The organism is Desulfovibrio sp. Huiquan2017 (assembly GCF_017351175.1).
GTDB lineage: Bacteria > Desulfobacterota > Desulfovibrionia > Desulfovibrionales > Desulfovibrionaceae > Pseudodesulfovibrio.
On the sequence record NZ_JAFMPN010000003.1, the window covers coordinates 57,672 to 259,150 of the forward strand.

A 201,479-nucleotide genomic window follows, 5' to 3' on the forward strand; every position below is an offset into this window, starting at 1 on the left:
CCTTGCCGGTGCTTATGCTCCTGTCCGGTAATTTCGCCTACATCCCGATGGCCCTGGTCGTCATGCTCATCCTGTTCTGGCGGCACAAGGAAAACATCCGTCGACTTGCCCGAGGCGAGGAAAAACCCTGGCTCAAAAAGGAATAACCCGTGCAGAAGGCCTCCCCCAAGCGCTACGCCGTCTATTCCATCGGGGCTTCCATCCTGACCCTGGTGCTGAAATTCGGCGCGTGGGGGATGACCGGTTCGGTCGGCCTGCTCTCGGACGCCACTGAATCCTTGGTCAACCTGACGGCGGGCGTGCTCGCCCTGACGGCCATCACCATAGCCCTGCGTCCGGCCGACGAGGATCATGCCTACGGCCACGGCAAGGCCGAATATTTCTCCAGCGGCATCGAGGGGGTGCTGATCATTGTGGCCGCCTTCGGAATCGGCTACACGGCCATCGACCGCTTCTTCTCCCCCCAGAGCCTGACCCATCTCGGCCCCGGTCTGCTCCTGGCCCTGGTCTCTTCGATCATCAATTTCCTGGTCGCCCGGATCATGCTCCGCGCGGCCGAGCGCTTCGACTCCATTACCCTGGAGGCGGATGCCCGGCACCTGTTGACCGACGTCTGGACCTCAGTGGGGCTGGTGGCCGGGCTGGCCGTGATCATCGTCATGCCGGAGTGGAAGCTCCTCGACCCGATCATCGCCGCGGTCATGGCCGTGAACATCGTCTTCACCGGCCTGGGGCTGCTCAAGCGGTCCGTGGGGGGGCTCATGGACGACTCCCTGCCCGCAGAGGAACTCAGGCTCATCGCCGACGCCATCCACAGCTACGGCGGCAGGGAATCATCCTTCCACGGCCTGCGCACGCGCAAATCGGGCCCCAAGCGCTTCATCGACTTCCACCTGGTGGTGCCCGGCTCCATGACCGTGCATGACTCCCACGAACTCTGTGAACTCATTGAAGAACTAATCCACTCCAAGCTTCCCCACGCCGAGGTGACCATCCACGTCGAACCACGGGAAAACCAGGCCTCCTACGATGGCAAGATCGTGGGCGGGGCCTGCGCCGCATCCCTTGGCAGAGACTGTCCCATGACCTCGCCACTCCCGCCCAAGGACGAAGCGGACAAATAGGCCAGCACTCCCCGCTCCCCGCTTGACGGGACGTGGTCGCTTCTCCGAGCGCACCCTCGCCCTCACCTTACGTCGGATGCGGTCCAAGACGCATGGGCCGGGCCCGCACGCATACGGCGCGGGTCCGGCTTCCATTCAAAAAGCAAAGGACTGTCCGGAGAAAAGGGAGGTGTGCCGCAACAGCCGCCGAAGGCATCAGAACCCCTGTTTTTCCCAGGGGATGTTCCGCAAAATGGCCTCAACCACAGGTTCCAGGGTAGGCCGGTCCACGGCCACCGCCGGAATGCCGTCGGGGAAGACGTGACGCATGGCCTCACGCCCTTCCTCATCGAGCCTGTCCCACTTGTTCAGGACCAGAATGGACGGAATGTCCGACAGTTCCATCTCGTCGAGAATGGCGCGGACCGCTTCCACCTGCTCCTCCACTTCGGGATGGGAGGCGTCGCAGACCAGGACCAGCAGGTCGGCGGAGTCCAACTCCTCCAGGGTGGCCTGGAAGGCCTCCTTGAGGTCCGGCGGCAGGCGGCGGATGAAGCCCACGGTATCGGTCAGGACCACTTCGCGTTCCTCGGGGAAACGGATGCGGCGGCTGGTTGGGTCCAAGGTGGCGAAGAGCTTGTCCTCGGCCAAAACCTTGGATTGGGTCAGCGTGTTCAACAGCGTGGACTTGCCCGCATTGGTGTAGCCCACCAGGGAAACGATGGGCAGCCCCGCCTTGGCGCGGCGTTCCCGGGTCTGGGAACGGTGCTTGCGGACCTGTTGGAGTTCGTCCTTGAGCCGGGTCAGCCGGTCGTTGGCCCGACGGCGGTCGATCTCCAATTTGGTCTCGCCGGGCCCGCGTCCGCCGATGCCGCCCATGAGCCGGGACATGGCCCGGTTTTTCCCGACCAGACGCGGCAGAGTGTATTTGAGCTGGGCCATCTCCACCTGGAGCTTGCCGGACTTGGAGGTGGCGTGCTGAGCGAAGATGTCCAGAATGAGCTGAGTGCGATCCAGGATCTTGCGCTCTGTGATCTCGGCCAGATTGCGCATCTGGGTGGGCGAAAGTTCCTGATCGAAGATGATAATGGAGGCATTGGCCTGGAGGGCGCGGACTTCAAGATCGGCCAGCTTGCCCTTGCCCATGATGAACTTGGGATTGCGCTTGCGCACCCGCTGAATCATGGTCCCGGCAGCGGTCAGCCCGGCGGTGTCGGCCAGCTCGGCCAATTCCGCAAGGGAAAGCTCCTGCACCGGGCGTGGCGTCTCGTCCACGCTGACCAGGAGCGCCCGGTCCTCGTCCGAGCCGGTTCCCTGGCCGTCCGCCTGACGGCGGAACTCGTCCTCCAGGGCGGTGGTGACGGCCCCCAAATCGTGCTCGAACCGGTCCCAACGCACGGGCGGAAACAGCTCATAGCTCTTTTCGTCCGGATTGGGCGGCAGCAGATGGGCGGCCTCCACGGCCACGGGCGCCCCTTCGCGCACGGTCAGGGCGGCCACGGAGTCAAGGCGCAGGAAGACCATGTCCATGAGGTCCTCCTGACTGAGGGTTTCCTCGGCCAGATGGGTATGCAGCAGCCGCAGGCCGCGCAAACGGCCCGAGCTCATCCGCGCGCGGGGCAATTCGGGAATGTAGATGGACCGGTTGTCGCCCACCAGCACCATGACTACCTTGCCTTGGCGGTCAATGAGCAGGCCGAGTTGGCGGCCGGTGTCGGTGGACAGTTCGGCCAATTCGCGGCCCTGTTCGGTGGTATAGACCGAGTCGGTCGGGAACTGGCGCTGGTACAGGCGGGACAGGCGTTTGATCTGGTTGGGCTTCAACCCCTGGAGGTTGCCCTTGGGCTTCTGGGCTATGATTGTGCTCCCTGGTAAATTCGAATGCGGCCAAGAACGGCCGTTCCATCAATAACCGAACAGGGAGCGGAAATCACCCCGATTCTTTCGTTCTCGGCAGGATTTCCGCTCCCTGATCCATATCGTCAAAACCGCCTCCTGCCACGGACTCGGGCAGACGGCCCGGGCGCGCTGGCCCTAGACGTCGTTCTCGCTCAGGTACTTGGTAATCATGGCATCGTATTCACTGGTCAGCCGGAAGGTCAGGGTGGCCATCTCCTTGCGGAACTCAAGCGTCAGGCCGCCATGCTCCTTGATCTCCCTCTCGACCGTCTCGTAATACTGGGGATCGGGGACCACGCAGACGGAGTGGAAATTCTTGGCCGTGGCTCGAAGCATGGTCGGGCCGCCGATGTCGATCTGCTCGACAGCGGCCTTCAGGTCCAGTCCCTTGGCCACGGCGTCGGCGAAATTATAGAGATTGACGCAGACCAGATCGAAGGGCTCGATGCCGAAATCACGCAGGGTTTCCATGTGCGCCTCGTCGTCCTTGTCGGCCAGGATGCCGCCGTGGATGTGCGGGTGCAGGGTCTTGACCCGGCCGCCGAGGATCTCGGGGAAATCGGTGACGTCGGATACCGAGGTGACGGGCAGCCCGGCTTCTTTCAACATTTTTTTGGTTCCGCCGGTGGATACCAACTCACAGTCCTGGTCCACCAGGAATTTGGCGAACTCGGCCAGGCCGGTTTTGTCGGTAACGGACAGTATGGCTCGCTTAACAGGCAACAGATTCATCGCAACCTCACTTGATGTTTTGAGTGCCTGTGCCAGATTTGCCGCCCAAACGCAAGGCGCGGAAGGCCACGGTTTCCGGCGAAAAACAGCGCGAAAAACAGCGTCTTTTCCACAGGTGTTCATAAACGGAGAGAAACGCGGTCCGAAAACCGCGCCAAAACCGGGAACAGGCCCATCCCTCCGCACGGAACGTGGGTGGGACGTCCCCGGGCCGCCCTGCGTGACGCACTAAAAAACGGGAATCGGCGCTGAGGACCGCCTGCGGGAAGGTTCGGAAGGGGGAGAGTCCGGCCATGGACGCCAAACGTCGGAAAGCGACAAAACCGACGCACGGATTTCCCGCGCGAGGCATCGTCTCGTCCACGACAACGCGGCTAGCACGCCCGCGAGCCGATCTCAAGGCTGATTCCCCGCCCCGCTTCCACAAGGAATACGGGACGGGAAATCAACGGGAGGGGAGACCGTGATCAGGACCGGAACTGGTCAAGCATTTCCTTGGCCGCAGCGTTCTCGGGGTCCTTTTCGAGAAGGACCTCAAGCTGGCTGATGGCCGCGTCCTTCTGCCCGGCGCAGGCCAGGCACCCGGCCAGGGAGTAGCGCACTTCGTGCTTGGCCGGGTCGATTTCGAGGTAATTTTCGAGATGCGGAATGATCTCGTCGAGACGTTCCAGTTCATGGCCGAGCCGGATCAGGCTGAACAGGGCGACCATGTTTTCGGGATTCATACCGATGGCCTCGATGAACAGGGAGAAGGCTTCGTCCTTGTTGCCGTTCTCCATGCAGATGAGCGCTATCCCGGAAAGACTTTTGTCCGACGGCTCGACCTTGTGAGCCTTCCGGTACATGATCTCGGCGTTTTCCAGATCGCCGCGCTGGACGGCGACCGTGGCCAGGCCGAGATAGGGGTCGGGATGGACGCCGTTGGAACCGACGGCCTTCTTGTAGTACTCCTCGGCCTTGTCCAGCTCACCCATGAACAGGTAGCATTCGCCGAGTTCCTTATTGATTTCATAATCCAGATGACCACTCATAATTCCCCTCCATTTCTCCTTTGCCCGGAGGCCGGGCTGAAAAGATATCTTGGGCCGATTCGGCCAAAAGCGACATAGCAATCAATGTGCCAAAAGGTAAAAACCATGTTGCCGCAATCCGCCCATGTCACTCATAACATGCTGCACAGATTGAACTTCAATGAGACACCCACCACTCGGCACTCTCCCCGGCCCAGCTCCGGAACGGGCCGGAGCGGAAGAATCTACCGCGTTTTCCGCTCGCTTCGGCCAAGCCTGACCGCAGCCGATTATCCGAAAGTCTGACGTCACAGATGCTGTCTTTCACACTTTCCATTTAATTTCAATCAGTTATTTAATTGGAACGGGAGTTGCTTAAAGTCTGGCGGCCCTGGCGGAAAAACGTGCCCCCGCCGGACCGCAACCGATACGCGAATGCAGGAGGAGCAAGGCATGCGAGGACTTTTCGAGCAACATCTCAACGTCACGGCGAAGGTTATGGACCTGCGCCTGGAACGTCAAAATATCGTCACGGGCAACATCGCCAACGTGAACACGCCGGGCTACAAGGCCCGCCGTCTCGAATTCGAAAACCGCCTCCAGGACGCCCTGAATCAGAACGCCCTGGGCAAGCTCACCCGCACCCAGCAGGACCACCTGCCCACGACCTTCGACCCCGACGGGTTCAAAGGCGATGGACTCCAGGATTTTCGGGCGCGGGAAGTCTACGGCCAGGACGAAGTAAACCTGGACAAGGAAATGACCACCAGCGCCAAGAACACCATGATGTACAACGCCCTGGCATCGGTCATCAAGAAGAGCTTCGAGGGCATGAACAAAGTCATCATGGAAGGGAGCAAGTAAATGGACATCATGACAGCGATGGACATCGGCGCGTCCGGGCTCACGGCCCAACGGGCGCAACTCAACGTCATTTCCATGAACATGGCCAACATCCGCACCACCAAGACGGCGACGGGCGGACCGTACCAGCGCAAGTCGGTCTCCTTCGAGTCCACCCCGGTATACTCGCCCTTCGACCAGGCCATGCAGAACCAGCTCAACCGCGATTTGGAAGGGGTCAAGGTCCTCGGCGTGACCGCCGACAACCGCCCCTTCAAGCAGGCCTACGAACCCGACCACCCGGACGCCAACGATCAGGGCTATGTGTTCTACCCGGACATCAATGTGGTCGAGGAGATGGCCAACATGATGCAGGCCATGCGCGGCTACGAGGCCAACGTCCAGACCGTCCAGGCGGCCAAAAACATGTTTCAAAAAGCTCTGACCATCTCCCAGGGCTAAGAGTAAGGAGGTATAAGCAATGGTCGTCAAAAGCGTCGCTCTCAGCGCCTACCAGAACGCCATGGACATCCGCCGCCGCTCGGTGGACTCCATGGTTTCCCAGAGCCTGAAGAAACCCCAGGAACCCGTCCAGAGCTTCGGCGATACCCTCAAGTCCTCCCTGGTCAAGGTCAACGACCTTCAGGAAACCAAAGAGACGATGATCGAGGAGTTCGCCTCGGGCAAGACCCAGAACGTGCATGAATTGATGATCTCCATGCAGAAGGCCGGCATGGCCATGCAGATGACCGGCGCCGTCCGTTCCAAGATCATGACCGCGTACAAGGAAGTCATGCAGATGCCCTTCTAGGGCGCTGTGATTGACGCAATACCGCAACGTTAGCTGGAGAAAGAGAAGATGCCTCCGTTCGTCGCCGAATACTGGTCCAAGATGCAGGGGTTGTGGGCCGACCGCACCGTGTCCCAACGTATCCTCATAGGTGGGCTGGCCGCCGCCGTGATCATCTCCTTCGCGCTGATGATCTATTGGATGAACAAACCCGACTACCGGGTCCTGATGAGCAACCTCTATCCCGAGGACGCCTCCCGCGTGGTGGGCATGCTCCAGGCCCAAAAGGAAGACTACAAGCTCGAGAACAACGGCAAGACCATCATGGTCCCCGCGGACCGGGTCTACGAGCTGCGTCTCAAGGTCGCGGGCGAAGGCAACCTGCACGGCCAGGGCATCGGCTTTGAAATCTTCGACGAGGTCCAGATCGGCCAGACCGACTTCGTCCAGCACGTCAACTATCAACGCGCCCTCCAGGGCGAACTGGCCCGGACCATCACCGAATTTCCCATCGTGGACAAGGCCAGGGTCCACCTGGTCATTCCGCAAAAATCCCTGTTCATCGAGGACCAGGTCGCGCCGTCCGCATCCATTGTCCTGCAGCTCAAGGGCGACGGCAAACTCGAACCCGACGAGATCAAGGGCATCGTCAACCTGGTGTCCATGGCCGTTGAAGGGCTCGAACCCAAGAACATCACGGTCACGGACATGAAGGGGCACCCGCTCTACACCCCCGAGGACGAGACCACCGGTCTGGCCATGTCCAATGCCCAGCTTCAGCACAAGGCGGACGTGGAAGGCAAGCTGCAACGCCGGATCCTCGAACTCCTCGGCCCGGCCGTGGGCCCGGAGAAGGTCATCGCCCGGGTCAACGCCGACCTCGATTTCAGCCAGCGCACCGTGCGCAAGGAAATGTACGACCCGAGCAGCGCCGTGGTCCGCTCCGAAACCCGCAACGAGGAGACCACGCAGGGTGCGGCTTCGCTGGCGGGCGGCGAGCCCGACGTCAATTTCCGGGGCGACGGCTTCTCCGGCACCAAGACCACCCAGGATTCCACCCGCGAGTCCCGAACGACCAACTTCGAGATCGACAAGCAGGAAGAAAATATTATTGCCCCGGTCGGGGAATTGAAACGTCTGACCGTTGCGGTTATCGTGGACGGGACGTGGCAGGCGGACGCCAACGGCAATCAGGTCTACGTGCCCCGCTCCGCCGAGGAGATCAACCGCATCCGTACCCTGATCGAGAACGCGGTAGGCTTTGACGTAGCGCGCGGCGACACCATCGAGGTCAGCAACATCTCGTTCGGCGAACCGCAATTGACCGACGGCGATTCCCTCATGCGGACCATGCTGGAATACGCCCAGCGGCTGGGCAAGCCGTTCCTCAACGGCCTGTTGATCTTCCTCTTCCTCATCCTGGTCGTCCGGCCGGTGGTCATGGCCCTGATCCGGCCCAGAGTCGCCGAGCAGGAGATCGAGGAGATGGCCGGGCTGCCCGGTTCCGAGCGGCTGGCCCTGGAGGAGGAAGAGATGGACGAGGAGGCCCTGGACGCTTCCAGACGGTTGGAAAACGCCAAGAACCACGCCATCCAGTTGTCCGACGAAAACATCGACCAGGCAGTCCACCTGCTCAAAACCTGGCTTACCCAGGAGGCGTAAGACATGGCAGACTTCAGCGGCCCCCAGAAAACGGCCATCGTGCTCCTCGCCCTGGGCGACAAGTTCACGGCGGAGGTGTTCAAACGCATGGAGCGCAACGAGATCGCCGCCGTGTCCAAGGCCATGCTCGAAACCGATTCCATCCCCAAGGAAGAGGTCCTGGAAGTGCTCAAGGAGTACAACGAGGCCCTGGCTTACGGCGCGGAACTGCTGGTGGGCGGCCCGGAACAGGTCAAGCGTCTGCTGACCCAGTCCCTGGACGCGGAGACCGCCAAGTACATCATGGATTCCCTGGACCTGGACACCGGCCCCACGCCGTTCCAGGAGCTGGAAAACGTCAGCCCGCGCATCCTGGCCCAGATACTGCGCAACGAACACCCGCAGACCCTGGCACTCATCCTGGGGCACCTGCACCCGGACCAGGCCGCCGAGCTCATCCAGAACCTGCCCGCGGGCGTACGCGCCGAGGTGCTCATGCGTCTGGCCAAGCTCGAAGCCGTGGCCGAGGAAATGCTCATGGAAGTGGACAAGGTGCTCCAGAGCCAGCTCATCGCCATGGGCGGCAAGGAAGGCAAAAAGGTCGGCGGCGTCAATTCCGTGGCCGAAATTCTCAACGCAGTGGACCGCAACACCGAGGAAGAGGTTCTGTCCGAAATCGAGGAGGAGTCCACCCAGATGGCCGAGGACATCCGCAACCTCATGTTCGTGTTCGAAGACGTCAAGGGCATCGACGACATCGCCATTCGCGAGCTGCTCAAGGAGGTCTCCAACGAGGACCTCACCGTGGCGCTGAAGGGCGCCAGCGAGGAGCTGCGCGAAAAGTTCTTCAAGAACCTGTCCGAGCGCGCCTCGGCCATGATCAAGGAGGACCTGGAGATCATGCCGCCCAAGAAGCTCTCCGAGGTGGAGGCCGCCCAGCAGTCCATCGTCAAGACCGTCCGCCGCCTGGAGGACGAGGGCAAGATCGTCATCAGCCGAGGTGGCAGCGATGTCTTTATCTAAAGCCAACACCCGCCCGCCGCGCATGACGGGCAAGGTCGTGGTCGGCATGGACACGCCCGGCCCCGACGAGATGACCATCCAGGAGCTGGAGGGCAAGCGCCAGCTCATCTGGGACGAGTCCACCAACGAGGAGTATCTGACCCGCGTGCGCGAAAAGGCCCGGGACGCGGCCAAGGAAATCAAGATGCTGGCCGAACTCGAAGCCGAGGCCCTGCGCGCCACGGCCCGTCACGAGGGATACACCCAGGGGCTGGCCGACGCCCAGGCGTTCGTGGACCAGCACATCCAAGACATTTCGGCCAAGGCCGAAACCCTGCTCGCCAATCTCGGGGCCCAGGGCGGCACCATTTTCGAAACCAGGCGGCAGGAGGTGGTCCGGCTCATCCGCCTGGCGCTGAGCAAGACCCTCAAGGTGGAGATGAGCGAGAAGCGGGCCGAATCGTTGCAAGCCCTGATGGTCGAGGCCCTGGACCGCATAGAATCCCAGCGGCGCATCGAAATCCGCTGCAACCCCGAAGAAACCGCGGAACTCGAGGAATTCGTGCGCACCATCCAGGACCGCAACCCATCCCTCAAATACTGGACCGTCAAGGGCGACCCCGCCATTGAGATGGGCGGCGTGGTCATCGAGGCCGAGGGCGGCAAGGTGGACAACACCATCGAGACCCGCTGGAAAGCCGTGGAGCCCATATTCGACCAGTTGGCCGAGCAGATCACCGTCGGCGACAAGGACTAACATGGACGCGGACACGAAGCTCGGCCTGCTTGAAGGGCTCGACCCCTGCCAGACCTTCGGCAAGGTCACCAAGGTGGTCGGCCTCATTGCCGAAGGACACGGCATCAAGGCGCCGCTCGGCTCGGTCTGCTATCTCCTGCCCATGGGGCACGACCCCATACCGGCCGAAGTGGTCGGTTTCCGGGATGGCGCCTGCCTGTTCATGCCCTATTCGGACATGCGCGGCATCGGCCCCGGGTCGTTGATCCAGAATGCGGCCACCCCGCCGCACATGCCGGTGGGCTCCGCCCTTCTCGGCCGGGCCGTGGACGCCTTCGGCGATCCGCTGGACGGCAAGGGCCCCATCCACGCCGAGACCTTCGCCCCCCTGCACCGCGAACCGCCCAACCCACTGGAACGCCCGCGCATCAATGAGCCGCTCGACGTCGGCATCCGCTCGGTCAACGCTCTTTTGACGCTCGGCAAAGGCCAGCGCGTCGGCATCATGGCCGGTTCCGGCGTGGGCAAGTCCACCACCCTGGGCATGATGGCCCGTTACACCAAAGCGGACATCAACGTCATCGCCCTGGTCGGCGAACGCGGCAGGGAAGTGGTGGAGTTCATGGAACGCGACCTCGGCCCCGAGGGCATGGCCCGGTCCGTCCTGGTGGTGGCCACCTCGGACAAGAGCCCGCTCATCCGAATGCGCGCGGCCTACGCGGCCACGGCCGTGGCCGAATATTTCCGGGACCTGGGCAACGACGTATTGCTGATGATGGACTCGGTCACGCGTTTCGCCATGGCGGGCCGCGAGGTCGGTCTGGCCGCGGGCGAACCGCCCACACGCGGCGGCTACACCCCGTCGGTCTTCGCCCACCTGCCCCAGCTCCTGGAACGCGCGGGCAAAAACCGCAAAGGGTCCATTACCGGCATTTATACGGTCCTGGTGGACGGCGACGACTTCACCGAACCCATCGCGGACTCCACCCGTTCCATCCTAGACGGGCACATCGTCCTGACCCGCGAACTGGCCGACCTGGGCCACTACCCGGCCATAGACGTGCTCAAGTCCATCAGCCGTCTCCGAAGCGACATCACCACCAAGGAAGCCCAGACGGACGGACGCGCCCTGCTCCGGCACATGGCCACCTTCAAGCGCGTGGAGGACATGGTCAACATCGGGGCCTATCAACGGGGAGCCAACCCCGAGGTGGACATGGCCATCAACATGGTCGGCCCCATCAACGGCTTCCTGCGCCAACTGGTGGAGGAAAGGGAGAGCCTGGACGGGGCGTTCAAGGCCATGCACGAACTGGTGGAGGAAACCCCCGAGGCCTCGACCCGACAGGCCGCCCCGCAAGCCCAGGCCAAATCCCGCCAGCAGCTCAAGAAGGCACCGAGCAACATCAAACTGCGCGCCCGCTAGAATATCCCGAGAAATTTCTTTCGTCCGGGCTCTTCCGACGTAGTCCCGCCCCCAATCGCCGACCCCACGCCCCTGACCACGCTGCCGACCCCGCCGAGGACCGTGCCCACAGTGTCGATCACCGCCCCGCCCAGGGCCTTGGCGTACTCCTGGACAGAAACCCAGTAATGCGGTTCATCAATGGTCCCGGTGACGTGGATGGGAACCATAATCCCGAACAACTCGCCGGATGACTTGCCGCCCTGTCCTTCGCCCGTGGGCACCAACTTGGCCTTGACCATGTAATCTATCTTCCGGGTGACCAGGGAGAATGCGCCATGCCCGTCCGCGCGCAGCCCCGGGGCCTTGACCTCCAGGTCCTTGTTGGAGACGATGCCGTCCTTGACGGTCGCGGTCCCGGCGATGGAGCCGAACCGGGTGGCGTCGGTCCGCGTGGATTCCACCGTGTCCCGCCCCTTGGCCGAATGGGTGGTCCGGGCCATGCGTACCAGGTCCACGCCCGGGAACACGCCGTCGGACAACTTGAAGGAGAGCTCGCCGCCCAAGGTGCCGAGCAGTTCGGGCGCGCGCTCGCCCCGGCCGTTCAGGTCGGCGGCGCAATCCAGGATTCCGGCGTATTCGGCCCCGCCGGTCACGTCCCGGGCCAGCCCGCCGACGTCCAGGTGGGCCGCCGTCGAACGAATCCTGACCACAGGCTCGCCCTGCTGGACATCAACATTGCCCGCAACCCGCACGACGCCGCCGTAGCCCTCGGCGGAAAGAGGATCAACGGTCAGCAGGCCGGCCCTGCAGACGGCCGACGCGGCCACATTGGTGAACCGCGCCCCGCCAAGGGAGAGCCCGGCCGCCTTGACGTCCAGGTCGAAATCCAGCCGCCGGAGGATCTCGGCGGGCAGGACCGCGCCGTCCGGCAATTCGCCCCTGGTCCATGCCCGGGACGCACCGCCCACGGCGCGCCCGAGCGGCAGGTAACGGTCCACGTCCACTTCACCCGCCTCCAATTGCACCGTGAACCGGGGCCATGCGCCGCCGCGCTCCACCACCCCCCTGCCCGTGACGCGACAGCCGTCCACGGACAATTCTCCGTTCTCCACGGTCAACCGTCCGGGCTTGAACTCCACCTTGGCCGTGCCGCCCACCTCGGTCAGGGCCTGGGGATCGGCGGTGTCCGGGAGCGGAACGCCCAGGCCGGCGAAGACCTTGCGCAGGTCGGTCGGCCGCAGGGTCAAATCGGCCGAGGCCATCCCGAGCCCATGGCCCTCCCCCCGGACCGCGCCATCCGCAAGGAGGGTGGCCCCGTAGGCCGTCCCTTCCAATCCCGCAAACCGGGCCTCGGCCCTGTTGAAATCCACGGTCAGGGACCGCAGAGTCAAATTTCCGTGCACCGCCCCGCCGGGGAGAAAAGCCCCCGAGGCCTTGACCGACGCGCGCATGCCCGCGAGTCTGCACCGGAGATTCGCCGGATCGAAAGAGGCCCGCCCCTCCAGGGTCAGGGTCCCATTGACGTCCGGAGTGCCGCAGTCGATGTCCACGGACAGTTTAACCGGAAACAGCCCGTCCCGGCCGGTCCGCCCCGTGGCCGCCTCAATCCCTCGCAACACGCCCCGGACGCCCGTCTCGCGATCATCCCAGATCAACCTGCCATCGGTTACGGCCAAACCGGCCACGTCCAGGCCGAAGGCGCTCCGCCCGGCTTCCGCGCCCGCACCGGCCGCGTCCGGCTTCCGGCCAACCAGATCGTCCCAGTTGGTCCCGCCCAATACATTCCGTCCCAGATTCAGGACCGGCCCGTCCAATTCGAGCCGCCGAAACCGAATCTTGCCCGCAAACAACGGCAGCAGGCGCACGGTCACGTGGGCCGACCGCACCGAAAGCATGGGCTCGGAGCCGAATCCGTCGGCGTTGCCCAGGGAAAGCCCCCCCAGGCTCACACCGGGAACAGGAAAAAAGGTCAGGGAAATGTCGCCGTCAAAGGACAGGGTTCGACCCGTCTTCAGAAACACGGCTCGGCTGATGCGGTCCTTGTAGTCGTTGGGATCGAACACGGCCGCGAAAATGAGCACCGAGAGCGCGCACAGGAAGAGACACGCGCCCAGGCCGATCAGCCCGAATTTCAAGAAGTTGCCCATGGTACTCCCCATGCGGCTGGTCCCGTTAGCGCCGCAGGAGATCCCGGATGGACAGCAACTCGTCGCGCACTTCGCACAAGATGTCGCCGTGTTCTCGGGCGCGCAGTTTTTTCTTGGCCCCGTCGATGGTCAGCCCTTCGTCGTAGAGGAGCCGCTTTATTTCACGGATGATCTCCAGGTGTTCCTCGGTATACAGGCGCTGCCCGCTCTCGGTGCGGATGGGGTCGATTTCGTCGAACTCGCCCTCCCAAAACCGGAGCACGTAGGTCTTGACCCCGATTGCCTTGGCGGCTTGCCCGATCTTGTACCGCTTGAAATCCTGTAAATCTTCCATCCCAAACCCTTACCAAATCCCCCGGCCGCCTTCAACAACGATCAGGGGGAAGATACCCCGGCGGACGGCATCTCCATCCCCCCCTTGACATTGGTTAGCCTCCTAACTAAAATGAGGCATGTTTTTCCTGAAGGACTTTCCCGACGAAGAGATGGTCGCCCGCCTGCGGCAGGTGCTCCCCACGGCCGATGCGGACCGGGTGCAGATCTTCCTCCGCCTGCTTGTTTTGGGCAGCGAATGCCTGTCCCATCTGGACCGGCTGCTCGAAAGGCACGGCCTGAGCCACAGCCGCTGGCTCGTGCTCATGCTGCTGCGGCGCAGGGAGGTCTGGCGGGCCCTGCCTTCGGAACTGGCTCGGGAACAGGGCATCACCCGGGCGACCATGTCGGGGCTGACCCAACGCCTGGAGAAGCAGGGGTTGATCACCAGGCAGCCCGACGACCACGACAAACGGCAAACCGTGATCGTCTTGACGCCGGACGGTGCATCCCTGATAGAGCGTGTCCTGCCGCAATGCGTCGCGCTCATGGAGCAGGTCCTCTCTCCGCTGGAGGGAAATGAAAAAAACGAATTCAAACGGTTGATCGCAAAATTGTTTCCCCTGCGCGCCTGACGCGCGCAAGGGCCGGGCCGCCGAAGTTTTCGCCCACAACAACAGGAAGTCATCTGGCTATGCGCAAAGTTGTCATTATCATCATCGTGTCGGTGGTACTCCTCGGCGGCGGGGGGTACTGGGGCTACAGGGCGTTTCTTTGCAGCGACTGCCCGACCTCCAGCGAACTGGTCCTCTACGGCAATGTGGACATCCGTCAGGTCAACCTCGCCTTCAAGGACAACGAACGAATCCGGGACGTCCTCGTCGAGGAAGGCGACGTGGTAAAGGCGGGACAGACCCTGGCCCGGTTGCAGACCCGGCGGCTGGAAGCCGAAATAACGGCTCTCAAGGCGGGAGTGGACGCCCAGAAATATATGGTCATCCAATTGGAAAACGGATTCAGACCCGAAGAAATCCAGCAAGCGCGGGCCGAGGAACGGCAGGCCCAGGCCGAGCGGGAGCTCACCCGGCGGACCTACGAACGGCAGGTGCGGTTGCTCAAGAGCGGGGCCAACGCGCAGCAGGATCTTGACGACGCCCTGGCCCGATATGATGTGGCCAAGGCCAAATACCAGGTGGCGGTGCAGAATCGAATTTTGAAGGAAAAGGGACCCCGGTGGGAGGAGATAGCCTCGGCCAAGGCGTCCCTGCACAAGCTTGAGGCCGACCTGGAGACCCTTCAGGTAAAGCTGGCCGAAAGCGTACTCCACGCTCCCAAGGCCGCGGTGGTCCGCAGCCGCAACCTGGAGCCGGGCGACATGGCCTCCGCCCAGAGCCCGGTCTTCACCCTGAGCGTCATGGACCCCAAATGGGTCCGGACCTACATCCCCGAGGACAAGCTCGGACGGATCAAGCCAGGCATGCCAGGCTACGCAGTGTCCGACTCATGGCCGAACAAGCGGTTCGAGGGCCGGATCGGATTCATCTCCTCCACCGCGGAATTCACGCCCCGGTCCGTGGAAACGCCGGAGTTGCGGACCTCCCTTGTCTACGAAGTCCGCCTGAACGTCCACGATCCCGAAAACGAATTACGCCTGGGCATGCCGGTCACGGTCCACCTTGAGCCCGCGGCGGACCCCAACGCGCAGCCCGCCGACGGGAATTAGGTACGCGCCATGCCGGAAGCTCGCGCCGCTTCACCCCTGACGGTCAAGGGCCTGCGCAAGACCTTCGCCCGGGGCAAAGGCCGTGTGGAGGCCTTGTGCGGCATCTCCTTCGACCTTGAGCCCGGCAGCGTCAACGCCCTGCTCGGCCCCGACGGCGCAGGCAAGACCACGCTCATCCGCCTGGCCACGGGCGTCATGGCCCCGGACTCCGGCGTCGTGACCGTGCTCGGCATGGACTCCGTCAGGCAGGCCCGGGACATCCAGGCGGCCATCGGCTACATGCCCCAGCGCTTCGGCCTGTACGAGGACCTGACCGTACAGGAGAACCTGAATCTTTACGCGGACCTCCAAGGCGTGGGCCGCGAGGTACGCGGCAAGCGCTACGAATCCCTGATGGAAATGACCAACTTGGCCCCGTTTACCGGACGACTGGCCGGGCGCTTGTCCGGGGGGATGAAGCAAAAGCTCGGGCTGGCCTGCTCCCTGCTCAAGACCCCGCAATTCCTGCTCCTGGATGAGCCCACGGTGGGCGTGGACCCTCTGTCCCGCCGCGAGCTGTGGTCCATCGTGGACACCCTGGTCCGGCAGGACAACATCACCGTGCTGGTCAGCACCGCCTATCTGGACGAGGCCGCGCGCTGCGACCGGGTCTTCATCCTCCAGGACGGCAAAATGATCGGCCAGGGCACGCCGGACTCGTTTATCGGCCAGGCCGAAGGCCGGACCTGGCGGGTCAAACCCGAAACCACGCCACGCGTGGTGCAGAGCCGCCTCTTCGGAAAACCGGAGATCGTCGACGCCACTCTGGAGTCGGGCCGGGTCCGCGTGGTCACCCGGGAGGCCGAAGTGCCCGAGGTCCTGTTCCGCGAAGCCGGAGCCGGAACCCCCAAGCCCGTCGATCCGCTCTTCGAAGATGGATTCATGCTACTGCTCAACCGGGACGCCCAGGCGGAGCCCCAAGCCCTGAATGTGTCCAAAGTGCATGGGACCGGCGACGACACGGCCATCCGGGTCACCGGGCTGGAAAGGCGCTTCGGTGATTTTTATGCGGTCAAGGGACTGGAATTTTCCGTCCGACGAGGAGAGATATTCGGCCTGCTCGGCCCCAACGGAGCGGGCAAATCCACTACCTTCCGCATGCTTTGCGGCCTGCTCCCCGCCACGGGGGGAACCCTGGAAGTGGGCGGGCTGAATCTGCGCCGGGCCGCGGCCAAGGCCCGAAAGAACCTGGGCTACATGGCCCAGAAATTCTCCCTCTACGGGCAGCTTTCCGTGCTGGAAAACCTCAACTTCTTCAGCAAGGTCTACGGGCTGTCCGGCTCTCACCGCGAGGAGCGCGTGCAATGGGCCATGAAGGAGCTGGATCTGACCGAACAGGCCGACGCCACCTCCGGCGAACTGCCTTTCGGCTTCCGGCAACGCCTCTCCCTGGCCTGCGCCCTGATGCACGAGCCAGACATCCTCTTTCTGGATGAGCCCACATCCGGCGTGGACCCCCTGGCCCGGCGGCAATTCTGGGCCAGAATAAACTCCCTGGCCGAACAGGGCGTGACCGTGGTGGTCACCACGCATTTCATGGAAGAGGCCGAATACTGCGACCGCATGCTGATCATGATGGCCGGGGAGCTGCTGGCCCAGGGCACGCCGGACGAAATCCGCCAATACGCCGGAAGCGGCGACGACGCGACCATCGAAGAGGCCTTCATCACCCTCGTCGAAGAACGCCGGGCGCGGCAAAAGGAGGGATGACCGTGCAAAGGCAACTCAACCGCACGCGCCTGCGCGCCCTGCTCGTCAAGGAATGGCTCCAGATCATCAGGGATCCGTCAAGCATCGCCCTGGCCTTCTTCATCCCCATCATCATGCTCCTGCTGTTCGGCTACGGCATCAGCCTGGACCCCAAGGAATTGCCCGTGGCCTTCGTCATGGACAAACCCGACCCCACGAGCTCGACCCTGCTGGCCCGCTTTCGCCATTCGGACTATTTCAACCCCATGCCCATGACCTCCTTTGCCGAGGCACAACAACTGCTGCTGGCCCGAAAGGTGGACGCGGTCATCCGGTTGCAGGCGGACTTCACCCGCCGTCTCATGACCGGCGGACAAGCCCCGGTGCAACTCATCGTCAACGGGGTGGACTCCAACCGGGCCCTCCAGATTCTCGGTTACGTGACCATGACCTGGCAAAAATGGCTGGCCTCGACCTCAAAGACCCTGCCGGGGACGCAGAGCCTGGGGCCGGTCGGCCTGGTGGACCTGCAACAGCGCATCTGGTTCAACGAAGCCATCCGCAGCGAGAACTTCCTGGTTCCCGGCCTGATGGCCATCATCATGACCCTGATCGGCACCCTGCTGACGGCCATGGTCATGGCCCGCGAGTGGGAGCGCGGGACCATGGAGGCCCTGCTGGTCACCCCGGTCAGCCGGTTGGAAATCGTCCTGGGCAAACTGATCCCCTACTTCCTGCTCGGCATGGGGGGGCTGGTGTTATGCATCGTCATGGCCGTGTTCCTGTTCAACGTCCCGTTCCGGGGCTCCCTGGTTCTGCTCCTGTTCCTCGGGGGCGTGTTCATGACCGGCACTCTGGGGCTCGGGCTGTTCATCTCCTCCACGGCCAAGAACCAGTTCGTAGCCGGCCAGATCGCCCTGCTGGCCGCCTTCCTGCCATCCTTCTTCCTGTCCGGATTCATCTTCGAGCTGGCGAGCACCCCCCAGTTCATCCAGGTACTTTCCTACATCGTCCCGGCCAAATATTTCGTCAACATAGTCCAGACCTTGTTCCTGGCGGGCAACGTAACCTCGGTACTGCTGCCCAACCTCGCGGGCATGGCCATCCTGGCTCTGGTCTTCATGACCCTGGCCTTCCGCAAGACACGCAAGAGCCTGGAGTGATCCCATGGAAACCGTCCGCCGCATCATCGCCCTGGTCATCAAGGAATTCCTGACCCTGTTCAAGGACCCCAAGAGCCGCACCGTGGTCATTGGCCCCCCGCTTATCCAACTGGTCCTGTTCGGCTATGCGGCCACCTTCGACCTGACTAACATACCCTATGCGTTCGAGGACCTGAGCCGATCCGCCGAGTCCAGGGAACTGCTGTCCGGGGTGTCCGGGTCCCCATATTTCCACCTGGTGGGCGAAGTTCGCGGCGAAACCATGATCCGGCGGATGATAGACAGCCGAAAGGTGAGCTTCGTCCTGCGCATCGGGCAGACCTTCGCCCGGGACCTGCAAGCGAGCCGGGACGCTCCGGTGCAGGCCCTGCTGGACGGCCGCAATTCCAATACCGCCGGGATCATCGGCAACTACCTGGGCAACGTGATAGGCGAGTACAACGCCACGCGGCTGGCCAAGGCGGGCCGGGCAAGCCCGTCCATCGTGGTCTCCCGCATCTACTACAACGAGAACGCCCTCAGCCGCGACTTCTTCGTGCCCGGCATCGTCGGGCTCATCGCCATGGTGGTGACCCTGCTGGTGACCGCCCTGTCCGTGGCCCGCGAACGGGAGCACGGGACCTTCGACCAATTGCTGGTCACGCCGCTCTCCCCGGTCGGCATCCTCATCGGCAAGGCCGCACCGGGCCTGATCATCGGCCTGCTGGAGGCCACGCTGATCATGTTGGCCGCGGTCTACTGGTTCGAAGTGCCCCTGCGCGGCAACCTGGGTTTGCTCTACCTGGGGCTGTTCTTTTTCATCTTCGCGGCCGTAGGCGTGGGGTTGATGATCTCTTCCCTGTGCGTAACCATGCAGCAGGCCCTGCTCGGCTCCTTCCTGTTCCTGATGCCGTCCGTGCTCCTCTCCGGCTTCGCCACGCCCATCGCCAACATGGCCACCGTGGTGCAGTGGATCACCCTGATCAATCCCCTGCGCTACGTCCTGGTCCTGATTCGCGGGGTGTTCATCGAGAACTCGCCGACCTATGTGCTGCTCATGCAGGTCTGGCCCCTGGCCCTGATCGGCCTGGCTTGCATGGCCCTGGCCGTGGTCATGTTCCGCAACCGAATCTATTGAGCCCCCGGCGATCCTTCGACTTGCCCTTTCCACGCAAAAAGGCCCTGTTCCGTGCGGAACAGGGCCCTTGTTTGCAGGATGGCGCCGTCTAGAACCGGATGGGCAGGTTCTTTTCCAAGGCGTCCAGAATCTTTTTGTGCTCCTTGTCCACCTGCTTGTCCTTGAGGGTCTTGTCAGGCGACCGGTAGGTCAGGCGGAAGGAGAGATTGCGTTCCGCATCCTGGCCCTGAGGCACGAACTCGGCCACCAGTTCCACGGATTCGAGGATGTCCACCCCGGCGGACAGGATGGTCTCGCGAATGGCGTCGGCATGCAGGGTCACCGGGCCGATGACGGTCACGTCGCGACGGCTCGGCGGGAAAACCGGCAGCGGCCGGAAGTCGATGCGATGAGCGGCGACCATCTCGCGCAGGCCGTCCAGGTTGAAATCGGCCAGCCAGACGTCCTTGCGGGCGTGGTAGTAGTCGGCCATCTCCTCGCGCACCCGGCCCATGAAACCAATGGCTTCACCGGACACGGCCACCCGCACGCACGGTTCGAGGTAGGGGTGTTCCTCCTCGGCCACGGTAAAGACCGGGGCTTCGAGCTTGAGTGCATCGCACAGCAGGTGTTCCACATGTCCCTTGAGGTCCAGGTAATCGACATCGCCGTGGGGCCAGGGCCATTCCGCGGCATGGCGCGGACCGTAAAGCAACAGGCCCAGCCGATTCTGCTCACGGGTCTCGGTCTCGGAGGTCTCGTCGCGGACGAACCGCTTGGCCACTTCGAACAGACGGATATGGTTGTTGCCTTGGGCCAGGTTGTTCTTGAGCGTATTGAGCAGGCCGGGGGCGAGCTCGGTGCGCATGACGTTCTGTTCCTCAGACAGCGGATTGGCGATGAACACCCGGCCTTCCTCGGGCAGGTGCAGCCGGTCGAGGTCGTCGGAGCCGGTGAAGCTGTAGTTGATGGCCTCGTTCAGCCCCACGCCTCGTCCCCATTCCTTGACCCGGCGAATGAAATGATAGACCGGAATTCCCGCCTCGGCCTCCAGGGATTTGGAGACCTTGGGCAGGACCGCCGGAATGCGGTCCAGGCCGTAGACGCGGCCCACTTCCTCGTACAGGTCCACTTCACGCTCCAGGTCCAACCTATGGGACGGGGAGTTTACGGACCAGTTATCCGGATCGGCGTCGTTCACGGCGCAGCCTTCGAGCTCGAAGACCTTCTTGGCGAAGGCGGGCTCCAGGTCCAGGCCGAGCAGGGCCATGCAGCGCTTGTGGCGATACCCATGGGTGCGGTCCCGCCACGGCCGGGGTTCGGCGGAGGCCACGCCGGAAAGGACCGTGCCGCCGGAGGTTTCGGCTATGAGCTGGGCCGCGCGATCCTGGGCAAAACGGGTCATGATCTGGTCCACCCCGCGCTCGAAGCGATAGGAGGCCTCGGACGGCAGGGACAGCCTGCGGGCGGTCTTGCGGATGGTCCCGGGCCGGAACACGGCGGCTTCGAGCAAGACGTTGGTGGACGCCTTGCCCATCTCGGAATTCAGGCCGCCCATGACGCCGGCCAGGGCCACGGGCTTGACGCCGTCCCAGATGAGCAGATCGTTGGCGGTGAGCGCACGCTCCACGTTGTCCAGAGTGGTGAACTTCATGCCGTCCGTGGCCGGGGCCACGCGGATGGTCGCCTTCTCGATCAGGTCGAGGTCGAAGGAGTGCAGGGGCTGGCCCAACTCGAACATGATAAAGTTGGTCACATCCACGATGTTGGAAATGGGACGCTGGCCCAGGGCAAGGAGCTTGAAACGCATCCAGTCCGGGGCCTTGCGGGTCGTGACGCCCTTGATGATCCGGGCGTGGTAGGCCGGACACAGCTCGGGGTCGTCAATGACGATCCGGACTTCCTCCGCCGCGTTGCCGCCGCCCTCGTTCAGGTTGAGCTTCGGAAGGGTCAAGGGCAGGTCGAAGGCCAGCGCGGTTTCGCGGGCGAAGCCGAGGATGGAAAGGCAATCCGCGCGGTTGGGAGTGATATCGAAATCGAAGACCACCCGCTCCAGGTTCAGGGCGTCCACCAGTTTGTCGCCGACTTTAAGCGCGTCGTCGAGCACCCAGATGCCTTCATGATCTTCGGAAAAGCCCAACTCACGCTCGGAGCAAATCATGCCCATGGACTTGACGCCCCGCAGCTTGGCCTTCTTGATCTTCATGCCGTCGGGCATGGTCGTGCCGACCAGCGCCACGGGCACTTTCTGGCCCTTGGCCACGTTGGGGGCCCCGCAAACGATGGTCAGGGCCTCGGGGCCGCCCACGTCCACGGTGCACACGGACAGATGGTCCGACTCCGGGTGCGGTTCACGTTCGGCGACGAAGCCGACCACGATGTCCTTGACCGGTTCGAAGGGATCGGTGATGCCGTCCAGCTCAAGCCCGAGCATGGTCAGCTTGTCACCAAGGACCTGGATGTCCCCCTCATAGGGGACGAATTCACGCAACCAATTCAAGCTAACTAACATGAGTGCCTCCGGCGGCCGGGGGAAGGGGAGAGAGGAAGCCCATGCAACGCGCTTCCTCTCTCCCCTGTCCCCGGCCCCCATCCCCTCTCCCCCATCCCGAGTCTTCCGGGCGCGCTTCGCGCAGGTTCGCGAGGAGTGGAAAAGTTGTCTTCGTAAGGTGAAGAACTCCGGGGAGTTCGATATGTCAAAGGAGCACGCGGGAAGGCGCGGGCCTTCCCGGTGCCGCCATAAAATCTAGGCGAACTGTTCCAGGAAACGGACGTCGTTCTCGAAGAACATGCGCAGGTCGTCGATACCGTACTTGAGCATGGCCATGCGCTCGACGCCGAGCCCGAAGGCAAAGCCCGTGTAGACCTCGGGATCATACCCCACGGACTTGAACACGTTGGGATCGACCATGCCGCACCCCAGGATCTCGACCCAGCCGGTCCCCTTGCACACGCGGCAGGTCTTGCCGTCCATCTCGCCCTTGCCCCCGCACACGGCGCAGGAGATGTCCACCTCGGCGGACGGCTCGGTGAACGGGAAGAAGCTCGGCCGGAAACGGACTTCGGTCCGGGGACCGAAAACCTTGCGCACGAACACGGTCAGCGTGCCGCGCAGGTCGCCCATGGACACGTTGCGATCGACCAGCAGCCCTTCGATCTGGTGGAACATGGGGGTGTGGGTCAGATCCGAGTCGCGGCGGTAGACCTTGCCCGGGGCGATGACCGCCACAGGGGGCTTGCGCTGAAGCATGCTGCGAATCTGCATGCCGGAGGTGTGCGTGCGCAGGACGATCTTGTCCGACACGTACAGGGTATCCTGCATGTCGCGGGCCGGATGGTCCGGGGGCATGTTCAGGGCCTCGAAGTTATGCCAATCGTTCTCCACCTCGGGTCCGGCCACATGCTCGAAGCCGAGTTCCACCAGGGCGGAGGCGATTTCCTCCATGACCAGGGTCACGGGGTGCAGGGAACCGGCCCACGGCTTGCGGCCCGGCATGGAAGGATCAAAACGCGACAGCGCCTGGCCAGCCTCGGCCGACTGCAAGGTGGCCTCCCACGAGTCCAGGAGAGCCGTGACGGCCTGCTTGACCTCGTTGGCCTTCTTGCCCGCGACGGGCTTGTCGGCGTTGTCGAGCTTGCCCAGCTTGCCCATGATCTGAGCGAGCTTACCCTTCCGGCCCAGGAACTCGATGCGGAGTTCCTCCAGTTCCTTTAACGAACAAGCCTGGCCCTTGCGCGATGCGCAATCCTGGGCCAGGCTGTCGAGTCCTTCCAGGAAGGACTTCAATTCACTACTCACTGTTTAGCTCACTTTGGCCTTGGCTGCCTCTGCGATCTTGGCGAACACCTGCGGATCGCGCACGGCCATATCCGCCAGAACCTTGCGGTTCAGCTCGATGCCGGCCTTCTTCAGGCCATTCATCAAGCGGCTGTAGGACATGCCGTTGATGCGGGCGGCGGCGTTGATACGCACAATCCACAGCTTGCGGAACTCGCGTTTCTTGCGCTTGCGGTCCTTGTAGGCATGGCACAGGGCCTTTTCAACGCGCTCACGGGCGGTGCGGTACAGGCGGGAACCCGCGCCACGATAGCCCTTGGCCATCTTCAAATATTTGTTGTGACGCCGCTTGGCGGCAACTCCACGCTTGACTCTCATGGTAAAACCTCCATCGCTTTAACGAACCTCCCGGGCCGGACGGACTCCCCCGACGAGGTGGATTGCTTTATGGGTTAACGGAATAAACGGGCATCTCGACCGGGCACTGCCGACGCACGTGCGAACCGGGGAATGTCCCCGCCTCTCTTGTGACGCCGCCGGAAGGCCTTATCAGGCGGATGCTAGCCGTTGGGCAACTGACGGCGGACAGCCTTCAAGTTCGCGCCATCCACAGTGGTGGACTGGCCGAGGCGACGCTTTCTCTTGGCATTCTTCTTGGTCAGAATGTGCCGGAGATTCTTGCGGCGGCGCTTGAACTTGCCGGTAGCGGTCTTGGAAAACCGCTTGGCGGCTGCACGGCGGGTTTTGATCTTGGGCATGGTATCCTCCTAGAACGGGACCGGGGTCCCGACTCAAGTCTCTATTTTTTCACCGGAGCGAGCATCATCGTCATGGTCCGTCCTTCCGACATGGGCTTGCTCTCGACTTTGGCTAAATCCTGCAAATCCACCACGACCCGTTCGAGCATGGCAAGCCCGCGGTCCTTGTGGACGATTTCACGTCCCCGGAAAAAGATGGTCACCTTGCAACGGTCGCCGCCTTCCAGGAACTTAACAATGTTCTTGAGCTTGGTTTGGTAATCGTGCTCATCGGTCTTGGGCCGGAACTTGACTTCCTTGATCTTGATAACGGTCTGTTTCTTCTTAGCTTCCTGCAGCTTCTTCTGCTGCTGGTACTTGAACTTTCCGTAATCCATGATCTTGCAGACCGGCGGATCGGCATTGGGCGCGACCTCGACGAGGTCCAGGCCCTTTTCCTTGGCGCGATCAAGCGCGTCACGGGTAGCCATCACACCAAGCTGCTCACCGTCATCATCCACGACCCGCACCTTGGGGATGCGAATCCTCTCGTTCCGCCGGACCAGGTCTTCCCTCTTCTGGTCCCGGCGCGTGTTACCCCGAAAAGCTATAGCTCATTCCTCCTGCTTTGAAGGGCGCCTTTGCAGCATCCAAAATCAACTGCGCGGCTTCCTCCAGTGTCACCATCCCGGGGTCTTCTCCGTCTCGTGAACGAATATTGACGCACCCGGCCTCAACCTCTTTGTCACCGACTACCAACATGTACGGGACCTTCTCGACTTGAGCTTCCCGTATCTTGTAACCGAGCTTCTCGTTGCGGGTGTCCGCTTCGACGCGGATGCCCTTTGAAACCAGGAAGGCTTCGGCTTTCTTCATGAAATCAAGTTGCGCATCGGTCACGTTCAGCAACCGTGCCTGCACAGGCGCCAGCCAGACAGGATACGCACCTGCGCAGTGCTCCGTCAAGACGCCGATGAAGCGTTCGATGGAGCCGAGCATGGCGCGATGAATCATCACGGGCCGGTGCCTCTCACCATCCTCGCCGACATATACTATGTCGAAGCGCTCTGGCAAGGTGAAATCCACTTGGATCGTACCACATTGCCAGGACCTTCCAAGGGAATCACGCAGGTGGAAATCGATTTTCGGGCCGTAGAACGCGCCGTCGCCTTCGTTGATGGCGTAAGCCATGCCCGATTTGTCCAGGGCCTGACGCAGCCCCTCGGTGGCCAATTCCCAGTCCTCGTCCGTCCCGATGGACTTCTCGGGCCGGGTGGACAACTCCACATCGAACTCGTAGTCGAACAAGGCGTAGATGTCCTGGTAGAATTTGATCAGATTGAGGATTTCCTCTTCCACCTGATCAGGGCGGCAAATGAGATGCGCGTCGTCCTGGGTGAACGTGCGCACGCGCATGAGACCGTGGAGCACACCGGACTTCTCGTGCCGGTGAACCACGCCCAGTTCGAAATAACGTTGAGGCAGGTCGCGGTAGCTCATGATCTTCCGCTTGTAGATGATCATGTGCGCCAGACAGTTCATGGGCTTGATGCCGTAGGCCTGATCGTCGATCTCCGTGAAATACATGTTCTCACGGTAATTTTCGTAGTGACCGGACTTCTCCCACAGCTCGCGCTTGAGAATGATCGGGCCCTGGACCAGGTCATAGCCGCGCTTGAGGTGTTCTTTGCGCTCGAAATCTTCGAGGATGGCCCGCAGGAGCATGCCGCGCGGATGCCACAGGGACATGCCCGGGCCGATCTCGTCGCTGAAGGAGAATAGATCGAGCTGCTTGCCGAGCTTGCGGTGATCCCGCTTCTTGGCTTCCTCCAGCCGGGCCAGATGCTTCTTCAGGGCCTTGGGGTCCTGCCAGGCGGTGCCGTAGATGCGCTGGAGCTGCTTGTTCTTCTCATCGCCGCGCCAGTAGGCTCCGGCCACGGAGAGCAGCTTGAAGGCCTTGATCTGGCCGGTGCGGGCCACGTGCGGGCCACGGCACAGGTCCGCGAAATCTCCGTGGGTGTAGATGGAAAATTCATCGCCGCCCAGGTCGTCCATGATCTCGGACTTGTAGGTCTCGCCCTTGGCCTCGAACAGCTCCTTGGCCTCGGCCTTGGTCGCGACCGTGCGCACGAAGGGTTTGTCCGCGCCCACGGAGGAGAGCATCTCCTTTTCGATGGCCTCCAGGTCCTCGGGCGTAAACGGACGCTCGTAGTCGAAATCGTAGTAGAACCCGTCGGTGATGGCCGGTCCGATGGTCACCTTGGCGGTGGGGAACAGCTTCTTGACGGCCTCGGCCATGACGTGGGCCGCGGAGTGGCGGATGATGCGGAGCCCTTCCTCGCTGTCCGCGAAGACGGGCTCGATGGTAGTGCAGGTCTCGGTAACGGGGGTGGACAGGTCCAGGATCGCGTCGCCGCATTGGGCGGCCACGACATTCTTGAACTGTTTTTTGGACAGCCCTTCCTTGAGGGCGTCGGCACAGGAAGCGCCGTCGGCCACTTCAACCTGTTTACCGGAGATTTCCACTTGCACTTCATCTCTCCCTTGTCCGGCCTGGGCCGGAACCTTGTGGCGCGCCTGCGGCAACGCCGTGAAAACACCTGAGCCGAATCCGCCCGGTGCGCGATCCGCGTTCTCTATCCGGATCAAATAGTAACGGAACCAGGGGCCGTCAATGGGGACTGCGGCCCGGACCGGCGGTTTGGCCGCTCCACAAAAAATGAAAGGGAGGCACAAGGCCTCCCTTCCGGGGATGTTCTGGTAGGCGCGGAGGGATTTGAACCCACGACCCTTTGCACGTCAAGCAAATGCTCTCCCCCTGAGCTACGCGCCTTCTCGTCGAAGCGGAGTGAATAACTATCCGGGGGCCGGTCCGATGTCAAGCACGATGTGCGATTTTTTTCATTTTTCCATCCCCATCCCCCCACTTGGCCCTACAGGCCCCCGGCACGGCGCGGATTCCACGCTTTGAGGGTGGCTTCTCCCTCCGGCTTTCCGTACAAGATGAAACCATGCAAACCAACCAAGGAGCAAACATGCTGCCCATCGGCATATCCCCCACCATCGTGGTCGAAGACCTGGCCCCGGCCCGCACCTTCTACACCACCCACCTGGACGGCCGCCTGATCTTCGACTGCGGCTGGTACATCGGCCTCATGTTCGGAGAAAACGGCCCCACCCTGCACTTCATGCAGCCGCACTCCCCGGACCACAAGCTCTACCAGGGCGGCCTGACCTACAACCTCAAACTGGCGGACGCGGCCAAGGTCGAAGCCGCCCACGAGCGCATCCTCAAGGCGGGCCTGCCCATGGTCATGCCCCTGGAGGACCACCCCTGGGGCGACCGGGGCTTCTGCACCCTCGATCCCTACGGCGTGGCCCTCTACGTCTATGTGGAGATCGAACCGAGTGAGGATTTCAAGAAGTTTTACCTGTAGGCCGGGCCAACGACAAAAAAGCCGCCCTTGCGGCGGCTTCGCTCTTTTCGGGCAGCGGCGGCTACCCCAGGTCGTCCAGGGCGACGCGGGCCAGTTCTCCCACCGTGGTGTCGACGAGCTCGCGATGGTGGAAGGTGCGGATCGGGGCGGGATCGTCCTTGAGGACCTCAAGCTTCGCCCTGGCCCCTTCGGCGTGTATCAGCCCGAGCACGCGGGCCGCGTAGGCACGGTTGTAGACGTCAGGATCCTCCAGGGCGACCATGAGGAATTTCTCGCCGTGGGCGACCAGTTCGGGCCGGGACTCGGCCAGGCGGGCCAGTCCCCACAGGACGTCGCGCCGCAACTCCGGATGGTCCAGGAAGTTGCCGTCGCACTCCTCATCGCAAAAGATGTAGGAAACAAGAATCTTATGAAATTCCTTGGCAATGCGCTCACTGTTGACCATGGCTTCGGCCATGAATAGGGGAATGCCCCACCCCAGGTTTCCAGACTCCTCATTCATGTACCACATGAGGGTACGCATGATGATCCGGGCCTTTTCCATGGACGCTTCGGCCATGCGGGCGGCGGTCAGGCCAAAGGCCGTGACCGAGCGCCAGCGCACGGTCTCCAGCCGGTCCAGACGCAGGCTGAGGAGCGGCGGGACCAGGTCCACGGGGCGGAACTCGTCCAGCTCGACGAGACGAATCTGCCAATCATCGTCGGCCAGGATATCATGAACAGTCTTCTTGACGCTGCGGAATCTGGACATGGTCACTCCTCCAAGAAAAAGGGAGCCGTCAAAGACAGCCCCCTCAATATAATCATCTTTACGGGATGGGCAACGAAAACAATGATCAGTTTCCGGCCTGCTCCTCCACTTCCTTCTTGAAATCGGCGGGCACTTCAAAGCCGGATTCCTCGGCCTTCTTGATGCACACGGCGGCCTCGCCCCAGTTGCCGCGCTCGGCCTCGATGATCGCCTTGTTGTTCCAGGCAGGACCGAAATGGACCTGCTTTTCGAGCAGGGACTTGAGGATCTTGTCCGCCTCCTCGAAGTCACCCATGGCGATGAGCACGCTGGACATGGTCGCCTGGGCCTGAGCGAACTCGGGATCAAGCTTCAGGGCCTTTTTCAGGGACTTGTGCGCCTTGTCGTTGTCGCCCAACTGCATGTAGACGAAGCCGATGTTGCCCCAGGGCACGGCGAAGAACGGACGCTGCTGGGTGGCCTGGACGTTGTAGCTCAGGCAGGAGTCCATGTCGCCGCGTTGCAGGGCGATACCGCCCAGCTGCACGTAGGCCTCGGCCATGCGCGGGGAATGCGCCACGGCGTCCAGGAACTCGCGCTCGGCCTCCACGAAATCGCGGCGGGAGAGGTAAGCCACACCCAAATTGTAATGAGTGTTGCCGCAGGTCGGATTGTCGCGCAGTTTGGACTTGAGATCGGCAATGTATTCGTCGATATTGTCGAATTTTTCCATGTGGGTATCCTTGCTTTATGGCTCGACGCCGTGTTTCTTACAGTGCTCCGCGTACCAGAGGCAGAAGTCGTAGACCGGCCGGACCTTCTCAAAGTTCATGACCAGCATGACGTTGAATTCGTTGACTTGGTCGAGGTATTCCTGATTCAGATTCTGGCCCGACTCCCGGATGAACAATTGGGTCAGCTGAGCCTGGGTCAGCCCCGTCTTCTCCACGCGGATGTCGATGGGATCGAACGGAGCGGCGAACGGGTCCCAGTTCTCGTAGCCCACGCGGTCCACGAACTTGCGCCGCCGGGGCGACATCTTGTCGTACATGTACTGCTTGCGGGCCTCGACCTCGTGGCTCGGCATGTCCTCGTAGTTGAGCGTCTTGGTCATAGGCTATTCCTTGCCGCCGATGACGATGGACTCGCCACAGGATTCGCAGGCGGAGCCGGATTCGGAACAGGAGGCGCAGGCCTCGGACTTGCCGGGCTTTTGGGCCGCGCCCGGGGCGATGATTTCCGCAGGCCGGGCCTCTTCCTCCGGGTTCTTCTCCCTGAGGGCCGTCTTCTCGCCCACACCGAGGTATCCCTCATCGTAGTCCGTGACGATGGCCATGGACACGGGCAGAAGCATTTCTCCCAATTCGCTGAACCGGGAGCCGATGCCTGACTGCAACTCTTTGCCTATGGCCAAGAGCCGGTCCAGGATGATGTCCATGTTCACCGTGGGATATTTTTCGCCGCCCTTGAAGCCCGCCTGGTTGCAGGTATGGGCCTTGCCGCCGATGGAGGTGGGCACGCCGTACAGGCGGCAGGTGATGGGCCGATGCTCATAAATGGAGCACAGGTTGTCGTCGCCGAGCATGGGACAGCGCACCCGGGCCTTGGCCACCTCAAGGAGGATTTCATTGACCGGGCGGCCTTCCTGGCTCGCCTTGTAGACCTTGCGCTTGAGCTTGTGGATATCACGGTCGGCCCGGTCGGCGCGATCCAGGATGGCCGAACGCTCCAGGCCGGAAAACTTTTCGTTGAACTTGGCGTTGATGTACATGGCCTCGACCAGGGTCACGTCGAACAGGGCGTAACAGCAGTCGCTGCACCCCTTGCCGCACTTGACCAGGTCCGGCATCTCGGTCTCGATTTTCTTGAAAACCGCATCGACCTCGGCCACGATGGCTTCGTATTTTTTGAAATACTCGGTAAAATCAAGGGCCATTCTCTGCTCCTGGACCGGCCAGGCGGCAACGCCGGCCATGGGTGGTGTTTCGCTTGCGACCAATTAAGTCGTGATTCGGCGCCGTCAACCGCGCAGCCGCAAAAAGGAAGGAGGCGCGCTCACCTGAAAAGGGGTTCCCCGGCGGCGGCTTGGGCGATGAAAGGCCCGTCCCGAAACATTTCCCCGTGACCGCGACCCGCTGCGCGTCCACCGTTTCGGCGGCCCAAATGGAACGGGAGCGGCGGATACCCGCCGCTCCCGTAACCATATCAGATCGTGAAGGCTAGTTTTCTTCGACCGTGATGGCGTCGTTTTCACAAACTTCGACGCAGGATTCACAACCGAGACATTCCTCTTCGTTGACCGCAACGGCTTTGCCGTTCTGAAGCTCGTAGACTTCAACCGGGCAAACGTCCACGCATTCGCCGTCGCCGGTGCACTTGTCGGTGTCGATAGTGATAGTGTAGGCCATTTTTCCCTCCAAAAGATAATTTGGGATGCCCGCCTTATGGGGGCTGTTTGCGTGCTGCCCTTTCGGCCTGTGACCTGGGCAAACACGGCATTTCAAAGTACGGCTCCGGTCACGCGGGATCGGGCACGAACTTGCTGATATATTCATGCCCGCCATGTGTCAAGCCATGAAAGCGCTTTTCAAAAGTCCTACAAAAAGGTGACTTGCGAAGACCGCTTGTAGTGCGGCCCGGAGTCGTTTACCCTTTCTTACCGATAAATATTGCCCCAAACAGACGAGGTAGCCATATGTTCACCAAAGACGAATTGAAAAAGTATGCCGAGACCCTGTGGTGGGGGCTGACCACTGCCCGCACCAAACCCTACCGCCCCGGCGATTTCGTGCTTCTGCGCTTCGACCCCGACGCCCTGCCCCTGGCCGAGGCCATGTTCGACCTGCTCATGGACAAGGGCATCAATCCGATCCCGCGCCAAAACCTGACCGCGGGCATGGAGGTCTCCTTCTACGGCAAAGGCAGTGACGACCAATTGACCGCCGTCCCCGCGGGCGACCGAGAGTTCGTCGGCGGGCTCAACGGGCTCATCTCGCTCATCGCCCCGGCCTCCCTGACCCATTTGCAGGACATCGACTCCAAACGCATCGGCCAGGCCGCCGTGGCCCGCAAGTTCATGCGCGACATCATGGAGAAACGCGAGCAGTCCGGAGATTTCGGCTGGACCCTGTGCATCTACCCCACCCCGGCCCTGGCCGAGGCGGCCAAGCTGTCCATGGCCGACTTCAAGGCCCAGGTGGTCAAGGCATGCTACCTCGACGACGCCAACCCGCCCGCCCGGTGGAACGAGATTTTCGCCGAGGCCGAAAAGGTCAAGACCTGGCTCAACAAGCTCGACATAGAGCACCTGCGTATACGCTCCAAGGATACGGATCTCATTGTGGTTCCCGGCGAACAGCGCCGCTGGCTCGGCGTCTCCGGCCACAACATCCCGTCGTTCGAGATCTTCCTTTCCCCGGACTGGCGGGGCACCGAAGGCGTGTACTACGCGGACCAGCCCTCCTTCCGTTCCGGCAACTTCGTCGAGGGCGTGCGCCTGACCTTTGAAAAAGGCGTGGCTGTCAAGACCGAGGCCAAGACCGGCGGCGACTTCGTGGCCAAGCAATTGACCCTGGACGAGGGAGCCAGCCGACTGGGCGAGTTCTCCCTGACCGACCGCCGCTTCTCCAAGATCAACGCCTTCATGGCCAACACCCTGTTCGACGAGAACTTCGGCGGGCCCCAGGGCAACTGCCACGTGGCCGTGGGCGCTTCCTACGCCGACACCTTCTCCGGCGACCAGTCCATCCTGGACGAGGCCATGAAGAAGGAACTCGGCTTCAACGACTCCGCCCTGCACTGGGACCTGGTCAACACCCAGCAGAAGACCGTCACCGCCACCCTCAAGGGCGGCGAGGAACTCATCATCTATACGGACGGCGAATTCCAGTACGAATAAAAAACACCTGCGGTGGGCGGGGCGGGAAGGGCCTGAGCAAAAGCCTTCCCGCCCCGCCCGCACCGCCGGAACGACATCTCGAAAATTGTTCATTCGCGCCGTGAAGCGAAAAATTCCACGGGGATCCCGGAGGCACGCACATGCAGACCAAACGCAACATTTATTTGAAGACGATCCCCCCCGAAGAGGCGGTGGCCCTGGCCAAGGCCCATCTCGACCGCGACGCCCTGCTCGGCACCGAGCACGTGCCCACGCACGAAGCGGCCGGGCGGGTCACGGCCGAGCCCGTCTACGCCAGGTACTCCTCGCCCACTTTCCACGCGGCGGCCATGGACGGCGTGGCCGTATCGGCCGAATCCACCTTTGCAGCCCGCGAGGACGCGCCCGTAAGCCTGCCCCGGGGCGAGGGCTTCGTGTTCGTCAACACCGGTAATCCCTTGCCCGAGGGAAAAAACGCGGTGGTCATGATCGAAAATGTGGTCCAACAGGACGCGAACACCGTGCTCATCGACGCCCCCGCCTTCCCCTGGCAGCACGTGCGCCGGATCGGCGAGGACATCGTGGCCACGGAACTGCTCATCCCCCAGAACCGAGAACTAACCCCGTCGGACATCGGCGCGCTGCTCTCGGCGGGCATCTACGACCTGAAAGTGCGCGAAACGGTCAAGACCATTTTTCTGCCCACGGGCGACGAAGTGCTGAATTTCCTGGACCGCCCCGAACCGCGCGCCGGGCAGGTCATCGAGTCCAACTCCCAGGTCTTCCGGGCCTACGCCAGAAGCTGGGGTATGGATGCAGCATGGTCCGCCCCGGTTCCGGACGACGAGGACGCCCTGCGCAACGCGGTCCTGGACGGCCTGAAGAGCGGCTGCCACATGGTCGTGGTCGGCGCAGGCTCCAGCGCGGGGAGCAAGGACTACTCCAGGCGGGTCTTCGAATCCATCGGCACGGTGCTGGTCCACGGCATCTCGGTCATGCCGGGCAAGCCAAGCCTGCTGGCCGTGACCGACGAACGCAGCGGATATCCGGGCAGGCTCCTGGTGGGCGCGCCGGGCTACCCGGTGTCGGCCATCGTCTGCCACGAAAAAATTCTCGCACCCGTGGTCCATTGGCTCATGGGCAAATCCGCGCCCGAACGGCATGAGGCGAACATCGTCCTGGCGCGCAAAACGCCGTCCAGGCCGGGCATGCGCGAGGCCCTCCGGCTGGCCGCCGGGCGCATCGGCGAAAACATCGTAGGCGCGCCCCTGGCCCGGGGCGCGGGCATGATCACGACCATGACCAGGGCCCAGGCCGTGACCTACATTCCCGAGGACGCGGAAGGCGTGGAACAGGGCGAGACGGTCAAAGCCGAACTGCTGGTCCACAAAAGCGACCTGGACCGGGTGCTGGTCCACGTGGGCAGCCACGACAACACCCTGGACCTGCTGGCCAACGAACTCATGGGACTGTCCGATTCCCTGCGTCTGGTCTCCAGCCATGCCGGGTCCATGGGCGGCCTGACGGCGCTCAAGGCGGGATCGGCGCTGTTCGCCGGAGCGCATCTCTTCGACCCCGAAACCGGGGACTTCAACTTTCCGTTCATCGAACGCTATCTCAAGGACATCCCGGTGACCGTGGTCAACCTGGCCATCCGCCACCAAGGACTCATCGTGCCCAAGGGCAACCCCCTGTCCATCCGGGGAGTGGACGACCTGACCCGCGACGACGTCGTCTTCATCAACAGGCAGCGGGGGGCCGGAACGCGCATCCTCCTGGACCATCACCTGAAGAAGGCCGGGATCAGCCCGCGCGACGTGACCGGGTACGAAAACGAGGAATTCACCCACATGGCCGTAGCCGTGAACGTGCTCACCGGCGCGGCCTCGTGCGGACTGGGCATCTATGCGGCGGCCAAGGCGCTGGGGCTGGACTTCGTGCCCCTGGCGCACGAGCGATACGACCTGATCATCCCCGAGGCATACGTGGACGATCCGCGCATCCGAACACTGATCGAAATCATCAAGAGACCCGCGGTCCAGGCCAAGATCAAGGCCCAGGGCGGTTATGAGACGGATATGACCGGCCGAATCATGCAGCCGGGCATGGGATTGGGGCAGGATTAAAGCAGGGAGGCGGTCCGAACTTCCTCAACCGGCCGGACTTCCACGGCCTTGGGGCCGGTTTCCTCGTCGGTCAGGATAAAGGTGACCTTTTCGCCGGGCTCCAGGGTCTGGAACCCGTCGCGGACGATCTCGGTATAGTGGACAAAGACATCCCGGCCGTCCTCGCCGGTGATGAAACCGAACCCTTTCTGTTCATTGAACCAGGTCACTTCGCCCGTATGTCGCATAAATTCCTCCGCATGCCGTGGCATGGAATTTATGTGATCGTACCCGTTGGCCGGGGTCTTGGCAATACGCCACCCGCCCCGGCCCGACAAAGAAATCAGGACTCCACGCCGTCGTTGCCGGTCGCTTCCGCGTCCTGGTCCGGCTCGAAGTCATCCTGACCCTTCATCTGCTTGCGTTTCAACTTTTCTTCTTTCTTCTTTTTCTTTGCCAACTCTTTCTGCCGTTTAGCGAACTTATAATTGGGCTTGGCCAAAACAACTCCTTGTTATGGTGACCGGCCGAACGCCGGAAAATAAAAAGCCCGTCCCTCCCTCAAGAGAGACGGGCAGCGATTGCCTTTGATGGCGCGCGCCGGACTACCAGCGGGGACGCGGCTCGCGGGGCTTGGCTTCGTTGACCTTCAGATTGCGGCCGCCGAAATCCTTGCCGTCCAAGGCCTCGATGGCATCCAGAGCGGCGGAGTCATCGGCCATTTCCACGAAACCGAAACCGCGCGGACGGCCGGTCTCACGATCTTCGATCAGTTTAACGGAAGAAACCTGGCCGTGAGCTTCGAAAGCCGCGCGGACTTCGTCTTCGGTTGCGGACCAGGGCAGATTGCCGACATAGATATTCTTGGACATGTTATTCACTCCTGGTGAATGCGGTATGATGCTTGCGCATCGATCTAAATTTAAAAGAAGCAGTGTACACGATGCGCACTCTGCTCCTCGATATACCTGTTTCCTTTCCCCAGCCAACGCCGACCGGAAGGGGCCGTTCCCGAAGGAATGCGCTGACATACTTGTCGGCACAGTTGGCTAAAAACAAAAACAAGTCAAGGGGTTTTTACAAAATAAACCGGAATAATCCCCACTGGTTCCAATTTCACCCCTCAAAACGGGCTGTAACAAAGGCCTCCAAAGCCCCGCAAAAACGCCTGCTCCCGCCCGCCAATTCAAGAATTCTATTAACCGCGCGCACGCGATCCTCGGCGTAATGGGAGACCATGATCAGCGGGGTTCCGGCCTCGGCCAACCGCTCGATAAGCCGGAGCATCAACGCCCTGGAGGACGGGTCCAGGCCGGACAGCGGTTCGTCCAAAAGAAGCAGTTTCGGCCCGGGAGCCATGGCCCGGGCCAGAAAAACGCGACGCTGCTGGCCGTAGGACATATGCCGCAACCGCCTGGGGCCGAGCCCGTCGAGGCCGACGGCGTTCAGCCACAGCCCGGCTTCGAGACGCTCCCGGCTGGTGGGTTCCTCAAGCATGCCCACCGACCCCCGGAACCCGGACATGACCGTCTCTTCGGCGGTTACCTCCCAGCCCAGCTCGCGGGCATACCCAGCCTGAAGATCCGGCGAGACCACGCCGATAAGCGGTCGGGCCTCGTCCATGGTCATGCCGCCGAGCCGCTCCACCGTGCCCGTACCCCGCTCGTCGTCGGCGTAGGGCGCAACTTGGCTGAGGATAAGCTTGAGCAGCGTGGATTTGCCCGCTCCGTTTTCGCCGAGCACCAGCCAATTCTCCCCGGGAAGGACCTCCCAATTAATATCGTCCAGGATGCGTTTGCCGTCGGCCACCACGGACACGTTCCGCATGCGCAGGAGAAAGTCGTACCGCTCCGGTGCGGGGGCGGGGGGCAGATCGCAGGCGACCACGTCCGGAGCGGCTTCGCTCAGGGCGCGCACGGCCTGGTCGCGAGGCCCCTCGGCCAGGAGTTCCCCGTGATCCAGGGCCAGGGCGTGGCGCACGCAGTCGGGCAGATCGCCGGTCCGATGGGCGGCGCAGACCAGGGTGGTCCGCTCCCCTGCCCGATCGAGCATCTCGACCACCTCGGCCCGCGAGCCCGCGTCCAGGCCGTCCAGGGCCTCGTCCAGAAGCAGGATGTCCGGCCCGGGAGCCAGGGCCCTGGCCACCAACAGCTTGCGCACCTGGCCCGTGGAAAGCGTGCGCATCTCACTCCCGGCCAGATCCCGAATGGACAGAAGGTCGATGACGGCGTCGGCCGCCGCCTCCTCTTCGGGCTCGGCCCGGTCGTAAAGAATGGGGGTGTCGTAAAAACCGGCCAGGACCACGTCGCGGCCCAGAACCCGGGGGGTGTGCAGGAAATAGAAGTCCTGCATGTCCGCCGAGACCAGGCCGATGCGCTGCCGCAGACCCAGCACGGATCGCTGGGGCCCGTCGCCGAAATCAAAGACCCGCTCCCCGCCCACGTCCGGGGCGATTTCGCCGCGCAAGATCTTGAGCAGGGTGGACTTGCCCGCGCCGTTGCGCCCGGTCACGGCCGTATGGCGGCCGCGCACCAGTTGCCAGCTCAGGGGGCCGAGCAGACGCCGACCGTTGCGGGTCACGGTCACATCCTTCAGGGAAATGAGTGGATTCATTTGGGTATTGTCTCCTTTCCCGGCCCGGCTGGCAAGCCCCGGCTTGTCATCGCCCGAGCCCGGGCCTATGCTCTGTCCCATGCCTGAAACCGTCGCCATCCTCCGGGTCCCGGAATACAGGGACGAACCGCTCGGCCGGGCCACGGCCAAGCTCTTCGAAACCATCGGCTTCACGCCCACTCCCGGCGAACGGGTGCTGGTCAAGCCCAATCTGGTCAACGGGAGCAACGCCGCCCACTGCACCACCCATCCATTGGCGGTCCGGGCGGCCTGCGCCTGGCTCCTGGACCAGGGCGCCAAGGTGACCGTGGCCGACTCCCCCGCTTTTGGCCCGGCGGCTTACGTGGCCCGAGCCTCGGGGCTGGCGGAGGCCCTCGCGGACATCGGCCTGGAAGTGCGGAGCCTGGCCCGGCCCGCGCCCCTGCCGCTGACCCTGGGCGGGACCATCGGCCTGTCCCGGGACGCCCTGGAGGCGGACCGCATCCTGAACCTGCCCAAACTCAAGGTCCACTGTCAGATGACCATGTCCGGCGCGGTCAAGAACCTGTTCGGCTGCGTGGTCGGCTTCCGCAAGGCGTTGGCCCACCACAGGCTCGGGCACAGCCACGCGGTCTTCAGGTCCATGATCATGGACGTGTACCGCGCCCTGCCCCGGACCACGCACCTCATGGACGCGATCCGGCCCATGCACAAGGACGGCCCCATCAAGGGCGAACCGTTCCCGCTGGGCATGCTGGCCGCGTCGAAAAACGGCGTGGCCCTGGACGCCATGGCCTGCGCCCTGCTCGGCCTTTCCCCGGGCCAGGTTCCCCTGTGGGCGGAGGCCGAAGCCCGAGGCATGGGCGGGATCGATCCGGCCCTGCTCGACTACCCCCTGGACACGCCCGATACCTTCGACACGGACGGCTTCGTCCTGTCCGAGGCGCGCGAGCTGTCGTTCGCACCCATGCGGCTGGTCCGAGGCCGGGTGCGCAGCCTGCTGAAACACTTCGTAAAAAGCTGATCCCCCTTGCGTTTTAACGGGTTGGGCGGTATGAGCAACCATGCGAGTACGCCAACGATTCACCATAACCGGCCAGGTGCAGGGAGTGGGGTTCCGCCCCTTTGTCTACCGCATAGCCCTGGACCACGGCGTAACCGGCTCGGTGAACAACTCGTCCGACGGGGTGCTCATCGAAGTCCAGGGCGAGGCCGAGCAGGTCGGCGGATTCGCCGAAGACTTGACCGGCAAGCTGCCGCCCCTGGCGCGCATCGTCACCCTGGATTCCGAGCAACAGGCGACAGTGAACGGCGAAGAAGGATTCATCATTCTCGAATCCACGCGCAAATCCGGCAATTCGGTGCTCATTTCGCCGGACGTGGCCACCTGCAAGGACTGTCTGGACGATATGCGCGACCCGGACAACCGGCGTTACCGCTACCCGTTCACCAACTGCACCAACTGCGGGCCGCGCTATACCATCACGCGGTCCATCCCCTACGACCGGCCCCAGACCTCCATGGCCGAATTCGTCCTCTGTCCCGAGTGCGAGACCGAATACCGCGACCCCCTGGACCGGCGCTTCCACGCCCAGCCCAACGCCTGCCCGCGCTGCGGTCCGCGCACCTGGCTGACCGACCGCGACGGACGGGTCATCGCCCAGGGCGACGACTCCCTGCGTCGACTGGCCCGGGAGCTGGCCAACGGCCGCATCGCCGCGGTCAAAGGGTTGGGCGGCTTTCATCTGGTTTGCGACGCGGGCTCCGAAAAGGCGGTGGCCGAGCTCAGGCTGCGCAAACACCGCCCGGACAAACCGCTGGCCGTGATGATCCCGGATATGGACGCGGCCCGAAGGCTGGCCCGAATCTCCCCGGCCGAGGAGCAATGGCTGAGCGGCCTCCAGCGACCCATCGTCCTGGCGGCCAAGCAGCGCCCCTTCCCCCTGGCCGAAGACGTGGCCCCGGACACGGACTTTGTCGGGCTGATGCTGCCCTACACCCCGCTGCACCACATCCTGCTCCACGACTACGCCGAACTCAAAGGTCCGGACGCGGCCCTGGTCATGACCTCGGGCAACATGAGCGCCGAGCCCATCTGCCTGGACAATGGCGAGGCCCAGGAACGGCTGGCGGGGATCGCCGACATCTTTCTTTTTCACAACCGGGACATCCTCATTCGCACGGACGACTCCGTGGTCCGAGTCAACCCGGCCTCGGACGAGCCCGTCTTCATGCGCAGGGCGCGCGGCTTCGTGCCCGCCCCGGTCTTCCTGCCGGTCAAGGGCGACACGGTCCTCGGCGTGGGCCCGGAACTGAAGTGCACCCTGACCCTGACCAAGGGAGACCAGGCCTTCACCAGCCAGCACATCGGCAACATGTCCAACTTGGAGACCCTGGAATTCCACAACGAGATCCGCGCCCATCTCGAAGACATCCTGCAAGTCGAGCCGAAGCTTATCGTCCGCGACCTGCACCCGGACTACATGACCACTTCACTGGCCGAGGAACTGGGCCGCGAGCGGGGAGTGCCCGTGGCCGCCCTGCAACACCACTACGCCCACATCCACGCGGTCCTGGCCGAAAACAAATTCGACGGGCCGGTCATCGGCCTGGCCCTGGACGGCACGGGATACGGCGAAGACGGGACCATCTGGGGCGGCGAATGTCTGCTGGTGGACCCGGCAACCCTGGACCACCAGCGGCTGGGCCACTTCGCGCGCATCCGGCTGCCCGGCGGCGAAGCCGCCGTAAAGGAGCCATGGCGCATCGCTCAGGCCGCCCTGTGGGAACTGGGAATCCGGGAACCCGGCGCTTACGCATGGCCGTGGCTGGACCGCTTCGGGGCCGAGAGCCGGTTCCTGCCGCAGATCCTGGGAAAGGGAATCAATGCGCCGCAAACCTCCAGTTGCGGACGGCTGTTCGACGGCGTGGCCGCCCTGTGCGGGTTGACCTCGGCCATCACCTACGAAGGCCAGGCGGCCATCCTTCTGGAACGCGCCCAGGACATGGACGAGACCGGCGCCTACCCCTGCCCCATCAAATCCGACGACCCGGTGGCCCTGAACACCCTCTCCCTGGTGGCGGCCGCGCTCGACGATCTGGAGCATGGCGTGTCCGTGGGAAAAATCGCCCGCCGTTTTCACCTGGGCCTGATCAACGGGCTGACCGAAATGGCCTATTCCTTCGCCATGCTCATGGATATCCCTCATGTGGCCCTGTCCGGCGGGGTCATGCAGAACCTGACCCTGGCGAGCGAATTGCCCCTGGCGCTCCGGGGCGCGGGTCTGCTACCGTTGGTGCATACCCAGTTGCCGCCCAACGACGGCTGCATCTCCCTGGGCCAGGCGGCGTGGGGAGTACGCAAATTGCGCAACGAACCCTAGGGAGGAATCATGTATCGGATATCGACGCTGCTGACCGTTCTCTTCCTGCTGCTCGGCGCATCGACGCTCCGGGCCGCTCCCCCCTGCGCTTCGCCGGTCCTCGGCGCCATCGACATCCGGGAGCGGACGGCCGGTTTCAAGGTGGACGCCGAATACCCCGTGCTCTGCCAGGCCGAGCCCAGCCGGACCATCCGCGATTTCGTGTCCAACACCCTATTTGGATTCAAGAAAGTGGATCCGGACCATGACCTGAGCGTATTTCCCCATCCCTACGAACTGATCACCCGCTATGCGGTCTGGGCCACGCCGGGCGGCCGCTTCGTCTCGGTCAAGCTTCACGTCATGGTCTACACCGGCGGCGCCCACCCCAACAACTGGCCCATGACCTGGGTCTTCGACATGACCGACGGCGGCGAAATATCCCTGAACCGCCTGTTCCCGGACAGTGAGGCCGCCCTGGCCCGGATCTCGGCCATCTGTCGCGAAGTTCTGTCGCGCTCCCTCGGCGACATGCTCGTACCGGACATGCTCGACCAGGGCACCCAGCCCGTCGAGGACAACTTCAAGCGGTTCATCCTGACCGACGAGGGCGTGGCCTTCTTTTTCGCACCGTACCAGACAGCCCCCTACGCAGCGGGTGAACAGGTGGTGACCATCCCCTTCGACCGACTGGGCGGACTCGTCGCCCCGGACATTGCGGCCGCGGCGGACGTAAAGTAACCGCCACGCAATGGGAAAAGGCCGGCTCCCAAGCCCTTTCGCGACGGGCCCGCGCCAGGGAGCCACTTTGCATGGATAAAAAAACGGGCCGGGGAAATTCCCCGGCCCGTTGATTTTGTCCGCGCCCGCGCCTCCACGGGCATGCCGGTGCCGTCGAACGGCTACAGCTTCATCAATTCCTTTTCGAGTGCGTCCAGGTACGCCGCCAGCATATCGGGCATGATGTCGCCCATATGGCCCACGCGGAAAATCGGCCTGCGTCCCGCCTCTTCCAGGAGGTGGTTCAGCTTCATGTAGCCGGGGTCCATGAGATACCCCTCGTCGCGCATTCCTTCCTTGACGGTCTCTTTAAGCTGGACCGAAGTCACGCCCTGAGGGCAGACCACGGTGGACACAGTGGGCGAACGGAACCCTTCCGCGACGAACATCTCGAACCCGTCCAGCCCGGCGGCCCACTTCTCGACCATGCCGCGCATCTCGATATGCCGTGCGAAACGGTTTTCGATGCCCTCTTCGTTGACGATGCGGTCGAGCTGGTACCACATCATGTTGGCCAAGGTAGTGTTGGGCGTGGTCAGTGTCTGGTTCTTGCGCGCCCGCTCCAGATGCTTGGTGATGTCGTGATGATGCCCCTTGTTGGTCACCCGCCCGGCTTTTTCCTCGGCCTCCCCGGAGACGAAGCCTATGCCGAACCCGGCGGGCAGGGCCAGGGACTTCTGGGTGGCCGTGGAATACATGGCCGCACCGGAATCGGACAGGGCGATGGTCGCCCCGCCGAAGATGGACACCCCGTCCACCAGGGGCATGGCCCCGTATTGGCGGATGAGCGAACAGACCGCCTTCATGTCGTTGATCACGCCGGTGGACGTCTCGTTATGAGTGAATGAGACAACCTGGGGCCTGAGCGCCTTCAGCTTGTCCTCCAATACGTTCAGATCAATGGGCATGCCGTAGTCGAACTTGAGGTTCTCGGCCTTTTTCCCGTTGCTGACCGCAATGTTGTAGTACATGTCGCCGAAGGACCCCACGGACACGTTCAGGAGCGTCTCGTCCTCGGCCACCAGGGAACGGATCGAAGTCTCCATGGCCGAGGAACCCGACCCGAGGCACAGGATGGGCTCGTAGTCGTCGCCGCATCCGGCGATTTTCCGCAGGTTCTCGCGGATGGGACCGAACCGCAGATCGTTCTCCGCGTCGCGGTGCCCAAACTCGGGCAACAAAGCCGCTTCCTTGACGTCCCGGCGGATGTAGGTCGGTCCGGTGATGAACAGTTTGAGAGGCGCAAAATTCGGCTTGCTCATGATCTCTACCCTTCAGTGCTTGTAACGAAAAAGAAAAACCAGTCCCGTACCACGAAAATGTTCGCGATCAGTATAACGGGCGGGGGGGAAAGGCAAGACTGACGGCCCCCAGGAAAGGGCTAAGCGGGGCAGGCCGCCGCCCCACGGCCGCGTCCAGCTTTAGCCAGGAGTTGAAGATTATAATGTCGGCATTTTATTTTTTACTGAAACATTGTGCCCAATTTAGCTTAATCGGATGGGATGGAAACAACTGTCAAGTCACTGAGGGGTGAACTATGTTGAAGAATCTTCGTCTGGGCTTAAAGCTCGGCATCGGTTTTGGCATTATGCTAATTTTGGCGGCCGTCATAGCCGCCATAGGCTTCCTAAGTATGTCGAGCATCCGGGATCGCGTGGACAAGGCGGACGACGCGAATCGGCTCGTTCGCTTCATCCTCGAAGACCGCATCAAGGAAAAAAACTTCATGCTCCGGGGGAACGACAAACTTGTCGAAGAGCATGCCGCCATTCTCAAGGACCTCTTCGATCAGGCCGCCAAGACCCGCGACAAATTCGACAACCAGGCCAACAAGGACCAGATGACCGCGACGATCGCGGCGGCCCGGGAGTATGAAAAGGCCTTTGCCGACTACGTGAAGTTGGAAAAGCAAAAAGGCGACAACATGGGCCGGATGCGCGAAAGCGCCAATGCGGCCTTGGGCTTGGCCGAAAAGTTGCGCAGCGAGCAGAAGGAGCAGTTTTCCACCCTGCTCTACGCGGGTACGGCCCCGAGGACCGAACTGGAGGGCAAGCTGGCCAAGGCGGACGACGCCAACCGGATCATCAAGTGGCTTCTGGATGCGCGCAAGAACGAAAAGGAATACATTGTTTCCCGGGACGGCACCTACCGCGACGCCAACTTGAAGGATACGGAGCGCATCCTGGCCCTGACCGCCGATCTGGGACAGCGCTTTCAGGATCGGAGCAACATCGAGTTGCTGAAAAAAGTCGCCACGGCCGTGACGCAGTACAGGGAGGAATTCGAGAACTTCCACCAGTGCATACAAAGCCAGATCGTGGCCGAGGGGGAAATGCTCAAGTCCGCCCGGGCGGCCGACGCCGTCTGCCGCAAGGCGCGCTCGGAGCAGAAACAGGCCATGCTCGACGACATGGCGCGGGCCAACATCCTGAGCCTGGGCACGGCGGGCGCGGCCGTGCTCTTCGGCCTGGCCGCCGCCGTAATCCTGACCCTGTCCATCACCCGGCCCGTGGCCAAGGGCGTGAGCTTTGCCGAAGGCATGGCCGATGGTGATTTCACCCGGACGCTGGACGTGAACCAGAAGGACGAGATCGGCGTGCTGGCGACCGCCCTGAACAACATGGTCGTCAAGTTGCGCGAAGTGGTCGGAACAGTGGGCGCAGCCTCGGAGAACATCGCCTCGGGCAGTGAGGAACTTTCCGCGTCGGCCCAGGCCCTGGCCCAAGGGGCCACGGAACAGGCAGCCGCCGTGGAGGAAGTCTCGTCCTCCATGGAACAAATGGCGGCCAATATCGGCCAGAATGCTGAAAACGCCAAGCAGACCGAAGATTTGGCCAACAAGGCCGCCGCCGATGCCCGCGAAAGCGGCGAATCCGTGAGCCAGACCGTGGGAGCCATGAACAGCATCGCCGAAAAGATTTCCATCATCGAGGAAATCGCCCGACAGACCAACCTGCTGGCCTTGAACGCGGCCATCGAGGCGGCCCGCGCAGGCGAGCACGGCAAGGGCTTCGCCGTGGTCGCAGCCGAGGTGCGCAAGCTGGCCGAACGCAGCGGCGTGGCCGCAGCCGAAATCAGCAGCCTGTCCACCAGCTCCGTGGCCGTGGCCGAAAAGGCCGGAGAAATGCTCCAGCAGTTAGTGCCGGACATCGAGAAAACCGCGGCCCTGGTCCAGGAAATAACCGCGTCGAGCAACGAGCAGAGCGCAGGCGCGACCCAAATCACCCAGGCCATCGAACAACTCGACACCGTCATCCAGCAAAACGCCTCGGCCTCTGAGGAAATGGCCTCCACCAGCGAGGAACTCTCATCCCAGGGCCAGGAGTTGCAGTCCACCATGGGCTTTTTCAACGTGGGCGACGGCCAGACCGCCACAGTCCGCGTGGCCGCAACCCGCCCCCGCGCCCTGCCGATGGAGAAACGCCCCAAGCGGTCGACGCTCCCGATCCCGGCCGGCGACGGAGGGGACTTCGAACGATTCTAGCCGAGAGAACTCCGCACACCACGGGGCGCGGTGTCCACATGGACGCCGCGCCCCTTTTGGGTGGGTTCTGCAAACTTGCCATTCATCCCAAAAGGTCTTACTCCTCTTCCCTTCAACGACCATCATGGAGTAATAAGACATGGCCTTGCTCGGACCCCATATATCGATTTCCGACGAACAGCTCATCACCCGCGCCTTCGGGGTGGTGGACATGGAACAGTTTCAACACTGGCCGGAAAAGGTCAAGAAACTCGCTTCGAACCTGGCCGCCGAACTGTTCCTGGTGCGCTACAATCCGTTCATAGACCCGGAACTGGTGCGCACGGCCGTGGATCGGCGCTTGAACATGTCCCGCCCCATGCTCGACCGCGAATTCGCCACCATCCTGACCAAGGGCATCGAGCTGTTCTGGGAGCGCCACGGGCGGGAAACGGCCTTCCGCGACACGATCATCTCCCGGCTCCGGAAATTCATGCCCGAGGACGCCATCGGGCACGAGCCGCATTCACGCGTCGAGTCGGCCACGGACGCCACGGACCTGCGCATGGAGCTGCCCATGCTCGTCCTTTTCCCCGAAGACGAGGCGCAAATCCAGGGCATCGTCAGACTGGCCAATGAAATGCACTTCGGCGTCATCCCGCGCGGCGGGGGCACGGGCGCGACCGGCGGGGCCATCCCGGCCGAGGCGCGCTGCGTGATTCTGTCCCTGTCCCGCTTCAAGAAGATTCTCGACATCGACCCCGTCGAGCGGACCATGAGCGCCCAGTCCGGGGTGATCACCCTGAACGCCATCCAGGCCGCGGCCCAGAAGGGACTGCTTTTCACCGTGGACCCGGCTTCCAAGGCGGGGTCGTCGCTGGGCGGCAACATCTCGGAAAACGCAGGCGGGCCGTTTGCCTTCGAATACGGCACGACCATCGACAACATTCTGAGCTACCGCATGGTCCGGCCCGACGGCTCGCTCATTGAGGTCCGTCGCAAAAACCATCCGCGCCACAAGATCTATCCCTTCGATACGGCCGAATTCGAGATTCTCGACGCAACGGGGCGGCTTCTGGACACGGTCTCGCTCAAAGGCGACGAGATCCGCGGCCCGGGGCTGGGCAAGGATGTGTCCAACAAGTATCTGGGCGGGCTGCCCGGGGTGCAAAAGGAGGGCACGGACGGGATCATCACCACGGCCACCTTCGTCTGCTACCCCAGCCTGGCCCACTCGCAGGTCCTTTGCCTGGAATTTTTCGGCCGCTCCATGAGCAACGCCATGCTGGTCATCAAGGATGTGGTCAAGATGCGCGACACCATCCGCGAGGAGGGAGACCTGGTCAAGATATCGGCCCTGGAGGAATTCGGACCCAAATACGTCCAGGCCATCGAGTACCAGACCAAGTCCACGCAGTACGAGGGCGACCCCATCTCGGTCATCATCATGCAACTCGACTCGGACGACAAGGAGGCCCTGGACGCGGCCCGACAGACCGTGCTCGCCCTGGCCCAGCCCTACGACGGCGTGGATATCTTCGCCGCCCGGAACGAGCGCGAGGCCGAGCTGTTCTGGGAGGACCGCCACAAGCTGTCCGCCATCGCCCGGCGCACCTCGGGATTCAAGATCAACGAGGACGTGGTCATCCCCATGGAGGTTATCCCGCAGTTCTCCGAGTTCCTTGAAGACCTGAATCTCATCTACCTGGCCAAGATATACGCATCCACTCTGGACAGGATCGTGGACCTGGAAACGGTCAACCCGGAAGACGAGGATGTGAAGGAAGCGCGCAGGCGCATCCAGGCCATCCTGGAGGGAAAGATCACCTCCCGCGACTTCTCGGATGTGGAGCAGGAGGCCCAGTGCCGATTCCTGTTCCTCAAGCTGCGCGACACCTACCCGAAGCTCGACCGCGAAATCAAGGCGCTGTGGCAGGAACTGCAACTCAAGCGCATCGTCATCGCCAACCACATGCACGCGGGCGACGGCAATTGCCACGTGAACCTGCCGGTCAACTCCAACGACCCCGAAATGCTGGCCGCCGCCCATGAGGCCGCGGATACGGTCATGACCAAAGTGCTGGAGATGGGCGGCCAGGTGTCAGGCGAACACGGCATCGGCATCACCAAGATCGGCTTTCTGAGCGACGAAAAAATCCAGGCCCTGGCCGCATATCGCAAGGTTGTGGACCCCAACGGCATATTCAATCCCGGCAAGCTGACGGCCCGGACCCTGCCGAGCATGCCCTTCACCTTTTCCTTCAACCGGCTCATCCGCGACCTGGACGGCACGGCGCTGAAGGACAAGGAAGCGCTCATGGGCCTGCTCAAAAATATCCAGACCTGCACCCGCTGCGGCAAGTGCAAGCAGGTCTGCCCCATGTATCAGCCCGCACGCGGGCTCATGTATCATCCGCGCAACAAGAATATCGCGCTCGGCGCGCTCATCGAGGGCATCTACTACTCACAGATCCGGACCGGCGAGCCCGCCCATAAACTGATGAAGGAACTGCGGGATCTCATGGACCACTGTACGGCCTGCGGCAAATGCCAAGCAGCCTGCCCGGTCAAGATCGACTCGGCCGGGGCCGCCCTGTCCATGCGTTCCTTCCTCGACTCCAAGGGCAAGTCCGGGCACCCGCTCAAGCAGGTCATCCTGCGCAACCTGGCCAAAAACCCGGCCCAGACCCTGCCCGTGGCCGCCAAATTCCTGTCCGTGGGCCAGTCCATCCAGGACAAGACGCTGGGCATGATCCCGGCCCGCTGGCTGTCCAAGATCCAATCGCCCGTGGTCAAGCATCGCAGTCCGAACATCGACTACCGCAACCTCTCGGAAAAGTTGCATCTCGAAGAGGGCTCGGTCCTCAGAAACCCCGGCGCCGAACGTGACCAGACCGTGCTCTACTTCCCGGGCTGCGGCGCGTCGCTCTTCTCCCGGTCCATCGGCATGGCCTCGGTATACCTGCTGCTCAAGAGCGGGGTGAACGTGGTCCTGCCCGACCACCACATGTGCTGCGGTTATCCCCTGCTCGCCTCGGGCTGCGAAGAGGCATACAAGACCAACCGCCACCGCAATGTGCAGGAATTCCTGGACCTGCTGGTCAAGACCGGCAAGGCGGGCCTGAAGGCCACCACGCTGCTGACGGCCTGCGGCACCTGCCGCGAGTCCCTGGAGACCTACGATTTCTCCTCGGAGCTGGCCGATCCGCTCAAGCACTACGACGTGGTCCAGTTCCTCGTGGAGCGGCTGCCCGTCACGCCTCGAACCGAGCCGATCCTGTACCACGCGGCCTGCCACATGGAATGGACCGGCGTGCCCAAACTCAAGGCCCCGGAGATGTACCGCACGGCCCTGGTCGGGCTGACCGGCACGGAGGTTTCCCTGTCTCCCGGCTGCTGCGGCGAATCCGGCCTGGGGGCCATGACCAGCCCGGGCATCTACAACCGGCTGCGCGACCGCAAGCAGGAACAGTTGCGCGAGGACCTCGGCTTCGACCGCCAACGGCCCATCGTGGTCGGCTGCCCGTCGTGCAAGATCGGCATCAAGCGGTCCATGCTCCAGATGAAGCGGCCCAACCGGGTATTGCATGCCGTGGAGTACCTGGCCGAATGTGTGGGCGGTCCCCGATGGGAAAAGGAGCTCAAACAGCTCCTGGACCGGGTGGAACGCAAAGGGGCGTAGGCCCGGACCTGAAGTTTCAGTGACGCCGCCCGGCCCGCCAGGGACCGGGCCGCCACACGGAGGAAATCATGGACGACCACCGCAAAGGGAACCCGTTTGGCCAAAAACGCCGCTTGGCCCGACGCGATCGGACCGAGATGCCCCCGGAGGCCGTCTAGGTGCGGGCGCTGGGCATCGACTTCGGCCTCAAACGCGTGGGGCTGTCGGTCTGCGACCGCACCGGCACCCTGGTCTCGCCCCATGGGACCATCGTGCGGACAACCCGTCAGGCGCTCTTTGACGAACTGGCCGAAATCATTCATAATGAGACCATTGAGGCTGTGGTGGTCGGCCTGCCGCTGTCGCTCGACGGCAGCGATACCCTGACCACCCGGCAGGCCCGCAATTTCGCCGAAAGCCTGGAACGCCGGATCGACGTGCCCGTTCATCTCATGGACGAACGCCTGACCTCGGCCCAGGCCGAAGAGGAACTCAACGCCGCCGGATTGCGCGGCGCAAAACGCAAGGCCGCCCTGGACAGCCAGGCCGCCGTGGTCATCCTACGCTCATGGCTCGATTCCGTTACGTCCTGATCGCTTCGGCCCTGCTGGCGGTACTCGCCGGACTCGGCGCGGGCAGCTACAAATGGTACAAGGCGTGGCAGGAGGAACAGTTCCTGTCCACTCCGCCCGAGACCCCCGGCCGCGAAGTCCTGTTCCGCGTGGAGCCGGGCCAGATATTCACCACCATCGCAGCCAATCTCAAGAACGAGGGGGTGATCACCGATACCCGCCGCTTCTACGGGCTGGCCGTGCGCTCGGGCAAAGGCTCCGCCGTCCGCGCGGGCGTGTTCAAGCTGTCCACGGGATGGCTGCCGGAGCGCGTCCTGACCGAACTGACCTCATCCCCCGGAGTCCTGCGCCGGGTATCCGTGCGCGAAGGACTGACCTGGTGGCAGACCGGCGGCATTATCGAAGAAGCGGGACTAGGCGACGCCGACGGATTCGCCGCAGCCGTAGCCGACCGCTCGCTGCTGACCGCCCACGGCATCCAGGCCCCGAACGCCGAAGGCTACCTCTTCCCCGAGACCTACCTGCTCACCCCTCCCAAGGCTCACCCCGCACGCCACATGGCCGAGGTCATGATCCGGGAATTCTTCAAAAACGCGCGCAAGGTCTGGCCCGAAGGGCTGCCGTCCCCCGAGGAGGTGCACCGGACCGTGATCCTGGCCTCCCTGGTGGAAAAAGAGACCGGCGACGAGACCGAACGGTCGCGCATCGCCGGAGTATTCCACAACCGGCTGAAAAAACGCATGCTCATCCAATGCGATCCCACAGTCATCTACGGCCTGGGGCCGAGCTTCGACGGCAACCTGAAAAAAAGCGACCTGCAAAACCGGGACAATCCGTACAATACCTACGTGCATCCCGGCCTCCCGCCCGGCCCCATCTGTTCGCCCGGTTTGGACTCCCTCATGGCCGCGGCCCATCCCGAAAAACACGCCTTTCTCTATTTCGTGGCCAAGGGCGACGGATCACACCATTTCAGCCAAACCTTGGAAGAACACAACCGGGCCGTGCGCCAATATCAACTCCGGCGCAACCGGTCCACCTACCGCTCCTCCAAACAGTGACGGACGCGGGCTTGTCGTTGCGAGTCCTGTATTTTTTCTATAGGTTACCGAAACAGCCACGTTTGGAGAGAGGGGGGAGGATACGATGCGTCCGAGACTGAATGCCGCACTGGTGGCGGGCCTGTGCCTATGCCTGATTTCGACGGCCCTCGCTCAGGACGCCACCGTGGTCCGGCGGGCGGCTTTCGACATCGGCGCGGCGGCCATCAAATGCATCATCGCCGACGTGGACATCTCCACCGGGCTCATCGTCAAAACCGTGGACACCCTCTCCGCCAAGGTCGATTTCGCCGAGGATCTGGCCCGTTCCTATGACGGCAACCTGAGCAAGGACGTCATGGCCGAGGGCATCAAGACCCTGGAAAAGCTCAAGGCCGTGGCCGTGGAGAAAAACGCCCTGGAATACTCCGCCGTGGGCGGACGCCTCTTCCAGGAAGCCCAGAACGGACGGGCCTATTTCGTGCGCATCCGCGAGGAGACGGGTATCCCCTCACGGGTCGTCTCGGAACAGCAGGCGGCCATGCTCGGCTACCATGCCGTGCGCCAGGAACTGGGCGACCAGACCCGGAACCTGCTGGTCTGGGACATCGGCGGCAATTCCATGCGGATGACCGTCCGCAAGCCGGACGGCGGTCTGCTCTTCTACATTGATCCCATGGCCTCGGTGGCATTCAAAAACGTGGTCATCGAGACCATACAAGAAAAAAACATCAACACCACGGTCAGCCCCAACCCGGTCAACGCCGACGAAGTGGCGCACGCCCTGGCCTACATCAAGGCCCACGCGGACATGACCGTGCCCAAGTACATCGCCCACCGTCTCTCCCGCCCGGACTTGACCGTGGTCGGCATAGGCGGGGTGCATTACTATTCCGTGCCCGAGGTTCTGGGCGGCCACAAGGCGGGCTACACCCGCGACGAGGTGGCCGAGGCACTCAAGAAATGGACCAACAGGCCCGACAAGGACTTTGATAGCGAATACGCCGAAAGCCGCCTGACCAACCTCATCCTGGTCCTGGGTTACATGGACGCCCTGGGCATCAAGGAAGTTCGCCCGCTGAACATCAACCAGGCCGACGGGCTGTTCGCAACCCGCGAGTTCTGGTGAGATTAAGGGAGGGGCCCCTCCCTTTGGTCAAGCAGGTTTCCGCAGGCTATTTCGCCTTACACTCATTGCACTGTTCCTTACCCGCCGGAGGTGTGTTGGTTTTCTCCCAACCAGCCTCCGGGTAATGGTTTTTGGAACAGTTCCTTTCCCAATGGTACGTGTCTTTCCCCTTTTTATGGTAGTACGGGGCACTGGGATTACTCATGGTAATCTCCTTTTGGTTACAGGTTATTTACAAACAAATACCAAATAGCCTAGGCTCGCCAAAAAAACAGCACACCAGCGCATGTCGCCTTTGCTAGCCATAGTACGATCTCTGGTATTGCGGGGAAGGGAAAAGATGAAGCAAGATATCCCCAGTCAGGACATACCCTATCGAGAAACCTGGATTTTATTGCGAGAAATAAAAGCAGCAATTTCCCGGCAGGTATTCCGGGATTGCCTCGTGGTGGGGGCTTCTCAAGAAAACAGGTATTGCTTGAATCCGGGCCACAATGATTACAGACGGAACCCGGTAGACAGAATCAGAAATCTGGTAGACGCATTGGTTCAAAAGGGGGCGGCCCACCTCGCAATTGAGGTTGTAAATCTCATCGCGGCACCGCTCGACAGCCGCTTGGTCAGGAACAACAAAGCAATTCCGGACAAAAAAACCATATTCGAAGAATGCATTGACGACTATTGCGCTAAAACCGCCCTAGATGACCTGATACGCTCCAATGCCAGTCTTGAAGCTGTGTTGCAACAGGCGGAAAAGTGCAAGCAAGAAATAGAAGAGACTGTCGCAATATATCGAAATACAAAAGCAAACATCGGACAATGGTAATTCAGCGCAGGGGTGTCCCCAGCCTGTCCGCCCAGTCGGGCGCATCCAGGTCTCCGGGGAAATAGATGTATCCCGCCCTGCCCGTTATCCGCTTCCGTTTCACCGGCCCGAGCCAACGCGAATCGTAGCTGTCCTCGCGGTTGTCCCCCATGAGAAAATACTCGTCCGCGCCCAGGATTATCGGCCCGAAGGTGTCGCGCCGGGGAAGAAAACCCGCCCTGGCGTGATGAGCGTAGGGCTCCTCCAGGGGCGCGCCGTCGACCAGAACCTTCCGCTGCCGGATTTCCACGGTCTCGCCGGGCAACCCCACGACCCGTTTGACGAAGTCGCGGCCGTCGGTCTCGGGCAGGGAAAAGATGACGATATCGCCGCGTGCCAGCTTGTCGTCGGGCTCCAGGACCTCGACCATAAAGTGGTCGCCCACCCGGATGGTCGGAAGCATGGAGACGGATGGCACTTGATAGGCCATGAAGAACCAGCCCTTGATGATCCTTTCGAAGACCACGCCCGAGCCCAGGCTGACGGCCAGGCAAAGGAGATAAATCCACCAGCGGTTAGACGGCTTGAGGGTATAGGCAGTGAGCTTGCGGGCCGAAGCGAAGGCCTCTCCGCCCGCAAATAGATTGTAGCCGAACAGGATGGATACGCACAAAAGCATGGCCGCGAAATCCGCCCAGAACAGGATCATGAACAAAGCCAGGACGATCTCGGCCAGGAAGAAGCCAACGCCCTTTCTCCACTGACCGTTGTAGACCTGCCCCACGCCCACGGCCACCAGAGACAGAGTCATGGCCAACCACGGATTGCGGGGCTTTTCAACGGGCGTCGTCGGAATCTCGGTCTCAGTCATGGGGGCACGCCTCCCGGTCGGTCGCCGACCAGCTTGTGCGGTTTGTCGCCCACCGCCGGCCCGTGGCCGATGTAGTGGGCCGCGACCTTGCCCAAGGGCGGGCAATTCGGGGTGGATACGAACTTCGGGAAGACCTTTCCCGGACTCAACCCTGCCAGATTCCCGGACGTTTGGCTAGACGGAGTCGAGAATCAGGCGGCCGGAATATAGTCGCGGCCGAGACGGCAACCGCGCCCTTCGAGAAAAACGGCGATCTCCTCGCGCGCGCCCCGGCTGGCCACGTAGGGGATGCAGAATCCCTCGCCCGGCGCGGGAATCTCGGCCCGGTCGCGGACCGGCAGGCCGTGTACCCGATGACCGATTTTTTTCGGGTCCACGTCGTAGTAAGCCGCGAATTCGATGCCGTGGGCGAGGAGCAGATCGGCGCGCTTGCGGGTGGTCCGGCCCGAGCCGAGGATGTGAACAACCGGGTGGTGCGGATTGTTGCGGGCCAGCCAGCGGGCCAGATATTCGGTCTTGATGCGGTAGAAGGCGTCCACGTCGTAGCGGGGATGGGTGCGCGACAACCGGTCCGGCGGATCATTCCAGACCAGCAGTTCGGCGTCCGCCTTCATCATCCGCACGCCGCCCTCCAACCAACGCAGAAGCAGGTCATAGTCCTCGGGGAAATCGCCCTCGCGGTAAGGGCCGTGCGCCTCCAGGCAGTCGCGCCGGAACATGATGGACGGGTTGGGAACCGGGAATTCCACGAACCGATGCAGACTGATGGCCTCGTGGGAGAGCAGGGAATTGGTCCAGTCCACATAATGGGCGTATCCCCGGCATGTCCGGCGGCTGCCGCCGAAGCGCACCCGGCAACCGACCAGGCCCACATCCGGGTGGTCATCCAAAAGCGCGGCCTGGAGAGCCAGCCTGCCGGGCAACGCTTCGTCATCGGCGTCCATGCGGGCGATGTAGATCCCCCGGGCCGCCCCGATGGCCGCGTTGGCCGCCCGGATGACCCCGCCGTGCGGGATGGAGAAAACGCGGACGCGGGAATCCCGGCGCGCGTATTCGGCCAGGATTCCCGCAGTGTCGTCGGTCGAGCCGTCGTCCACAGCCACCACCTCGAAATCCGCGCCCTCCTGGGCCAGAAGCGAATCGAGCGCTCCGGCCACAGTGCGCCCGCAATCGTAGCAGGGCATGGTCACGGAAATGCGGGGGGAGGCGGCCACGAGGCTACTCCGCCTGCGCCTTGCTCTCGCGCACCGCCGCCTTGATGCGGCAGACCGCGCAGACTTCGGCGCTGGTGGGCGAACCGCACTCGGTGCACGGCGCGAGTTTGACCCCGGTCTCCTTCTCCAGGCGGGCAAAGGCCGGCTTGCCCTGCTTGAGGAAGGACTGGTAGAATTGGAGCTTCTGACCGGGGCTGCGGTGTTCCAGTTCGCCCCACAGCTCCTTGTGGGCCGTGAAGCTGGCCCCGCCGGAATAGGGGCAAGGGTCGGAATGGATCTCGATGCCCTTGAGAAAGGCGTAGTTGGCGGTCTCGAACTCGCTCAGCCGGAACAGGGGCTTGACCTTGCGCACGAACCCGTCGGACGCGGGCAGGACAGGACCCTGGTCGGACAGATAGGCCGTATCCCAGCGCAAGGTGTTGGCGAACAGCCGGGCCACCTCGTCGTCCAGATTGTGGCCCGTGGCCAGAACGTCGAAGCCCTCTTCCACGGCGATGCGGTTGAAGTGATGACGCTTGAGCCTGCCGCACACGGCGCAGACCGGGCGCTTGACGTACTGCTTGACGTCCGGGATGGGCAATCCCCAGGCGGCCATCTCGAAAACACGCAAGGGCAGGGCATGCAGGGCGCAGAAATCCTCGACCTTCTTGCGTGCCTTGTCCGACGAATTCGGGATGCCGAGGTCGATATGCAGGCCGGTCACGTTGTAGCCCTGCAGCTTGAGTTCGAGCATGAGGGCCAGGGAGTCCTTGCCCCCGGACAGGGCCACGAGGATGCGGTCCTCGCGGGTGAACATCTTCTCCCGGCGTATGGCCGTCTCCACCTGCTTGGTGAAAAAGAGCGGATAACAGTCCGCGCAGAAGCCGGAATGGTGGCTCGGCAGGGATACATGGGCCGTTTTACGGCAGCGGGTACATTTCATATGGATATGCCCCCTACCCGGCCGAAGTGACTTTGCGGACCAGCAACTCGTCGCCGTGGACGAGCTTGCGGTCCGAGGTGAGCAGTTCGCCCCTTCGGGCGACCAGGGCCATGGTGGGACGGAGCCGCAATTTGTTCAGCACGGCCAGCACCGAGCGCGTGTCGTTGAGCTCGATGCGCTTCCCGTCCGGTTCCAGATTGACAATGATCATAGGGTCTCCTTTGCCGCAGGCCATTTTGACGGCCAACGGCGGGCGGACAGTACCCGGGATGACCGCCGAGTTCAAGCCCGCCCGGACCGGACCGCCGTCCGGACAACGGAAACGGGACAATCCGCCATAAAATTCAAAACCGCTGTTGACCCTAAAGTGATATATCGCCTATGCTCGTAGCAAGGGCTAATTCCAAGGAGGAAGCCATGAGTCAACCAAAAATTCTCGTCGTGGACGATGAAAAACACATCCGCATGCTCTATCGGGAAGAACTGGAGGCGGACGGCTATGCTGTGGCCACGTCCGACGGCGAAGAGGACATCCTCGACGTCATCGCCAGGGAAAATCCGACCATTGTCATTCTAGACATCAAGCTGGGCGTCAACCGTTCCGGCCTCGACCTGTTGCAGGAAATCCGCACCAAGGACCAGCAGATCCCGGTCATCCTTTCGACGGCCTATGACTCCTTCCAGCATGATCTCAAATCCATTGCCGCAGACTACTATGTGGTCAAGTCCGTGGATCTGACCGAATTGAAGGACAAGGTCCGAATGGCCCTGAACAAGGCGGGCGCCTAGCCGCCTTTCCCGCCCGCCGCTTTTGGGACGGACGCCTTTCCGCCAGGAAGGCGTCCCGCTTTTTGCGGCCCGCCGAGCCCTCCCGGCTATCATTGACAGCGACTGTTTTTCATGGATACCTGACCGTATTCCGGGAGGGGACGGCAGGCTCCGCCCGCGTGTCCCGACAAAGGCGGACGAATTCTATGTCTCAACAGATCACGGCGGAATATTTTCCCATCTCCCCGCTTATCCTGCGGCCCGACTTCAAGGTGCCCTTCGACATCTTCCTGCGCCACGACGACAGCTACGTCCTGTTCAACGCCAGCGGCCGGATCATGACCAAGGCCAAACGCAAGGAACTGGCCCTGGCGGGCATCATGACCATCTACGTGGACAAGCGTTCCCGTAAACTCTACCACGGCTACATCCAGGCCAACCTCCTCGACCTGCTCGAAGACGAATCCATCTCCCTGCCCGAGCGCGCCCAGGCCTGGACCAACGCGGCCGCGGCCCTGTCCAAGGAACTCTTCGAGACCAACCTGCCGGGTCCGGCCTTCAAGAAACGCTACGTCCGCTTCCAGGAGCTCATCCGAAGCAGCACCTCCTTTCTCAGCTCCCCCAAACCGCTCAAGAACCTGACCCAATTCATCGGCAAGGGGTACGAAGCGTACCACCACGGCGTCTCGACCATGATCTACGCCGTGAACCTGATGCAGGAGTACAAGTTCGACGACGACGAGGTCCTGGCCTGCGGCATGGGCGCCCTGCTACACGACATCGGCCTGGTGGGCATGGACAAGGACCTGCTCGACACCGACCCCGAAACCATGTCTCCGGCCCAGCACCAGCTCTACGCCATGCATCCGCTCATCGGCGTGCGCATCTGCGCCAACTTCGACCTGCCGATCATCGCCACCAATTGCATCCTGTTTCATCACGAGCGCATGGACGGCAAGGGGTACCCCACCCAGGCATTCGGGGAGGAAATCCCCCTGCCCACCCGTGTGGTCTCCCTGTGCAACCGCTACGACGACCTGACCCGCAACCGGCCGTACAGCCGGGCCGTCAAGCCCTTTGACGCCCTCAAGGCCCTGACCGACGACAAGGGCCTGGTGGAACCGGGCATGCTCAAGCGATTCATCAAGCTCCTCTCCAGGGCGGAGATCGTGTAACAACAGCCGGTCAGGGCGGGTTGCCGGGCTAAAATCCCTTGCCGCCCCACCCCGTTGCATGATAGCCGCACCTGATGTTCGATATAACCGCACAGGATATCCAGGTCTATCTGACCTTGGCCCCCGGTCTGCTCATCGCCCTGGTCTTCCACGAGGTGGCCCACGGCTACGTGGCCTATCTTCTGGGCGACACCACGGCCAAGTCCCAGGGACGGTTGACCCTCAACCCCCTTAAGCACCTCGATCCCATCGGTACTCTGGCCTTTTTCTTCGTCCACTTCGGCTGGGCCAAACCCGTGCCGATCAACCCCCGTTATTTCAAGAACCCGCGCAAGGGCATGATGTACACCGCACTGGCCGGGCCGGGCATCAACTTCATCCTGGCCGCCGTGTTCGCCGGGGTGTTCCACCTCATGGGCCTGCTCGGCATTAGTCCGCGCAATGCCCTGTATGCGGTGGCCTACTACGGGGTCTTCGTCAATCTCATCCTGGCGGCCTTCAACCTCCTGCCCATTCCGCCCCTGGACGGCAGCAACGTCCTGGCGTATTTCCTATCCCCCCGTGCAGCCTATAAATACATGTCCATGAGCCGCTACGGGTTCATCATCCTCATCGCCATCATCCTGCTCGGGCGATACACCGGACTGGACATCGTCGGCCGGGTAATCGTCCCCCTGGTCCAGGGCTTTGGCTCCCTGCTGGGCGTGCCTCTCTAACCATCTAACAGCAGACCACTTCATCATGAGCGCAAAACAACGAATTCTCTCCGGCATGCGTCCCACCGGGCCCCTTCATCTCGGCCATTACTTCGGCGTCATCGCCAACTGGCTGAAGATGCAGGAAGAATATGATTGCTACTTCTTCGTGGCCGACTGGCACGCCCTGACCAGCGAATACGCCGACCCCACCCGGATCAAAGGGTTCATTCCCGGGCTGGTCAAAGACTGGGTGGCCGCCGGGCTGGATCCGGAAAAATGCTCCATATTCCAGCAGTCCCAGATCAAGGAACACGCGGAGCTCAACCTGATCCTGTCCATGTATACCCCGCTGGGCTGGCTCGAACGGTGTCCGACCTACAAGGACCAGAAGGAACAACTGGCCCAGAAGGACCTGAACACCCATGGCTTCCTCGGCTACCCGGTGCTCATGTCCGTGGACATCCTCATGTACAAGCCCCTGGCCGTGCCCGTGGGCAAGGACCAGTTGCCGCACCTGGAACTGACCCGCGAGATTGCCCGCAGGTTCAACCATCTCAACAACACCGACCTGTTCCCGGAACCGGCGGATATGCTCACCGAAGCGCCTGTCCTGCCCGGCCTGGACGGACGCAAGATGTCCAAGAGCTACGGCAACTCCATCATGCTCTCCGAGCCGCTGGACGAGATCATGCCCAAGGTACGCGGCATGAAGACCGACGAAAACCGGCTGCGCAAGTCCGACCCGGGCGATCCCGAGATCTGCAATCTCTTCCCCTACCACAAGCTCATAACCGACCCGGCCAGGCTCCCCGAGATCGTCGAGGGGTGCAAGAACGCTTCCTGGGGCTGCGTGGATTGCAAAAAGCTGCTCATGAAATCGCTGGAGGAATTCCTCACGCCTCTACATGAACGCCGTGCCGCTTGCTCCGACGAAAAGGTCCGGGAGATCTTGGAGACGGGCAACGCCAGGGCCCGCGCCTACGCCGTCAAGACCATGGAAGAAGTCCGCAAGGTCATCAACTTCGACTTCTAGGCGAAAATAGTCTAGAATGATCCACCCCACCCGGTCGCGACCGGGCCAAACCACCATCCAGGAGTTTCTATGACTGCGCAGAACGGCAGCACCGTCAAAGTCCACTACACCGGCACCCTCAAGGAAGACGGCAGCCAGTTCGATTCCAGCCAGGGCCGCGACCCGCTTGAGTTCACGTTGGGCGACGGCATGGTCATCGCCGGTTTCGAAAAGGCCGTGATCGGCAAATCCGCAGGCGACACCGTAACCGTGGAAATTCCGCCTGAAGAGGGATATGGTTCCCCCAGCGCGGAATTGGTCTTCCAGGTTCGCCGTGAGCAACTGCCCCCCACCGTTGAGCTGGAAGAGGGCATCATGCTGGAAATCCGCACCGAGGACGGCCAGCCCGCCTATGTCCGCGTGACCGAATTCGACGAGGAACTGGTCACCCTGGACGGCAACCATCCCCTGGCCGGTGAGACCCTCGTCTTTGATATTGAGATCATTGAAGTAGCATAAATAACTGCACTTCGATTAACTTTCCCCGCCCCTTGCTGCATCGGCGAGAGGCGGGGTTTTCTTTTTGAGAGAAGAACCATGAGCATATCCGACCGTTGCTGCAACATCACTCCGTTCCTGGTCATGGAAATCAACGAGAAGGCCGAGGCCATGGAGCGTGCCGGGGAATCCGTCATCCGCATGTGTGTAGGCGAACCCGACTTCGACACGCCCGAATGCGCCAAGCGGGCCGCCTGCAAGGCGCTCGACGACAACCTGACCCACTACACCCATTCACTCGGCCTCCGCGAACTGCGCGAGGCCATCTGCGCGGACTACGCCAAGCGCTACGGCGTAACCCTCGCCCCGGACAACATGGTCGTCACCCAGGGCACCAGCCCGGCAATGCTCGTGCTCTTCTCCACCATTCTCGAACAGGGCGACAAGGTCATCACCTCGGATCCGTGCTACGCCTGCTACGACAATTTCATCACCTTCGCCGGGGCCTCGCCGGTCAAGGTCCCGGTCTTCGAGGACGACGGATTTCAGTACCGCGTGTCCGCCATCCGCAAGGCTCTCGAAGAAAACGACGGGATCAAGGCCATCCTGATCAACTCCCCGGCCAATCCCACCGGCACCCTGCTCTCCGAGGAACGGCTCAAGGCCATCGCCGAGATCGCCGAGGAAAACGACCTGTGGGTCATCTCCGACGAAATCTACCACGGGCTCGTCTATGAGGACGAGGCCCATTCCATCCTCGAATACACGGACCGCGCCTTTGTCTTCAACGGCTTTTCCAAACTCTACGCCATGACCGGCTGGCGGCTCGGCTACCTCATCGCCCCGCCCCACTTCATGCGCACGCTCCGCAACCTCTGCCAAAACTTCTTCATCTCGGCCAACAGCATGGCCCAGTGGGGCGCACTGGCCGCACTCAAGGAAGCCGAAGCGGACGTGGAACGCATGAAGGCCACCTACAACAAGCGACGCCTCTACATCCTCGAACGCCTCAAGAACATGGGTCTGCCCATCAAGCACGAACCCACCGGGGCCTTCTACGTGCTCGTCAACATGCGCCACCAGGCCGCCCGGTTCGACGGTTCTTCTCTGGCCCTGGCCTACGACATCCTCGACAAAGCCCACATCGCCGTCACCCCCGGCATCGACTTCGGACCGGGCGCGGAAGGCTACATCCGCTTCTCCTACGCCACCTCCATGGCCAACATCGAGGAAGGCATGAACCGGCTGGAAGATTACCTGAAAGCACAGGCCTGATCTCCACACCACTCAAAATAACGGGGGCATGATCGACATGCCCCCGTTGTTTTTACAGCCGCTTGATGCCGTCGGCATCCGCGACATGGTAGGCGGCCACGTCCTCGCGGCCGCTGACGGAGGTGACCGGGATGGCAGCAAGAGAGTATCGCCGCAGTCGGAGCCGGACATATCGTTGCCGAGCCTTGCGCAGAGGGGAAACAGCTCCTAGGCCAGGATGAAGGCCTGCCCACAGATTTTGACGCCCTTGTTGCCATTGCCGCCCTTGTCGAACAGGACCTCGGCGGGAGCATCTATCTTTTCCTGCTAGCCGTGGGCAGCCACTTTCTTACTGAGATAGGGTAGCTGTTTCTCTTTTTTGACTGGTAATCCCTTCTTCCCGGCACCAGTGCATCACAGTCAGAGAAAGTGACAGTTGTCGCCACCGCTCAGACAAGAATATCCAAGCCCTTGTAGGGCGCGGCGGAAGCGCCGACCACTACCCCGCCGGGAGCGAAGAGCGTTTGGGTGTTCATGTTGGTGGAGTACCACCAGGCCATGGCGGCGGCGGACAGGGGGCGGGTCATGTCCCGCTCGGACAGGCTGTTTTTGGCGGCGGCGACGAGTTTGCCGAAGCGGAGAGTCTGGCCGAGCTGCTCGACCTTGCCGGGATTGGCAGCGAAATAGGCGTTGATCATCTCCTTGTCCGGGTGCTCCCCGACGACCGAGGCCGACCCCGCCGGGTCGTGAAGCAGGCGAAAGACCGTGGAGGTGTCCGCACCGAGAGTTTCGAGGTCGGCCTTGACCTCGTCGTTCCAAGTCTCAAGCAATTCGGTGTGGTGGGCCTCGATGTCGGCGAAGGTCAGTTGCCCGGTGCCGCCGGGCGAAACGGTGGCCAGCAGATGGCGGAGATAGCCGCGCATGACCGAGCCCGAAGCCGACGGCTCGTCCCGCCGATTTCTTGACTGTTCCGGCCCCAAAGGGAATTCGCCGTCCGAGGCGGATTTCCTCGGACGCCGGTACGTGTACCCTTGTACAGCCTGTTCAATAGGTTGCGTTGCCATAAGGCCTTCCCGCGCAGGCGGTTGTACCGAACCGTCACAGACGTCCACCCGATATTTCTAGCACGAAATATACCATTCGATTGCCAAAAGACGATAATCAAGGTTAGTATACTGGTACGCTTGACAAAACCGACAATCGCGACAGGAGGGTCGAATATGCTCAAGAAGCCCCTGAAGATAAACGACGCGGACGTCTCCAAGATAGCGAACCGCAACGAGTGGCGCGTGGCCGATCTGCTCCCGCAGATCATCGACGAATACTATGAAGACTATATTTTCGAAGACCTGGACATCCAGGACATTTACGCCCTGACCCTGAATCTGCTCCCGGCGGCCTATACCCAGCCCGGATCCATCGTGCTTTCCGACCGCATCTCGGACTACGAAATCCGCACCCAGATCCGCAACGCGGTGGAACGCATCCTGGACAATCCCACCCGGGCAGGCGGAAAGGCGCCCCGATGACCGACGAAAAGCGGCCCGCCATGTTCGACATGGCGGGCCGCTTCATTGTCCGGTCGGCAGACCGGCTAGGCCTCTTCCCGTTTGCCGCCCTTCTTTTCCATGGGAATGACAAACATGAGCAATGCCGGGATGACGAACACGGTGAAGACCGTGGACAGGGCCAGGCCACCCAGGACCACCGCGCCCAGACCGCGATAGAGTTCCGAACCGGGGCCCGGGGCCACGGCCAGGGGAAGCATGCCGAAGACCGAGGTGGTCGCGGACATGTAGATGGGACGGAGCCGGGTGCGGGTGGCGTCGAGCACCGCCTCCTTGTAGTCCATGGCCCGCTCGCGCACGTTGCCCAGCGATTGGTGGACGATGAGGATGGCGTTGTTCACGACCACGCCGATGAGGATGACGAAGCCGAGCATGGTCAGAATGTCCAGGGCCTGCGGGGCGATGAGCAAATTTTCGAGCCTGAGCCCAAGAAAACCGCCCGCGCCCGCGAGCGGCACGGTGAACATGATGATCAGCGGATAGATGAAGTTCTCAAAAAGCGCGGACATGAGCAGATACGTGATGATCAGCGCCAGGATGAAATTCCACTTGAGCGCGTCGCGGGTCACGGTCAACTTGTCGGCCGCGCCGGACAGGCGCACGGACACGCCGTGCATGAGCCCGGCCTGTTCCACCTTGGGCAGGAGCTGCTGCTCAATGATCTCCATGGCGGATTGGAGGGGCATGTTCACGGGCGGAGTGACCTGGAGGGTGATGGTCCGCTGCCGTTCCAGGTGGCGAATCTGGGTCACGCCGTAGGTGTTCTCCATGGTCGCCAGGGAGGACAGGGGCACGGCCCATCCTTTGGGAGTGGCCACCAACTGGGAATAAAGCTCCTCGGGCGTGGCCACATCCTTGGCCGAGGCCTTGAGCACCAGGTCGATCTTCTTTTTGCCTTCCTCCTTGAAATCGCCCACGTTGCGGCCGTCCATGATCACATCCAGCGCGGTGCCCAAATCCTGGGAGGACAGCCCCACGGCCTTGAGACGGTCGCGGTACGGATGGAAGCGGACCTCCGGGTAGAGCAATTCCAGGGAAGGGATGGGCCGGATCTGAGCGCCATGAATAGACTGCATGGTCATGCCGAACATGGTCCCGGCCGCGGCCACGAGTTGATTCAGGTCACTGCCCGAAAAATCCACGTTGATGACGCGGCCCTCGCCCAGCCCCTGCTCGAAGATGGAGGCCTGGAGCGACACGCCGAACATGCCGGGGATGGAATTGATGATCCGCATGAACATGGGGATGAGCGCGCCCGCGTTCTGTTCCTGAGTGGAGATGACCCCGAACAGGTTGATGGTCGGCGCGGACACGTAGAAAAGCTCCTCCACGCCGGGCGCGCCGTCCACTTCCTTACGGAAGTGGGGCTTGGCCTCGTCGAAGATGTACTTGCCGATGTCGTCACGCTCCTCGAAGGACAGGCCCGGCGGCGGAATGAGAATATTCAGGATCAGGTTGCGGTTGCCCTGAGGCAGATATTCCATCTTGGGAAACATGGTCACGACCATGAGCACGGATGTGGCGGTCAGGGCCAGGACCGTGACCAGGCGGCTCTTCCAGTTGTCGATGGCCATGGAAAGGAGTCGAATGATCCCGTCGGACAGTACCCCGCCCACGGCGTTCAGGGGCTTGAGCACCCGCTTGGCCAGCGAGAGTCCGACCGGAGCGCGCGGCCCGTCCGCTTCGGCCCGGCGCCGCGTCTTGTTGTCCGCGATGCGGTAAAACTGGTTGGCCAGCATGGGAATGACCAGGATCGACACGAACATGGACAGCGCAATGGCGCAGGTCACGGCGATGGCGATATCCTTGAACAATTGCCCCGCCTCCTGCTCCATGAAGACCACGGGCAGGAACACGGCCACGGTGGTCAGGGTGGAGGCCAGCACCGCACCCCAGACCTCGCTGGCCCCGTCGTAGGCGGCGTGGAACGGGCTCTTGCCCATACGCCGATGGCGGTCCACGTTTTCCAGGACCACGATGGCATTGTCCACGAGCATGCCCACGGCAAAGGAAATACCCGCCATGGAGACGATGTTCAGGGACCGTCCGGCGGCCGCGAACATGATGAACGCGCCCACAATGGACACCGGAATGGAGACGGCCACGATGATGGTGGAGCTGAAGGACTGAAGGAAGACGAACAGGACCACGATGGCCAGGACGGAGCCGATGATGATGTTGCGCTTGACCAGGTCGATGGCGCCGTTGATATACGGCCGCTGATCGTAAACCCAGTTGAAGCGCACGCCCTGCTCGGCCAGGGGACCGTCGTTGAGGTCTTGGATTACCTTGTAGACCTGGTCGGTCATGGTCAGGACGTTGGTGCCCGGCTCGGGGCGGATGCCGACGACCAGGCCGGTCTTTCCGTTGTGACGCATGGCCACCGTGGGCTTCTCATTGCCGCGCTCGACCATGGCCACGTCGCCCAGGGTGACGCGATATTGCCCGGACGAGGAAATGACCACGGACTCTATGTCCTCCGGGGTCTTGAACTCGGCGGGGGTGCGGATGCGGTAGTCGCGGCGCCCTACGCCGAGCGTGCCCGCGGACACGGACACGTTTTCGCTCTTGAGCACGTTGATCAGCTCGGTGGCGGTCAGATTATAGGAGGCGAGCTTCACGGGATCGATGATGATGTCCATCTCGTCCTCGCGGCCGCCGCCCACGAACAGATCCGCCACGCCCTCCACGCGCTCGATGTACTGGCGGATGTCGTTCTCGAAGAATGTCTGGTAGGTGGTTACGTCCTTGTCGTTGCCAGGCAGGGTCTCCAGGGTCAGCCAGATGACCGGGGAGGTGGACGCACCCGTGGCCGAAATGATCGGCCGGTCAACGTCGTCGGGATATTCCGGCACTTCGTCGAGCTTGTTGGACACGCGCAAAAGCGCCTTGTCGATCTCGGTGCCGATCTCAAATTTGAGGGTCAACTCGGAGCGGGCGTTATAGTTGGAACTCTCCATCTGGACCAAGCCGGGAATGCCTTTGAGGACCTTTTCCTGCTCTTCGATGACGTCGCGCTCCATCTCGTAGGGCGTGGCCCCGGTCCAGGTGGTGGTCACGGTGATGACCGGCTCGGTCACGTCGGGCGAAAGCTGGTACGGCAACCCCGTGAGGGCGACCACGCCGAACATGGCCACCAGGATGACGCCCACCAGGACGGCCACCGGTTTGCGTATGGCGGTTCCGACTATATCCACAGTCCCCTCCCTACGGCTGCTTCATGGGTTGTGCGGCCACGGGCTGCTGCGGCTGAAGCCGCTCGTTGCCCTTGACCACCACGTCCATGCCTTCCTGCAGGGTCTTGGACTTGACGCCCGCTTCCAGCCCCCGGTAGCCGACCACGTAGATGGGCATGGGCACGGCCTTGCCGTCCACCACGGCCCAGACGACCATCTGGCCCTGGGACGAAATAATCGCATCGCGGGGCACAATCATGGTTTTGCCGCCCAACCCCTTGGGCAGGACCACGCGAGCCTCCATGCCTTCGGCCAGAGCGCCGTCGTTGTGGACGCGTATCTTGACCGGGAAGGTGCGCGTGGCGACATCGCCCTTGGGGATGACCGCGAAGACCTTGCCGGGCATGTCCTTGCCCGCCACCTTGACGGTCACCTCCAGACCTGGTTTGACCACACCAAAGGCCTCGCGCGGGGCGTTGACCACCACGTCGAAGTCCTCGTCCCGGGCCATGACCGTAACCACCGAGCCCACGGAGACCCAGTCGCCGCGAAAGACTTTGCGGTCCAGGATCACGCCGCCATAGGGGGCGCGGATGGTCTTCTTGTCGCGCTCGGTGAGCAGCCGGTTGAGAATGGCTCGGGCCGCGATCATTTTTTTCTCGGCGGACAGGGCGGCCAGCCGTTTCGAATCGTATTCGCCCTCGGCCACGGTGCGGCTTCTGTACAACTTGGTGGTCCGCTCGTTCTCGCGCTTGGCCAGCTCGAAATCGGCCTGTGCCTGGTCCATGAGAGCCCGGGCGTTGGCGATGCTGCTATCCAGGATGTCCGAAGACAGGATGACCAGAGGCGCGCCCTTTTTGACGCGTTGGCCGTCCTCCACGCCCAGGGACACGACCTTGCCCTCCACCTCGGCGGCCACGTTGGAAATCTCCGAAAAGAAGGCTGTGCCGATGAACTCGGTCTGGGGGGCCATGTCGCCGCAAGTCACCTTGGCGACGACCACTGGGGACGGCGGCCGTTCACCGCCCTGGGCAAAAGCCGGGACGGCCACCAGGACCAACAGACAAAGGATTACCGCACCGTCAAGTATTCTCCGCATCACTCTCTCGTTTTTCGCAAATTTCTCCATGGCTTGAACACGGACACAAAGACCATGCCCACCAGGACCGCAACCTGGGTCAGCCCCCATATGAAATTCATTTTTTCATTGTGCAGATAAGCGGCGTCATGCAGCGCGTCGATGCCGAGGACGCCCGAAATATGCATCATGGCCTTCTCCCACGGCCCCAGGCAAACCGTGCCGAAGACGATGGCCGTAAGCGTGACCGCCCACTTGAGGATCACCCAGCCGTGCCGGAAGAATCCAAAGCCGGTGAACAGCGAGTAGGCCAGTCCGGTGATCAGGCAGCCAAAGGCGCCGGGGATGACGACGAGAAAGGTGTCCACATGGTGGATGGCCCGATTGATGCCGTAAAGCTCGGCCCCATCGGTTACGCCCGACTTGAGGAAATAGAGCAGGATCAGGGCCGCGCCACCGCCGACCCAACAGGCCGACGCGCACAGGTGCAGTCCCTTCAGCCACTTCTGCCCCTTGCTACTAAGCTTCACCATGAGTCCCCCTTGAGGCAACTGGCCGCCGCGCACAGGTGCAGCCCCTTCAGCTACTTCTGCCCTCCGATCCCGAGCTTCACCATGAGCCGTTCTTAAGACAACAGGTCGCGTCCAGGTGGGGTTCTATGATCTGCCAAAGAACCCGCTTGCACACTGCGAATTCTTCGGGGTCCAGATGCTTGGTGATCTCCGCCCGGCTCTGGATGACGATGTCCAGGGTGAAATCCACCAGTTCGCGGCCCTTGTCCGTAATATAGATATATTTCACCCGCCGATCGTCGTCGCCGGATTCGCGGCGCAGCAACCCCTGCTTTTCCAGGGCCGCCACCAACCGGCTGACCCCGGTCTTTTCCTGGGAAAGCATTTCGCACAACCTTCCCTGGGTCAATCCGTCGATCTTGTACGCGGGCAACAGGGCCCGCCACTGCTCGACCGTGATCTTGACTCCGGCATCGGTGAAGCGGGCGGCAAGATCGTTGGCGAACACGCGGGCCACCTTCCAAGAGAGGAAGCCGATGGACTCCCTCGGATTCAATCGAGTAAGTAACATGCAAAAAGTTGTATCTGCAACAAACCACCTCGTCAACCCATTTTGGGGCCGGTCACGGGTTGCAATAATAGGAGTATGCCTATACTGTTCACCCCATGGAAAGATTCACCGCCGACCTGCATGTCCACTCCCGTTTTTCGCGCGCCACCAGCAAGAACCTGACCATACGCAACATGGCCGCATGGGGCCGCATGAAGGGCATTTCCGTGCTCGGCACGGGCGACTTCACCCACCCTGAATGGCTGGCCGAGATCGAAGACCAGTTGGAGGACAACGGCAAGGGCCTCTTCGTTCTCAAGGAACCCGACGGGCTGGAAAAGGAGATCCCCGACTTCGAGGGCGATATTCCCGGCCGCACCCGGTTCATGCTCGAAACGGAGATCAGCTCCATCTACAAGCGCGGCGGCAAGGTCCGCAAGGTCCACAATCTGGTCTACATGCCAACCCTGGACGCGGTGAAACGGTTCAATGAGAAACTCGGCCAAGTGGGCAACCTGGCCTCGGACGGCCGCCCCATCCTCGGCCTGGACTCTCGCGATCTCCTGGACATGGTCCTGGAGACCCACCCCCAGGCGTTCCTGGTCCCGGCGCACATCTGGACCCCGTGGTTCTCCCTGTTCGGCTCCAAATCCGGCTTCGACTCCATCCGCGACTGCTTCGGCGAATATGCGGACGAGATCTTCGCCATGGAAACCGGGCTGTCCTCCGACCCCGAAATGAACTGGACGTGGTCCGAACTGGACCGCATCCGGCTGATCTCCAACTCCGACGCCCACTCCGGCGAAAAGCTCGGCCGCGAGGCCAACCTGTTCCGGGGCGAAATCTCCTACGAGGGCATCTACCGGGCCCTGCGCGGCGAGGGATTGGGCCACAAATTTCTCGGCACCGTGGAATTCTTCCCCGAGGAAGGGAAATACCACATGGATGGCCACCGCAAATGCGGCGTGGTCATGGACCCGCACGAGACCATCGCCCGGGACGGCCTTTGCCCGGTCTGCGGCAAGCCCGTGACCGTGGGCGTATACAACCGCATCCTGGAGTTGGCCGACCGCGAGGAACCGATCCAGCCCTCGGGTGCGCCCGGCTTCGTCTCCCTCATCCCGCTCAAGGAAGTCCTGTCCGAAGTGCTCGGCGTGGGCCCGGGCTCCAAGAAGGTCAACCACCTGTACATGAAACTCATCCTCGAATTCGGCAACGAGTTGGACATCCTCCAGCGAGTGCCCGCCGAGGATTTGAGCCGCTACTCCTGCCATCTGGCCGAAGGCATCTCCCGCATGCGCGACGGGCAGGTCATCCGCAAGGCTGGATTCGACGGCGAGTACGGCGTCATCTCCGTCTTTTCCGAGAAGGAACGCGCCCAGATCAAAAACGGGGCCACGCTGATCCATATCCCCCGGCCCGAGACGCGGCCCGATCCGGGCCTGACCGCCCCCTGCCACGCCGCGCCCCGGCCCAAAGACGAGGCCATCCCCCTGTCGTACAACGACGCCCAACAGGCGGCCATTGACGCCGGGCCCGGTCCGGTGCTCGTCCTGGCGGGTCCAGGCACGGGCAAAACCCAGACGCTCATGGGGCGGGTGGAACGGCTCATGGACGAGGAGGTCAACCCCAAGCGCATCCTGGCCCTGACCTTCACCCGGCGGGCCGCCCAGGAAATGCGCGACCGGTTGCACGCCTTACGCGGCGAAAATGCGGACATGCCCCAGGCCGGGACCATCCATTCCCTGTGCTTCGACTACTGGAAGCACGCCTACTCCGAGACGCCCATCGTCGTCCCGGAGGCCGCCGCCAAAAAACTCTTCGCCGAGGTCAACCCGGAGTTCGCGGGCAAAAACCTGGACCACTACTGGTCCAAGTATACCCTGGCCCGCGAACAGCTGACCGAGCTGCCCGCCGACCTGGCCGAGGCGCACATCAACTACGGCAACCAAAAGAACCACTGGGACCTGGTGGACTACACCGACCTGCTGGAATTCATGCTCGAACAGTCCGGTGCGCCGACCTTCCACATGCCCTACACCCATGTGCTGGTGGACGAGGTCCAAGACCTCACCCCCCTGCAACTGGCCGTGGTCCGAGGCATTGCCGGTGCTTCCGGCGAAGGGCTGTTCTGCATCGGCGACCCCAAACAATCCATTTACGGATTCCGGGGGGCCGTGGACGACGTCGAGGCACACCTCAAGGGGCTGTGGCCGAACATGGAGCCGATCACACTGACCGACAACTACCGCTCGGGCCAGGTCATCCTGGACGGAGCGGGCAATCTCTTCCCCGACGCCCCGCGCCTCATCGCGCGCAAGGAGTTGGAGGCCACCATGCACCTGTTCGAGGCCCCGGACGCCGTGCGTGAAGCCACCTGGATCAGCGACAAGATCAAAGGGCTCATCGGGGCCACCAGCCACTCCATCGTGGACAGCGAGGGAGCGGGGGACCTCGCCCCGGGCGACATCGCCGTGCTGGTCCGTTTCAAGGCGCTCATACCGATCCTGGAAAAGGCCCTGAAGCGGGCGGGCTTGCCGGTCTCCACCCCGGAACTGGAAGGGTTCTGGCAGGAACCCCGCGTGGCCGCCATCCTCAAAGCCGCCGAACAATTCCTGGGCATGACCCTGTCCGGCGTGGAAGACACCATAGAGATCCCGGACCACATCCTGGCCAAGGGTCCGGTGGGTTTGGCCGCCTACTTGAGCGAAACGCCGCCGTTCGATCAGTTCTTTTGGGAAAGCCGCCAGTTCAAGGAACTCAAGAAGGAGTTCGATCAGCGCGGCGGCTGGCAGGGGCTGGTCAACTGGGTATCCCTCCAGACCGAACTGGAACTGGTCCGCAAGACTGCCGAAAAGGTCCAGATCATGACCCTGCACGCCTCCAAGGGGCTGGAATTCGAAGCCGTGTTCATGCCCGCCTGCGAGGAAGGCATCCTGCCGTTCGCAGGCATGGATCTGCTCACCGCCAAAATCACCCTGACCCCGGGCCGGGGCCAGCGGTTCTCCGAAGAACGCCGGCTGATGTACGTGGGCATGACCCGGGCCCGGCGCAACCTCTATCTCAGCTACGCGGGACAGCGGCAGCTCTTCGGCAAGACCCTGGCCCTGCCGAGATCCCGCTACCTGCGGGAAATTCCCGAGAAACTCCTGACCAAATCCACCCTGGCCGCCAAAAAGGTGACCAAGGAAAAGCAGCTCGGACTGCTCGACTAGAGCAGGAAGCGATACAGCCCGCGCTCGTAGACCCAGCAGACATTGCGGGCCGCTTTGCGCGGCAGTCCAAATCGGCGCAACCGGCAGAAGACATGCAGGGGGTTGAACCTATGTTGGCAATATTCGCGAAATGTGGTCATATGCGATACCTCGGCAAATCGTTCTTCGTCCAAAAAGATTGAGCAATAACCATGCCCCGGGAACCGAAACCAACGAAACCGGCGTGTTGCCCGTCCGCACCCGGCCGACACCGGGAAAATGACGCGCTTTCCGCGCCTCTGTCCGTGCGCCGGGTGGAGGAAAAATGGAAGGTGCGCTTTCCCTTCCCCCTGGCCGCGCCCTCGGCGGTCCTGCGCGCGGGCCTGGCCGAGAACAGCGCTTTCCTGGCCTGCCGCTTCCCGGAAATCGCCATCCTTTTTTTCGAAACCGAGGCCTGCCTGGCCTACACCGACGAGGATCTGCCCCCGCACCTCGCGGACCTGCCCTGCTCCTGGCACGCGCACATGCCGCTGGACCTGCCCTGGCGGGCGGGATTCGAAACGGCCTGGCGGAAGATCGACGGGCTGCTGGACAAACTCGCCCCGGTCTCGCCCAAAGCCTACGTTCTCCATCCTCCGGACGCGCCGGACATGCTCCCGCCCCTGGCGGCCCGCCTGCGCGACAAGGGCGTGGACCCGGCCCGCGTCCTGATCGAAAACGTGAACGGATGCAGCCTGACGCCGATCTGGGACGAGATGGTCGAGGGCGGCTACTCGGCCTGCCTGGACATCGGCCACATCAGGGCCTATGACCAGCACGACATCTTGCAATTGCCCGGCCTGTGGGAGCGGGTGCGCATGCTCCACGTATACGGAGCCGAACGGGACAGGCGCCACCGGCCCCTGAGCGAGCTGGACCTTGAGGGCCAGACCCTGCTGCGGACCATGCTTGAACAGGCCTCGGACTTCACCGTGACCCTGGAACTCTTCGGCGAGGCGGAGCTGTTCGACTCCCTGGATCTCTTCGGCCGGTGGTTCGCCCGGTGGAGCGAAAAAAAATGATCACATTGGTACTCGGCGGCAACAAGTCCGGAAAATCCGACTTCGCCCTCGATTTGCTGACCCAATCCCCGGGTCCGGCCTTGTTTGTGGCCACGGGCAAGGCCCGGGACCTGGAATTTCGCGAGCAGATCCGTCAACACCGGGTCAGCCGGGGTCCTGACATCGAAGTGTCGGAAACGGCCGAGGACTTGCCTCAAACGCTTCAAAAGGCTAAATTGTCGTTTCCGGCCGTGCTGGTGGACAGCCTGGACTACTGGTTGTTCGCCTGCCGAGAGGCCGGATGTGAGCCGGAAAAAATTGAGGAATTACTGGAAGTTCTCAATAACTGGGACTCCACGGATTTGATACTCGTCTCTTGTGAGACAGGGCTTGGGCCGCTGCCTGCGGGCAGTGCGGTCCGAGCTTTCGTGCGGAGCCTCGGCGCGCTCAATCAAGCTGTCGCCGTACGGGCCGACCAGGCGTTCCTGGTGGCGGCCGGGCTGCCGTTAACCCTGAAACAGGGATAGGACGTGGCACTATTTCGACAACTTGACGAACAGGTCGATCAATTACTCGGCTTGTTCAACAAGGAAGACAACTGGCTGATCCTGATCAATGCCGACCCGGACGCTCTGGGTTCGGCCCTGGCCTTGAAACGGATGATGACCCGGCGGGTAAACGCCGCGGCCATCGCGCAGATCAACGAGATCAAGCGCCCGGACAACCTGTCCATGATCCGCTACTGCCGCATTCCCACGCAGAAGCTCATTCCGAACCTCGCGGCCCAGTACGACAAGTTCGCCCTGGTGGATTCCCAACCCCACCACAACCCGGAATTCAAGCAGTTCGACTTTTCGGTGGTCATCGACCACCACCCCATCCAGCAGGACAACCTGGTGACCGCCGATTTCGTGGACATCCGGCCCAAGTACGGCGCGGTCTGCACCATGATGACCGAGTACCTGTACAACATGAAAATTCGCCCGGCAAAATTGCTGGCCACGGCGCTCATGTACGGCATCCGCTGCGACACCAAGACCTTCGAGCGCGAGTTCATCGACGCGGACATGGCCGCCTTCAAGTACTTGAACAAGTTCGCGGACTCCAAACTGATGAACCGCATCAGCCGAAGCGAGTTCCACCTGGACTGGATGCGCTATTTCTCGCGCGCCTTCTACAACCTGCGGCGCATCGGCCACGGGCTGTTCGCCCACTGCGGCAACGTGGACAACCCGGACATCCTGGTCATCGTGGCCGACTTCTTCACCCGGGTGCACAATGTGGCCTGGGTTGTGGTCTCGGGCACGGCCGACGACAAGCTGGTGTGCATCTTCCGGGGCGACGGCCTGCGGCGGGACATGGGCACCATGGCCCAGAAAATCATGAACGGGCTCGGCTCGGCGGGCGGACACAAACAAGCCGCGCGCGCCGAGGTGGAGCTGACCGCCCTGGAGGGCGTGGACCCGGAAATCTTCATGCTCAAGCGCCTCGGGCACGGTCGCAAGTCCGCCATCAGACGCATCTAAACCCCTACCCCCCATAGCTATGTCGTTAAAAGAACGCCTCCATTTCGATAAGGACCCGGTGTACCTCATCGACGGTACCGCCCTGCTCTATCGCGCCTTCTACGCCCGCGCCGACCTATCCCGCTCGGATGGGTTCCCGACTAATGCCATCAACACGGTCATGCGCGTGCTCATGAACCTGCTCAAGGAAGAGAATCCGCGCCACGTGGGCTTTCTCATGGATGGCAAGGGCCCGACCTTCCGCAACGAATTGTACGATAAGTACAAGGCCAACCGACCGTCCATGCCCGAGCCTCTGGTGGAGCAGGTGGAGCCGGTGCGCCGGGGCGTGGAGCTGCTGGGCATCAAGCTGCTGGTTTCCGAGGGCGTGGAGGCGGACGACTGCATCTGCTCCCTGGCGGCCCGCTACAAGGCGGACCGGCCCGTGATCATCCTGGCCTCGGACAAGGACATCAAGCAGTGCCTGGACGATCAGGTGGTCATGGTCAGCCAGATGGGCCGCAAGGAGACCATCCACACCCTCGCTTCCTTTCGCGAGGCCGAGGGCATGGAGCCCGCCACCTGGCCGGACTTCCAGGCGGTCATCGGCGACTCGGCGGACAACATCCCGGGCATCCCCGGCATCGGCCCGGTGACCGCGCGCAAGATATTCGCCGCCACCGGCCCCACTCTGGAGGCCTTGCGCGACAATCTGGACGCCCTGCCCGACAAGCTGCGCGCCAAGGTCGAGCCCGAGCTGGATCAGGTCTTCACCTACCGCGAACTGACCCGCATGCAGACCGACTGCTGCGAACAGGATGTGGACTTTTTCCGGCTGCAATCGCCGGACCTGTCCGCCCTGAACGGCTATTTCGAAGAATACGAGCTGCACGGATTGCAACGGCTCCTGCCTAGGGATACGGGCGGCGCGGCCAAGGCCCCGCTGGCCGAAACCGTCAAGAAGGCGGCCAAATCCGCCCCCAAGGACGGCATGCTTTCCCTGTTCGGCGACGCCCCGGCCGCCCCGGTTGCGGACACCCCCGAGGAACCGCTGGAGGTGAACGTGGCCGCGACCGTGGACGAATTGCCGGACCTGGGCGGCGAGGATGTGGGGCTGACCTTCGAGGACGACGCCTTTTTCCTGGGCGTGAACGGTCGGGAGTACCGTTACGCGGGCCCAGCCGAAGAACTGGTGCGCAAGATCGGGCACGCCTCGGTCATCGCCACGCCGAGCGTGCAGGATCTGCTGCGTGCGGCCCCGGCGTGGGGCTACGTGCTGTCGAGCCAGTGGTTCGACCTCAGCCTGGCCGCCTACCTGCTCGACCCCGAAGCGCGCAACTACACCTGGGCGCGGCTCAGGCAATCCCTGTTCCAGGACGGCCGCCCGGAGTTCGCGGACGCCGCGCGCGGGCTGCATCCTCATTCCCAGGGACTGGCCGCCCTGGCCTACATGACGGGCATCCGGGGACAGGTGGAAGGCGCACATCTGAATACGCTCATGCGCGAACTGGAAATTCCGCTCATCCCGGTGCTGGTGTCCATGGAACGAGCGGGCATCTCCATCGACAACGCGGCCTTCCAGGCATTCTTGGACGACGTCAGCAAGCAGTTGGACGGACTGACCCGGTCGATCCTCGGCTTTGCGGACGAGGAATTCAACATCCGGTCGAGCCAACAACTCGCCGTGGTCCTGTTCGACAAGCTCGGGATCAAGGCGGGCTCCAAGACCTCCACGGGGCTGCGTTCCACGGCCAACCAGGTGCTCGAAAAAATCCGCGACCAACATCCCATCGTGGACGCGGTGCTGGAATTCCGCATGCTCGAAAAGCTGCGCTCCACCTATCTGGAGCCGCTGCCCAAGATGGTCGGCCCGGACGGCCGCCTGCACACCCATTTCAACCAATTGTCCACGGCCACAGGCAGACTGTCCAGCTCGCAACCCAACTTGCAGAACATCCCCATCCGGGGCGTACACGGCCCGAGGATGCGCGCCTGCTTCAACGCGGCGGACGGCAACCTGCTGGCCGCGGCGGACTACTCGCAGGTCGAATTACGCGTCCTGGCCCATTTCTCCAAGGACCCGGCGTTGATCGACGCCTTCAAGCACGGCGAGGACATCCACGCGCGCACGGCGGCGCTGATCCACGACAAGGACATCGCGGCGGTCACGCCCGACGAGCGGCGCGGGGCCAAGACCATCAACTTCGGCCTGATCTACGGCATGGGCGTGCAGAAACTGGCCCGCGAGCTTCAGATCAAGCAGACCGAGGCCCAGGATTTCACGGAGAAATACTTCGAAAAGATGGCCACCCTGAAGGCGTACTACGACACCATCGTCAAGGACGCCGAGACCCACGGCTTCGTGACCACCCTGGCCGGACGCCGCCGCCTGCTGCCCGAACTCCACTCGCGCAACAACCAGCTCGCGGCCCAGGCCCGCCGCCAGGCCATCAACACGGTCATCCAGGGCTCGGCCGCCGACATCATCAAAATGGCCATGGTCCAGGCCCACAAGGACAAACAGCTCAAGGAACTCGAAGCCCAGCTCATCCTCCAGGTCCACGATGAACTCATCATCGAAGCCCCGTCCGCCAACATAGAAAAGGCGGGCGCCCGCCTACTGGAAATCATGCAGACCGTCGCCAAACTGGACGTCCCGCTGAAAGTGGATATGGGCGTTGGGAAAAATTGGGCGGAGGCGCATTAGGCTTGTAGCCTTCATTTATTTGTACCTGATCAAAATAGCAACTTTTTAAACAAATCGCTCATATATGCATCAACTTGGTCTTTGCCATTTGTATTCCATTTCATATGCAGCATATTGCAAATATCATTATCGTCCAGCACAATTACGAACCCCCTTCTGTCATTTATAATATCTTTGCATCGTTGCTCACAGAGATTTTTATCTCCCTTATTTCTACAAATGAGGATTCCAAACTGACCTCTTTTATCACTAAATCTGCCTGTTAGTTGATCAAACTCTGGGTTACGCATATCAGAATTATAGTTTTTGCATTCAAATAAAATATACGGGCAGAATATGTTATGCATCGATATCAATTTTTTAAAAAAGCCATGATCACAACTATTATCATACGAAATATCTATTCTTTTTCTTCCATCGTGGATTGGGGCCTCTTTTTTCGGATTCATTAAGTCTGGAGAAAAAATAGCATTTAGAGCGCCAACAATTGTATTGTGAAACACATCCGCCTGCTCCCTGCCTGGAGCTATTCCACGAATTTGTGTAATGATATCTTCATAAAATATCGGCCTAGGGCTTTTCTGCTTTGACTCAATCCCCTCTGCAGACAGAAAACAATCATCCGCCTTAGCCTGTTGCTTATACTGCTCCATTGTTTCAGGCTTTCTTTGAGCAAATTCAGCGATGAAGTCCTTCGTCTGCGGATAATGCTCCCTCAGTGTCTTTTTATACACCTTCCGCTTCTCACCTTTCTTAGTTTTCAAAACTGTGACCAACGAGGTATTGGCTGACAAGTTTTCTGCCTGCAGAAAGTTTAGAACAAAGTGGTTATAATATTTTTGATGGTTTATAATTGATCGATATCGAACGATGTTGCGAGGAACTAGTATTATTTTAGAATCTCCATAAACCGGTAAGTATGAAAAAGAATTAAACCATCTAGCGTTCTCAGGGTCCCAACACATGCCAGCTTGAACTTTATGTGTTGTCACCCCCCATAATTCACATTGATTATGTGTATATTCAATTAATTTATGCCTAATAATATTAATTGTCATATCCGATATCCTGTCAGAACTAACGCCCTCTATCATCAGTTCGCAGTCTGAGATATCTTGTAATTGCCCAGTCTTAGCAGCTTTACTATTTAGTATACTATTCATCAAGCTGCTAGCATACCCAGTTCCGATACCACTCCCACGTGGGGAACCTTTCGATAGTCCCAATCGTGTACTATTAGGCTCACGAAAATGAATCAATATAGACTTTGCTTCTTCAAAACTACCAGAACTGATTAATTTTACTAACGTTGAAAAAAAATCAACTATAATCTCATTACAATCAGAGTACCATTCTCCTGGATATATACTAATCGCATAAGGGTCCACGAAAAGCGGCATATCACGATCTAGTTCTATGTCTACAAAATCTAATTCAGCTTGCGATTTATCAATTTTGAAATATTCAGAAAAACGGGGGCTCATGAGGACTCCTTTATTTTCTTTTTTACATACAACATCGCATAGCCAATTACAATATTGATAAACAATATCCGTCCCAGCCATCTCCTCGTCGGCCCTAGAAGCTGACGGAGCGGCGGAGCGGCTCTTCGATCCTCGGAGGGAGCGGAGCGAGCGACTGGATCGGGAGCGGAGCCGGTCCGATCAGATTCTTGGGCTGGCGAGGAAGGCGGCCGCATACCGCCCGGCCCTTTTCTTTGGTTCTTTCTTTTGGGCCAGCAAAAGAAAGAACCCCGCCGGGAGGGCATGGAAGCTGAGGCGGCGCAGCCGCCTCACTGGCTTTCGCGCCGAAGGCGCCGCCTTTCGTTAGACGAGGGCTAAACTAGCGGGTATGGCACTGCGGACAACAGTGCTTACAGCCATCTACCTCGTTATAATAGTTTGATGCGGCTCTGACTGCGCCATGGCAGGACGGATGCTCTCCGAGGTCTTGCCTGTTCTCGGAATCGGGCAACCATGCACAAGTCATCTCATGCACTTCATGCTCACCTGTGTTTTGAGCTCTTCTGTTCACACAATATCTCGGCATAAGAACCTCCTAAACAATTTTTGGAACCTCATACCATTTTTTAAATAAAAAATCTATGCTACTATAAACGAGATGACTTCTCTTGAAATTCCAATAAAAAAAGCCCCGCTTTGCGGGGCCTTCCTTTATTCTTCTCTCTTCTCTCCCGCCTTTCAAAAAAGGCAGCCCCAAACAACCGCTATTGCCTGGCCCCATACTTCGCCAAAATAGCCTTAATACGCCCCTCGGCACGCATCTGCTTGATGACCGAATTGAATTCAGGCAGCCGACCCGCATAAGCGCTGTCCCGATTGACAAGCAGATGGAAAGGCATGGCGTCCAGGGAAACATCCGTCTCCACGATGCGGTTCGCCACCCCGCCCTCGCGGATGAGCGGCCACGCGGCCATGGGCCATTCGATGGCGATGTCGCCCCGGTGGTTGGCCAGCATGAGCCAGACGTTCTTGAGCAGCGGGGACTCGTAGATCTTGATCCCCCGCGAACGGATGTATTTATCGTTCCAGCCGTTGCCATGGTAGGTGATCACCACTAGGCCCATGCGGTAGATGTCGTCGATGGATCGAATGTTGCGGATCGCCGCCAGACGGGGATGATCCGAAGTGGTGAATACCTTGAGTTGCTTGAGATAAAAGGGATCGGCGTGGGTGGCCGCGTAGACCAGCCGCTCGGCCGTGGGCACGGTGATCATGGCATCGGCTTCGCCGGATTGGACCAGGACCTGGCAACGGCTCCACGGGTAGGCCCGCCACATGGACTCGATACCCATGCGGCCCAGGGCCTCATGGACGATATCATAGAAGAAGCCGGTCATCTCCTGCCCGCCGTCCCGCGTAAAAAACGGCCAGTAATCAGGATACACCACGCGAAGAGGCCCGGCCGCAAAAGCAGCCGAAGGGGCCAGGAGCACGACCGCCAGGCAACAGCCAAGCAAGAATCGCCCGCCCCAACCGAACAATCTTCGCAACATAGAGTGCAACATGCTGCAACAATAGCAGATTCTTTTCTTCCGTCAACCAGATAGAGTATGCCGAGAGAGAAAAGAGCATTATAATAGTAAAAAGCCGCCCAAAGGCGGCTTTTTACTATAGCAGTCGATACAAGATAGTCTATTTTTCTTTCTTGTTGGCTATGCCTTCCCGCCGCAGGAATCGGCCAATCCAGGAACCCGCGCCCTGGATGGCGGTGTACAGGGAGGGAACCACAAGCACGCCGAGGAGCGTGGCCGCGATCATGCCGCCGAAGACCGAGGTGCCCAGCGCGTGACGGCTGGCCGACCCCGCGCCCGAGGCCCGAACCAGCGGGATGACGCCCAGGATGAAGGCGAACGAGGTCATCAGGATGGGCCGGAAACGCAAAGCCGCCGCAGCCTTGGCCGCCTCCAGGATGGACATGCCCGCGTCGTGTTTATCCTTGGCGTATTCCACGATCATGATCGCGTTCTTGGCGGCCAGGCCGATGAGCATAATCAGCCCGACTTGGGCATAGACGTTGTTATCCAGCCCGCGCAACCACTGGGCCGACATGCCGCCGAAGATGCCCAGCGGGACGCAGAGGATGACCGCGAACGGCGTGGTCCAGCTCTCGTACTGCGCGGCCAGGACCAGGAAGACCATGACGATGGCCAGGACGAAGATCAGCCCGGTCTGGCCCCCGGCGTACTTCTCCTGGTAGGCGATGGCCGTCCAGTCGAAGCCGTAGCCGTCGGGCAGGTTCTGCCGGGCGACTTCCTCCATGGCGTCCATGGTCTGGCCGGAGCTGTATCCGGCCGGGGTCGCCGCATTGATCTCCACCGTGCGGAAGACGTTGTAACGCTGAATATATTCCGGCCCGGTGATGCGCTTGGCATGGCTCAGGGTGGACAAGGGGACCATCTGGCCGGAATTGGAGCGCATATAGAACCTGTTCAGGTCCTCAAGCCGGGTGCGGAACTGGGATTCGGCCTGGGCCATGACCCGGTAGGTGCGCCCGTACTTGTTGAAGTCGTTGATGTAGTAGCCGCCGAGATAGGTTTGCAGCGTCTTGAACACATCCGACATGGGCACGCCGAGCTTCTTGACCTTGTCGCGGTCGATCTCCACGAAGTACTGCGGCACACTGTCGCTGAAGGTGGTGAACAGGTTGGCTATCTCCGGGCGCTTGGAGGCTTCGGCGATGTACTGCCTGGTCACGGAGGCCAGCTCGCCCACGGTATTCCCGGAGCGGTCCTGAAGCTCGAACTGAAGCCCGCCGGTTGAGGACAGGCCGGGAATGGGCGGCGGCGAAAAGGCCATGACCACCGCTTCCTGGATGGACCAGAAGGTCTTCTGCGCCTTGCCCATGATGGACTTGAGCGACAGTTCCGGCGTGGTCCGCTCGGACCAGTCGTCCAGGACCACGAAGATCGCCGAGGTGTACGAGGAGTACGCCCCGGTCAGGAGGTTGAACCCGCCGAGCACCACGTAGTTGTGCACGCCCGGAGCGGTCTTGAGGTAGTCCTCGATCTTGTGCATGACCACATCGGAACGCTCCAGGGACGCGCCCTCGGGCAGGGAAGCATTGATAATGAAATACCCCTGGTCCTCGTCCGGCACGAAGCTGGACGGCAAGGAGGCGAACAGCCCGCCGCACGCGCCCACAAGCACGGCCACCACGAGCACGCCCAGGAAGGCGCGCCGAACCATGGCCGCCACGGCCGCATTGTACCGCTTGGTGGCCCAGTCGAACATGGAGTTGAACCTGTCGAAGAACCAGCCGAGCGGCCCGCGGATGGGCTTGTACGGCCGCAGGATCAGGGCCGACAGGGCCGGGGACAGGGTCAGGGCGTTGATGGACGAGATGGCCACGGACACGGACAGGGTCAGGGCGAACTGCTTGTACAACTGCCCGGTGATGCCGCCCATGAAGCCCACGGGGACGAACACCGCGATAAGCACCAGCGTGCTGGCGATGACCGGGCCGGTGACCTCGCTCATGGCCTTCTTGGTGGCCTCCTTGGGGGTCATGCCCTCCTCGTCGATATTACGCTGGGTCGCCTCCACCACCACGATGGCGTCGTCAACCACGATGCCGATGGCCAGAACCAAGCCGAACAGGGTCAGGGTGTTGATGGAGAACCCGAGCACGGGGAACAGCGCGAAGGTTCCGATCAGGGAGACCGGCACGCAGACCATGGGAATGACGGTCGTGCGCCAGTTCTGCAAGAACACGAAAACCACCAGGAAGACGAGGATCAGCGCCTCGTACAAGGTCTCCATGACCTCGTCGATGGACGAATTCACGAACCGGGTGGTGTCGTAGGGGATGGAATAATGGACGCCCTCCGGGAAATACCGGGACAGGTCCTCCATGGTCGCCCGCACCTGCTTGGCCACGTCCAGGGCGTTGGACCCGGGCAGCTGGTAGATGAGCATGGAGGCGTTGGGCTGGCCGTTCAGCCGCGCGAACGTGAAATAATTCTTGGCCCCGAGCTCCACCCGGGCCACATCCTTGATGCGCACGGTGGAACCGTCGGCCTCGGCCTTGAGGATGATGTTGCCGAATTCGTCGGGATCGCCCAGCCGCCCCTTGACGCGCAGGGTCATCTGGAACTGCTGGTCCTTGGGTGTGGGCGGCATGCCGATCTGTCCAGCCGGAGCCTGGGTGTTCTGCTCCTCCACGGCATTGATCACGTCGCTGACCGTCAGATTGTAGGAGGCCAGCCTGTCCGGATCGAGCCACAGCCGCATGCCGTAGTCCAAATCGCCGAACATGTTCACATCGCCGACGCCATTGATGCGCCGAAGGGCATCATAGAGATTGATCTTGCCGTAGTTGTTCAGGAACAGGGTGTCGTACTCGGGCTTGTCCGAGGTCAGGGAGACGATAAGCACGAACTCCGGCGATTGCTTGCGCACGGAAATACCGGTGTTGCGGACGTCCTGGGGCAACTGAGGCGCGGCCAGATTGACGCGGTTCTGCACGTCCACGGTGGCCAGCTCCAGGTCGCGGCCCAGTTCGAAGGTCACGGTCAGGTTCATGGAGCCGTCGTTGGCCGAGATGGACTTCATGTACATCATGTCCTGAGCCCCGTTGACCTGTTCCTCGATGGGCGCGGCCACGGACTGCTCCACGGTCTCGGCGTCGGCTCCGGTGTAGGAGGCCTGGACGCTGACCGAAGGCGGCGAGATCTGCGGATACTGGGCGATGGGCAGGGCGAACAGAGAAAGCACGCCCACCAGCAGGATGATGATGGCCATCACCGAGGCGAAGATGGGGCGGTCGATGAAGAAACGGACGAACATGGGCTACTCCGCCCCGGTCTTCGCGTTGTCGGAACCGCTCTGCCCTTCGTCGGGCACGGGCGCGGCCGCGTTTCCGTCACCGTCCTGGGCCGCGGGCTGTGTCTGTTCGCCGTCCTGGGCCGCAGGCTGTGCCTGCTCGCCGGAATCCATGGGAACCACCATCGGCTTGATCTTCATGCCCGGCTTGACCCGGTTGATGCCCTCGGACAAAAGCATGTCCCCGGCTTTGACGCCCTCGGTCACCACGGCCAGATTTATGGACTCGGTGCCGAGCTTGACCGGCTGGTTCCGGATGGTCCCGTCGGCGTCCACCAGGTACACGGACTTCATGCCCTGAACGTCCATGATCGCGCGCGCAGGAATGACCACCGCGTTCTCGTGGTTGGCGACGCGCACGCGGACCTTGGCATACTGGCCGGGCTTGAGCAGGTTCCCGGGATTGGGGAAGAGCACCCGGATGCCCAAAGTTCCGGTCTGCGGGTCCACGGTCGGGTTGATCATGTCGTAGCTGCCCGGCTGACTGTACTCGCCGCCGTCGGCCAGGATCAGCCGAATGGGCCGGTCACCGGACTCGCGAGCCTTCTTGTCGCGCATGGCCCGGATGTAGTCGCCCTCGCTGACGTTGAAACTGACGTAAACCGGATCCATGGTGGAAATGGTCGCCAGCAGGGTGTTCTCGCCCTGGCCCACCAGGTTGCCGACGTCCACCTGGACGCGGCCGATGACGCCGTCGATCGGCGAATAGATCTTGGTGTAGCCGAGCTGGATACGGGCGTTCTCGACCTTGGCCTTGTTGTCGGCCAACTGGGCTTTGTAGGTGGCCGCCTGGGTCTGGTAGCTTTCGAACTCGTCGCGGCTGACCACACCCTCGTCAAAAAGCTTCTTGAAACGCTTCAGGTCCTTGGCGGCCTTGTTGTAGAGGGCCTGATTGTATTCCAGGCCGGACTGGGCCTGCTTCAGGTCCTCTTGGAAAGGCTTGGGGTCGATGACGAAGAGCAGATCGCCCTTCTTCACGCTCCGGCCCTCCTCGAAATTTTTCTCGATCAAGAAACCGGCCACCCGCGCCCGGACCTCCACGGTCTCGTGGGCACTGATCTGACCGACCCATTCGCCCCAACTGGGCACATCGCGGACTTCGGCCTTGACGACCTTCATGGGCACCGGGTCCTGCTCGATTGCCTGCTCGGCCTTTTTCTTATCGCTACCGGAGCAACCCGCCAGGGCCAAGGAAAAGAGCAATGCGACACAGCCGACCGTCACGGAACGCAAAACAGAGTTCACCATCTCGAAAACCTTGCGTTGTGTTGTTGTAAAAAAGTCCCTCACCATCGGATACAATCGCCGCCACCTTACCGGCATCGCCCGAGTATGTACATTAGTTATTTCACATAATGCGTATAGTTGCGTCAACTCGCCGGAACCAAACCCCCGCTCTTCGTATTGACTACGGTCCGGCCAGACCGTACTTATCGGCCAGTGACAACCGCATTCAATCAGCACGGAGAGGAAAATGGGCGAGAACACCTGCAAAGAAAACCCCATGAAGGGCATCCCCCTAGGCATCAATTTCACCACCTTCATCTATTCTCTATCGTCCTCGGCCCTGGTCGCCCTGGGCGAGGCGGCCGACCCGGGCACGGGCAAGGTCCAGTTCAACAAAGAACTGGCCAAGCACACCATCGACGTGCTCGGCATGCTCAAGCAGAAATTCGACAACGGCCTGGAAGAAGACGAAAAAAAACTTCTGTGCGAGATCGTGTACAATCTGCGGATGGCCTACGTTAACAAGACAAAATAGCGGGAAAAGCAATGTCTCAGATCATCAAGGCCGGGCTGGTGGGCGTCACCGGCTACACCGGCATGGAACTGGCCCGGCTCATGGTTCACCACTCCTCCATGGAGCTGGTCCGGGCCACTTCCCGGTCCGAAGCGGGCAAGAAACTCGCCGACGTCTATCCCTTCCTCAACCGGCTGCCGCTGGGCGAACTGGTCATCACCCAACCCGACGCCGCCGACCTGGCCGAGGAATGCGACGTGGTCTTCCTGGCCGTGCCGCACAAGACCGCCATGGAAATCGCGGCCGAACTGCTCGAAGCGGGGGTCAAGGTCGTGGACCTGTCCGCCGATTTCCGCATCAACGACAAGGCCGTCTACGAGGCCTGGTACCAAGTCGAGCACACCCGCGCCGACCTGCTCGGCGAAGCGGTCTACGGTCTGCCCGAGCTGTATCTGGACAAAATCATGGGCGCGCGGCTCATCGCCAATCCCGGCTGCTATCCGACTTCCGCCATTCTCGGCCTGGCTCCGGCCCTTTCCGCCGGACTGGTGGAGACGGACGGCATCGTCATCGACGCCAAGTCCGGGGCCTCGGGCGCGGGCCGGGGAGCCAAGGTCCCCAACCTGTTCTGCGAGGTGGCCGACTCGTTCCGGGCCTACAGCCTGCCCACTCACCGGCATACCCCGGAGATCGAACAGGAAATTTCCAAGCTGGCCGGGACCGGGATCACGGTCTCGTTCAACACCCACCTGCTGCCCATCGACCGGGGCATCCTGTCCACCATCTACACCCGGCTCAAGGACGAGACGTCCCTGGACGCGGTGCACGCGATCTACGCCGACTTTTACTCCGACAAGCCACTGGTGCGCGTGCTGCCCAAGGGACAGCTGCCCGAGACCCGGTTCGTGCGCGGCACGGTCTTCTGCGACATCGGGCTGGTCGTCGATCCGCGCACGGGGCGGCTGATCATCCTGTCCGCCATCGACAATCTCTGCCGGGGCGCGTCCGGCCAGGCGCTGATGAACGCCAACCTCATCTGCGGTCTGGACATAGACGAGGGGCTGCCCATGGCCCCCATGATGCCCTAGCGCCCCGCCACTGCCGAGTAAAATCAAAGGCCGTCGTCAAGACGGCCTTTCCTTTTTCCCGACAGTGGTTATATTGATGGAAGAAATTTTTCACCCCGATTTCCAATCCGGAGGATATCCATATGGAATTCAATGAAATTCTTGAAAAGCGACGCGCCATCAATTTCTTTGACCCCTCCCGGGACGTGCCCGAGGACCTGCTGCGCACCGTATTGGCCGAGGCGGGCCAAGCCCCGTCCAGCTTCAACCTCCAGCCGTGGAAGGTGAAGATCGTCCGCGACCCGGAACGCAAGGCCGCCCTGCGGGCCCTGGCCTTCGACCAGCCCAAGGTGACCGAAGCCCCGGTGGTACTCATCGTCCTGGCCGACCGCGACGGCTGGAAGGAAGGCAACCCCACCTTTGAAGGCCATTTCACGCACAACATGAAGCCGGAGCAACGCGACTATCTGGTCAATTCCGCCAAGTCCCTGTACGGCGGCTCCCCGGACGCCTCCCTGGCCTTTGCCACGAAAAACGCCGGGCTGTTCGCCATGTCCTTCATGTATGCGGCCTGCGCCCATGGCCTGGATACCCACCCCATGGACGGTTTTGACCGCGAGGCGGTGCGCAAGGAATTCGACATCCCGGACAACTACTGGCTGGCCATGCTCATTGCCGTGGGCCACCGCACGCCGGACCTGGTCGTTCACCCCAAGGCCTGGCGTCAGTCCGTCGATGATATGATCTTGAAGTAAGGCGACTTCCGATAGCGGCGCATCTACACGCTTTTCCGGCCGGACCAATCCTCACGCTGATGGCGGTGCTGCGATCGCCCCGGCTGGAAGAAAACGCACCGCTCCACCTCTCTCGAACGCCTCGTGCGAACGCGGGGGGAGAGCCGTTGTCGGATGGCTGCCCACCCGAATCGCTCCCAAAAGATGAAAACCAAAGGCCGCTGACCCAGTTTTGGGTCAGCGGCCTTTTTGGGTGCCCTTCGCCGCAATGCGGCGAGAAAATAGTTAGGAAAGGATGACGATGAGAGGCCGGAGGAAGGCGCTCCTATCCCAACTTGAGGCCATTGGGGCAAGGCTGGTCGGGGACGGCGAGGACCACGCCGTCCTCGCTATAGAAGCCGGTGACCAGGCATTCGGAGCGCATGGGGCCGATCTGCTTGGGCGGGAAGTTGACCACGCCGACGACCTGTTTGCCGACCAGGTCTTCGGGGTTGTAAAGATTGGTGATCTGGGCGCTGGACTTGCGGGTGCCAACGGATTCGCCGAAATCCACAAGCAGCTTGTAGGCCGGAACACGGGCCTCGGGAAAAGGCTCCACCTTGACGATGGTGCCCACGCGCAGTTCCACTTTTTCGAAATCATTCCAGGATATGGTTTCCATGAGGAGTCTCCGTAAGTCGATGGTTTAGATGGAAGTAACATGTTTGCCGAACACAAGAAAGGGGACCCGAAGGTCCCCTCTCAGGCTATGGGAATGGAGTGTGTTGGGAACTATTTTCGCACGGCGTAGGCCGAGACGCCGCGCATCAAGGCGACCAACGCCAGAACGCCCAGGACCATGAACAGGATAAGGTGCGCCCATTCGATGGTCAGGATGTACGCCGGGTCCAGGGTAACGCCGGGCAGGTTGCGGTAGACGCGCAACAGGCCGGACAGGAGCAGGCCGCCGACCACGGCGACACGGGCCGCGCCCAGGCCGGTCAGGCGGAGCGTGCGCCCCCACCCCTTGAGCCAATTGACGGCCGCCAGGGCCGCCAGGAAAAGGAGCATGGCCCCGAGCACGTAGTGGATTTTGTGGACCAGGTAGAAATCGCCGGTCCAGGCCATGCCCGGAATGGTGGTCAGGGCGTAGCGCTTGGCCAACGGCATCTGCGTGAGCCCGGTGAAGCTCAGGGCGGCCACGAGGAAAATGAACAGCCGGGATATCCAAGCCGGATAGGGTCTAGTCTTCATGGCCGTCCTCCCCGGTGTTCAACAGCTTGGAACCCAGGCCGAGCACGCCTGCGGCAATGCCCGCCACCGGAGCGATGAACGCGGCCGTCGCCAGGTTGGTCTCATCGGCCATGACGTCCTTGACCGGTCCCATGGGCGGCCTTCCCGGACCGAGCGCCTTGGCCTTGTCCGCGGCCCGAAGCTTTTTGTCGGCACCGGGGCCGGAGTCCTTGTCGATGGCCTGGTCGATCAGCCCGAAAGGCACCGGGGAAACGTACAGGGTATTGGTCCCGCCGTTTTCCTCCAGCCCGTAGACGAACCCGTTCATCTCCTCGGCCAAAGCCTTGGCCCGGGCCACAATCTCGGCACGCGGGCCGATGGTCTGCACATTCTCCGGACAGACTGCGATACAGGCGGGCAACTCGCCCTTGTCCAAGAGCTGATAACAGCGGTCGCACTTGTACATGACCCCGTTTCCCGCCAGGCGCGGCATGAGGTGACGGTAGAGCCCCACTCCCGACTGGCGCTGGGGAATATGCCACGGACAGACGGTCCGGCATTTGGCCCCGCCCATGCACAGGTTCGGGCTGATGCGGGTCAGGCCGTTGACCTGTTTGTTGGCCGCGCCGAAGGGACACATGTTGGCGCAGGGCGGATTCTGGCAATGCATACACCGCCGGGGTATATTGATGTCAAAGGACTCGCCCCGGTACTCGACCTGGGCGTTCTGGAGGAACAACCAATTATAGGGAGTCAGCCGATCGTCCACGTCGCGCAGGTCCGACCAGTCCTCGGGTTTGGCCCGACGGGACGGCAGCATTTCCGAAAACGGCTTGACCGGCTCCGGGAACTTGTCGGCGTTGGACTCGCGGCAGGCCTCGACGCAGGCCCCGCAGCCGATACATTTGGACAGGTCGAGCAAGGTGGCCAGTTCCCCGTCCGAAGGAGCGGGCACGCGTTCCTGCGCGGCCAGAGCGGGGGCGGCCGGAACGAGCGCCCCGGCGGAGCCGACGCCCAACGCCTTGAGGAATCCGCGTCGACTGACGGTTCCCGTCCGATGTTTCTTCTCTGCCATGTAACTTCGCAACCTCTGGTTCATGCTGTTTGCGGACCGGACATCCTTCCGGCATACACAAATACCCTATAGGGGTATATCGTGAAAAGTCAACCCCGGCGACCCGGCCGATCAAAGTCCCGGCCACCGCGTGGCGCCGCCGGGCGAGAATATCGTATTTTTAATGTTAACATATTGTAATAAATGAAGTTAGCACAAAACCGTCCAACGCGGCATTTGACACCGCAACCTTTTTTATTATAGATACCCCATTCGGATTGTAAGTCCATTCTTGATCGGAAGCTTCCATCGCATGGTACGGCCTGACCTCCAAGGGCCGACCGGAACCAGGCCAGACGACCGAATTTCCTTCGAAACCCGACACTGGCCGGGAGGCTTGACGTATGACTCCCAGAGGTAACGAGATGCTCAAAGACGACAAATGCGCCTGCGGCAAGACCGCCAAACTCATCATCGACGACCAGACCTATGAACTGCCGATACTCGTCGGCACCGAACACGAACACGCCATCGACATCACCAGCCTGCGAAACACGACCGGGTTCATTACCTATGATCCTGGCTACGCAAACACCGGCTCGTGCAAGAGCGACATCACCTTCGTGGACGGCGAAAAAGGCATCCTGCGCTACCGGGGCTACCCCATCGAGGACTTGGCGGCCCACGGCACTTTCATCGAGACCGCCTATCTGCTCATTTTCGGCGAGCTGCCCACCCGGGCGCAACGCCACCAGTTCCGCGACCTGCTGAGCGAGCAGGAGCTGCTCCACGAGGGCCTCCGGCACCATTTCGAGGGCTTCCCGTCCACCGGCCACCCCATGGCGATCTTATCCGCCGTGATCAACGCCCTGGGCTGCTACCACCCGGACCTGTTGGAGATCACTTCCAAGCAGGACTTCCTGCGGGCCGCGGCCAAGATCATCTCCAAGGTCCGGACCATCGCGGCCTGGTCCTACCGCAAGGCCCAGGGGCTGCCGTTCATGTACCCGGATCCGAAGCTCTCCTACTGCCGGAACTTCCTGCACATGATGCACTCCATCCCGCACCGCCACTACGACCCCACGGACGCCCAGGTCCGGGCCCTGACCCTGTTCTTCCTGCTCCACGCCGACCATGAGCAAAATTGCTCCTGCTCCACCGTGCGCATGGTGCAGAGCACCGAGGCCAACCTGTTCGCCTCGGTCTCGGCGGGCATCTGCGCCCTGTGGGGGCGGCTCCACGGGGGAGCCAACGCGGGCGTCATCGAAATGCTTGAAAGCATCCACGCGGGCGGCTCGTCCATCCCCGAGTACATCGACAAGGTCAAGAAGAAGGAATGCAAGCTCATGGGCTTCGGCCACCGCATCTACAAATCCTTCGACCCCAGGGCCAAGATCCTGCGCAACGCGGCCCACGAGATGCTCGAATCCACGGGCAACGACGACCCGCTGCTCGACATCGCCCTGGAATTGGCCGAAGCGGCCCTGAACGACGACTACTTCATCGAACGCAAGCTCTACCCCAATGTGGATTTCTACTCCGGCATCATCCTGCGCGCCCTGAATATCCCGGTGAACATGTTCACGGTAATGTTCGCCATCGGCCGCATGCCCGGTTGGATCGCCCACTGGTACGAGGCCTATGCGGACGGCACCACCAAGATCCACCGGCCGCGCCAGATCTACACCGGCCGCGAGCCCCGGGTCTACGTGCCCCTGGATTCCAGGCTCTAACTGACAGAATCGGAGGCCCCGCCCAGGGGCCTCCGCTCCTTGCCCCCACCGGAAACCCGCCCCCCCGATGCACATCGAAAAAAGAATCGAAAAGATCGCCTGCCTCGCCTCCGACACGCCCAAGGCACGGGCCGGGCTCAAACTGCTGTCCGAACGCTACGACCTGGTCCCGACGGACGAGGCCGACGCCCTGGTGGCGCTGGGTGGCGACGGATTTCTGCTCCAGACCGTACACGAGCACCGGGCTACGGGTATACCCATCTACGGCATGAACCGGGGGACCATCGGCTTCCTGCTCAACCGCTTCGAAGCCGACGGGCTCATCGAACGGCTCAACATGGCTCACCGGCTGGTCCTCAACCCCCTGGTCATGACCGCCGAAACCGTGACCGGGCAGACCTATTCGGCCCTGGCCTTCAACGAGGTGGCCCTGCACCGCTATTCCCAACAATCGGCCAACATCCGGGTGCGCATTAACGAACGCGAACGGCTGAAACGGCTCATCTGCGACGGCATCATGGTCGCTACCCCCGCGGGCAGCACGGCCTACAACCTGTCGGCCCACGGCCCGATCATCCCGCTCGGGTCCAACGTCCTGGCCCTGACCCCGGTCAGCCCGTTCCGTCCCCGGCGCTGGAACGGCGCGCTCCTGCCCCATTCCGCCGTGGTGGAGTTCACCATCCTCGACCCAAAACACAGGCCCGTGGGCGCGGCCGCCGACTCCTTCGAGGTCCGCGACGTGCGGAAAGTATGCGTCGTCGAGGACCACTCCCGCCCCGCCCTGGTCCTGTTCGACCACGACCACTCCCTGGAGGAGCGCATCTTCAACGAACAGTTCGTCCATTGACCGGGGGGGCTCCCACCGCCGTATTGTACAACTGGGCAAATACGGTATAGTATTCCCCGCAACGAACGAATTTCCCATTCCGGCCCCTGCAACAAGTCATCAATGGCCGGAATCCACATCACACAGTAGGTACTAATGGAAAACGACACACTGCATCCCGAAAACGGGAGCGACACACCGGAAAACGGCCCCGCCCCGATCACCTTCGAAACCTTGCCCGAAAAACTGCGGCAGGCCTGCGACCGCGCCGGATGGGACAAGCTCATGCCCGTCCAGGAACGCGCCATCCCCCTCCTCCTCGCCAATCAGGACGTCATGGTCCAAGCCCGGACCGGTTCCGGCAAGACCGGCGCCTTTGTCCTGCCGCTCATGGAAAAACTCGATCCTTCGCGCCACACCTGCCAGGCTCTGGTCATGGTCCCCACCCGTGAGCTGGCCAAGCAGGTCGCCCAGGATGCACGCACGCTGGCCGGCGAAGACCTCAAGGTCGTGGCCGTATACGGCGGCGTGGGCTACAAGGAACAGCTCGACGCCTTCCGCGAGGGCGCGAACCTGGTGGTCGGCACCCCCGGCCGTATCCTGGACCATCTCATGCGCCGCAACCTGACGCTTGACGACCTGCGCGCGGTCATCTTCGATGAAGCCGACCGCATGCTTTCCGTGGGCTTCTACCCGGACATGGTCGAGGTCAAACGCTACCTGCCGCGCAATATCGACGGCGCGTTCATGTTTTCGGCCACCTTCCCGCCCAGCGTGCTGCGCCTGGCCGAGGAGTTCATGGTCAAGCCGGAATTTCTGAGCCTCTCCTCGGACGAGGAAAACGTCTCGGCCATCGCCCACCAGTTCGTGGAGGTCCCGGCCATGGGCAAGGAGCGCAAGCTCATCAAGCTCATCGAGCTGGAAAACCCCACCTCGGCCCTGATCTTCTGTAACACCAAGCGCAACGTCGAGTTCACCGCCGCCCTGCTCGCCCAGTTCGGATTCGATGCCGAGGGGCTGACCTCGGACCTGACCCAGAACAAACGCGAGGCGCTCATGACCCGCATCAAAGCGGGCAAGCTGCGCTTCCTGGTGGCCACGGACGTGGCCGCGCGCGGCATCGACATCCCGGAGCTGTCGCACGTGTTCATGATGGAACCGCCCGAGGACCCGGAGTCCTACGTGCACCGTGCGGGCCGCACCGGTCGTGCCGGAGCCACGGGCACGGCCATCACCCTGGTGGACGTCATCCAGCGCATCGAGCTGGACCGCATCGCCGCCCGGTTCAAGATCCATTTCGAGGAGATCAAGGACCCCACCGACGACGATGTGACCGCCATCATCGGGGAACGGCTGACCGCCATGCTGGAAAAGAAATTCCGCAAGCTGACCAACCTGCAAAGGGAACGGGTCTCCCGCTTCCTGCCCGTGGCCAAGAACTACGCCGAGCATGAAGATTCCCTGGCCCTGCTGGCCATGCTTCTGGATGAATTGTACCAGCCCACCCTGCACGGCAAGCCCGCAGAACCCGGCGTCACGTCCGGCGTAGCATCCGAATCCCAGCGCGAACGGCCCGCCCGCAATCGCGGCGGCCGCAATCGCTCATCCGACGGCCCGTCCGACGAGCGGAGACAAACCCGCCCCGCCCGGCAGGAAGCGCCTGCCGAACGGCGTCCGCCCCGTCCCGCTCCGAGCGAAGCGCCCGCCGAGCCCCGCAAGGCCAGCCCCGCACAGGATGCGGCACCTGCCAAGCCCCGCAAGGCCGCGCCCGCACCGGCGGAGACGCCCGCCGAACCGCAACCGGCCAAGGAACGGCCCCAAAGCACCGAGGAACCGTCCCGGGCAGCCAAGGAGCAATCCCGCCCGCCCCGTTCCCGGAGCAAACGCCCGGCCCGGCCCAAAGAAGACGGCCCCGATGAAGAGCGGCTGTCTCAGCCCGAACGCGAGACCGCGCCGTCCGACGGCGAAGACGATTCCAAGGCCAAGGTCAAGCGCCGCCGGCGCAGAAGGCGCCGCAAGCCCTCGGGCAATTAGTCCGTGGGCCGAACCCTGATCCTCGGCCTGGCCGCCGGCTATCACTATGGCGATGTTCGCCCGTTTCTCGTCTCCCTCGACAGGGCGGCGTATGCGGGCGATCTCGTTTTGTTCGTCTCCGAAACCACCCGCGGAACGGAGCGCATGCGCGCCCACGGGGCCCGGCTCCTGCCCATGGTCCGGCGCCCCGGCCTGGAAGCGGTGCCATGCAATGCCCTGCGCTACTTCCTGTACCTGGATTTCCTGAAGAGCGAAGCCGCGGACTGGGACCGCATCCTGATCAGCGACGTGCGCGACGTGGTCTTCCAGCGCGATCCCTTCGCCTTCCCCTGGCCCGACGGCCTCTGCTGCACCCTGGAGGACCCTTCGGCCACCGTGGGGTCCTGCCCCTTCAACAGCCGCTGGGTCCGCGCACACCTGGGCGAAGACGCCCTGCAGGCCATCGCGGACCGGCCCGTGTCCTGTTCCGGGACCACGGTGGGCGACCAGGCCTCCATGCTCGCCTATCTCGAAGCCATGACCGGGCGGCTCCTGCCCCCCTCCGCGGGCGAATGCATGGCGGGCTACGACCAGGGCGTGCACAACCACCTGATCCACACCGGCGCGTTGGACGGGCCGACCCTGTTCGACAACGCGGGCCCGATCCTGACCCTGGCCCAGACTCGTGGCGAACCAACGGTCAACGGGCGCGGCGAAGTCTTGAACCGGGCCGGGCGCACGGCCCACCTGCTCCATCAATACGACCGCAAGCCGCTGTTGTTCAAAATGATCCGGGAACGGTTCGCCTGATCCGGTTGGCCGTTATTCGTCGAAAACGTCGTCTCCGACGTTGGCCTTGATCTCGCGCATGGCGTCGAGATTATCGAGAAAGAGGTCCGTCAGGCGGGGATCGAAATGGCGGCCCCGTTCGTCGCGGATGTACCCGCATGCCTTTTCTTCAGGCCAGGGAGCCTTGTAGGGACGCCTGGAGGTCAGGGCGTCGAACACGTCGGCCAGGGCCACGATACGCCCTTCGAGCGGGATATCCTCCCCCGTGAGCCCCTCGGGATAGCCCGAGCCGTCCCACCGCTCATGGTGGCTCAGGGCGATGCGCCGGGCCATGATCATGAGCCGATTGTCCTGCTCCCCGATGATCTTGGCCCCGATGGTCGTGTGGGTCTTCATTATCTCCCACTCGTCCGGGTCGAGCTTGCCGGGCTTGGTCAGGATGTGGTCGGGGATGCCGATCTTGCCCACGTCGTGCATGGGCGCCGCGCTGTGAATAAGGTCCGTTGCTTCCTCGTCCAGCCCGGCGGCCCGGGCCAACACCCGGCAGTAGCCGCTCATGCGGACGATGTGCAGGCCGGTCTCGTTGTCCTTGTACTCGGCCGCCACGCTGAGTCTGCGGATGATTTGCAGCCGGGTCTCGTAGAGATCGCGGGAACGCTCGGCTACCTTGCGCTCCAGGGCCAGGTTCTGATTGTGCAGGGCCAGATGGGTACGTACCCGGGCCAGGACCACGGCGGGGCTGATGGGTTTGGTGATGTAGTCCACTCCGCCCGCCTCGAAACCCCGGGTTTGGTCCTCGTCCTGGTCACGGGCCGTGACGAAGATGACCGGGATATTCCTGGAACGCAGGTCCTCCTTCATCTCCCGGCAGACCGTGTAGCCGTCCATCTCGGGCATCATCACATCCAGGAGCACAATGTCGGGCGGGGTCGAGGAACGGACGACGTTCAGGGCTTCCGGGCCGTTGAGCGCGGCCAGGACACGATACTCATCCTTCAAGGTTTCCACCAGCAGGTCAAGATTCGTCGGAATGTCGTCCACAACCAGTACGGTCTGTTTTTCCCTGTCCGCCATGCGCTCCTCCGTAGGTTCCCCGGCAAGGGCTTTCCAAAATCATTCCCACCGCGCCCAGCGCGGGCAATTATAATCGATATTTCCCCTCCCCTCCCGTCCGAGCTCGGGCCAACGGCCGCCCCAGAGGTAGAGCACATCATGTCACCATGCGGGGAAATATTGGATTATAATACTTCGCACGTATACTTTTTGTTATACACAGGTCAATATAGATCAAACAAGACAAAATCCCGGACACGAGAGGCTCATGTTGAAACATTACTCCGATATTTCCCTGGCCGCCCGCAGCTTTCTGGGGACTATTTTTTTCCTGACCGGACTGGCCGCCTTGGGTCTCTATTCCCTCTACGATCAGGAGGCCGAGTCCATTGTGGACGCCCTCCAGCTGAATGAATCCATGCACAACCAGATGGTGGCGCAAAGCGTCAACCTGGACCTCAAGAACCTGTTCATCGACCTCTACCTCGTGGCCAACCACGTGGACACCAAATCATTTCTTCAATTCCGCACCAAGCATGCGCGGCAAGACCTCGAAGCCGAACTCCTTTCCCTGTGCTCCATCAGCGAAGCCTACGACCAACTGCGCATTCTGGACACCGATGGCATGGAGCTAATCCGGGTCAACTATAACAACGGGCACCCCGAGGTTGTTCCGCCGGACAAGCTCCAAAACAAGGCGAGCCGATACTATTTCCAAAACTCCCTGCCGTTGAAGAACGGCGAGATTTACATCTCCCCTTTTGACTTGAACATCGAGAACAATAAAATCGAGGTGCCCCTGAAGCCGATGATCCGGGTGTCCACGCCCGTGTACGACGACACCGGATGCCGCATCGGCATCGCCATCCTCAACTATCTGGGCCAACGGATCATCGACCGCCTGGACGACGACAAGAAGACCCAGGACAGCATCACCATGCTTCTCAACGAAGATGGCTATTGGCTCGCCTCGCCCTACCCCGAGCGGAACTGGGCCTTCATGTTCAAAGGCCGCGAAAACCTGCGCTTCGACCTGGAACATCCCCGGGGTTGGGCCAAAATCCAATCCATGAACGAAGGCCAGTTCTCCACCCCCGCGGGTCTCTACACGGTCGCCACGGTCAGCGTCAGCCCCCAGTCAGCGAATTCCGCACTCAAGGTGGCCGAATCCCACAGCTGGAAGGTGGTCTGTCTGACCCCGACAGCCGCAATCAAGGCGCACCTGGACCCGGTGCGCGGCCACTACCTGGCCATCTTCGGACTCGTTTTCCTGATGGCGTCCCTCATCGGACTGACCCGGGCCCGGTTCACCGCCGCCCGCGAGCGCAACGCCCGGGAACTCGAATCCGCCCGGCTGGCCGCAGAAGAGGCCAATCGGACCAAGAGCGATTTCCTGGCGCGCATGAGTCATGAAATACGCACGCCCATGAACGCCATCATCGGCCTGACCCACCTGGCGCTCAAGACCGACATGACCGTCAAGCAGTCGGACTACCTGACCAAGATATCCCTGTCGGCGAATTCCCTGCTCGGCATCATCAACGACATCCTGGACTTCTCCAAGATCGAGGCGGGCAGGATGACCGTGGACGAGGCGGACTTCCTGCTGGACGATGTGCTCAACAACATCATCAACATGCTCGGCTTGGCCGCGGAACAAAAGGGCATCGAATTTTTGCTCATGGTCTGCAGTTCGGTGCCGAACCGACTCCGGGGCGATGCGCTCCGACTGGGCCAGATCCTGCTCAACCTGACCAACAACGCCATCAAGTTCACCCAAAAGGGCGAAGTCATTCTGCGGGCCGACCTCCTGGAGCAGGACGGAACCAGGGCGCTCATCCGCTTCAGCATCCGGGACACGGGCATCGGCATCGGCCCGGAACACCTGGACAGGCTGTTCCAGCCCTTCAGCCAGGCCGACGGCACCATCACCCGCCAGTTCGGCGGAACCGGCCTGGGGCTGTCCATCTCCAAACGGCTGGTGGAAATGATGGGCGGCGAAATGAACGTGATCAGCGAACCCGGCAAAGGCAGCGAGTTCTCCTTCACCCTCCCGCTGAAGCTCCAACCCAATCATGCGGACGACACATTCCAATATCCCACCGAAATCCGGGGACTGCCCGTCCTGGTGGTCGACGACAGCAAGATGTCCCGCATGGTGTTATGCAAGGTACTTGAATCATTCACCTTCAAAGTGGTTGAGGCAAGTTGCGCCACCGATGCCCTGGCCTTGCTGGAAAAACGGGACCAGGACGACGACCCCATCAGGCTGGTCATCACGGACTGGAACATGCCGGATACCGACGGTATCCAACTGGTCCTGCGCATCCGTAAGGCCCCGGGCATCCGGCACAAGCCCAAGATCATCATGCTCACGGCCTACGGGCAGGAATCCATTCGCCGCCGGGCCGAGGCGATAGGCCTGGACGGATACATGCTCAAGCCCTTCAACCGCTCCATCCTGTTCGACACCATCATGGACACCCTGAGCGACAGCGTCGAGAACAAGCCCAAACGCTCATCCCGCGCCGAACATTCCGGGGTGCCGAGCAACCTGCCCGGCACGCACATCCTTCTGGCCGAGGACAACGAGATCAACCAACAGGTGGCCCGGGAAATTCTTGAGGGCGCGGACATCAAGGTGTCCATCGCGGACAACGGCCGGAAGGCCATGGAAATGGCCCTGGCCGGGAATTACAACGCTGTGCTCATGGACATCCAGATGCCGATCATGGACGGCTTCAAGGCGGTCAGGGGCATCCGCAAAGGGGGCAAGACCTCCTTGCCGATCATCGCCATGACTGCGCACGCCCTGGTGGGCGACCGGGAAAAAAGCATTGAGTCGGGCATGAACGATCACGTGACCAAACCCATCGACCCCGTTGAACTGATGAAGACGCTGTCCCATTGGTTGCCAGAGCATCGCGAGGAAACAGCGCCCTCGCCGACAAAAGCCGAGTCCGGCGGCAGCCCGGCCAACGGTTCGTCCGGGGATTCCGGGGTCATGCCCAACCTGCCCGGCGTGAATACGGCCCAGGCCCTGGACCGATTGCGCGGCAACGAAAAACTCTACCGGAAATTGCTTGTGGATTTTGCCCAAGACGGCAACATGCTCCTTCAAAAGCTCATGGCTGACGCCGACGACGAGCGGTTCGAATCCTGCCGCGCCGTGGCTCACAACCTCAAGGGCGTGGCCGGCAACATCGGAGCCGACCGACTGCGCGAAACTCTGGCCCGACTCGAACAATCACTCTTCGGCGGCCAGGGAGACCTGCACACCCGCTTGAACGAGGTCCTGCGGGAGGCCCACCGGGTGATTGACGGCATCCTCGAAGCGGTCCCGCCCGAAACGGAAACCGAGACCCCGGGCGACGACCAGGGCCGGGTGCGGGAAGAAGGAATCCGGAACATCTTCCCCGAGATGGAAACACTTCTCACCTTGCTCGAACGCCACGACATCGACGCCCAGAAGGCCTTTAGCGCTCTACGCGAACGACTGCGGGAAAACGCCCCGGCCCACGCCAAGGAACTGAGCCGACTTGTCGATCAGTTCAACTTCACCACCGCGGCCCGGGATCTGCGCGAACTCATGGATCAATGCAGGGACGCGGAATACCCGAAGGAACGGTCCGGCTCTGAAGACTGACGCAGGTTCAGGCCGAACGCACGGCCCAGGCGTGGAACTCGGCCCTCGCCTTGAAGCCCACGCCCACTGCGCCCTTGTGCAGGTAATAGCAGAACGACCAGGACGGATCGTAGCCGCTGTCCGTGGCCGACCAATAGGCCTCGCGCACGGCCTCGAAGGGGTGCCCTTCCGGCAGGGCCGGGTCCGCCCGCGAACAATCGGTCAATGATTCCAACTCCATGATGGCGGGCAGCCGCCAAGCCAGCCCGGTCTCCCCGGCCAGCGCGGACACGGCCCGTTCCGCCACCTCCCGATCGACCATGCCCCCGGTCAGGTCGGTCCGTTTTCGCCAAACCAGGCCGGTCATGCGGTCCTCGACCTCGGCCTCCCGCACCAGAAATCTCGGCTCGGGCCAAGGACGCCCCAGGCGCAGGTCCCCGTCCTGACCGGTCCCGGCACACTCCAGGGGATTACCGTTCACGTCGAAGCAGCCGGTCTGCCCGGTGGCCCACAAGACCCCGGACGCCCCTCGCACGGGCCAGACCACCGCATCGTCCTCCTTGCGGCCGAAAAACATGCGCCCGCCACTGAACTGCACCCACCAGGCATAGGCGTGGTCCCGGGCCGAGGTGGTGGAAGTCCAGCACTTGCCCGCCCAGACATGCTGGAAGGGGTGGCCCGGCGGCAAGGCCGGTTCCCGCGCGGCCTGGTCCACGAGGGAATAAAGCTCCCGTCGGTTGGGCAGCCGCCAGTCCGAAAAACCGAAACGGTTGCCCCGGTTCATGTCCGCGATGAAGTCAAAGGCCTCCGGCCAGGACAGGCCCGTCTCGGCGGGCTGGGCCAGCCGGGACCAGACCAGGCCGGTGGCCGCATCCTCCACAACCTCGCCCCGGACCGTGAAGCGGATCAAGCCGTCGGATCGGGTCATCCCAGCATGTACCTCACGGCGTAGCCAAAGGATGGATAGGCCCACGGCTGGGCCAGGAGGTCCTCACGGGTCAGGTTGCAGCGAATGGCCAGGCCGAAGATGTTGGCCACCTCCTCGGCGTGGGCGCCCAGGTAGTGCGCCCCGAGAATGCGGTCGGTGCCCCGTTCCACCAACACCCGGTAGCCCGCGTGGTTCATGCCCAGACGACGGTGTTCGGACCACTTGGCCGCATCGCCTTCATAGACCTTGAAGTCATAGCCCTGTTCGCGGGCCTGTTCCTCCAAGAGCCCGGCGCAGGCCAGGACCGGATGGGTGAAGACAGCGCCCGCCGTGCCACCGAGGTCGGACCGGGCCGAGCGTTCCTCCAGGATGTTGCGGACCACCGTCTCGGCCTGCAAGACGGCCACCGGGGTCAGGGGATGCCCCGGTTCGGCGCAGTCTCCGGCAGCATAAACCACGGGATTGGAGGTGCTGCGCATGTATTCGTCCACCTTGATGCCGTGCCCGCCGCTCTCCACGCCCGCCTTGTCCAGGCCGAGCCCGTCCAGATCGGGTACACGGCCCGCGCCGGACACGGCGGCTGCGGCCACGAACTCCATCTCCACGTCGTCCGGGCCGTTGACGAACACGCGCACGCCGTCGTCAAAGGGTTCCACGGCCTTGACCGGATGGTTGACGTGCACGGCCACGCCCTGGTCTTGCATGGCCAGGATCAGCTTGTGGCTCAGGCTTTCGTCAAATCCTTTGAGCACACGCCCGCTGCGGTGCAGAATGGTCGCCCGGGCCCCGGACGCGGCCGCAATGCCGGCGAACTCGAAGGAGATGAATCCGCCGCCGATGAAAATCATGGACTCGGGCAGGGTTTCGAGATCCAGAAACCCGTCGCTGGTCAGCAGCAATTCCTCGCCGGGGATGCCGAGTTTGCGCGTCACAGCCCCGACAGCCACGACGATGTGCCGGGCCGAGAGCGGGCCGAGATCGTCCACCTCCACCGTATCCGGGCCGGTAAACCGGGCCCGCCCGTGGATGGTGGTGATGCCTCGGCCGTGAAAGGAATCAAAGACCGCGCCGGAGATGGGATCAATGACCGAATGCTTGTAGCGCATGAGCGCGGCCCAATCCACACGGGCGTTCCCGGCCACGCCGTGCCCGGCCATGTCCCGCACGCGGACGACCTCATGGGCCATGTCGGCCAGAGTCTTCTTGGGCTCGCAGCCCCGCAGAGGGCACACTCCGCCCCAGCCGTTCTTCTCCACCACGGCCACGTCCAGCCCGGCATCGCCGAGCTTGCGGGCGACGATGCCGCCCGCCGGGCCGGAACCGATCACGATCACATCGAATGTCTGTCTGGTCACGGGTCTTCTCCGGATTGTCCAAATCGCGTTGCAGGATAGGGGGCCGCCCAAGGCGAACCCGTTTCAACCATCCTCGCATATTCGCACGGAATGTAAAGGGCGGGACGGCTTTCAAATAACCATCCCGCCTCTGGGCGAAAAACAGGAGTACGGCAGTCTGCCGCGCCGCGTCAGCAGGCCGGTTCGGCCAACCACTTGAGGCTGCGCACCGACGAATAAGGGGCCCTGCCCGTCAGGAAGGCGTCCAAACGGACGCGCGATTCGCCCGTCAGCAACGGCAGCAAAGGCTGGTCCACCAGTGGGATGCGCACCAGACTTTCGCGTATGCGCTCGTCCCACTCGTCGCCGTACACATCAATGTCGTCCAACCGCAGATGCTTGCGGCAGTTCTCGCAGCCGCAACAGATGTCATACGGTTCCTGGATGTTGAGCAACCCGTACTCGGTGGTCAACTCCTCTCCGGCCGCCATGTCGCGAACCGCGATCTCCAGGCCGTAGTCGGTCATCATGGTGGTCGGCAGGCAGTTGTGGTTCATGTACCGGGCGTGGTCCCAGCTCAGGATCAGGTTGCCGCACTTGTCGTGGTACATGTAGGTCTCCATGGCCGCCCGCTGGGGCTCGGGCAGAGCACTGAACGCTTCCGGGCTCAGGCTCATGTCGAAACGGTCGCGAACGACCACGATGGTCCCCCGGGGGATGGGCCGGGTGGCGAACACGCCCACGCCGATGGCCGGGTCCCCGGACAGGACCCTGGTATGGGGATGGATCACTTGCGTCCTCGCTAATAGATGTAGCGCACCTGGTGCCGTTCGGCCTCGATGCGGTTGTAGATGGAGCGCATGATGCGCTCGTAAAGCGCATCGCCCAGGACCAGATCCTCGATGCCCGCGTCCACATTGGGATTGTCGTTGACCTCGATGACATAGGCCTTGCCGCCCATGTCCTTGAGGTCCACTCCGTAGAAACCGTTGCCGATGAGGGACGAGGCCTGGATCGCGGCCTTGAGGATGTGCGGCGGGACCTCTTCCACGGGCACGGTCTCGGACCGGCCGCTGAAGTCCTCGCCGTCCTGGTCGTCGCTCTCCTGCCAGTTGTAAATCTGCCAGTGATTCTTGGCCATGTAGTATTTGCAGGCGAAAAGAGGCTTGTCGTCGAGCAGCCCCACCCGCCAGTCAAAAGCCGACACCAGGAATTCCTGGGCTATGACCAGGTCCGTGTGCTTGAACATCTCGACCAGCTTGTCCCCCAGTTCCTCCACCGAGCTCACCCGGAACACCCCCAGGGAAAAGGAACTCTCGGGCAGCTTCAGGACCAAGGGCAGGGGCAGGGTCCGCAGGAAATCGGACGTGCATTCCTTGCGCGTCAGATGCCAGCCACGCGGCTGGTTGGCGCCGGCGTGGGCCAACCGCTCCTGGAGATAGACCTTGTTGGAGCACAGCATGATGGACCAGGGGTCGTCCACGACCACCAGCCCCTCGGTGTAGGCGTGCCGGGACATGGCGTAGGTGTGATTGTCCATGGCCGTGGTTTCGCGGATGAACAGGGCGTCGAACTCGCAGATGCGCCGATGATCCGCCTTGGTGATGAACTCCACGAAGAAGCCCACTTTTTCCGCCGCCTTACGGAACTTCTCCAGGGCCATGGGCGAAGACGGCGGCGTGGGCTCCGCCGCGTCGGCCAGGATGGCCAGGTCATACTGGTAACGCTTGAGCTTGGGCCGGTTGTAACGCTTCTTCAGGCAAAAAGCCTCCAGCGCGGTGCGCAGCAGCTCGGGCCAGTCCCGGGCCACCTGCCGCAGGTGCAGGAGCTTGACCTTGCGGAACTTCCAGCCGTCCTCCTGACGCTCCATAGTGATGGTGAAGAACGGAACCGCGAACAGGGAAAAAAGCTTGCGGGCCAACTCCGCCCGGCAGGGATCCGGGGTGCGGCCCAGAAGGATGGTCAACTCCAGGACCCCGCCCTTGCCCGGCAGTGCCCTGGGGTGGATGGTGTCCTTGATCTCGTCAAGCAGACTCTGCGCCACCAGGGGCGTGGTCACGTCCTTGACGGTCATGACCGAGGGGGTCACGCGGTGATTGCGGGCGGTGGCCAGCAGGGAGACGTAATAGCCCATGGAATGGGTCTTGTACGAGGTGCACAGATTGAGGACGTGAAACCGGTTGGACCCGGCATAATTGGTGTCCGCCAGGTAATCCGTGGCCGACACGAACTGGACGCCCGGGCAACAGTCCCGAACCCGGCCGGGTTCGTCCACAACGATGACCACGCTCTCGGGCGACCCGTCGCGGTTTGCGGGCGATAGGACCATGCGCACGGCGGGCTCGTTCGGGCCGTAGTAGCCCGGCAGGGAACGCACCGGCTCGAAACCGAACTTGCGGTACCAATTGACCAGCTTGGGGTTGTTCATGTCCGCTTCCAGCGTGACGCGCTCGTAACCATGGCTGGCCGCAAACTCCACGATATGCCGGATCAGGGCCTCGCCCAGGCCAAGCATGCGGTATTCCTTGAGCACGGCCAGGGAATAGATCCGCAGGGAACGCTTGTACTGAAAGACCACGGCCCCCCCCGCCGGGACCGGTTTTTTGCGTTTGGCCTTGCCCTCGATGACCAGCGCCATCTGGGACGGGCTCTGGATGCTGTGGCGCAGGCTGGCTCGGGATGCGCGCCGGTTCTCGCTGAAACCGGTCCGCTCAAGGATTTCGAGAAGGGGCAGGTCCTCCAGGGTCGCCGGACGAACGGAAGAGGACGAAAAGGAGACGGACGACGTCTCGCACGCAAGGCTCATGAAGCCTCCCGAAGTTGCAGGCCACCCGGGCCGTGACAATACGCCCGAGAATGGGAATCCCATATACCGGGTCTTACGGCAGGTAAATAGAAATCGAGGGGGACCCGCGCACCTTTTTTGAAGAGCGGTCCAGCCCCCTTCTACCGCTGCGGACCGGGATTTTGCCGCGGCCTGGCAGACAATGGAGCACGGCGATACGGGCGGCTGCCAAAGCGGATGGCGGGAAACTAAGCTTTGCGAAATCCTTCCTGGGGATAAATTCCTTCACACCAATATCGAAAATTTATTATTATTTTCTATTTTATGGGAAATAGTCCATAAATTCATAATGATAATTATTATCAATCATTTGTTTAAATAGTTGAAAACAACTCTCCGTCAAAACAATTTTCCACATATTTGTGTGCAAACCCCTGCTTGATTGCACTTTGTTATGGTGGAAACCTCTTTTCCCCTCCCCTGCTCCGCCCCTGCTCCCGGACACCTTTCGAAGGCGTTTTAAACAGCTAAACACCTTGGGATAACACACTTTATTCCTGTACCCGTATTTATAGCCGATTCGTATATTTAAGTGGACCAGAAAAATACGCACGACGACCCGATATATTTCATACCTTCAAAGGAGGACATCATGACCGACACCAGCACCACCCAACGCCCAGTAATCCAGGTTTCGCTGCCTGGTGCGGGCCAATCCGCCTCGTATACGCTGACGGCGGACGCATTGGTACGGTTCACCTTTGACCTCGCGGAAGCGGAGTTCATCGGCAACGGCAACAACCTTGAAATTCTCGTTGAAGGCGGCGGCCGAATCATCCTGTTGGACTATCTGCCCCTGGCCGACGCGAACACCCTGCCCGTATTCGAGATGCTCGACGGCCAACAGATCGAGGGCGAGGTCTACCTCTTCGCCTTTGAAAACGACCAGCCCGTGACCGAGCAGGATATTGAAACTGCGGCGGGCGCGGCCACTTCCGGCTCCGGCGCGGGCGATTACAACGACGATCCCGGCGCCCTGTTCGACGGCCTGGACGCCCTGGGCCCGCAGGGTGACGCCTACGGCAGCCAGACCTTCCCCACCCTGGAGCCCGCCACCATCGACCTGCCCGAAGCGGGGCCAATCCCCCCGGTGGCCGTGGACGACGTCAATCAGGTCATCGAGAGCGGCTGGAACCGCGAAGGCGGCGAAAACGGCCATTACGAAGGCCAGGACTCCTTTGGCTTGGCCACCGGCAACTTGCTGCTCAACGATTATGACGGCGACAACATCGACTACCCCGAGACCGGCGGCATCCAGACCGAACTCATCGTCAACACCATCGACTTCCCCGGCAACGACTTCACCGGCAACAACCCGGGCCCGACGGTCGTTTCAGACACCGGCACCCAGGTCAACGGCCAATACGGCACTCTGACCGTATCCGCCGACGGCTCTTATGAATATGTATTGGACGAAACCCTGGCAGCCCCCCTGCGCCAGGGGCAGGAAGTGCTTGAGCAGTTCCTGTACACGGCTGCGGACCCGGACGGCAACGTGAGTAACACCGCCACCCTGACCATCACCGTGGCCGGAACCAACGACGCGCCCGACGCCGTTGACGACGTATCCACCGGCGTTATCGAGCAGGGCACTGAAATAGCGGGCATCGCCGCCGTATACGGCAATGTGCTGCACAACGACTCCGACATCGACAACGTGGGATACGAGGACCTCGACCCGGCCTACCGGGATCTGCTCCCCACCGACCCCGACGGCCTCGTGGAACTGGGCGTGGTCGGCATCTACAGTTACGGTTCCGGCCAGCATGACGGCACGCCGGACGCGGACGGCAACCTGACCGTGCAAGGCGAATTCGGCACCCTGGTCATCAATGGCGATGGCTCCTACGAGTACACCCTGGACCAGACCAGGGCCGACCCGCTGAACATCGGCGACACCCCGGACGAATACTTCGGCTACGCCATGTGGGATGGTGAAAAGTACGATTACGCCTACCTGCGTATCCCGGTGAACGGCTCCAACGACTCGCCCGTCGCCACCGTGGACGTGAATTCGTTTACCGAGGCGATCGACGACGCGGTCCCGGGCGACGTGTCCGGCAATGTCCTGGCCAACGACACGGACATCGACAACGTGGACCTCGGCGACGGCGGCACTCCCGAATTGACCGTATCCGACGTCGAGTACTCCGGCCCCGCCACCCCGCCCGTGCGGGTCAGCGATGCCTACACCGCCGATCTCGTCATTGAAGGCCGGTTCGGTACCCTGTACCTGAACAACGACGACAGCTACCACTACGTCGAGGACAAGACGGCCACCGACCCGCTGAACAGCGACGATCCGGCGGTCACCGACGTCTTCACCTACGAGGTCAACGACAACCAGACCGGCGGCGCACTGACCGACACCGCCACCCTGACCATCATCATCGGCGGGGCCAACGACTCGCCCGTCGCCACCATCGATACGCACGGCTTCACTGAGGCGGTGGATGACGCCCCGGCCCGCGCCGTATCCGGCAACGTGCTCGAAAACGACGCGGACGTGGACAACGTGGACCTCGGCGACCTCGGCACCCCCGAACTCACCGTGGACTCCATCGCTTACTCCGGCACAGGCACCCCGCCCGCACGGATCAGCGAGTTGTACATATCCGACCACATCGTGGAAGGAGAATTCGGCACCCTGTACCTGAACGACGACGGTTCCTACATCTATGTGGAAGACAAGGCGGCCACCGATCCGCTGAACAGCGACGACCCGGCGGTCACCGACGTCTTCACCTACGAAGTCAGCGACAACCAGACCGGCGGCGCGCTGACCGACACCGCCACCCTGACCATCACCATCGGCGGGGCCAACGACTCGCCCGTCGCGGTTCACGACGGTTCACACGAAATATTCATCACGAACACCGTGGAAACCGTCATCGACGACTGGAGCGGCGTGTCCGGCTCGATCATCTACGGTCCGGGCTACACCGTGACCGCCGAAGCGTTCGACACCGAAAACAACCCAATCAGCGACGTTCAGTTCACCACCTGGGGCAATGATCAACATCTGGGCATCTACACCAACGGCACGAGCGACGACCAGAAGGTTGACGATCAGAACGGCAAGGAACAGATCACCTTCGAGTTCGACACTGCGCAGAGCTCGTTCAGCATCGAGTTCATCGCCCAGGGCAACAACCACGTCAACGCCTGGGTCTACCCCATCGGTGGCGGCGCCCCGGTCATGTACGAAAACGTGGGCAACGCGGTGTTTATCACCCCGGGCTTCGAGTTCGATACCATCGTCTTCATCCCGGACGGTTCCTTCGGCATGGAGAGCCTGACCACGGTCACCGGCGGCGACAACCTGCTGACCGGATCGGCCGAGGGCAACGTTCTGGCCAACGACTACGACGTGGACAACGTGACCTTCGACGACGCGGCGGCAAGCGGCGATCCGAGCCTCATGGAACTGACCGTGAGCGACATCGACTCCAGCAACGTACCCGGCAACGCTCCGAGTTCGGGTTCCGACCTGGACGGCGACTATTGGACCGTGGACGGCGAGTTCGGCTCGTTGAAGATCTACGAGACCGGCGAATGGTCGTACACCCCGACCCCGGAAACGGACGGCGAAGGCGGCTGGCAGAACCTGGACCACAGTGTGGCCGATGTCTTCGAGTACACCGTGTCCGACGGATTCGGCGGCACCGATACGGCCTTCATTGAGGTCTCCCTGAACGTCAACACTTCGAGCGCGACCGGCGGTTCCGGCACCCTGGCGGGCAGCGCCGGCAACGACGTCCTCTTCCCGGCGGACGGCGACACCGTGTCCTCCGGAGCCGGTCACGACACCATCGTTATCGACCCGGTTCACCTGGGCGACGATACGGGCACGGTCAACGTCGCCGACTTCAGCGACGACGACCGCCTCGCGCTCGGCAACATGGAAGGAGCGAACGTAACCATTACTTCGGACAGCAACGATGTCAGCCTGGTGTTCTCCGACATCGACGGAAGCGACGACATCACGGTCAACCTGCTTGGGGTGGCTCCGGTGCACGACGCGGTGAATCAAACGGTGGAAATTACCACCAGTGCCGATCTGAACCAGCTCGTTCAGACCATCATCGACTCCGGCAACGACAGCATCCTCTAGGCGATCTGGGCCGGTCCGGCATAGTGCCGGGCCGGATGCCGCCGGACAGTCCTCCTGTCGATGACATGGGCAAGATGAACGAGAGAACGGACAAACCGTCGAGAAACGAGACACCTTACACCGAGAGGCTTGGAAGTCGCCTTCCAAGCCTCTCCTCTTTTCGACGCGAAAGACGGACGCGATCCGGCTACATGATGAAGTCCGTGGACAGGAAATTGGACATGTGTTCGCGAGCGATGTCCGAGAGCAGTTCCTTGTTGCGCGAAGTCCCCTTGGCCGCCACCAGCGTGCGGATGGAGAAGCAGCGCAGGGCGTCACCCACGGACAGGGTACCCTCGGCCGAATCCTTGCGGCCGGTGAAAGGGAAGACGTCCGGGCCGCGCTGGCACAGGCAGTTCACGTTCACCCGGCAGACCTGATTGACCATGGGGTCCACCAGGGAAGCCACCTCGGCCGCATCGTCGCTGAAGATGGACATCTGCTGGCCGTAGCGGGACTCGATGATATAGCGGATGGGTGTTTCCACGTCCGCGAACGGGACCACGGGGACCACCGGGCCGAACTGCTCCTCATGATAGACCTTCATCTTCTCGTTGACCGGATAGACCACGGCGGGATGGAACAGGGAGCGGTCCACGGCTCCGCCACCCGGATTGACAATCCCTGCCCCGTGGGCCTCGGCGTCCCGCACCAGATCGGTCAGGTACTGCGTCTTGCCCGGCTCGGGCAGGGGCGTGATGCGCACACCCTCTTCCCAGGGCATGCCGAGGGGCATGGTCCCGAGCTTCTCGACAAAGCGGCGCAGGAACTCGTCCACGATATTCTCGTGGACAAAGAGGATCTTGAGCGCGGTGCAACGCTGGCCGCTGAAGGACAGGCTGCCGGACACGGCCTCGGAAACGGCCAGGTCCATGTCGGCGGACTCCATGACCACGCCCGCGTTCTTGGCCCCCAGACCGAGGATGCAGCGCAGCCGGTTGGGGCTCGGATGGGACAGGCGCATGGCGTTGGCCGCCTCGCTGGAGCCGATGAAGGCCAGAACGTTGATGGCCCCGGATTCGAGAATAGGCGTAATCATGCGCCTATTGCCGAAAAGCAGGTTGACCACGCCCGCCGGGAAGCAGTCGCGGAAGGCCTCCATGAGCGGGGCGAACAGGAGCTTGCCGTGGCGCGGAGGCTTGATGATCACGGGGTTGCCCATGAGCAGGGCCGGGATGAGCGTGGCAAAGGTCTCGTTCAGAGGATAGTTGTACGGGCCCATGCTCAGGGTCGGCCCCAGCGGCGCCCGACGGATCTGGGCGTAGATGCCGGACTCGATGACGAAACGCGACGAGGTCCGGTCCAGTTCCTTGAGGGCGTCGATGGTGTCCCGGACGTACTCGATGGTCCGGTCGAACTCCACCCGGCACTCCTTGAGCGGCTTGCCGATCTCCCAGAGCATGAGGCGAACGATCTCGTCGCGCGCCCCGATCATGCGGTGGGTAAAGTCCTCCACATGCGTGATCCGCTCGGCGACGGACATGGTCGGCCAGGCCCCCATGCCGTTGTCCCAGGCCGCCCGGGTTGAGGCCACGGCAGCGGCCCCTGCCTTCTCGTCCATGACCGGGCATGAGCCCAGGTGTTTGGGGGCGTAGACCCCATTGATGGCGGTTTCGATGGCGGAATCGACGCGTTGCGTCTCCCCCTCCCAGCGCTCGATGCGGCCGTGCAGCAGATATTCGGAAACCTCAAGCGGGGAGTCGATGCGGAAGCATTCGGGAATCGTGGATTCTTCGGGAAATAGCGTGGTTGATGTGCTCATGACGTCTCTGACTTCCAGGTTTGCCGGGACACGACATTATGCCCGAATGGACACAATATGAGAGGCGACCACGGATGACAACCGCTTTTTGCGGCGGGAACAGGGACGGAGGGAGCCGGAAAGGACGGAGCTAGCGGGCGATGGGAGCGAAGGACGCCCTGGTCAGCCCGGCCAGGTCGGCAGGGGCCAGTTCGATGTCGAGTCCCCGCCTGCCGCCGCTGACGAACAGGGTAGGACACTCTCCGGCGGATTCGTCGATGACCGTGGGCAGCCGCTTCTTCTGGCCCAGCGGGGAGACCCCGCCGACCACGTAGCCGGTGGTCCGTTCGACCACCTTGACCTCGGCCATGGCCGCCTTCTTGGCCCCCAGGGCCTTGGCCATGGACTTGAGATCGAGCTTGAGCAGGACCGGCACCACGGCCACGGCGAGTTTGCCGCCCGCATCCACCACCAGGGTCTTGAAGACCCGCTCGGGAGGCACGCCGAGCTTTTCGGCCGCCTCCACCCCGAAGGACGGGGCCGCGGGATCGTGTTCGTATTCGTGGACCGTGTACTGGATCTTGGCCTTCTTGGCCGCGTTGATGGCTGGCGTCATGGAAAAGTACCTAGCGGATGGAGCCCGCTCGCGCAAGAGGCGGGCGGATCGGACCGGCGCTCATTTTTTCCCCCCGCCGGTCAGGGCCCGGATGACCGCCCGGCCGGGCATGAGGAAAACCATGGGCACGAGCACGAAGAACAGGCAGCCGAAGGCGAAGGAAATGTCGTTGTAGGCCAGCATGGTGGCCTGGCGAAGGACTTTCTTTTCGAGCAACCCCAAGGCCAGCGGCAGGGCCTGGGCCGCGCCCATGCCCTTGGCCAGCAGGATCTGGACCGATTGGGCCAGATAATCCTGGGTCGTCTGGCTCAGGTCGCTGATGTGGTCGGTCAGGTAGACGCGGTGGATGGCCACCCCTCGATCCAGCAGCACGGCGGCCAGGCTGTAACCGATGTTGCCGCCCACCCGCCGGGTCAGGGTGTAGATGCTGGATGCGTCCGTGATCAGGCTCTTGTCCACCGAGATCAGAGACACCGTGGACAGGGGCACGAACATGAACGGCATGCCGATGCCCATGATGATCAGAGGCGGGATAAGGTCCAGATACCCGGCTGTGGTCGAGAGCTGCATGAGTTCGTAATAGGCCAGGCCGATGACCCCGATGCCCGCAAAGAGCAGCGGCTTGGCACCCACCCGCTGGAAGGCCCAGCCCGCGAGCGGCATGAACAGAAGCAGGACCAGGGCGCGCGGAGCCAGGACCAGGCCGGATTCGAAGGCCGGGTAGCCGAGGATCTTCTGGGTGAACTGGGGCAGGACGAAGGTGGTCCCGAACAGGGATATGCCGAAGACCAGGCCCATGACCGAGCCGAGCACCAGGTTGCGGTCCTTGAGCACGCGAAAGTTGACCACAGGCTCGTCGCTCCGCAGCTCCCAGAAAATCAGGATGAGCAGGGAGACGACCGTGGCCGCGGTCCACCAGATGATCATGGGGGATTCGAACCACTGCTCGTCGTTGCCCCGTTCCAGGACCACCTGCATGCCGGTCAGACAGACGGTCAGCAACCCGATGCCGAGCCAGTCCACGGAACGGATGCCACGCCGCAAAAACGGCGGATCATGCACAAAACGCATGGTCAGGAGCATGCCCAGGGCGCAGACGGGCACGTTGATGTAGAATATCCACGGCCAGCCCCAGGCGTCGGTCAGCCAGCCGCCGCAGATGGGCCCCAGCGCCGGGGCCAGGACCACGCCCATGCCGTACAGGGCCATGGCCATGCCCTGCTGGGCCGGGGGAAAGGTCTCGCGCAGGATGGCCTGGGACACCGGGATGAGCGCCCCGCCGCCGATGCCCTGGATGATCCGGTAGACGATCATCTGGGGAAAGCTGGTGGCTGTGCCGCAAAGGATGGAGCCTATGGTGAACAGGGCGAACGAGAGCAGGTAGAAGTTCTTGCGCCCGAGGAGCGCGCTCCACCAGCCGGACATGGTCACCATGATAATCTCGGCGATGGAATAGCTGGTAGCCACCCAGGTGATGGCCGACAGGTCCGTGCCGAAGCTGCCCATCATGTGGGGCATGGACACGTTGACCACGCTGGTGTCCATGACGGACATAAAGGCCCCGAAGACCACGGTGAAGGCAATGGTCCATCGCTCGGCCGGAGCCATGAGCTCCGGGTCCCTGTACCGATTCATGGCTATTGCACGGCGGTTGCGCGGGTCTGTTCGGCGCATGCCGACCGGTTATCGTCACTCTGGACGGCCACGTTCACGCGGGGGATCACGGACATGCCGGGCGCGAGCAGGCGGCCGTCCTCGCCGTTGGGCCGGTCGAGGACGATCTTGACCGGCACGCGCTGGACCACCTTGATGAAATTGCCGGTGGCGTTCTCGGGCGGCAGCAGGGTGAAGCGCGAGCCCGTGCCCCGCTGGATGGAGTCCACGTGGCCCTTGATGTCCACGCCGGGATAGGCGTCCACTTCGATGTCCACGGGCTGGCCGGGCCGCATGCCGGAAATCTGGGTCTCCTTGAAGTTGGCCACCACCCAGACGTCGCGACTGACCACGGACAGGAGTTTCTGGCCCACTTGGACATAGGCTCCCGGCTCCACGGATTTCTTGGTCACAAAGCCCGCGCATGGGGCGGTTATCCGGGTGTAGGACAGATCAAGCTCGGCTTGGCGGACCTGGGCTTCGGCCTCGCGGGCCTCAGCCTGCCGCTGCTCCACGGCGGCCTGGGCCTGGCGCAACCCGTCCCCGGCGGCCTGGGCGGAAGCCTGGGCCTGGCGGATCTGGGCCGACTGGGTGTCGATATTCTTTTTGGCGGACTGGAGCTTGGCCCGCGACACGGCCGCCTGAGCGCGGGCATGGTCGTACTCCTGGCGGGACACGGCCCCGGCCTCGACCATCTCGTCCATGCGCTTGAAATCGTTCTCGTCGCGGTCGTGCCCTGCGGTGTACTCCTGCACCCCGGCCCGGGCCTGGGCCATGGCCGCGCGGTTGGAGGACAGGGCGGCGGCGCGCTGCGCCATCAGGGACCGGGCCGCCGCAACTTCCGCCTCGGCCTCTTCCATGGCCGCCTTAGCGGACTGGAGCCGCGCCCGGGCGATGTCCAGGGCCACCTCGAAGGTGCGCGGGTCCACCTGAACCAAAAGCTCGCCCTTCTCCACCCATTGGTTGTCGTGCACCGGCACCCGGGCCACGTGTCCGGCCACGCGGGGGCTCATGGAGACCACATGAGCCTCGACAAAGGCGTCGTCCGTGGACTCGTGGGACATGATCCCCAAATACAGGGGGTAGCCCAGGACCACGGCCAGGACAATGGCCGCCAAGCCCAGGAAAAACAACATTTTCCGGGATTTCAGTCGGCGGCGCGCCCCGGCAGGCTTTTCCGCCGCCGCGGCGTCGTTGTTCGGATTCTCGTTCGTCATCGGTTTCCCTCAATAAAAATGAACACGTAATGCGCGATCCGGCTCAGCGCCCCACGCAGAGCCCGCGCAGGACAAAGTTCCCCGCGTGACGGCACAGCCCGTCCAGTTCGGCTCCTTCGGGGGCGAACAGGCAGACCGCCCGGATCATCCCGGAGATGTACCGGGGCGTCAGGGCCGGATCCTCGTCGCGGAACAGCCCCTGGGCGACGCCGCGCCGGATGATGCTCTCGAACAGGCCCCACAGATCAGCGCGCAACCGCTTCCATTCGTCGGTCACGGGGCAGGTGACCACGAAACCGACAAGTTCGAGATTGAAGGCCCGGGCGTAAATGTGCTCGGCCAAAATACGGATCACGCCGGTCAGTTCTTCATCCGGGGGCAGGTCGCTCTCGTCCAGAAAGCGGCGCATGGACTCGATCAGGGAGGAAAACTCCCGGAACAGGACCGCGAAGTAGAGATCTTCCTTGCTCTTGAAGTAAAGATACAGGGTCCCCTTGCCCACGGCGGCCACGCGGGCCACGTCGCTCAACAGGACCTTGTGGAACGGGCGGCGCGAAAACAGCTCCGCCGCCGTGTCCAGGATGCGTTGTTCCTTTTCGTTGTCTTCTTTCTTCATGGCGCCACCCGTTGCGGTTGAATCTATCGGACCATTGCGGCCGACGGCGGCCCTTGCGGGCCAGCCTAATACTGACCAGTCAGTTCTGAAGCGGTTGATCTACGCTCCAGTTAGTTGCACTGTCAACTACTGACCCGGAGTTCCGCAAAAAAACCTCACAGCCGCGATGATTGTGTCTAAAGAAACATAAAGGCCTGCCGACAAAAAAAATGATCGCTGAGGTCTGATACATTTCCCGGAGGATATATGCAGATCGACGGTCTCTCAAACACGCATGCCTCGTTCACTCTGGCCAAGCCCGCCACCGAAAAAGGCAATGCGCCCACCAGCGGCGTGGACCTGACCGGATTCACGTCGAAGAACATGCTGGCCTCCAACTTCTTCGATAACGATTACAAGGAATCCAAGTATACCGCCGGACTGCTCGACTCCCTCAAGATCAAAAACAGCTTCGACACGCAACTCCAAGGCATAGTGCAACAGGCGAAGCAGGCCATGAAGGCCGTCCCGGCTGATAATTACGCAGAGAGGCTCCTGGCCGTCGACAAGGTCGTTAAAGGCCTTGAAACGGTAGTCGAAGACAGGGTTTCGGACGAAGTCGGCGACGAGATCGAAAAAAACACCGACGAAATGGAAAAGACCGTGGAGGAAAAGGCGACCGAGAACCAGGGCGAGGCCGCCCAGGCCCTGGCCGATGCCGCCGACGCCGTCCCGGACGAAACGCCCTCAGGGGACGAAGAAGGGGACGGCGGAAGCGAAAAGACGGCCGAGGCCGCCCCGCCGATCGTCGAGAACCCCGCCCCGCTGGAAGCCCAACCCCAGACGCCGGCCGCAGCCCTGGCCGAGGAAACCGCCGCGGGGACGTCCGGAGATCCGGTTGCCACACAGGATGCCATGGTCCAAAGGCGGCCCCGTCTGGACCTGATCGTCTGAGCCTTTTCCCCGGCCTCGGGGAACCTAGCGCGGCCGCGCCCCGACCAGCCCGGCCGCCGTCTCCCTTGCCTTTTTCCCGTGCGCGGCATAGTGTCGAAAACACATGCAAATCGTGCGGATGAAGGGAAGCGGCATGGTCAGACCCAACCTGAGACACACCATCATACTCGGCATAGCCATCTTCACCCTGGCCTTCGGTTGCATCGCCTTGCTCTCCCTGTCCAACCTGAACAGGCTCCAGGAGGCCGTCCTTCTGGTCGAGCGGGCTGACGATCTGCGCAACCTCATTCTCGAAATCCGGCGCGAGGAAAAGAACTTCTTCCTGTACCAGGACGCCGCCCTGTTCTCCGTGGGCCGCGAAAATCTCAACCGGGCCGGGACCATCCTCGACGAACTGTCCGGCGAAATCGCCAAGCTCCACGGCAAGGCGCACGGCACGGACCTGGCCCGGGGCATGAAGGAATACGGCGAATGGCTGGCCCGGCTCAGCGCGGCCACGGTAAACGTCGGCGAAGACAGCGCGGCGGCCCACGCACTGCGCGAGACCGGACAAAACCTGGTGGAGCACTCCCGGGCCATCGCCGAGCTGGAACGCGACAACATCCTGAACATCAATCAGCGGCTGCGCATGACCCTGTTCATTTCCATGGGCGTGGTGGCCCTGGTGGTCCTGGCCTTGGTCTTCTTCGTGTCCAAGGCCATCCTCGGACCGCTGACCCAGGTGCAGGCGGCCACGCGGCGCATCGCCCAGGGGACCTTCGTGCCCCTGGCCGTGCGCGAGGACGGCGATGAAATCCAACAGGTCTTCGTGGCCCTGAACTCCATGGTCGAGGAGCTGAAAAAACGCCAGACCCAACTGGTCCAGGCCCAAAAGCTGTCGTCCATCGGCACGCTGGCCTCGGGCATCGCCCATCAGTTGAACAACCCGCTGAACAACATCTCCACTTCAGCCCAGATCCTCGAAGAGGAAACCAAGGGGCAGAACGAATTCGCGGACAAGATGATGCGCAACATCATCCAGGAGACCCTGCGCGCCCGGGACATCGTCAAGGGATTGCTCGAATTTTCCCGGCATAAGGATTTTTCGCCCGCGCCGTGCAATCTCAAGGAGGTGCTGAAAAGCGCCGTGCGGCTGGTCTCGGGGCAGCTCGGACCACGCATCGCCGTGGACATCCGCGTACCGGACGACGTGACCCTGTATCTGGACCGGCAGCGTTTCCAGGAAGCCCTGCTCAACCTGATCATCAATTCCATCCAGGCCATCGGCGACGCCGAGGGAACCATCCGCATCGAGACCTCGCGGGAGACGGACCACAAGGTCCTGACCCTTTCCGACAACGGGCCGGGCATGTCCCCGGATACCCTGCAACGCATCTTCGACCCGTTCTTCTCCACCAAGGAAGTGGGGCAGGGAACGGGACTGGGCCTGTACATCGTCTACGGCATCATCGAGGAGCACCGGGGCACCATCCGGGTGGACTCCACCCCCGGCCAGGGGACCGCCTTCACCATCAAACTGCCCCTTGAGCCCGAGGAGAACGCATGACCGCCGCGTCCATTCTGGTCATCGAAGACGAACGCATCGCCCGCGAGAACCTGACCCACGTCCTGACCGGAAGCGGGTACACGGTCACGGCCATAGCCTCGGCCGAAGAGGGGCTGCGCGAGCTGGACAAGAAGGAGTTCGACCTGGTCATCACCGACCTGATGCTGCCCGGCATGGACGGCATCCAGATGCTCGAACACATCCGCGCACACCACCCCCTGACCATCGTCATCGTGGTCACGGGCCACGCCACCGTGGCCAATGCGGTCAAGGCCATGCAGAAGGGAGCGCATTCCTACATCGCCAAGCCGCTCAAGCTCGACGAATTGCGCCTCCAGGTGGAACGCGCCCTGGAGCAGCACGCCCTGTCCGTGGAGGTCCGGCGGCTGCGGGAGATCATCGCCCAAGGCAAACGGGACCTGCCCCTGGTGGGCGAGAGCGACGCCTTCGTGCAACTCAAGAAGGACGTCCGCCAACTGGCCCAGATGAACTGCAACGTGCTCATCCAGGGCGAGACCGGCACCGGCAAGGAGCTGGTCGCCCAGGGCATCCACATGCTCTCGGCGCGATCAAACGAGCGGTTCATGGCCATCAACTGCGGGACCTTCACGGCCGAACTCATGGACAAAGAGCTGTTCGGCCACGAAAAGGAGGCCTTCACCGGGGCCAACCGGGGCCAGAAGGGCATCCTGGAAGCCGCCGACGGCGGCACGGTATTTTTCGACGAGATCGGCGAACTGCCGCTGAACATGCAGGTCAAACTGCTGCGGGTGTTGCAGGAACGCAATTTCCTGCGCGTGGGCGGGACAAAGGAAGTCCCGGTGGACATCCGGGTCATCGCGGCCACCAACTGCGACCTGCACGAACTGGTGGAAAAAGGCGAATTCCGCCAGGACCTCTACTACCGGCTGAACGTGGTCACCCTGCACGCCCCGCCGCTCCGGGAGCACAGGGAAGACATCCCCATCCTCATTGGACACTTCCTGGAAAAACACCGCCAGCCGGGCCAGACCATCAACGCCATCGACCAGGACACCCTGGACATCCTCATGTCCTACCCGTTCCCGGGCAACGTGCGCGAACTGGAGAACATCGTCCAGCGGGCGCTGGCCCTGGGCCAAGGCACCACCTTCACCCCGGAGCTGCTGCCCGTCGAGATCGCCCAGACCGAGACCAAGGCCCCGCTCCCCACCCTGGAAGACATGGAGAAAGCCTACATCCGGAAGGTCCTGGCCTCATCGGCCGGGAACAAGACGCAGGCCGCGCGCATCCTGGGCATCGACCGCGTGTCCCTATGGCGCAAGATCAAGCGTTACCACCTGGAATAGCCGTCCCGCACAGGGCGATGTCCGCGGCCTCCTCCATGGTCGAAACGAAACGGATGTCCAGCCCCTCGACCACTTCGTCCTCGATGGACTTCACCCCGGCTTCGCAACCGCGCGGCAGGATGACCACGGGTATGCCCGCGCTCCTTGCGGCCATGAGCTTTTCGCGGATGCCGCCCACGGGCAGGACCTCGCCGAGCAGCGACAACTCCCCGGTGGAAGCCACGTCCTGGCGTACCGGTCGGCCGGTAAGCAGGGAGAGCAGCGCGATGGTGATGGCCACGCCCGCACTCGGCCCCTCCTTGGAGACCGCGCCCGCCGGGATGTGTACGTGAATGTCCGAAACGGCGTAGAATTCCGGGTCGATGCCAAAGGCCGCCGCGTGGCTGCGGCAATAACTGAGGGCGGTCTGGGCCGACTCGCGCAGGACCTCGCCCAGGGAACCTGTTAAAATGAGTTGCTTGCTGCCCCGCATGCGGGCCGCCTCGACGAAAATGATCTCCCCGCCGATCTCGGTCCAGACCAGGCTGGTGGCCAGGCCTACCTTGGGCGCGGTCTGGGCCGGGGTGGAGGTGTAGGGCGGCGCCCCGAGCATCTCCTGGAGCATGACCGGATCAACGGTAATCGCGCCCGCCCCCTCGGCCAGGACCCGTTTGGCCAATTTGCGGCACAGCGAAGCGGCCTGCTGCCGGAGCTTGCGCAGCCCGGATTCACGGGCGTACCCGGCAATGAGCCGGGTCACGGTTTCGTCCGGGAAGGTCACCAGCTTCTCGTCCAGCCCATGTTGGGCCAGGACCTCGGGGATGAGGTAGCGGGTTGCAATCTGCAACTTCTCCCCGGGCGTGTAGCTGGGGAACTCGATGACCTCCAGCCGGTCGCGCAGCGGGGCCGGGAGGCGCTCCACCCCGTTGGCCGTGCAGATGAACAATGCCCCCGACAGGTCGAAAGGCAGCCCCAGGTAGTGATCCACGAAGGCGGTGTTCTGTTCGGCGTCGAGCATCTCCAGCAGGACCGAGGTGGCGTCGCCTTGAAAATCCTGGACCGCCTTGTCCACTTCGTCGAGCATGATCACCGGATTGCGGGTACCGGCCTTGCGCAGCCCCTGAATGATCCGGCCGGGCATGGCCCCGACATAGGTCCGCCGATGGCCGCGCAATTCGGCCTCGTCGCGCAACCCGGCCAGAGACAGGCGCATGAACTTGCGTCCCAGGGCCTCGGCGATGGCCTTGCCGATGGAGGTCTTGCCCATGCCCGGAGGACCCGTGAAACAAAGCACAAAGCCGCGCAGATGCTGGGCCCGCAGGCTCTGCTCCCACAGTTCGGCCACATACCGGCGCAGCTTGGTCAGGTTGACCGGCTTGCCCAGGTACTGGTCCGCGCCGCGGCGCATGGCGTCCACGGCGGTTTTCACCGTGGCGTAACCGGTGATCATGATGACCTTGGTGTCGGGCCAGCGCTTGCGCAGGACCTGGAGCAGCTCCATGCCGTCCATGCCGTCCATCTTGAGGTCCGAAACCACGATGTTGGCCGGTTCGCGCTCCATGGAGGCCACGGCCTCGATCCCGTTGCCCACGGCCTCCACCTCGTAGCCGTCGGCCTGAAATACGATGGTCAGGTTCTCGCGGGCGATAAGTTCGTCGTCCACCAAAAGGATGCGCGGATTGCGCCGGGCGCACAGGCTCTTGACCGCCAGGAACTCCAGGATGCGGTCCTTGACCCGTTGCAATCCGTAATGACGGGCGTTCAGGACCTCCTCGGCTCGGGCGAGGTCCAGGTTGTCGCGGGTGGCCGTATTCCACGGCAGGGAGAGAATGACTTCGAGAAAATTCAGGCTGATGGCGTACTCGGGCGAGGCCGGGTCCACACTGTCCAGGCGGTCGCACTCGATCCGGGCCGTCTCCAGGATTTCCGGCGGCAACCCGGCGGATTCCACCTGCTCCCGCAGGGAATCGTGAGCCCGGGCCGGAGGCGCGGCGGGCCGCGTCTCGGGAGGTTGCGCCGCGACGGGCTCCGCTTCCCGGGGAACGGAAGACTTTCGTTTGCCGAACCAGCCCATGACCGTTGCCTCCTGCTACCCGTTGAAGGGAGAAACATTCCCTTTTCACAAGCGATGACGCTTTATTAGCCTATAATAGTTACCTATCACGCTACTGTGAAGTTGTTAAGGTTGCAATACGCAACGCCGGCCAATTTCGCCCCGTCAACGGACAGGCCAACTTTCTTCTTGCCATTTACGGCCTTTAAAAACCGTCTCAACCCGTTGTCATAATGTAGCTTCAGGCCGATCTACCCAAGACGTGCCCGAAAGGGATTTTGCAGGGTAAATCCCCTTTTCTGGCTCCTTGCCCCGGCTTCGCCCCCCAGCCCTAGACACCGTTGCATACTGCATCACCAGCATAAACCGCCGGATCACGCCATATAGCCATCTTCCGGCGAAAATGGGGTGTATGAGCGTTGCATTTCGCATCATACTGAGTGCGTATGCAAGGTTTTGTTTTTGGTTAATACTTATTTTTCAACATGTTAACAAAGATATCGCATTTGGCATGTGTTTTGATTCACAAGCCTAAAGACAGGGGCGAACAGGCAATCTCCAACCCCAAAAGCAAGGAGTGAGACATGGCCCTCTTCAGTACCGTCAAGAGAGTGGTGGACAGGCATTATGCGGCCCAGGCCGCGGCAAACTGCAACACGTGCAGTATGGGCACGTGGGTCGTCTGCCATGAAAATCATTTATTGGAGAAATCGGGAGGATCTTCGATGAAGACATTTTTCAAGCGCATCACCGGCACCCGTCGTCAATCCGTGACCCCCGCGCCCGCCGTCGTGGCCGCTGCCGGCTGTGGTTGCCGCGAACGGCAACAATGCAAAATACTCATCGTCAGCAAAGGGCAGGAGTTCTCCCGAGGCATCGCCGACTACGCCGTGGACATGGCCTGCAAGACCCGCAGCTCCCTGGTGGCCCTGAACATAGACGAGTCCGGACGGGACTTCGCCGGGTTCCGCAGCCAGGCCGAACGCAACATAGAATACTTCAATAAGAAGGCGGCCGACGCGGGCCTGACCTTCCGCCACGAGATCCAGCAGGGAGACGAGAACGCCATCGTCGCCCGGATGCACGAAAAAGACCCCAGCTTCCGTTACGTCATGGACGACTCCGCAGCCGTCTGCAAGAACAGGAGCAGTATTCCCGTGTACACCCGAGCTACGTTGCGGGCGAGATAAGCCCGCCCGCAGCGTAGAAACATCACGTTTCCCAAGGACGCAACATGACCCCAGAAATCATAACGGTCCTGGCCGTTCTCGTATTCGCCGTACTCCTCTTCATCTTCGAATGGGTCCGGGTGGACGTGGTCGGCATCATCATGATGGTGCTCCTGCCCCTGCTTGGCTTGGTCACGCCGCAACAGGCGATCAGCGGACTGAGCAGCAACGCCGTCGTCTCCATCATCGCCGTCATCATCATCGGCGCCGGGCTGGACAAGACCGGCGTAATGAACTCCATGGCCCGCATCATCCTGCGCTTCGCGGGCAAGAGCGAATCGCGCATCATGACGCTCATCGCGGGCACCGTGGCCATCATCTCCGGCTTCATGCAGAACATCGGGGCCGCCGCCCTGTTCCTGCCCGCGGCCAAACGCATCGGCAACCAGACCGGCGTGCCCGTGGGACGTCTGCTCATGCCCATGGGATTCTGCGCCATCATCGGCGGCTGCCTGACCCTGGTCGGCTCCAGCCCGCTGATCCTGCTCAACGACCTGATGGTCGTGGGCGGCAAGAAGTACGAGGCCTTCGGCCTGTTCAGCGTCACTCCCGTGGGCCTGTTGCTCGTGGCCGCCGCACTGATCTACTTCATCCTGTTCGGGCGTTTTATCCTGCCCAACAGGTCCGCCGACGAGAGTTCCGGCCCCATGTCCTCGATCCTGACGGGCACCTACAACAACGTCGGTTCCCTGTTCGAATTGGCCGTGCCCGAGGGCTGGACAAACGACTCCCCACTCAAGGCGCTGGACCTTCGGCCCATCTACTTCTGCACCCTGGTGGCCATCTGCCGCGAACACGGCAAACAGCACATCTTCGCCCCTCTGCCCGATGAGACCATCAGACCGGGCGACCAGATCGTGGTCGTGGGCCCGCAGGAATTCGTGGAGCACATGGCCGAGGATCTCGGCTGGGAGCTTCGGCCCGAGCTGACCACCTTTGCCGAGGAACTCTCTCCCAACAACGCGGGCATCATGGAGGGCATCGTCACTCCCCGCTCCGAATTCATGGGCAAGACCATCGCCGAACTGCGCATCCGGGAACGCTTCCAAGTTTCGCCCCTGGCTATCTTCCGGGGCGAAAAAATCTTCGTCAGCGGGCTTTCGGACATCATCATCGAGTCCGGCGACGCCCTGCTCCTGCACGGCCGCTGGGAGATGTTCCACATGCTCAAGGGGTTGCCCGACCTGGTCTTCACCGAGACCGTCAAGGGCGAGTTGTTGCGCACGGACAAGGCCAAGATCGCGCTCATGTGGCTGGCCGTGTCCCTGGTCATGATCCTCGGGTTCCACGTCCAATTGTCCATCGCGCTGTTGACCGGTGCCCTGGGCATGGTCCTGACCAAGGTCCTGACCATCGACGAGGCCTACCAGTCCGTGGACTGGATGACCGTCTTCCTGCTCGGCGGACTCATTCCGCTCGGCATGGCCTTCGAAAATACCGGCGCGGCCAAGTACATCGCGGACACCATTATGGCGGCCCTGGGCACGCCGTCCGCCCTGGTGCTGCTGGCGGTCATCGGCGTTCTGACTTCGTTCTTCACCCTGGTAGCCTCCAACGTAGGCGCCACGGTCCTGCTCGTCCCGCTGTCCATGAACATGGCGCTCAACGCGGGCGTGGACCCCAGGGTGGCCGCCCTGACCGTGGCCGTGGCCGCATCCAATACCTTCGTTTTGCCCACCCACCAAGTCAACGCCCTGATCATGCGTCCGGGCGGATACCGCACCATTGATTACGTCAAGAGCGGGGCCGGGATGACCGTGCTTTACATGGTTGTCATGCTGTCCGCCTTGATGTTATTCTACTGATCGCCGACGGGGCGCCGGTAATCGTTACCGGCGCCTTTTTTTTGGCAATTGAGGACTAAGCTACACGTAACCTATAGCCCGCAAAGGATTTTTTCATCGACACTACGCCTCGGCTAAGACGGACGCACGCCCGTCTCACACAGCCGTCCGGGGCGTTTTCGCCGTATTGAAGGAGAGAAACGAATGAAGACACCGTTGTCGAAAACCTTTGTCGAAACATTTCTCGGGAACGCGCCCGGATGGTACAAGCTGACCATCATCGCCTGTCTCGTGCTCAACCCCGTGCTCATGCTCACGGTAGGTCCGTTCGTGGCCGGGTGGGCGCTTATCGCCGAGTTCATTTTCACTCTGGCCATGGCGCTCAAGTGCTACCCGCTACCAGCGGGCGGACTGTTGGCCCTGGAAGCCGTGATCATGGGCATGACCACCCCCGAGACCGTGTACCATGAAGCCTTGAAGAACTTCGAAGTCATTCTGCTTCTGATCTTCATGGTCGCGGGCATCTATTTCATGAAGGACTTCCTCCAGTTCACCTTTACCCGCATCCTGGTGCGCGTGAACTCCAAGAAAATTATCGCCCTGCTCTTCTGTCTGGCCGGAGCCTTCCTGTCCGCCTTCCTCGACGCCCTGACCGTGACCGCCGTCATCATGGCCGTGGCCTACGGGTTTTACAACATCTACCACCGCTTCGTGTCCGGCAAGGGTTCCACCGACAGCCATGACCTGGTGGACGACGGCGCCGTCAAGGACACCAGCCGCGAGGAACTGCTCCAGTTCCGAGGCTTCCTGCGCAACCTGATGATGCACGGCGCCGTGGGCACCGCGCTCGGCGGCGTCTGCACCCTGGTGGGCGAGCCGCAAAACCTGCTCGTCGGCAGCGAGATGGGCTGGCACTTCGTGCCCTTCTTTCTGCATGCCGCGCCCGTGACCCTGCCGGTCCTCGTGGTCGGCCTGCTGACCTGCCTGCTGGTCGAACAATTCCATATATTCGGCTACGGCTACCAGCTTCCCGGCAACATCCGCTCCTTCCTGCTGGAAACCGCCGTGCAGATGGAAGAAAAACAGGGCACCAAGGGCAAGCTCAAGCTGGTCCTCCAGGCCTGTACCGGCATATGGCTGATCCTGGCCCTGGCCTTCCATTTGGCTGCGGTCGGCCTCATCGGCCTGTCGGTCATCATCCTGCTGACCGCCTTCACCGGCATCACCGAGGAGCACCAACTGGGCCACGCCTTCGAGGAAGCCCTGCCCTTCACCGCCCTGCTGGTGGTCTTCTTCTCCGTGGTCGCGGTCATCCACTCCCAGGAGCTGTTCACCCCGATCATCGAATTCGTCCTCAGTCTGAAGGGCCAAAACCAGTTGGTGGCCTACTTCATCGCCAACGGCCTGCTCTCCTCCATCTCGGACAACGTCTTCGTGGCCACGGTCTACATCTCCGAGACCAAGCTGCACTTCATCAACGTGCTGAACGCCATTCCCAACATCGGCATGACCGGCCAGGCACTCATGGCAAAGATGACGGACCCCCACCTGGCGCGGGCCGACGTGCTCGCCACGCTTCCGCAGGGCGCGGCGGCCCTGGTCAAGGAGACCATGGAGCACTTCGACAAGCTGGCCGTGGCCATCAACACCGGGACCAACATTCCGTCCGTGGCCACCCCCAACGGCCAGGCGGCTTTCCTGTTCCTGCTGACCAGCGCGCTGGCGCCGGTCATCCGCCTCTCCTACGGCAGGATGGTCCTGCTGGCGCTGCCATACACCATCACCATGTCCCTGACCGGGCTCATGGCCGTGTACGTTTTCCTTTAGAAAGCCGCCCAAAGGGCAACAAGCAAGGGCTCCCGAGAGTTACTCGGGAGCCCTTTTTATCGTCTTGATCCCGGCCCTTCGGGCCGACCGGCTATTTCAGATTGCGGTCGGCATATTCGAAATAACGCCCCGGCTTGATGCAGAACTCGTGGTCGAAATAAGCCGACGAGATCAGGAATTCGGCCGAGGAGCGGTTGCTGGCCGTGGGGATGTTGTAGAGCACGGCCAAGCGCAGGAGCGCCTTGACGTCCACGTCGTGGGGCTGGGGCTCCATCGGGTCCCAGAAAAAGAAGAGGATATCCACCTTGCCGTCGCTGATCATGGCTCCGAGCTGCTGGTCGCCGCCCAGAGGGCCGGACTTGAGGCGCAGGACTCGCTTGGGCTCCGCGCCGGGCATGCCGCCCTCGGCCAGCAGGGATTCCACCAGCCGCCCGGTGGTCCCGGTGGCGATCAGGTTGTGCGGGAGGAGGGCCTCCCGGTTGCAAGCGATGAAATCGAGCAGTTCGTCCTTGCAGTTGTCGTGGGCGACCACTGCGATATTTTTGATTCTGTCCATTGCGCCTCCGGGCGTCGTCTCGAATTCGGACCGGGTACCCCGCCCCGAAGATATGTCTACCACCCGGAACGGGCCCTCGACAAGCACCCTGAATCGTCGAGGCAGCCCCGGATTTCACCGACCCGTCTTGACGCGGAACGAATGGATAGTTACGATTCACGCAATCAATCCATGCGCAGGCATGAACGGTTGAGATGATCTAACAACCATGCCGCGAGGAGCCCCAAACCGGCCGTCACGGCGCTCAAAGGAGAAGAACCAATGCCCAGCAAGGAAGAACGACGCACGAAGGTCATCGAGGTTCTGAACACGGCCCGGTCCATGGAGCTCCAGGCCATCCATCTGTATATGAACCAGCATTACAACCTGGACGACATGGACTACGGCGAACTGGCCTCCAACATGAAGCTCATCGCCATCGACGAGATGCGCCATGCCGAGCAATTCGCCGAACGGATCAAGGAATTGGGCGGCGAGCCCACGGACAAGAAGTCCAAACCCGTGCAACGCGGCCAGAAAATCGACGTCATCTACGACTACGACTCCCACGAGGAAGATGACACCATCGACGCCTACAACCAATTCCTGCTGGTCTGTAGAGAGAACGGGGACTCCATCAGCGAGAAACTGTTCGAGACGATTCTCGACGAGGAACAGGCTCACTACAACTATTTCGACGCCATCAAAGGGCACATCGCCAACCTGGGCGACGCCTTCCTGTCCCGCATCGCCGGGACCCCCTCCTCCACGGGTCTGGCCGACCAGGGGTTTGTCATCAAGAACCAGGGCGCTTAGGCCCGCCATCCGTCTTCAATAACAAAGGCCCGGCCAGTCGAAACTGGCCGGGCCTTTTCCTTTTGCCGTACGCGACGATTAGTCGCAAATAACCGACTTGATGTTCACGAACTCGCGGATGCCGAAGTCGGAAAGCTCTCGGCCGAAGCCGGAACGCTTGATGCCGCCGAAGGGCAGGAGCGGGTCGCTGCGAACCTGGCCGTTGACCACCACCGAACCAGCCTCGATGCGCCGGGCCAACTCCAGGCCATGCTCGATGTCCCTGGTCCAGACCGAACCGCCCAGGCCGAAGGGGGTGTCGTTGGCCATGGCCATGGCCTGTTCCTCGTCCGTGGCCCGGAAGACCAGAGCCACGGGGCCGAAAAGTTCCTCGCGGCAAACCTCGGCGTCAAACGGCGCGTCAACAATGATGCTCAGGGGGTAGAAGGCGCCCTCGCCCTCGGGCAGGACACCGCCCTTGACGATCTTGCCGCCCGCGGCCTCGCAGCGCCGCACCTGGTCGTGCAGGTCCGCGCGCAGGCCGGTGGAGGACATGGGGCCGACCACGGTGTCCTCGGCCATGGGATCACCCATCTTGAGCTTGTCCATCTCCCGGCCCAGGGCTTCGACAAAGACGTCGAAGACCTCGTCCATGACGATGAAGCGCTTGGCCGCGATGCAGGTCTGCCCCGCGTTGCCGCAACGGGCGATGGCCGCGACGCCGGCGGCCTTGTCGATGTCCGCATCCGCCAGGACCACGAACGGATCGCTGCCGCCCAGTTCCATGACGCACTTCTTGAGACGCGCTCCGGCGGCCGCCGCGACCTTGCTCCCGGCGCCCTCGCTGCCGGTCAGGCTAACGCCGATGATCGAATCGAAGTCCAGGACCGCCTCCACCTGGCGCGCTCCGATAAGCAGGGTGCGGAAGACGTTGTCGGGAAAGGCGGATTCGCGGAAGGCGGATTCGATGGCCAGGGCGCACTGAGGCACGTTCGAGGCGTGCTTCAAGACCATGGTGTTTCCGGCCATGAGCGCGGGCGCGGCCACGCGCAGGACCTGCCAGAAGGGGAAATTCCAAGGCATGACCGCCAGGACGGTGCCCATGGGAGCGAAGTCCACGAAGGCCTCCCGTCCGCTGCCGGACACCGGCCGGGAAGCCAGCATGGCCTCGCCGTTTTGGGCGTAAAATTCACACACGCCCGCGCACTTGAGGGCTTCGGTCCGGCCGAAGCTCACGGGCTTGCCCATTTCCTCGGCCATGAGGGCGGCGAATTCGTCCGCCCGGGCCCGGAGCACCTGGGCCAGGCTGATCAGGCACTCGGCGCGGTGGGCGAAATCGGTGTTCTTCCAGACGGCATATCCCTCGGCCGTCTCGCGCACGGCGGCGGCGGTCTGTTCGGGGGTAAATTCGTCGAATTGCTTCGTGACCGTGCCGGTCAAGGGATTGGTGCTCTGCAAAGGCATGTTGCTACTCCGAAAATAAGGTTGAAACACTCCGGGACAGGTCGTCCGGAACGCGACAACCGGGTTCCAGTGATGCGGGATTGCGGCCGGGTTAAATGGCCGGTCCAGGCCAAATTCCGGGCTTATGCCAGAACGCCGGGGTTGTCCAGCATCAAGTCCCCCCGGGCATGATCGGCCCCGGCCACGCATCGCGGCAAAGAGCCGCCCCGGGCGCCATTAGGGCTGGACAAACCCGACGGATTCGCGGAACCTGGATGCGCCGAGGCCAGGGGGCGGGAGAATGCCCGCCATGGTCGCACGGGCAGACAACCCCCCGCCGGGGAGAATCACCCAAGGATCACTGCATGCGCATCAAAAAGGTATTGGTTTCCGGAGGCGCCGGCTACATAGGCACCCACACCTGCATCGAGCTGATCGACGCGGGATACGACATAATCTGCGCGGACAACTTCAGCAACAGTTCGCCTGTGGCCATGAAGCGGGTGGAACAGATCACGGGCGCCCGCATCCCGGTGCACCGCATGGACTTCTGCAAGCTGGACGAGGTCGAAGCCCTGTTCCGCGAGGAGGCCATCGACGCCGCCATCCACTTCGCCGGGTACAAGGCCGTGGGCGAGTCCGTGGCCAAGCCGCTGATGTATTACGAAAACAACCTCCTCAGCCTGATCAACCTGTGCAAGGCCATGGGCCGGAACACGGCCCGAAACATCGTCTTCAGTTCCTCGGCCACGGTCTACGGCCTGTCCGACCGGCTCCCCCTGACCGAAGAGACTCCTACAGAAGCCTACAGCTCCTATGGCCGCACCAAGCTGTACATCGAGGAAATCCTGAAGGACCTCCACGCGGCCGAACCGGGATGGAACATGTCCGTCCTGCGCTATTTCAACCCGGTGGGCGCGCACCCGTCGGGGCTTATCGGCGAAGACCCGGCGGATATCCCCAACAACCTCATGCCGTACATCGCCCAGGTGGCCGTGGGACGGCTGGAAAAGCTGCGCATCTTCGGCGATGACTACGACACCCCCGACGGTACGGGAGTGCGCGACTTCATCCACGTGGTGGATCTGGCCCGGGGCCACGTGGCCGCCCTGCGCAAGCTTGAGGAAGAGCCCGGCTACACGGTCCACAACCTGGGCACGGGCAAAGGATGCAGCGTGCTCGAATTGGTCCACGCCTTCGAACGGGTCAACAACGTGCCCATCCCCTACGAAATCACGGCCCGCCGCCCCGGCGACGTGGCCGCCAACTACGCCTCCACGGACAAGGCCCGCCGCGAATTGGGCTGGGAGGCGACCCACACCATCGACGACATGGTCCGAGACACCTGGAACTGGCAGTCCAAGAACCCCAACGGCTACCGGGACGCGACGGAATAAGGGTCCCGCGACGGCGCGCTGCAACGCGCTCTCCTGCCGGGGGACGCCCCCGTGTGATAGCCTTCCGGCGCGACGCCCCGGGAAAGCGGGCCACGGGCCGCTTGGCGGCGTCATTGGCTTTTCAAAGACAGGTTGTGCTTGTTCAGCAACTCGTACAGGCGGGCTCGGGAAAGGCCGGAAAGCTTGCAGGCCGTGGCGATGGAAGCGCCGCTCAACTGGACCAGCCGCCGCAGGTAGATCTGCTCCATGGCTTCCACGGCATCCTGCCGGGCGGCCTTCATGGTCGGGAACCCTTCGGCGGGCACGGACAGGATATGGGGAAGCGGCAACGGGCCTTTTTCCCGGGGCGGAACGCCGCTCCCGTCCATCTCCTGGAACACGCGGCGCATGCGCAGTTGCCGGGGGAGATGGTGAAGCCCCAAACTGTGGGAGAAGCGCGCCTTCTGAAGCGCGGCATGAAGAACGTCGGCCAACTGGGCCACGTTGCCGGGCCAGTCGTAAAGTCCGAGGGTCTCCAGAAACCCGGGCTCCACTTCCTTTTCTTCCATACCGCTCTCCCTGCACAGGATGGGAAGATAATATCGGGCCAGCAACTCGATGTCGCCGTTTCGTTCGCGCAGGGGCGGCAACTCGATGAGAAAGGACTGAAGCCGGTAATGGAGATCACGGTGAAATTCACCCCGGGCCACCAGATCCTCAAGGTTTCGGCTGGAGGCTGCGACCAGCCTGAAATCGCCACGAGACTCCTTGCCGGGAGCAAGCGGACGGGCGGCCCGATCCTCCAGGACCCGAAACAGGGCCTTCTGGACGTCCAGGTCGAGTTCGCCGATTTCATTCATGAACAAGGTACCGCCGTACGCCAGGTGAACCAAGCCTTTGCGGTCCTGATCCGTCCCGGTGGACGCGCCCCCCATACGCCCGAACAACAGGCTCTCGGCCAGAGGTCGGGGGAGATTGGCACAATCCGCCACGATGTAGCGGCCGTTCTTGCGGTCACTCCTGTTGTGCAGCGCCCGGGCGAAAAGTCTCTTGCCGGTCCCGGGTTCACCGATGATGAGCACGTTGCCCACACCCCCGGCGGAAATGGCCAGCCGTTCCCGACACAGGTTGAAAGCCGGACTGTCGCCGACAATCCCCTCGTGGTCCGAGGCCTCGGTTTGCCCTCGCCGCGCGGCCCTCTGCCACACCAGGTCCCGGACAACCTCGCGGATGCGCTCTTCCGGGACAGGCTTGACCAGACAGTGCTTGACCCCAGCGGTGAACGCCTGGGGAATGCGGTCCGAATCCGCTTTTTCCGCGAGCATGACAAAATCCGCATCCGGCGCCAGTTCGATCAGTCGGGGGAGATCACGCAACCCGCCGCCCCCGCGCAGGGCGGAGGCCAGAAAGACGATGTCGAAACGGCTGCCCTCAAGCCGGGTGAAACCTTCCGGCCCGGAATGGGCGCGGCAGCAGTCGTGGCCCATATCGTCGATCGCGGACTTGATGACGGCGCACTGAATCGGATCGCCATCAATCACCAGTATCTTTCCCATGGCAAGTCCCACCCTCCAGCCTTTACCCGCAACGCGGACGGACCGGGATTCAAACCGGACAACAGACACGAATCCACCTTCGCTATACGCAAACACTGGTTTTTCTGTCCATAGGGAAAACTCACGTTTCCATTTTCCCCGGAAGCCGACGGAGCCGCCCCCATCACCGTCCGCCAGGCACGCGGGAACAGGCAACGCGACGCTTCCGGCTGGCGCGGCGGCGCGCAGTCCGCCCGGCAAAACCGAGGGGATATCGTCACCAATTACAGGTTGATCCTTTACACGCCGCCAAGGATACTTATTTGAATAGGAACGACCAACCCACATTCATTCGTGAAAGGAGCAATATCATGGGCGAAAGAACCGGTATTATCACGTTCCAAGGCAATCCGTTGACCTTGATCGGCCCTGAAATCAAAGTCGGCGACACCGCGCCCGACTTCACCGTGACCGCCAACGACCTCTCCCCCGCCACCCTGTCCGATTTCTCCGGCAAGATGCTGGTCATCGCTTCTGTGCCCTCCCTGGACACCCCGGTTTGCGATATGGAGACCCGCCGTTTCAACACCGAGGCCTCGTCCCTGGGCGACGGAGTGAAAATCCTGACCGTCAGCATGGATCTGCCCTTTGCCCAGGCCCGCTGGTGCGGCGCGGCCGGAATCGAAGCCGTGCAGACCCTTTCCGACCATGCCCAGGCTTCCTTCGGCGAGAACTGGGGCACGCTCATCAAGGAGCTGCGCCTGTTGACCCGCGCCGTCTTTGTAATCGGCAAGGACGGCAAGGTCGCCTATGTCCAATATCTCAAGGAAATCACCGAGGAACCCGACTACGAGGCCGCCCTGAAGGTGGTCCGGGAGCTGGTCGGCTAATCCCGTTCCCACGCGAAACGCAGAAAACAACGGCCCGGAAGGCATCCCCTTCCGGGCCGTTTTGTATCCAACCGACGGCAAAGCAGGACATCCCCTCCCTTTCCCCGGCTTGACGCTCCAACTGAAACAGGGGGTTGGCATTGCACCCGGCCCGCTGTGGCAATGTCTGCATGCGCACGCATGTTGCCCAGACGATTCCCGACAGGAAGATGGCCCCCCGACCCGATTCGCCCATACGGACAGGGCTTGCCTTTTGTTTCGCATTTTAATATCAATACATCTTGATATACGAATTTAACTGCGATACCAATGGCCGGGCAATCGGTTCCTTCGCGAGCGATAGCCCGATCCGACAAACAAAGCGCGGCATGACGGACGGACCGGAGGCGGCGCAAAGCCGCTCCGGGACAGAAATCCCGCCACAAGGACAGACCATGAAAATCATCGATCGCATCCGGGACAACGGCCCCTTCCTTTCCCTTGAATTCTTCCCACCCAAGGAACGCGGCCAATGGCCCCGTTTCTTCGACCAGGTGGACCGACTGGCCGGGCTCGACCCGTTATTCGCTTCGGTCACCTACGGGGCGGGAGGCTCGTTCCGGGACAACACGCTGGAAATCGCGGCCGAGGTGCACGGGCGGTTCGGGCTGACGGTCATGTCGCATCTGACCTGCGTGGGCGCGGAAAAGCGGAGCGTGGCCGAGTACATCGACCGATTGCTGACAGCGGGCGTGGGCGATGTCCTGGCCCTGCGCGGAGACATGCCTGGCAACGATCCGACGGGAGCCTGGAAGGATTTCCGGCACGCCTCGGACTTGGTGGATTTCGTGCGCCGGGGATGGCCGGAGATGGGCGTGGCCGCGGCCTGCTACCCAGACGCCCACCCCGAGTCCCCGTCCATCGACGACGACCTGCGTTGGACCTGCCACAAGTTCAACACCGGTGCGGAATTCGGCGTGACCCAATTGTTCTTCGACGTGCGTCGATACCAGGACATGGTGCGGCGGCTCCGCTCCCGGGGCATCGACAATCCCGTGGTGCCGGGCATCCTGCCGGTCCTGGCCATGCAGTCCCTGGATCGCATCCTGTCGCTGTGCGGAGCAAACATTCCGCTCAAGCTCTACCTGGAAATCCGGGAGGCGTTCGACACCGGCGGAGACGAGGCCGTGCGGCGCAAGGGAGTGGAGATCGCCCGACGGCAAATCCACGAACTACTCGCCTTGGGAGCACCCGGCATCCACTTGTATTCACTCAATAATGCCGACGTATGCCTAGACATTCTCCGAGGCGTCCCGGAGCTGTGCGGCTGAGATGAATCGTCCATCACGGCGAATCCGCTCTTGCGCTTCGCCAATCCTTTGGCTAGTCTTACGCCGTTCCAGATGTCCTTCAGGTGGCCATGGGCCATAACAGGGAATCCGGTGCGAAGCCGGAGCGGTCCCGCCGCTGTGATCCCCGTAAGAATGTCCAGCCCAACATGCCACTGCCGCAAGGCGGGAAGGCGGGCCGGGCGGGGAAAGCCAGAAGACCTACCTGAAGCGTTTCCTGCCGAATGCGGTTCGCGGAACCCGCATGCGGACAAGAATGCGTATTACCCGACAACCGTCGTCAGGACTCGCGGTGCTGCCGCGAGATCCGTTCATCGGCGACAATGCAGGCGATTTTGTTGCGGCCGCACCTCGTGCGGCGCGCACCCTTCCGCGTCTCACGCCTGCAAGAGACATTCAATGCCCAGCAAAATCCTCAAGCGTGACGGATGCATCGAGACCTGGTCCACCAAACGGATCGGCAACGCCATTTTCAAGGCCCTCCAGGGCAGCGGCATCAAGGACCCGCTGCTCGCCGACCGGCTGGCCAGAAAAGTGGAAAAAAAGCTCACGGATGTGGACATCCCCGAGCAGGAACAGGTCCAGGACATGGTCCAGGAAGTCCTCATGGATGCCCGCCTGTTCAAAGTGGCCGAGCGGTACATCATCTACCGCGAAAAGCGGCGCGAACTGCGCTCCCAGGACGAAGCGTTCCTGGACATCGCCAAGGTAACCGACAGCTACCTGAACAACGTCGACTGGCGGGTCAACGAAAACTCGAACATGACCCATTCCTACCAGGGGCTGATCCTGCATATGGCGGGCGCGGTCCAGGCCCGGTACATGCTTGAAAAGTACCCCGAGGAAGTCCGTCTGGCCCACACCCACGGCTACTTCCACATCCACGACCTGTCCTTCGGTCTGGCCGGATACTGCTCCGGCTGGTCCCTGCGCGACCTGCTGCTCGAAGGATTCAACCTGCGCGATCGTTGCTCGTCCACCCCGGCCAAGCACTTCGACGCGGCCTGCGGACAGATAGTCAATTTCCTCGGCACCCTCCAAAATGAGTGGGCCGGGGCCCAGGCCTTCAACAACGTGGATACCTATCTGGCCCCGTTCATCCGCAACGACGGCCTGAGCTACCACGACGTCAAGCAGCAGCTCCAGAAGCTGCTGCACAACCTGAACGCCACCTCGCGCTGGGGTGGACAGTCGCCGTTCACCAACTTCACCCTGGACTTCCAACCGCCCGCGCACATCGCCAAGGAACCGATCATCATCGGCGGCGAGTTCAAGGACTCCACCTACGGCGAATACGCCGAGGAAATGGCCATGTTCAACCGCGCCTTCCTGGAAGTCATGCTCGACGGCGACGCGGACGGACGCATCTTCTCCTTCCCCATCCCCACGTATAACGTGACCAAGGACTTCCCCTGGGAATCCGAGGAAGGCAAGCTGCTCCTGAAGATGACCGCCAAGTACGGCGCGCCCTACTTCCAGAACTTCATCAACTCGGATCTGAATCCCGAAGACGTGCGCTCCATGTGCTGCCGGTTGCAGATGGACCTGCGCGAGATCCGCAAGAAGACCGGCGGCCTGTTCGGCGCGGGCGACCTGACCGGCTCCATCGGCGTGGTCACCCTGAACCTGCCCAAGCTGGCCTATCTGGCCCACAATGAAGAAGACTTCATGGACCTGATCACCGAGTACGCCCGCCTGGCCTCGGAGTCCCTGGAATTCAAGCGCAAGGTGGTCCAGCAGAACCTGGACGCGGGCATGTTCCCGTTCTCCCGGCGCTACCTCAAGAACGGTTTCAAGGGCCACTTCTCGACCATCGGGCTCATCGGCGGCCATGAGGCGTGCATGAACCTGCTGCACAAGGGGCTCGACACGCCGTCCGGATCCCACCTCATGCAGCGGGTGCTCAAGCTCCTGCGTCGGCTGGTGGTCCAGTTCCAGGAAGAGACCGGCAACCTGTACAACCTCGAAGCCACGCCCGGCGAAGGCACCTGCTACCGGCTGGCCAAAATCGACCGCGAGCTGTACGCCGACATCTACACCTCGGGCGACGAGACCCCCTACTACACCAACTCCACCCTGTTGCCCGTGGGCATCAGCTCGGACGTGTTCTTCGCTCTGGAACACCAGAACGCCTTGCAGACACTGTACAACGGCGGCACGGTCTTCCACACCTTCCTGGGCGAGGCCGCCCCGGACGAGGAGAGCGTGAAGAACTTCCTGATCAAGGCAATGAGCAAGACCAAGATCCCATACATCTCGGTCACGCCGACCTTCTCCATCTGCGAGGATCACGGCTACCTCTACGGCGAGCACTTCCACTGCCCGACCTGCGACAAGGAAACCGAGGTCTATACCCGCGTGGTCGGCTACTACCGCCCGGTGGGGCGCTGGAACAAGGGCAAGCAGCAGGAGTACAAGGACCGCATGGAATACTCGGAGCAGAGCTTCTGCCGTCCGGCCTGCGCCCCCGCCTGCGTCCCCGTGGCCGAACCCGCCGGTGAATCCGTGAGCGAGCCCGCCGCCTGACGAACCCCGGGGAATCGATGATACTCGACGCAAACCAGCTCGCCTCCATACGGCAGCACAACGACGAGGAATTGCGAAGGGGAAGCCGCGCTACGCACGGCTACCCCGCCCGCACGGTGCAGGACCTGTTGCACACGATCGAAACCCTGAAGAAAGAAAAGAAGAAGTGGAAGAAGCTGGCCCAGGACCGGGGCAAGGCCCTCAAGACCATCAGGGATCTGACCTCGGAATAGTCCCCAGCCATCCACCGATTCGGCGCTTCGCATCCCTACAAGGCCTGGAAGGTTTTCCTTCCAGGCCTTTTTCGTCGGCTCGACGAAGACCGCCACACATCCAGGCCCTCTTGCCGTCATCCCCCGTCCATTCCCCAACCTTCGCAGTTCTACTATTCTCATTATCATTCGTGTTAGTTGACACGTTTTTTTAAATAGTGCTATTTAGCGCAATCTTTTTAAAAACGCGTACTCAAAGTGAGGAGTTCATGCACGGTTTCCCCCAATCCCGCGCGGGCAGGTTGGTCCTGACCGCAGTGTTCGGCCTGTTGGTTCTTGCCACCCTGGGCGCAACCCCGGCCCTGGCCAAGGACACGCTCACCCTGGCGATCAAGGGCGAACCCGAGGACGGATACGATCCGACCATGGGCTGGGGCCGCTACGGCAATCCCCTGTTCCAGTCCACCCTGCTCAAACGGGACGAGCAACTGAACATCATCAACGACCTGGCCACGGCAGCCGAACTGGCCGATGGGGGGCTGGCCTGGAACGTGACCATCCGCCAGGACGCCAAATTTTCCGACGGGTCCCCGCTGACCGCCGAGGATGTGGCTTACACCTTCAACACCGCGGCCAACGCGGGCGGCAAGGTGGACCTGATCAACATGGACAAGGCCGAGGCCACTGGCGCGTACACCGTGCGGATCACCCTCAAAAAGCGTGACACGACCTTCATCAACCGGCTGGTCAGCCTGGGCATCGTGCCCAAGGCCCTGCACGGCCCCGATTATGCCCGCAAGCCCATTGGGTCCGGCCCCTACCGGATGGTCGAATGGAACGAGGGCCAGCAGATGATCGCCGAGATCAATCCCTATTATTACGGCGACAAGCCCTTTTTCAAACATCTGGTCTTTCTGTTCACCGACGAGGACACCTCCTTCGCCGCGGCCAAGGCGGGCAAGGTGGACGTGGTCGTGGTCCCGCAGGTCCTGGCCTTGCAGTCCCTCCCCGGCATGGTCCTCCATCCGGTGAAAAGCGTGGACAACCGGGGACTCATGTTCCCCTACCAGCCCAACACCGGCAAGACCACTGACCAGGGCGCGCCCATCGGCAACAACGTCACCGCCGACCCGGCCGTCCGCAAGGCCATCAATGTGGCCATCGACCGCAAGTTGCTGGTCCAGGGCGTACTCGAAGGATTCGGCCGACCGGCTTACGGCCCCTGCGACGGCCTGCCTTGGGACAACCCGGAAAACATCTTCAAAGACGCCGACCCGGATGCGGCCCGCAAGCTTCTGTCCGACGCAGGTTGGAAGGATTCCGACGGCGACGGCATCGTGGAGAAGAACGGCGTCAAGGCGGAATTCACCATCATCTATCCGGCCGACCGGTCCATCCGCCAATACCTGGCCCTGGCCGTGGCCGACATGCTCAAGCCGGTGGGCATCCATGCGGTGGTCGAAGGCAAGCGCAGCTGGGACGAGATCAGGCACCTGATGCACTCGAACGTCATCGTCTTCGGCTGGGGAGCGCACGACCCCATCGAGGTCTACCAGCTCTACTCCAGCCACCACGCGGGTGAAGGATTCAGCAACGGCGGCTACTACATCAATCCCCAAGTGGACAAATACCTGGACCAAGCCATCGCCGCCCCGAATTACGAGGCCTCCCTCGCCTTCTGGAAGAAGGCCCAGTGGGACGGCACCACCGGGTGCAACGCCCATGGCGACGCGCCCTGGGCCTGGCTGGTCAACCTGGAACACACCTACTTCGTCAACGAGCATCTGGACGTGGGCGTCTCCCAGGTGGAGCCCCACGGGCACGGCTGGCCCATCACGGCCAACATCCAGAAATGGACCTGGAAGGATTAACCCTTGCCTCCCGGCGGCGCGGCCCTCCCCGCGCCGCCGGAACCAGGACGTAACATGCACCCCATCTCCCCCTCCTTCTGTCTGGGCAAGCTCGGACGGCTCGCACTGATCCTGTCGCTGGTCTCGGTCCTGGCCTTCACCCTGGTTTCCCTGTCGCCGGTGGACCCGGTATCCGCCTACATCGGCATCGACCGCATGCAGATCAGCACCGCCCAGGAACAGCGCATCATCGAACGCTGGGGACTCGAAAAACCCGCGCCCGAACGGTTCCTCATTTGGGCGAAGCATGCGCTCCAGGGCGACCTGGGCCGCTCCATGATCTTCAACGAACCCGTGACCACGGTCATCGGCAAGCGGTTCGCCACCTCGCTCTGGCTTATGGCCACGGCCTGGGTGCTGTCCGGGCTGCTCGGCTTCGTCCTCGGGGTGATCGCGGGCACCAACCGCAATTCCCCGGCGGACCGGTTCATCCGCGTATACAGTTATACCCTGGCCTCAACCCCGTCATTCTGGATGGGACTGGTGTTGCTGGCCGTGTTTTCAGTGGCCCTGGGCTGGACGCCCATCTGCTGCGCCACCCCGCCGGGCGTGTCGCCAGCGGACGCCACCCTGTGGCAGCGGCTGCATCACCTGATCCTCCCGGCGGCCACGCTGTCGGTCATCGGCGTGGCCCAGATCGCCCTGCACACCCGCGAAAAGACCATCGATGCCATGAACAGCGAGTATGCCCTGTTCGCCCTGGCTCAAGGGGAATCCAGGACGGGCGTGGCCTGGCGGCACGCGGTGCGCAACGTGGCTTTGCCCGCCGTGACCCTCCAGTTCGCCTCCCTGGGGGAGCTGTTCGGCGGCTCGGTCCTGGCCGAGCAGGTCTTTTCCTACCCGGGCCTGGGCAAGGCCACGGTGGAGGCGGGCATCCGCGGCGACGTGCCCCTTTTGCTCGGCATCACCCTGTTCAGCGCCGTGTTCGTATTTTCCGGCAACCTCATCGCCGACATCCTGTACGGCGTGCTTGACCCGCGCATCCGCATCGGTGCGGAGGAGGCTCGATGACCCCCGCGGCAGCTTCCCCCACCCTGTCCGAACGCCTCTACCCCGTGGCGGAACGGCTGCGTCTATCGGACGGCCGGGGCCGCGCCGCCTGGGCGGCAGGCCTGTGCCTGGTCTACTTCGCGGTCCTGATCGCAACCTCCCGGCTCATGGGCGACGCCGGGCTGAGCACGGATTTTCTGCACAAGAAGCTGCCGCCCTGCCTGGAATACCCCTTCGGCACGGACTGGCTGGGCCGCGACATGCTGGTGCGTACCACCAAGGGACTGACCCGCAGCCTGGGCATCGGGCTGCTGGCGGCCACGGTCAGTTCCGTGGTCTCGGCCGTGCTCGGCACCCTGTCCGCAACCATGGGCAAGAAGACCGACGCGGTGGTGACCACGCTCATCGACCTGGTCATGGCCACCCCGCACCTGGTCCTGCTCATCCTGGTCTCCTTCGCCTGCGGCGGCGGGGCCACCGGGGTAATCATCGCCGTGGCCGTGTCCCACTGGACCCGGTTGGCGCGCATCATCCGGGCCGAAATCCTGCAGCTCAGGCAGGCGGAATTCGTCATGGTCTCGCGCCGGCTCGGCCGCTCGCCCTGGTGGATCGCCCGCAAACACATGCTCCCGCATATCGTGCCCCAGTTCACCATCGGATTGATCCTGCTCTTCCCCCACGCCATCCTGCACGCGGCCGGACTGACCTTCCTTGGGTTCGGGCTCTCCCCGCACAACCCGTCCATCGGCATCCTGTTGTCCGAGTCCATGCGCCACATCTCGACCGGCTACTGGTGGCTGGCCATCCTTCCCGGCCTGTCCCTGCTGGTCACGGTCAAACTCTTCGATGTCCTGGGCAACAGCCTGCGCGTCATCACCGATCCCAAAACCAGCCAGGAGTAGCCATGCTGTCCGTCCAAAACCTGTCCATCGAATTCAGCCGCTACGGCTCGGGCCGTCAACGACGGACCCTGCACCCGGTGCGCGACCTGTCGCTGACCGTCGAGGCCGGGGAGATCGTGGCCGTGGTCGGCTCCAGCGGCTCGGGGAAAAGCCTGTTGGCCCACGCAATCCTCGGTTTGCTGCCGAAAAACGCCCGGGTCTCCGGCGAGATCCTGTTCCAGGATGAACCCGTGACCGCACGGACCGTAACCCGGCTGCGCGGCAGACGGATCGCCCTGATTCCCCAGTCCGTGGCCTACCTGAACCCGCTGTGCAAGGTGGGCGGGCAGGTCTACCGCGCCTCGCGCCTGAGCGGCCGATGCCGCCACGACGCGGCCCGGAACACGGACCAGGCCTTCGACCGCTATCGGCTGGCGAGCGGCGTCAAGGCCATGTACCCGTTCCAGGTGTCCGGCGGCATGGCCCGGCGGGTGCTCACGGCCACGGCCACGGCAGGGGACGCCGACCTGCTCATCGCGGACGAGCCGACCACCGGCCTGGATGCCGAGGTGGCCCGCCAGTCCCTGTCCCACCTCCGCGAACTGGCCAACGCGGGCAAGGGAATCGTGCTCATCACCCACGACATCGACGCAGCCGTGCGGATCGCGGACAGGGTGGCGGTGATCTATGCCGGGACCACGGTGGAACTGGCCCCGGCAACGGCCTTCCTCGGCGCGGGGCAACTTCGCCACCCGTACACCCGGACGCTATGGAGCGCCCTGCCCCAACAGGATTTTCGCTATGTAGCCGGAAACCAGCCCATGGAGGATTGCCTGGTGGAAGGGTGCATCTACGGCGACCGTTGCGCCGGACGGACCGAGGAATGCCGCCGCCCCCAACCTCTGCGCGCCGTGGACGACGGCCGGGTGAGGTGCTGCCATGCTTAAGGGAGACCGGCTCTTTTTCCGTTACGAGACCACACCGTGGATCATTGAGGACCTGAACATCGAAATTCAGCCCGGCGAAGTGGTCGGCCTGCCCGGCCCCAGCGGCCGGGGCAAGTCCACCCTGGCCAAACTCCTGGCCGGACACCTCGCCCCGCAGCAAGGCCGCATCTCCTGCGACGGCCAACCGCTGCCCATGAACGTCTTCTGCCCGGTGCAGCTTATTTTCCAGCATCCGGAACTGACCATGAACCCGCGCTGGAAGCTTCGCGACAGCCTGTGCGAAGGCTGGCAACCCGATCAACGCGCCCTCCAGGCCCTGAACATCGAGCCCGCCTGGCTGTCCCGCTACCCCCACGAACTGTCCGGCGGCGAACTCCAGCGGCTGGCCCTGGCCCGGGTCCTGTCCCCGCGCACGCGCTATCTCCTGGCGGACGAAATGACGGCCATGCTCGATCCCAATACCCAAGCCCTGGTCTGGGACGCGGTCCTCCACTGGGCCGACCGGCACGGGGCGGGCGTCCTGGCCATCAGCCACGACCGCCACCTGCTGGCCCGGGTGGCCCACCGCATCGACGACACCTTCGCGCCCCGGGAATTCGAGGAACCCCGTAAGCCCTGCCGAGCCGCCGCCTGACCGGTGCGCCCCCCTTCGGCCCCGGCCGCACGCGAACAAACGCTTGACAAAAAGGCACCTCTGGCCGGAATGATGGCATCAGTGGATCCCCGTCAACCTCCCTTGTCTGTTCGAGGTGTTTCATGGCCGCTCGTTCCCGTTCCAAGCCGGGTGGAAAACGCCGCCCCAAACGCGCCGCGCGCGCGGGTACGACGGGTCGCGGGCAACCTTCCGGCCAGGCGCGGGACGCACTCGCCGCCCGCATAGCCGAAGACGGCATGACGGCCTTCGTCGCGGTCCTGCGCCCGGCGGACGACGCGGCCGAGGTCTCACGAACCGAGGCGCTCCACCAGGCCGTTCACGACGCCTACGCCCGGCTCGACGCCATGCTGGAGGAACTGGCCCCGGACCCGCCGCTGGCCTGCCACCAGGGGTGCATCCACTGCTGCTACAACCAGGTGGCCCTGACCGAGCCGGAAGCCCTGTACCTGGGCCGACATCTACTGGAAACGCGCGACGCGCGGGAACTCCGGGACCTGGAAGCCCGGACGCGCGCCCTGGCGGAAAGACTGAAAGGCAAAAGCTGGCAAGACATCGGCATGGCCCGGCACCGTCTTCCCTGCCTGTTTCTGGAAAACGGCGGCTGCTCGGTCTATCCCGCCCGCCCCCTGGCCTGCCGGGGCTGGAACTCGGTAGACGCGGACCGCTGCCTGCAAAGCAACCTGTCCGGCAACGCCCTGACTCTCATAGAAAACCACCCCGTCATCCGGCAGATGGCCGACGCCGTCCAGAGCAGCCTCCTGCTTGGAGCCAACGCCCTGGGGTTGGAGGCGGGGTACCTGCTCATGGCCCGCGCGACGTTGCTCCTCCTGGAGAACGGCGCGCAACAAGGCGTCCCGGAACAAACCGCCGATTGGCTGCGCGGCTCCCCCTTCTTCGGCAGGAAGAAGACCTGGTGACCCCGCGCCCGGCGGGCTCTTCGCCCCGCGTTGCGGTTATTTTCCCTTGACGGGATTTAATCGCTTGATTAACAGTTCTGCCTATGACGAACAAAGAACGCATCTTTCTGGCCGGAGCCGAGCTTTTCGCCAAGGGGACCTACGACAGCGTCGGCATTCGCGAGATCGCCCAGAAGGCCGACGCGAACAGCGCCATGATTTCCTATTATTTCGGCAATAAGACAGGCCTGCTGCGCGAGATTTTCATTCGCTTCAAGCAACTGTTGAGCTTCGAGATCCGGCAGGCCGTCGAACAGGCCCGGGACACCACTGAACTGTGCTCCATCTTCGTTCGCAAAGTCATCAAAAACGCCAGGGCCAACCGGAACATTTATCTCGTCGGGCTTCGGGAGCTCAATCGCGACTCCGCGGAGCTTCAGGACCTCCGCACGGAGTTGGTCGAATCCAACTGGGAATTCTTCTACGCCAATGCCGCAAAATTCAAAATATCCGGCACCCGCGCTGGATCGGGACGGCCCATTGTCCTGACGGGCATCCTGGGGCTAATCTTTTCGGACTACCTGCTTGGCGGCGGCGACTGCATCGACCAAAAGGCCGCGTCCGAGACCTATGTCGAAACCATCACCCTGATGCTGCAACTGGGGTTGCCCGGCTACTGGGCATAATTTTCGCGGGCCGCTGCAAACCGGCCCTTGTGGATGCAAAGTTGATTACGGAACACCGAGATGGCAACGCAAAACGTCCAGGCCGCGGCGCGATGACCGCCCCGTCAACCCAGAACGTATCCAGGCCATCCCGCAACGCAAGAAAAGGAACCCGCACAATGGATATCCCACGCATCTTCACCATTACGGAAAGCGCCCACCGCATCCATAACCCGTTCACCCCGGAAAAGCTCGCCACCCTTGGCGCGGCATTGCGCCTGGAACCGGGCGCCCGCGTGCTCGACCTCGGCAGCGGTTCAGGCGAAATGCTGTGCACCTGGGCGCGCGATCACGGAACCACCGGCGTCGGCATCGACATGAGCAGCCTGTTTTCCGGGCAGGCAAAACAGCGCGCCGAGGAACTCGGGGTCGCCGACCGGGTCGAATTCATCCATAACGACGCCGTCGGCTATGTCGCCGACGAAAAGGTCGATCTGGCGGCCTGCCTCGGCGCCACGTGGATCGGCGGCGGAATCGCGGGCACCATTGAACTGCTGGAGAAGAGTCTCCGCCCCGGCGGGATCATCCTCATCGGCGAGCCCTATTGGCTGCGGTTGCCGCCCACGGAAGATATCGCCCGGGGGTGCCTCGCCGGATCCATCTCCGACTTTCTGCCCCTTCCGGAACTGCTCACGTCCTTCGCCGACCTCGGCTACGACGTCGTAGAAATGGTTCTGGCCGATCAAGACGGCTGGGACAGATACGAAGCGGCCAAATGGCTGACCATGCGCCGATGGCTCGAAGCCAATCCCGATGACGACTTCTCGGCCGAAGTTCGGGCTCAACTGACTTCGGAGCCGAAACGCTACGCCGCGTACACCCGCGAGTACCTCGGATGGGGCGCATTCGCGCTGATGGCGCGATAACGGCCACAGCCGACCCGGCGGCGCGGCAAACGGCCCGTTCAAAGGCAATAGCCGACCGGCAAGACAACAACTCGAAACACCGGGGCTGCGGGAGACAGGCAAGGCCATCATCCGACGCAGTCCCCCTTTTTTTAATCTTCAATTAATCAAACGATTGATTATATTCCATCGAGGAACGTTTCATGAAACGAATCATCGCCCTTCTTTCGTTCTTGCTTCTCCTGACGGGAGGCTGCCGCGAAGAGCAGCCCGGGAAGGAGATTATTCGCCCCGTGAGGGCCTACCGCATCGACAGGAACGTCATGCCCGAAACCCGCTACTTCCCCGGCAAGGTGCGAGCGGCGAAAAAGGCGGGCCTCGCCTTCCGCATATCCGGGCAGATTGTCCGGCTGGATGTGAAGGAAGGCGACAGCGTGCGGGAAGGACAACTCATCGCGCAACTGGACCAGCGGGATTACCAGGCCGCCATCGCCGACCTGGAGGCGAAGCTGCTCGGCGCGAAATCGGTCCTGACGGAAGCGACCCTGGACCTCCGGCGCAAGCGTCAGCTTCTCACGGAAAAGATCATCGCCCAGTCCGTCTTCGACACCGCGCAGAGCGCGTATGAGACCAGCCTGGCCAGCGTCCGCTCGCTGGAGCAGGACATACGCCGCGCGCACCTCAACCTTCAATACACAAATCTGAAAGCGCCATTTTCCGGCATCATCGCCGTCAAGCATGTGGACAACCATGAATTCGTCCAGGCCAAGGAGCCCATCGCCCAATGCGAGGACGTGTCCTCCCTCGACGTGATCGTGAACATCCCCGAAGCGGTCTGGATCAAGGCCACCCGGCGCAGCGACAGCGGGGGGCTCGCCCTGAAAGCGCGGGCCGCGTTCGAATCCTACCCGGGGGAGAGTTTCCCCCTCGTGTTGAAGGAGTACCAGACGAAGGCCAACTCGGAGACCCAGACATACCAGGTCACGCTGGGCATGGAGAATCCCGGGGCGTTCCGCGTTCAGCCGGGCATGACGGCCGAAGTCTTCATGACCATGCCGGCCGATGCGGCCGATGCGGAGATATCCGTTCCCATCTCCGCCGTCGTCGGCGAACCGGACGGCGCGAAGAACATATGGATCATCTCCGCCGAGGGGACGGTCACCAGGCGCGAGGTGAAGCTGGGCCGCCTAGCCGATGGCGCCTTTGTCGTCGAGGCGGGTCTCGCCCAGGGTGAAACCGTGATCACCGCCGGGAGCAGTTTCCTGCACGAGGGCATGAAGGTCCGGGTGCTCAAAGGCAAGATCGGAGGCCGGGAATGAACCTCGCTGAAACCGTTCTCCGCAAAAAGACTGTCTCCGTTACCCTGACCCTGGCCCTGCTGCTGGGCGGCATCGTCGCCTTCCTCGAAATGCCGCGCCTTGAGGACCCGGAATTCACCATCAAGCAGGCGCTGATCGTAACCGCCTATCCCGGGGCGACGCCCGCCGAAGTGGCGGACGAGGTCACGGACGTCATCGAAGGCGCGGCGCAGCAACTCGGCCAACTGAAGAAGGTCACCTCGCTCAACAATTGGGGCCACTCCATCGTCACGGTCGAGATACAGGACAAGTACGACAAGCATTCGCTCCCCCAGGTCTGGGACGAATTGCGGCGGAAGGTGAACGACGTGCAGGGGCAGCTCCCCCCCGGAGCGGGGCCGTCGCAGGTGATCGACGACTTCGGCGACGTCTACGGCATCCTTCTGTCCGTGACGGGCGACGGCTATTCCCGGCAGGACATCCAGGACTACGCCGACTTTCTGAGAAAGCAGCTGCTCTTGGTGAACAACGTCGCCAAGGTAACCGTCTGGGGCAAGTGGACGGAAAACGTCTACGTGGAAACCCCGCGCGCCCGAATGAGCCGCATAGGCCCGTCCATGGAGTCCATGTTCGACACCCTGGGCCAACGCAATCTTGTGACGCCTTCGGGCAGCGTCCGGGTCGGGCGGGAACACGTCGGGATCTCCCCGACCGGCTCCGTCGTTTCGGTGGAGGCGCTCGGGGACCTGCTAATCAAGGACGCCACGAACAACAACCTTGTCCCGCTCAGGGACTTGGCCGAAATCCGGCGCGGGTTCACCAATCCCCCGGCCCGGATAATGCGCTTCAATGGGCGACCCGCGGTCGGCCTCGGCATTTCCATGGCGCCTACAGGCAACATCATCGACCTGGGGGAAGCCATCCGGGCAAAGCTCGAATCCCTCGCCTCCCAGACGCCTGTGGGCATGGAGGTCACGCCCATCTACTACCAGCCCACGCGCGTTGACGAGGCCGTGAGCTCGTTCGCGCTGAACCTCGGCGAGGCCATCGTCATCGTCATCGTGGTCCTCCTCCTCTTCATGGGGTTGCAGAGCGGCCTGCTTATCGGAATGATCCTGCTCATCACGATCTGCGGCTCGTTCATCTTCATCCAACTCGCCGGGGTCGCCCTGGAAAGGATTTCGCTGGGTGCGCTGATCATCGCCCTGGGCATGCTCGTGGACAACGCCATCGTCATCGTCGAGGGGCTGCTCATACGCTATCAGCAGGGCATGAACCGCATGGCGGCCGCCATGGAGGTCGTGGACCGCAACAAGTGGCCGCTGCTCGGGGCCACCATCATCGCGATCATGGCCTTTGCGGGAATCGGGCTGAGTCAGGACAAGGTCGGGGAATACTGCCGCTCCCTGTTCGTCGTCCTCAGCATCTCGCTGATGATGAGCTGGCTCACGGCCGTGACCATCACCCCGCTCGCCTGCGACATGTTCCTGCGGCCCACGGTCAATGCCGACGGGGACCCCTATGCCGGACGCATATACCAGATCTACCGGGAAATGCTCGATTACTGCATGCGCCACGCAAAGGGCGTGCTGATGATGCTGGGCGTCCTTCTGGCCGCCTCGATCTTCGCCTTCGGGTTCGTACAGCAAAGCTTCTTCCCGAGTTCGACGCAGCCGAGGTTCTTCATCCACTACTGGCTCCCCCAGGGAACCGACATCCGCGCCACCTCCGAGGAGCTCGGAGGAATCGAATCGGAAATCATGCAGGATGAGCGCATCAAGTCCGTGACCACATTCGTCGGCGAAGGCGGGCCCAGGTTCATCCTGACCTACTCGCCGGAAAAGCCCAACACCGCGTACGGGTTGCTGCTGGTCGAGGTGAACGATCCCGCCCAAATAGACGCGATCATCAAGGACTGCAAGGACAAGCTGGCGGCCGAGTATCCCGACGCGGAACCCAAGCTGAAGAAATTCCGTCTCGGGCCGGGACGGGACGCCTCGATAGAGGTGCGCTTCAGCGGTCCGGACAGCGCCACGCTGCGCCGCCTGTCGATCCAGGCCCAAGCGATCATGGAAGCCACGGGGAACGCGGAGTCCATCCGCGACGACTGGCGGCAAGAGATCAAGGTCTTCAAGCCGGTCCTTTCCGAAGCCCAGGCCAAGATCGCGGGCATCACCCGGCCAGCCTTGGCAAACACGCTCCAGATGTACTTCTCCGGATCCCAGGTCGGCGTCTACCGCGAGGGCGACAAGCTGCTCCCCATCGTCGTCCGCCCGCCCCGCCGGGAAAGAAGCGCCCTGGAGGAGATCGGCAACGTGCAGATATACAGCCCCACAGCGAAACGGATGCTGCCCATCGAGGAAGTGGTTTCCGGCTACAAGACCGAAATGGAATTCGGCCAGCTTCGGACGCAAAACCGCCTGCTCACCGTAACGGCCTCCTGCGAACCCCGGGAGGGCCTGCCCTCGGCGCTGGTCGCCCGGTTGCGGCCGAAGATGGAAGAAATCCAACTGCCGCCCGGATACGCCATGGAATGGGGCGGCGAACATGAAGACGCGAGCGACGCCCAGACCGGCCTGGCGCACGCGGTGGTCCTGCCCGCCGTCATCATGGTGTTGATTACCATCATGCTCTTCAACAACCTGCGCAACCCGCTGATCATCTGGCTCACCGTGCCCCTGGCCGTCATCGGCGTCACCACGGGCCTGCTGGCCACGGGCGAGCCCTTCGGGTTCATGGCCCTGCTCGGCTTCCTCAGCCTTTCGGGGATGCTCATCAAGAACGCCGTGGTGTTGCTGGATCAGATCAAACTGGAACTGGATTCCGGCAAACCGCCCTACGGGGCGATCCTGGACGCCGCGGTCAGCCGCATCCGGCCCGTGTTCATGGCGGCGGCTACGACCATTCTCGGCATGATCCCCCTGGTCATGGACGCCTTCTTCTCGGCCATGTCCGTCACGGTCATGTCCGGTCTGGCCTTTGCCACGGTCCTGACCCTGTTCGTCGTGCCCATGCTCTACGTCCTGCTGTATGGGATACGGCCCCAATGACGCGGGCCGCGCCGTGACGCCACATTGCCGAAAAAGCGAAGGCCCCGCCGCGACGAATATCGCGACGGGGCCTTCAGAGGCGGAGGTTTCTCAAAGAAGCGAATCGGATAGCCGGAGCGCCGTGGGCGTGAGGCACAAGCCACCCCGGTTGGTGCAGCGAAGTTCCGACGGCAACAGGCCGCCGATCTCGCGCATGGCGACGATGACTTCGTCCAGAGGGATGATCGGGTCGAAACCGCACAGGACCATGTTGGCCGAGACAACGGCATTGGCTGCGCCCATGGAATTGCGGTTGATGCACGGAATCGCCACCAGCCCGGCCACGGGATCGCACACAAGGCCCAGCACGTTCTGCAGCGCCAATCCGGCGGCATCGAAGGCCTGCTGGGCATTGCCGCCCAAAAGCTGGACGGTGGCGGCCGCCGCCATGGCCGTGGCCGCGCCCACCTCGGCCTGACAAGCGCAGACCTCGGCCGCGAACGTGGCCTGATGCGCGATGAACACGCCCACCAGCCCGGCGGCGAGCAGCGCGCGCGCCTGCTCCTCCTCGGTAATGTCCGAGGTCTCCGCCATGGACAACACCACTGCGGGCAACACGCCGCAGGACCCCGCCGTGGGGGCGGCGACCACAATGCCGCCGGCGCTGTTGTACTCCATGATGGCCGTAGCGATGAGCATGCCGCGCCGCATGATCCCGAGATCGGCGAGGTCCGTCCCGGCGGCAGCCCGGGCCATGGACGCCGCCTTGGGGGCCATGTAGCCGGAAACAGGCAGGTCGTCGGCCAGGCCGTTGGCGGCCGCGCGCCGCATGGTCCGCACGATGTCCACCATGCGGGAGATAATTTCGTCCGGCTCCAGGCCGCTCCTGGCGTGCTCGTATTCAAGAGCGAGGTCCGCCGGAGTCGTCCAGATGGGATCGGCATGCCGCACGGCTTCGGCTGCCGTAGTGAACGGCAGCGTATACGTAAATTTTCCGGCAACGGGCAAAATGGGGTCCATGCGCGTGGCCGTGCAACACTCGTCCCTTTCCAACCGGGACACCTCGTCGAGAACGGTTTCCGGGATAGACCGGTCGAACGTCAACTGCATGAAGCAGCCTTGATCGTCGCGATCCCGCACCACCCGCCCCCCGGCGCCCGAAGCCAGAGCGGCCAACCCGTCGAGCGCGCCGCCGTTCGGACCGAAAATCATGACCTCGTGGAACACGCCGGTAACGGAAACGGCGTGCCCGTCCATAGCCACGATTTCAAACATGCCGCCGCCGGTGGAAAGAGTCAGGAATACGTGCTCACGCCCGGATGCGCCACAAACGTGAATCCGCGCGGTATTGGGATGGGGGTGGTCCAAGGGCTCCACTTCAAAGGAAACGTCGATCCCCTGCCCGGCGGCAATATCCAGGGACTTGCCGAGCCGTTCGTGGTCGGGATCGAAGCCGAGCAACCCGCCGACAAAGCCCTTGTCCGATCCCTGGCGGTTGTAGGTGCCCGGATAGGAACCGCCTTTCTTGAATACGATGCGCACCCGGCGGGGCGGTTCCCCGGCCAACAGGCGCACGGCCTTGCCGATGCGGGCGGGGCCCGCGGTATGCGAACTGGAGGGGCCGGTCATGACCGGTCCGATGACGTCGTTGAAAATACTGGCTGGTTCGATTGTCTTGCCGCTCATGGGGCCTCCTCGTTTCACGGATCGAAACATGCGAGCGCGACGGGAGGTCGCGCCCGCCGCGTCCGCACACGGGCAGCGGCTCAGCAGCCGCTGCCCCGGTTTATTTTTTTCATGCGTTCACCATAGGCCTTGGCCAACCCCCCGAAGGACGTCTCGCGATACAGGTTCGGCAGATCGTGCCCCGTCTGGGTCATGACCTGGACCACTTCGTCGAAGGGGATGCGGTGCGTCCCGTCCGAGAGGAAGGCCATCTGGGCGCGATTGATGGCCCGGACGGCGGAGCAGGCGTTTCGCTCGATGCAGGGAATCTGCACCAAACCGTCCACCGGATCGCAGGTCAGCCCGAGATGGTGCTCCAGCCCCATCTCGGCCGCGTATTCGATCTGGCGGACCGAACCGCCCATGGTCTGGGTCGCGGCGGCCGCCGCCATGGCGCAAGCCGAACCGACCTCGCCCTGGCAGCCGACTTCGGCACCGGAGATGGAACCGTTCCGCTTGATGATGTTCCCCACCAGCCCGGCCGTGGCCAACGCATGCAGGATTTCCTGTTCGGTGAGTTCCTGCGTTTCACGCAGGTAATAGAGCGCGGCCGGGACGATGCCCGATGCGCCGCACGTCGGCGCGGTGACAATGGTACCGCCCCCCGCATTTTCCTCGGCCACGGCAAGGGCGTAGGCTGTGACCTTGCCGGTCTGCTGGATGTCCGGGCCGCAATGCCGGGCCTTTTTGAAGTAGCTCCAGGCTTGGCGCTTAAGGCCGATGCTGCCGGGCAGCACCCCTTGCGTGGAAAGGCCCTTCTCCACCGCGGCAGTCATGGTCGCCCAGACTTCGGCCAGAAAGGTCCATATCTCAGGGCCCTCGCAGCGTTCCACATATTGCCAATACGTGGTGCCGGTCTTTTCACACATGACCATGATGGACGTCATGTCCGGCAGGTCGTAGACCTCAACCGGCGGCTGCTCGTCATCACCCGCGCCACGCACCGCGCCGCCTCCCACGGAATAGGCCTGCCATGAATCGATCAGGGAACCGTCCGTTCCCAGCGCCTCGAATTGCAACCCGTTGGGGTGCAACGGCAATTCCACCTCGGGTTTCCAGATCACCTCGGTCCGCGCCTCGCCAAGGACGTTCAGCACGGCCAGGTCCGTCAGATGCCCCTTGCCGGTGGCGGCGAGAGAGCCGAAGAGCGTAACCCGGAAACCAGCGGCGGCCGGATGCCGCGCCAGAAACGTTTCAGCGGCCTTTTTGGGCCCCATGGTGTGGGACGAGGAAGGCCCCACTCCGATTCTGTACAGTTCCCTTATACTTTCCATGATGTTTCTCCTACTTCATGAGCAGGTTGACGAGACCGAGGGAGACCTCCGGGACGAAGGTGGTCAGCAACAGCGTGGGCAACCACGCAAACAGGAGCAAGTACAGGGTCGGCCTGAGCATTTCCGTTACTTGCGCCCCGGAAATGCGTCCCGAAAGGTACAACAGCGGCGCGGTGGGCGGAGTGACATTGCCCATGCCCAGGTTCACGCCCATGATGGCCGCGAAATGAATCGGATCCACGCCAATCTGCGTCACCAGGGGCAGCAGGATGGGAGTGCCCAGCAAGATGCCGGAGACATCGTCCATGAGCATGCCCATGATCAACAAGAACACGTTGACCATCAGCAGGATGACGACCCGATTCTCGGAAATGGAAGTCAACGCGGTCATGATCTGCTCGGGCAGGTTTTCCATAATGTAGAGCCTGGAGAGGATCATAACCGCAAACATCATGGCCATGATGACGCCGGTGGTGGTGGCGGACTCAATGAGGGTCTCCATGAGGTTCTTCAACTTGAGGCCCCGATAGAAGAACATGGCCACGGGGATGGCGTAGATCACGGCCACGGCCGCCGCCTCCGTCGGGGTCATGATGCCGCCGTAGATACCGCCGAGGATGATGACGGGCATCATCAGTGCGGGCGAAGCCTTGGCGCTCTTGCTGGCGAACATCCGGGTGGTGGTGGCCAGGTCCATGTGCTCGCCCACCTCGATGCTCTTGTTGTTGCGCAGCAGGAAAATGTTCACCACGCTGAGGAGCACCGTCACGATGATGCCCGGCACGAAAGCGGACAGGAAACAGGCCAGCACGGACTGGTTGCCCATCCAGGCGTACAGAATCATGAGCATGGACGGCGGGATCAGGATGCCCAACACGCCGGAGTTGGCCAGCAGGGCCGCGGCGTGACCCACGGGATACCCGGCTTTCTTGAGCCTGGGCATCATGATGGAACCGATGCAGGACACCGTGGCCGAGGAAGAGCCGGACACCGCGCCGAAGATGGCGCAGGTCACGACCATGACCACGCCCAGGCCGCCGCGGATGCGACCGGCGACGGTATCGACCACGTCCACGAGCCGGTCGCCGATGCCGCCCCGGTCCATGACGCCTCCGGCCATGATGAACAGGGGGATGGTCAGCAGCACGATGGAACTCATCTTGGCGAAACCATAGGGCAGCAGGAATCCAGGATCGTAGCCGCCGGAATAAATGAGATACGCCGCCGAACTGAAGAAGGCGAACGGAATGGGAACGCCGATAAACAGGGTGAAAATCAGCAGGGCGATGGCGATGGCGATGGTCATACTCATTTAAGCTTCTCCTCCGTTTTTCATCGTACCGTCGGAGATGTGTTCGCGATGAAACGACATGATGTCCTGGACGAAATAGGTGACGTGGTACAGCGACATCAAAATGAACCCGAGGGCGACGGCGCTGTGCGGAATGACCATGGGCAGTTTGAAAACCGCCGACCGGGGCATCATGACAAAGCTCCAGGCCACGAACTTGACGGCCCAGACCGTGACCAGCAGGCAGATGGTGGCCGTCAGGAAATCCTTTATCAGGTGCATCGCCCGGCACAATTTTTCATTGGAGATGTAGCAGGTCAGGATATCGGCGGAGATCTGGCTCTTTTCCCGGCTGCCTTGCGCAGCGCCCATGAAGTAGAGCCAGAAAGCCAACATCTGAATCAATTCCTCGGAACCGTAAAAATCCGAGCCGAACACGTACCGAGCGACAACCGCGTAGCAGATCATCCCCACGATGAGAATGCTGGTGACCGCCATGACAGATTTCTGGAACTTGCCCAGAAAATTCCACAACGGAAGACGCGGGGCTATTTCAATGGGTTGCATGGAATCCCCCTTGCAAATAATTCGATGGTCGGAAAAGAGCCGGGGCGCGGCGGGGGGGGAGGTGTCCCGAAAGGACATCCCCCACCGCGCCCCAGAGGTATGGACAGATCGTGCCGGAGCCCGGGGCGGCTCCGGTGGCTTATCGCTAGTACGAGGCCTTGATGCCGTTCAGGAGTTCGGGAGTGAGGTTCGCCTCAAGACGCTTCCAGGCATGATCGCGCACGTAGGCGGCGCAGTTTTCGAGTTCCTGGGTGGTCAGCACGGTGACCTTGACGCCCGCTTCCTCAAGCTTCTTGCGGTACATCTGGTCTTCGCTCTCGGCCATGAGGAAGGACTGCTGCCCTTCGTCCACGAACGCGTCCTCGACGATCTTGCGGTCGCTTTCGGAGAGAGACATGAACTTCTTCTTGTTCATGACATACTGGGTGGACTCGAAGTTCACGTTGTACTGGTAGTAGTACTTGATGACGTCGCGGAAGCCGAGGTAGTTCAGGTTCGGGGGACCGCCGAGCCAACCCTTGACCACGCCGGTCTGGAGGGCGGAATAGGTGTCGGCATACGGCAGGGAGGAGGTGCGGAAGCCCAGTTCCTCGGCACCGAACTTGAACACGTCCAGTCCGGGGACGCGGAGCATGATGCCCTTTTCCTTGCCGGGTTCGGTCACGTTTTCAAGAGGCACCACGCTGCCCACACCGATGAAACCTTCGCCGAAATAGGAGAAGAACTTGACGCCGAGCTTATCGTGCATCTTGGCCATTTCCTTGGGCAGGAAGGCGTTCTTGTCGAAAATCTTACGGATCTGGTCGTAGTCGCGGGCGATGTAGGGCAGGAAGCCCGCACCGAGGCGCGCGTCAAAGGACTCGGGGACGGTGATATGCGCAGCGTCGATGGAGCCGCGAATGACTTCCTCGTAAACCTGGGAAGCGTCGCCGAGCTGGTTCGCGGGGTAGATCTTGACCTCTATGCGGCCTTCAGTTTCCTTCGCGACGCGAGCCTTGATGCGCTCGGCGGCCTTGTGAGCCATATGTTCGATGGGATGTTGAGTGGCCAGCTTGATAATGATCGGCTTGTTGGCCGCCTTGGCGCCCTCCTGTTCCCCTCCGCCGCAGGCGGCAAGGGCGAACCCGGCACAGAGACACAGCAGCAATGCGATGATGCGTTTCATGGTAGTCCTTCTCTCGTCTTGAAAACTTGCTTGTTGTTCCCCGAGTGATGCGGGGCGTCCTCTTCCATGTCCCGGCGTCCGGTGCGCCGAAACATGCCCCGGATTAAACACGTACTGTGCCACATGGAGAGAATGTTTTATATTTCTGCATGATAAGCGAAAAACGCCCCTTCGCCATCATGAAAAGGGCAGCGTGTATCCCAGGGAATGTGTTCACAAAAACGGGACGGATGTCCCCTAAAGCAGGATTGTTTCGTTTTTCGGGACAGGCCGAAAAGGCTCACTTGCTGACGCCGTGCTCCTTCATGAGCACGTACAGTCGAGTGCGCGACAGGCCCGAAAGCGCGCAAGCCTCCTTGATGCTGCCCCCCGTGGCCCGCATCAGGCGTTCGAGGTAGGCGCGCTCCACGCGGTCCAGGCAGGATTTGCGATATTCCTTGAAGGGCGGCAACGGATCCTGGTCCAATTCGCCGCCGCAACACGGATCTTCCGCCTTAGGCGTTGCCGAGGAAATCTCTTCGCGATTCTCGTGCAACCCCACGGCACGGCGCACCGCCTTGGCCCGGATATCCACGGGCAGATGCTCGGGATACAAGACCGCTTCCTCTCTCACGCGCATGATGGTTCGCTCCAACGTCTGCACCAGCTCCCGGATGTTGCCCGGCCAGTCGTAGTTCATGAGCGTGTTAAGGAAACTCTCGGACGGCTCGCGCAGTTCCTTTCCGTATTTGGCGCACAGGCGGGCGAGATGAAACCGGGCTATTTCGGGGATGTCCTCCAGCCGTTCACGTAGGGCGGGGAGGCGTATGGCGCAAGACTTGATGCGGTAATACAGGTCGTTGCGGAAAAGGCCCTGCTCGCACATTTCTTCGAGATTCCGATTGGTGGCGGCGATAAGCCGGAAATCGCTGGCGGACTCGTGCGTGCCGCCCACCGGACGAAAACGCTTTTCCTGGAGCACGCGCAAGAAGGTGGCCTGCACGGCGAGAGGCAACTCGCCGACCTCGTCAAGAAAAAGCGTGCCGCCGTCGGCCTGCCCCACAAGGCCGGTGCGGGACGAATCCGCTCCGGTATAGGACCCCTTGACGTGGCCGAAGAGCTCGCCCTCGGCAAGACTGGCGGGAAGCGAGGCGCAGTCGAGCACCACGAAACGCCCTTTGGCGCGGGGGCTGTTGTCGTGGATGGTCCGGGCCACGACCTCTTTGCCCGTGCCGGTCTCTCCCGTCAGCAACACTCCGGCATCGCCCGCGGAGGCCACGCGAATGTTTTCCAGCACCGTCTGCAAGGCGCGGCCGTTGCCGATCAAGTCGTCGCGGCGCAAAAAATCCAGGGCGGACCGGCAACGATTCTCCCGGTATTGCAGCGCCCGTCCCATGGAAAAGATGATCTGCTTGAGCGTACTGGTTTTCTCTATGTAGTCCCAGGCGCCGTTTTGAATGGCCAGCTCGGCGCCGTCGGGATCGCCCAGTCCGGTGATGATGATCACGTCCGGCGCGGAAGGGGCCTTCCGGACTTCGGGCAAGGCGTCGAGACCGCTGCCGTCCGGTAGACGGACATCGAGAAAAACGAGGTCCGCCTGAATTTCATCAAGACGTTTCAGCCCCTCGGCAATGGACGCCGCGCTGAAGGCCGTGTGCCCCGCATCCTCGGCGAGTTGCGTGATGATAGTGCTGATATCCGGGTCGTCGTCCAGCACGAGAATGGTCGCCATGACATGCTCCCCCGTTTTCCGGCATACTGTTCGCCGCAGATATGTCCCATTTCGGACAACTTGTCGAGGCGCGCGCTTCCATTGCCGTTTTACTCGAAAAAGTATCGCTTTTCCCGCGAAAACGACGGTAAAACTTGCGCCGGAGCACGGTCCGTTCTATAGGCGGCAGGAATCGTTCAACGCATCCGAAACGCCCGGAACGGCCATCAGGGGGCAGACATGAGCCTTTTTTCCCGCATCTTCGAAAGCCGCCGCATTACTTGGGGCGTTGCCGCCGGAGCCGTGCTGCTGCTCGGTCTCGGCCTCTTCCTGCTGCTGCGTCCCAACAGCGGAGACGGCCTGCCCCTGACCGCCGAAGAACGCGCTTGGCTCGCCGGACACCGGGTAATCCGCCTGGGGGTCACGCCTTCCACCCGGCCCCTCGAATACTTTGGCGGCAAGGCCGAGTACAAGGGCATGATCGCCGACTACATGCACCTGCTCGCCGATCGGCTGGACATCACGTTCCAGGTGGTGGAAACCACCAACCTCAAAAATCTCCTGAAAAAAGCCGAAGACCGCGAAGTGGACATGATCGCCGCCTTCTGGGCCAATCCCGCGTCCATCAAATACATGCGGTTCAGCCGTCCCTATCTGGAAATGCCCACCGTCATCCTGGTGAACAAGAACTTCAAACGGTATCTGCGCCTCGAAGACATGGCGAACATGGACCTGGCCCTGCCCAAAAGCAACGCGGTCATCGACTATGTCCGGAAATATTATCCCAAAATACACATCCAGCCGGTCTATAATTATCTCGCGGCCCTGCTGCACGTTTCCTTCGACGAGATCGACGCCACCATCATCTCCCTGCCCCAGGCCAGTTATTACATTGAGGGCAAAGGCATCACCAATCTCCGCGTAGCCGGGCACACGGACTATCATCTCTTCAATCGCGTCGCCACACGCTCCGACTGGCCCCTGTTGAGTTCCATCGTGCAAAAGGGACTGGATTCCATCACCAAGGCCGAACACGACGGCATCTACCGCAAATGGGTCACGCTGGACCAGCACTACCTGTCTTTCCTGCTGGCGAACAAACGGTTCTGGGCCTACCTCGGAGGCGGCGTGCTGGCCATCCTGCTGTTCATCGGCTCCATCATTTCCTGGAACCGCACCCTGCACAAGCGCGTCCACACCAGCACCCTGGAACTGAAAAAGCAGCTCAACGAACGCCTGCGCCTGCTGGCCGCCATCGAACAGTCGCAGGACGGCATCTTCATCATCGACACGAACGGAATCATGGAATACGTCAACCCGTCCTTCAGCCGCATGAGCGGCTATACCGCCGACGAGTTGTGCGACGCGCATGTCTCCATGATCCGCAGCGACCGGCACGAATCCACCTTTTACCACGACATCTGGGCAACCCTGGAACGGGGGGAGGTCTGGCGGGGGCAGACGACCTACCGCCACAAATCCGGCCGCAACTACGAAGTGGATCAAAGCATCTCGCCCATTTACGACGACGCCGGGGTCATGACCGGCTATGTGGAGGTCGCCCGCGACATCACCGAACGTCTGCGCATGGAGAAGCAGTTGCGGCAAAGCCAGAAGCTTGAGGAACTCGGCACCCTGGCCGGCGGCATCGCCCACGACTTCAACAACATTCTCGCGGCCATTCTCGGCTATGCGGAATTGGCCCTGCCCACGCTGGAGGAAGGTTCCCGGGGCAACTCCAACATGCAGCGCATCCGCGCCGCCGCACTGCGCGCCCGTGAAATGGTCAATCAAATCCTGGTGTTCAGCCGCCGACGGGAACCTTCGAAAAACCGTGTGGACATGGTGGCCCTGCTGAACGAAGTGCTGGGTTTTTTGCGGGTCTCCCTGCCATCCACCATCGAACTGCACTCGGAACTGGAGGTCGACGCCGCCTCCATCATGGGCGATGCGGGCCAGATACACCAAGCCATCACCAATCTCGGCACCAATGCGGCCTACGCCATGCAGGCGAACGGCGGCGACTTGACGCTGAAGCTGACCCGTACCCGATTTTCCGAGCCGACGATCATAACCAGCGGACGCCTTGCGCCCGGGACCTACCTGCAACTTTCCGTGGCCGATACGGGGGAGGGAATTCCGGAAACGGCCATGAGCCGCATCTTCGATCCGTTCTTCACGACGAAACCCCAGAGCAAGGGCACGGGCCTCGGCCTGTCCATGGTACACGGCACGATCATCGGCATGGGCGGCGGCATCGACGTGAAAAGCCGTGTCGGCTCCGGCACGACCTTCAATCTTTACCTGCCGGAAGTCGAAAGCGCGCCCCGGGACGTCGAGAGACCTCGTCCAGGCGCGGTCCCCGGTCAGGGACGAATCCTTTTCGTGGACGACGAGACGGACGTGGTCGATGTGGGCAGCCAAATGCTGACGGACCTCGGGTACACGGTGGAAGGCGTGACTGACTGCCGCGCGGCCCTGAGGTTGTTCCGCGACGATCCCACGGCCTTCGATCTGCTGGTGACGGACCAGACAATGCCGCACATGACCGGCGACAAGCTGATCCAGGCCTTCCATGATATCCGGCCGGACCTCCCCGCCATCCTCTGTACCGGGTTCGCCGCCTCTCTGGATATGGTCCGGAATCAGGGCCAAACCGTGGCCGCAGTGCTCATGAAGCCGTTCGAGATGAGCCAGTTGTCCGCCGCCGTGGCCGACGCCCTCGCCGCCGCCCCCGCCGAGGACGCCCCGCCGCGACAGTAGGGCGTTCCGCCGCCGGGGAAAGCCCCCGCAGCGACTTGCGCCGGAAGCCCTTATCCTGCGACGGCTCCAGACCATGGGGACGTCGTCCCACCGCATGACAGGTGCCCGGAGGGCGGCTTGAACCCGTTCCCGGGCATTCCTCTCTCAGAGAGCCGATTCTTCCCTCCTCCATCATGACGGAGGCTGAGCCATCACGCCCCATCCCCGCCCGCCGCTTCGTGAGGCTTCCTTTGCCCGCGGCATCCAAACCGTCTTCGCCCCCCTCCGGCAAATAGCCTGTCCAAACTTCCGACGACAGCAAGCAAAACGACATCCTCAACGTCAAACTGCAACAAGTTACTATTGCTCCATATCGGCGTCACATTCAATCCCGATTCAGTATGATATTCATTCCCACCATGAATCCAATAGTTATGATGCAACTTTTAATAATATTTCTCATAACCACATAATGCAACAAGGAAAAAAGACCATAATTTATTTTTAAAAATACCACACTGCATTATTGACTCTATTTACCATGCGAGTAGTGAATTGATAGGAATGAAATAAAATTTTGCTATTCTCAGGCACATGAGGAGGAACAAAATGTCAAATCAAGACCCGGAGATTACTGGAGAAAAGCGATCTGATAAGCTACGCCTCGGCGCACTGGCCGCACTTGTTATCGGTTCAATGGTCGGGTCGGGCGTGTTCAGCCTGCCCCAAAACATGGCGGCAGGCGCAGGCCCCCTGGCCATCCTGCTGGGCTGGCTCATCACCGGCGTGGGCATGTTGGCCCTGGTGTTCGTCTATCAGTCGCTCTCCCAACGCAAACCGGAACTCGACGCGGGACCATATGCTTACGCCCGGGCGGGCTTCGGCCCGTTCATCGGCTTCAACAGCGCCTGGGGGTACTGGATCAGCGCCTGGGTGGGCAACGTCTCCTATGTGGTCATCGTGTTCAGTGCGCTGTCCTACTTCTTCCCGGTCTTCGGCGACGGGAATACATGGCAAGCCATCCTCGGCGCATCAATACTGCTCTGGCTGGTCCACCTGCTGATCCTGCGCGGCACCAGAGAGGCGGCAGTGATCAACACCATCGTCACCGTGGCAAAAATCCTGCCCATAGTGCTCTTCGTCGTAGTTGTGCTCGTCACCTTCAAGTACGACATTTTCACCCTCGATTTCACGGGCAAGGGCAACATGGATCTCGGCTCCCTGCTGGATCAGGTACGCAGCACCATGCTCGTCACCCTGTGGGTCTTCATCGGCATTGAGGGCGCATCCGTATACTCGGCCCGCGCCGAAAGGCGCAAGGACGTGGCCACCGCCACGGTCCTTGGCTTCTTTACGTGCATCATCCTGTACGCGTTGATCTCGCTGCTGTCCCTCGGCATCGTCACGCAGCCGGAATTGGCGGCCATGAAGAATCCGTCCATGGCGGGCGTCATGGAAATAGTGGTCGGCTCCTGGGGCGCGGTCCTGATCAACCTCGCCCTGGTCGTCTCCGTGGCCGGGGCCTTCCTGAGCTGGACCATGCTCGCGGCCGAGGTGCCCCACGTGGCGGGCAAGGACGGCACCATGCCGCTCTTCTTCGGCCGCGAGAGCGCCCGCAAGGTCCCAGTCCACTCCCTGACCGTCACCAACCTGCTGGTGCAGGCCTTCCTGATCCTCACGTTCTTTGCCCACAGCACCTACCAGGCTTTGTTCTACATCGCGTCGAGCATGATCCTGGTGCCCTACATCTTCTCGGGCGCCTATGCGGCCAAGCTGGCCATTACCGGCGAAAACTATCGGGCCGACGAGCCGCGCATCCGCCCCCTGATCGGCGGCGTCGTGGCCACAATCTACGGCATCTGGCTCGTCTACGCGGCGGGCATGTCCTACCTGTTCATGTGCGCGGTGCTCTATGCGCCGGGCATCCTCATCTACATATGGGCGCGCCGCGAACACGGCCGCCGCGTGTTCCGGCCCTGGGAGGCGGTGTTGGCGGCAGCGCTGGCGCTGATCGCCATATACGCCGGATACGAGATGTGGACGGGCGCGGTCAGCGCGCTTTAATTCGCAGACAACATTCAACACGAGGATATATATCATGACAAAACTCGGTGTATTTTCCGAAACCGGAAGACTGCGCGAGGTCATCGTGCATCGCCCCGACCTGAGTCTGCGCCGCTTGACGCCGGATAATTGCAAGGACCTGCTCTTCGACGACGTGCTCTGGGTCAAGCGAGCCCGCCAGGAACACGACATCTTTGTGGACACCCTGCGCGAACGGAACGTGACGGTGCACCTCTTCGGGGAGCTGCTCGCGCAGACCATGGCCGTACCCGGGGCCCGCGAATGGCTGCTGGACCGGCGCATCGCCCCCTCGATTGTAGGGTATGAAATGGCCCCCCTGCTACGCGAATGGCTCGAAGGGATGCCGGGCGAGCAACTGTCCGAGTACCTGATCGGCGGCATCGCCCGAGGCGAATTGCCCTTCGAGCCCACGGGCTTGACGGGGCAAGCCATGTTGCCCCAGGACTTCGTCCTGCCTCCCCTGCCCAACCAGCTATTCACCCGCGACTCTTCCTGCTGGATCTACGGCGCAGTGTCGGTAAGCCCCATGTACTGGCCAGCCCGACGCCCCGAGGCCGCCAACGTGGAGGCCGTCTACCGCTTCCATCCGCGCTTCAAAGCCGAGGACTTCCCCTTTGTCTCGCCGGACAACCAAGGCATGTGCGTCAGCCTCGAAGGCGGCGACGTGATGCCCGTGGGCGACGGCGTGGTTCTGGTCGGCATGGGCGAGCGCTCCACCCCCCAGGCCGTGGGCAGTCTGGCGCGCAACCTCTTCGCCGCGGGCCAAGCGCAACGCGTCATCGCCGCGCTCATGCCGCGCGACCGTTCCTTCATGCACCTCGACACGGTCTTTACCTTCTGCGACCACGATCTGGCGACCATGTATCCGCCGGTGGTGGACCGCATCCGCACCTTCTCCATCCGGCCCGGCGAGGGGGGAAAATCCCTGGACGTGGTGGAGGAAAAACGCCGCTTCGCCGAGGTCGTGGCCGAGGCGCTGGGCATCAAGAAGTTGCGCATCGTGGCAACGGGCGGCGACTCCTTCGAGGCCGAACGCGAGCAATGGGACGACGGCAACAACGTGGTCGCCCTGGAGCCGGGCGTGGTCATCGGCTACGACCGCAATGTCTACACCAACACCCTGCTGCGCCGAGCTGGCGTCGAGGTCGTGACCATCGAGAGCGCGGAATTGAGCCGGGGCCGGGGCGGCGGCCACTGCATGACCTGCCCGGTGGCGCGGGACGCCATCTAAAGGAAAGGAGAACAACATGCCTGTCAATCTACACGGCCGAAGCGTCCTGACGCTGGCCGACTTCACCCCGGACGAGATCCGGTATCTGCTGCGGCTCGCCGCAGACCTGAAGACCGCCAAACTCACCGGCACCGAGGTGCCCCGGTTGAGCGGCAAGAACATCGCCCTGATCTTCGAAAAGGACTCCACCCGCACCCGCTCTGGATTCGAGGTGGCGGCCCATGACCAAGGCGCCCACGTTACCTACATCGGCCCGGCGGGCAGCCACATCGGCCACAAGGAGACGATGAAGGACACTGCCCGCGTCCTCGGCCGCATGTACGACGCCATCGAGTACCGGGGGTTCTCCCAACAGCAGGCCGAAACTCTGGCCCGCCACTCCGGCGTCCCGGTCTTCAACGGCCTGACCGACGAAACCCACCCCACTCAAATCCTGGCCGACTTCATGACCATGCGGGAATTCACCCATAAACACCTGTCGGACATCACCCTGACCTTCACGGGAGAAGGCCGCGACAACGTGGCCCGTTCCCTGGCCATCGGCGCGGCCCGGGTGGGCATGGATATGCGCATCGCCTCACCGCGCGAGCTCTGGCCAGACGACGACTTCCTCTCGAAAATCCGGGAGATGGCCGGGGAAACCGGCGCGCACTTCGACATCTCGGACGATCCGGTCGCTGCGGTCCGGGATGCGGACTTCATATACACCGACGTCTGGCTCTCCATGGGCGAGGAGGAATCCGCCTGGGCCGAACGCATCCGGCTGCTCACGCCCTACCGCGTCACCGCGGACCTTCTGGCCGCCACGGGCAACCCGTTCACCAAGTTCATGCACTGCCTGCCCGCCTTCCACAACGCCGACACCGAGATCGGCGCCCGCGTGCTGCGCGACTACGGCATCGACTGCATGGAAGTGACCGAGGAGGTCTTCGAGGGACCGGCCTCCATTGTCTTCGACGAGGCCGAGAACCGCATGCACTCCATCAAGTCGCTCTTGGTGGCGACATTGGGGAGTTGACGGTGTTGATCGTCGCCGCATTGGGCGGCAACGCGCTTCTGCGACGCGGGGAGCCCATGACCGGCAAGAATCAGCGGGCCAACGTGCGCCGCGCGGCCGGGGTCCTGGCCGAACTGGCCAAGGCGGGCCACGCGCTCGTCATCACCCACGGCAACGGGCCGCAGGTCGGCCTGCTGGCTCTCCAGGCCGCCGCCACCCCCGAGGCGCCCTTCCCACTCGACGTCCTGGACGCCGAGAGCGCGGGCATGATCGGCTACGTGCTGCAACAGGAACTGGGCAACGCCCTGCCCGGCAGGCTCATCACCACCCTTCTGACGCAAGTCAGGGTTGATCCGGCCGATCCCGCTTTCGGGCATCCGACCAAACCCATCGGCCCGGTCTACGACGAGGCCGAAGCCAAGCATCTGGCCGCGGAACGAGGCTGGACCGTGGCCCCGGACAACGACCGCTGGCGGCGTGTGGTGGCCTCGCCCCCGCCCCTGGAAATTCTGGAGACGGAGGTGCTGGCCTACCTCATTCGCCAAGGCGTCATCGTGATCTGCGCAGGCGGAGGCGGCATTCCCGTCATCCCCCTGCCCGACGGCGGGCTGGCCGGGGTCGAGGCCGTCATCGACAAGGATCTGGCCAGCGCCCTGCTCGCCCGTCAGCTCGGCGCGGACATGCTGCTCATGCTCACGGACGTCGAGGCGGTGTACCGGAATTTCGGTACGCCGCAGGCCGAACCCATAGCGGAAGTGAGCCCGGACGAACTGTCCCCAAGCGATTACCCGGCGGGATCCATGGGCCCCAAGGTCCATGCCGCCGTTGAATTCGCCGAGGCCACGGGCAAAAGGGCCGGCATCGGCAGGCTTGAAGATGCGGTCCGCATCGTCGGCGGCCTGGCCGGAACGCGCATTGTCCCCTCGCGGCGCGACAGGTAGAACGAACAGACCGCTCCAGCCCCCGCTGCCCGATATTCCGGGCGGCGGGGGTTTCCCCGCGGAAGGCTCCGCCCCTTTGCGCCTGTCGCCCGGGCGTGCCCCTGCTCCCCCTCCGAGGCGCAGCGGATTTCGATCTCAGCAATGTGAATTCCGTTTCCTTCGGCAGGGCTAAGTCATCCCACAAGGACCGTCTGCGTCCGGCTTCGACCGTCCGGTCCCGTCCGGGCCCGCCGCTTCCCCCGTCAAAGGGCCGCCTTGGCGAGGCTGACCCGAAAGACCGTCCCGGTCTCGACGGAGGAGAGGAATTCGACTTTGCCGCCAAGATAGTTTTCCGTCAGGAGTTTGATCGAATAGGTGCCCAATCCCCGGCCTTTCCCCTTGGTCGAGAAGAAACGCTTGAAGACCTGCAATTGCACGGCCTCGTCCATGGCCTGGGCGTTGCGCACCTCGAAGACCACATCGGTGCCCCCGTCCCGGCATCCGATCTCGACAACGCCGCCGACGGGAGTGGCCTCCAAAGCGTTTTTGAGCATGTTGACCAGCACCCGTCGCAAAAGGGAATAGTCCGCCTTGACCGCATGGTTCCCGGAAGTCGGCAGGATTTCGATGACCCGGCCGTCGGCAAGCGGGTTCATCTCCATCTCCCTGACCACGCCCTCCACTATCTCAAGGGACATGAGCGTAATCAGCATGAGGGGATAGTCGTCGTTTTCCGCCAGACGAATTTCCCGCTGAGTCCGGATCTCCTCGACCATGCCGTGCAGGGACACGCTGAGCAGGTTCAGCATCTCCGGCAGATCGAAGTCTTCTCCGGCCCGCAACATATCGACGAGGCTCATCATTCCCCCCGCCGTGTTCAGCAAATCGTGGAAAAACACTTTTTCCATCAGTTCACGCCGTTTTTCGTCGCTTATGTCCAAAAAGGTCACGACGTAAAATCTCGAACAATTGCAATCGAAGGGCGCGATGTGAATACGGACATCCAGTGCGCGGCACTCCCCGTCGGCACTCAGGAGGATCTTGCTGTCGGCGACGACCGATTCCTCCTGCTCCATGCATTTGAGCACCGCATTGATCACGCCGCATTCCGTACAATATTTCGAGGTCCCGCACCCACCGGGCTCAAAATCGGCATACGCGCAGCCCATGGCCTCCCCCGGACGCTGGCCCAAAAATTCGGAAACATCGGAAAGCCCGAACAGGTCCAGGCTGGCATTGTTGGCGAAAACGATCTGTCTCGTTTCGTTCAGGACCAGCAACGGCAGGGGGAAATGGCTGTAGTACTGGGAACAGATGTTCTTTGAAATCAAAGCGATGTCCTGCCTCGACTCTTCCGGAGGCCGGCGTTCGGCGGAAGCGAACTTGGTTTTCATATGCGATTTCGGACCATCAGCCCTGCGGCGAGTCCTTCTCCTGGGCGATGGCGGATGCCGGAGCGCCTTTTTCGATGATGTAGTCGGCAAGACGTTTGTCCTCAACGAGAATATGATGATTCAGCCAATCGGCGAGAAACCGGAACAGCCCCAGGGGGTCGGCAGTCCCTCCCTCCGAAAGCAATTTGTCGGCCAGCGCCGCCGCCACGATGAAGTCGTCATGAAGCGCCCGATGCGCCTTGATGCCCGGATAGCCATGCAGACGCATCAATCTCTCCTCGGTGGAGAAATGGATTGCGCCGTAACTGCGCATGTCCCTCACAATTTCGGAAAGGACCTCCAGCTCCCGCAGGTCCACGGCGGAATCGTATGCCTTGTTGATGATGGCGATCAGCTTCTTGTGCTCCTCGTCGATCTGCTCGAAGCCCACCGCCAAGCTCTTCTTCCAATGCAAAATCGGCACGCTACACTATACCCCCAGCCGTGAGAGCTTCCGCGATTGCATCCAGCAACACGGGCTTGGTCAAAGGCTTGGCCACGTACCCGTTCAAACCGGCTTCCAGCATCTTCTCGCGGTCGCCGGGCATGGCATAGGCCGTCATGGCCAGGATCGGCACGGTGATATGCCGCGCACCGCCCCTTCCCTCCCGAATCGCCCGCGTGGCTTCGATGCCATTCATCTCGGGCATCTGGATGTCCATGAGAACAATCTCGAAGGTGCCGTGCCGGAGTTCCTCCAGGGCGTCGCGGCCGTTTCCGGCCGTCCGCACGCTGAAGCCCGATTGTTCGAGCATGGTGCGCATGGCATAGCAATTGACATAGTCGTCCTCGACAACCAGCACGCTCAGCCGTACCGAGGGAGGCAACGCCGACGGCGGTATGGCCACATCCGTCTTGTGGGCTTCGACCGGCCGCATCGGCAGACTGACGGCAATAACCGTTCCCTGTCCCGTTTCGGATTGAATGGAAAGGTTCCCCTTCATCATGTCGACCAGATGCCTACAGATGGCGAGTCCCAACCCGGCCCCTTCGAATTGGCGGGTATAACCCGCCGAAACTTGAGTAAACGGACGGAAGAGAAAATCAATTTTCTCGTCGGGAATGCCGATGCCGGTGTCGGAAACGATGAACAGGATCCGAAACTGTTCGCTGCCGGGCGGAAGCTGGCGATACACTTCCAGCCCGACCTTTCCGGTATGGGTGAACTTCACGGAGTTTCCCACCAGATTGTTGAGAATCTGCTGCACCCGCATCCTGTCCCCGTCCACCCACTCGGGGAGGTCGGGATCGACATGACAAGACAGTTCGAGGCCGGACTGCTTGGCCGTCAATTCAAAGAGTTGGCAAGTGTCTACCACAGTCTCCTTGAGGGAGAACGGGCTCGGGTTGAGCCGCAACTTGCCGACCTCCACGCGCGTCAGGTCCAGGATGTCCGACAGGAGCTGGGTCAGCCGCTCGGCCGATTTGATGGCGGCGCGGGCGTATTCCTGCTGTTCGCCGTCCAGCTTCGTGGTTTCAAGCAATTGCAGCATGCCCAGGACGCCGTTGAGCGGCGTCCGTATTTCATGGCTCATGTTCGCCAAAAATTCCGACTTCGCACGGCTGGCGTCCTGAGCTATCTCCCTGCTCGCCAGCAGATCCTTCTCGTTTTTCCGCTTTTCCGTAATGTCGAACCCCACGGCCAGATATCGCCGCCGGGTGTTGCTCTCCGCGAATATTTCCTTCATGGCCCACTCGATCCAGAACTGCTGCCCGTCATGATCGACACTGGAAATAAACAAGGACACGGGGTTAAGCTGATTGGTGGCGAACCCGGCCCGACGCAGATCCTCCGTGGTCTGTTCGTCGAAACGCATCCCGCCCTTCGCACCAGGGGCCTGGCCCCCGACGGAGGAGAGAAGCCTGCAGGCCGCTCTGTTTGCGTAGGACACGCCGCCGTCGGGCTGGATCACCGCCACGATGGCGGGCAATTCCTCCACCAGCGTGTGGTAGCGCCGCTCCTCCAGAAGCTGCCCCTCCAACTCCTCTATACGTTGTTCGGCGGTCCGCAGCCGCGATTCCAAATCGTGTTCACACATGTCCGCACCTCTATCCTCGATTGACGCATAGCGCGCAGCGGCCGGGAAAGGGACTCCGGGCTTCGAGCGTTTTCCCGCCCGGATCAAGAGTCCCTCCCGACCGCTCCTCCAACAGGCTTCATCTTACCGCCGTCCGGTTCTCGGGCGTTCCGCCGCCCGATCGCCAACCCACGTCCGCCGAAGTCGTCCTTCGCCTCTTCGTCAATCGCGAAAACCGCCCGGAAGAGACGACTCGCGACTTTTCTTCCGCCTAGAAGCGCTCGAAGCTGTCCTCCGGGTCCTCCGCGTCAAGCGGCAATTCCATGGGCTTGGCCTTCGCGCCGCCCACATTCTTCGTTCCATGAGACGGCAGCGCCTTCTTGGGGCGGGAAGTCGCGGTCACACGGGGCCCGGCGGAGTTGTTCCCGCCGTGGGTCGTGAAGAAGGACATGGTCAACTGGAGCTGCTGCCCCTGGCCGGACAACTCCTCGCTCGTGGAAGCCATCTCCTCGGAAGCGGAGGCATTCTGCTGAATGACCGTATCGAGCTGGCTCACAGCCTGGTTGATCTGGTCGGCCCCGGCATTCTGCTCATCGCTCGCCGCGGATATTTCCTGAACCAGCGAAGCCGTCCTCTCGATATCCGGGACCAGGAGTTCCAGCATCCGTCCGGCCTGCTCGGCGACCGCGACACTCGACGAGGAGAGTTCGCTGATCTCGGTGGCGGCAGTGCCCGAGCGCTCCGCCAGCTTCCGGACCTCGGCGGCCACCACGGCGAATCCCTTCCCGTGCTCTCCCGCACGGGCTGCCTCGATGGCTGCGTTCAACGCCAGCAGGTTCGTCTGTCTGGCAATTTCCTCAATGATGGATATTTTCTCGGCGATGCTATTCATCGCACTGACGGTCTGGGACACCGCAACACCACTTTCCCGTGCGTCCCCGGCAGCCTTGGAGGCAAGGGATTCCGTCTCCCTGGCGTTCTCGGCATTCTGGCTGATGTTGGATGCCATCTGCTCCATCGACGACGAAACCTCCTCAATGGCTGCGGCCTGCTCGGTGGCCCCCTGCGACAAGCTTTCGGCGGATGCCGACAGCTCCTCGCTGCCCGCCGCCACATTGTCGGTAGCCGACTGGACGTTGGAAACGACTTCGGTCAATTTATCCTTCATGTTGCGCAAGGCTGCGGCCAGAATACCGATCTCATCCCGCTGATCGACGTCGATGTCCCCGGTCAGGTCGCCTCGAGACAATGTTTGGGCAAAATCGACGCCCTTCATGATGGGCTTGGTGATCAACCTCGTCAGGAAGAAAGCCAGAGCACTCCCGATCAGAACGGCGAGGCACAGGCCCACGATCATGATCGTCGAGGACGTTGCCAGGTTCGCCGCGTCGAGATTCGCTCTGTTCTGCGCCGCATCGGCACCGGCCATGGCCGTCTGCTTGGCAACGCCAGCAACCGCGATCCCTGCCTCGTGGGATTGTTTCTTCAAATCCTGCAGGCGGATAAAATTATCCAAAAACTTTTGCATGGCCGCAGCATAGACATTCCCGGCCTCACGAATCACCCGGATCTGTTCCTGATTGTTCTGGCGACGCGTAATGGAGGCCAACTCCGTCAACGCCGTCTCTATCTTCGGGAAATTTGTCAGCCCGGCACGCATGACCTCCTGGTCGCTGTTGATCTGGGCAACACAATTCAGCAGCCGGGTTTCGTTGACCAGGTTGATGACCCGCTGAACCAGTTCGATCTTCCTGAGGCGCTCGAGGACCGCCGTTTCCGGCAACCCGCTCTGGATGTCTTGCTCCATGGTCGCGAACTGCTGCTTCATGAAATCGGAGCTGGCCTTCGTGAACGTCTTGGCGACAGGAGTCATCTCCTCGCGGGACTGGTTCATGGCTTCGACCGCCCCATGCACTGCGGCGGCAAGGTCCGCGAACTTCGCCACGCCCCGATCAGCCTGGTCAACGCCCGCTTTGAGTTTCACGAGTTCCGGGAACTTCTCGGCATGGGCCCGGGCCTGGGCCAAGCTCTCTTCGACCTTGCCGTGTCCCGCTTCCACACCATTCCAATATGCGTCGTCCCCGCTCAATGAATATCCTTCCATGGAAGTAAGCGTGAGCAACGCCGATCGTTCTATGGCCGTGGCGAGACCCACCTCCGGGACATAGGCCCCAGCCAGCTTCATGGAACCGTTCGCCGCATTGCGCATGTTGAAGACAGCCAAGCCGCCCAAAAGGACCGCTATCAAAACGAGGCATCCAAACCCTCCGCCCAACTTCAATCCCAGCTTCAAATTTTTAAGCATAATCCCCTCTGCTTGTACAACTTCGTTCTTTTTTTGAAACGCAGCTAGTATGTATTAGTACTAGCTACTTTGCATGCTTTCTAAATTCTGTAAAGTGCGTTATAAAAATTATAAAACTATGCGAGAACTCGGATCGTTCATACGACAAAAACGGGAGGCTCTTCTCAAGGAAGATCGCTCCTATTCTCAATTGCAGGTCAGCCAGCGCATCGGCATTGAGCAGTCTTATCTGAGCAAACTCGAACGGGGCGTCGTCACCCAGCTTTCCGAGGAAAAGATCGTGGCCTTGGCAGAGGACCTCGGCGAAGACCCCGATTACCTGCTTGCGCTTGGCGGCAAGGTCTCCGACGACGTCCTGACGATCATCAGGCAGCGACCGCTGCTCTTCTCCCGGCTCGTCCGGGACATGAAGCACATGCCCAAGGATGTGATCGAGGCGGATCACGATTTCAAGCAACGGCAATCGCGGATGGAGCGGCTCTACGATTCGGCTTCCATCGGCTACTTCCACCTTGAGGACGGGCCCGGGAACTCAGCCTGGTCGTCACTTACGCCGAAGATCCTCCACCTCCCGCCCGACGCCGTCCCCGGCCTGAAGGCCATTAAAAATGCCCTCGCCCCGGAGAGTCGGGCCCAGTTTTCCGCCCTGGAAAGGGACTCACGCCTCAAACTGGCTCCCTATCATTGCGAATTGCGTCTTAACACGGATGAAGACTCGCCCCGCTACGTGCGGATCTGGGGCGAATACGACGCCCTGTCCGACAACCATGTGGTGCGGTTGGGCCTGATACAGGACATTACCCGCGAGGTCGAGGCCAGGGAGGAATTACGGCAGGCGCACCAGGCGCTGAACGGAACCGTGGAGAAGCAAAACCGCCAGGTCGCCCAGGGCATCGAGGAGCTCAAACAGGAGATCGCCGCCAGAAAGCGCCTCGAAGGGGAATTACGGGCCGTCAACGAACGGATTGCCCGGCAGAAGGATCTGCAGCGGGAATATTTGCGGCAAAACGCGTATGAACTGCGTTCGCAAATCAACGCCCTGGTCACCGAGAGGCGGAACCGGCAGGACGAGGCCTTGTCCTGTACCATCAGCGGGATTTCCGCCATCATCAATAACATGAACGATTTTTTCAATATCGGCGAGGGGCTATCCCCGCTGGTCGAGGACTTCGACCCCAAGGCCGTATTCGAGGGAATCGTATCGGACGTGTCCCGCGCCCACGCGGCTGCGGACGTGGTCCTGCAAGCAACCTTCTCCCCCCGCCTGCCCGGCCGGGTCATCGGCGATCCGCAGCGGATGCAGCAGATCACGCATTCGATTTCGAGCTTCCTGTTGCGGGTGACCCCCTGGGGCGTGATACAACTCGCCCTGGACTATCTGCCGGACCAGCGCCTTCTCAGCCTCGTCATCTCCAGCCAGGCTGCCACCGTGGACATCACGGAAGACTGCTTCCACCCGGGCAAAGGGGCCTCGGCTTGGCAAATTTCCACTGTCGGGCCCATCGTCAAGGCCCTTCGGGGCAGCATGGTCATCGACCGCACCCCCAGCAACGGGAGTCACGATACATGTCAAACAACTTATTGCTATCCATCCGCAACCTCGATGTCCGCTACACTTCGGACAACGGCATGGTACAGGCGGTTTCCGGCCTGAACCTCGATGTCGAGGAGGGCCAGACCCTCGGCCTGGTGGGAGAAACCGGGGCGGGAAAGACCACCATGGCCATGTCGGTCATGCGCCTCATCGCCTCACCCCCCGGCAAGATCACCGGTGGCGAAATAGTATTCGAGGGCAAGGATCTGCTCAAAGCGTCCGATTCTGTCATGCGCAAAGTGCGCGGCGGCAAAATCGCCATGATCTTCCAGGACCCGATGACCTCCCTGAACCCGATCATGCCCGTGGACGAGCAGGTGGCGGAAATGATCGCCCTACACAACAGCGTCTCCAAACCGGAATCCCTCAAGCGGGCGCTGGCCATGCTCGAAACGGTCGGCATCCAGCCCGACCGGGCCGGAGAATACCCGCACCAGTTCAGCGGCGGCATGAAGCAGCGCGTGGTCATCGCCATCGCCCTGGCCTGCAACCCGGCCCTGCTCATCGCCGACGAGCCGACCACCGCCCTGGATGTGACCATTCAGGCCCAGGTTCTCGAACTGATGAAGAACCTCAAAAAGCAGTTCAACACAGCCATGATCATGATCACGCACGATCTCGGCATCGTGGCCGAAACCTGCGACCACGTGGCCATCATGTACGCGGGCCGCGTCGTCGAACAGGCCGACACCATCTCGCTCTACGCCGACCCGAGGCATCCCTACACCAAGGGGCTCTTCGCCTCCATCCCCAACGTCGAGGAGGAGAGGGAGTCCCTGGCCGTCATCCCCGGGCTCCCGCCCGAGCCGACCGACATGCCGCCCGGCTGCCCCTTCCACCCGCGCTGTTCCCACGCCATGGAGCGCTGCAAAGTGGAAACGCCCGCCCCGGTGACCGTGAGCGGCGGGCACATGGTCGCCTGTTTTCTGGAAGGAGGTGCCGCATGAGCGAGCCATTCGTACAGGTCAAGAACCTGAAAAAATACTTCGAGACGCGCAAGGGACCGCTGCACGCGGTGGACGACGTCTCCTTTGACATCGAAAAGGGTGAGACCCTGGGGCTCGTGGGTGAATCCGGCTGTGGCAAATCCACCACCGGGCGCGCCGCCATCCGACTTCTGGAGCCCTCCGGCGGCCAGGTCATCATCGACGGCCAGGACATCCTGCTCCCCTCCCGGCGGGAGGTGAAGGCGCTGCGCTCCAAAATGCAGATGGTCTTCCAGGCCCCCTATTCAAGCCTCAATCCGAGGCTGTGCGTGGCCGACCTTATCGCCGAGCCCCTCGACGTGAAGAACATCGGCTCCTCCGCCGAGCGCGCCAAGCGCGTCCGAGAACTCTCGGACATCGTCGGCCTGAGCAAAAGCCTCGAAAACGCCTACCCGCATGAACTGGACGGCGGACGACGGCAGCGAGTCGGCATCGCCCGGGCGCTGGCCCTGAACCCCGAATTCATCGTCCTGGACGAGCCGGTTTCGGCCCTGGACGTCTGCATCCAGGCGCAGGTGCTCAACCTGCTGGACACCCTGCAAAAGGAAATGGGGCTGACCTACCTGTTCATCTCCCACGACCTTTCGGTGGTCCATCACGTCTCGGACCGCATCGCGGTCATGTACCTGGGCCGCATCGTGGAACTGGCCGACTACAAGACCATCTTCGCCAACCCGCTGCACGCCTATACCAAGGCGCTGCTCTCGGCCATCACCGTGCCGAATCCGAACCTGGTCCACAACCGCATCATCCTGGAAGGCGACGTGCCGAGCCCCATCAATCCGCCCGCCGGATGCCGCTTCGCGGGCCGCTGCTACTTCGACAAGATTGATGCCTGCACCTGTGAAACGCCGGGGCTCAAGGAAGTGGGCCCGAACCATTTCGTGGCCTGTCACATCGTCGCCCGGGAAATGGCCCGGACGGCCTAGAAAAAAACAATCCCGGACCGACTGCATCACAAGGAGCAAGGCATGTCCGAATCAAGAATAGGCATATTGGAACAGCGGTTTGTCCGCTACTGCAAGGTGGATACGCAAAGCGATCCCAACTCTCCCGCCACCCCCAGCACCGCCTGTCAGCTCGACCTGTCCCGGATGCTCGTCGGCGAGTTGAAGGACCTGGGCATCGACGACGCGGAGCTCACGGACTACGGCGTGGTCTTCGGCACCCTCAAGAGCAACGTGCCGGACGGAAAGGTTCCGACCATCGCCTTCGTGGCCCACGTGGACACCGCCCCGTCCTTCTATGCCGAGGGCGTGGTCCCGCTGGTCCATCGCAACTGGGACGGCAACCCCATCGTCCTGCCCGACGACCCGGCCGTGGTCATCGACCCGGTCATGCAGCCGTACTTGAAGAGCAAGAAGGGCGACACCATCGTCACCGCCAGCGGCACCACGCTGCTGGGCGCCGACGACAAGGCGGGCATCGCCATCATCATGGGGCTCATCGACCATTTGAAGGCCCACCCCGAGATTCCCCGGGGTGATATCCGCGTCTGCTTCACCCCGGACGAGGAAATCGGGCGAGGCGTGAGCGACGCCATGGTTCGGGACCTCAAGGCCGACTTCGCCTACACCCTGGACGGGGAAAACCCCGGCGATCTCGTGGCCGAGACCTTCTCCGCCGACAGGGCCGTCATCAACATCAAGGGCGTCTCCATCCACACCTGCTGCGCCAAGGGGCGACTGGTCAACGCGCTCTACCTGGCGTCCAAGATCGTCCACCTGCTGCCCAAGGACCATCTCAGCCCCGAATCCACCGAGGGTCGCCAGGGCTTCATCTTCATGGAGGGCATCACCGGCAACGCCGCCGAAGCCGACATGATCCTGAACCTGCGCGATTTCGAGATGGACGGGCTCAAGGCCCAGGCCGAACTGCTCGAAACCATCTGCGCCACGGTCAACCGAACCGAACCAAGGGCGCGCATCACCTGCACGGTGACCCCGCAGTACCGGAATATGCGCTACTGGCTGAAGGATGATCCACGTCCGGTAGACCTGGCCAAACGGGCCTATGCGGACGAGGGAATGGCGCCCAACATGCTCGCCTTCCGAGGCGGCACCGACGGGTCCATCATGACCGAAAAAGGCATCCCGACCCCCAACATATTCTGCGGCATGCAGGCCCCCCACGGGCCCATGGAATGGGTCAGCCTCCAGGACATGGACAAGGCCCTGCTGATCTGCGCCCGCGTGGTCCGTTACTGGGCCGACGGCGCCGGGGCCTGATCGCGAAGTTTCGGCAATCACACATCGCCCACGCAAAAGGCCTGGAAGGAAATCCTTCCAGGCCTTTACTTTGCCCAATGAAATTAAAGGGAAACCAGGCCCGCGCCCCCGTGGACGCCAGGAGAGTACCTGCGAAAGGCCCGGCCACCGGCCAATTCCGATTCATGGCGCTATGGCATCCGCGGCCAGCCCTTCCGGGGCTCTCGGCGGCTGAATCCAGGCAAGAACAGCAACGATCATAAGGAGACGGGAGAGAGCCTTCGGGCCCCGTCCGCCCAGGTCCAGGCGGAATTCGGCTTGCCGAACGAGCGGTTCACATCCCGCATATTGAACGGCATCCCATAAAAACGGGCATAGAACTCCGTTGCTTCCTTGAAGATATCAAAGGGGCGCTCGCCGCCCCGGTGCATTTCATTGGCGATGTTCATCAGCCCCAATATCCACTTGGGACAGCCGAAGTCGCTGCTCGGAATCGGCGCGGTATGGATGCGCCTGTTCCGCACCGCGTCTATATCGAGGCCTTTCTCCACGCACTCCTGATAGAAGTCCTCCGGCGAGTTGGATATGAACGCAGAAATAAAGATGATTTCCGGGTTCAGTTCCTCAAGCACATTCAGGGGAATGCTCTCGCCAGGGCGGCCGCGGACCGAGATCTCCCGGTTGACGCTGATGCCGTTGCATATTTCCACCAGGCCGTTTTCAAACCGCTCGCCTTTTATACAGAATTGCGGCTTGCCCATCGCATAATAGACTCTGGGCCGGGTATCCCGCTTCCGACACACGGACCGGACCACCTCCGTTTTCGCCGCCAGATAGTCCGCCAGGATATTGGCCGAATCCTCGCGATGCACCAGCCCGCCGAAGAATCGTATCATTTGAACATACGTCTCCACCCGTTGAATGTCGTGATGCAGGTCGTGCATCTTGCCGTTGCACAGCAGATACTCCCAGACCTTGACGACCTCGGCCTTGTCCTCAACGCCTATGGCGATCAGGATGGATTCAACGATTTCAAGGGCGCGCGTAAAGGGATATCCCCCCTGAAAATCCTTTTCCCGAAAGTCGCTGACGTGGACCGCGCCGCGCACATCCAGGGGCTGACCGCACTGAGGACAGGCTATGCCCTCCTTCCGGGGCCAGACGCTTTCTTGCAGCCGCGCCCCCATAGGCCCGTAAAAATCCCGGCTGAAGACCGTCTCGCCGCAAGAGGGACATATGGTGTCCAATTCCTGCGTCCCCGGCGAGTTGAAAACGTAAACATGGGGCAGATGCGCACGCATCAACCGGCTGAGCGCCTCCGTCTCCCGAATCAACGGCTCCTGTCCCGGATCGGCCCCTTCCAAGGGGATGAAACGCATCACCTGCAAAGGAATGCCCGGCGAGATATCCCTAATGACGGTACACAACTCCAACAATTCCTCGGAATTGTCCTTCTTGTGAATGCAGGCGAGCTCAATGTGGACACCGCCCCGGTGGAGCATGCCGATATTTCTCAACACGGGCGCGACGCCCTTGAATCCCGCACAGGCGCGATACAGTTCGTCCGAAAGACCTTTGATCCCGATATTGATGAAATCCAGGACCGGAAGCAGCTTGTTGACGGATTCCTCGGAGAAATATCCGTTCGAAGAGCACCCGACGTAGAGGCCTTTTTCCTTGGCCAATTCCGCGACGGCGAGAAACGTATCGAACGCGGCAAGCGGATCGTTCATCAAAAAGGCAATGCCCAGGCACTCGCACTGGATGGCCTTTTCAACGATCTGCCTGGGAGTAAGCTCTTGCAGCGCCTTGCTCTTGGGGTTCATTTCCCGCACGATCACCGTGGAAATACACCCGGGGCAGTCAAAATTGCAGCCCACGGTGCTGACTTGGAGAAACCGTCCTCCCGGGTGGAAATGCAGCATGGGCATGGTCTCTATCCGTATGGGGCATGCCATGATATATCTGTTCGGGAACAACTCCGAGACAACCCCGTCCCTGTTCCCATAACGACCGCAACGGCCGATGCCGCCCGCCGGGATCGGGCAGGCGTTTTCGCAAATTCCGCACTGTTGAACGGAAGAGTCGCCGGCCATTTCTACTCCCTCCCCGGCTTGCTGATTTCGACCCAGGTGCCGTAATCGTCATCGGCGATGTGGTATGTGCCGACGGCCGCTTGCCGCAAAGCCTCCGCGACAAGATCGCCTTTCTTCCAGCGGGTCCGATCCGCCAGGACTTCCGGGGACCAGACCGGACGCATCGCCTTGACGTCCGCAAGGGTTTGGAGATGGCTGAACCCGCAACCCACCATCGCCTGGCCACCGGGAGTGAGCACGCGAAATATTTCCCTGAAGGCGGACGCGAGGTCCTTCCAGAACGGAATCGACCCCCGGCTGAGGATCAGATCGGCGCTCCCATCGGGCATGGGCAGCTTTTCCACCGGAGCGGTCACCAACCGGATGCGGCCGTCGGGAACGCCATGCCTGGCGCAGTTCTCCCCGGCCATCTCTATGGCTTCCGGTTCGGCATCCAGGGCGATGATCTCCAGATCCGAGATCTTCGACAATTCAATGGCGAGCGCGGCGCTTCCCGTTCCGATATCGAGGCACGTCCCTTCGGTCAGCCCATATTTGTCGATGATCTCGCGGGCCAACAACGGATACATCGCGGCGAAACGATGGTCCTTGGTGTACCTGTAAAAAGACTTGTCCTTTTCCGGTATGGGCATGATCCATTTTCCTCCTTGCCGGGGCGGCGGTCTGGTTTTCGAAAGGCTCGATCACGATACGAGGGGCGACGGGGCGGGCCGGGACCGGTCCACCGCATCGGACGACGACGCGGAAAGTCTCGCGTAAATCACCCCGGGAACGCAGATCCTGAAATTATCGGCATATGGCAGCACAAAGACCCTTGCGCCGTAAAGTTCATACAGGCTTTCCCGCGTGATGACGTCGCCGGGCAGACCGTCGCTGTGGACCACGCCGTTCTTGAGCATGATCACATGATCGGAAACCCAAAGGGCATGGTCCGGGAAATGCGTGGATTTGACGAAGGTATAGCCCTCGCCGCACAATTCGTGAAGTTGCTCCAACAGTTTGAGCTGATTGCCGTAATCAAGCCCGTTGAGTGGTTCATCCAGGATGAGGACCCGGGCCCCCTGGGCCAGGGCGCGGGCGATGAGAGTCAGTTGCCTTTCCCCGCCGCTGATCCGAGTGTATGATTTATCCCGCAAATGGAGAATCCCGGTCTTCTCCAGGGCGTCCAGTGCCTCTTCCTCGTCCTTTTTTGAGAATCGGCTGAAAAAGCCCTTGTGGGGCATTCTGCCCATCATGACCACCTCCATCACCGAATAGGAGAAAGAGGCCCTGTGCATCTGGGGAACATACGCCACCTGCCGGGCAAGGCGCTTTCTCCCTATCTGAGCGATATCCGCATCGTTCAGCAATACCCGCCCCGTTTGCGGTGCGAAAATACCGAGAAGGACCTTGAGCAACGTGGTCTTGCCGCATCCGTTGGGGCCGAGAACGGACACCAGCTCTCCTTTGGCGACGCTGAAGGAGACATCGTTCAGGACAGGGGTGTCGGCATAAGCAAACCCGATATTTTCCACGCGCAACACCGCCATCTACTTCCATCCCTGTTTCGCGTTGCCCATAATGATGGAGAAAAACGGTATCCCGACGAGCGATGTGATGATCCCCAACGGGATTTCCACATTCAGCAAAAGCCGCGAAATATCATCGACGAGCACGAGGTAGATGGCCCCGACAAGGGTCGTCGTCGGGAGCAGGATGGAATTGTTGGGACCCACCAGCATTCTGCCGATGTGCGGGATCACCAGCCCCACCCAACCGATCAATCCGCCGATCGCGACGGTGAGCGCGCTGATTACGGTGGCGACGAAGATGAGGCACAACCGGACCACCCTGACATTGATCCCCAGCGTCTTGGCTTCCTCGTCGCCCATACTGAGCGCGTTGAGGTACCGGGACATGCTCAAGATGCACGCTATTCCGACGAGAATCGGCAAGGCGGTGCAGGCGACCGTCTCCGTATCGACCAGAGAGAGGCCGCCCATGAGCCAATAGACGATGGCGGGCAATTGATCCGTGGGATCCGCCGTGTATTTGACGACCGAAAGCAGCGACGTGAACAGGGAACCGCTTATTATCCCCCCGAGAATAAGCACCGTCAGCTTGTCGCCATTGTAGATTCGGGCCAGGAAGACCGCCAGGCTCACGGCCAGGAGACCGCCGCCGAAACTCAGCAGTTGAACTTCATACCAGGAGTTGCCGATCAACATGCCGAGCGCGGCACCAAATGAAGCTCCGGGCAATACCCCGAGAATCCCCGGGGCAACCAGGGGGTTGACGAACATGGACTGGAAGGCCGCCCCGGAAAGGGACAGGGCCGCTCCGATCACCGCCGCGGCGATCAGCCGCGGAGCACGGATATCAAAAAGGACATTGACCACCAGCTGGAGATGGCTCGGATACGGAGTCCCGTTCGGGAAAAGACCATGCCGAAGGACCAGTCCTATTTCCCGCAGGGAGATGGGATACTTCCCCAATGTCAGGGATACGGCCAGGCAGAGGACAAGGCCGAACGTCAACCCGGCCAGCAACAGGGACCGGCTCCTCCAGCCGCGAAAAAAATACGCTCTCGTCTTGGCGAAAGGTCGAAGCCGTCTCATTCGACGACGCTCATGAGCTGTCGCGCGTCCTCGGCAGAGATGTCCTTCTGCAAAAACAGGTCAAAGAATTCGCGGCATTCCTGCTCCATGTCCCAACCGAAACGGCCCGGATACAAGATGTCGGCGACCCATTTCAGTCCCAATATCCGCATAAAGGACGGTGGACGGTCAAACCAGTTGAAGGGTGTCCGGGGGATAAGATAAACGCGGTGATTCTTGACCGCCGGGATGCTTTTCCATCCGTCGGACGAATAAACCCTTTTATAAAAAGCGGGCTGTTCAACGAAAATGACCTCCGGCTGATAGGCTATCACCGTTTCGAGGGTCACCTTTTCCTTTCCATATCTGGTCAGGACGCCTTCGTGATGCACATTGATTCCGCCGGCAAGGGGGATAAGCTCGGCATGGATCGATGCCCCGCTCTCCGTCCGCAGTCCGTCATTGCCCTCCGCATAATAGACCTTCACCCGTTCTTCCGCGGGAATTGACGCAGTTGCCGCCTTTGCCTGGGCAAATGTTTTCCGGGTGTACTCGGCGAGCTCTCTTGCCCTGGATTCCTTGCCGAAAATAGTCCCCAGAAGTTCGAACGCCTCCGGATATTGATCCAATCTGTCGATGACGATATTCGCCACCGGGATATGGAACTTTTGGAGAAAGGCTTCGAGCTTCCCGCTCAAGGGATTGGATTTCCGTCCTATGACAATATCCGGGTTGAGCGCGGCGAGCTTCTCCAGGTTGGGCGTCTTGCCTTGGCCGAAATATCCACCGATGACAGGCAGATTCAAGGTGTGTGCATCAAGATACTTGTCGCTCCCCTTCAAGGGGAAATTCAACCCGGCAAGAAGCGCCGGATCAAGCGCATAGACAAGCATGGTTTCAGGAGGCGAAGCGGCATACACCGTCTCTATCGTGTCCGGGATCGTGACGGAACGACCCGTCATATCGGTGATCCGGCGAGCCCACGCCCCTTCGGCAAGCAACAGGACAGAGACGCAGGCCACGGCCGCAAATGCAATCAATCTTCTCGGCATACCGGTCATCACGCGTTCCCCATGTTTGGAGTTTCATCGCCGGGCAACACTTGGCATACGCCTCTCAGGCCTATGTGGTATGCCCTGCCTTCCATTCCGCCAATTCCGTCACGGCGTTGACTGTTTCCGTGATACAAAATCGAGATCCGCCGCAGGCTGGAAACGGTATTTCCCGACGCCCGACCGGACATCGCAAAGCCGCAAGGCCCTGCAAGCCCGGCCGCATGGGGAAAGCGGGCAACCGGGGTCACCCACTTTTCCCGCGGCATGCGGGCACGACCCGGGGGCAGGTACGCCCCTGCTCATGAGCAGAACACGGGATTGCCGCCACGGCCCGCCCAGCTCCGGCGTCAGAAAGTGAACCCGAGACGGGTGACGATCTGATAATCCTCACCAAGCCCATAGCGACTGTTCTTCTCGGGACTGCCGGAATACCCGTTGAGGTCCCGGAAAACGACCAAGGGCACTCCCACGGACAAATTGCTGTTTTCGGATATCTTCCAATGCACGCCGGGCGTGATGTAAATGGTGTGGCCCCCCGAGGCATTGTCGGGCGAGCCGTCATACCAATGGCGCTGCTGGTCCACTCCGTTGAGTTCCAGCTCCACATCGAAGTACTTGTTCAGGGCGTATCCGTATCCCAGGTCATATTTGAACTGGTTGCCCATACGGGAATTATGGGAGCCCTCGCCCGTGACGGTATACATCATATGCGCATCCACCCGGGACCGGCCAAAAAACTTGGTGGCTCCCAACTCGAATTTAGGGTCCCAAGATCCGGTTCCGAGCTGTCCGGCTGGGCCGATATATTCGTGGGTCTTGGAGTAAGGCAAACCGTTCTTATGGTCGGCATCGCCGGTGGGCAGCTTGAGGCCCGCGCCAAAGGCGAGATTCAACCAATCCCCGCTCCGTTGGGTCATCAGTGCGTACCGTCCCATGACCACCACGTCCCCCAGGCCGGAGACATTATCCGTATCCCACGGTTTCGAAAGGTTGCCCGGCTTGCGTTTGACCTGTTTATCCCAATACGGAACCATGACGCGCGCTTCGAAATCTTCGAAAAGACCGGCCTTGGCCGTAAACTGCAAAGATTGATTCAGACGGTCGTACTTGCCGCCGTAATCACCGTTCTTTTTCGTGCTGCCGTTATACAGCGAATCCTTATGTACATAGCGGTACTTGACGTTGGTCACGATCTTCCCCTTGGGAAGCACCATGCCGTTGGACATGTTCACCAGGCCTATACACTTTGGTCCTTTGTTGGAAGATTTTGCGACCGCCTTCTGTCCTGATTCAATACCATCTTTTGCAGCGGACTCCGCATATACCTGATGCAGCCCCCCGACCAACATCAGCCAAGCACAGACAACAAACACCAACACACTCTTTTTCAAAACGACCTCTCATGATTCGCGCCATCAGCCGGACGACTATCCGGGATCAGCTTGTTACACCCTCAAATAGCATAAAATTGCATTAACACCTTACCATCCATGGTGGACAAGAAAACCATTCAACCATCAATACCATCGTCTCCTGATCAAAATAGTATTTACTATATGCAACAAAAAACGATTACTCTTTTACAACAGGCTACATACGCAAGGGCTTACTTTCCGACAACCGAGTCACGGGTTTAGCTATATTCGTGTCGCAACCGTGAAGGCAGGATCAGAAGTGGGTCTAAGAAACAGGCCCACAGTTTAAGGTGGACACAAGAAACTCGACGGAGGCTTTTGATGTCCAAGAAACGGGAAGGATTTACAGTTGAATTCAAGCCCCGTGTAGCCCTCGACGCCTTGACTGGTGAGCGCACGCTTTCCGACAAAATCTAAGCGATGAACAAAGGCCTGAAGCCGTCGATAAGGAGCATCCGTTGCTCAGTGGTCCAACAGTGGCCCCTGCTCTGCAGGACGCAGAGTAAAAGCGCTCTGTTCTTCGGTGTACCTCTAATTTTTCACGACGAAATTCTCCGAGTTTCTGATAGTCGATTTCGCTGGGAAACCCACATTTTGTTTGGACCGAATTCACCGGAGAACGTCATTTTGCCGAAGGTACGCTTGGGCTGGATTGGTCTGGGCGAATCCGCAGTCCTGCGCACCGCCACACCGGAGACATCATCTAATAGCTTATTTTAAATATAATATTTCATCTCACTAAAGGCGTTAATATTTTATTCTTGCAATAATAAATTATTAGCACTAACACAATATTATACGTCGGTGAGAAGGCAAACGCGCCAGTTCCCGTATAAAGATGAAGGAGGTTTCCCCGACAGGCGGTTTTAATTTTGCGTGAAAGCTGAAGACCAACTCGTTGTCCGGACAACATGTGTAATTTATGGTCGAAAATAGAGCTTACACCGAATTTCACGGATGGTTTTCCAGCAAAGCGGGCAGCGCATGTGGTGAATCTTTCCATGCACGCTTTTGTGGAAGCGGAACCAATCGCATCCCCTGTCCCGTCCAATCAAGCAAATCACGAAGATACAATATCAACAGAGCCGTAATAACGGATAAACAGAGGATTCCCGATATGCGCATAATACATTGGAACCGGCGGCCATCGGCATGATGCTCCGCAGGGCCTCTGGCCGGATAATGGCGAAACGGTAGGTTGACAGAAAAAATTCTAAAATTCTGAAAAGGGAAATTATGCAAGCTATAGTAGCGTTTTTTATTCTTGCCGCTCTTTATGCGGTCGGCGATTTCGTGGGAACGAGGACAAAAGCATGGATTCCGTCGGTTTTTGTGGTGGCATGCCTGTTCCTGGTCGGGTACTGGACCTTCTTCCCGGAAAACATTGTGGCGCTTGCCGGCATGGGAGCCCCGCTGGGCGGAATGTTGGCGATTCTGTTCTGCATTACCCATATGGGCACCATCATCAGTGTCAAGGAACTGATGGGCCAGTGGAAAATTATTGTCATCACGCTGGTCGGCCTCACCGGAATGATCCTGTTCTGCTTGCTTATTTGTATCCCCCTGGTCGGGAAAGACTATGTCATCGCCGGACTGCCTCCGCTGTCGGGCGGAATCGTCGCCGCAGTCATGGTGCAGCAGGCGGCGGCGTTGAAAGGGCTGGAAACAGCATCCGTCCTCGCCATCTGCATGTATGTGATCCAGGGGTTTGCGGGCTATCCGCTGACCGCCATATTGCTGAAGAAGGAAGGGAAAAAGTTGCTTAAGGCGTACCGCGACGGATCCGCCGCCGCTGTACAGAGCGTGAACGTGGAGGGAAACAACGGCAAGCTGGCGACGGAAGAAAAGCCCCGCAAAAAGCTGATTCCCGCCGTTCCGGACAAGTACAATTCCACAGCGGTTATTCTTGCCAAGCTCTCTTCGGTCGGCGTTTTGTCCTATCTGATTCAGACGTGGTCCGGTGGAGTGCTGAACATAGCGGTCGTAGCCCTGGTTCTCAGCATCATCGCTACGGAGCTGGGCTATCTGGACAAAGACTCCCTGCATAAAGCCGGTTCATTTGGATTCCTGATGTTTGTCCTGATGATATTTGTGTTTTCCGGCCTTGCGAAGGCAACACCCGCCATGCTCGGCAGCATCGTGCTTCCGCTTGTCACGATCATCCTGGTCGGTGTGACTGGAATGTCGATTTTTGCCCTGATTGCCGGGAAAATACTGCACATCAGCCCATATATGGCCGTCTCCACCTCGCTGACCTCCCTTTATGGCTTCCCGCCCAACTACGTCCTGACCGAAGAAGCCGCCAAGGCGCTGGCGGAAACGCCCGAAGAAAAGCAGTACCTGATGGACGCCATGTTGCCGCAAATGATTGTGGGCGGATTCGTAACCGTTACGATCACCTCCGTTATCGTCGCCGGAATATTCATCAATCTCTTGTAATATGAACAGTGTATTCGGATAAACGAAAAGGAGCCAAGAATAATGTCAATTAGCAATCTGGCCGAACAGTATGACTCTTATATTATTGAAAAAAGAAGATATTACCATCAACACCCGGAATTGAGTTGGAAGGAGGATAAAACCTCGGACGCCATTCAGTCCGACCTGGAGGCCCTGGGCATCGAAACCAAAAGGTTCAGCGGTAAAACGGGTGTTCTCGGTGAGATCCGGGGAAGCAAACCGGGAAAAACAGTCATGCTGCGAGCGGATATCGACGCACTGCCTATTGAAGAACATGCGGATGTGCCCTTCCGCTCACAAAATCCGGGCGTGATGCACGCGTGTGGTCATGACTGCCATATCGCCATGCTGCTCGGCGCGGCGAAAATTCTTTCGGACATCCGTCAGGACCTGTGCGGAACCGTGAAACTGCTTTTCCAGGCTGCGGAAGAAACCTGCCACGGTGCGGAATATTATGTGAAAGAAGGCCTGCTCGACGGAGTGGATGCCATCATGGGAATGCACATCTGGGGAACGTTGGATGCGCCGAAGATCAATGTAGAGGCAGGCCGCCGCATGGCTTCCTGCGATAATTTCAAAATCACGGTACGGGGCAAAGCCTGTCATGGCTCCGCCCCCCATATGGGAACGGATGCGATTACCGCCGCCGCCGCTGTAATCAACAACCTGCAGACGTTTGTCAGCCGCCGCAACAACCCGCTTAATCCTCTGGTCATCAGCATTGGGACCATCCACGGCGGCAATGTCTTTAATATCATTGCCGACAAGGTCGAAATGGAAGGAACTATCCGGACATTCTCCAGAGAGCTTCGGAAGGACATCGAAAGCATTATGCGGGATATGATCGAAAACACGGCGAAGGGCTACGGAGCCGAGGCCAGTCTGGAATACTGGCAGTTTCCTGGTCCCGTCATCAACGAACACGACGATCTGAACCGCATAGCCAAGAACGCCGTCGTGAAGCTCTACGGAGAAGAGAGTCTGGCTCCTTTGGAGATGATGACCGGTTCGGAGGACTTCGCGTACTTCATGGAAAAGATACCGGGCATCTATGCGTTTATCGGCGCAATCAACCCTGAAATTGGCGCAGTTTACGGCAACCACAGCGATAAATTCAAGATAGATGAATGCGCGCTGCACCGTGGCTCTGCGTTTTACGCACAGTTTGCGAAGGATTACCTGCAGGACGACTGAGAGGTCGGAAGTAGGTTGCAAGCCTGAGGATGGAGCCGCCTTGTCGGCCCAACCATGAAGGACAAGTTTACCAAGTGCGCCGCTTGACCCCGTCAAGCGGCGTACTTCGTTAAATTGTCCGTCCCGCAGAAGACCAATGAAACGGCCCGTCGGAAGCGACGGGCGCATAGCCGACATATTCCCGAAATCCGCCATCAGGCACCCAAAAAGGTTCCAAGCATTCACGAACCCCTTAACTCTCTTGTGGTGGAGCTGGAGGGAATCCAACCCACGACATCTTGAATGCCATGCCTGAGAGCAACCACCGAGACTTGCCCTGCGCGTCAATTCGATCCCTTTTCCCCTTGTGTTTCCGGCCAGCTCGAGCAATAATTCTGAGCGGTACGCCGTAGACGCCTTCACGTGCCCCCCCACTCTTTCAGTTCCCCTTTTTGTCCCCCCCCCCGCGACGTTTATTCCCAATTTCCCATTGCGCCTCAAGGCAAGACTTGAGACGAGCGGTCTTGCGTTCGAAGCTCCAACTATTTGAAAAAATCAAAACAGGAGTTCATCCAACGATGACAGGATATATTGTACTTACCGGAGGTCCCGGCTCTGGAAAAAGCACTGTTCTCGAGGCATTGCGACAATTCGGTTATAAGTGCTCGGAAGAAAAAGGCCGAGAAATCATACAACAAGAACTCAAACGGTCGGGGCATGCCCTGCCCTGGCAAGACAAACTGGCATTCCGGGACAAAATGTTGAATGCGGAACTCCGGGCTTATAAATCCTTTCAACACCGCGCTGGACTTACTTTTTTCGATCGGGGACTCATAGACATTTATGGGTATTCGCTTCTCGAAGGCATCGAAATCACCGACGCGCTACTCGCTTGTTGTTCCTCACATCGCTACCATAGCGTGTTCATTTTCCCACCATGGAGGGGAATTTATACAAACGACGCAGAACGCAAACAGGACTTTGCCGAAGCGCAACGAACATACGAATCCATGCAGAAGGCTTATCACCATTTCGGGTATACTTTGACTCAGGTTCCATTCTCCCCCGTTGCGGAAAGAGTCCAGTTCATTTTGCGTAAATTAGGCAAAAAACAACTATAACAAACTCCGCCGCCGGCCAAATGAGCTTTACAGGAACGATTTCTGCAGTCTTTTATTCGACAATCCCAGATGAATAGCTTTGGAATCTTACTGATATCCTTCGTACGTTCTTTATATATTCCACGGAAAAGGCTTAGAAGGAAAACCTTCTAAGTCTTTAAATTCATTGGTGGAGCTGGAGGGGATTGCCCCTACGACCTCTTGAATGCCATACCACAGAGGCGTGTTGGCAATGCTTAGATCAACCTTGCACCACCATCAACCACCAAGGTGGTACCCGTGACATATTGATTCGTCATCAAATAGATATAGGCTTCAGCCACTTCGGCAGCCGACGCAACCCTCCCAGAAGGGAACTGGCTGGCATAGTGTTCCACCTCCTGAGGTTTTGGCGCAATGAATCCCGGGCTAACGGCATTAACCCGAATTGGAGCCATCTCTACGGCCAAGGTTCTACAGAGGGTTTCTGTAGCACTATTTAGCACGGCCATGATTGAATTATTTTCATACACCTTTTCGCCGGCAATACCGGTCGTAAGAAGAATGGACCCACCTGGGCGAATACGACCTTGCACCTTCTGAATAAGTCGACATTGGCCCCAAAACCTCGTTTCAAATGCTTTTCGAGCTTGCTCCAAGTCGGTTTCAACAAAGGACGCCGGGGTGATTGTCGGTCGGGTGGTCATAACAAGATGGTCAATTTCTTTGATCTCTTGCAATACATGATCAAAGCCAGTTTCCGAGGTCACATCCAACGAAAAGGTCTCTATTTCAGGACCAACCTTAGCCACCAGCTCTTCATGCTTTTCGGCTGCAGCCCTGGAGGCGATGACAATTTGAGCTCCGCACCCATGCGCCATCGTGGCAACGGCAAGTCCAAGGCCCGCACTTCCCCCCACAAAAAGTATTTTTTTATTTCTCAATTGGTTTGACATCATTCCTCAATGGATAAACGATTGCTAATCAAAATCAAACAAGTAAATTCTACAATTAGAACAGCTGGTTGGGAATGTATATTCTTTTGTATATCCCACGAAAAAAGGCTTAGAAGGAAAACCTTCTAAGCCTTTATAATCATTGGTGGAGCTGGAGGGAATCGAACCCACGACCTCTTGAATGCCATTCTTGAGGGTCGTCAACAGAATGATCAACTTATCACGTTAATAAAACTGGACTTATTCGCTGCCAAGCCTATTCGTAACTCCCTGTCGCATGCTNAGGGTCGTCAACAGAATGATCAACTTATCACGTTAATAAAACTGGACTTATTCGCTGCCAAGCCTATTCGTAACTCCCTGTCGCATGCTGTGTGGAATGCGCGGAATGTCGCCCTTTTCGCATAGCGTCGTGGGAAAAGCGGACATATAGCGGACACAAACACATTCTCTTAATTCAATATTAAAGCAGCTTACTGATGGCAAAAAGCACCAACCAACAGCGGAAGATCCCCATGAAACCCATAGCTAATGGGAATGGCGCACAGAAAAACACGATTTTGAGAGACAGCTTTGCCGCCCCTCTAAACGAACGAACGCTCGTCCAGGGCATGCCGGGCTAACTATTCGCACCTGTCCCAAAAGCAAACACTCACTTGACTCTACATTTATATAAGCTATACGAATAGCCACATGATACAGACAGGTAGACTAACTACTATCCTCTAAGAATCACTATCAAAAGCGAGAGAACAAACTGTGTCCATGCCGACGGATTTAGTTGAGCAAATGCTTCATCAGCTGAAGACCTCCGACCGATCGGCGAACCTAAGAAGCCTGTCCTCTTCTCTCCGCAGGCAGACTGACGCTCCAGACTACCTCGTATTGCAGCATCTCAGAAAGTTTATGGAAAACGGGGAACTCGAGTGTATAGGCGGGATATGGAAATCGGCCAGCACTACCCCAGCGAGCTCTTCAACGTTTTTGCCTTTCGTCTCCCAAGATACACACGAGGCCATCTGGTCGGGAAAAGTCCGGCCTTGTCCTGAGGAAGAAGAGGACCGAGAGGGGGAGCCCCACGCAAGCCAGGGGAAATGGGAAAAATTCCGCAATCTGCTCAGATACTACATCCAGTGTGTCCGTAATGAGGAAGGAGCGGACGCCCATGCCTATCTCAACCATCTTAACGACAGCTTTATTTTCTTGCGAAGAAGCGGTTTTTGGCAGCCTCGCCCCGGAGTGCGCTGGCAAGCTACCATCCCACTAGGAACACATCTCTCTAACTTCATAGCCCAACTCCCTGGTGTTGGGGATGATTCCACTGTGGTTCTGGGTTACCCGCTTAACGCGTCTTTCAAGCAAGGCGAGAACGGGATTAATGTCAGCGTACTACGCCCTGTTTTCCTCTATCCTCTCCAGGTAGAAGTTGTTGTACAGGGGCTGCGTTTAACAATTGAGGACCCCTTTCCGGAGATCAACCTAGGTTGGTTGGAATATGCATTTTCCCGTAAGGCGGGCCGGCAGCGCAATTTCCTCTCCGCATGTGGATTCATGCGCACAAGGATGCCAGAGGATGGCAATATAGAACGAGAAAAGGGTGAGGCGGCCCCAAATCTGGATGTGTTGACTTCTGCCCTATCCTCATTTCTTCCTGATAAAATTCGAGAGCGACTCGACTTAAGCGACATCCCGGACATGCCGCTCGAAGAACCCTTTGCAAACGGTATCTACAATCGAGCCGTCGTCATGTCGGCGAAACGCACGCGCTACAGCCGACGCTTGTTGCAGGAACTTTCGATTATATCCAACGCCCCGGACGAGGTGTTAGACAGCACAGCTTTGGCTTCGATCTTTACGGAACGCACACTTCCCGTTGCGATACCGGACGAAAACAACTCGGTGGAAGGCGTGGTGACCGACGTTTTCCCTTTCAATGCTTCTCAACGCCAGGCAGTAGCCTCATTATTACAACGGGATATTTCCGTGATCACCGGCCCCCCGGGAACCGGCAAGAGTCAAGTGGTGGCAGGGACAGCCGTCAATGCCCGTTTTAGAGGCCAATCTGTACTCATAGCCAGCCGGAACCATAAGGCCATTGATGCCGTCGTTCAACGATTGGTCGATCCCTCAGGATGCCCCATGGTGGTCCGCGCCAACTCCAAAGAGGATCCCAGTCTACGCTATACCTTCGTTTCGGCCATACGAGATATGCTGACGGCCCAGCCGGACTACGCTGCACGGGAAACCGCTGGACAAGTTCTCGAAGACTTGTCGGCCCGATTGAAGGAACGCGGCTGCGAAGCTGATACCGCAGCTAAAATACTACGAATTTCAACAACGCTCGGCGCAATCGAGAGCCGACTTTCCTATCTGCACAGAGAATTGCCCAAGGAACTGCCCGAATACTTGGACCCAAAACCGCACAGCTTTCCGGCTGCGGATGTCCGGGATGCAGCGGAATCGAAACGATTCAGCAACACCGGACAAAAGAACTCACAAATTTCGTCTTGGCCGGGATGCCGTATCCTTTTCCTGTACCTTCGGCTACGCAGACGTATCAAGCATATCCCCGGGATGCCTGTCCTTCCCTTTTGGCCAGGTATCCACGGTCAGAATCTGTTGGGTGAGGCCTTGGGGATGCTCATAAAAGCAGCAGAATATGCCGAACTCCGCTCAAGAGCCCGCGAAATGGAAATCCATGCGACGGAACTGCCAACACTGGAAGAAATTACCGAAAGAATAACTCGTATCGATCAGCGCATGGCGGACATTTTGCCGGGACTTCTCACTTTGGACATAAAACGGCGCATGGGGCTTAGAGACGAGGATACGAGAGCCAAACTGGCCGGCCTGCGTGCGGCATTGAAAAGTATCAACACGGGTCTCGCGGACGGTCGGCTGGATGGACAAGCCGTGCGTGAAATCAGTTCGCTCGGCAAAGAAGTCCTTAACGCCAGCCCGATTTGGGCCGTGACCAGCTTATCTGTCGGTTCGCGGCTTCCGTTTTGTCCGGGACTATTTGACCTGGCGCTGTTGGATGAAGCAAGCCAGTCCGATATTCCTTCAGCCATTCCCATCCTGTTTCGGGCGAAACGAGTAGGGGTCATCGGTGACCCACTTCAACTCACGCACACCAGTCGGCTCAGTCCGGCCAAAGATACATTAATGCGGAAAAATCTCAACTTTGAACGAGTAGAAGACCAACGATTCGCGTATACAGAAAGCTCATTGTATGACCTATGTGCCGGAACGACAGGGGTTGTGCCTATTTTCCTGGACACGACATACCGCAGTGCTGGCGATATCGCCGAGTATTCAAGCTCACTCTTTTATAACGGCAGGCTTCGGGTAGGAACAAACAGCGCAAAGCTCAATCCTCCGCCGGGCGTATCTTCAGGTATTCACTGGACCGAGATTCAAGGCCAAGTCGAGAGCGCGGGGGGAAGTGGCTGTCATTGTCCAGCAGAGGTGAAGGAAATTGTGCGCCAAGTTGAGACATTGCTGGGAGACGGTCGATATCGGGGAACATTAGGTATCGTGACTCCCTTTCGCCAACAGGCCAACCGAATTCAAGACGCCCTCTATGAATCCGGGGTGAACTACCAGGCGTTACAAGACGCTCAGATGCATATCGATACCGCCCATGGTTTTCAGGGAGACGAACGGGACGTAATCCTTTTCAGTCTGTGCGGAGGGCCGGACATGCCGCGGGGCTCGCGCTACTTCCTGCGGGAGACCGGCAACCTTTTTAATGTCGCCGTGAGCCGCGCCCGCGCCGTCCTTCATGTGGTTGGCAACCGCCAATGGGCAGCCCGGTGCGGTATCCCCCATATAGAACGTTTGGCCCGCCCGGAGGAATATCGCCCACCAACTCCCAATAAAAGTCCTTGGTACCCTCATGAATCTCCGTATGAGGAGCTTCTGTATACGGCTTTGGTGAATGCCGGGTTGGCCCCCAAGCCCCAGTATCCAGTACGCTACAGACGCCTCGATATGGCCCTTGTGCGACAGGGAAGTCCTGAGCTTAAACTGGACATTGAAGTAGACGGAGACTGTCACCGAAATTCTGATGGATCCCGCAAGCGGGATGACCTGTGGCGCGACATTGAACTGAAAGGCATGGGATGGAAAGTGGTCCGCTTCTGGACGTATCAGCTCCGCGAGGATCTGCCTGGATGTGTGACAAAAATTATGAAAATGTGGGAGCAGGCATGACCGACACCAACCAAGTCACCGATATTTCTGTCGACCAAAAACAAAAATCTCGAATTCGAAAACCAGTGGCTTTAGATAGGATGTTCCCTCCCTTATGGTTCATGGGAGGACTGATCTTTCTTGTTTCTTTGCTACTCCTTGCCATGGGATGGAAGATTATGGCTCTTGAGGAGGAACGAACGGAATGGCGCACGACTGCAGCTCAAGAGCGTAACGAATTGGCTCTTGCTAAGCAAGAATTGCAATTGCAACAGCAACAACTCATCGAACAGGTGGCGCGGCACCGTGAAATTCTAACACAACTTCCCCTGTTGGAAGAAAAAAGTGTGAACCTCACACAAAAGGTTGCCGTTTTACAATCGGAAAAGGATACGTTGGAAATTCGATTGAAAACGGCCTCCGAGCAAATGACCGCAGCCTTGGGAAAAAATGAAAAGGCCCAGCAGGAGATGCAGGACGCCCTCAAGCGTAGAGATGGCGCGCGAACCGAATTCAACGCCTTGTCCAAACAAACAGAAGGATTGCAGAGTGAAGTGGACGCGTTGTCGCGAAAGGGCAATGCACTGAATGACCGTGTGACCTCCCTGCAAGGACAGCAAATCACTCTCGAAAAGGATATTGCCGAACTGCGACAAACACACGATGAACTGGATACACGGGTTGCCAACCTGAAAAACCAAATCACGGGCAAAACACAGGCCCTTCAGGCGCTTCAGCAGGATGGGCAAGTGTATGCAAGCCTGACCAAGGGATTTCAGGATATTCTAGCCAACTTTAAGAACTTGAACCGCGAAACCGACCAAACGGTCAATAGCCTGAAAACCGAAGCCGAAGCTCTCACCGCCTTGGCTGAAATTAAGGGCAAGGCTGTTCAGGCTGCGGAAGGATTACAGACTGAAGCCGTAAATGCGCACAAAACAGTGGGAGCCTTGGAGCAGGAAAAGGAACGCATTCAGGATGCGACCTCCGAATTAAGTCGACGTGTTGCGAAATTCGCCGAGCAGGCTGAAAGGGTACAAAACCTCGCGGACAAGACGGGGCAGGGTGTCTCGCAATTTACTTCAGTCACCTCAAAGCTTGGCGATGAATATCAAACCATTCAGGAATCCAACCAAGGATTTTCTTCCCAAATTTCCAAGTTGAAGCAAAGCTTGGAACAGATATCTGAGAATACAATTACCTTGGTTGAAGAAATTTCTACGTTGAAGACAGCCTCTGCCTCCGCTGTTCAACTGGGCAAAAAGACAAATCGCTTCGATGCACTGTTGACGAATTTGGAATCATTTGCGCACAAGTTGAATGCAATGGCCTCAGACCTGAAAGACCGGTCTAGCGACTCACCCGGGAAAGGGCAGCAGGCCATTTCAGACACTAACAGTAAACCTCAATAGCCGGAGATAATAACAAAATGCATGCTTCCCTTTTCATTCCCGCCAGTCTCTGGTTGCTGTGCGCCGCCCTGGTTGTGACTGTGTTACTCTGTTTTTTCTTTATGCATTTCTTTTGGCGCAAAAGGCAGCGGGCCTTTCTTCGGGACGGAGAAGATGTTGTCGAGTTAGCTGCGCGAAAGGTACAGACCGAAGCCGATGTTAAAGCCTTACAGGACTGGATCGCACAACAAAAAGACGAGTTGCTGCGTTTAACCGGGGAACGGGAGGAACAGGAGCGTATCCGCAACGAGCTCACGGATCTGGAACAACGATGTTTGGCCAAGGATCAGGAAAACGAGGCCTTGCGCCAAGAAGTGGGCGAATTGGAGAACCGGAAACATATGGCCGCTCAAACATTGGAGCAGCTTCAAAAACACATCGGAGATATCGAAAGCAATCGAAGTCAGGCCGAAGCATTGAAGCGCGACATCAAAGAGATGGAAAATCGTCTGGAGGAATCCCGAGGCATTTTGGCCAAAGTACCGGAAGCAGAGATCCGTCTAAATGTTTTGAACAGGGAAAAGACCTCCTTGGAGGCACGTATTCAGGGCCTGAAACAGGACGCTGCCACAGGGAATGCGACTTTGGCCAAGATTAAGGAGGAGCTACAGAGCGCCGAAGGCGAGCTTGATACATTGAACGAAAGCCGTAAGGAACGCGCTCAACTGAATGTACTCGTAGACTCGCTACGTTCCGAACAGAACGCGCTGGAAAGGGACGTAAGTAGGCTTGAGACTTCGATCGAATCGTTGGGTGAGAAATCCCAAAAGTTGACAGAAATGGTCGATGACGGAACGTCGGCCTGTGAGGATCTGGGAAGACAGCTTGCCGTAAAAAGAGAAGAACTCGATCGGACCCAGGAGGCTATCCAAAAGCTTGAAATCAGAAAAGACCGTTTGGAATCGGAGGTTGAGGGACTGGCTGGAGCCGACACGGGGGCTGACAGCGAGGGAGATGACAGGCGGTATGCCGACCTCCTTGTGCGTAAAGCCAATTGCCTACACCAGAATGAATTTGACGAACCGTCGCGTGAGACTGATGAATACACAGCTCTCCGAGCATTCAAAGAAGATCTGCAGCGGCGTAAACTGTACTTTCCTTCCCGGGTCATCGACGCGTTCCACACCTCACTCAAATGTCAAAAGATCAATCCGCTCACCGTGCTTGCCGGAGTTTCAGGCACGGGTAAGACGTTGCTCCCCATGAAATACGCTGAATTCATGGGACTGCATTCGCTCGTGATTCCAGTGCAACCCAGGTGGGACTCTCCTCAAGACCTCTTTGGATTCTATAACTATTTGGAAAAAGAGTATAAAGCCACGGAGCTTTCCCGAGCTTTGGTGCGCATGGATCCATACAACTACCGGGACGGGAAGACTGACGATGGTTACATTTGGCCCAGAAAACGATTGCTCATGGTGTTGCTTGACGAAATGAATCTGGCCCGTACTGAATATTATTTCAGCGAGTTCCTATCAAAATTGGAACTGCGTCGCCAAGTGGACAACTCAAACGAACCGGCGCAACGGGACAAGGCGGAAGTTGAATTGGATACCGGACCGGGGCGGCAGCAGAGCCTTCGGATTTGGGTACCGGAGAACGTTCTTTTCGTGGGAACGATGAATGAGGACGAAACAACACAGACACTGTCGGACAAGGTTCTTGATCGATCCAATGTCCTCCGATTCGGGAAACCCGACGAACGGCAACAGTCGGGAAATGAGGGACAGCAATCAAATCAACATCATCCGTTTCTCACCTATAAGCAATGGACTGACTGGCAAAGAGAAAGCCGTCCCAACGACTCCTGGTATGATGAAGCCACCGGCTGGATTCGCTCCATCAATAATGGGTTGGAGCGGGTAGGCCGTCCGTTTGGTTTCCGCGTGGAAGATGCCATTCTTCTGTACTTGGCAAACTATCCTGGCGTCGACCATGAGGACCGATACAAGTTGGCCTTTGCCGACCAGATTGAACAGAAGATCATCCCCAAATTGCGAGGGTTAGAGATGGACGACCTCACAATCGGATGCCTTGGAACCGTGGAATCCGTTATCGCCGGCTTGGGGGACGAGGCCCTTTCCCGGACATTCAATACGGCCAAAGACGAAAGCAAGAATCTAGGGATGTTCACTTGGCGTGGCGTGACAAGAACCCTGGATGATAAGGAGTAAGCCGTGAACGGGGCTGCCCCTGTCCTGTTGCACCTGTGGCCTTGGTCTGTGAGCAACCCGGGCTCGAATGAGACGAAGGAGCTTGGTCAAGGCTCCGTGATTGTGCCCTTTTTCGGAAGCCCGGTGTTGTCCGTTATGGAAGACGCATCAATTCTTTTGAACAAAAGGTATGAAAAATTCCTTCCTTTTGGCCCAGCCTATGTGTCCACATTCGGTCGCTGCCAAATCTATCAGGCTCCGCATGGCGTCATTGCAGAAAAGAACGGCGGAACTATTTTTTCTCAGAAAAGCGGCCAGAAGATAACCATCGCCACAGGCTCCTCCTGCGAGGAGATCGCATTGCAAACAGAAGGTGCTGTATCCAGCCTTTCGGAACATGCCGGGAAGCGGACCGAAAGCGTACTTTACCGAACCGTTCTGGCTTGGTCGAACTTCTTCGATGAATGTATTTTAAAATCTTTGGACACCAGCCGCAGCAACAAACTTCCTTGGACGAACCTTTTAGGAATTTTAAAAGAAACCGATGCAAATGACACTGAACCCCGTATGGCGCTCATTGTCCGCATTGCCGAACGATTGAATAAACAATTGCCTTTGATCGTGCAGGCGGCCAGGCGTATCTTGGTACGGGAACGCACCATGGTCCCGGCGCCACGGGTGGCTGAAACGGATACCGCTTGTCTTCGATGGTATGTCCGCCAACCCGGCACCACGTCAGCCCAAAAGGCGGCTGCCAATCACCATCGTCTTTTGGCCGTAACGCGTCGAGAATCCCGGGACACTCTGGAAAATATGGTGCTCAAGGATTTTTTAAAGCGAAGCGGCACCGAATGTCGACGCTACCTTAATTTTGACTGTACCGAGCAGCAGCGAACCCATTCCGTGCGTGGCCGCTACGTGAACGCTTTCGGGCACATGTGTAGGATGCTTGCTTGTCATCCCCAACTGGAACAAATATCGCCTCCTCCGCCGGCCGTTCGTCCCAATTATGTGCTCCAAAATGATTCCCGCTATAAGCAGATTTGGGAATTTTACCTCAGACTCCTGCGCCGCGAGGATGCGGAAGACCGCCTTTGGGACTGGCAGGCCAGAACCTGGGCTGATATCGCACGTATGCTCGTTAATGTAACCTTGATCTCGCTTCTCGAGAATATGGATGGCACCCGGCATTTCGAAATAAAGGAAATTTTGAAGTCTGCATTGTCCGTTCTCCCCGAACAGCGGCTAGGCGCTCGTGTCGAACCCGGCTGCGAGCCCGGTCCTTTTTTGGTTATACCGAATCATAGCGACAACTCCGGGACGATATTGGAAATTGTTCACCCCTCACTGGCCGGAAAACACCACACCACCAAAACTCTGGGGCGTCTGGGAGGCCATCTTTATCTGGTCTTTACCTCTCTGGACGGAAAGCGACAAACGGTTGTCGTGATTTGGGCGGTTCACACGGCGGGCGGGTCACCCGAAACAAGGCCGGCATGGCCCGATATCGCTAATTCCGCATCCCGCGCCTTAAACCGCCATCGGGTTCTTCTCGAAGAAAGAACAAGCGACTTCCCGTCACTGCACGCGTTTGTTCTTGCCAGCGATCTGGAGGCCGAAGAATCCGAAATCTATTCTGCGACAGAGGGGAATGTGCATCTGGTTAGGATTCCGACCGATCAGAAATATTGGCACTCCGCCGTACAGTATATCGCCTTGGTTGTCGAAGAGATCTTGGAGCTGGTGATATGAATCATATTCAAGGCATTTCTGCATTCGGACTCAAGGATTGTGTCGCCACGATGGACAAGGGGTGCACAACAAACGATTTTTACCTCGCTGATGCCGTGCTGCCTCAAAGTGCCTTGGGCCATATCCGCATTGGCGATGATGCCGAAGAAGAACGAATTCATTCCGGTCTGCGCTGGCCTCCCGAAGCGCGAGTGACGCCGGAGGCCCCTTTGCGACGTGTGCCCATACCTGTGGCATGGTCTCTGCTGGTGGATGCTGGGGATCGCCCCGTACGTTGGAATGCCGGGAAGGGAGTATCCATACCCTTGGCAACTATCCTGACGGCCCATATCAAGGGTCTGGTGGCCCCAAACAACGCTTCATCTCCTCTTTCTGAAGAAATCGTCGTTGCAATCCCCGACCATTTAGATGAATTCGGCCAGGAGGCCCTCCTTCAAGCCTTTGGCCGCAGTCGGAACCAGGTGCAACTGCTTTGGCGCCCTGTGGCTGCCGCCATGGCCTGGCTTGACTTGGCCCGTCCCGCCGATCTGACGGACGATGATTTCATGCTCGTGATCTACATGGGACCGGATGGGATGGAATTCACGACCTTCGGCCTAAAAGAAGAAGTATGTAAAGGGCAAAGGTTCGTACTGCCTGTGCGGAACCGTCCTTTGCATGGCCCCTTGCCTGCAGGCTGGGAATGGGCCTGTGCTCTGTCCGCAAAAGCTGATTCGATCTGCCAGGAAGATTACGGGGCCTTTTGGCAAACATTCACCAATTTCCCGGAACTATGGGAAACAATCGCCGGGATAGACTGGGATGTCCACCATCTGCCGCAGCCTTGGTCCACAGCTGAAGGATGGCGCTCTTGGAATCCTGATCAATCATTGCAAGAGCAAGTGTATGATTGTGCATTGGGGCAATCCGAAATTCTACTAAAATTGCTCAGGAAATCCTGTTCTATTCCTCTGACCAACCGCAAGGGGCATGGCCGGACCTGGAACGAGCTTCTGGGCAAAGAATTAAAGACGGCCCTGCTGCGACAAAAAGGGAAATTGAGGGGGGCAGTTCTCTGTGGCCCGTTGGCTCCGCCGCAAATACCCCATTGGCTTAATCAAGAGCTGACTCTGCCCCCTGGGCCAACACCCAAACCGGACAAGCTATGGATACCCAGCACTTGTAACGACCCGGTGGCTGTTGGAGCGAGCCTTTTTGGAGAACGACTCGCGGCCCACCTTCCCACCTATTTAGATACACTGCCAGGTTTGGCCCTACTCACCCAAAAACAAGGGGATTTAGAATGGGTGGATATCGTAAAATCCAGCGAATGCCCTGGTGGACGACCTTATACTGATAGCATTGGCAATCGTTTCTTTCTCCCCGAAAATTCTTCCTCTATGAATATCCATTTTAAAAAAGAAATACGATTGGATAACGAGAAAAAACCTAAAAAGCCTGTTTCCAAATTCCGCAACGAGTTCATACGTCCTATTGAAGACAAGGTCAGAGGACTCGGAAGTGTTGATGCAGTTTTTGCTCATAAGGCTTGGGACTTGCATCCCGAACTTCGCGATTATGCTAGAAACTATGCCAAGTGCCTTTATTGGAAACCCGATCTATCGAAATCTCCTTTTCGGCAAGGAAGCGTTGAATTTCCTGCAGCTCCGGTCAAAAATGTTCACTTGACGGTCAACGTCGAAATGCGCCCCGCAAGTGGCTTGGCTCGAGTTCAATTTGTGCCGGAAAAGGAAGCAGCCCTTATGGGGCGGCCTGTGACTTTCGATTATTCCCGCATGGCTCCCATAGCCGAAGGGGATTTGCCGGAACCTCAACTACGTTGGCCGGAACTGCTACACATTGAAACAACAACCGACACGGGTGCATTTAATGACACTCACATCACTAATTTTCTTCAACTTCCGGACACTGTAAATGATGCTACTTTCATAGATAATCTTGATGCAATGAAAGTCGCAGTTTGTACAGGGGTATTGGCCCCCCACAGCGGTGTATTTCTCAAAAAAATAGATGAAAAAGGAGAGACAAACGTCCTGCAAGGGAATGCTATAATTTCTAAAATTGCGGCTCGCATAGAACGGCAGTCAAAAAGATTCCTTGAAAAAAATCGGACTTGGGTAAGTCAAAATACGCGTATCTTTCTTATTCGTTCCTCTTGGCTTTGGGCTGCAACACCACAACGAGTTATTGGATATATTGAACATTATTTTTTAAATCATGAACAAAACAGATATGATCGAACATGGAATTATCTTGTTGAATCTTCTAGCCGTTGTTTTACCACAGACAGCCAATTCAAAATTATATTTCAGCAGGTCTATAACCGGTCAGTCCAAGACCAAGGAAATCCATTTCCTCTTCCTGTTATGCGTTCTTTAGCTCGCATATTGACGTATCGAGAAACAGCTTGGCAGGCACTCAACAATGCTATGGTTACACATTTTGCCAACCGCACTGCACAAATCATCTGTGCTGAAATCCAACAAAACAAAGTAGAGCAAATTTTTTTCCAAGGCGCTCTTTTTATTCTTGGTCTACTTCGCGTTAGGATGGCCGAGCCCTCTTTTCTGGATCCCGATGAACCATCCGATACCTTCAAAAGAATTGAACACTGTTTATCTGAAGGGATGGAGATCGCCCGCACTCAGGGCAAACCCACCAAGACCGTTAATTTAATCGAACAAATAGTGAATTTTATGTATTCGAAAGGATGTAAAGGGATTATTAGCCAAGTGGCTGCACAGGCTGGAGAATAACGACTTTCATTCGATCAGCCCCCAATAAAACGTTGCACCTTAATCAGCATGCAACGCTCTATGCGTCAGCGTCTTCTTCGTCCAAGGCTCGTCCCTCGGCAAGCGAACGTTCTATATTATTTGTTGCAGACTTATGGATCGCGTCATAAAGCTCATAAGCTGGATCTATTTTACTCATAGAGGCAAGCATTTCTTCGGCGCGCTCCTTCATCTTAATATCTTGCGGGAATGGCTGCCCCAATGTGCCAGAACGACTACCATAAATGGCAGAAGATTGTAAGGATGAGCAGATATCCATATAGGCTTCTCTTCCAACGCTCCTTGCTGCATACAAAATCCGCGAGACAAACGCATGCTCGCTAAAGACAAATGTCTCTGGCACTTCTCTCAACAAGACAGCAAGCACCGCAAAATGTGCGGAGGTTCCTCCTGCTCCCCAAGCTTCAAGTGACGAAGCAAAGGCCTGGCAAGTCAGTCCAAAGAGCCCAACAACCATATCCGTAAATTGATACATAAAATGGTGATCTGAAATTTTCAGTAACGCCCAGTCCAAGACCTCATGAAGCATTACCCCTCCTTCTGGGAGCTCCAGAAGGTTGAGTGACGCTTCGCTATCGACTCCTACAGGTTTGTACGTCCAGTCGTTCAACGTGGTCGCGCGCTCCAACCTTGCCTTTGCCAATTTGAGAACCTGGCCCGGATTCCGAGTTGTTACTCTTGCGAGAAATCTCCGGACAAAGTGGTTGTCGAGGTTGTTGGGGATAATCAAAAGCTGGAGGAGACACTCCAAGTTTTCTTCGTTGATCAAGTCGAACGGGATGTACTGGTCATCATCAAGCCACATAAAGACTTCGCCATCAGAGGCATGTGCCAAAGCCGAATTTCCATGGGCGATAAGGTCGATCGCAAGTCGTTTATCTTTCTGCGCAACCTCTCGCAAAATCCACGATGCGGATTTAAGCACGGCGGCATCCTCCGAACAAAATATTCGTCTAAGAATATCTTTGTCGGCCCCGTTGATTTGTCGTGCCCCAAAAATCCCGATTGCATAGGCTCGGGCGATTAAAGGTAAACAGTTATCTCCGGACTCAAGTAGTGAATGGATACGCTCATGCGCTTTACTTGGCTCATGCACCAACAGCGAAGAAAGCGCAGATGGGACATATCCAGCCAAAGGTGACTCGGGATTCCGTTGTCCTACTGCAATGATTTCCCGAGCCACGGCTGCCTGATTTCTGATCAGCCGGTCGAGAAAGATGTGCGTGGAATGAAGCAGATCTTCATGATAACTCTCTAGGTCAACAAGGCGTTCTTCAAGAAACCAAACCAAATCCACAGCATTCGGGAATGAGGCCTCCAATTCCTTCACCAACTTTTCCTGACGTTGCTCGTTATTATGGAGGCCTTCACGGTCAAGCGGCCAAGTATCATGTCCCCATCCATCCATAAGGACACGAATTACCCGCGTCTCGAGATCGCGGTCGAGTCGAGCAAGAATACATTTTGCGGGCTCGGAAAGAGATTCTTCAGAATACCGAACAACCCTGGATACCGTCTGTCCTAGACGAACCAGGACTATCGCCGGGAGAGAATTCGCTTCGACGACAGCAGTTATACGCGACAATGTGTCGGCGAACTCCTGAAACCAGGCTGCATGGGCTGCGTCCGAAGGCTTATGGTTCATTATTCCTATCGGACCTCGGATAGCGCTACCGAGCAACTTCGCGGCAGCAAATGCCTGCCGGTTGTGACTGCTGACAAGACTTTCGAGGATTGTGTCAATGACACGTTGGCGCATGGAAGCGACTGCTTTGGGGTTCACTCCGTAGGGCGTAAAAATAACCGAACGCTTTGCGGCCTCGGAAGTATGACCTTCCGTCGCAAGCGATCCTTTGAGGACGTCAAATGGCGTTGCCACTTCGGTCCAGCTGTCCCTATAAGGCACGAGGGAAAGCCCGAAATCAACAACCGTTTCGCAGTATGCGATTGCCTTTCCTGGCTCAGGAGTCGCAAGCTCCGTGAGCAGTCGAAGTGGATGGTTAGGATGTTGGTGCATTGGCCTCGCATCTCCTTTCCCGACATCCCACAACAACTCGCATGCGTTAGGCAAGAATTTGAGATTATATGACGCATTACGAATCATACGACAGACGTATTCGTCGAGGCCATGCCCTTCTTCAACGAGGCGCTGGGCAAATCCCAAAGCTTGGCGGGGCTGAAAGTAGGCAACAGAAGCCGCAGCCTTCACTTGAGAATTTTGATAGCCGTTCTCCCATTCAAGATTCGACCAAATTCTATCAAGCAAATGGCTCGCAGAGGTGTCTCCCTTGTTACGACGCCAATCGAGTCTACCGAGATTAAGAAGTATATGTTCCTTATGCTCAGGAATGGTCGCATTGAAAATGGTTTCAGCGTAGCCGTTGGATTCACCACTTGATGTAATACAAGCCCTCTCGATTATTGAATCAGCAAGTAGATCCGGTGACAAACGGTACAGCGCACCTCGTTTGAACAGGACACCAGAGTCTATAAGGAGCCGAGCCAGCCGCGACGCGTCCGGGGCATTAATCCCTTCTTTTTCACTAAGAAGTCCTCTAACATGAATATCATCAGGCATCATCGGCTGAATTAAAGCAAGAATGCGCAGCATTGCGCTGATGCGTTCTCGATCTTTCCCCTGCGCAATATCCCTTGTAATTACTTGCTCATAACGTTTGAGTACGGCTGCACTGAACTCTTCATTCGATCCTAAAAGCTCGGGGTGCAGTCCCTCCTTCGCAACGATTTGCGCTCCGACCACCACAGCAAGCGGACTATCGTACGCCATGTCCGCAATCATTGGCGCAAGTTTAGTGGATGCGCCATGCTCTTTCAGGACTTGCGAGGCGAGTTCGATGGCATTTTTTTTCGTTGGTTTCTCCAGCGGGACAGACGCGACGTACTCCCCCGTTAGCCCTTCTCGAGCTAGCTCCCCTTGGATGACATCTACCCAGTAGGGGCGATAGACAAGCAACAGTCGCGTAGTGTTTCGTTCATCTCCCGCATATCGTATTAATTGATTCAAGTCGTCGCGATCGTGGGCATCATCTACCACCAAGAGCTTTTCCCCTGTTCCAAGGTCTTCTAACCCTTTCGCGTCAATCACCTCAGTTGGAGAAGCTACAGCCACCCGAACAAAAGGATGGTTAGCTGAAAAAGATTCAAGTGCAGAACGAAGCACACGTGACTTGCCGCCACCTGCTGGGCCTATAAGGCTCGTCACAGCCACGTTATGATCAGCAAACGCTGCACTGAGTTGACCAAGTTCTGAACTTCGTCCGACGAGTTCCCATCCTTGGTTAAAAATTCTGCCTTTAACGAGTTGCGGTGTGAAGAAGCCCTTAACGGTAAGCCATGGACCAGGCCCCATCTGTCCGGTCAACGCAAATCGCTGGGAAGGGAAAAAGGTATCGACAATACGGACCTGTTCAGTTTTAGGCAGTGTACGGAATTTGCTCGTTATATCAGACTGATCCCATATATCCCATCCCCTGGCTTTCTTGATCTCCTCTCTTGCTTTAGGACTCGCGATGCGTGAGAGCAGGATGTACTTTTTTTTAGCTGGGATTGTTTGCGCCTTGACGGCTTCCCGCACTTTGGCTGGGCCGAACTGAGCTTCCCGCTTGCACTGAAAGGTAAAATTCGCGCCATCAGTGAATACGGCTTCGAGGTCTATACCACATTGTTTGTGTCCGGTTTTCCCCGCTTGATGAACTTCGGCCTTTTCCCGATACAAGGCAGTTAAAAAATCAAGAGAGAAGTACTCAAAACTCTCGGGACTTAAAGCGCCCAGTGGCAATAGGAGGTCAAATGATACAGAGACGGATTCATGAACTGATTCGCAGCATTGTTGACGCGATTGAGAGTTACCCATTGGATTCCTACCCCTAGTTCTTGTCTACGTTAATGGGCGAAGCGTTGAATTCATTTTATGTGATTAAAAAGATGTTTCTGATTGTTACCCTTCCATTTCTCTCTAGTAAACTGATTCATCAACCAATGAAACAACCAGGCAGGTCAATCGGTATCTATTCATTTTCAAATGAATTTATGACAGATTTGCAACCACCTCCTTCAAATCCATTGAGCCGGAGTCAAATCCGCCATCCCTCTCGCCGTCGCCTGCGGTAATCACGACGCA

General features: G+C 60.8%; 156 protein-coding genes, 1 tRNA gene, 1 pseudogene and 1 riboswitch (1 of these 159 only partly in view). Of the genes and pseudogenes, 86 read left to right on the forward strand and 72 right to left on the reverse strand.

The features are described from left to right. Both plsY and J0909_RS03020 read left to right on the forward strand, forming a co-directional pair. Positions 1–146: the 3' portion of a glycerol-3-phosphate 1-O-acyltransferase PlsY gene (gene plsY, locus J0909_RS03015; RefSeq protein ID WP_207260377.1), read on the forward strand. It extends 442 nt beyond the left edge of the window; 146 of the gene's 588 nt are visible here — the last part of the coding sequence; its start codon lies beyond the left edge, outside the window; its stop codon occupies positions 144–146. A gap of 3 nt (positions 147–149) precedes the next feature. Continuing rightward, on the forward strand, positions 150–1,124 hold the full coding sequence (locus tag J0909_RS03020) for a cation diffusion facilitator family transporter (protein ID WP_207260378.1): 975 nt from the start codon (positions 150–152) through the stop codon (positions 1,122–1,124). Between the two features lie 195 nt (positions 1,125–1,319). Here the strand turns inward: J0909_RS03020 and hflX are convergent, their stop codons facing one another. From hflX to J0909_RS03035, 3 genes are all read right to left on the reverse strand, one after another. Then, complete coding sequence (hflX, locus tag J0909_RS03025) at positions 1,320–2,927, reverse strand: GTPase HflX (RefSeq protein ID WP_286181724.1); 1,608 nt, start codon at positions 2,925–2,927, stop codon at positions 1,320–1,322. Positions 2,928–3,137: 210 nt separating this feature from the next. Further along, entirely contained in the window at positions 3,138–3,734 is a 597-nt protein-coding gene (locus tag J0909_RS03030) for an IMP cyclohydrolase (protein ID WP_207260379.1), read from the reverse strand. Between the two features lie 467 nt (positions 3,735–4,201). Then, on the reverse strand, positions 4,202–4,765 hold the full coding sequence (locus tag J0909_RS03035) for a tetratricopeptide repeat protein (RefSeq protein ID WP_207260380.1): 564 nt from the start codon (positions 4,763–4,765) through the stop codon (positions 4,202–4,204). Between the two features lie 432 nt (positions 4,766–5,197). Between J0909_RS03035 and flgB the strand changes: the two genes are divergently transcribed. From flgB to J0909_RS03070, 7 genes are read left to right on the forward strand one after another with little or no spacing between them, the layout of a single operon-like run. Next, positions 5,198–5,608 (forward strand): flagellar basal body rod protein FlgB, encoded by a 411-nt coding sequence (gene flgB, locus J0909_RS03040; RefSeq protein WP_207260381.1) that lies wholly within the window; start codon positions 5,198–5,200, stop codon positions 5,606–5,608. Further along, the gene (flgC, locus tag J0909_RS03045; protein WP_207260383.1) at positions 5,609–6,049 is read left to right on the forward strand and encodes a flagellar basal body rod protein FlgC; all 441 of its coding nucleotides are present in this window, start codon (positions 5,609–5,611) and stop codon (positions 6,047–6,049) included. 19 nt (positions 6,050–6,068) lie between these two features. Beyond that, positions 6,069–6,398 carry a flagellar hook-basal body complex protein FliE gene (gene fliE / locus J0909_RS03050; RefSeq protein WP_207260384.1) on the forward strand — a complete coding sequence of 110 codons (330 nt, stop codon included), beginning with the start codon at positions 6,069–6,071 and terminating at the stop codon, positions 6,396–6,398. Positions 6,399–6,446: 48 nt separating this feature from the next. After that, positions 6,447–8,039 carry a flagellar basal-body MS-ring/collar protein FliF gene (fliF, locus tag J0909_RS03055; protein WP_207260386.1) on the forward strand — a complete coding sequence of 531 codons (1,593 nt, stop codon included), beginning with the start codon at positions 6,447–6,449 and terminating at the stop codon, positions 8,037–8,039. Between the two features lie 3 nt (positions 8,040–8,042). Further along, positions 8,043–9,041: a flagellar motor switch protein FliG gene (fliG, locus tag J0909_RS03060; protein ID WP_207260388.1), complete on the forward strand. Its 999-nt coding sequence runs from the start codon at positions 8,043–8,045 to the stop codon at positions 9,039–9,041. Then, entirely contained in the window at positions 9,028–9,777 is a 750-nt protein-coding gene (locus J0909_RS03065) for a FliH/SctL family protein (RefSeq protein ID WP_207260389.1), read from the forward strand. The genes fliG and J0909_RS03065 overlap by 14 nt, the downstream gene beginning before the upstream one ends. 1 nt (position 9,778) lies before the next feature. After that, the gene (locus J0909_RS03070) at positions 9,779–11,182 is read left to right on the forward strand and encodes a FliI/YscN family ATPase (protein ID WP_207260390.1); all 1,404 of its coding nucleotides are present in this window, start codon (positions 9,779–9,781) and stop codon (positions 11,180–11,182) included. Here the strand turns inward: J0909_RS03070 and J0909_RS03075 are convergent. Together J0909_RS03075 and J0909_RS03080 are read right to left on the reverse strand one after the other, a co-directional pair. Further along, a complete protein-coding gene (locus J0909_RS03075) occupies positions 11,179–13,311 on the reverse strand; it encodes an AsmA family protein (protein ID WP_207260391.1) in 2,133 nt (710 codons plus the stop codon). The two genes, J0909_RS03070 and J0909_RS03075, sit on opposite strands and share 4 nt — an antisense overlap. 25 nt (positions 13,312–13,336) lie before the next feature. Then, positions 13,337–13,645 carry a MerR family transcriptional regulator gene (locus tag J0909_RS03080; RefSeq protein WP_207260392.1) on the reverse strand — a complete coding sequence of 103 codons (309 nt, stop codon included), beginning with the start codon at positions 13,643–13,645 and terminating at the stop codon, positions 13,337–13,339. Positions 13,646–13,763: 118 nt separating this feature from the next. Between J0909_RS03080 and J0909_RS03085 the strand changes: the two genes are divergently transcribed. Genes J0909_RS03085 through J0909_RS03105 form a run of 5 tightly spaced genes read left to right on the forward strand, consistent with a single transcriptional unit; the run spans position 13,764 to position 19,354 of the window. Next, positions 13,764–14,258: a MarR family winged helix-turn-helix transcriptional regulator gene (locus J0909_RS03085; RefSeq protein WP_207260393.1), complete on the forward strand. Its 495-nt coding sequence runs from the start codon at positions 13,764–13,766 to the stop codon at positions 14,256–14,258. 59 nt (positions 14,259–14,317) lie between these two features. After that, positions 14,318–15,346: a biotin/lipoyl-containing protein gene (locus tag J0909_RS03090; protein ID WP_207260394.1), complete on the forward strand. Its 1,029-nt coding sequence runs from the start codon at positions 14,318–14,320 to the stop codon at positions 15,344–15,346. Positions 15,347–15,355: 9 nt separating this feature from the next. After that, positions 15,356–17,095, forward strand: coding sequence for an ATP-binding cassette domain-containing protein (locus tag J0909_RS03095; protein WP_207260396.1), 1,740 nt, complete (start codon positions 15,356–15,358; stop codon positions 17,093–17,095). A 2-nt stretch (positions 17,096–17,097) separates the two neighbouring features. Next, positions 17,098–18,237 carry an ABC transporter permease gene (locus J0909_RS03100; protein ID WP_207260397.1) on the forward strand — a complete coding sequence of 380 codons (1,140 nt, stop codon included), beginning with the start codon at positions 17,098–17,100 and terminating at the stop codon, positions 18,235–18,237. Between the two features lie 4 nt (positions 18,238–18,241). Next, entirely contained in the window at positions 18,242–19,354 is a 1,113-nt protein-coding gene (locus J0909_RS03105; RefSeq protein ID WP_207260398.1) for an ABC transporter permease, read from the forward strand. A gap of 88 nt (positions 19,355–19,442) precedes the next feature. Here J0909_RS03105 and pheT read toward each other — a convergent pair whose 3' ends face one another. The 7 genes from pheT to J0909_RS03140 all read right to left on the reverse strand — a co-directional run bounded on the left by pheT (position 19,443) and on the right by J0909_RS03140 (position 26,681). Beyond that, on the reverse strand, positions 19,443–21,845 hold the full coding sequence (gene pheT, locus J0909_RS03110) for a phenylalanine--tRNA ligase subunit beta (protein ID WP_207260399.1): 2,403 nt from the start codon (positions 21,843–21,845) through the stop codon (positions 19,443–19,445). A gap of 234 nt (positions 21,846–22,079) precedes the next feature. Next, complete coding sequence (gene pheS / locus J0909_RS03115) at positions 22,080–23,132, reverse strand: phenylalanine--tRNA ligase subunit alpha (protein WP_502757424.1); 1,053 nt, start codon at positions 23,130–23,132, stop codon at positions 22,080–22,082. A 3-nt stretch (positions 23,133–23,135) separates the two neighbouring features. Beyond that, a complete protein-coding gene (rplT, locus tag J0909_RS03120) occupies positions 23,136–23,489 on the reverse strand; it encodes a 50S ribosomal protein L20 (RefSeq protein WP_207260400.1) in 354 nt (117 codons plus the stop codon). A gap of 182 nt (positions 23,490–23,671) precedes the next feature. Beyond that, on the reverse strand, positions 23,672–23,869 hold the full coding sequence (gene rpmI / locus J0909_RS03125; protein WP_207260401.1) for a 50S ribosomal protein L35: 198 nt from the start codon (positions 23,867–23,869) through the stop codon (positions 23,672–23,674). Between the two features lie 41 nt (positions 23,870–23,910). Further along, positions 23,911–24,459 carry a translation initiation factor IF-3 gene (gene infC, locus J0909_RS03130; RefSeq protein ID WP_207260602.1) on the reverse strand — a complete coding sequence of 183 codons (549 nt, stop codon included), beginning with the start codon at positions 24,457–24,459 and terminating at the stop codon, positions 23,911–23,913. Continuing rightward, positions 24,443–26,380, reverse strand: a complete 1,938-nt coding sequence (gene thrS, locus J0909_RS03135) for a threonine--tRNA ligase (RefSeq protein ID WP_207260403.1) — start codon at positions 26,378–26,380, stop codon at positions 24,443–24,445. The genes infC and thrS overlap by 17 nt, the downstream gene beginning before the upstream one ends. Positions 26,381–26,606: 226 nt before the next feature. Next, positions 26,607–26,681, reverse strand: a tRNA-Val gene (locus J0909_RS03140). Positions 26,682–26,883: 202 nt separating this feature from the next. On the opposite strand from J0909_RS03140, the gene J0909_RS03145 reads away from it, so the two are divergent. Beyond that, entirely contained in the window at positions 26,884–27,285 is a 402-nt protein-coding gene (locus tag J0909_RS03145; protein ID WP_207260405.1) for a VOC family protein, read from the forward strand. Positions 27,286–27,346: 61 nt separating this feature from the next. Here the strand turns inward: J0909_RS03145 and J0909_RS03150 are convergent, their stop codons facing one another. The 5 genes from J0909_RS03150 to J0909_RS03170 form a co-directional block, all read right to left on the reverse strand. Continuing rightward, entirely contained in the window at positions 27,347–28,036 is a 690-nt protein-coding gene (locus J0909_RS03150; protein WP_207260407.1) for a DVU0298 family protein, read from the reverse strand. Between the two features lie 85 nt (positions 28,037–28,121). After that, a complete protein-coding gene (locus tag J0909_RS03155) occupies positions 28,122–28,748 on the reverse strand; it encodes a tetratricopeptide repeat protein (protein WP_207260408.1) in 627 nt (208 codons plus the stop codon). Between the two features lie 15 nt (positions 28,749–28,763). Then, positions 28,764–29,129: a hypothetical protein gene (locus J0909_RS03160; RefSeq protein WP_207260410.1), complete on the reverse strand. Its 366-nt coding sequence runs from the start codon at positions 29,127–29,129 to the stop codon at positions 28,764–28,766. A 3-nt stretch (positions 29,130–29,132) separates the two neighbouring features. Continuing rightward, a complete protein-coding gene (locus J0909_RS03165; protein ID WP_207260412.1) occupies positions 29,133–29,951 on the reverse strand; it encodes a YkgJ family cysteine cluster protein in 819 nt (272 codons plus the stop codon). Between the two features lie 283 nt (positions 29,952–30,234). Beyond that, on the reverse strand, positions 30,235–30,423 hold the full coding sequence (locus tag J0909_RS03170; protein ID WP_207260414.1) for a ferredoxin: 189 nt from the start codon (positions 30,421–30,423) through the stop codon (positions 30,235–30,237). A gap of 287 nt (positions 30,424–30,710) precedes the next feature. On the opposite strand from J0909_RS03170, the gene J0909_RS03175 reads away from it, so the two are divergent. Together J0909_RS03175 and J0909_RS03180 are read left to right on the forward strand one after the other, a co-directional pair. Beyond that, positions 30,711–31,913, forward strand: a complete 1,203-nt coding sequence (locus J0909_RS03175) for an aminopeptidase (protein ID WP_207260415.1) — start codon at positions 30,711–30,713, stop codon at positions 31,911–31,913. 140 nt (positions 31,914–32,053) lie between these two features. Continuing rightward, on the forward strand, positions 32,054–34,018 hold the full coding sequence (locus J0909_RS03180) for a molybdopterin biosynthesis protein (protein ID WP_207260417.1): 1,965 nt from the start codon (positions 32,054–32,056) through the stop codon (positions 34,016–34,018). Here the strand turns inward: J0909_RS03180 and J0909_RS03185 are convergent. From J0909_RS03185 to J0909_RS18630, 5 genes and pseudogenes are all read right to left on the reverse strand, one after another. Beyond that, the gene (locus J0909_RS03185; RefSeq protein ID WP_207260418.1) at positions 34,015–34,245 is read right to left on the reverse strand and encodes a cold-shock protein; all 231 of its coding nucleotides are present in this window, start codon (positions 34,243–34,245) and stop codon (positions 34,015–34,017) included. The genes J0909_RS03180 and J0909_RS03185 overlap by 4 nt on opposite strands. 95 nt (positions 34,246–34,340) lie before the next feature. Further along, a complete protein-coding gene (locus J0909_RS03190; RefSeq protein ID WP_207260419.1) occupies positions 34,341–34,499 on the reverse strand; it encodes a hypothetical protein in 159 nt (52 codons plus the stop codon). Between the two features lie 103 nt (positions 34,500–34,602). After that, positions 34,603–34,869: an RNA-binding regulator gene (gene rbp, locus J0909_RS03195; RefSeq protein ID WP_207260420.1), complete on the reverse strand. Its 267-nt coding sequence runs from the start codon at positions 34,867–34,869 to the stop codon at positions 34,603–34,605. A 244-nt stretch (positions 34,870–35,113) separates the two neighbouring features. Next, positions 35,114–36,049: an ABC transporter ATP-binding protein gene (locus tag J0909_RS18625; RefSeq protein ID WP_502757426.1), complete on the reverse strand. Its 936-nt coding sequence runs from the start codon at positions 36,047–36,049 to the stop codon at positions 35,114–35,116. 51 nt (positions 36,050–36,100) lie between these two features. After that, positions 36,101–36,775: pseudogene (locus J0909_RS18630) on the reverse strand (ATP-binding cassette domain-containing protein); the annotation flags it as partial. Between J0909_RS18630 and J0909_RS03205 the strand changes: the two are divergent. From J0909_RS03205 to J0909_RS03215, 3 genes are read left to right on the forward strand one after another with little or no spacing between them, the layout of a single operon-like run. After that, on the forward strand, positions 36,690–37,613 hold the full coding sequence (locus J0909_RS03205; protein WP_207260423.1) for a DUF362 domain-containing protein: 924 nt from the start codon (positions 36,690–36,692) through the stop codon (positions 37,611–37,613). The pseudogene J0909_RS18630 and the gene J0909_RS03205 sit on opposite strands and share 86 nt — an antisense overlap. 40 nt (positions 37,614–37,653) lie before the next feature. Continuing rightward, positions 37,654–39,972 carry a carbamoyltransferase HypF gene (hypF, locus tag J0909_RS03210; protein ID WP_207260424.1) on the forward strand — a complete coding sequence of 773 codons (2,319 nt, stop codon included), beginning with the start codon at positions 37,654–37,656 and terminating at the stop codon, positions 39,970–39,972. A 9-nt stretch (positions 39,973–39,981) separates the two neighbouring features. Continuing rightward, entirely contained in the window at positions 39,982–40,692 is a 711-nt protein-coding gene (locus tag J0909_RS03215; protein ID WP_207260425.1) for a DUF3298 and DUF4163 domain-containing protein, read from the forward strand. 161 nt (positions 40,693–40,853) lie between these two features. Here the strand turns inward: J0909_RS03215 and J0909_RS03220 are convergent, their stop codons facing one another. Beyond that, positions 40,854–41,993, reverse strand: coding sequence for a pyridoxal-phosphate-dependent aminotransferase family protein (locus J0909_RS03220; protein WP_207260426.1), 1,140 nt, complete (start codon positions 41,991–41,993; stop codon positions 40,854–40,856). A 275-nt stretch (positions 41,994–42,268) separates the two neighbouring features. On the opposite strand from J0909_RS03220, the gene J0909_RS03225 reads away from it, so the two are divergent. The 6 genes from J0909_RS03225 to J0909_RS03250 all read left to right on the forward strand — a co-directional run bounded on the left by J0909_RS03225 (position 42,269) and on the right by J0909_RS03250 (position 51,422). After that, positions 42,269–44,215 carry a methyl-accepting chemotaxis protein gene (locus J0909_RS03225; RefSeq protein ID WP_207260429.1) on the forward strand — a complete coding sequence of 649 codons (1,947 nt, stop codon included), beginning with the start codon at positions 42,269–42,271 and terminating at the stop codon, positions 44,213–44,215. Positions 44,216–44,354: 139 nt separating this feature from the next. Next, complete coding sequence (locus J0909_RS03230; RefSeq protein WP_207260431.1) at positions 44,355–47,876, forward strand: FAD-binding and (Fe-S)-binding domain-containing protein; 3,522 nt, start codon at positions 44,355–44,357, stop codon at positions 47,874–47,876. Positions 47,877–48,034: 158 nt separating this feature from the next. Continuing rightward, positions 48,035–48,448 (forward strand): Holliday junction resolvase RuvX, encoded by a 414-nt coding sequence (gene ruvX, locus J0909_RS03235; RefSeq protein WP_207260432.1) that lies wholly within the window; start codon positions 48,035–48,037, stop codon positions 48,446–48,448. Further along, positions 48,424–49,488 carry an endolytic transglycosylase MltG gene (mltG, locus tag J0909_RS03240; protein WP_207260433.1) on the forward strand — a complete coding sequence of 355 codons (1,065 nt, stop codon included), beginning with the start codon at positions 48,424–48,426 and terminating at the stop codon, positions 49,486–49,488. Before ruvX ends, mltG begins: the two co-directional genes overlap by 25 nt. Positions 49,489–49,573: 85 nt before the next feature. After that, positions 49,574–50,596: a Ppx/GppA phosphatase family protein gene (locus tag J0909_RS03245; RefSeq protein ID WP_207260434.1), complete on the forward strand. Its 1,023-nt coding sequence runs from the start codon at positions 49,574–49,576 to the stop codon at positions 50,594–50,596. Positions 50,597–50,936: 340 nt separating this feature from the next. Beyond that, a complete protein-coding gene (locus J0909_RS03250; protein ID WP_207260435.1) occupies positions 50,937–51,422 on the forward strand; it encodes a hypothetical protein in 486 nt (161 codons plus the stop codon). A gap of 1 nt (position 51,423) precedes the next feature. Here J0909_RS03250 and lepB read toward each other — a convergent pair whose 3' ends face one another. From lepB to J0909_RS03270, 4 genes are all read right to left on the reverse strand, one after another. Next, complete coding sequence (gene lepB, locus J0909_RS03255) at positions 51,424–52,272, reverse strand: signal peptidase I (protein ID WP_207260436.1); 849 nt, start codon at positions 52,270–52,272, stop codon at positions 51,424–51,426. Between the two features lie 191 nt (positions 52,273–52,463). After that, complete coding sequence (locus J0909_RS03260; RefSeq protein WP_207260438.1) at positions 52,464–53,486, reverse strand: glycosyltransferase; 1,023 nt, start codon at positions 53,484–53,486, stop codon at positions 52,464–52,466. A 4-nt stretch (positions 53,487–53,490) separates the two neighbouring features. Beyond that, a complete protein-coding gene (locus J0909_RS03265; protein ID WP_207260440.1) occupies positions 53,491–54,408 on the reverse strand; it encodes a PP-loop family protein in 918 nt (305 codons plus the stop codon). 13 nt (positions 54,409–54,421) lie between these two features. Continuing rightward, positions 54,422–54,619, reverse strand: a complete 198-nt coding sequence (locus J0909_RS03270; protein ID WP_207260441.1) for a hypothetical protein — start codon at positions 54,617–54,619, stop codon at positions 54,422–54,424. A gap of 206 nt (positions 54,620–54,825) precedes the next feature. Here J0909_RS03270 and J0909_RS03275 point away from each other — a divergent pair, with 206 nt between their 5' ends. The 6 genes from J0909_RS03275 to J0909_RS03300 all read left to right on the forward strand — a co-directional run bounded on the left by J0909_RS03275 (position 54,826) and on the right by J0909_RS03300 (position 59,834). Then, positions 54,826–55,197 carry a response regulator gene (locus J0909_RS03275; RefSeq protein ID WP_207260442.1) on the forward strand — a complete coding sequence of 124 codons (372 nt, stop codon included), beginning with the start codon at positions 54,826–54,828 and terminating at the stop codon, positions 55,195–55,197. A 185-nt stretch (positions 55,198–55,382) separates the two neighbouring features. Then, the gene (locus tag J0909_RS03280; RefSeq protein WP_207260443.1) at positions 55,383–56,351 is read left to right on the forward strand and encodes an HD-GYP domain-containing protein; all 969 of its coding nucleotides are present in this window, start codon (positions 55,383–55,385) and stop codon (positions 56,349–56,351) included. Between the two features lie 74 nt (positions 56,352–56,425). Next, on the forward strand, positions 56,426–57,067 hold the full coding sequence (locus J0909_RS03285) for a site-2 protease family protein (protein ID WP_207260444.1): 642 nt from the start codon (positions 56,426–56,428) through the stop codon (positions 57,065–57,067). Between the two features lie 25 nt (positions 57,068–57,092). Next, the gene (gene trpS, locus J0909_RS03290; RefSeq protein ID WP_207260445.1) at positions 57,093–58,082 is read left to right on the forward strand and encodes a tryptophan--tRNA ligase; all 990 of its coding nucleotides are present in this window, start codon (positions 57,093–57,095) and stop codon (positions 58,080–58,082) included. 69 nt (positions 58,083–58,151) lie between these two features. Beyond that, positions 58,152–58,580 (forward strand): FKBP-type peptidyl-prolyl cis-trans isomerase, encoded by a 429-nt coding sequence (locus J0909_RS03295; protein WP_207260446.1) that lies wholly within the window; start codon positions 58,152–58,154, stop codon positions 58,578–58,580. A 78-nt stretch (positions 58,581–58,658) separates the two neighbouring features. After that, positions 58,659–59,834 carry a pyridoxal phosphate-dependent aminotransferase gene (locus tag J0909_RS03300; RefSeq protein WP_207260447.1) on the forward strand — a complete coding sequence of 392 codons (1,176 nt, stop codon included), beginning with the start codon at positions 58,659–58,661 and terminating at the stop codon, positions 59,832–59,834. A 428-nt stretch (positions 59,835–60,262) separates the two neighbouring features. On the opposite strand, the gene J0909_RS03305 is transcribed toward J0909_RS03300, so the two are convergent. Then, positions 60,263–60,736: a hypothetical protein gene (locus J0909_RS03305; protein WP_207260448.1), complete on the reverse strand. Its 474-nt coding sequence runs from the start codon at positions 60,734–60,736 to the stop codon at positions 60,263–60,265. Positions 60,737–61,033: 297 nt separating this feature from the next. On the opposite strand from J0909_RS03305, the gene J0909_RS03310 reads away from it, so the two are divergent. Then, a complete protein-coding gene (locus J0909_RS03310) occupies positions 61,034–61,342 on the forward strand; it encodes a late competence development ComFB family protein (RefSeq protein ID WP_207260449.1) in 309 nt (102 codons plus the stop codon). Between the two features lie 65 nt (positions 61,343–61,407). Here the strand turns inward: J0909_RS03310 and J0909_RS03315 are convergent, their stop codons facing one another. The 4 genes from J0909_RS03315 to J0909_RS03330 form a co-directional block, all read right to left on the reverse strand. Continuing rightward, the gene (locus J0909_RS03315) at positions 61,408–64,578 is read right to left on the reverse strand and encodes an efflux RND transporter permease subunit (RefSeq protein ID WP_207260450.1); all 3,171 of its coding nucleotides are present in this window, start codon (positions 64,576–64,578) and stop codon (positions 61,408–61,410) included. Positions 64,579–64,588: 10 nt separating this feature from the next. Further along, the gene (locus J0909_RS03320; RefSeq protein WP_207260451.1) at positions 64,589–65,656 is read right to left on the reverse strand and encodes an efflux RND transporter periplasmic adaptor subunit; all 1,068 of its coding nucleotides are present in this window, start codon (positions 65,654–65,656) and stop codon (positions 64,589–64,591) included. Then, entirely contained in the window at positions 65,656–66,168 is a 513-nt protein-coding gene (locus J0909_RS03325) for a hypothetical protein (protein ID WP_207260452.1), read from the reverse strand. Before J0909_RS03325 ends, J0909_RS03320 begins: the two co-directional genes overlap by 1 nt. A 76-nt stretch (positions 66,169–66,244) precedes the next feature. Beyond that, positions 66,245–66,718 (reverse strand): MarR family winged helix-turn-helix transcriptional regulator, encoded by a 474-nt coding sequence (locus J0909_RS03330; protein ID WP_207260453.1) that lies wholly within the window; start codon positions 66,716–66,718, stop codon positions 66,245–66,247. A gap of 95 nt (positions 66,719–66,813) precedes the next feature. Here J0909_RS03330 and J0909_RS03335 point away from each other — a divergent pair, with 95 nt between their 5' ends. After that, positions 66,814–69,912 (forward strand): UvrD-helicase domain-containing protein, encoded by a 3,099-nt coding sequence (locus J0909_RS03335; RefSeq protein ID WP_207260455.1) that lies wholly within the window; start codon positions 66,814–66,816, stop codon positions 69,910–69,912. Here J0909_RS03335 and J0909_RS03340 read toward each other — a convergent pair. Continuing rightward, positions 69,909–70,052: a hypothetical protein gene (locus J0909_RS03340; protein ID WP_207260456.1), complete on the reverse strand. Its 144-nt coding sequence runs from the start codon at positions 70,050–70,052 to the stop codon at positions 69,909–69,911. The genes J0909_RS03335 and J0909_RS03340 overlap by 4 nt on opposite strands. A gap of 171 nt (positions 70,053–70,223) precedes the next feature. Here J0909_RS03340 and cbiR point away from each other — a divergent pair, with 171 nt between their 5' ends. The 4 genes from cbiR to polA are packed head-to-tail and all read left to right on the forward strand — an operon-like array spanning position 70,224 to position 75,143. Continuing rightward, positions 70,224–70,952 (forward strand): cobamide remodeling phosphodiesterase CbiR, encoded by a 729-nt coding sequence (gene cbiR, locus J0909_RS03345; protein WP_353616731.1) that lies wholly within the window; start codon positions 70,224–70,226, stop codon positions 70,950–70,952. Next, on the forward strand, positions 70,949–71,458 hold the full coding sequence (locus J0909_RS03350; RefSeq protein ID WP_207260458.1) for a bifunctional adenosylcobinamide kinase/adenosylcobinamide-phosphate guanylyltransferase: 510 nt from the start codon (positions 70,949–70,951) through the stop codon (positions 71,456–71,458). Before cbiR ends, J0909_RS03350 begins: the two co-directional genes overlap by 4 nt. A 3-nt stretch (positions 71,459–71,461) precedes the next feature. Next, complete coding sequence (locus J0909_RS03355; RefSeq protein ID WP_207260459.1) at positions 71,462–72,457, forward strand: DHH family phosphoesterase; 996 nt, start codon at positions 71,462–71,464, stop codon at positions 72,455–72,457. Positions 72,458–72,476: 19 nt separating this feature from the next. Next, positions 72,477–75,143 (forward strand): DNA polymerase I, encoded by a 2,667-nt coding sequence (gene polA, locus J0909_RS03360; RefSeq protein ID WP_207260460.1) that lies wholly within the window; start codon positions 72,477–72,479, stop codon positions 75,141–75,143. Between the two features lie 29 nt (positions 75,144–75,172). Here the strand turns inward: polA and J0909_RS03365 are convergent, their stop codons facing one another. The 4 genes from J0909_RS03365 to J0909_RS03380 all read right to left on the reverse strand — a co-directional run bounded on the left by J0909_RS03365 (position 75,173) and on the right by J0909_RS03380 (position 82,735). Then, the gene (locus J0909_RS03365; RefSeq protein ID WP_207260461.1) at positions 75,173–76,627 is read right to left on the reverse strand and encodes a DUF8370 family protein; all 1,455 of its coding nucleotides are present in this window, start codon (positions 76,625–76,627) and stop codon (positions 75,173–75,175) included. Between the two features lie 743 nt (positions 76,628–77,370). After that, positions 77,371–78,159 carry a substrate-binding periplasmic protein gene (locus J0909_RS03370; protein ID WP_286181728.1) on the reverse strand — a complete coding sequence of 263 codons (789 nt, stop codon included), beginning with the start codon at positions 78,157–78,159 and terminating at the stop codon, positions 77,371–77,373. A 139-nt stretch (positions 78,160–78,298) separates the two neighbouring features. Beyond that, positions 78,299–81,451 (reverse strand): efflux RND transporter permease subunit, encoded by a 3,153-nt coding sequence (locus tag J0909_RS03375; RefSeq protein ID WP_207260464.1) that lies wholly within the window; start codon positions 81,449–81,451, stop codon positions 78,299–78,301. 3 nt (positions 81,452–81,454) lie between these two features. Next, positions 81,455–82,735 (reverse strand): efflux RND transporter periplasmic adaptor subunit, encoded by a 1,281-nt coding sequence (locus J0909_RS03380; RefSeq protein WP_207260465.1) that lies wholly within the window; start codon positions 82,733–82,735, stop codon positions 81,455–81,457. Between the two features lie 226 nt (positions 82,736–82,961). Between J0909_RS03380 and J0909_RS03385 the strand changes: the two genes are divergently transcribed. From J0909_RS03385 to J0909_RS03395, 3 genes are all read left to right on the forward strand, one after another. Continuing rightward, the gene (locus J0909_RS03385) at positions 82,962–83,249 is read left to right on the forward strand and encodes a DUF1844 domain-containing protein (RefSeq protein ID WP_207260466.1); all 288 of its coding nucleotides are present in this window, start codon (positions 82,962–82,964) and stop codon (positions 83,247–83,249) included. A gap of 11 nt (positions 83,250–83,260) precedes the next feature. Beyond that, positions 83,261–84,316 (forward strand): N-acetyl-gamma-glutamyl-phosphate reductase, encoded by a 1,056-nt coding sequence (argC, locus tag J0909_RS03390; protein ID WP_207260467.1) that lies wholly within the window; start codon positions 83,261–83,263, stop codon positions 84,314–84,316. A 122-nt stretch (positions 84,317–84,438) separates the two neighbouring features. Continuing rightward, positions 84,439–85,050: a nitroreductase family protein gene (locus J0909_RS03395; protein WP_207260468.1), complete on the forward strand. Its 612-nt coding sequence runs from the start codon at positions 84,439–84,441 to the stop codon at positions 85,048–85,050. Between the two features lie 304 nt (positions 85,051–85,354). On the opposite strand, the gene J0909_RS03400 is transcribed toward J0909_RS03395, so the two are convergent. The 3 genes from J0909_RS03400 to J0909_RS03410 all read right to left on the reverse strand — a co-directional run bounded on the left by J0909_RS03400 (position 85,355) and on the right by J0909_RS03410 (position 87,316). After that, positions 85,355–85,690 (reverse strand): tRNA-binding protein, encoded by a 336-nt coding sequence (locus J0909_RS03400; protein ID WP_207260469.1) that lies wholly within the window; start codon positions 85,688–85,690, stop codon positions 85,355–85,357. Positions 85,691–85,800: 110 nt separating this feature from the next. Continuing rightward, positions 85,801–86,262, reverse strand: coding sequence for a 4Fe-4S ferredoxin (locus J0909_RS03405; protein WP_207260470.1), 462 nt, complete (start codon positions 86,260–86,262; stop codon positions 85,801–85,803). Next, positions 86,252–87,316: a 4Fe-4S dicluster domain-containing protein gene (locus J0909_RS03410; protein WP_207260472.1), complete on the reverse strand. Its 1,065-nt coding sequence runs from the start codon at positions 87,314–87,316 to the stop codon at positions 86,252–86,254. The genes J0909_RS03405 and J0909_RS03410 overlap by 11 nt, the downstream gene beginning before the upstream one ends. A gap of 383 nt (positions 87,317–87,699) precedes the next feature. On the opposite strand from J0909_RS03410, the gene J0909_RS03415 reads away from it, so the two are divergent. The 4 genes from J0909_RS03415 (at position 87,700) to J0909_RS03430 (ending at position 92,677) form a co-directional block, all read left to right on the forward strand. After that, the gene (locus J0909_RS03415; RefSeq protein WP_207260474.1) at positions 87,700–89,028 is read left to right on the forward strand and encodes a citrate synthase; all 1,329 of its coding nucleotides are present in this window, start codon (positions 87,700–87,702) and stop codon (positions 89,026–89,028) included. A gap of 67 nt (positions 89,029–89,095) precedes the next feature. Beyond that, positions 89,096–89,875 carry an NAD kinase gene (locus J0909_RS03420; protein WP_207260476.1) on the forward strand — a complete coding sequence of 260 codons (780 nt, stop codon included), beginning with the start codon at positions 89,096–89,098 and terminating at the stop codon, positions 89,873–89,875. 135 nt (positions 89,876–90,010) lie between these two features. After that, a complete protein-coding gene (locus tag J0909_RS03425) occupies positions 90,011–91,888 on the forward strand; it encodes a DEAD/DEAH box helicase (RefSeq protein ID WP_207260478.1) in 1,878 nt (625 codons plus the stop codon). Positions 91,889–91,891: 3 nt separating this feature from the next. Next, positions 91,892–92,677, forward strand: a complete 786-nt coding sequence (locus J0909_RS03430) for a hypothetical protein (RefSeq protein ID WP_207260480.1) — start codon at positions 91,892–91,894, stop codon at positions 92,675–92,677. Between the two features lie 12 nt (positions 92,678–92,689). Here J0909_RS03430 and J0909_RS03435 read toward each other — a convergent pair whose 3' ends face one another. Continuing rightward, entirely contained in the window at positions 92,690–93,730 is a 1,041-nt protein-coding gene (locus J0909_RS03435) for an HD-GYP domain-containing protein (RefSeq protein WP_207260481.1), read from the reverse strand. A 247-nt stretch (positions 93,731–93,977) separates the two neighbouring features. Between J0909_RS03435 and J0909_RS03440 the strand changes: the two genes are divergently transcribed. Beyond that, positions 93,978–97,355, forward strand: coding sequence for a hybrid sensor histidine kinase/response regulator (locus J0909_RS03440; RefSeq protein WP_207260482.1), 3,378 nt, complete (start codon positions 93,978–93,980; stop codon positions 97,353–97,355). Between the two features lie 7 nt (positions 97,356–97,362). Here the strand turns inward: J0909_RS03440 and J0909_RS03445 are convergent, their stop codons facing one another. The 4 genes from J0909_RS03445 to J0909_RS03460 all read right to left on the reverse strand — a co-directional run bounded on the left by J0909_RS03445 (position 97,363) and on the right by J0909_RS03460 (position 102,402). Next, on the reverse strand, positions 97,363–98,262 hold the full coding sequence (locus tag J0909_RS03445; protein ID WP_207260483.1) for an Lcl C-terminal domain-containing protein: 900 nt from the start codon (positions 98,260–98,262) through the stop codon (positions 97,363–97,365). Continuing rightward, positions 98,259–99,617, reverse strand: a complete 1,359-nt coding sequence (locus tag J0909_RS03450) for a dihydrolipoyl dehydrogenase family protein (RefSeq protein WP_207260484.1) — start codon at positions 99,615–99,617, stop codon at positions 98,259–98,261. Before J0909_RS03450 ends, J0909_RS03445 begins: the two co-directional genes overlap by 4 nt. Positions 99,618–99,787: 170 nt before the next feature. Beyond that, positions 99,788–100,387 carry an SET domain-containing protein gene (locus tag J0909_RS03455; RefSeq protein WP_207260485.1) on the reverse strand — a complete coding sequence of 200 codons (600 nt, stop codon included), beginning with the start codon at positions 100,385–100,387 and terminating at the stop codon, positions 99,788–99,790. 11 nt (positions 100,388–100,398) lie between these two features. Further along, the gene (locus tag J0909_RS03460; protein WP_207260486.1) at positions 100,399–102,402 is read right to left on the reverse strand and encodes a GNAT family N-acetyltransferase; all 2,004 of its coding nucleotides are present in this window, start codon (positions 102,400–102,402) and stop codon (positions 100,399–100,401) included. Between the two features lie 631 nt (positions 102,403–103,033). On the opposite strand from J0909_RS03460, the gene J0909_RS03465 reads away from it, so the two are divergent. After that, complete coding sequence (locus tag J0909_RS03465) at positions 103,034–106,555, forward strand: cadherin-like domain-containing protein (RefSeq protein WP_207260487.1); 3,522 nt, start codon at positions 103,034–103,036, stop codon at positions 106,553–106,555. Between the two features lie 187 nt (positions 106,556–106,742). Here the strand turns inward: J0909_RS03465 and J0909_RS03470 are convergent, their stop codons facing one another. The 5 genes from J0909_RS03470 to J0909_RS03490 form a co-directional block, all read right to left on the reverse strand. Next, entirely contained in the window at positions 106,743–108,356 is a 1,614-nt protein-coding gene (locus J0909_RS03470) for an aldehyde dehydrogenase family protein (RefSeq protein WP_207260489.1), read from the reverse strand. Between the two features lie 130 nt (positions 108,357–108,486). Further along, a complete protein-coding gene (gene ybaK, locus J0909_RS03475) occupies positions 108,487–108,951 on the reverse strand; it encodes a Cys-tRNA(Pro) deacylase (protein WP_207260491.1) in 465 nt (154 codons plus the stop codon). Between the two features lie 60 nt (positions 108,952–109,011). Then, positions 109,012–110,625, reverse strand: coding sequence for a DHA2 family efflux MFS transporter permease subunit (locus tag J0909_RS03480; RefSeq protein ID WP_286181731.1), 1,614 nt, complete (start codon positions 110,623–110,625; stop codon positions 109,012–109,014). Next, entirely contained in the window at positions 110,589–111,821 is a 1,233-nt protein-coding gene (locus tag J0909_RS03485) for an HlyD family secretion protein (RefSeq protein WP_207260493.1), read from the reverse strand. Before J0909_RS03485 ends, J0909_RS03480 begins: the two co-directional genes overlap by 37 nt. Before the next feature lie 43 nt (positions 111,822–111,864). Continuing rightward, positions 111,865–112,437 (reverse strand): TetR/AcrR family transcriptional regulator, encoded by a 573-nt coding sequence (locus J0909_RS03490; RefSeq protein ID WP_207260495.1) that lies wholly within the window; start codon positions 112,435–112,437, stop codon positions 111,865–111,867. Between the two features lie 246 nt (positions 112,438–112,683). On the opposite strand from J0909_RS03490, the gene J0909_RS03495 reads away from it, so the two are divergent. From J0909_RS03495 to J0909_RS03505, 3 genes are all read left to right on the forward strand, one after another. Further along, positions 112,684–113,370 (forward strand): hypothetical protein, encoded by a 687-nt coding sequence (locus J0909_RS03495; protein ID WP_207260497.1) that lies wholly within the window; start codon positions 112,684–112,686, stop codon positions 113,368–113,370. A 133-nt stretch (positions 113,371–113,503) separates the two neighbouring features. Then, positions 113,504–114,916: a sensor histidine kinase gene (locus J0909_RS03500; protein WP_207260498.1), complete on the forward strand. Its 1,413-nt coding sequence runs from the start codon at positions 113,504–113,506 to the stop codon at positions 114,914–114,916. Next, on the forward strand, positions 114,913–116,244 hold the full coding sequence (locus J0909_RS03505) for a sigma-54-dependent transcriptional regulator (protein ID WP_207260500.1): 1,332 nt from the start codon (positions 114,913–114,915) through the stop codon (positions 116,242–116,244). The genes J0909_RS03500 and J0909_RS03505 overlap by 4 nt, the downstream gene beginning before the upstream one ends. Here J0909_RS03505 and J0909_RS03510 read toward each other — a convergent pair. After that, the gene (locus tag J0909_RS03510; RefSeq protein ID WP_207260502.1) at positions 116,222–118,297 is read right to left on the reverse strand and encodes a S16 family serine protease; all 2,076 of its coding nucleotides are present in this window, start codon (positions 118,295–118,297) and stop codon (positions 116,222–116,224) included. The two genes, J0909_RS03505 and J0909_RS03510, sit on opposite strands and share 23 nt — an antisense overlap. Positions 118,298–119,001: 704 nt before the next feature. Between J0909_RS03510 and J0909_RS03515 the strand changes: the two genes are divergently transcribed. From J0909_RS03515 to nhaB, 3 genes are all read left to right on the forward strand, one after another. Then, complete coding sequence (locus tag J0909_RS03515; protein WP_207260504.1) at positions 119,002–119,466, forward strand: putative universal stress family protein; 465 nt, start codon at positions 119,002–119,004, stop codon at positions 119,464–119,466. Positions 119,467–119,510: 44 nt separating this feature from the next. Then, positions 119,511–121,310: an SLC13 family permease gene (locus tag J0909_RS03520; RefSeq protein WP_207260506.1), complete on the forward strand. Its 1,800-nt coding sequence runs from the start codon at positions 119,511–119,513 to the stop codon at positions 121,308–121,310. Between the two features lie 183 nt (positions 121,311–121,493). Further along, positions 121,494–123,116, forward strand: coding sequence for a sodium/proton antiporter NhaB (nhaB, locus tag J0909_RS03525; RefSeq protein WP_207260508.1), 1,623 nt, complete (start codon positions 121,494–121,496; stop codon positions 123,114–123,116). Between the two features lie 91 nt (positions 123,117–123,207). On the opposite strand, the gene J0909_RS03530 is transcribed toward nhaB, so the two are convergent. After that, positions 123,208–123,672 carry a methylglyoxal synthase gene (locus J0909_RS03530; RefSeq protein WP_207260510.1) on the reverse strand — a complete coding sequence of 155 codons (465 nt, stop codon included), beginning with the start codon at positions 123,670–123,672 and terminating at the stop codon, positions 123,208–123,210. 261 nt (positions 123,673–123,933) lie between these two features. Between J0909_RS03530 and J0909_RS03535 the strand changes: the two genes are divergently transcribed. Continuing rightward, positions 123,934–124,467 (forward strand): ferritin-like domain-containing protein, encoded by a 534-nt coding sequence (locus J0909_RS03535; protein ID WP_207260512.1) that lies wholly within the window; start codon positions 123,934–123,936, stop codon positions 124,465–124,467. Positions 124,468–124,545: 78 nt separating this feature from the next. Here the strand turns inward: J0909_RS03535 and J0909_RS03540 are convergent, their stop codons facing one another. Next, positions 124,546–125,910 (reverse strand): NAD-dependent succinate-semialdehyde dehydrogenase, encoded by a 1,365-nt coding sequence (locus tag J0909_RS03540; protein WP_207260515.1) that lies wholly within the window; start codon positions 125,908–125,910, stop codon positions 124,546–124,548. Positions 125,911–126,254: 344 nt separating this feature from the next. On the opposite strand from J0909_RS03540, the gene galE reads away from it, so the two are divergent. Continuing rightward, on the forward strand, positions 126,255–127,286 hold the full coding sequence (galE, locus tag J0909_RS03545; RefSeq protein ID WP_207260517.1) for a UDP-glucose 4-epimerase GalE: 1,032 nt from the start codon (positions 126,255–126,257) through the stop codon (positions 127,284–127,286). Between the two features lie 110 nt (positions 127,287–127,396). On the opposite strand, the gene J0909_RS03550 is transcribed toward galE, so the two are convergent. Continuing rightward, positions 127,397–128,821, reverse strand: coding sequence for a sigma-54-dependent transcriptional regulator (locus J0909_RS03550; protein WP_286181733.1), 1,425 nt, complete (start codon positions 128,819–128,821; stop codon positions 127,397–127,399). Positions 128,822–129,171: 350 nt separating this feature from the next. Here J0909_RS03550 and tpx point away from each other — a divergent pair, with 350 nt between their 5' ends. The 14 genes from tpx to J0909_RS03620 all read left to right on the forward strand — a co-directional run bounded on the left by tpx (position 129,172) and on the right by J0909_RS03620 (position 145,953). After that, entirely contained in the window at positions 129,172–129,690 is a 519-nt protein-coding gene (gene tpx, locus J0909_RS03555) for a thiol peroxidase (protein ID WP_207260521.1), read from the forward strand. A 434-nt stretch (positions 129,691–130,124) separates the two neighbouring features. Beyond that, positions 130,125–131,000 (forward strand): methylenetetrahydrofolate reductase, encoded by an 876-nt coding sequence (locus J0909_RS03560; RefSeq protein ID WP_207260523.1) that lies wholly within the window; start codon positions 130,125–130,127, stop codon positions 130,998–131,000. A gap of 64 nt (positions 131,001–131,064) precedes the next feature. Next, positions 131,065–131,241, forward strand: a riboswitch (cobalamin riboswitch). A 176-nt stretch (positions 131,242–131,417) separates the two neighbouring features. Then, a complete protein-coding gene (locus tag J0909_RS03565; protein ID WP_207260524.1) occupies positions 131,418–133,544 on the forward strand; it encodes a ribonucleoside triphosphate reductase in 2,127 nt (708 codons plus the stop codon). Between the two features lie 17 nt (positions 133,545–133,561). Then, the gene (locus J0909_RS03570; protein WP_207260525.1) at positions 133,562–133,777 is read left to right on the forward strand and encodes a hypothetical protein; all 216 of its coding nucleotides are present in this window, start codon (positions 133,562–133,564) and stop codon (positions 133,775–133,777) included. Positions 133,778–134,025: 248 nt separating this feature from the next. Next, the gene (locus J0909_RS03575; protein WP_207260526.1) at positions 134,026–135,627 is read left to right on the forward strand and encodes an ABC transporter substrate-binding protein; all 1,602 of its coding nucleotides are present in this window, start codon (positions 134,026–134,028) and stop codon (positions 135,625–135,627) included. 54 nt (positions 135,628–135,681) lie between these two features. Next, entirely contained in the window at positions 135,682–136,677 is a 996-nt protein-coding gene (locus J0909_RS03580; protein ID WP_207260527.1) for an ABC transporter permease, read from the forward strand. Further along, positions 136,674–137,558, forward strand: a complete 885-nt coding sequence (locus tag J0909_RS03585; protein ID WP_207260528.1) for an ABC transporter permease — start codon at positions 136,674–136,676, stop codon at positions 137,556–137,558. Before J0909_RS03580 ends, J0909_RS03585 begins: the two co-directional genes overlap by 4 nt. 2 nt (positions 137,559–137,560) lie before the next feature. Further along, positions 137,561–138,484, forward strand: coding sequence for an ABC transporter ATP-binding protein (locus tag J0909_RS03590; RefSeq protein WP_207260529.1), 924 nt, complete (start codon positions 137,561–137,563; stop codon positions 138,482–138,484). After that, positions 138,477–139,118 (forward strand): ABC transporter ATP-binding protein, encoded by a 642-nt coding sequence (locus J0909_RS03595; RefSeq protein WP_207260531.1) that lies wholly within the window; start codon positions 138,477–138,479, stop codon positions 139,116–139,118. Before J0909_RS03590 ends, J0909_RS03595 begins: the two co-directional genes overlap by 8 nt. Before the next feature lie 122 nt (positions 139,119–139,240). After that, positions 139,241–140,056 carry a YkgJ family cysteine cluster protein gene (locus J0909_RS03600; RefSeq protein WP_207260533.1) on the forward strand — a complete coding sequence of 272 codons (816 nt, stop codon included), beginning with the start codon at positions 139,241–139,243 and terminating at the stop codon, positions 140,054–140,056. Positions 140,057–140,139: 83 nt separating this feature from the next. Next, positions 140,140–140,721: a TetR family transcriptional regulator gene (locus tag J0909_RS03605; protein ID WP_207260535.1), complete on the forward strand. Its 582-nt coding sequence runs from the start codon at positions 140,140–140,142 to the stop codon at positions 140,719–140,721. Between the two features lie 158 nt (positions 140,722–140,879). Further along, positions 140,880–141,626 carry an SAM-dependent methyltransferase gene (locus tag J0909_RS03610; RefSeq protein WP_207260537.1) on the forward strand — a complete coding sequence of 249 codons (747 nt, stop codon included), beginning with the start codon at positions 140,880–140,882 and terminating at the stop codon, positions 141,624–141,626. Positions 141,627–141,808: 182 nt separating this feature from the next. Further along, positions 141,809–142,924: an efflux RND transporter periplasmic adaptor subunit gene (locus J0909_RS03615; RefSeq protein ID WP_207260539.1), complete on the forward strand. Its 1,116-nt coding sequence runs from the start codon at positions 141,809–141,811 to the stop codon at positions 142,922–142,924. After that, positions 142,921–145,953, forward strand: a complete 3,033-nt coding sequence (locus J0909_RS03620; protein WP_207260541.1) for an efflux RND transporter permease subunit — start codon at positions 142,921–142,923, stop codon at positions 145,951–145,953. The genes J0909_RS03615 and J0909_RS03620 overlap by 4 nt, the downstream gene beginning before the upstream one ends. Before the next feature lie 90 nt (positions 145,954–146,043). Here the strand turns inward: J0909_RS03620 and J0909_RS03625 are convergent, their stop codons facing one another. The 6 genes from J0909_RS03625 to J0909_RS03650 form a co-directional block, all read right to left on the reverse strand. Further along, complete coding sequence (locus J0909_RS03625) at positions 146,044–147,618, reverse strand: L-serine ammonia-lyase, iron-sulfur-dependent, subunit alpha (RefSeq protein ID WP_207260542.1); 1,575 nt, start codon at positions 147,616–147,618, stop codon at positions 146,044–146,046. Positions 147,619–147,698: 80 nt separating this feature from the next. Next, complete coding sequence (locus tag J0909_RS03630) at positions 147,699–148,931, reverse strand: L-serine ammonia-lyase, iron-sulfur-dependent, subunit alpha (protein WP_207260543.1); 1,233 nt, start codon at positions 148,929–148,931, stop codon at positions 147,699–147,701. A gap of 10 nt (positions 148,932–148,941) precedes the next feature. Continuing rightward, complete coding sequence (locus J0909_RS03635) at positions 148,942–150,243, reverse strand: TRAP transporter large permease (protein WP_207260544.1); 1,302 nt, start codon at positions 150,241–150,243, stop codon at positions 148,942–148,944. Further along, positions 150,244–150,789 (reverse strand): TRAP transporter small permease, encoded by a 546-nt coding sequence (locus J0909_RS03640; protein ID WP_207260545.1) that lies wholly within the window; start codon positions 150,787–150,789, stop codon positions 150,244–150,246. A 145-nt stretch (positions 150,790–150,934) separates the two neighbouring features. Next, positions 150,935–151,954, reverse strand: coding sequence for a TRAP transporter substrate-binding protein DctP (gene dctP / locus J0909_RS03645; RefSeq protein ID WP_207260546.1), 1,020 nt, complete (start codon positions 151,952–151,954; stop codon positions 150,935–150,937). 280 nt (positions 151,955–152,234) lie between these two features. Further along, positions 152,235–153,665 carry a sigma-54-dependent transcriptional regulator gene (locus tag J0909_RS03650; RefSeq protein WP_207260547.1) on the reverse strand — a complete coding sequence of 477 codons (1,431 nt, stop codon included), beginning with the start codon at positions 153,663–153,665 and terminating at the stop codon, positions 152,235–152,237. A 219-nt stretch (positions 153,666–153,884) separates the two neighbouring features. Here J0909_RS03650 and J0909_RS03655 point away from each other — a divergent pair, with 219 nt between their 5' ends. The 5 genes from J0909_RS03655 (at position 153,885) to arcC (ending at position 161,640) form a co-directional block, all read left to right on the forward strand. Next, on the forward strand, positions 153,885–156,407 hold the full coding sequence (locus J0909_RS03655; protein ID WP_207260549.1) for a PAS domain S-box protein: 2,523 nt from the start codon (positions 153,885–153,887) through the stop codon (positions 156,405–156,407). Between the two features lie 588 nt (positions 156,408–156,995). Further along, the gene (gene arcD / locus J0909_RS03660; protein ID WP_207260551.1) at positions 156,996–158,450 is read left to right on the forward strand and encodes an arginine-ornithine antiporter; all 1,455 of its coding nucleotides are present in this window, start codon (positions 156,996–156,998) and stop codon (positions 158,448–158,450) included. 34 nt (positions 158,451–158,484) lie between these two features. Next, on the forward strand, positions 158,485–159,702 hold the full coding sequence (locus tag J0909_RS03665) for an arginine deiminase (protein ID WP_286181736.1): 1,218 nt from the start codon (positions 158,485–158,487) through the stop codon (positions 159,700–159,702). Positions 159,703–159,718: 16 nt separating this feature from the next. Then, positions 159,719–160,720: an ornithine carbamoyltransferase gene (gene argF, locus J0909_RS03670; RefSeq protein ID WP_207260552.1), complete on the forward strand. Its 1,002-nt coding sequence runs from the start codon at positions 159,719–159,721 to the stop codon at positions 160,718–160,720. Positions 160,721–160,722: 2 nt separating this feature from the next. Further along, the gene (gene arcC, locus J0909_RS03675) at positions 160,723–161,640 is read left to right on the forward strand and encodes a carbamate kinase (protein WP_207260554.1); all 918 of its coding nucleotides are present in this window, start codon (positions 160,723–160,725) and stop codon (positions 161,638–161,640) included. A 242-nt stretch (positions 161,641–161,882) separates the two neighbouring features. On the opposite strand, the gene J0909_RS03680 is transcribed toward arcC, so the two are convergent. The 4 genes from J0909_RS03680 to J0909_RS03695 form a co-directional block, all read right to left on the reverse strand. Continuing rightward, positions 161,883–163,013 carry a PAS domain-containing sensor histidine kinase gene (locus J0909_RS03680; RefSeq protein WP_207260556.1) on the reverse strand — a complete coding sequence of 377 codons (1,131 nt, stop codon included), beginning with the start codon at positions 163,011–163,013 and terminating at the stop codon, positions 161,883–161,885. Positions 163,014–163,029: 16 nt separating this feature from the next. Continuing rightward, positions 163,030–163,476 carry a bacteriohemerythrin gene (locus J0909_RS03685; RefSeq protein ID WP_353616732.1) on the reverse strand — a complete coding sequence of 149 codons (447 nt, stop codon included), beginning with the start codon at positions 163,474–163,476 and terminating at the stop codon, positions 163,030–163,032. Between the two features lies 1 nt (position 163,477). Then, entirely contained in the window at positions 163,478–165,091 is a 1,614-nt protein-coding gene (locus J0909_RS03690; protein ID WP_207260560.1) for a response regulator, read from the reverse strand. 250 nt (positions 165,092–165,341) lie between these two features. Further along, the gene (locus tag J0909_RS03695) at positions 165,342–167,375 is read right to left on the reverse strand and encodes a methyl-accepting chemotaxis protein (RefSeq protein WP_207260562.1); all 2,034 of its coding nucleotides are present in this window, start codon (positions 167,373–167,375) and stop codon (positions 165,342–165,344) included. A 118-nt stretch (positions 167,376–167,493) separates the two neighbouring features. On the opposite strand from J0909_RS03695, the gene J0909_RS03700 reads away from it, so the two are divergent. The 4 genes from J0909_RS03700 to pepT are packed head-to-tail and all read left to right on the forward strand — an operon-like array spanning position 167,494 to position 172,183. Next, on the forward strand, positions 167,494–169,029 hold the full coding sequence (locus J0909_RS03700; RefSeq protein ID WP_207260563.1) for a helix-turn-helix domain-containing protein: 1,536 nt from the start codon (positions 167,494–167,496) through the stop codon (positions 169,027–169,029). Next, a complete protein-coding gene (locus J0909_RS03705) occupies positions 168,942–169,916 on the forward strand; it encodes an ABC transporter ATP-binding protein (RefSeq protein WP_207260567.1) in 975 nt (324 codons plus the stop codon). The genes J0909_RS03700 and J0909_RS03705 overlap by 88 nt, the downstream gene beginning before the upstream one ends. Next, entirely contained in the window at positions 169,913–170,884 is a 972-nt protein-coding gene (locus J0909_RS03710; protein WP_207260568.1) for an ABC transporter ATP-binding protein, read from the forward strand. The genes J0909_RS03705 and J0909_RS03710 overlap by 4 nt, the downstream gene beginning before the upstream one ends. Positions 170,885–170,926: 42 nt before the next feature. Continuing rightward, positions 170,927–172,183: a peptidase T gene (gene pepT, locus J0909_RS03715; protein WP_207260569.1), complete on the forward strand. Its 1,257-nt coding sequence runs from the start codon at positions 170,927–170,929 to the stop codon at positions 172,181–172,183. A gap of 236 nt (positions 172,184–172,419) precedes the next feature. On the opposite strand, the gene J0909_RS03720 is transcribed toward pepT, so the two are convergent. From J0909_RS03720 to J0909_RS03745, 6 genes are all read right to left on the reverse strand, one after another. Continuing rightward, positions 172,420–174,093, reverse strand: coding sequence for a radical SAM protein (locus J0909_RS03720; protein ID WP_286181739.1), 1,674 nt, complete (start codon positions 174,091–174,093; stop codon positions 172,420–172,422). Positions 174,094–174,260: 167 nt separating this feature from the next. After that, positions 174,261–174,890, reverse strand: a complete 630-nt coding sequence (locus J0909_RS03725; protein ID WP_207260571.1) for a class I SAM-dependent methyltransferase — start codon at positions 174,888–174,890, stop codon at positions 174,261–174,263. Between the two features lie 51 nt (positions 174,891–174,941). Further along, positions 174,942–175,787 carry an ABC transporter ATP-binding protein gene (locus J0909_RS03730; RefSeq protein ID WP_207260572.1) on the reverse strand — a complete coding sequence of 282 codons (846 nt, stop codon included), beginning with the start codon at positions 175,785–175,787 and terminating at the stop codon, positions 174,942–174,944. After that, positions 175,788–176,855, reverse strand: a complete 1,068-nt coding sequence (locus J0909_RS03735; protein ID WP_207260573.1) for a FecCD family ABC transporter permease — start codon at positions 176,853–176,855, stop codon at positions 175,788–175,790. Then, complete coding sequence (locus tag J0909_RS03740; protein ID WP_207260574.1) at positions 176,852–177,895, reverse strand: ABC transporter substrate-binding protein; 1,044 nt, start codon at positions 177,893–177,895, stop codon at positions 176,852–176,854. The genes J0909_RS03735 and J0909_RS03740 overlap by 4 nt, the downstream gene beginning before the upstream one ends. Positions 177,896–178,236: 341 nt before the next feature. Continuing rightward, positions 178,237–179,280 (reverse strand): transporter, encoded by a 1,044-nt coding sequence (locus J0909_RS03745; protein WP_207260575.1) that lies wholly within the window; start codon positions 179,278–179,280, stop codon positions 178,237–178,239. A 1,260-nt stretch (positions 179,281–180,540) separates the two neighbouring features. Here J0909_RS03745 and J0909_RS03750 point away from each other — a divergent pair. The 3 genes from J0909_RS03750 to J0909_RS03760 all read left to right on the forward strand — a co-directional run bounded on the left by J0909_RS03750 (position 180,541) and on the right by J0909_RS03760 (position 184,058). After that, positions 180,541–181,743: a hypothetical protein gene (locus J0909_RS03750; RefSeq protein ID WP_207260577.1), complete on the forward strand. Its 1,203-nt coding sequence runs from the start codon at positions 180,541–180,543 to the stop codon at positions 181,741–181,743. Positions 181,744–181,785: 42 nt separating this feature from the next. After that, positions 181,786–182,958 (forward strand): amidohydrolase, encoded by a 1,173-nt coding sequence (locus J0909_RS03755; protein WP_207260579.1) that lies wholly within the window; start codon positions 181,786–181,788, stop codon positions 182,956–182,958. Positions 182,959–183,461: 503 nt separating this feature from the next. Further along, the gene (locus tag J0909_RS03760; RefSeq protein WP_207260581.1) at positions 183,462–184,058 is read left to right on the forward strand and encodes an AAA family ATPase; all 597 of its coding nucleotides are present in this window, start codon (positions 183,462–183,464) and stop codon (positions 184,056–184,058) included. 236 nt (positions 184,059–184,294) lie between these two features. Here J0909_RS03760 and J0909_RS03765 read toward each other — a convergent pair whose 3' ends face one another. Next, positions 184,295–184,993, reverse strand: a complete 699-nt coding sequence (locus J0909_RS03765) for an SDR family oxidoreductase (protein ID WP_207260582.1) — start codon at positions 184,991–184,993, stop codon at positions 184,295–184,297. A 789-nt stretch (positions 184,994–185,782) separates the two neighbouring features. Here J0909_RS03765 and J0909_RS03770 point away from each other — a divergent pair. The 5 genes from J0909_RS03770 to J0909_RS03790 all read left to right on the forward strand — a co-directional run bounded on the left by J0909_RS03770 (position 185,783) and on the right by J0909_RS03790 (position 197,299). Then, positions 185,783–189,208, forward strand: coding sequence for an AAA domain-containing protein (locus J0909_RS03770; RefSeq protein WP_207260584.1), 3,426 nt, complete (start codon positions 185,783–185,785; stop codon positions 189,206–189,208). Next, positions 189,205–190,599, forward strand: a complete 1,395-nt coding sequence (locus tag J0909_RS03775) for a coiled-coil domain-containing protein (RefSeq protein ID WP_207260585.1) — start codon at positions 189,205–189,207, stop codon at positions 190,597–190,599. Before J0909_RS03770 ends, J0909_RS03775 begins: the two co-directional genes overlap by 4 nt. 17 nt (positions 190,600–190,616) lie before the next feature. Continuing rightward, positions 190,617–192,812, forward strand: a complete 2,196-nt coding sequence (locus tag J0909_RS03780; protein WP_207260587.1) for a DUF8727 domain-containing protein — start codon at positions 190,617–190,619, stop codon at positions 192,810–192,812. A gap of 135 nt (positions 192,813–192,947) precedes the next feature. Continuing rightward, positions 192,948–194,543, forward strand: a complete 1,596-nt coding sequence (locus tag J0909_RS03785; RefSeq protein ID WP_207260589.1) for a DUF2357 domain-containing protein — start codon at positions 192,948–192,950, stop codon at positions 194,541–194,543. Continuing rightward, positions 194,540–197,299: a hypothetical protein gene (locus tag J0909_RS03790; protein WP_207260591.1), complete on the forward strand. Its 2,760-nt coding sequence runs from the start codon at positions 194,540–194,542 to the stop codon at positions 197,297–197,299. Before J0909_RS03785 ends, J0909_RS03790 begins: the two co-directional genes overlap by 4 nt. A 58-nt stretch (positions 197,300–197,357) precedes the next feature. Here J0909_RS03790 and J0909_RS03795 read toward each other — a convergent pair whose 3' ends face one another. Next, a complete protein-coding gene (locus tag J0909_RS03795; RefSeq protein ID WP_207260593.1) occupies positions 197,358–201,212 on the reverse strand; it encodes a P-loop NTPase family protein in 3,855 nt (1,284 codons plus the stop codon). Positions 201,213–201,479 lie beyond the last annotated feature (267 nt).

What these genes read in the sequence shown, in the direction of transcription:
- J0909_RS03175 (WP_207260415.1), top strand. Translation starts at nt 30,711, where the DNA reads ATGTTCACCAAAGACGAATTGAAAAAGTATGCCGAGACCCTGTGGTGG.
- J0909_RS03695 (WP_207260562.1), bottom strand. Translation starts at nt 167,375, where the DNA reads ATGCTTAAAAATTTGAAGCTGGGATTGAAGTTGGGCGGAGGGTTTGGA.
- J0909_RS03635 (WP_207260544.1), bottom strand. Translation starts at nt 150,243, where the DNA reads ATGAGTATGACCATCGCCATCGCCATCGCCCTGCTGATTTTCACCCTG.
- J0909_RS03270 (WP_207260441.1), bottom strand. Translation starts at nt 54,619, where the DNA reads ATGATCATTGTCAATCTGGAACCGGACGGGAAGCGCATCGAGCTCAAC.
- J0909_RS03625 (WP_207260542.1), bottom strand. Translation starts at nt 147,618, where the DNA reads ATGAGCGGCAAGACAATCGAACCAGCCAGTATTTTCAACGACGTCATC.
- J0909_RS03750 (WP_207260577.1), top strand. Translation starts at nt 180,541, where the DNA reads ATGCAAGCTATAGTAGCGTTTTTTATTCTTGCCGCTCTTTATGCGGTC.
- J0909_RS03385 (WP_207260466.1), top strand. Translation starts at nt 82,962, where the DNA reads ATGGGCGAGAACACCTGCAAAGAAAACCCCATGAAGGGCATCCCCCTA.
- J0909_RS03365 (WP_207260461.1), bottom strand. Translation starts at nt 76,627, where the DNA reads ATGAGCCCCCGTTTTTCTGAATATTTCAAAATTGATAAATCGCAAGCT.
- J0909_RS03605 (WP_207260535.1), top strand. Translation starts at nt 140,140, where the DNA reads ATGACGAACAAAGAACGCATCTTTCTGGCCGGAGCCGAGCTTTTCGCC.
- J0909_RS03510 (WP_207260502.1), bottom strand. Translation starts at nt 118,297, where the DNA reads ATGGGCTGGTTCGGCAAACGAAAGTCTTCCGTTCCCCGGGAAGCGGAG.
- nhaB (WP_207260508.1), top strand. Translation starts at nt 121,494, where the DNA reads ATGAAGACACCGTTGTCGAAAACCTTTGTCGAAACATTTCTCGGGAAC.
- J0909_RS03780 (WP_207260587.1), top strand. Translation starts at nt 190,617, where the DNA reads ATGCATGCTTCCCTTTTCATTCCCGCCAGTCTCTGGTTGCTGTGCGCC.
- J0909_RS03775 (WP_207260585.1), top strand. Translation starts at nt 189,205, where the DNA reads ATGACCGACACCAACCAAGTCACCGATATTTCTGTCGACCAAAAACAA.
- J0909_RS03305 (WP_207260448.1), bottom strand. Translation starts at nt 60,736, where the DNA reads ATGCGCGGCTATCTCCGCCATCTGCTGGCCACCGTTTCGCCCGGCGGC.
- J0909_RS03445 (WP_207260483.1), bottom strand. Translation starts at nt 98,262, where the DNA reads ATGACCCGATCCGACGGCTTGATCCGCTTCACGGTCCGGGGCGAGGTT.
- J0909_RS03165 (WP_207260412.1), bottom strand. Translation starts at nt 29,951, where the DNA reads ATGGCCCTTGATTTTACCGAGTATTTCAAAAAATACGAAGCCATCGTG.
- J0909_RS03085 (WP_207260393.1), top strand. Translation starts at nt 13,764, where the DNA reads ATGTTTTTCCTGAAGGACTTTCCCGACGAAGAGATGGTCGCCCGCCTG.
- J0909_RS03540 (WP_207260515.1), bottom strand. Translation starts at nt 125,910, where the DNA reads ATGCCTTTGCAGAGCACCAATCCCTTGACCGGCACGGTCACGAAGCAA.
- J0909_RS03370 (WP_286181728.1), bottom strand. Translation starts at nt 78,159, where the DNA reads ATGTTGCGAAGATTGTTCGGTTGGGGCGGGCGATTCTTGCTTGGCTGT.
- J0909_RS03490 (WP_207260495.1), bottom strand. Translation starts at nt 112,437, where the DNA reads ATGAAGAAAGAAGACAACGAAAAGGAACAACGCATCCTGGACACGGCG.
- J0909_RS03105 (WP_207260398.1), top strand. Translation starts at nt 18,242, where the DNA reads ATGGAAACCGTCCGCCGCATCATCGCCCTGGTCATCAAGGAATTCCTG.
- rbp (WP_207260420.1), bottom strand. Translation starts at nt 34,869, where the DNA reads ATGTCCAAGAATATCTATGTCGGCAATCTGCCCTGGTCCGCAACCGAA.
- J0909_RS03710 (WP_207260568.1), top strand. Translation starts at nt 169,913, where the DNA reads ATGAGCGAGCCATTCGTACAGGTCAAGAACCTGAAAAAATACTTCGAG.
- J0909_RS03160 (WP_207260410.1), bottom strand. Translation starts at nt 29,129, where the DNA reads ATGACCAAGACGCTCAACTACGAGGACATGCCGAGCCACGAGGTCGAG.
- fliG (WP_207260388.1), top strand. Translation starts at nt 8,043, where the DNA reads ATGGCAGACTTCAGCGGCCCCCAGAAAACGGCCATCGTGCTCCTCGCC.
- J0909_RS03485 (WP_207260493.1), bottom strand. Translation starts at nt 111,821, where the DNA reads ATGACGAACGAGAATCCGAACAACGACGCCGCGGCGGCGGAAAAGCCT.
- J0909_RS03570 (WP_207260525.1), top strand. Translation starts at nt 133,562, where the DNA reads ATGATACTCGACGCAAACCAGCTCGCCTCCATACGGCAGCACAACGAC.
- J0909_RS03770 (WP_207260584.1), top strand. Translation starts at nt 185,783, where the DNA reads ATGCTTCATCAGCTGAAGACCTCCGACCGATCGGCGAACCTAAGAAGC.
- J0909_RS03145 (WP_207260405.1), top strand. Translation starts at nt 26,884, where the DNA reads ATGCTGCCCATCGGCATATCCCCCACCATCGTGGTCGAAGACCTGGCC.
- J0909_RS03170 (WP_207260414.1), bottom strand. Translation starts at nt 30,423, where the DNA reads ATGGCCTACACTATCACTATCGACACCGACAAGTGCACCGGCGACGGC.
- J0909_RS03215 (WP_207260425.1), top strand. Translation starts at nt 39,982, where the DNA reads ATGTATCGGATATCGACGCTGCTGACCGTTCTCTTCCTGCTGCTCGGC.
- pheT (WP_207260399.1), bottom strand. Translation starts at nt 21,845, where the DNA reads ATGTTAGTTAGCTTGAATTGGTTGCGTGAATTCGTCCCCTATGAGGGG.
- J0909_RS03595 (WP_207260531.1), top strand. Translation starts at nt 138,477, where the DNA reads ATGCTTAAGGGAGACCGGCTCTTTTTCCGTTACGAGACCACACCGTGG.
- rplT (WP_207260400.1), bottom strand. Translation starts at nt 23,489, where the DNA reads ATGAGAGTCAAGCGTGGAGTTGCCGCCAAGCGGCGTCACAACAAATAT.
- J0909_RS03785 (WP_207260589.1), top strand. Translation starts at nt 192,948, where the DNA reads ATGGAAGACGCATCAATTCTTTTGAACAAAAGGTATGAAAAATTCCTT.
- J0909_RS03530 (WP_207260510.1), bottom strand. Translation starts at nt 123,672, where the DNA reads ATGGACAGAATCAAAAATATCGCAGTGGTCGCCCACGACAACTGCAAG.
- J0909_RS03440 (WP_207260482.1), top strand. Translation starts at nt 93,978, where the DNA reads ATGTTGAAACATTACTCCGATATTTCCCTGGCCGCCCGCAGCTTTCTG.
- J0909_RS03575 (WP_207260526.1), top strand. Translation starts at nt 134,026, where the DNA reads ATGCACGGTTTCCCCCAATCCCGCGCGGGCAGGTTGGTCCTGACCGCA.
- J0909_RS03285 (WP_207260444.1), top strand. Translation starts at nt 56,426, where the DNA reads ATGTTCGATATAACCGCACAGGATATCCAGGTCTATCTGACCTTGGCC.
- J0909_RS03220 (WP_207260426.1), bottom strand. Translation starts at nt 41,993, where the DNA reads ATGAGCAAGCCGAATTTTGCGCCTCTCAAACTGTTCATCACCGGACCG.
- J0909_RS03740 (WP_207260574.1), bottom strand. Translation starts at nt 177,895, where the DNA reads ATGACCGGTATGCCGAGAAGATTGATTGCATTTGCGGCCGTGGCCTGC.
- J0909_RS03280 (WP_207260443.1), top strand. Translation starts at nt 55,383, where the DNA reads ATGTCTCAACAGATCACGGCGGAATATTTTCCCATCTCCCCGCTTATC.
- J0909_RS03330 (WP_207260453.1), bottom strand. Translation starts at nt 66,718, where the DNA reads ATGTTACTTACTCGATTGAATCCGAGGGAGTCCATCGGCTTCCTCTCT.
- J0909_RS03180 (WP_207260417.1), top strand. Translation starts at nt 32,054, where the DNA reads ATGCAGACCAAACGCAACATTTATTTGAAGACGATCCCCCCCGAAGAG.
- J0909_RS03395 (WP_207260468.1), top strand. Translation starts at nt 84,439, where the DNA reads ATGGAATTCAATGAAATTCTTGAAAAGCGACGCGCCATCAATTTCTTT.
- pepT (WP_207260569.1), top strand. Translation starts at nt 170,927, where the DNA reads ATGTCCGAATCAAGAATAGGCATATTGGAACAGCGGTTTGTCCGCTAC.
- hypF (WP_207260424.1), top strand. Translation starts at nt 37,654, where the DNA reads ATGCGAGTACGCCAACGATTCACCATAACCGGCCAGGTGCAGGGAGTG.
- J0909_RS03665 (WP_286181736.1), top strand. Translation starts at nt 158,485, where the DNA reads ATGACAAAACTCGGTGTATTTTCCGAAACCGGAAGACTGCGCGAGGTC.
- J0909_RS03560 (WP_207260523.1), top strand. Translation starts at nt 130,125, where the DNA reads ATGAAAATCATCGATCGCATCCGGGACAACGGCCCCTTCCTTTCCCTT.
- J0909_RS03350 (WP_207260458.1), top strand. Translation starts at nt 70,949, where the DNA reads ATGATCACATTGGTACTCGGCGGCAACAAGTCCGGAAAATCCGACTTC.
- J0909_RS03225 (WP_207260429.1), top strand. Translation starts at nt 42,269, where the DNA reads ATGTTGAAGAATCTTCGTCTGGGCTTAAAGCTCGGCATCGGTTTTGGC.
- J0909_RS03730 (WP_207260572.1), bottom strand. Translation starts at nt 175,787, where the DNA reads ATGGCGGTGTTGCGCGTGGAAAATATCGGGTTTGCTTATGCCGACACC.
- J0909_RS03410 (WP_207260472.1), bottom strand. Translation starts at nt 87,316, where the DNA reads ATGGCAGAGAAGAAACATCGGACGGGAACCGTCAGTCGACGCGGATTC.
- J0909_RS03205 (WP_207260423.1), top strand. Translation starts at nt 36,690, where the DNA reads ATGCCTGAAACCGTCGCCATCCTCCGGGTCCCGGAATACAGGGACGAA.
- J0909_RS03470 (WP_207260489.1), bottom strand. Translation starts at nt 108,356, where the DNA reads ATGAGCACATCAACCACGCTATTTCCCGAAGAATCCACGATTCCCGAA.
- J0909_RS03515 (WP_207260504.1), top strand. Translation starts at nt 119,002, where the DNA reads ATGAAGACATTTTTCAAGCGCATCACCGGCACCCGTCGTCAATCCGTG.
- J0909_RS03080 (WP_207260392.1), bottom strand. Translation starts at nt 13,645, where the DNA reads ATGGAAGATTTACAGGATTTCAAGCGGTACAAGATCGGGCAAGCCGCC.
- argF (WP_207260552.1), top strand. Translation starts at nt 159,719, where the DNA reads ATGCCTGTCAATCTACACGGCCGAAGCGTCCTGACGCTGGCCGACTTC.
- J0909_RS03550 (WP_286181733.1), bottom strand. Translation starts at nt 128,821, where the DNA reads ATGGGAAAGATACTGGTGATTGATGGCGATCCGATTCAGTGCGCCGTC.
- J0909_RS03585 (WP_207260528.1), top strand. Translation starts at nt 136,674, where the DNA reads ATGACCCCCGCGGCAGCTTCCCCCACCCTGTCCGAACGCCTCTACCCC.
- J0909_RS03035 (WP_207260380.1), bottom strand. Translation starts at nt 4,765, where the DNA reads ATGAGTGGTCATCTGGATTATGAAATCAATAAGGAACTCGGCGAATGC.
- J0909_RS03755 (WP_207260579.1), top strand. Translation starts at nt 181,786, where the DNA reads ATGTCAATTAGCAATCTGGCCGAACAGTATGACTCTTATATTATTGAA.
- J0909_RS03070 (WP_207260390.1), top strand. Translation starts at nt 9,779, where the DNA reads ATGGACGCGGACACGAAGCTCGGCCTGCTTGAAGGGCTCGACCCCTGC.
- J0909_RS03275 (WP_207260442.1), top strand. Translation starts at nt 54,826, where the DNA reads ATGAGTCAACCAAAAATTCTCGTCGTGGACGATGAAAAACACATCCGC.
- J0909_RS03185 (WP_207260418.1), bottom strand. Translation starts at nt 34,245, where the DNA reads ATGCGACATACGGGCGAAGTGACCTGGTTCAATGAACAGAAAGGGTTC.
- J0909_RS03520 (WP_207260506.1), top strand. Translation starts at nt 119,511, where the DNA reads ATGACCCCAGAAATCATAACGGTCCTGGCCGTTCTCGTATTCGCCGTA.
- J0909_RS03495 (WP_207260497.1), top strand. Translation starts at nt 112,684, where the DNA reads ATGCAGATCGACGGTCTCTCAAACACGCATGCCTCGTTCACTCTGGCC.
- flgC (WP_207260383.1), top strand. Translation starts at nt 5,609, where the DNA reads ATGGACATCATGACAGCGATGGACATCGGCGCGTCCGGGCTCACGGCC.
- J0909_RS03610 (WP_207260537.1), top strand. Translation starts at nt 140,880, where the DNA reads ATGGATATCCCACGCATCTTCACCATTACGGAAAGCGCCCACCGCATC.
- ybaK (WP_207260491.1), bottom strand. Translation starts at nt 108,951, where the DNA reads ATGACGCCAGCCATCAACGCGGCCAAGAAGGCCAAGATCCAGTACACG.
- J0909_RS03590 (WP_207260529.1), top strand. Translation starts at nt 137,561, where the DNA reads ATGCTGTCCGTCCAAAACCTGTCCATCGAATTCAGCCGCTACGGCTCG.
- dctP (WP_207260546.1), bottom strand. Translation starts at nt 151,954, where the DNA reads ATGAAACGCATCATCGCATTGCTGCTGTGTCTCTGTGCCGGGTTCGCC.
- J0909_RS03565 (WP_207260524.1), top strand. Translation starts at nt 131,418, where the DNA reads ATGCCCAGCAAAATCCTCAAGCGTGACGGATGCATCGAGACCTGGTCC.
- J0909_RS03580 (WP_207260527.1), top strand. Translation starts at nt 135,682, where the DNA reads ATGCACCCCATCTCCCCCTCCTTCTGTCTGGGCAAGCTCGGACGGCTC.
- lepB (WP_207260436.1), bottom strand. Translation starts at nt 52,272, where the DNA reads ATGACTGAGACCGAGATTCCGACGACGCCCGTTGAAAAGCCCCGCAAT.
- J0909_RS03620 (WP_207260541.1), top strand. Translation starts at nt 142,921, where the DNA reads ATGAACCTCGCTGAAACCGTTCTCCGCAAAAAGACTGTCTCCGTTACC.
- J0909_RS03615 (WP_207260539.1), top strand. Translation starts at nt 141,809, where the DNA reads ATGAAACGAATCATCGCCCTTCTTTCGTTCTTGCTTCTCCTGACGGGA.
- J0909_RS03415 (WP_207260474.1), top strand. Translation starts at nt 87,700, where the DNA reads ATGACTCCCAGAGGTAACGAGATGCTCAAAGACGACAAATGCGCCTGC.
- J0909_RS03150 (WP_207260407.1), bottom strand. Translation starts at nt 28,036, where the DNA reads ATGTCCAGATTCCGCAGCGTCAAGAAGACTGTTCATGATATCCTGGCC.
- J0909_RS03405 (WP_207260470.1), bottom strand. Translation starts at nt 86,262, where the DNA reads ATGAAGACTAGACCCTATCCGGCTTGGATATCCCGGCTGTTCATTTTC.
- J0909_RS03630 (WP_207260543.1), bottom strand. Translation starts at nt 148,931, where the DNA reads ATGGAAAGTATAAGGGAACTGTACAGAATCGGAGTGGGGCCTTCCTCG.
- J0909_RS03640 (WP_207260545.1), bottom strand. Translation starts at nt 150,789, where the DNA reads ATGCAACCCATTGAAATAGCCCCGCGTCTTCCGTTGTGGAATTTTCTG.
- J0909_RS03400 (WP_207260469.1), bottom strand. Translation starts at nt 85,690, where the DNA reads ATGGAAACCATATCCTGGAATGATTTCGAAAAAGTGGAACTGCGCGTG.
- J0909_RS03075 (WP_207260391.1), bottom strand. Translation starts at nt 13,311, where the DNA reads ATGGGCAACTTCTTGAAATTCGGGCTGATCGGCCTGGGCGCGTGTCTC.
- J0909_RS03700 (WP_207260563.1), top strand. Translation starts at nt 167,494, where the DNA reads ATGCGAGAACTCGGATCGTTCATACGACAAAAACGGGAGGCTCTTCTC.
- J0909_RS03720 (WP_286181739.1), bottom strand. Translation starts at nt 174,093, where the DNA reads ATGCCCATGCTGCATTTCCACCCGGGAGGACGGTTTCTCCAAGTCAGC.
- J0909_RS03310 (WP_207260449.1), top strand. Translation starts at nt 61,034, where the DNA reads ATGCTCAAGAAGCCCCTGAAGATAAACGACGCGGACGTCTCCAAGATA.
- J0909_RS03465 (WP_207260487.1), top strand. Translation starts at nt 103,034, where the DNA reads ATGACCGACACCAGCACCACCCAACGCCCAGTAATCCAGGTTTCGCTG.
- J0909_RS03705 (WP_207260567.1), top strand. Translation starts at nt 168,942, where the DNA reads ATGTCAAACAACTTATTGCTATCCATCCGCAACCTCGATGTCCGCTAC.
- J0909_RS03795 (WP_207260593.1), bottom strand. Translation starts at nt 201,212, where the DNA reads ATGGGTAACTCTCAATCGCGTCAACAATGCTGCGAATCAGTTCATGAA.
- J0909_RS03265 (WP_207260440.1), bottom strand. Translation starts at nt 54,408, where the DNA reads ATGAAATGTACCCGCTGCCGTAAAACGGCCCATGTATCCCTGCCGAGC.
- J0909_RS03320 (WP_207260451.1), bottom strand. Translation starts at nt 65,656, where the DNA reads ATGCGGAGAATACTTGACGGTGCGGTAATCCTTTGTCTGTTGGTCCTG.
- J0909_RS03090 (WP_207260394.1), top strand. Translation starts at nt 14,318, where the DNA reads ATGCGCAAAGTTGTCATTATCATCATCGTGTCGGTGGTACTCCTCGGC.
- J0909_RS03480 (WP_286181731.1), bottom strand. Translation starts at nt 110,625, where the DNA reads ATGCGCCGAACAGACCCGCGCAACCGCCGTGCAATAGCCATGAATCGG.
- J0909_RS03505 (WP_207260500.1), top strand. Translation starts at nt 114,913, where the DNA reads ATGACCGCCGCGTCCATTCTGGTCATCGAAGACGAACGCATCGCCCGC.
- J0909_RS03230 (WP_207260431.1), top strand. Translation starts at nt 44,355, where the DNA reads ATGGCCTTGCTCGGACCCCATATATCGATTTCCGACGAACAGCTCATC.
- J0909_RS03655 (WP_207260549.1), top strand. Translation starts at nt 153,885, where the DNA reads ATGAGCCTTTTTTCCCGCATCTTCGAAAGCCGCCGCATTACTTGGGGC.
- rpmI (WP_207260401.1), bottom strand. Translation starts at nt 23,869, where the DNA reads ATGCCCAAGATCAAAACCCGCCGTGCAGCCGCCAAGCGGTTTTCCAAG.
- J0909_RS03335 (WP_207260455.1), top strand. Translation starts at nt 66,814, where the DNA reads ATGGAAAGATTCACCGCCGACCTGCATGTCCACTCCCGTTTTTCGCGC.
- mltG (WP_207260433.1), top strand. Translation starts at nt 48,424, where the DNA reads ATGGCTCGATTCCGTTACGTCCTGATCGCTTCGGCCCTGCTGGCGGTA.
- J0909_RS03155 (WP_207260408.1), bottom strand. Translation starts at nt 28,748, where the DNA reads ATGGAAAAATTCGACAATATCGACGAATACATTGCCGATCTCAAGTCC.
- J0909_RS03650 (WP_207260547.1), bottom strand. Translation starts at nt 153,665, where the DNA reads ATGGCGACCATTCTCGTGCTGGACGACGACCCGGATATCAGCACTATC.
- J0909_RS03690 (WP_207260560.1), bottom strand. Translation starts at nt 165,091, where the DNA reads ATGTGTGAACACGATTTGGAATCGCGGCTGCGGACCGCCGAACAACGT.
- J0909_RS03095 (WP_207260396.1), top strand. Translation starts at nt 15,356, where the DNA reads ATGCCGGAAGCTCGCGCCGCTTCACCCCTGACGGTCAAGGGCCTGCGC.
- galE (WP_207260517.1), top strand. Translation starts at nt 126,255, where the DNA reads ATGCGCATCAAAAAGGTATTGGTTTCCGGAGGCGCCGGCTACATAGGC.
- J0909_RS03765 (WP_207260582.1), bottom strand. Translation starts at nt 184,993, where the DNA reads ATGTCAAACCAATTGAGAAATAAAAAAATACTTTTTGTGGGGGGAAGT.
- J0909_RS03535 (WP_207260512.1), top strand. Translation starts at nt 123,934, where the DNA reads ATGCCCAGCAAGGAAGAACGACGCACGAAGGTCATCGAGGTTCTGAAC.
- J0909_RS03245 (WP_207260434.1), top strand. Translation starts at nt 49,574, where the DNA reads ATGCGTCCGAGACTGAATGCCGCACTGGTGGCGGGCCTGTGCCTATGC.
- J0909_RS03325 (WP_207260452.1), bottom strand. Translation starts at nt 66,168, where the DNA reads ATGGTGAAGCTTAGTAGCAAGGGGCAGAAGTGGCTGAAGGGACTGCAC.
- fliE (WP_207260384.1), top strand. Translation starts at nt 6,069, where the DNA reads ATGGTCGTCAAAAGCGTCGCTCTCAGCGCCTACCAGAACGCCATGGAC.
- J0909_RS03340 (WP_207260456.1), bottom strand. Translation starts at nt 70,052, where the DNA reads ATGACCACATTTCGCGAATATTGCCAACATAGGTTCAACCCCCTGCAT.
- J0909_RS03460 (WP_207260486.1), bottom strand. Translation starts at nt 102,402, where the DNA reads ATGAGCCTTGCGTGCGAGACGTCGTCCGTCTCCTTTTCGTCCTCTTCC.
- polA (WP_207260460.1), top strand. Translation starts at nt 72,477, where the DNA reads ATGTCGTTAAAAGAACGCCTCCATTTCGATAAGGACCCGGTGTACCTC.
- J0909_RS03420 (WP_207260476.1), top strand. Translation starts at nt 89,096, where the DNA reads ATGCACATCGAAAAAAGAATCGAAAAGATCGCCTGCCTCGCCTCCGAC.
- arcD (WP_207260551.1), top strand. Translation starts at nt 156,996, where the DNA reads ATGTCAAATCAAGACCCGGAGATTACTGGAGAAAAGCGATCTGATAAG.
- J0909_RS03295 (WP_207260446.1), top strand. Translation starts at nt 58,152, where the DNA reads ATGACTGCGCAGAACGGCAGCACCGTCAAAGTCCACTACACCGGCACC.
- trpS (WP_207260445.1), top strand. Translation starts at nt 57,093, where the DNA reads ATGAGCGCAAAACAACGAATTCTCTCCGGCATGCGTCCCACCGGGCCC.
- J0909_RS03600 (WP_207260533.1), top strand. Translation starts at nt 139,241, where the DNA reads ATGGCCGCTCGTTCCCGTTCCAAGCCGGGTGGAAAACGCCGCCCCAAA.
- J0909_RS03250 (WP_207260435.1), top strand. Translation starts at nt 50,937, where the DNA reads ATGAAGCAAGATATCCCCAGTCAGGACATACCCTATCGAGAAACCTGG.
- J0909_RS03030 (WP_207260379.1), bottom strand. Translation starts at nt 3,734, where the DNA reads ATGAATCTGTTGCCTGTTAAGCGAGCCATACTGTCCGTTACCGACAAA.
- J0909_RS03300 (WP_207260447.1), top strand. Translation starts at nt 58,659, where the DNA reads ATGAGCATATCCGACCGTTGCTGCAACATCACTCCGTTCCTGGTCATG.
- J0909_RS03680 (WP_207260556.1), bottom strand. Translation starts at nt 163,013, where the DNA reads ATGAAAACCAAGTTCGCTTCCGCCGAACGCCGGCCTCCGGAAGAGTCG.
- J0909_RS03380 (WP_207260465.1), bottom strand. Translation starts at nt 82,735, where the DNA reads ATGGTGAACTCTGTTTTGCGTTCCGTGACGGTCGGCTGTGTCGCATTG.
- J0909_RS03435 (WP_207260481.1), bottom strand. Translation starts at nt 93,730, where the DNA reads ATGGCGGACAGGGAAAAACAGACCGTACTGGTTGTGGACGACATTCCG.
- J0909_RS03735 (WP_207260573.1), bottom strand. Translation starts at nt 176,855, where the DNA reads ATGAGACGGCTTCGACCTTTCGCCAAGACGAGAGCGTATTTTTTTCGC.
- argC (WP_207260467.1), top strand. Translation starts at nt 83,261, where the DNA reads ATGTCTCAGATCATCAAGGCCGGGCTGGTGGGCGTCACCGGCTACACC.
- fliF (WP_207260386.1), top strand. Translation starts at nt 6,447, where the DNA reads ATGCCTCCGTTCGTCGCCGAATACTGGTCCAAGATGCAGGGGTTGTGG.
- J0909_RS03375 (WP_207260464.1), bottom strand. Translation starts at nt 81,451, where the DNA reads ATGTTCGTCCGTTTCTTCATCGACCGCCCCATCTTCGCCTCGGTGATG.
- J0909_RS03425 (WP_207260478.1), top strand. Translation starts at nt 90,011, where the DNA reads ATGGAAAACGACACACTGCATCCCGAAAACGGGAGCGACACACCGGAA.
- J0909_RS03790 (WP_207260591.1), top strand. Translation starts at nt 194,540, where the DNA reads ATGAATCATATTCAAGGCATTTCTGCATTCGGACTCAAGGATTGTGTC.
- flgB (WP_207260381.1), top strand. Translation starts at nt 5,198, where the DNA reads ATGCGAGGACTTTTCGAGCAACATCTCAACGTCACGGCGAAGGTTATG.
- J0909_RS18625 (WP_502757426.1), bottom strand. Translation starts at nt 36,049, where the DNA reads ATGCTCGATCGGGCAGGGGAGCGGACCACCCTGGTCTGCGCCGCCCAT.
- J0909_RS03500 (WP_207260498.1), top strand. Translation starts at nt 113,504, where the DNA reads ATGGTCAGACCCAACCTGAGACACACCATCATACTCGGCATAGCCATC.
- tpx (WP_207260521.1), top strand. Translation starts at nt 129,172, where the DNA reads ATGGGCGAAAGAACCGGTATTATCACGTTCCAAGGCAATCCGTTGACC.
- J0909_RS03065 (WP_207260389.1), top strand. Translation starts at nt 9,028, where the DNA reads ATGTCTTTATCTAAAGCCAACACCCGCCCGCCGCGCATGACGGGCAAG.
- J0909_RS03725 (WP_207260571.1), bottom strand. Translation starts at nt 174,890, where the DNA reads ATGCCCATACCGGAAAAGGACAAGTCTTTTTACAGGTACACCAAGGAC.